Annotated in this window: 207 protein-coding genes and 1 tRNA gene (1 of these 208 only partly in view); 92 read left to right on the top strand and 116 right to left on the bottom strand. The window is 68.6% G+C overall.

From position 1 onward, the window contains the following. The 8 genes from ACMV5O_RS06640 to ACMV5O_RS06605 form a co-directional block, all read left to right on the top strand. A protein-coding gene (locus ACMV5O_RS06640) for an adenylosuccinate lyase family protein (protein WP_416162759.1) crosses the window boundary here: on the top strand, window positions 1–957 show its 3' portion. The gene continues 402 nt to the left of window position 1, outside the view; the window shows 957 of its 1,359 coding nt (coding positions 403–1,359); its start codon lies off the left edge, out of view; it ends in the stop codon at window positions 955–957. Further along, a complete protein-coding gene (locus ACMV5O_RS06635) occupies window positions 954–1,139 on the top strand; it encodes a hypothetical protein (RefSeq protein WP_416162758.1) in 186 nt (61 codons plus the stop codon). The genes ACMV5O_RS06640 and ACMV5O_RS06635 overlap by 4 nt, the downstream gene beginning before the upstream one ends. An 80-nt stretch (window positions 1,140–1,219) precedes the next feature. Beyond that, window positions 1,220–2,176: a LysR family transcriptional regulator gene (locus ACMV5O_RS06630; protein ID WP_416162757.1), complete on the top strand. Its 957-nt coding sequence runs from the start codon at window positions 1,220–1,222 to the stop codon at window positions 2,174–2,176. A 109-nt stretch (window positions 2,177–2,285) separates the two neighbouring features. After that, the gene (gene tcuA / locus ACMV5O_RS06625) at window positions 2,286–3,713 is read left to right on the top strand and encodes an FAD-dependent tricarballylate dehydrogenase TcuA (RefSeq protein WP_416162756.1); all 1,428 of its coding nucleotides are present in this window, start codon (window positions 2,286–2,288) and stop codon (window positions 3,711–3,713) included. After that, window positions 3,700–4,887: a tricarballylate utilization 4Fe-4S protein TcuB gene (tcuB, locus tag ACMV5O_RS06620; RefSeq protein WP_416162755.1), complete on the top strand. Its 1,188-nt coding sequence runs from the start codon at window positions 3,700–3,702 to the stop codon at window positions 4,885–4,887. Before tcuA ends, tcuB begins: the two co-directional genes overlap by 14 nt. Before the next feature lie 67 nt (window positions 4,888–4,954). Beyond that, window positions 4,955–5,968 (top strand): NAD(P)-dependent oxidoreductase, encoded by a 1,014-nt coding sequence (locus ACMV5O_RS06615; protein ID WP_416162754.1) that lies wholly within the window; start codon window positions 4,955–4,957, stop codon window positions 5,966–5,968. An 80-nt stretch (window positions 5,969–6,048) separates the two neighbouring features. After that, window positions 6,049–7,146, top strand: a complete 1,098-nt coding sequence (locus ACMV5O_RS06610) for a 4-oxalomesaconate tautomerase (protein WP_416162753.1) — start codon at window positions 6,049–6,051, stop codon at window positions 7,144–7,146. Between the two features lie 232 nt (window positions 7,147–7,378). Beyond that, complete coding sequence (locus tag ACMV5O_RS06605; RefSeq protein WP_416162752.1) at window positions 7,379–8,686, top strand: OprD family outer membrane porin; 1,308 nt, start codon at window positions 7,379–7,381, stop codon at window positions 8,684–8,686. Window positions 8,687–9,018: 332 nt separating this feature from the next. On the opposite strand, the gene ACMV5O_RS06600 is transcribed toward ACMV5O_RS06605, so the two are convergent. From ACMV5O_RS06600 to ACMV5O_RS06545, 12 genes are all read right to left on the bottom strand, one after another. After that, window positions 9,019–10,998 carry an LTA synthase family protein gene (locus ACMV5O_RS06600; RefSeq protein ID WP_416162751.1) on the bottom strand — a complete coding sequence of 660 codons (1,980 nt, stop codon included), beginning with the start codon at window positions 10,996–10,998 and terminating at the stop codon, window positions 9,019–9,021. A 139-nt stretch (window positions 10,999–11,137) separates the two neighbouring features. Further along, entirely contained in the window at window positions 11,138–11,572 is a 435-nt protein-coding gene (gene aroQ / locus ACMV5O_RS06595; protein ID WP_324537030.1) for a type II 3-dehydroquinate dehydratase, read from the bottom strand. An 80-nt stretch (window positions 11,573–11,652) separates the two neighbouring features. Next, window positions 11,653–13,116 (bottom strand): glutamate synthase subunit beta, encoded by a 1,464-nt coding sequence (locus ACMV5O_RS06590; RefSeq protein ID WP_416162750.1) that lies wholly within the window; start codon window positions 13,114–13,116, stop codon window positions 11,653–11,655. After that, entirely contained in the window at window positions 13,117–17,808 is a 4,692-nt protein-coding gene (locus ACMV5O_RS06585) for a glutamate synthase-related protein (RefSeq protein WP_416162749.1), read from the bottom strand. A 329-nt stretch (window positions 17,809–18,137) separates the two neighbouring features. After that, window positions 18,138–19,262: a deoxyguanosinetriphosphate triphosphohydrolase gene (locus ACMV5O_RS06580; RefSeq protein ID WP_416162748.1), complete on the bottom strand. Its 1,125-nt coding sequence runs from the start codon at window positions 19,260–19,262 to the stop codon at window positions 18,138–18,140. 43 nt (window positions 19,263–19,305) lie between these two features. Beyond that, a complete protein-coding gene (aroB, locus tag ACMV5O_RS06575; protein ID WP_416162747.1) occupies window positions 19,306–20,388 on the bottom strand; it encodes a 3-dehydroquinate synthase in 1,083 nt (360 codons plus the stop codon). After that, window positions 20,376–20,906 (bottom strand): shikimate kinase, encoded by a 531-nt coding sequence (locus tag ACMV5O_RS06570; protein WP_416162746.1) that lies wholly within the window; start codon window positions 20,904–20,906, stop codon window positions 20,376–20,378. Before ACMV5O_RS06570 ends, aroB begins: the two co-directional genes overlap by 13 nt. 93 nt (window positions 20,907–20,999) lie before the next feature. Continuing rightward, the gene (gene pilQ / locus ACMV5O_RS06565) at window positions 21,000–23,132 is read right to left on the bottom strand and encodes a type IV pilus secretin PilQ (RefSeq protein WP_416162745.1); all 2,133 of its coding nucleotides are present in this window, start codon (window positions 23,130–23,132) and stop codon (window positions 21,000–21,002) included. Beyond that, window positions 23,129–23,650 carry a pilus assembly protein PilP gene (locus ACMV5O_RS06560; RefSeq protein WP_416162744.1) on the bottom strand — a complete coding sequence of 174 codons (522 nt, stop codon included), beginning with the start codon at window positions 23,648–23,650 and terminating at the stop codon, window positions 23,129–23,131. The genes pilQ and ACMV5O_RS06560 overlap by 4 nt, the downstream gene beginning before the upstream one ends. Further along, a complete protein-coding gene (locus ACMV5O_RS06555; RefSeq protein WP_416162743.1) occupies window positions 23,647–24,318 on the bottom strand; it encodes a type 4a pilus biogenesis protein PilO in 672 nt (223 codons plus the stop codon). Before ACMV5O_RS06555 ends, ACMV5O_RS06560 begins: the two co-directional genes overlap by 4 nt. Next, window positions 24,315–24,908, bottom strand: a complete 594-nt coding sequence (locus ACMV5O_RS06550; RefSeq protein ID WP_416162742.1) for a PilN domain-containing protein — start codon at window positions 24,906–24,908, stop codon at window positions 24,315–24,317. Before ACMV5O_RS06550 ends, ACMV5O_RS06555 begins: the two co-directional genes overlap by 4 nt. Beyond that, window positions 24,905–25,981, bottom strand: coding sequence for a pilus assembly protein PilM (locus tag ACMV5O_RS06545; protein ID WP_416162741.1), 1,077 nt, complete (start codon window positions 25,979–25,981; stop codon window positions 24,905–24,907). The genes ACMV5O_RS06550 and ACMV5O_RS06545 overlap by 4 nt, the downstream gene beginning before the upstream one ends. Window positions 25,982–26,168: 187 nt before the next feature. On the opposite strand from ACMV5O_RS06545, the gene ACMV5O_RS06540 reads away from it, so the two are divergent. Next, a complete protein-coding gene (locus tag ACMV5O_RS06540; protein ID WP_416162740.1) occupies window positions 26,169–28,592 on the top strand; it encodes a penicillin-binding protein 1A in 2,424 nt (807 codons plus the stop codon). A 64-nt stretch (window positions 28,593–28,656) separates the two neighbouring features. On the opposite strand, the gene cyaY is transcribed toward ACMV5O_RS06540, so the two are convergent. Then, window positions 28,657–28,983: an iron donor protein CyaY gene (gene cyaY / locus ACMV5O_RS06535; protein ID WP_416162739.1), complete on the bottom strand. Its 327-nt coding sequence runs from the start codon at window positions 28,981–28,983 to the stop codon at window positions 28,657–28,659. Window positions 28,984–29,040: 57 nt separating this feature from the next. Here cyaY and lptM point away from each other — a divergent pair, with 57 nt between their 5' ends. Both lptM and lysA read left to right on the top strand, forming a co-directional pair. Then, window positions 29,041–29,229 carry an LPS translocon maturation chaperone LptM gene (gene lptM / locus ACMV5O_RS06530; protein WP_416162738.1) on the top strand — a complete coding sequence of 63 codons (189 nt, stop codon included), beginning with the start codon at window positions 29,041–29,043 and terminating at the stop codon, window positions 29,227–29,229. After that, window positions 29,226–30,524: a diaminopimelate decarboxylase gene (gene lysA / locus ACMV5O_RS06525; protein ID WP_416162737.1), complete on the top strand. Its 1,299-nt coding sequence runs from the start codon at window positions 29,226–29,228 to the stop codon at window positions 30,522–30,524. The genes lptM and lysA overlap by 4 nt, the downstream gene beginning before the upstream one ends. A gap of 48 nt (window positions 30,525–30,572) precedes the next feature. On the opposite strand, the gene ACMV5O_RS06520 is transcribed toward lysA, so the two are convergent. Then, window positions 30,573–30,923 (bottom strand): hypothetical protein, encoded by a 351-nt coding sequence (locus ACMV5O_RS06520; protein ID WP_416162736.1) that lies wholly within the window; start codon window positions 30,921–30,923, stop codon window positions 30,573–30,575. 186 nt (window positions 30,924–31,109) lie between these two features. Between ACMV5O_RS06520 and dacB the strand changes: the two genes are divergently transcribed. Continuing rightward, window positions 31,110–32,522: a D-alanyl-D-alanine carboxypeptidase/D-alanyl-D-alanine-endopeptidase gene (dacB, locus tag ACMV5O_RS06515; protein WP_416162735.1), complete on the top strand. Its 1,413-nt coding sequence runs from the start codon at window positions 31,110–31,112 to the stop codon at window positions 32,520–32,522. On the opposite strand, the gene ACMV5O_RS06510 is transcribed toward dacB, so the two are convergent. From ACMV5O_RS06510 to ACMV5O_RS06465, 10 genes are all read right to left on the bottom strand, one after another. Then, window positions 32,523–32,936: a DUF4870 family protein gene (locus tag ACMV5O_RS06510; RefSeq protein WP_416162734.1), complete on the bottom strand. Its 414-nt coding sequence runs from the start codon at window positions 32,934–32,936 to the stop codon at window positions 32,523–32,525. A 122-nt stretch (window positions 32,937–33,058) separates the two neighbouring features. Further along, the gene (gene ubiD, locus ACMV5O_RS06505) at window positions 33,059–34,549 is read right to left on the bottom strand and encodes a 4-hydroxy-3-polyprenylbenzoate decarboxylase (protein WP_416162733.1); all 1,491 of its coding nucleotides are present in this window, start codon (window positions 34,547–34,549) and stop codon (window positions 33,059–33,061) included. 102 nt (window positions 34,550–34,651) lie between these two features. Then, on the bottom strand, window positions 34,652–35,476 hold the full coding sequence (gene pyrF / locus ACMV5O_RS06500) for an orotidine-5'-phosphate decarboxylase (RefSeq protein WP_416162732.1): 825 nt from the start codon (window positions 35,474–35,476) through the stop codon (window positions 34,652–34,654). Window positions 35,477–35,579: 103 nt separating this feature from the next. Beyond that, complete coding sequence (gene ubiA, locus ACMV5O_RS06495; protein ID WP_416162731.1) at window positions 35,580–36,461, bottom strand: 4-hydroxybenzoate octaprenyltransferase; 882 nt, start codon at window positions 36,459–36,461, stop codon at window positions 35,580–35,582. Continuing rightward, window positions 36,458–37,027: a chorismate--pyruvate lyase family protein gene (locus tag ACMV5O_RS06490; RefSeq protein ID WP_416162730.1), complete on the bottom strand. Its 570-nt coding sequence runs from the start codon at window positions 37,025–37,027 to the stop codon at window positions 36,458–36,460. The genes ubiA and ACMV5O_RS06490 overlap by 4 nt, the downstream gene beginning before the upstream one ends. Before the next feature lie 70 nt (window positions 37,028–37,097). Further along, on the bottom strand, window positions 37,098–39,152 hold the full coding sequence (gene recG, locus ACMV5O_RS06485; RefSeq protein ID WP_416162729.1) for an ATP-dependent DNA helicase RecG: 2,055 nt from the start codon (window positions 39,150–39,152) through the stop codon (window positions 37,098–37,100). Between the two features lie 20 nt (window positions 39,153–39,172). After that, a complete protein-coding gene (locus tag ACMV5O_RS06480) occupies window positions 39,173–39,553 on the bottom strand; it encodes a RidA family protein (protein WP_416162728.1) in 381 nt (126 codons plus the stop codon). Between the two features lie 106 nt (window positions 39,554–39,659). Beyond that, window positions 39,660–40,103, bottom strand: a complete 444-nt coding sequence (gene fliW / locus ACMV5O_RS06475) for a flagellar assembly protein FliW (RefSeq protein ID WP_416162727.1) — start codon at window positions 40,101–40,103, stop codon at window positions 39,660–39,662. A 62-nt stretch (window positions 40,104–40,165) separates the two neighbouring features. Continuing rightward, window positions 40,166–40,786, bottom strand: a complete 621-nt coding sequence (locus ACMV5O_RS06470) for an SPOR domain-containing protein (protein WP_416162726.1) — start codon at window positions 40,784–40,786, stop codon at window positions 40,166–40,168. A 5-nt stretch (window positions 40,787–40,791) separates the two neighbouring features. Beyond that, complete coding sequence (locus tag ACMV5O_RS06465) at window positions 40,792–41,385, bottom strand: DUF2802 domain-containing protein (protein ID WP_416162725.1); 594 nt, start codon at window positions 41,383–41,385, stop codon at window positions 40,792–40,794. A 150-nt stretch (window positions 41,386–41,535) separates the two neighbouring features. Between ACMV5O_RS06465 and ACMV5O_RS06460 the strand changes: the two genes are divergently transcribed. Beyond that, window positions 41,536–42,318 (top strand): YdcF family protein, encoded by a 783-nt coding sequence (locus ACMV5O_RS06460; RefSeq protein WP_416162724.1) that lies wholly within the window; start codon window positions 41,536–41,538, stop codon window positions 42,316–42,318. A 3-nt stretch (window positions 42,319–42,321) separates the two neighbouring features. On the opposite strand, the gene ACMV5O_RS06455 is transcribed toward ACMV5O_RS06460, so the two are convergent. From ACMV5O_RS06455 to ACMV5O_RS06375, 17 genes are all read right to left on the bottom strand, one after another. Then, entirely contained in the window at window positions 42,322–43,122 is an 801-nt protein-coding gene (locus ACMV5O_RS06455) for an enoyl-CoA hydratase/isomerase family protein (protein ID WP_416162723.1), read from the bottom strand. A gap of 111 nt (window positions 43,123–43,233) precedes the next feature. Then, the gene (gene nqrF, locus ACMV5O_RS06450; protein WP_416162722.1) at window positions 43,234–44,457 is read right to left on the bottom strand and encodes an NADH:ubiquinone reductase (Na(+)-transporting) subunit F; all 1,224 of its coding nucleotides are present in this window, start codon (window positions 44,455–44,457) and stop codon (window positions 43,234–43,236) included. A gap of 15 nt (window positions 44,458–44,472) precedes the next feature. Further along, window positions 44,473–45,081, bottom strand: coding sequence for an NADH:ubiquinone reductase (Na(+)-transporting) subunit E (nqrE, locus tag ACMV5O_RS06445; RefSeq protein ID WP_324536974.1), 609 nt, complete (start codon window positions 45,079–45,081; stop codon window positions 44,473–44,475). After that, entirely contained in the window at window positions 45,081–45,746 is a 666-nt protein-coding gene (locus ACMV5O_RS06440) for an NADH:ubiquinone reductase (Na(+)-transporting) subunit D (protein WP_324536972.1), read from the bottom strand. The genes nqrE and ACMV5O_RS06440 overlap by 1 nt, the downstream gene beginning before the upstream one ends. A 2-nt stretch (window positions 45,747–45,748) precedes the next feature. Then, window positions 45,749–46,537, bottom strand: a complete 789-nt coding sequence (locus ACMV5O_RS06435) for a Na(+)-translocating NADH-quinone reductase subunit C (RefSeq protein WP_324536970.1) — start codon at window positions 46,535–46,537, stop codon at window positions 45,749–45,751. Next, the gene (locus tag ACMV5O_RS06430; RefSeq protein ID WP_416162721.1) at window positions 46,527–47,741 is read right to left on the bottom strand and encodes an NADH:ubiquinone reductase (Na(+)-transporting) subunit B; all 1,215 of its coding nucleotides are present in this window, start codon (window positions 47,739–47,741) and stop codon (window positions 46,527–46,529) included. The genes ACMV5O_RS06435 and ACMV5O_RS06430 overlap by 11 nt, the downstream gene beginning before the upstream one ends. Window positions 47,742–47,743: 2 nt before the next feature. Beyond that, window positions 47,744–49,096 carry a Na(+)-translocating NADH-quinone reductase subunit A gene (locus tag ACMV5O_RS06425; RefSeq protein WP_416162720.1) on the bottom strand — a complete coding sequence of 451 codons (1,353 nt, stop codon included), beginning with the start codon at window positions 49,094–49,096 and terminating at the stop codon, window positions 47,744–47,746. 206 nt (window positions 49,097–49,302) lie between these two features. Then, a complete protein-coding gene (locus tag ACMV5O_RS06420) occupies window positions 49,303–50,502 on the bottom strand; it encodes an acetyl-CoA C-acyltransferase (protein WP_416162719.1) in 1,200 nt (399 codons plus the stop codon). 39 nt (window positions 50,503–50,541) lie between these two features. Further along, on the bottom strand, window positions 50,542–52,944 hold the full coding sequence (locus tag ACMV5O_RS06415; protein WP_416162718.1) for a 3-hydroxyacyl-CoA dehydrogenase/enoyl-CoA hydratase family protein: 2,403 nt from the start codon (window positions 52,942–52,944) through the stop codon (window positions 50,542–50,544). Next, window positions 52,941–54,965, bottom strand: coding sequence for a 3-hydroxyacyl-CoA dehydrogenase NAD-binding domain-containing protein (locus ACMV5O_RS06410; RefSeq protein WP_416162717.1), 2,025 nt, complete (start codon window positions 54,963–54,965; stop codon window positions 52,941–52,943). The genes ACMV5O_RS06415 and ACMV5O_RS06410 overlap by 4 nt, the downstream gene beginning before the upstream one ends. Next, entirely contained in the window at window positions 54,965–56,245 is a 1,281-nt protein-coding gene (locus ACMV5O_RS06405; RefSeq protein ID WP_416162716.1) for an acetyl-CoA C-acetyltransferase, read from the bottom strand. Before ACMV5O_RS06405 ends, ACMV5O_RS06410 begins: the two co-directional genes overlap by 1 nt. Continuing rightward, complete coding sequence (locus ACMV5O_RS06400) at window positions 56,242–58,728, bottom strand: acyl-CoA dehydrogenase (RefSeq protein WP_416162715.1); 2,487 nt, start codon at window positions 58,726–58,728, stop codon at window positions 56,242–56,244. Before ACMV5O_RS06400 ends, ACMV5O_RS06405 begins: the two co-directional genes overlap by 4 nt. Window positions 58,729–58,806: 78 nt before the next feature. Further along, a complete protein-coding gene (locus tag ACMV5O_RS06395; protein ID WP_416162714.1) occupies window positions 58,807–59,520 on the bottom strand; it encodes a TetR/AcrR family transcriptional regulator in 714 nt (237 codons plus the stop codon). Between the two features lie 91 nt (window positions 59,521–59,611). After that, window positions 59,612–61,951 (bottom strand): efflux RND transporter permease subunit, encoded by a 2,340-nt coding sequence (locus tag ACMV5O_RS06390; protein WP_416162779.1) that lies wholly within the window; start codon window positions 61,949–61,951, stop codon window positions 59,612–59,614. Continuing rightward, window positions 61,951–62,925, bottom strand: a complete 975-nt coding sequence (locus ACMV5O_RS06385) for a WD40/YVTN/BNR-like repeat-containing protein (protein WP_416162713.1) — start codon at window positions 62,923–62,925, stop codon at window positions 61,951–61,953. The genes ACMV5O_RS06390 and ACMV5O_RS06385 overlap by 1 nt, the downstream gene beginning before the upstream one ends. Before the next feature lie 15 nt (window positions 62,926–62,940). After that, entirely contained in the window at window positions 62,941–64,272 is a 1,332-nt protein-coding gene (locus tag ACMV5O_RS06380; protein ID WP_416162712.1) for a DUF1329 domain-containing protein, read from the bottom strand. Window positions 64,273–64,299: 27 nt separating this feature from the next. After that, complete coding sequence (locus ACMV5O_RS06375) at window positions 64,300–66,222, bottom strand: DUF1302 domain-containing protein (protein ID WP_416162711.1); 1,923 nt, start codon at window positions 66,220–66,222, stop codon at window positions 64,300–64,302. A gap of 309 nt (window positions 66,223–66,531) precedes the next feature. Here ACMV5O_RS06375 and ACMV5O_RS06370 point away from each other — a divergent pair, with 309 nt between their 5' ends. Both ACMV5O_RS06370 and ACMV5O_RS06365 read left to right on the top strand, forming a co-directional pair. Next, window positions 66,532–68,337, top strand: a complete 1,806-nt coding sequence (locus ACMV5O_RS06370) for an ABCB family ABC transporter ATP-binding protein/permease (protein WP_416162710.1) — start codon at window positions 66,532–66,534, stop codon at window positions 68,335–68,337. A gap of 109 nt (window positions 68,338–68,446) precedes the next feature. Then, the gene (locus tag ACMV5O_RS06365; RefSeq protein ID WP_416162709.1) at window positions 68,447–69,457 is read left to right on the top strand and encodes an asparaginase; all 1,011 of its coding nucleotides are present in this window, start codon (window positions 68,447–68,449) and stop codon (window positions 69,455–69,457) included. Window positions 69,458–69,467: 10 nt separating this feature from the next. On the opposite strand, the gene cysB is transcribed toward ACMV5O_RS06365, so the two are convergent. Then, complete coding sequence (gene cysB, locus ACMV5O_RS06360; RefSeq protein ID WP_324536943.1) at window positions 69,468–70,409, bottom strand: HTH-type transcriptional regulator CysB; 942 nt, start codon at window positions 70,407–70,409, stop codon at window positions 69,468–69,470. A 115-nt stretch (window positions 70,410–70,524) separates the two neighbouring features. On the opposite strand from cysB, the gene ACMV5O_RS06355 reads away from it, so the two are divergent. The 9 genes from ACMV5O_RS06355 to ACMV5O_RS06315 all read left to right on the top strand — a co-directional run bounded on the left by ACMV5O_RS06355 (window position 70,525) and on the right by ACMV5O_RS06315 (window position 79,008). After that, entirely contained in the window at window positions 70,525–72,213 is a 1,689-nt protein-coding gene (locus tag ACMV5O_RS06355; protein ID WP_416162708.1) for a nitrite/sulfite reductase, read from the top strand. Beyond that, complete coding sequence (locus tag ACMV5O_RS06350) at window positions 72,206–72,766, top strand: DUF934 domain-containing protein (RefSeq protein WP_416162707.1); 561 nt, start codon at window positions 72,206–72,208, stop codon at window positions 72,764–72,766. The genes ACMV5O_RS06355 and ACMV5O_RS06350 overlap by 8 nt, the downstream gene beginning before the upstream one ends. Next, window positions 72,766–73,536 carry a phosphoadenylyl-sulfate reductase gene (locus ACMV5O_RS06345; protein WP_416162706.1) on the top strand — a complete coding sequence of 257 codons (771 nt, stop codon included), beginning with the start codon at window positions 72,766–72,768 and terminating at the stop codon, window positions 73,534–73,536. Before ACMV5O_RS06350 ends, ACMV5O_RS06345 begins: the two co-directional genes overlap by 1 nt. Before the next feature lie 4 nt (window positions 73,537–73,540). Beyond that, window positions 73,541–73,693 carry a hypothetical protein gene (locus ACMV5O_RS06340; protein WP_324536936.1) on the top strand — a complete coding sequence of 51 codons (153 nt, stop codon included), beginning with the start codon at window positions 73,541–73,543 and terminating at the stop codon, window positions 73,691–73,693. Between the two features lie 7 nt (window positions 73,694–73,700). Continuing rightward, window positions 73,701–74,615, top strand: a complete 915-nt coding sequence (cysD, locus tag ACMV5O_RS06335) for a sulfate adenylyltransferase subunit CysD (protein ID WP_416162705.1) — start codon at window positions 73,701–73,703, stop codon at window positions 74,613–74,615. A 160-nt stretch (window positions 74,616–74,775) separates the two neighbouring features. Then, the gene (gene cysN, locus ACMV5O_RS06330) at window positions 74,776–76,056 is read left to right on the top strand and encodes a sulfate adenylyltransferase subunit CysN (protein ID WP_416162704.1); all 1,281 of its coding nucleotides are present in this window, start codon (window positions 74,776–74,778) and stop codon (window positions 76,054–76,056) included. A 90-nt stretch (window positions 76,057–76,146) separates the two neighbouring features. Next, on the top strand, window positions 76,147–76,554 hold the full coding sequence (locus ACMV5O_RS06325; RefSeq protein ID WP_416162703.1) for an RNA-binding S4 domain-containing protein: 408 nt from the start codon (window positions 76,147–76,149) through the stop codon (window positions 76,552–76,554). Window positions 76,555–76,699: 145 nt separating this feature from the next. Further along, complete coding sequence (locus ACMV5O_RS06320) at window positions 76,700–78,244, top strand: NfeD family protein (RefSeq protein WP_416162702.1); 1,545 nt, start codon at window positions 76,700–76,702, stop codon at window positions 78,242–78,244. Continuing rightward, complete coding sequence (locus ACMV5O_RS06315) at window positions 78,244–79,008, top strand: slipin family protein (protein ID WP_416162701.1); 765 nt, start codon at window positions 78,244–78,246, stop codon at window positions 79,006–79,008. The genes ACMV5O_RS06320 and ACMV5O_RS06315 overlap by 1 nt, the downstream gene beginning before the upstream one ends. Window positions 79,009–79,031: 23 nt before the next feature. On the opposite strand, the gene ACMV5O_RS06310 is transcribed toward ACMV5O_RS06315, so the two are convergent. The 15 genes from ACMV5O_RS06310 to ACMV5O_RS06240 form a co-directional block, all read right to left on the bottom strand. Continuing rightward, on the bottom strand, window positions 79,032–79,496 hold the full coding sequence (locus tag ACMV5O_RS06310) for a type II secretion system protein (protein WP_416162700.1): 465 nt from the start codon (window positions 79,494–79,496) through the stop codon (window positions 79,032–79,034). 4 nt (window positions 79,497–79,500) lie between these two features. Continuing rightward, window positions 79,501–79,893, bottom strand: coding sequence for a type II secretion system protein (locus ACMV5O_RS06305; protein WP_416162699.1), 393 nt, complete (start codon window positions 79,891–79,893; stop codon window positions 79,501–79,503). Between the two features lie 4 nt (window positions 79,894–79,897). Further along, complete coding sequence (locus ACMV5O_RS06300) at window positions 79,898–80,374, bottom strand: type II secretion system protein (RefSeq protein ID WP_416162698.1); 477 nt, start codon at window positions 80,372–80,374, stop codon at window positions 79,898–79,900. Then, window positions 80,371–82,611 (bottom strand): secretin N-terminal domain-containing protein, encoded by a 2,241-nt coding sequence (locus tag ACMV5O_RS06295; protein ID WP_416162697.1) that lies wholly within the window; start codon window positions 82,609–82,611, stop codon window positions 80,371–80,373. Before ACMV5O_RS06295 ends, ACMV5O_RS06300 begins: the two co-directional genes overlap by 4 nt. Window positions 82,612–82,615: 4 nt before the next feature. Continuing rightward, window positions 82,616–83,131: a hypothetical protein gene (locus ACMV5O_RS06290; RefSeq protein WP_324536915.1), complete on the bottom strand. Its 516-nt coding sequence runs from the start codon at window positions 83,129–83,131 to the stop codon at window positions 82,616–82,618. Next, window positions 83,128–83,682 carry a hypothetical protein gene (locus ACMV5O_RS06285; protein WP_416162696.1) on the bottom strand — a complete coding sequence of 185 codons (555 nt, stop codon included), beginning with the start codon at window positions 83,680–83,682 and terminating at the stop codon, window positions 83,128–83,130. The genes ACMV5O_RS06290 and ACMV5O_RS06285 overlap by 4 nt, the downstream gene beginning before the upstream one ends. Then, complete coding sequence (locus ACMV5O_RS06280) at window positions 83,679–84,236, bottom strand: hypothetical protein (protein ID WP_416162695.1); 558 nt, start codon at window positions 84,234–84,236, stop codon at window positions 83,679–83,681. The genes ACMV5O_RS06285 and ACMV5O_RS06280 overlap by 4 nt, the downstream gene beginning before the upstream one ends. Further along, entirely contained in the window at window positions 84,233–84,985 is a 753-nt protein-coding gene (locus tag ACMV5O_RS06275; RefSeq protein ID WP_416162694.1) for a hypothetical protein, read from the bottom strand. The genes ACMV5O_RS06280 and ACMV5O_RS06275 overlap by 4 nt, the downstream gene beginning before the upstream one ends. After that, entirely contained in the window at window positions 84,966–86,684 is a 1,719-nt protein-coding gene (locus ACMV5O_RS06270; protein WP_416162693.1) for a GspE/PulE family protein, read from the bottom strand. Before ACMV5O_RS06270 ends, ACMV5O_RS06275 begins: the two co-directional genes overlap by 20 nt. Then, the gene (locus ACMV5O_RS06265; RefSeq protein ID WP_416162692.1) at window positions 86,681–87,856 is read right to left on the bottom strand and encodes a type II secretion system F family protein; all 1,176 of its coding nucleotides are present in this window, start codon (window positions 87,854–87,856) and stop codon (window positions 86,681–86,683) included. Before ACMV5O_RS06265 ends, ACMV5O_RS06270 begins: the two co-directional genes overlap by 4 nt. 12 nt (window positions 87,857–87,868) lie before the next feature. Continuing rightward, window positions 87,869–88,273: a type II secretion system major pseudopilin GspG gene (gene gspG, locus ACMV5O_RS06260; RefSeq protein WP_324536904.1), complete on the bottom strand. Its 405-nt coding sequence runs from the start codon at window positions 88,271–88,273 to the stop codon at window positions 87,869–87,871. A gap of 138 nt (window positions 88,274–88,411) precedes the next feature. Continuing rightward, window positions 88,412–89,287, bottom strand: a complete 876-nt coding sequence (locus ACMV5O_RS06255) for an AEC family transporter (protein ID WP_416162691.1) — start codon at window positions 89,285–89,287, stop codon at window positions 88,412–88,414. Between the two features lie 84 nt (window positions 89,288–89,371). Further along, on the bottom strand, window positions 89,372–90,706 hold the full coding sequence (gene hslU, locus ACMV5O_RS06250; protein ID WP_416162690.1) for an ATP-dependent protease ATPase subunit HslU: 1,335 nt from the start codon (window positions 90,704–90,706) through the stop codon (window positions 89,372–89,374). 10 nt (window positions 90,707–90,716) lie between these two features. Beyond that, a complete protein-coding gene (gene hslV / locus ACMV5O_RS06245; protein ID WP_416162689.1) occupies window positions 90,717–91,253 on the bottom strand; it encodes an ATP-dependent protease subunit HslV in 537 nt (178 codons plus the stop codon). A 40-nt stretch (window positions 91,254–91,293) separates the two neighbouring features. Continuing rightward, the gene (locus ACMV5O_RS06240) at window positions 91,294–92,460 is read right to left on the bottom strand and encodes an STAS domain-containing protein (RefSeq protein ID WP_416162688.1); all 1,167 of its coding nucleotides are present in this window, start codon (window positions 92,458–92,460) and stop codon (window positions 91,294–91,296) included. 188 nt (window positions 92,461–92,648) lie between these two features. Here ACMV5O_RS06240 and ybgC point away from each other — a divergent pair, with 188 nt between their 5' ends. The 13 genes from ybgC to ACMV5O_RS06175 all read left to right on the top strand — a co-directional run bounded on the left by ybgC (window position 92,649) and on the right by ACMV5O_RS06175 (window position 102,280). Beyond that, window positions 92,649–93,107: a tol-pal system-associated acyl-CoA thioesterase gene (ybgC, locus tag ACMV5O_RS06235; RefSeq protein WP_416162687.1), complete on the top strand. Its 459-nt coding sequence runs from the start codon at window positions 92,649–92,651 to the stop codon at window positions 93,105–93,107. Next, entirely contained in the window at window positions 93,104–93,772 is a 669-nt protein-coding gene (gene tolQ, locus ACMV5O_RS06230) for a protein TolQ (RefSeq protein ID WP_416162686.1), read from the top strand. The genes ybgC and tolQ overlap by 4 nt, the downstream gene beginning before the upstream one ends. A gap of 20 nt (window positions 93,773–93,792) precedes the next feature. After that, complete coding sequence (locus tag ACMV5O_RS06225) at window positions 93,793–94,206, top strand: ExbD/TolR family protein (protein ID WP_416162685.1); 414 nt, start codon at window positions 93,793–93,795, stop codon at window positions 94,204–94,206. Next, on the top strand, window positions 94,203–95,156 hold the full coding sequence (locus tag ACMV5O_RS06220; protein WP_416162684.1) for an energy transducer TonB: 954 nt from the start codon (window positions 94,203–94,205) through the stop codon (window positions 95,154–95,156). Before ACMV5O_RS06225 ends, ACMV5O_RS06220 begins: the two co-directional genes overlap by 4 nt. 39 nt (window positions 95,157–95,195) lie before the next feature. Next, window positions 95,196–96,473: a Tol-Pal system beta propeller repeat protein TolB gene (gene tolB, locus ACMV5O_RS06215; protein WP_416162683.1), complete on the top strand. Its 1,278-nt coding sequence runs from the start codon at window positions 95,196–95,198 to the stop codon at window positions 96,471–96,473. A 66-nt stretch (window positions 96,474–96,539) separates the two neighbouring features. Further along, a complete protein-coding gene (gene pal, locus ACMV5O_RS06210; protein ID WP_416162682.1) occupies window positions 96,540–97,055 on the top strand; it encodes a peptidoglycan-associated lipoprotein Pal in 516 nt (171 codons plus the stop codon). A 1-nt stretch (window position 97,056) separates the two neighbouring features. After that, entirely contained in the window at window positions 97,057–97,776 is a 720-nt protein-coding gene (ybgF, locus tag ACMV5O_RS06205) for a tol-pal system protein YbgF (RefSeq protein WP_416162681.1), read from the top strand. Window positions 97,777–97,780: 4 nt separating this feature from the next. Further along, a complete protein-coding gene (gene queE, locus ACMV5O_RS06200) occupies window positions 97,781–98,452 on the top strand; it encodes a 7-carboxy-7-deazaguanine synthase QueE (protein WP_416162680.1) in 672 nt (223 codons plus the stop codon). Window positions 98,453–98,487: 35 nt separating this feature from the next. Continuing rightward, entirely contained in the window at window positions 98,488–99,180 is a 693-nt protein-coding gene (gene queC, locus ACMV5O_RS06195; protein ID WP_416162679.1) for a 7-cyano-7-deazaguanine synthase QueC, read from the top strand. A 67-nt stretch (window positions 99,181–99,247) separates the two neighbouring features. Continuing rightward, on the top strand, window positions 99,248–100,357 hold the full coding sequence (locus ACMV5O_RS06190) for a YeeE/YedE family protein (RefSeq protein WP_416162678.1): 1,110 nt from the start codon (window positions 99,248–99,250) through the stop codon (window positions 100,355–100,357). Between the two features lie 74 nt (window positions 100,358–100,431). Then, a tRNA-Lys gene (locus ACMV5O_RS06185) sits at window positions 100,432–100,507 on the top strand. A gap of 453 nt (window positions 100,508–100,960) precedes the next feature. Then, window positions 100,961–101,227 (top strand): translation initiation factor IF-1, encoded by a 267-nt coding sequence (gene infA, locus ACMV5O_RS06180; protein WP_416162677.1) that lies wholly within the window; start codon window positions 100,961–100,963, stop codon window positions 101,225–101,227. 162 nt (window positions 101,228–101,389) lie between these two features. Beyond that, window positions 101,390–102,280, top strand: a complete 891-nt coding sequence (locus ACMV5O_RS06175) for a dienelactone hydrolase family protein (protein ID WP_416162676.1) — start codon at window positions 101,390–101,392, stop codon at window positions 102,278–102,280. 274 nt (window positions 102,281–102,554) lie between these two features. On the opposite strand, the gene ACMV5O_RS06170 is transcribed toward ACMV5O_RS06175, so the two are convergent. From ACMV5O_RS06170 to ACMV5O_RS06100, 15 genes are all read right to left on the bottom strand, one after another. Beyond that, the gene (locus ACMV5O_RS06170) at window positions 102,555–103,118 is read right to left on the bottom strand and encodes a Gx transporter family protein (RefSeq protein WP_416162675.1); all 564 of its coding nucleotides are present in this window, start codon (window positions 103,116–103,118) and stop codon (window positions 102,555–102,557) included. Continuing rightward, window positions 103,099–103,488, bottom strand: a complete 390-nt coding sequence (locus ACMV5O_RS06165) for a NusG domain II-containing protein (RefSeq protein WP_416162674.1) — start codon at window positions 103,486–103,488, stop codon at window positions 103,099–103,101. The genes ACMV5O_RS06170 and ACMV5O_RS06165 overlap by 20 nt, the downstream gene beginning before the upstream one ends. Continuing rightward, entirely contained in the window at window positions 103,485–104,405 is a 921-nt protein-coding gene (gene rapZ, locus ACMV5O_RS06160; RefSeq protein WP_416162673.1) for an RNase adapter RapZ, read from the bottom strand. The genes ACMV5O_RS06165 and rapZ overlap by 4 nt, the downstream gene beginning before the upstream one ends. Before the next feature lie 72 nt (window positions 104,406–104,477). Continuing rightward, window positions 104,478–105,932: an alanine/glycine:cation symporter family protein gene (locus ACMV5O_RS06155; protein WP_416162672.1), complete on the bottom strand. Its 1,455-nt coding sequence runs from the start codon at window positions 105,930–105,932 to the stop codon at window positions 104,478–104,480. 90 nt (window positions 105,933–106,022) lie between these two features. After that, window positions 106,023–106,943 (bottom strand): MBL fold metallo-hydrolase, encoded by a 921-nt coding sequence (locus tag ACMV5O_RS06150; protein WP_416162671.1) that lies wholly within the window; start codon window positions 106,941–106,943, stop codon window positions 106,023–106,025. Beyond that, a complete protein-coding gene (locus ACMV5O_RS06145) occupies window positions 106,940–107,137 on the bottom strand; it encodes a DUF1289 domain-containing protein (RefSeq protein ID WP_416162670.1) in 198 nt (65 codons plus the stop codon). The genes ACMV5O_RS06150 and ACMV5O_RS06145 overlap by 4 nt, the downstream gene beginning before the upstream one ends. After that, window positions 107,134–107,334, bottom strand: a complete 201-nt coding sequence (locus ACMV5O_RS06140; RefSeq protein WP_416162669.1) for a DUF1289 domain-containing protein — start codon at window positions 107,332–107,334, stop codon at window positions 107,134–107,136. The genes ACMV5O_RS06145 and ACMV5O_RS06140 overlap by 4 nt, the downstream gene beginning before the upstream one ends. Before the next feature lie 112 nt (window positions 107,335–107,446). Further along, the gene (locus ACMV5O_RS06135) at window positions 107,447–108,382 is read right to left on the bottom strand and encodes a hydroxymethylglutaryl-CoA lyase (RefSeq protein ID WP_416162668.1); all 936 of its coding nucleotides are present in this window, start codon (window positions 108,380–108,382) and stop codon (window positions 107,447–107,449) included. Between the two features lie 94 nt (window positions 108,383–108,476). Then, on the bottom strand, window positions 108,477–110,168 hold the full coding sequence (locus tag ACMV5O_RS06130; RefSeq protein WP_416162667.1) for an AMP-binding protein: 1,692 nt from the start codon (window positions 110,166–110,168) through the stop codon (window positions 108,477–108,479). Between the two features lie 92 nt (window positions 110,169–110,260). Further along, a complete protein-coding gene (locus ACMV5O_RS06125; RefSeq protein WP_416162666.1) occupies window positions 110,261–112,261 on the bottom strand; it encodes an acetyl-CoA carboxylase biotin carboxylase subunit in 2,001 nt (666 codons plus the stop codon). 129 nt (window positions 112,262–112,390) lie between these two features. After that, a complete protein-coding gene (locus ACMV5O_RS06120) occupies window positions 112,391–113,173 on the bottom strand; it encodes an enoyl-CoA hydratase/isomerase family protein (RefSeq protein ID WP_416162665.1) in 783 nt (260 codons plus the stop codon). Between the two features lie 26 nt (window positions 113,174–113,199). Further along, entirely contained in the window at window positions 113,200–113,634 is a 435-nt protein-coding gene (locus ACMV5O_RS06115; protein WP_416162664.1) for a type II toxin-antitoxin system VapC family toxin, read from the bottom strand. After that, complete coding sequence (locus ACMV5O_RS06110) at window positions 113,634–113,996, bottom strand: type II toxin-antitoxin system Phd/YefM family antitoxin (RefSeq protein ID WP_416162663.1); 363 nt, start codon at window positions 113,994–113,996, stop codon at window positions 113,634–113,636. Before ACMV5O_RS06110 ends, ACMV5O_RS06115 begins: the two co-directional genes overlap by 1 nt. Before the next feature lie 54 nt (window positions 113,997–114,050). After that, a complete protein-coding gene (locus ACMV5O_RS06105) occupies window positions 114,051–115,658 on the bottom strand; it encodes a carboxyl transferase domain-containing protein (RefSeq protein ID WP_416162662.1) in 1,608 nt (535 codons plus the stop codon). Between the two features lie 14 nt (window positions 115,659–115,672). Next, window positions 115,673–116,854 carry an isovaleryl-CoA dehydrogenase gene (locus ACMV5O_RS06100; RefSeq protein ID WP_416162661.1) on the bottom strand — a complete coding sequence of 394 codons (1,182 nt, stop codon included), beginning with the start codon at window positions 116,852–116,854 and terminating at the stop codon, window positions 115,673–115,675. A 175-nt stretch (window positions 116,855–117,029) separates the two neighbouring features. Here ACMV5O_RS06100 and ACMV5O_RS06095 point away from each other — a divergent pair, with 175 nt between their 5' ends. From ACMV5O_RS06095 to ACMV5O_RS06085, 3 genes are all read left to right on the top strand, one after another. After that, a complete protein-coding gene (locus tag ACMV5O_RS06095) occupies window positions 117,030–118,088 on the top strand; it encodes an AraC family transcriptional regulator (RefSeq protein WP_416162660.1) in 1,059 nt (352 codons plus the stop codon). Between the two features lie 195 nt (window positions 118,089–118,283). After that, complete coding sequence (locus ACMV5O_RS06090) at window positions 118,284–118,958, top strand: choice-of-anchor E domain-containing protein (RefSeq protein WP_416162659.1); 675 nt, start codon at window positions 118,284–118,286, stop codon at window positions 118,956–118,958. Between the two features lie 268 nt (window positions 118,959–119,226). Beyond that, window positions 119,227–119,709: an acyl-CoA thioesterase gene (locus ACMV5O_RS06085; RefSeq protein WP_416162658.1), complete on the top strand. Its 483-nt coding sequence runs from the start codon at window positions 119,227–119,229 to the stop codon at window positions 119,707–119,709. Window positions 119,710–119,777: 68 nt separating this feature from the next. Here ACMV5O_RS06085 and ACMV5O_RS06080 read toward each other — a convergent pair whose 3' ends face one another. Next, window positions 119,778–120,998 (bottom strand): MFS transporter, encoded by a 1,221-nt coding sequence (locus ACMV5O_RS06080; RefSeq protein ID WP_416162657.1) that lies wholly within the window; start codon window positions 120,996–120,998, stop codon window positions 119,778–119,780. Window positions 120,999–121,106: 108 nt separating this feature from the next. Here ACMV5O_RS06080 and ACMV5O_RS06075 point away from each other — a divergent pair, with 108 nt between their 5' ends. From ACMV5O_RS06075 to ACMV5O_RS06065, 3 genes are all read left to right on the top strand, one after another. Next, entirely contained in the window at window positions 121,107–121,898 is a 792-nt protein-coding gene (locus ACMV5O_RS06075) for an AraC family transcriptional regulator (protein WP_416162656.1), read from the top strand. Continuing rightward, window positions 121,895–122,038, top strand: coding sequence for a hypothetical protein (locus ACMV5O_RS06070; RefSeq protein WP_416162655.1), 144 nt, complete (start codon window positions 121,895–121,897; stop codon window positions 122,036–122,038). Before ACMV5O_RS06075 ends, ACMV5O_RS06070 begins: the two co-directional genes overlap by 4 nt. A gap of 160 nt (window positions 122,039–122,198) precedes the next feature. Continuing rightward, window positions 122,199–122,750 (top strand): hypothetical protein, encoded by a 552-nt coding sequence (locus ACMV5O_RS06065; RefSeq protein WP_416162654.1) that lies wholly within the window; start codon window positions 122,199–122,201, stop codon window positions 122,748–122,750. Window positions 122,751–122,890: 140 nt separating this feature from the next. On the opposite strand, the gene ACMV5O_RS06060 is transcribed toward ACMV5O_RS06065, so the two are convergent. From ACMV5O_RS06060 to ACMV5O_RS06015, 10 genes are all read right to left on the bottom strand, one after another. Further along, complete coding sequence (locus ACMV5O_RS06060; RefSeq protein ID WP_416162653.1) at window positions 122,891–123,316, bottom strand: hypothetical protein; 426 nt, start codon at window positions 123,314–123,316, stop codon at window positions 122,891–122,893. Between the two features lie 227 nt (window positions 123,317–123,543). Further along, window positions 123,544–124,062 carry a TlpA disulfide reductase family protein gene (locus ACMV5O_RS06055; RefSeq protein ID WP_416162652.1) on the bottom strand — a complete coding sequence of 173 codons (519 nt, stop codon included), beginning with the start codon at window positions 124,060–124,062 and terminating at the stop codon, window positions 123,544–123,546. Next, entirely contained in the window at window positions 124,059–125,399 is a 1,341-nt protein-coding gene (locus ACMV5O_RS06050) for a cytochrome-c peroxidase (RefSeq protein ID WP_416162651.1), read from the bottom strand. Before ACMV5O_RS06050 ends, ACMV5O_RS06055 begins: the two co-directional genes overlap by 4 nt. Window positions 125,400–125,410: 11 nt before the next feature. Then, window positions 125,411–127,288 carry a cytochrome c peroxidase gene (locus ACMV5O_RS06045; protein ID WP_416162650.1) on the bottom strand — a complete coding sequence of 626 codons (1,878 nt, stop codon included), beginning with the start codon at window positions 127,286–127,288 and terminating at the stop codon, window positions 125,411–125,413. Window positions 127,289–127,357: 69 nt separating this feature from the next. Continuing rightward, the gene (locus ACMV5O_RS06040) at window positions 127,358–128,782 is read right to left on the bottom strand and encodes a selenium-binding protein SBP56-related protein (protein ID WP_416162649.1); all 1,425 of its coding nucleotides are present in this window, start codon (window positions 128,780–128,782) and stop codon (window positions 127,358–127,360) included. Between the two features lie 214 nt (window positions 128,783–128,996). Then, window positions 128,997–130,130, bottom strand: coding sequence for an acyl-CoA dehydrogenase (locus ACMV5O_RS06035; protein ID WP_416162648.1), 1,134 nt, complete (start codon window positions 130,128–130,130; stop codon window positions 128,997–128,999). 176 nt (window positions 130,131–130,306) lie between these two features. Continuing rightward, complete coding sequence (locus ACMV5O_RS06030; RefSeq protein ID WP_416162647.1) at window positions 130,307–131,518, bottom strand: acetyl-CoA C-acetyltransferase; 1,212 nt, start codon at window positions 131,516–131,518, stop codon at window positions 130,307–130,309. A gap of 36 nt (window positions 131,519–131,554) precedes the next feature. Next, window positions 131,555–132,697, bottom strand: a complete 1,143-nt coding sequence (gene can / locus ACMV5O_RS06025; protein WP_416162646.1) for a carbonate dehydratase — start codon at window positions 132,695–132,697, stop codon at window positions 131,555–131,557. Between the two features lie 81 nt (window positions 132,698–132,778). Next, complete coding sequence (locus ACMV5O_RS06020) at window positions 132,779–133,246, bottom strand: PaaI family thioesterase (protein ID WP_416162645.1); 468 nt, start codon at window positions 133,244–133,246, stop codon at window positions 132,779–132,781. A gap of 83 nt (window positions 133,247–133,329) precedes the next feature. Next, complete coding sequence (locus ACMV5O_RS06015) at window positions 133,330–133,773, bottom strand: MerR family transcriptional regulator (protein ID WP_416162644.1); 444 nt, start codon at window positions 133,771–133,773, stop codon at window positions 133,330–133,332. A gap of 239 nt (window positions 133,774–134,012) precedes the next feature. On the opposite strand from ACMV5O_RS06015, the gene ACMV5O_RS06010 reads away from it, so the two are divergent. From ACMV5O_RS06010 to ACMV5O_RS06000, 3 genes are all read left to right on the top strand, one after another. Continuing rightward, entirely contained in the window at window positions 134,013–135,053 is a 1,041-nt protein-coding gene (locus tag ACMV5O_RS06010; protein WP_416162643.1) for an MBL fold metallo-hydrolase, read from the top strand. A 34-nt stretch (window positions 135,054–135,087) separates the two neighbouring features. Then, window positions 135,088–136,911, top strand: a complete 1,824-nt coding sequence (phaC, locus tag ACMV5O_RS06005; protein WP_416162642.1) for a class I poly(R)-hydroxyalkanoic acid synthase — start codon at window positions 135,088–135,090, stop codon at window positions 136,909–136,911. 63 nt (window positions 136,912–136,974) lie between these two features. Next, the gene (locus ACMV5O_RS06000) at window positions 136,975–137,448 is read left to right on the top strand and encodes a PIN domain-containing protein (protein WP_416162641.1); all 474 of its coding nucleotides are present in this window, start codon (window positions 136,975–136,977) and stop codon (window positions 137,446–137,448) included. Here the strand turns inward: ACMV5O_RS06000 and ACMV5O_RS05995 are convergent. Continuing rightward, window positions 137,426–138,280 (bottom strand): helical backbone metal receptor, encoded by an 855-nt coding sequence (locus ACMV5O_RS05995; RefSeq protein WP_416162640.1) that lies wholly within the window; start codon window positions 138,278–138,280, stop codon window positions 137,426–137,428. The genes ACMV5O_RS06000 and ACMV5O_RS05995 overlap by 23 nt on opposite strands. Window positions 138,281–138,504: 224 nt before the next feature. Here ACMV5O_RS05995 and ACMV5O_RS05990 point away from each other — a divergent pair, with 224 nt between their 5' ends. Both ACMV5O_RS05990 and ACMV5O_RS05985 read left to right on the top strand, forming a co-directional pair. Then, on the top strand, window positions 138,505–139,473 hold the full coding sequence (locus tag ACMV5O_RS05990; protein ID WP_416162639.1) for a TAXI family TRAP transporter solute-binding subunit: 969 nt from the start codon (window positions 138,505–138,507) through the stop codon (window positions 139,471–139,473). A 114-nt stretch (window positions 139,474–139,587) separates the two neighbouring features. Next, window positions 139,588–142,200: a TRAP transporter permease gene (locus ACMV5O_RS05985; protein ID WP_416162638.1), complete on the top strand. Its 2,613-nt coding sequence runs from the start codon at window positions 139,588–139,590 to the stop codon at window positions 142,198–142,200. A gap of 70 nt (window positions 142,201–142,270) precedes the next feature. Here the strand turns inward: ACMV5O_RS05985 and ACMV5O_RS05980 are convergent, their stop codons facing one another. From ACMV5O_RS05980 to argS, 4 genes are all read right to left on the bottom strand, one after another. Then, window positions 142,271–142,729 carry a PilZ domain-containing protein gene (locus ACMV5O_RS05980; RefSeq protein WP_416162637.1) on the bottom strand — a complete coding sequence of 153 codons (459 nt, stop codon included), beginning with the start codon at window positions 142,727–142,729 and terminating at the stop codon, window positions 142,271–142,273. Continuing rightward, complete coding sequence (locus ACMV5O_RS05975) at window positions 142,726–143,358, bottom strand: thiol:disulfide interchange protein DsbA/DsbL (RefSeq protein ID WP_416162636.1); 633 nt, start codon at window positions 143,356–143,358, stop codon at window positions 142,726–142,728. Before ACMV5O_RS05975 ends, ACMV5O_RS05980 begins: the two co-directional genes overlap by 4 nt. A 74-nt stretch (window positions 143,359–143,432) precedes the next feature. Then, window positions 143,433–144,041, bottom strand: coding sequence for an SPOR domain-containing protein (locus ACMV5O_RS05970; RefSeq protein ID WP_416162635.1), 609 nt, complete (start codon window positions 144,039–144,041; stop codon window positions 143,433–143,435). A gap of 16 nt (window positions 144,042–144,057) precedes the next feature. Continuing rightward, window positions 144,058–145,821, bottom strand: a complete 1,764-nt coding sequence (argS, locus tag ACMV5O_RS05965; protein WP_416162634.1) for an arginine--tRNA ligase — start codon at window positions 145,819–145,821, stop codon at window positions 144,058–144,060. 204 nt (window positions 145,822–146,025) lie between these two features. Between argS and ubiB the strand changes: the two genes are divergently transcribed. The 18 genes from ubiB to ilvA all read left to right on the top strand — a co-directional run bounded on the left by ubiB (window position 146,026) and on the right by ilvA (window position 165,920). After that, complete coding sequence (ubiB, locus tag ACMV5O_RS05960) at window positions 146,026–147,555, top strand: ubiquinone biosynthesis regulatory protein kinase UbiB (protein ID WP_324536751.1); 1,530 nt, start codon at window positions 146,026–146,028, stop codon at window positions 147,553–147,555. A gap of 100 nt (window positions 147,556–147,655) precedes the next feature. Next, complete coding sequence (gene rocD / locus ACMV5O_RS05955) at window positions 147,656–149,848, top strand: ornithine--oxo-acid transaminase (protein WP_416162633.1); 2,193 nt, start codon at window positions 147,656–147,658, stop codon at window positions 149,846–149,848. Between the two features lie 120 nt (window positions 149,849–149,968). Continuing rightward, entirely contained in the window at window positions 149,969–151,429 is a 1,461-nt protein-coding gene (locus ACMV5O_RS05950; protein WP_416162778.1) for a sodium:solute symporter family protein, read from the top strand. Window positions 151,430–151,585: 156 nt separating this feature from the next. Next, complete coding sequence (ubiU, locus tag ACMV5O_RS05945; protein WP_416162632.1) at window positions 151,586–152,602, top strand: ubiquinone anaerobic biosynthesis protein UbiU; 1,017 nt, start codon at window positions 151,586–151,588, stop codon at window positions 152,600–152,602. A 166-nt stretch (window positions 152,603–152,768) separates the two neighbouring features. Continuing rightward, window positions 152,769–153,680, top strand: coding sequence for a U32 family peptidase (locus ACMV5O_RS05940; RefSeq protein ID WP_416162631.1), 912 nt, complete (start codon window positions 152,769–152,771; stop codon window positions 153,678–153,680). Window positions 153,681–153,711: 31 nt separating this feature from the next. After that, entirely contained in the window at window positions 153,712–154,254 is a 543-nt protein-coding gene (ubiT, locus tag ACMV5O_RS05935) for a ubiquinone anaerobic biosynthesis accessory factor UbiT (RefSeq protein WP_416162630.1), read from the top strand. 136 nt (window positions 154,255–154,390) lie between these two features. Next, entirely contained in the window at window positions 154,391–155,398 is a 1,008-nt protein-coding gene (thiL, locus tag ACMV5O_RS05930; RefSeq protein ID WP_416162629.1) for a thiamine-phosphate kinase, read from the top strand. Window positions 155,399–155,444: 46 nt separating this feature from the next. Further along, on the top strand, window positions 155,445–155,927 hold the full coding sequence (locus ACMV5O_RS05925) for a phosphatidylglycerophosphatase A (RefSeq protein WP_416162628.1): 483 nt from the start codon (window positions 155,445–155,447) through the stop codon (window positions 155,925–155,927). A 4-nt stretch (window positions 155,928–155,931) separates the two neighbouring features. Further along, a complete protein-coding gene (locus ACMV5O_RS05920) occupies window positions 155,932–156,426 on the top strand; it encodes a CinA family protein (protein ID WP_416162627.1) in 495 nt (164 codons plus the stop codon). 130 nt (window positions 156,427–156,556) lie between these two features. After that, window positions 156,557–157,591 carry a recombinase RecA gene (gene recA / locus ACMV5O_RS05915; RefSeq protein ID WP_416162626.1) on the top strand — a complete coding sequence of 345 codons (1,035 nt, stop codon included), beginning with the start codon at window positions 156,557–156,559 and terminating at the stop codon, window positions 157,589–157,591. Between the two features lie 19 nt (window positions 157,592–157,610). Beyond that, window positions 157,611–158,060 carry a recombination regulator RecX gene (recX, locus tag ACMV5O_RS05910; RefSeq protein WP_416162625.1) on the top strand — a complete coding sequence of 150 codons (450 nt, stop codon included), beginning with the start codon at window positions 157,611–157,613 and terminating at the stop codon, window positions 158,058–158,060. Beyond that, window positions 158,047–158,769 (top strand): LPS export ABC transporter ATP-binding protein, encoded by a 723-nt coding sequence (gene lptB / locus ACMV5O_RS05905; RefSeq protein WP_416162624.1) that lies wholly within the window; start codon window positions 158,047–158,049, stop codon window positions 158,767–158,769. The genes recX and lptB overlap by 14 nt, the downstream gene beginning before the upstream one ends. A 22-nt stretch (window positions 158,770–158,791) precedes the next feature. Next, on the top strand, window positions 158,792–160,273 hold the full coding sequence (locus ACMV5O_RS05900) for an RNA polymerase factor sigma-54 (protein WP_416162623.1): 1,482 nt from the start codon (window positions 158,792–158,794) through the stop codon (window positions 160,271–160,273). A gap of 17 nt (window positions 160,274–160,290) precedes the next feature. After that, window positions 160,291–160,614 (top strand): ribosome hibernation-promoting factor, HPF/YfiA family, encoded by a 324-nt coding sequence (gene hpf, locus ACMV5O_RS05895; protein WP_416162622.1) that lies wholly within the window; start codon window positions 160,291–160,293, stop codon window positions 160,612–160,614. 136 nt (window positions 160,615–160,750) lie between these two features. Next, window positions 160,751–161,236 (top strand): PTS IIA-like nitrogen regulatory protein PtsN, encoded by a 486-nt coding sequence (gene ptsN / locus ACMV5O_RS05890; RefSeq protein WP_416162621.1) that lies wholly within the window; start codon window positions 160,751–160,753, stop codon window positions 161,234–161,236. Further along, complete coding sequence (gene hprK, locus ACMV5O_RS05885) at window positions 161,205–162,164, top strand: HPr(Ser) kinase/phosphatase (RefSeq protein WP_416162620.1); 960 nt, start codon at window positions 161,205–161,207, stop codon at window positions 162,162–162,164. Before ptsN ends, hprK begins: the two co-directional genes overlap by 32 nt. After that, window positions 162,161–164,278, top strand: coding sequence for an AsmA family protein (locus ACMV5O_RS05880; RefSeq protein ID WP_416162619.1), 2,118 nt, complete (start codon window positions 162,161–162,163; stop codon window positions 164,276–164,278). The genes hprK and ACMV5O_RS05880 overlap by 4 nt, the downstream gene beginning before the upstream one ends. After that, window positions 164,184–165,920: a threonine ammonia-lyase, biosynthetic gene (ilvA, locus tag ACMV5O_RS05875; RefSeq protein ID WP_416162618.1), complete on the top strand. Its 1,737-nt coding sequence runs from the start codon at window positions 164,184–164,186 to the stop codon at window positions 165,918–165,920. Before ACMV5O_RS05880 ends, ilvA begins: the two co-directional genes overlap by 95 nt. 16 nt (window positions 165,921–165,936) lie before the next feature. Here ilvA and ACMV5O_RS05870 read toward each other — a convergent pair whose 3' ends face one another. Continuing rightward, complete coding sequence (locus tag ACMV5O_RS05870; RefSeq protein WP_416162617.1) at window positions 165,937–166,542, bottom strand: 5-formyltetrahydrofolate cyclo-ligase; 606 nt, start codon at window positions 166,540–166,542, stop codon at window positions 165,937–165,939. Between the two features lie 42 nt (window positions 166,543–166,584). On the opposite strand from ACMV5O_RS05870, the gene ACMV5O_RS05865 reads away from it, so the two are divergent. Genes ACMV5O_RS05865 through ACMV5O_RS05845 form a run of 5 tightly spaced genes read left to right on the top strand, consistent with a single transcriptional unit; the run spans window position 166,585 to window position 172,265 of the window. Then, window positions 166,585–168,537, top strand: a complete 1,953-nt coding sequence (locus ACMV5O_RS05865; protein WP_416162616.1) for a transglycosylase SLT domain-containing protein — start codon at window positions 166,585–166,587, stop codon at window positions 168,535–168,537. Window positions 168,538–168,592: 55 nt separating this feature from the next. After that, entirely contained in the window at window positions 168,593–169,549 is a 957-nt protein-coding gene (locus ACMV5O_RS05860) for a complex I NDUFA9 subunit family protein (protein ID WP_416162615.1), read from the top strand. Window positions 169,550–169,591: 42 nt separating this feature from the next. Further along, on the top strand, window positions 169,592–170,236 hold the full coding sequence (locus ACMV5O_RS05855) for a glutathione S-transferase family protein (protein ID WP_416162614.1): 645 nt from the start codon (window positions 169,592–169,594) through the stop codon (window positions 170,234–170,236). Then, entirely contained in the window at window positions 170,236–171,465 is a 1,230-nt protein-coding gene (locus ACMV5O_RS05850; RefSeq protein WP_416162613.1) for a multifunctional CCA addition/repair protein, read from the top strand. The genes ACMV5O_RS05855 and ACMV5O_RS05850 overlap by 1 nt, the downstream gene beginning before the upstream one ends. After that, a complete protein-coding gene (locus ACMV5O_RS05845; RefSeq protein ID WP_416162612.1) occupies window positions 171,462–172,265 on the top strand; it encodes an alpha/beta hydrolase in 804 nt (267 codons plus the stop codon). The genes ACMV5O_RS05850 and ACMV5O_RS05845 overlap by 4 nt, the downstream gene beginning before the upstream one ends. A gap of 24 nt (window positions 172,266–172,289) precedes the next feature. Here ACMV5O_RS05845 and ACMV5O_RS05840 read toward each other — a convergent pair whose 3' ends face one another. Next, window positions 172,290–173,465: a class I SAM-dependent methyltransferase gene (locus tag ACMV5O_RS05840; RefSeq protein ID WP_416162611.1), complete on the bottom strand. Its 1,176-nt coding sequence runs from the start codon at window positions 173,463–173,465 to the stop codon at window positions 172,290–172,292. A 71-nt stretch (window positions 173,466–173,536) separates the two neighbouring features. Here ACMV5O_RS05840 and ACMV5O_RS05835 point away from each other — a divergent pair, with 71 nt between their 5' ends. The 3 genes from ACMV5O_RS05835 (at window position 173,537) to ACMV5O_RS05825 (ending at window position 176,205) form a co-directional block, all read left to right on the top strand. Then, complete coding sequence (locus tag ACMV5O_RS05835; protein WP_416162610.1) at window positions 173,537–174,325, top strand: pteridine reductase; 789 nt, start codon at window positions 173,537–173,539, stop codon at window positions 174,323–174,325. Window positions 174,326–174,454: 129 nt separating this feature from the next. Further along, window positions 174,455–175,333 carry a tRNA 2-thiocytidine(32) synthetase TtcA gene (gene ttcA / locus ACMV5O_RS05830; protein ID WP_416162777.1) on the top strand — a complete coding sequence of 293 codons (879 nt, stop codon included), beginning with the start codon at window positions 174,455–174,457 and terminating at the stop codon, window positions 175,331–175,333. Continuing rightward, window positions 175,333–176,205, top strand: coding sequence for an FHA domain-containing protein (locus tag ACMV5O_RS05825; RefSeq protein WP_416162609.1), 873 nt, complete (start codon window positions 175,333–175,335; stop codon window positions 176,203–176,205). Before ttcA ends, ACMV5O_RS05825 begins: the two co-directional genes overlap by 1 nt. Before the next feature lie 40 nt (window positions 176,206–176,245). On the opposite strand, the gene ACMV5O_RS05820 is transcribed toward ACMV5O_RS05825, so the two are convergent. Next, window positions 176,246–176,644: a PsiF family protein gene (locus ACMV5O_RS05820; protein WP_416162608.1), complete on the bottom strand. Its 399-nt coding sequence runs from the start codon at window positions 176,642–176,644 to the stop codon at window positions 176,246–176,248. A 140-nt stretch (window positions 176,645–176,784) separates the two neighbouring features. Here ACMV5O_RS05820 and ACMV5O_RS05815 point away from each other — a divergent pair, with 140 nt between their 5' ends. From ACMV5O_RS05815 to ACMV5O_RS05805, 3 genes are all read left to right on the top strand, one after another. After that, window positions 176,785–177,186 (top strand): YqaA family protein, encoded by a 402-nt coding sequence (locus tag ACMV5O_RS05815; protein WP_416162607.1) that lies wholly within the window; start codon window positions 176,785–176,787, stop codon window positions 177,184–177,186. Window positions 177,187–177,277: 91 nt separating this feature from the next. After that, the gene (locus ACMV5O_RS05810; RefSeq protein WP_416162606.1) at window positions 177,278–177,631 is read left to right on the top strand and encodes a RidA family protein; all 354 of its coding nucleotides are present in this window, start codon (window positions 177,278–177,280) and stop codon (window positions 177,629–177,631) included. A gap of 94 nt (window positions 177,632–177,725) precedes the next feature. Continuing rightward, the gene (locus ACMV5O_RS05805) at window positions 177,726–181,604 is read left to right on the top strand and encodes a DUF3683 domain-containing protein (protein WP_416162605.1); all 3,879 of its coding nucleotides are present in this window, start codon (window positions 177,726–177,728) and stop codon (window positions 181,602–181,604) included. A gap of 81 nt (window positions 181,605–181,685) precedes the next feature. Here the strand turns inward: ACMV5O_RS05805 and ACMV5O_RS05800 are convergent, their stop codons facing one another. The 4 genes from ACMV5O_RS05800 to pyrE are packed head-to-tail and all read right to left on the bottom strand — an operon-like array spanning window position 181,686 to window position 185,874. Next, the gene (locus tag ACMV5O_RS05800; protein WP_416162604.1) at window positions 181,686–182,471 is read right to left on the bottom strand and encodes an NAD-dependent deacylase; all 786 of its coding nucleotides are present in this window, start codon (window positions 182,469–182,471) and stop codon (window positions 181,686–181,688) included. After that, the gene (locus ACMV5O_RS05795) at window positions 182,468–184,549 is read right to left on the bottom strand and encodes a molybdopterin-containing oxidoreductase family protein (RefSeq protein WP_416162603.1); all 2,082 of its coding nucleotides are present in this window, start codon (window positions 184,547–184,549) and stop codon (window positions 182,468–182,470) included. Before ACMV5O_RS05795 ends, ACMV5O_RS05800 begins: the two co-directional genes overlap by 4 nt. 52 nt (window positions 184,550–184,601) lie before the next feature. Further along, window positions 184,602–185,246, bottom strand: a complete 645-nt coding sequence (locus ACMV5O_RS05790) for a hypothetical protein (RefSeq protein WP_416162602.1) — start codon at window positions 185,244–185,246, stop codon at window positions 184,602–184,604. Then, a complete protein-coding gene (gene pyrE / locus ACMV5O_RS05785) occupies window positions 185,227–185,874 on the bottom strand; it encodes an orotate phosphoribosyltransferase (RefSeq protein WP_416162776.1) in 648 nt (215 codons plus the stop codon). Before pyrE ends, ACMV5O_RS05790 begins: the two co-directional genes overlap by 20 nt. Before the next feature lie 38 nt (window positions 185,875–185,912). On the opposite strand from pyrE, the gene ACMV5O_RS05780 reads away from it, so the two are divergent. After that, window positions 185,913–186,695, top strand: a complete 783-nt coding sequence (locus tag ACMV5O_RS05780) for an exodeoxyribonuclease III (RefSeq protein WP_416162601.1) — start codon at window positions 185,913–185,915, stop codon at window positions 186,693–186,695. Between the two features lie 22 nt (window positions 186,696–186,717). On the opposite strand, the gene rquA is transcribed toward ACMV5O_RS05780, so the two are convergent. Further along, entirely contained in the window at window positions 186,718–187,410 is a 693-nt protein-coding gene (gene rquA, locus ACMV5O_RS05775) for a rhodoquinone biosynthesis methyltransferase RquA (protein ID WP_416162600.1), read from the bottom strand. 249 nt (window positions 187,411–187,659) lie between these two features. On the opposite strand from rquA, the gene ACMV5O_RS05770 reads away from it, so the two are divergent. From ACMV5O_RS05770 to ACMV5O_RS05760, 3 genes are read left to right on the top strand one after another with little or no spacing between them, the layout of a single operon-like run. Next, window positions 187,660–187,971, top strand: a complete 312-nt coding sequence (locus ACMV5O_RS05770) for a DUF883 family protein (RefSeq protein WP_324536685.1) — start codon at window positions 187,660–187,662, stop codon at window positions 187,969–187,971. A gap of 14 nt (window positions 187,972–187,985) precedes the next feature. After that, entirely contained in the window at window positions 187,986–188,378 is a 393-nt protein-coding gene (locus ACMV5O_RS05765) for a phage holin family protein (RefSeq protein ID WP_416162599.1), read from the top strand. A gap of 13 nt (window positions 188,379–188,391) precedes the next feature. Then, window positions 188,392–188,790 carry a YqjK family protein gene (locus ACMV5O_RS05760; protein ID WP_416162598.1) on the top strand — a complete coding sequence of 133 codons (399 nt, stop codon included), beginning with the start codon at window positions 188,392–188,394 and terminating at the stop codon, window positions 188,788–188,790. Here ACMV5O_RS05760 and ACMV5O_RS05755 read toward each other — a convergent pair. Further along, the gene (locus ACMV5O_RS05755; RefSeq protein ID WP_416162597.1) at window positions 188,723–189,970 is read right to left on the bottom strand and encodes a uracil-xanthine permease family protein; all 1,248 of its coding nucleotides are present in this window, start codon (window positions 189,968–189,970) and stop codon (window positions 188,723–188,725) included. The genes ACMV5O_RS05760 and ACMV5O_RS05755 overlap by 68 nt on opposite strands. A gap of 124 nt (window positions 189,971–190,094) precedes the next feature. Then, window positions 190,095–190,727, bottom strand: coding sequence for a uracil phosphoribosyltransferase (upp, locus tag ACMV5O_RS05750; RefSeq protein WP_416162596.1), 633 nt, complete (start codon window positions 190,725–190,727; stop codon window positions 190,095–190,097). Between the two features lie 134 nt (window positions 190,728–190,861). On the opposite strand from upp, the gene ACMV5O_RS05745 reads away from it, so the two are divergent. The 3 genes from ACMV5O_RS05745 to ACMV5O_RS05735 are packed head-to-tail and all read left to right on the top strand — an operon-like array spanning window position 190,862 to window position 192,220. Next, window positions 190,862–191,419 carry a hypoxanthine-guanine phosphoribosyltransferase gene (locus ACMV5O_RS05745; protein WP_416162595.1) on the top strand — a complete coding sequence of 186 codons (558 nt, stop codon included), beginning with the start codon at window positions 190,862–190,864 and terminating at the stop codon, window positions 191,417–191,419. A 19-nt stretch (window positions 191,420–191,438) separates the two neighbouring features. Then, window positions 191,439–191,786: a DUF1840 domain-containing protein gene (locus ACMV5O_RS05740; RefSeq protein WP_416162594.1), complete on the top strand. Its 348-nt coding sequence runs from the start codon at window positions 191,439–191,441 to the stop codon at window positions 191,784–191,786. Between the two features lie 38 nt (window positions 191,787–191,824). Then, complete coding sequence (locus ACMV5O_RS05735) at window positions 191,825–192,220, top strand: putative zinc-binding protein (protein WP_416162593.1); 396 nt, start codon at window positions 191,825–191,827, stop codon at window positions 192,218–192,220. Here the strand turns inward: ACMV5O_RS05735 and ACMV5O_RS05730 are convergent. From ACMV5O_RS05730 to ACMV5O_RS05715, 4 genes are all read right to left on the bottom strand, one after another. Continuing rightward, window positions 192,209–192,796: an NADPH-dependent FMN reductase gene (locus ACMV5O_RS05730; protein ID WP_416162592.1), complete on the bottom strand. Its 588-nt coding sequence runs from the start codon at window positions 192,794–192,796 to the stop codon at window positions 192,209–192,211. The genes ACMV5O_RS05735 and ACMV5O_RS05730 overlap by 12 nt on opposite strands. Window positions 192,797–192,924: 128 nt before the next feature. Next, entirely contained in the window at window positions 192,925–193,575 is a 651-nt protein-coding gene (locus ACMV5O_RS05725; protein WP_416162591.1) for a cytochrome b/b6 domain-containing protein, read from the bottom strand. 1 nt (window position 193,576) lies between these two features. Then, window positions 193,577–195,172: a tetrathionate reductase family octaheme c-type cytochrome gene (locus ACMV5O_RS05720; protein WP_416162590.1), complete on the bottom strand. Its 1,596-nt coding sequence runs from the start codon at window positions 195,170–195,172 to the stop codon at window positions 193,577–193,579. A 213-nt stretch (window positions 195,173–195,385) separates the two neighbouring features. Next, a complete protein-coding gene (locus tag ACMV5O_RS05715) occupies window positions 195,386–196,066 on the bottom strand; it encodes a Crp/Fnr family transcriptional regulator (protein WP_416162589.1) in 681 nt (226 codons plus the stop codon). A 64-nt stretch (window positions 196,067–196,130) separates the two neighbouring features. Between ACMV5O_RS05715 and ACMV5O_RS05710 the strand changes: the two genes are divergently transcribed. From ACMV5O_RS05710 to ACMV5O_RS05675, 8 genes are all read left to right on the top strand, one after another. Further along, on the top strand, window positions 196,131–198,119 hold the full coding sequence (locus ACMV5O_RS05710; RefSeq protein WP_416162588.1) for a CHASE2 domain-containing protein: 1,989 nt from the start codon (window positions 196,131–196,133) through the stop codon (window positions 198,117–198,119). A 98-nt stretch (window positions 198,120–198,217) separates the two neighbouring features. After that, window positions 198,218–201,652: a FecR domain-containing protein gene (locus tag ACMV5O_RS05705; RefSeq protein ID WP_416162587.1), complete on the top strand. Its 3,435-nt coding sequence runs from the start codon at window positions 198,218–198,220 to the stop codon at window positions 201,650–201,652. A 67-nt stretch (window positions 201,653–201,719) separates the two neighbouring features. Then, window positions 201,720–202,178 (top strand): hypothetical protein, encoded by a 459-nt coding sequence (locus tag ACMV5O_RS05700; RefSeq protein ID WP_416162586.1) that lies wholly within the window; start codon window positions 201,720–201,722, stop codon window positions 202,176–202,178. Window positions 202,179–202,367: 189 nt separating this feature from the next. Beyond that, window positions 202,368–205,619, top strand: a complete 3,252-nt coding sequence (locus tag ACMV5O_RS05695) for a trypsin-like peptidase domain-containing protein (protein WP_416162585.1) — start codon at window positions 202,368–202,370, stop codon at window positions 205,617–205,619. Window positions 205,620–205,650: 31 nt separating this feature from the next. Continuing rightward, on the top strand, window positions 205,651–207,402 hold the full coding sequence (locus ACMV5O_RS05690) for a hypothetical protein (protein WP_416162584.1): 1,752 nt from the start codon (window positions 205,651–205,653) through the stop codon (window positions 207,400–207,402). A 277-nt stretch (window positions 207,403–207,679) separates the two neighbouring features. Beyond that, window positions 207,680–212,179, top strand: a complete 4,500-nt coding sequence (gene gltB / locus ACMV5O_RS05685; RefSeq protein ID WP_416162583.1) for a glutamate synthase large subunit — start codon at window positions 207,680–207,682, stop codon at window positions 212,177–212,179. After that, window positions 212,176–213,648: a glutamate synthase subunit beta gene (locus ACMV5O_RS05680; RefSeq protein ID WP_416162582.1), complete on the top strand. Its 1,473-nt coding sequence runs from the start codon at window positions 212,176–212,178 to the stop codon at window positions 213,646–213,648. The genes gltB and ACMV5O_RS05680 overlap by 4 nt, the downstream gene beginning before the upstream one ends. A 146-nt stretch (window positions 213,649–213,794) precedes the next feature. Then, the gene (locus ACMV5O_RS05675; RefSeq protein ID WP_324536646.1) at window positions 213,795–213,977 is read left to right on the top strand and encodes a hypothetical protein; all 183 of its coding nucleotides are present in this window, start codon (window positions 213,795–213,797) and stop codon (window positions 213,975–213,977) included. A gap of 60 nt (window positions 213,978–214,037) precedes the next feature. Here ACMV5O_RS05675 and ACMV5O_RS05670 read toward each other — a convergent pair whose 3' ends face one another. From ACMV5O_RS05670 to ACMV5O_RS05605, 14 genes are all read right to left on the bottom strand, one after another. Then, window positions 214,038–215,042, bottom strand: a complete 1,005-nt coding sequence (locus tag ACMV5O_RS05670; protein WP_416162581.1) for an adenosine deaminase — start codon at window positions 215,040–215,042, stop codon at window positions 214,038–214,040. A gap of 91 nt (window positions 215,043–215,133) precedes the next feature. Beyond that, window positions 215,134–215,718, bottom strand: a complete 585-nt coding sequence (locus ACMV5O_RS05665; RefSeq protein ID WP_416162580.1) for a HupE/UreJ family protein — start codon at window positions 215,716–215,718, stop codon at window positions 215,134–215,136. A gap of 71 nt (window positions 215,719–215,789) precedes the next feature. Beyond that, on the bottom strand, window positions 215,790–216,446 hold the full coding sequence (gene ureG, locus ACMV5O_RS05660) for an urease accessory protein UreG (RefSeq protein ID WP_416162579.1): 657 nt from the start codon (window positions 216,444–216,446) through the stop codon (window positions 215,790–215,792). Beyond that, window positions 216,443–217,141 (bottom strand): urease accessory protein UreF, encoded by a 699-nt coding sequence (locus tag ACMV5O_RS05655; protein WP_416162578.1) that lies wholly within the window; start codon window positions 217,139–217,141, stop codon window positions 216,443–216,445. The genes ureG and ACMV5O_RS05655 overlap by 4 nt, the downstream gene beginning before the upstream one ends. Window positions 217,142–217,143: 2 nt before the next feature. After that, on the bottom strand, window positions 217,144–217,635 hold the full coding sequence (gene ureE, locus ACMV5O_RS05650; RefSeq protein WP_416162775.1) for an urease accessory protein UreE: 492 nt from the start codon (window positions 217,633–217,635) through the stop codon (window positions 217,144–217,146). 86 nt (window positions 217,636–217,721) lie between these two features. Further along, window positions 217,722–219,473 (bottom strand): urease subunit alpha, encoded by a 1,752-nt coding sequence (ureC, locus tag ACMV5O_RS05645; RefSeq protein ID WP_416162577.1) that lies wholly within the window; start codon window positions 219,471–219,473, stop codon window positions 217,722–217,724. After that, a complete protein-coding gene (locus ACMV5O_RS05640) occupies window positions 219,473–219,778 on the bottom strand; it encodes an urease subunit beta (protein ID WP_324536636.1) in 306 nt (101 codons plus the stop codon). The genes ureC and ACMV5O_RS05640 overlap by 1 nt, the downstream gene beginning before the upstream one ends. Window positions 219,779–219,965: 187 nt before the next feature. Next, on the bottom strand, window positions 219,966–220,268 hold the full coding sequence (gene ureA, locus ACMV5O_RS05635) for an urease subunit gamma (RefSeq protein ID WP_416162576.1): 303 nt from the start codon (window positions 220,266–220,268) through the stop codon (window positions 219,966–219,968). A 39-nt stretch (window positions 220,269–220,307) separates the two neighbouring features. Next, window positions 220,308–221,177 (bottom strand): urease accessory protein UreD, encoded by an 870-nt coding sequence (locus tag ACMV5O_RS05630; protein ID WP_416162575.1) that lies wholly within the window; start codon window positions 221,175–221,177, stop codon window positions 220,308–220,310. A 194-nt stretch (window positions 221,178–221,371) separates the two neighbouring features. Next, window positions 221,372–223,003, bottom strand: a complete 1,632-nt coding sequence (locus ACMV5O_RS05625; protein ID WP_416162574.1) for a sulfatase-like hydrolase/transferase — start codon at window positions 223,001–223,003, stop codon at window positions 221,372–221,374. Window positions 223,004–223,170: 167 nt separating this feature from the next. Continuing rightward, window positions 223,171–223,326, bottom strand: coding sequence for a DUF2474 family protein (locus tag ACMV5O_RS05620; protein ID WP_416162573.1), 156 nt, complete (start codon window positions 223,324–223,326; stop codon window positions 223,171–223,173). Further along, entirely contained in the window at window positions 223,326–224,333 is a 1,008-nt protein-coding gene (gene cydB, locus ACMV5O_RS05615) for a cytochrome d ubiquinol oxidase subunit II (RefSeq protein ID WP_416162572.1), read from the bottom strand. The genes ACMV5O_RS05620 and cydB overlap by 1 nt, the downstream gene beginning before the upstream one ends. A gap of 5 nt (window positions 224,334–224,338) precedes the next feature. After that, window positions 224,339–225,766, bottom strand: coding sequence for a cytochrome ubiquinol oxidase subunit I (locus ACMV5O_RS05610; protein ID WP_416162571.1), 1,428 nt, complete (start codon window positions 225,764–225,766; stop codon window positions 224,339–224,341). Between the two features lie 158 nt (window positions 225,767–225,924). Further along, complete coding sequence (locus ACMV5O_RS05605) at window positions 225,925–227,778, bottom strand: MFS transporter (RefSeq protein WP_416162570.1); 1,854 nt, start codon at window positions 227,776–227,778, stop codon at window positions 225,925–225,927. Between the last annotated feature and the right edge of the window lie 357 nt (window positions 227,779–228,135).

Raw genomic sequence — 228,135 nt, 5'->3', positions numbered from 1 at the left:
TCCGCCGCCCTGGTCGAGCTGTCGCGGCGTTACCGCGACACCCCGGTGATCGGGCGCAGCAACCTGCAGCAGGCGATCCCGGTCACCTTCGGCTTCAAGACTGCCTCCATTCTGGCCGGTATCGAGCGTCACCGCGAACGCCTCGCTCAACTTCGGCCGCGCGTGCTGATGGGCGAGTTCGGCGGCGCTTGCGGCACCCTGGCCTCGATCGAGAAAGGCGCGATGGAAACGCAGGCCGGGTTGATGGCCGAACTCGGCCTGGCCCAGCCCGATATCGCCTGGCACACGGTGCGCGACACCATCGCCGAGGTCGGTGCCTTCCTCGGCCTGGTCGGCGGGTCGCTGGGCAAGATCGCGATGGACGTCAAGCTGATGATGCAGCACGAGGTGGCCGAGGTGTACGAACCCTTCGCCCCCGGCCGCGGCTCCAGCAGCACGATGCCGCAGAAGCGCAATCCGATCTCGAGCTGCTACATCCACGCTGCCGTGTCGGTGGTGCGTCAGCATGCCGCCGCGTTGATGGACGCGATGATCGCCGATCACGAACGCTCCACCGGCCCGTGGGAGATCGAGTGGATCGCCTTGCCGGAGGCCTTCTGCCTGCTCGCCGGCGCGCTGAAGCAGACCCGCTTCGTCCTCGAAGGGCTGGAAGTCGATGCGGGCAACATGCGTCGCAACATCGACCTGACCAAGGGTCTGGTGATGTCCGAGGCGGTGATGATGGGCCTCGGCCCCTATATCGGCCGCGAGTATGCGCACGATCTCGTCTATGACCTGTGCCGCGAGGCGATCGACACCAACCGCCCGCTGCTCGACATCCTTGCCGAACACCCGGAGATCAACGTGCATCTCGATCGTGCTGCACTGGCACGGCTGTGTGACCCGGCCAACTACCTCGGCCAGGCCGGGGTGATGGTGGACAAGGTGTTGGAGCGCGCGGCAGGAGGCCGGCGATGACGGCCACAAGCGGGATCGTCCCGCAGTGGGTCGAGCACCTGCAGCTCGACTGCCCCGTCCCGTGCGGAGCGCTCACCGCCGAGCGCGACGCGGACCGGGCTGCACCTCGCGGCGCGCCGGCGCCGCGGCCGGCTGAGGCGACCGATGAGCTGGATCAGGTAGCGGTTCTGAGCAGCAACTGAACCTGCGCCGCAGGCTGCACCGGGTTGGCCGTCGCCCATCGCTTGTGCAGCCTCGCAGGCGCACAAGCAAGGAGCGGGCAATGGAACTGAGGCAGCTGCGTTATCTGGTGCGGACGATCGAGCTTGGCAGCATCAGCCAGGCGGCCCTTGATCTGGGCATTGCCCAGTCCGCGATCAGTCTGCAGATCCAGCGCCTGGAGGGCGAGTTGTCAACCCGGCTGCTGCAGCGGACCGCCACCGGGGTGATTCCCACCGACGCCGGACTGGCCTTCCTGTCGCATGCTCAGCTCGCGCTGCGCCATGCCGAAGGCGCGGCAACGGCGGCGCGGCAGTCGCGGTTGTCGGGCCAGGTCAGTGTCGGCCTCGCGCCGACGACCGCGGGTGTTCTGGGCTTTGCACTGATCGAGGCGATGCGTCACGAGTACCCGGACATCCGAATCCACCTGGTTGAGGGCCTGTCGGGGCATCTGGGCGAGATGCTCAACGCCCGCGAGCTCGATCTCGCGGTGCTGTTCGATATCGACCAGGCGCGGCGCTGGAGCATCCAGCCGCTGGTGGACGAGCGATTGTTCTTTGTCTGCTCGACGGACGGCCTGCCGCGTGCACTGCCGACCCGTTTCACCGAACTCGGCGAAACGCCGCTGGTTCTGCCGACCCATCGCCATGGTCTGCGCCGGGTCATCGACGCTGCATTCAAGGCACTCGACCTGCGTCCGACGGTGATCGCCGAGGTCGATTCCCTCAGCGTGCTGATGCACATGGTGGCGCGTGGCATGGCGGGCAGTATCCAGCCTTGGGCTGCGCTGGGGCGCGAACGGGAGATCGAGCAGACCCTGCGATGGGCCGAGATTGAGGATGAGGGCGCCGCGCGTCGCAACCTGCTGTGCAGCTTATCCGAGGATGAGTTGTCGCCGGCCGCAATGGCGACCCGGGCACTGCTTCGCCGAGTGGTTCAGCGCCTGATCGCGGACGGCAGCTGGCGGGGCGTGAAGACGCGCCATCTCGATTCGAGATCGGTCGATCTCGGTTCAGCTTAGGGCCGCGTGGGGGTGCTCAGCGATAGTCGAGCCATGGCGGTAAGGCACAAGGACGAACAAGCAGCAGCTTTGCCCGTGATCAGGATTGCCCTCGAAGGGAGCCAGGAAAGTGAAGCATGAACAAACCAGTACGGTCGATGTGCTCGTGATCGGCGGCGGCAACGCGGCCCTGTGCGCCGCCCTGGTGGCGCGGGAGTCGGGCGCCTCGGTACTGTTGCTCGAAGCCGCGCCGCGTGCATGGCGTGGTGGCAACTCCAGCCACACACGCAACCTGCGCTGCATGCACGATGCGCCGCAGGACGTCCTCACGGACGCCTATCCCGAGGAGGAGTTCTGGGAGGATCTCAAGAAGGTCACGGGCGGCATCACCGACGAGAAGCTTGCCCGTCTCGCGATCCGTGAATCCTCCCGCTGTCGCGACTGGATGCGCAAGCACGGCGTGCATTTCCAGCCCTCCCTGTCGGGCACTCTGCATTTGTCGCGCACCAACGCCTTCTTCATGGGCGGCGGCAAGGCACTCGTCAATGCCTATTACCGTAGCGCCGAGGCGCTTGGCGTGCGCATCCGCTACGAAGCACCCGTCGACCGCCTTGAGCTTGAGGATGGGGAATTTCGCGCAGCCTGGGTAGGCGGCGAGCGGATCGCCGCGCATGCCTGCGTGCTGGCCGCGGGCGGCTTCGAGTCGAACCGCGAATGGCTTCGCGAGGCATGGGGCCAGAACGCCGATGGCGAATGGCCGGCCGACAACTTCGCGATCCGTGGCACCCGCTTCAATCGTGGCGTGCTGCTCAAGTTCATGATGGAGGCGGGCGCCGACATGGTCGGCGATCCCTCCCAGTCGCACTGCGTCGCGGTCGATGCACGCGCTCCGCTCTACGATGGCGGCATCTGCACACGGATCGACTGCGTGTCGCTGGGCATCGTGGTGAACAGGGATGCCCAACGCTTTTACGATGAAGGCGAGGATTTCTGGCCGAAGCGCTACGCGATCTGGGGGCGGCTGGTGGCGCAGCAGCCGGGCCAGGTCGGCTACTCGATCATCGATGCCAAGGCCAGCGGCCGCTTCATGCCCCCGGTCTTCCCAGGGGCGCAGGCCGACAGCTTTGAGGGACTCGCACGCCAGCTCGGCCTCGACGAGACCGCCCTCGTGCGCACCGTGCGCGAATACAACGGCGCCTGCCGGGTCGGCCGTTTCGACCATACCGTGCTCGACGACTGCCATACCGAAGGTCTCGCACCGGCCAAGACCCACTGGGCCTTGCCGATCGACACCCCGCCCTTCCGCGGCTATGCGCTCAAACCCGGCATCACCTTCACCTATCTCGGTCTGCGAGTGAACGAGCAGGCGGCGGTTCATTTCGCCGGGGTGCCGAGCCGCAACCTCTTCGTCGCCGGCGAGATGATGGCCGGCAATGTGCTCGGCAAGGGCTATACCGCCGGGGTCGGAATGACCATCGGCACCGCATTCGGCCGTATCGCTGGCGCCCACGCCGCCGCCGCGGCCTTGCAGCAGGGAGTTCGCCATGTCGCCGCTTGAGATCCTGGCCCGGGAGGCCGCCGACCTGGCCGAAGGGCGTGTGCGGCCGCTGGCGCCGAAGCCGACGGCCGACAGCGAGGCCGAAGTCGACCGCATCATGACGATCTGCAACGCCTGCCGCTACTGCGAAGGCTTCTGTGCAGTGTTCCCGGCGATGACGAGGCGGCTCGAGTTCGGCACCGCCGACATCCACTACCTGGCCAACCTGTGCCACAACTGCGGCGCCTGCCTGCATGCCTGCCAGTACGCGCCGCCGCACGAGTTCGCGGTCAACGTGCCGCAGGCGATGGCGCGGGTGCGCGCGCGGACCTACTCGGATTACGCCTGGCCGTCCGGCTTCGGCGCGCTCTACCGTAACAACGGCCTGACCGTGGCATTGGCGCTCGCCGGCGGACTGGCGCTGTTCCTCGTGCTGGCACTGGTAATGCAGGGCAGCCTGTTCCATGAGCCGGTCGCGGGCGACTTCTACTCGATCTTCCCGCACAACCTGCTGGTTTCGATGTTCGCGCCGGTGTTCCTGATCGCAGTGCTGGCGCTTGGCATCGGCGTGGCGCGCTTCTGGCGCGAAATCTCGCCTGGCGAGGCCGGCCTGGTGAGCAGCGCGGCAGTCGCCGAAACCACCAATGACGTGCTGCGGCTGAAATACCTCGACGGTGGCCACGGCGGCGGCTGCCCCAATGCGGACGACGCCAATACCCTGTTGCGCCGGCGTTTCCACCACCTGAGCTTCTACGGCTTCATGCTGTGCTTCGCCGCCACCAGCGTGGCCACGCTCTACCACTACGCACTTGGCTGGGAGGCGCCGTACGCGATGACCAGCCTGCCGGTGGTGCTCGGCACCGTGGGCGGCATCGGTCTCCTGATCGGCCCTGCCGGGCTGTTCTGGCTCAACCTCAAGCGCCACCCGGCGCACGGCGACGCCGCGCAGAAGCCGATGGACCGCGGCTTCATCGCCTTGCTCTTTCTCACCAGCCTGAGTGGCCTGGCCCTGCTCGCCGGGCGCGATGGCAGCGCGATGGGGCTCTTGCTTGCGGTGCATCTCGGCGTGGTGATGGCGCTGTTCCTGACCATGCCCTACGGCAAGTTCGCTCACGGCTTCTATCGCAGTGCGGCGATGCTGAAGTGGGCGATCGAGAGGCGTCGCCCGAACCGCATGGGCATAGGAAGCGAATGATGGCGCGCACGGTCGACTCGCGCGTCAGGCGCCAGGGATGGCGGCGGAGGCACGCGCCAGTGCAGTCATGAAGATCACAGTGCTGGACGACGACCACGGCGTGGTCTGCAATCTTGCGGCGCTGAGCGTTCTCGAAGGCCTGCCGGTGACCCTGCAGGTGCATTCAAAGCGCATCGCAGACGAGACAGGGCTGATCGCCGCGCTGCGCGGCAGCGCTTGCGCAATCCTGGTCCGCGAGCGTACCCGGATCACCGTGCGCACCCTCGACGCCGTGCCCGAGCTGAAGCTGATCGTCGTGATCGGACACCGGGCTAGCCAGATCGACGTCGATGCCTGCCGCCGTCGCGGCATTGAGGTTCAGATTGCACGCGGCAACCCCGTCGTCGCAAGCGAGCTCACCTGGACCCTCATTCTGGCCGCCTCTCGGCGTCTCGTGCCGTTCACGGCACAGCGGCCAGGCGACCACGGGTGTCAACGCAGCCCGGCTCCGGGGGACGTGCGCCTGGGTCGCACGCTGCATGGCCGCACGCTCGGCGTCTGGGCGCTGGGGCGTGTCGGCGCACGCGTGGCGGCGATCGGCCAGGCCTTCGGCATGCAGGTGCTGATACATGGCGGCGAGCAGTCGCGGCGCGCCGCAAGAGCAGCCGGCTATCGCTTCATCGGCAACCGCCGCGCCTTCCTTGGTGCCGTCGACGTGCTGAGCCTGCACCTGCCGCCAAGACGCGAGACCCTGCATCTGATCGGCGAATCCGACCTGGCCGCAATGAGAGCGGACGCGCTACTGGTCAACACCAGTCACCCTGAGCTTCTGGCCCCCGGGGCCCTGCTCGCAGCCCTCGGCCGCGGACGTCCGGGTGCGGCGGCGCTCGACGTGCACGAGGACGAACCGGCGACCGTCGCCGCCTACCGCGGCCACCCGGCGATCCTGTTCCCTCCGCAGTCAGAGCGAGTGAATGCGGACCACTACGAGGCCAGCTTCCGCGAGGCCTTCGGCCATGTGCGGCTGTTCATTGAGGCTCAACTGCAGGACCGCAAGCGCCCACTGATCAACCTCGCCAGTTTATTGCCTGTTTCGCACTAATTCGCCACTTCTATTCATTTCCTGTCTCCGTCGCAAGCTTCCAGAATGCCGCCCGGACATTGAATTTGAAGGACGTGACCATGTTGAAGAGCATTCCCTGCACCCTGATGCGCGGCGGCACATCCAAGGGTCCCTATTTTCACGCCGCCGATCTTCCTGCGGACCCGGACGAACGCGACCGCGTCCTGCTGGCGGTGATGGGGTCGCCCCACGCACGCCAGATCGACGGCATCGGCGGCGGCGACACGCTGACCAGCAAGGTCGTCATTGTGAACACCTCGTCGCGGCCGGGTATCGACATCGAGTACCTGTTCGCCCAGGTGTCGGTGGAGACATCGACCGTGGACACCACGCCGAACTGCGGCAACATGCTCTCGGGCGTCGGCCCCTTCGCGCTCGAGAACGGACTGGTGCCGGCCATGGATCCGGTGACGACGCTGCGCATTCTCAACCTCAACACCGGCAAGGTGGTCGAGGCGGTGATCCAGACGCCGGGCGGCAAGGTCAGCTACGAAGGCAACGCGCGCATCGACGGCGTGCCGGGAAGTGGCGCACCCATCGTGCTGAACTTTCTCGATGCCGCGGGCGCAAAGACCGGCCGCCTGTTCCCGACCGGGCGACGATCGGACCTGGTCGACGGAGTCGAGGTGTCCTGTCTCGACTTCTCCACCCCGCTCGTCTTCGTCGCCGCGGCCGCGCTCGGAAAGACCGGCTATGAGAGCAAGCGCGAACTCGATGCCGATGACGGACTGAAATCACGGCTGGAGTCCATTCGCCTGCAGGTGGCGCTGATGGCGGGTCTCGGCGACGTTCGCGACAAGGTCCTTCCAAAGATCGCACTGGTTGCGCCGCCTCAGCACGACGGTGTCGTGGCGTCGCGCTACTTCACGCCATGGAAGTGCCATTCGGCCTACGCGGTCACCGGTGCGTTGTGCCTTGCCGCCGCGGCCAGCATGCCCGGTACGGTCGTCCACCGGCTGGCGCGTTTGAATCCCGGGGATCCCACCCTGGTGACCATCGAACAGCCCGCGGGGAAGCTCGACATCCGTATGCAGGCCGGCCCGACCTCCACGGCCGCCGACCCCGTCTTCGTCTCGGCAGGGCTCGTCCGAACCGCGAGAAGGCTCTTCCGCGGTGTGGTCCATGTTCCGCTCGTGGATCACGGCAGGGCGGCCTGAGCACGGCGTGCGAGATGACCGGGTGAGGTCGTCGGCAGGGTACGGACGCCCCCCTGCCGAGTTCCACTTTCGGGATTAATCGCCCCCAGTTTTGCATTTCCCGCATTTCAACGCGATCACCATACTCGAATCCGCGACGCAGCACGCGACCGCGCAAGTGATCGCGAAGCCCGCGCGCGCAAACCGTTCCCCCCACCGCAAAGGGGCGGAACCCGTCCATCAAGGAGGAGCAATGAAAACGAAACCGACTGCCAAGGCGCTGGCCGCGCTCGTCGCCAGCGCACTGATGCCGGCGCTGGCCCAGGCGGGCGAAGAAAGCCCGCACAAACTCGAACTGAAGGTCCGCGGCGTCCACTTCGACCGCAGCTTCGAGACCTCATCCCGAGATCGAACCCAGTCCGCACTGGGCCTGCAGCTCAACTACGAGTCGCCCTATTTCGCCGACGCGATCGGTTTCGGCGTTTCGGGCTTCAGCGTGACCCGCCTGGCATCCTCCGGCCTGGTCACGACCGATGTCTTGTCCGTCGGCGGCGACGGAGCGTTTCACGACACTTTCGGGCAGATTGCGCAAGCCTTCGTCAAGCTCAAGCATCGGGATCTCCTCGAGCTGAAACTCGGCCGACAACTCCATGACTCGATGCTACTGACCAGTTCGAACAGCCGCGCGGTGCCCAACACCTATTCGGGCGGCAGCGCGGTCGTGACACCCATGGAGGGGCTGACGCTGCATGGCGCGATCTACGACCGCTGGTCTCGCCGGGCCCAGTCGGACTTCGAGCGGTTCGCCACCGACCGATCTGCACAAGGGGCCATCGACCACGTCGCGGTGCTTGGCGCCGAGTACAAGCGTGGCCCCATCGCCGTCGAGTTCGAGTACCTGAATTCAAAGGACTTCCTGACCAAGATGGGTCTGGTCGGGTCCTACACCTTCTCGCTCGCGGATAAACAGAAGCTCAAGCTCACCGGTGGGGTGCACACCTCGCGCGACGCCGGGGGCCTCTTCATCAGCGGCTCGGAAAGCGCGGAATTGGACGACGAAGACAGGTTCCCGGCGGGGGCACGTAGCGACAACGACGGTCGCGGCGTCTATGTCGACGTCGACTGGTCGCTCGGCAACCTTGCCCTTGGCGCAGCGCTGGCAAAGTTCGATGGTGCCTGGATCGAGGACAACTTTGCAGGAGACCACGGCATGAACCCCTTCCCGACCGGTGGTGTGCTCGCAGACATGACGAACAACGACGAGACGGTCTGGATGGTGCGTGCCAGCTACAACTGGAAGGACTACATCAACGGGCTACGAACCACGGTGAAATACAAGAATGGAACGGGAGCCCGCAACAGCCACGTCAGCACGCTCGGGAGGGCCGACGAGAACGAGTTCGAGCTCGACGCGCGGTATCAGATCCCGCTGGTGAAAGGCCTCAACCTGCGCTACCGCTACCTGCGGTATACCTCGGACAAGGTTGGAAGGGTGGATGGCGTGCTCGAGGACAACACCGATCACCGCATCTATCTGGACTACAGCTACCGCTTCTTCTGAAGCGCCGAGCGCAAGGGGTGGCACCGGCCAGCATGCGCCCCCCTTGCGGACTCTCCTTGCCCCATGCCGAAGGGGCGCCCGAACAGGAACGCGACTCGGCCAACAACCTTTGTCGGCACGCGTGCGCCCCCTGGACCAGACACCGACCAAGCTGCCGTTGTGGGCCCGGGACAAATCCGCGGAGCCACACCGCCCCCCCGTCGCCGGGCAATCTCCTACCGATCGCCCCCCCGCATCGAGCGATCGGATCCTGTGGCAACTCTGCCGCAAGAGTCGCTCGAGCACGCTGCAAGGCTACTGTCCGTCGCGCAGCGGGAGGCGCCGGGCGAGCGTTAGACGTCCGGCGCTGCCTCTGCTGCCAGCGCTTCGAGCGCCGCCTCCACCGCCACGTCCTCGGTCTCCAGCTCCACCGTCTGCAGCACCGGCTTGCCGGCCGGCGCCTGCAGCGCGTGCTGGGCGCCGCTGAAGAGGTCGCGCTTGAGGGTCTCGATCGCTGCGACCCAGGCTGCGACCGGCTCGCACTCGGGGAGCAGCTCGCCACTGCGACAGACCGCCAGCCGTTTGCCTTCGAGCGCGAGCTGCACGCCCGGCAAGGGCCGGATGCGGACCGCGTCGTCACTGCGCGCGGCGAAGTGCAGCATGGTCTCGCGCTCGTCGCCCAGCAGGTCGAGGATGAGCGCGGGCAAGGCGTAGATCGGCAGATCACCGGTACGCAGCGGACCCCGCGTGCCGTCGATCACCACGAGCGGGGTCGACACCAGGGTGCGGAACATGGGGTCGTCGAACTGCGCGCGGTTGGGCGCCAGCAGCCCGGATTCGGCATAGCCGCCATGGTTCCAGCCCAACGAGGGAAGGTGGTCGCCGAACAGCACGATGATAGCGTCGGGGTCGCGCTTGCGCAGTTCGCCGAGGAAGGCCATCAGTTCGCGCGACTTGTAATACACGGTGTTGGCGTAGGCCTTGACCAGCGCATTGTCGGTCTTCGTGTCGATGACCGGCGGGCGCTCTGCATTGAGCGGGTAGTCGAGGTGGCCGAAGTAGGTCAGCACGTAGTTGAACACCGGCTGGCTGCCGTCGAGCTCGGGGCCGACGCGATCGAGCACCTGGCGATAGAGCGAGGCGTCGCTGAGGAACTCGCGGTTCATGTCGTCGAGCTCGAAATCGCGGTCGGACCAGTAGTGCTCGAAGCCGATACGCCGGTAGGCGTTGATTCGGTTCCAGAACGGCGCCGCGTTCGGGTGCGAGGCGTAACTGCGGTAGCCCGCGTCGCCGAGGTGGCGCGGCAGGCAAGGTACGTCGCGCCGCAGACGGCCTTCGAAGAAGACGGCATCGGTCATCACCGGGAAGCCGCACAAGGCCTCGAACTCGGCGTTCGCGGTGTAGCCGCCGAACACCGGCGACATCACCCTGGCGTTGCCGGCCGCCTTCCACAGCTTGCGGAAGGCAGGGTCGAGCGGATCCGCTGACAGGCCGGCCGCCTTGAGCGCGGTCGGGTCCCAGAAGGATTCGAGCACGATCATGTGCACATTGCGCCCGCCGCGCCCCTCGCGACTGGCCGAGGCGCGCATGAAGGGACTGGGCTGGGTCGCACCGAGCAGGGTGAGCGCACCGTCGACCTCGTCGGCCGCTGGCGCGGCGCCCTTGCGCGCGAGGTTGCGCGCGGCTTCCTGCACCAGGTGGATGGGCAAGCCACGCATCTCGTAGTTACCGCGCTGGTTCCACACCCAGTCGCCGAAGCGGGCATCCATCCAGCCCGTGACCGCGGCCGGCTGCGCGGCCAGCATCCAGACGCCGGCCACGGAGGCGGCGACCGCCGCCCAGGCACGCGGACGCCGCCAGGCGAACATCCAGGCGAGGGCACCCAGCGGCACGGCGAGCATGGCCACGCTGCCCCACAGCTGCCAGCCTTCCAGCAACAGAAAGAGATTTCTTGCGGCGACGAAGTCGTCGGGCATCACCGGCCCACCGAGCACCGCGAGCTTGAGCGCATTGCCGACGGTGAAGGCAGAAAACAGCACGACCATCGCCACCCCGAAGCGCGCCACGCTGCGCGCCATCAGGAACAGCAGGCCGCCGATCAGCAGGTGCGCTGAGAGGTCACGCAGCCAAGCGTCCTGGCGCGGCGCCACGCCCAGGAAGTGGGCGATCGCCCAGTGTGCGAGCGCATACCAGGCGGCCACCAGGCCGAGCGCACAGCCCCACTCGCGCACCTGGCGCGACCTTGCGCGCGCGCGCGTCGCACCCGCCGCAATGGGCAGCGACTCGGGCTGAGGCTCGGGCTTGGCGGGGGCACGGCTTGCGGACGCGGACACGGCGGCACTCCGGAGTGAAGTCTGGAGTGCGGATAATACGCGTGTAACAAACGCCTGTTAGCGCGCCAGGGCGTTTTTCCCCGCGATGCAACAAGGCAATTTGCGACAAGGTTTTACGACTCGCCGCCGGCACGCAGTCTCAGCAGCGGGACGCGATGAACTGCAGCGCGAGGCCATAGCCCTGGGTGCCGAAGCCGGCCATCACCGCCTCGGCGACGTCCGACAGGTAGGAGTGGTGGCGGAAGGATTCGCGCCGGTGCACGTTGGAGATGTGCACCTCGACGAAGGGAATCGCCACCCCCGCGAGCGCGTCGCGGATCGCCACGCTGGTATGGGTGTAGGCGCCCGGGTTGATCAGGATCCAGCCGACGCCCTCGCCGCGCGCAGCATGAATGCGGTCGACGATCGCGCCCTCATGGTTGCTCTGGAAGCACAGCACCTCGACGCCGAGCGCCTCGCCCTGCGCGCGCAGCCCGGCTTCGACATCGGCGAGCGTGGTGGCGCCGTAGATCTCGGGCTCGCGCGTGCCGAGCAGGTTGAGATTGGGGCCATTGATGACCAGGACCTTGGGCATGCTGCCCTCCGCAATATTCAGTCATGAAAAAAGGGCGGTCCGCAGACCGCCCTTCGCGAATCGCTGCAGCGCAGAGGATATCAGCGCGGCAGCAGGCTCTCACCCATCAGGAACTCATCGACCGCACGGGCGCACTGGCGGCCCTCACGAATCGCCCAGACCACCAGCGACTGCCCGCGGCGCATGTCGCCGGCGGCGAACACCTTGGGCACGTTGGTGGCGTAGCAGCCCTCGCCGTCGGTAGTGGCACGGGCGTTGCCGCGCGCGTCCTTATCGACGCCGAAGGCTTCGAGCACACCGCCCACCGGCTGGGTGAAGCCCATCGCGAACAGCACCAGGTCGGCCTTGATCTCGAACTCGGAGCCCGGCACCTCGGACATCTTGCCGTCCTTCCACTCCAGGCGACAGGCCTTGAGCGCCTTGACCTTGCCGTTCTTGCCGATGAACTCCTTGGTGGCCACCGCAAAGTCGCGCTCGCAGCCTTCCTCGTGCGAGGACGAGGTGCGCAGCTTGGTCGGCCAGTACGGCCACACCAGCGGCTTGTTCTCCTGCTCGGGCGGCATCGGCATCAGCTCGAACTGGGTCACGCTGGCCGCACCGTGGCGGTTCGACGTACCCACGCAGTCCGAGCCGGTATCGCCACCGCCGATCACCACCACATGCTTGCCCTTGGCCGAGATCGGGTTGGGCTTGTCGCCAGCGACCTGCTTGTTCTGCGGGATCAGGAACTCGAGCGCGAAATGCACGCCGCCGAGCTCGCGACCCGGCACCGGCAGGTCACGCGGCACTTCGGCGCCGCCGGCGAGCACCACGGCGTCGAAATCCTGCTGCAACTGCTCGGCGCTGATGACTTCCCTCGCGTCATTGACGATGCCGGCCGGCATGTCCTTGGCCGCCACCACCACACCGGTGCGGAAGCGCACGCCTTCGGCCTGCATCTGCTCGACGCGGCGGTCGATCAGCCACTTCTCCATCTTGAAATCGGGGATGCCGTAGCGCAGCAGGCCGCCGATGCGGTCGTTCTTCTCGAACACGGTGACCTCATGGCCGGCGCGCGCGAGTTGCTGCGCGGCGGCCAGGCCCGCCGGGCCGGAACCGACGACGGCGACCTTCTTGCCGGTCTTGAGCTCGGCCACCTGCGGCACCACCCAGCCCTCTTCCCAGGCCTTGTCGATGATCGCGTGCTCGATCGACTTGATGCCGACCGGATCGGTGTTGATGTTGAGCGTGCACGCCGCCTCGCAGGGCGCGGGGCAGATGCGGCCGGTGAACTCGGGGAAGTTGTTGGTCGAGTGCAGCACCTCGATCGCCTCGCGCCAGTGGCTGCGATACACGAGGTCGTTCCAGTCGGGAATGATGTTGTTGACCGGGCAGCCGTTGTTGCAGAACGGGATGCCGCAGTCCATGCAGCGCGCGCCCTGGATGGCGGCCTGCTCGTCGGTCAGGCGAACGACGAACTCCTTGTAGGTTTTCAGGCGCTTGTCGACCGGCTCGTAGGCCTCGGACAGACGCTGATGCTCCAGAAATCCAGTGGGCTTGCCCATTTATGCGGCCTCCTTCTCTGCTTCACGTGCCTCTGCCATCTCGGCCAGCGCGCGACGGTACTCATGCGGGAACACCTTGACGAACTTCTTCCGCCAGACGCCCCAGTTGTTCAGGATCTCACGGGCGCGCACGCTGCCGGCGAAGCGGACGTGGCGCTCGATCAGGCCCTTGAGGATGAGCTCGTCGCCCATCGTCAGGTGGTCGATGTCGACACGGCCGTGGGATTCGAGCTCGTCACCCGACTCCGAGCCCTTGCGTGCGGCGATCTCGTCGGGCAGCGGCTCGAGCGCGACCTGCGCCATGTTGCAGCGCTGCTCGAAGCTGCCGTCCTCGTCCAGCACGTAGGCCACGCCGCCCGACATGCCGGCGGCGAAGTTGCGGCCGGTCTCGCCGAGCACGACCACGGTGCCACCGGTCATGTACTCGCAGCCATGGTCGCCCACGCCTTCCACCACGGCGGTGGCGCCGGAGTTGCGCACCGCGAAGCGCTCGCCGGCGACGCCGGCGAAGTACACCTCTCCCTCGGTCGCACCGTAGAGCACGGTATTGCCGACGATGATGTTGTCGGGCGTGTCGCCACGGAACTCGGCCTTCGGACGGACGATGATGCGACCGCCCGACAGGCCCTTGCCGACATAGTCGTTGCCCTCGCCCACCAGCTCGAGGGTGACGCCGCGCGCCAGGAAGGCGCCGAAGCTCTGGCCGGCAGTGCCGTTGAGGCGGATGTGGATGGTGTCCGATGGCAGCCCGGCATGACCATGACGCGCCGCGACCTGGCCCGACAGCATCGCGCCCACGGTGCGGTTGATGTTGCGCACCGGCAGGTCGATATTGACCTTCTCGCCCTTCTCCAGCGCCGGCTTGGCGAGCGCGATGAGCTGGTTGTCGAGCGCCTTGTCGAGGCCGTGGTCCTGCGTCTCGGTGTGCAGGCGCGGCACCTCGGCCGGCACGTTCGGCAGGTAGAAGATGCGCGAGTAATCCAGGCCCTGCGCCTTCCAGTGCGCGATGCCCTTCTTCATGTCGAGCAGGTCGGCGCGGCCGATCAGCTCGTCGAATGTGCGGATGCCGAGCTGGGCCATCAGTTCGCGCACTTCCTCGGCGACGAAGAAGAAGTAATTGACCACGTGCTCGGGTTGGCCGGCGAAGCGCGCACGCAGCACCGGGTCCTGGGTGGCGACACCGACCGGGCAGGTGTTGAGGTGGCACTTGCGCATCATGATGCAGCCTTCGACGACCAGCGGCGCGGTGGCGAAGCCGAACTCGTCGGCGCCGAGCAGCGCACCGATGACGACGTCGCGGCCGGTCTTGATCTGGCCATCGACCTGCAGGCGGATGCGCGCGCGCAGGCGGTTGAGCACCAGGGTCTGCTGGGTCTCGGCCAGCCCCAGCTCCCACGGCGAACCGGCGTGCTTGATCGAGCTCCAGGGGCTGGCGCCGGTGCCACCGTCATGGCCGGCGACGACGATGTGGTCGGCCTTGGCCTTGGCCACGCCGGCCGCCACCGTGCCGATGCCGATCTCGGACACCAGCTTGACCGAGATGCTCGCGGCCGGGTTGGTGTTCTTGAGGTCGTGGATCAGCTGCGCGAGGTCTTCAATCGAATAGATGTCGTGGTGCGGCGGCGGCGAGATGAGGCCGACACCCGGCACCGAGTGACGCAGGAAACCGATGTACTCCGACACCTTGTGGCCGGGCAGCTGACCGCCCTCGCCAGGCTTGGCGCCCTGGGCCATCTTGATCTGGATCTGGTCGGCGTTGGCGAGGTATTCGGTGGTCACGCCGAAACGGCCCGAGGCCACCTGCTTGATCGCCGAACGCAGCGAGTCGCCGGCGTTGAGCTCGAGGTCGCGCGCAATGCGCTTCTCGCCGATCACCTGCGACAGCTTGATCGCCTGCGTCAGCGGCTTGAAGCGCATCGGGTCCTCGCCACCCTCGCCGGTGTTCGACTTGCCGCCGATGCGGTTCATCGCCACCGCCAGCGTGGTATGCGCCTCGGTCGAGATGGAGCCGAGCGACATCGCGCCGGTGGCGAAGCGCTTGACGATCTCCGCCGCCGGCTCGACCTCGTCCAGCGCCACCGGGGTTTCGGCGGCCCTGAGCTCGAACAGGCCGCGCAAGGTCATGTGGCGCTTGCTCTGGTCGTTGATGATGCGGGCGTACTCCTTGTAGGTGTCGTACTTGCCCGAGCGCGTGGCGTGCTGCAGCTTGGCGATCGCATCCGGCGTCCACATGTGCTCTTCGCCGCGGATGCGGAAGGCGTACTCGCCGCCCGCGTCGAGCATGTCGTGCAGCACCGGGTCGGGACTGAACGCGGCCTTGTGCAGCTGGATCGCCTCTTCCATGACCTCGAACACGCCGATGCCCTCGACCTGGCTGGTGGTGCCGGTGAAGTACTTGTCGAGCAGCGCCTGCTTGAGGCCGACGGCCTCGAAGATCTGCGCGCCGGTGTAGGACATGTAGGTCGAGATGCCCATCTTGGACATGACCTTCATCAGCCCCTTGCCGATCGCCTTGACGAAGTGCTTGACGTACTTGGCGGCGGACTCCGCATCACCGGCCAGGTGCTGCAGGGTCTCGAGCGCGAGGTAGGGATGCACGGCCTCGGCGCCATAGCCCGCGAGCACGGCGAAGTGATGCACTTCGCGCGCCGAGCCGGTCTCGACCACCAGGCCGGCGCGGGTGCGCAGGCCCTTGGCCACCAGGTGCTGGTGAATGGCCGACAGCGCCAGCAGCGCGGGGATGGCGATGCGCTCGGCCGACAGCTTGCGGTCGGACACGATGAGGATGTTGTAGCCGCCCAGCACCGCGTTCTCGGCATCGGCACACAGCGAGGCCAGGCGTGCTTCCACACCTTCCTTGCCCCACTCGGCCGGGTAGCAGATGTCGAGCTCGGCCGAGCGGAACTTGTTCTGCGTGTAGCGCGCGATGTTGCGGATCTTGGCCATGCCCTCGAAGTCCAGCACGGGCTGGCTCACCTCGAGGCGGAACGGCGGGTTGATCTCGTTGATCTCGAGCAGGTTGGGCTTGGGACCGATGAAGGACACCAGCGACATCACCATCTGTTCGCGGATCGGGTCGATCGGCGGGTTGGTGACCTGCGCGAAGAGCTGGCGGAAGTAGTTGTAGATCGGCTTGTTCTTGGAGGACAGCACCGCCAGCGGCGAGTCGTTGCCCATCGAACCGGTGCCCTCCTCGCCGCTCTTGCCCATCGGCTCGAGGATGAACTTGATGTCCTCCTGCGTGTAGCCGAAGGCCTGCTGGCGGTCGAGCAGCGGCGCGATGCGCTCGCCACCACCGTCGGCGGCGACCCGGTCCGGCACGGCGGGCACCTCGAGGGTGTCGAGCTTGATGTTGATGCGGCGCAGCCAGTCGGCGTAGGGCTTGGCGTTGGCGAGCGACTCCTTGAGTTCCTTGTCGCCGATGATGCGGCCCTGCTCCATGTCGATCAGGAACATCTTGCCCGGCTGCAGGCGCCACTTCTTGACGATCTTGCTGTCGGGAATCGGCAGCACGCCGGACTCGGACGCCATCACCACGAGGTCGTCGTCGGTGACCAGGTAACGCGCCGGACGCAGGCCGTTGCGGTCCAGCGTCGCGCCGATCTGGCGACCGTCGGTGAAGGCCACTGCGGCGGGGCCGTCCCACGGCTCCATCATCGCCGCGTGGTACTCGTAGAAGGCGCGACGCTTCTCGTCCATCTGCGTGTGCGACTCCCAGGCCTCGGGAATCATCATCATCATCGCGTGGGCGAGCGAGTAGCCGCTCATCACCAGCAGCTCGAGCGCGTTGTCGAAGGAGGCCGAGTCGGACTGGCCGGGGTAGATCAGCGGCCAGATCTTCTGCAGGTCGTCGCCCAGCAGCGGCGAATGCACGCCCTTCTCGCGCGCGCGCATCCAGTTGTAGTTGCCGCGCAGGGTGTTGATCTCGCCGTTGTGGGCGATGTAGCGGAACGGATGGGCGAGATCCCACTTGGGGAAGGTGTTGGTCGAGAAGCGCTGGTGCACCAGCGACAGGGCCGACACCGCGCGCGGGTCGACCAGGTCGAGGTAATACTCGCCGACCTGGTTGGCGAGCAGCAGGCCCTTGTAGTTCACCGTACGTGCCGACATCGACACCATGTAGAACTCCTTGCCGTGCTTGAGCTGCAGCGCGCCAATGGCATTGGCGGCGCGGCGACGCACGACGTAGAGCTTGCGCTCGAGCGCTTCGGTGACCATCACGTCCGGGCCGCGGCCGATGAAGATCTGACGGATCACCGGCTCCTTGGCCTTCACCGTGGGCGACATCGGCATGGCACGATTGACCGGCACATCGCGCCAGCCGAGCACGGTCTGGCCTTCGGCCACCACCGCACGCTCGATCTCTTCTTCACAGGCCAGACGCGAGGCTGCTTCCTTGGGCATGAACACCATGCCGACGCCGTACTCGCCGGACAGCGGCAGGGTGACACCCTGCCTGGCCATCTCCTCGCGGTAGAGCTGGTCGGGAATCTGGATCAGGATGCCCGCACCGTCACCTTGCAGCGGGTCGGCACCGACCGCGCCACGGTGATCGAGGTTCTTCAGGATTTCCAGGCCCTGCAGGATGATGTCATGACGTTTCTCGCCCTTGATGTGGGCGATGAAACCCACGCCGCAGGCATCATGTTCGTTGGCGGGGTCGTACAGACCCTGCTTTTGGGGCTGATCCATCTTCTTTTCCTCAAACGACACGCAAGATCACGCGCAGGAGCCGGGGGAGGCCAGCCGGACCGGGGATCCGACTAAACCGAACGCGCACAAAAAAGCCGGGCGCGCGCGCACCGGCTTTGTGATTTGCACCAAGTTGGTGCAAAAACAGCTTTCTGATGTCAAGGGAGCAGGACGAAGAGCCCGCACGCACCATTTTGGACACCGCCACCAGACGTGCTGTTGACGAAAAAAACTATACGCCCGCAAAACGCCGGGTTCAAGAATTTTTTTGCACTGCGGCAGGCGTTTGCAGGAGGCTTTTTGCACTGCGTCGGCCGCCACGTTCACCGTCAATGGATCTCGCCGACCGCGAACAGGCGGCGATGCTCTTTCATCGCATAGCGGTCGGTCATGCCGGCGATGTAGTCGGCGATCGCCCGCGCCTTGTCCTCGCGCGCCATCGCCTGGTACTGCGGCGGCAGGATGTGGGGGTCGTCCATGAACGCCGCGAACAGCTCGCTGACGATGCGGCGCGCCTTGTTGGTCATGCGCAGCACCTGATAGTGGCGGTAGAGCCGATCGCGCAGGAACAGCTTCAGCTCGCGCAGGCGCGGCAGCAGCGCATCCGAATAGGCCACCAGGCGCGGCGCGGCGCGCACGTCGTCGAGCGAGGCCACGCCGGCGGCGGCGATGTTGGCGCGCGTCTGCTCGAGCAGGTCGATCACCATCAGGTGGATCATGCGGCGCACGGTCTCGTTGATCAGCTTGCGCCCGGTCAAGCCCGGCCAGCGCGCCTCGACCTCGCGACGCTGGGCCGCGAATAGCGGCACGTCCTCGAGTTGCTCGAGGGTGATCAGGCCAGAGCGCAGCCCGTCGTCGACGTCGTGGTTGTTGTAGGCGATCTCGTCGGCGAGGTTGGCGAGCTGGGCCTCGAGCGAAGGCTGGGTGCCGTCGAGAAAGCGCTGACCGACATCGCCGAGGCCCGCGGCATGAGCGCGCGAGCAGTGCTTGAGGATGCCTTCGCGGGTCTCGAACATCAGGTTCAGCCCCTCGAAGGCCGCATAACGGTCCTCGAGCAGATCGACCGTGCGCAGCGACTGCAGGTTGTGCTCGAAGCCGCCAAAGTCCTTCATGCAGGCGTTGAGCGCGTCCTGGCCGGCGTGGCCGAAAGGCGTATGGCCAAGGTCGTGGGCGAAGGCGATGGACTCGGCGAGGTCCTCGTTGAGCGCGAGCTCGCGCGCGATGCCGCGCGTAATCTGGGCCACTTCGATGCTGTGGGTGAGCCGGGTACGGAACAGGTCGCCCTCGTGGTTGACGAAGACCTGGGTCTTGTACTCGAGGCGGCGAAAGGCAGTGGAGTGGACGATGCGGTCGCGGTCGCGCTGGAACTGCCCGCGCGCAACCGGCGCCGGCTCCTCATGCGTCCGGCCGCGCGAGTTGGCCTCGGTGACTGCGTAAGGCGCGAGTTGCAGCATGGACCCCTCCCCCCTCAGCATGCCTGCGCAAGGCAGGCAACAATCAACGACAGCGCGCCTCGATGGCGGCGACGAGCTCGGCCTGTGCGGCATCACCGTGGATCACGGCGCGGCCGAGTTCGCGCAGCAGCACCAGGCGCAGGCGGCCGGCCTCGACCTTCTTGTCGTGCGACATCAACTCGAGATAGCGCGCGGCACCAAGGCTCGGCCCCCACACCGGGAGTTTGGCGCGCACGAACAGGGCTTCGATGCGCCCGACGTCGGCGTCGCTCAACCAGCCGAGGCGACGGGAGAGCTCCGCCGCCATCAGGGTGCCGGCGGCGACCGCCTCGCCGTGCAGCCATTCGCCGTAACCGAGCCCGGTCTCGATCGCATGACCGAAGGTATGGCCGAGGTTGAGCAGCGCGCGCTCGCCCTGCTCGGTCTCGTCCGCCACCACCACCTCGGCCTTGTTGCGGCAGGAACGCTCGATCGCGTACGCGAGCGCATCGGGGTCGCGCACGACCAGGCGATCGAGGTTCGCCTCGAGCCATTCGAGGAAGACCGGATCACGGATCAGTCCGTACTTGATGACCTCGGCCAGCCCGGCCGACAGCTCGCGATCGGGCAAGGTGGCCAGGGTGTCGATGTCGGCCAGCACCAGCCTGGGCTGATAGAAGGCGCCGATCATGTTCTTGCCCAGCGGGTGGTTGATCGCCGTCTTGCCGCCCACCGAGGAGTCGACCTGGGCCAGCAGCGTGGTCGGGATCTGGATGAAGGGCATGCCACGCTGGTAGCAGGCGGCCGCAAAGCCGCCCATGTCCCCCACCACCCCGCCGCCCAGCGCGACCAGCGTGGTCGAGCGCTCGCAGCGTTCGGCGAGCAGCATGTCGAAGATGCGGTTGAGGGTCTCCCAGTCCTTGAAGGCCTCGCCGTCCGGCAGGCTCACGGTCGACACCTTCACCCCTGCCTGCTCGAGCGCGGTGCGCAGCACCTCGAGATAGAGCGGGCCGACGGTGTCGTTGGTGACGATCGCCACCCGTCGGGTCTTCAGATGCGGCAGGATCAGCTCGGCGCGACCGAGCAGGCCGCGGCCGATGTGGATGGGGTAGGCGCGATCGGCCAGGGCGACGGTCAGGGTCTGCATGTGCTGTGCTCGCGTTTCTTCAGGGCGTCCTCGATCAGGCGCACCATGGTCCCGGGGTTGGTGCGTCCGCCGTCGACGACGACGTGGGCCACCTCGCGGTAGAGCGGATCGCGCTGACGGTAGAGCTCCTCGATGCGCTGGCGCGGGTTCTCCACCTGCAGCAGCGGCCGGTTGCGGTCGTGGCGGGTGCGCTCGAAGAGGATCTGTGGCGGCACGTTGAGGTAGAACACGATGCCGCGTTGACGCATCAGCGCGCGGTTCTCCGGGGTGGTCACCACCCCGCCGCCGGTGGCGATGACGATGTCGGATTCGCGCGTCAGCTCGTCCATCATCTGCGTCTCGCGGCGGCGAAAGCCCGCCTCGCCCTCGATCTCGAAGATGGTGGGGATGCTCACCCCGGTGCGGGCAACGATTTCATGATCACAATCGGCAAAGCGCAGCTTGCGCCGCCGCGCCAGCTCCTTGCCAACCGTGGTCTTGCCGGCGCCCATCATGCCGATCAGTATCAGACAGCTCACGCGCGACTCGCCGGAAGTCCAGATGAAAAAGGGCCGGGCACCCTCTCGGGATGCCCGGCCCGGCATTCTAACAGGAGTGCCTGCTTCGGTTGATCATCTCAAAGTGAGGCTATCCGAAACAAGCCGAGGGGTGATGAAGACCAGCAACTCCTTCTTCTCAGCAATTGTCGACCGGGTTCTGAACAACGCACCAAGCACAGGCAACTCTCCAAGCACCGGAACCCTGTCTTCACCGCTCAGTTCCTGCTCCTCATAGACGCCGCCGATCACCAAAGTCCCACCGTTATCAACGGTAACCTCGGTTTGAACACTCTTCGTGTCAATAGAAGGACGTCCCAGCACAACATTGGTGAAATCCGGCCGGTCCTTATTCACCAACACAGACAACTGTATCTTCCCATCGGGGGTGATGCTCGGTGTCACCTGTAGGGACAAGACGGCATCCTTGTATTCGACTGTCGGCTCTCCGCCCGCAACTGTCGACGGAATTGGAATTGGGATCTGCGTACCCTGTTTTATGAGTGCCTCTACCTGGTTAGCAGTTAGCACACGAGGACTAGAAACCACTCTGCCACGACCATCGGTTTCAAGCGCTTGAAGCTCCAAGTTCAAGAACCTTGTAACGCTACTGTTGAAAATGCTGAGAGCAAATGATCCGTATGCATTGGTCACGCCACTGCCACCGCTCACCGCCTCCTCAGGTGTAAACCTGCCTGGCGCTCCGGAGCCACCCCCTAAACTTGAGGACCCAAAGCCTATCTGCGCTCCACCATCATTCATACGCCACGGCGTCGACTTGCCAAAACCAAGCCTCACCCCAAGGTCTCTTGAGAACGTCTTGTTGGCTTCGACAATCCGAGCCTCAATCAATACCTGCCTTGGTGCAAGATCAATCTCGGAGATCAGTCGTCGCGCGGATTCCAACCGAGAGGCTATGTCGGTGACAAAGACCCTATTAGTCCGCTCATCGAAGGAAACCTTCCCCCGCTTTGAAAGAAAGCCACGATCGTCTTTTCCGCCGCTGGACAGCAAGTCCGCCACTTCCTTAGCTTTGTGATAGTTCAACTGGACACTATCAGTACTAAGCGGCTCAAGGGACTCAATGTCAGCCTTCGCTTCGTTCTGGGCCTTTTCCCTGAGAGCGAGCTCCTCACGCGGCGCAACCCAAATCACATTCCCATTCTTGCGCATATCGAGATCTTTAGCGCGCAAGACTATGTCAAACGCTTGATCCCAGGGCACATCCTTGAGGCGTAGCGTGAGGTTGCCCTGAACCGAGTCGGACGTGATGATGTTGAAGTCGGTGAAATCAGCGATGACCTGCAGCACCGAGCGCACATCGACGTTCTGGAAGTTCAGGGACAGTTTCTCTCCTTGGAAATCTCCACGGCCGCCACCGAGCTTGGTCGGGTCTTCGGCAACGCGCTTGACCTCGAGCACGAAGCGGTTGTCGCTCTGGTAGGCGTTGTGCTCCCAGAGGCCATTGGGCGTCACCGTCAGACGCACCCGATCGCCCACCTGCTGGGCCGTCATCGAGGTCACCGGGGTAGCGAAGTCGGTGACGTCGGAGCGGCGGCGCAAATGCTCGGGCAGCGCAGTCTTGAGGAAGTCCACCACGAGATTGCCGCCCTGCTGTCGGATGTCGATCCCCGTCTCGGCGCTCGACAGATCGACCACCACCCGCCCCTCGCCCTCGGTACCACGGCGGAAGTTGATGTCACGCACCGCCAAGCCAGAGGCGACGGCCGCGCGTGAGTCGGCGAAATTGCCATGGGATTCCACCACCGCCGCGGCCTGCGCGACCTGACTACTCACCGGCGTGAGCGCGACGATGAGGTCGCGACCTTCGATGCGCGTCTCGTACGGGCTCATCTTGACGAGGTTCAGCACCAGGCGCGTACGGTCGCCCGCCTGCACGATGTTGGCGCTGCGCAGGTCGCCCTGCTCGATGGTCTGCACGCTGCGCCCGAGCGCGTTGGCGGTGCCGGCGAAGTCGAAGGCGATGCGCGCCGGATTGGCCACGCTGAAGCTGGGCGGCGGGCTTGTCAACGGCTCCTTGAGGGTGAGCCGCAGATACACCGTGCCACCCTGTTCGGCCACCTCCAGCCCTTCGATCTGGTTGGCAAAAACCTGCGTCTGTTCCGACTCCTGCGCCAGGGCGCCGGGCGCCGGCGCGAGGCCTGCGACAACGGCCGCAAGCAGCAGCACTCCGATACGGTGTCTCATCTTCCGGTCTCCTGCTGCTCCTGCAATATCAGCTTACTGGTGCGTTCAACCCAGTCGCCGTACACGTCTTCGACGAGTTCGCGCAGCGTCACCTCGCTCTCGGTGATGGCGGTGACGACGCCGAAGTCCTGTCCCATGTAGTTTCCAACCTTGACCTGATACAAGTTGTTGCTGACCCGCACCAGGGCATGCGTGTTCTGCCCCTGCGTCAGCACGCCGACCATCTGCAGGGACTCGAGCGGATAGGCTTCCAGCGGCTCGCGGCGACGATCGAGGTCCGGCCGCAGGGCGCTGCCGGACGCACGGCGTTCGGGCTCCATGCGCGCGCTGCGGAAGGGGTCGTCCCCCTGAACGCCTGCGTAATTGACCACCGGGAAGGGCAGCAGCTCGGGCAGCGGTCGCACCGCGCCGCGCATCGTCCTGCCCTGCTCATCCATCCACACCTGCAGGTTGTCCTCGCTGCCACCGGCACAGCCGGCCAGCAACACGCAGGCGACAAGCCACACACCCTTGTTCATCGTCTGGCCCCTTGCGCGGCCTGCGCCGCCTGCCGTTGCTGGGCGAGTTCTTCCTCGTCGAGATAGCGGTAGGTCGTGGCCCTCGCCTCGAGCTTGAGCTTGCCGTCCTTGTCGGCGTCCAGCCCGATGTTGTTGAGGGTGACGATCCGCGGCATGCGCGCGACGTCACTGACAAATTCGCCAAGGTCGTGATACACGCCCAGAACACGGATCTCGATGGGCATCTCGGCGTAGAACTCCTTGACCACATCGGCACCCGGCTTGAACAGCTCGAACTGCAGGCCGCGACCCAGGCCCGCCTGGTTGATGTCGGACAGCAGCGAGTCCATCTCCGCCCGGTTCGGCAACTGCTTGAGCAGGGCGCCGAACTGGCGGTCGATCTCGGCGAGCTGGAGGCGGTGCTCCTCCAGGTTCACCGCCTGGCGCTTCTTCGCCACCCAGCTGTCGCGCAGTTGCATTTCTTCGGCCTGAACCCGCTCGAGCGTATCGATCTGATCCCGCCAGTCGAACCACCAGAAGGCGGCGATGGTCGCCACAAGAAGCGCGATGAACACCGCCACGCGCGGCGCGACCGGCCACAATCCGGGGTCGTTCGGGTCCAGCCCCTTGAAATCCTGCACCAGGCGGTTGAAGTCGATGCCGGCGCGGCCCTTTGCGCTCGTGCTCATTGGCCCGCTCCCTTGTTCTCGACGGCGGCCGCCTCGTTGTCGTCGGTCTTGGGCTGCCGGATGCCGATGCCGAGCGTGAACTCGCTCACACGACGGTTGTCGATGTTCGCCGCCTTGGCCTCGACCAGCACCGGCTGTTCGAGGAAGGGGGAGGATTCGAGGTTACGCATGAGATGGGAGACCCGCGCGTTGGATTGCGCATAGCCAACCAGGGTGACGCGGCGATCGGTCTGCTTGATCGACTTCAGATACACGCCGTCGGGCATCTGCTGCGCAAGTTCGTTGAACAGATGCACCGTCTCGGCGCGTGTGCTCTGCAAGGATTCGATGACCTGCTTGCGTGCCAGCATGGCGTCGATCTGTTCGCGCAGGCGCCGGATCTCGGCGATATCGCGATCAAGCTTGGCAATCTCGGCCTTCAGGAAGTCGTTACGTTCCTGCTGACGCTCGATGTGGCCGGAATAGACCATATGCACGGCAAAACCGATCAGCGCACCGAGCACGATCATCACGGCCGATAGCGCGTAGAACTGCTGCCGGCGCTGACGTCGCTTCTCGATCCGGTGCGGGAGGAGGTTGATACGGATCATGCGTCGAACCTCCTCAGGGCGAGGCCACAGGCGACCATCAGCGAGGGCGCGTCGGACAGCAGGCTCTTGGGTCGCAGCTTGCTGTCGAGCGTCATACCGGCAAACGGGTTGGCGATCAGGGTATCGACCTGTGTGCGCGCACCCACCACGTCGCCAAGTCCGGGCATGACCGCACAGCCGCCGGCGAGCACGACATGATCGACCTGGTTGAACTGGGTGGACGTGAAGAAGAACTGCAGCGCGCGCGAGACCTCGAGCGCCAGGCTGTCCATGAAGGGGCGCAGCAGGTCGCGAGCGTAGCTGTCGGGCAGCGAACCGGCGCGCTTGGCGGTCTCAGCCTCCTCGTAGCTCATGCCGTACTGGCGGGCTATGTCCTGCGTGAGCTGACTGCCGCCGAAGGCCTGCTCACGGGAATACACCGACTGGCCATTGCGGAACATCGTGACGTTCATGACGCTGGCCCCGATGTCGACGAGGGCGATGACCTGATCGGCACCGCCGCGGGGCAACTGCCGACACACGAGTTCGAGCGCAGACTCGGTGGCGAGCGATTCGACATCGACGATCACCGCCTTCAGGCCCGCCGCCTGAGCGACCGCGACCCGATCCTCCACCTTGTCCTTGCGCGACGCGGCGATCAGGACTTCGACGTCCCCCGGGCTGCCGGGCGCGGGCCCGATTTCCTGGAAGTCGAGATTGACCTCGTCGAGCGCGAACGGAATGTACTGGTTGGCCTCGGCCTCGACCGCGAACTCCATGTCGGTTTCGCGCAGGCCTTCGGGGAGAATGATCTTCTTCGTGATGACCGATGACGAGGGCAGCGCAACGGCCACATTCTTGACGCCGCCACCGAAGCGACGCAGCGCCCGCCTCAGCGCCTCGCTGACGGCCTCGAGGTTGGCGATGTTGCCATCGACGACGGCATCGCGCGGCAAGGGCTCGATCGCGTAGCGCTCGACTTTGTAAGCGTCCTTGTCACCCCCGGACAACTCGACCAGCTTGACCGATGAGGACGAGATATCGAGCCCCGCAAGCTGGCGCGTCGCTGATCTAAAAAGGGGGATGTCAATCACAAAGAAAGTCCTTACATTTCTTTATGTTACGCGCACGAGCTAAGTAGGGCTCTAGAATGCTAGCAACAAGGTCTGGGGGTGTAAAGGCAACTGCATCACACTTAACGGCTGCTAACAGGAAGTATTGAGGGCCGCGCGAAGGCTTCCTTTATAATCAATGCCCATTTGACACAACCCTGGATTGCCCATGCGCTGGGTCCTGTATCCGATCGCAGCGCTGCTGGCGCTGATTGTTCTCGGCGTCGCCACGCTCGCGGCGATGGCCTTCTTTGCCTGGCCGAACCTGCCTTCGCTCGACACGCTGACCGATTACCGTCCGCGCGTGCCGTTGCGAGTATATACGGCCGACGGCCACCTCATCGGCGAGTTCGGTGAAGAGCGCCGTGATGTAGTTCGCATTGCCGACGTTCCCTCCACGCTCAAGCACGCCATCCTCGCCGCCGAGGATGAGCGATTCTATGAGCATCCGGGCATCGACCCGGTCGGACTGGTGCGCGCAACCCTTGCCAACCTATCGACCGGAGGTCGCGGCCAGGGCGCATCCACCATCACCATGCAGGTGGCGCGCAACTTCTTCCTGTCGCGTGAGAAGACCTACAACCGCAAGCTCTACGAGATCCTGCTTGCGCTCAAGATCGAGCAGAACCTGAGCAAGGACCAGATCCTCGAGCTCTACGTCAATCAGATCTTCCTCGGCCAGCGCGCCTACGGCTTCGCCGTGGCCGCACGTGCCTACTACGGCAAGACCCTCGAGGAGCTCACGCTGCCCGAGGCGGCGATGCTGGCCGGACTGCCCAAAGCCCCTTCGGCCTTCAATCCGATCGTCAACCCGGCGCGTGCCGCCGTGCGCCAGCAGTATGTGCTGCGCCGCATGCTCGAGGCCGGCTACATCGACAGCGCCCAGTACGAGGACGCACTCGCCTTCGCCACGCCCAAACAAAGCCAGCGCGACATGGTCGCCGCACGCAAGCCGCAGGACATCGTCGTGCCCGGCGATTATGTCGCCGAGATGGCGCGCCAGATCGCGGTCGAGCAGTTCGGCGAACAGGCGTACGAACTGGGCATCCGCATCGTGACCACGGTCACGCGCAAGGATCAGGAGGCGGCCTATGCCGCACTGCGCCGCGGCGTGCTGGATTATGACCGCCGCCATGGCTATCGCGGCCCGGAGGCCTTCGTCGACCTACCCCCAGGCGAGGTGGATGCCGAGCGCCTCGACGAACTGCTGGGCGACACCAGCGACCATGGCGACCTGCTCGCCGCGCTGGTGCTGAAAGCCACGCCGAAGCAGGTCGTCGTCTATCGTCGCGGCCAGGAGATCACCATCGCCGGCAAGGGCCTGAGCTTCGTCGCGCCGATGCTGGCCGACAAGGCGCCGCAAAGTCGCCGCATTCGCCCCGGCGCCATCGTGCGCCTGCGCGAGACGGCCAAGGACAGCTGGCAAATCACCCAGCTGCCTGAGGTCCAGTCCGCGCTGGTGTCGATCGACTCGCACACCGGCGCGGTGCGCGCGCTGGTCGGCGGTTTCGACTTCAACCGCAACAAGTTCAATCACGTCACTCAGGCGGTGCGCCAGCCGGGCTCGAGCTTCAAGCCTTTCATCTTCTCCGCTGCGCTCGAGCGCAACTTCGGCCCCGGCAACGTGATGACCGACGAACCGCTCTACTACCCGGCCGGCGTCACCGGCAGCAAGGCCTGGGAGCCGAAGAACTACGACGGCCGTTACGCCGGCCCGATGACCCTGCGCGAGGCCCTGGCGCGCTCGCGGAACATGATCGCGATCCGGCTGCTCGAGGAGATCACGCCGGAATATGCACGCGACTACATCACCCGCTTCGGCTTCGACGCCGCGCGCAACCCCGCCTACCTGACGATGGCCCTCGGCGCCGGTGCGGCCACGCCCTGGGAAATGGCGGCCGGCTATGCCGTGTTCGCCAACGGCGGCTATCGCATCGAGCCTTACATCGTGAAGGAGATCTACGACGGTGCCGGCCGCCTGATCGCGCGCACCGACCCCCCGGTCGCGGGCCAGAGCGCCCCGCGCGTCATCGATGCACGCAACGCCTGGCTGATGGACTCGATGATGCGTGACGTGGTCCAGAGCGGTACCGCAACGCGCGCGCGCAGCCTCAAGCGCAACGACCTCGCCGGCAAGACCGGCACCACCAACGACTACCTGGACGCCTGGTTCTGCGGCTACCACCCCGACCTCGTGGCCGTGGCCTGGGTGGGTCACAGCCAACCGCGCAACCTGGGCCGCGGCGAAACGGGCGGCGCGGCGGCGCTGCCGATCTGGATCAATTACATGGCCAGCGCCCTCGAGGGCGTACCCGAGACCCAACTGCCGCGCCCGGGCGGATTGACGCTGGTGGACAACGGCCTGCGCAACCGCCAGGACTACCACTACGCCGAGTACGAGCCCCCCGCGCCGCCACCTGCGCCCGACTGGCTGCAACAAATGTTCGCGGCGGACAGCTTCCCCGCGATGGAAGCGCCCAGCGAGGCGATTCCACCCGGTCCGGCGCCTGCAGCGCGCCTTCCGCCCATGCCTGCCCCCGCACAGGCGCCCGCGCCGGTCGAAGACCGCATTCCGGTGCCAATCCGGCGCTGAGGCGCGGCCGCGGGCAAGGCACCCAACGTCGAGGCCGCCGGCACCGCGCCCGCGCTCACAGTGCTCAGGCCGGCGGCGCCAGCCTCACCGGCTCGCCAGCCTGCTCGCTGCACAGCGCGGCGAGCATTGCCCACAGTTCCGCGCCATCGCGGGCGCTGACCCAGCGCCCTTCCTGCGGCCGGAAATGGAAGCCGCCCGATTTCGCCGCCACCCAGATCTCGCGTGCGGCCGTATGACGGTTGAGGATCATCTTGCTGCCGTTGTCGAACTCGAGCTCGAGCACACCACCCGGCTTGGGCTCGATGTCGATGTCCACGCCGCAGTCCTCGAGCGCCGTCTCGATACGGGCCAGTTCGGCCTCGGCAAGCGCGTTGAAAGCAGACTCTTCCATAGTGTTCCCTTCTGTTAGCATTCCGGTTTTGCGCGAATGACGGCAACGCAGGCCCCGATGCGAACCACGACCCGAATCACGCTCACGACCCTGGCGCTCAGCTGCTCGCTGCTTTCGGCCTGCGGCATCAAGGGCCCGCTGTATCTTCCCGCGCCCGGCACCTCGGTGCCACCGCCGGCGGGGGCTGATCATAGCAAACCCGTCATCCCGCCGGACCTGCTCTCCAACACCCCGCCGATCGAATGAACGCCTCCACCCCCGCCCGCCCCCCGCTTTCCCAGGCTTCCCACTGGCCGGCCCCGACCCTGCACGCCCGCGAGGGCGCACTGTGGCTGGAAGACGTCGCGCTCGCCGACATCGCCAGCCGATTCGGCACGCCCACCTATGTGTACTCGCGAGCCGCGCTCGAGGCCGCCTTCAACGCCTGGCAACAGGCGCTCGCCGGGCGCCGGGCGCTGGTGTGCTATGCGGTGAAGGCCAACTCGAACCTGGGCATCCTGTCGGTCTTTGCCCGCCTGGGTGCGGGCTTCGACATCGTCTCCGGCGGCGAACTGGCGCGCGTCCTGGCCGCCGGCGGGCGCGCCGACCAGGTGGTGTTCTCGGGGGTGGGCAAGTCGCGTGCAGAGATGCGCCAGGCGCTCGAGGCCGGCATCCGCTGCTTCAACGTCGAATCGGCGGCCGAACTCGAACGCCTCGATGCGGTCGCAGGCGAAGCCGGTCGCAAGGCGCCGATCGCCCTGCGCGTCAATCCGGACGTCGACCCGAAGACGCACCCCTATATTTCCACCGGCCTGAAGGGCAACAAGTTCGGCGTGGCCTTTGCCGACGCCCTGGCGCTCTACCGGCGTGCGGCGGCCCTGCCCAACCTGCGCATCACCGGCATCGCCTGTCACATCGGCTCCCAGCTGCTCGACCCCGCACCGATGGCCGAGGCGGCACAGAAGGTGCTGGGCCTGGTCGACCGCCTCGCAGCCGAAGGCATCGCCCTCGAACACATCGACCTCGGCGGCGGCCTCGGCATCCGCTACCGCGACGAGACGCCACCTGCAGTGGCCGATTATCTTGCCCCGCTGCTGCAGGTCTTCACCGGTCGCCACGAGGAGCTCTGCTTCGAGCCGGGTCGCTCACTGGTCGGCAATGCCGGCCTGTTGCTGACCCGCGTCGAGTACCTGAAGCCGGGCGAAACCAAGAACTTCGCCATCGTCGACGCTGCGATGAACGACCTCGCGCGCCCCGCCCTCTACGATGCGTGGCACGACGTGGTGGCGGTCACGCCCCATGACGGCGAGGAGCAGGTCTATGAGGTCGTCGGCCCGATCTGCGAGAGCGGCGACTTCCTCGCCCATGGGCGCAGCCTGAAGGTGTGCGAGGGCGATCTGCTCGCCATCCTGTCGGCCGGCGCCTACGGCATGACGATGAGCTCGAACTACAACACCCGTCCGCGCGCGGCCGAAGTCATCGTCGACCGCGACCAGATCCACCCGGTGCGTGAGCGCGAGACCGTTGCCGAACTGTTCGCTTCGGAGCACACCCTGCCCTGAAGCCGGCAAGCGCCGGGCGCACAAGCCCCGGCGCGGCGCCATGCTGCCTCACGCCTCTTCGGGCACGCGCGCGTAGCCGGCGTCGTAAGCCTCGTAGAGCGCACGCCCGAAGGCCTTCCAGGCCGGCCCGCCATGCGTGTGCAGACCGGTCTCGGCGCTCTGGCGCATGTTGGTCAGCATCAGTTCGGACAGCGCGAACAGTTCTCCAGTGAGCTTTTCCTGGCGGATCGGGCTGCGCAACAGCTTCATCATGCAGCCGGACGTGCAGCTCAGCGCCTGCTGTGCGAGCTCGCGCAGACGCGCCCCATCCTGCCAGTCGAGCCCGATGGCGATGCCTCGTTTGACGATCTCGCGCTCGAGCTCGTCCGCCGTGCGCGCGTAATGCCCAAATCCGCTCATAATCCCTGTCCTTCGCGGTGCCGCGCTGGCAACAGCATGCACACCAGATGCTGCATTGCATGAATTCCCTTGCGGAACGCCTTCTATGCTAATCCAGTCCGAGCCGGACTTGTCTGCAATTCACGCGTTTTCGTGACCCATATCATGACTATTAGACGCACTTTTGCGCGCATAAGCCGCAGCTTGATGCTCGCTGCCACGCTTTTCGCTGTGCACCATTCCGGCGCAAGCGAGGGGCTGCCGCCCGCACTGCAACTGGCCCTCGACACGGCGCGCATCCCGGCCGACGCGGTGTCGGTGTGGGTGCAAGCGGTCGATGCCGCGCAGCCGAGGCTGGCGCTCAATGCCGACCGGCCGATGAACCCGGCCTCGGTGATGAAGCTCGTCACCGCCTTTGCCGCCCTCGAGCGCCTCGGCCCGGCGCACAGCTGGCGTACCCAGGTGGCGGCAAGCGGTACGCTGCGGCACGGCACCCTGCACGGCAACCTCTACCTCGTGGGCGGCGCCGATCCGGTGCTCGGCTACGACCGCATGTGGAAGCTGCTGCGCCGCCTGCGTGCGCTCGGCATCGAGCGCATCGAGGGTGACATCGTGCTCGATGCCTCCGCGCTGCAGTTGCCCCCGCACGACCCCGATGCCTTCGACGGCCGTGGCCTGCGCCCCTACAACAGCGGGCCGCACGGCCTGCTGATGCACTACAATACCCTGCTGCTGGGCCTCTATCCGGGCAAGGCGGCCAACGAGCCGGTCACGCTGGCCGCTGAACCCCCGCTCGCCGGCGTCGTCATCGATAACCGCATCCTGACCTCGAATGCGCCCTGCGGCACCTGGTACCGCGACCTGCAGGCCAGCATCGAGGGCGGTCGGCGACTGGTGCTGAGCGGCAGCCTGCCCGCCGCCTGCGGCCCGCGCACCTGGAGTGCGGCCCCCCTGCCGCCGGCGGAATTCGGCATCGCGCTCGTCGCCGGGCTATGGAGCGAGGTCGGCGGCCGGCTGAGCGGCGCGGTACGCGAGGGCCGTCTGCCTGAGAGCGGCACCGAGCTCCTGTTCGGCGACGATTCGCCACCGCTGGCCGACGTCGTGCGCGACATGAACAAGTGGTCGAGCAACGTCATCGCGCGCCAGTTGCTTGCCACGCTCGGCGCGCTCAGCCCTGCGCGAACCCAGGACACGCCCCACATGGTCGCCGGCGGCGCGCGCGTGGCCGCGGAGCAGCTCGCCGCAGCGGGCATCGACACCCAGGGGCTGGTGATCGACAACGGCTCCGGCCTGTCGCGCATCGAGCGCATCCGCGCCGACAGCCTCGGCCAGTTGCTGCTCGCCGCCTGGCGCCGCCCGTGGATGCCCGAGTACGTTGCCGCCCTGCCGGTGGCCGGCCTCGACGGCACCGCGCGGCGTCGGCTGGCGGACAGCCCGGCCACCGGCCAGGCGCACATCAAGACCGGCACGCTCAATGGCGTACGCGCGATCGGCGGCTACCTGCTCGACCGCCACGGCCGCCGCCATGCGGTGGTGATGATGGTCAATCACCCCGAGGCGCACAACAGCGCCGCGGCGCAGGACGCCTTGCTCGAGTGGGTGTGGGCCGGCGCGCAGTGATCAGTCCATCGGCAGCGTGCGCCGTTGCGTCAGCACCCACCAGCCGCGCACCACGCGGTACAGGATCCACAACCCGGCGATCAGGATGAGCAGCAGCGCAAAGGGGGCGCCGATCACGGTCAGCATCAGCAGCACCGCCAACGCCACCCACATCACCGCAAACCAGAAGGTACGGATCTGCCAGCGGAAATGGCTCTCGAGCCAGGTGCCGCGCACCGCCGTCTGGTTCCAGTAGTTGATGATCACCGCCGCGATCGACGGCAGGCTGGCGATGAAGCTGAAGATGATGATCGCCGAGCCGGCCACCGCCGAGAACACCGCGAAGGCGTGCAGGGCGTAGACCAGATGGGTCACGGTGACCATGTTCTCGGACGGCTGGCCGGCGGTCAGCGGGGCCGGATGGGGACTGTTCATCGAGGCTCCTCGGGGCGCGGATCAGGGCAAGGCGCCCGCGCCGGGTTGGTGGACGAGGCCCGGACCATGCCGCGAATCCGCGTTCAGCGCAACAACAAGACGTAAGCTGGTCGAGCTGCCGCCTACAGTCCGAGCTCGCTCCACATCGCATCCACCTTCGCCTTCACCGCCGCGTCCATCACGATCGGCGTGCCCCACTCGCGGCTGGTCTCGCCCGGCCCCTTGTTGGTCGCATCCAGCCCCATCTTGCTGCCCAGGCCGGCGACCGGACTGGCGAAGTCGAGGTAGTCGATCGGCGTATTGTCGACCAGGGTGGTGTCGCGGCTGGCGTCCATGCGCGTGGTAAGCGCCCAGATCACTTCCTTCCAGTCGCGGATGTTCACGTCTTCATCGACTACGATGATGAACTTGGTATACATGAACTGACGCAGGAAGCTCCAGATGCCGAACATCACCCGCTTGGCGTGACCCGGGTACTGCTTCCTGATGCTGACCACCGCCAAGCGGTAGGAGCAGCCCTCGGGCGGCAGGTAGAAATCGACGATCTCGGTGAACTGCTTCTGCAGCAGCGGCACGAAGACTTCGTTCAGGGCCACGCCCAGCATCGCCGGCTCGTCGGGCGGCTTGCCGGTATAGGTGCTGTGGTAGATCGGCTCACGGCGCATGGTGACGCGCTCAATGGTGAAAACCGGAAAATCCGAGACTTCGTTGTAATAGCCGGTGTGGTCGCCATAGGGCCCTTCCGGCGCCATGTCGTCGGGGTGGATGACGCCTTCGAGCACGATCTCGCTCGAGGCCGGTACCTGCAGGTCGTTGCCGAGACACTTCACCAGCTCGGTCTTGGCGCCACGCAACAGGCCGGCGAACTGGTATTCCGAGATCGAGTCCGGCACCGGCGTCACCGCGCCGAGGATGGTCGCCGGATCGCAGCCCAGCACCACCGAGATCGGGAAGGGCTCGCCCGGATGCGCGCGCTGGTGCTCGAGGAAATCCAGCGCGCCGCCGCGGTGCGCCAGCCAGCGCATGATCACCCGGTTGCGGCCGATCACCTGCTGGCGGTAGATACCCAGGTTCTGACGCTTCTTGTGCGGCCCACGCGTCACCACCAGGCCCCAGGTGATCAGCGGCGCGGCGTCGCCCGGCCAGCAGTGCTGGATCGGCAGCCTCGCCAGATCCACCTCGTCGCCCTGCCACACCACCTGCTGGCAGGGTGCGGAACGCACTTCCTTGGGCGCCATGTTGAGCACCTGCTTGAGCACCGGCAGCTTGTCCCAGGCGTCCTTGAGGCCCTTGGGCGGCTCCGGCTCCTTGAGGTAGGCGAGCAGCTTGCCGACTTCCCTCAGGGGCGTGCTCCAGTTGCCGTCGGCGACGTCCTCGCCCATGCCCATCGCGACCCGCTGCGGGGTACCGAACAGATTGGCGAGCACCGGGATGGATTGCGGCACGCCCCTGGTCACCGGCTTCTCGAACAGCAGGGCCGGTCCGCCCGCGCGCAACACGCGGTCGGCGATCTCGGTCATCTCGAGGTGGGTGTCGACGGGGACGGTGATGCGCTTCAATTCGCCGCGCGCCTCGAGCTGGGTGATGAAGTCGCGCAGGTCGTCGTATTTCATTCAGGCGTCTCGTGGTGGATGCGTGTCATGGGCGGGCGGGGCATGGGCAAGCATTGACGCGCCCGCCGGCGCGAAGTTGCAGTCGCCTGGGAATGGGCGTGCTCAACGGTGGGCGTTGATCGCATCGCGCGTCTCAAGCGCCACCCTGCGCGCAGCCTCGGCGAAATCCTCGCCGCGGCTGGCGTAGAGGATGGCGCGCGAGGAGTTGATCATCAGCCCCGCCCCCTGCGCCGTGCGCCCCGCCGCCAGCGTCGCGGCGATATCGCCGCCCTGGGCGCCGATGCCCGGCACCAGCAGCGGCATGTCGCCGGTGAGAGCGCGCACGCGGGCGATCTCGGCCGGGAAGGTGGCGCCGACCACCAGGCCGCAGTTGCCGCTGGCGTTCCAGTCCTCGGCCACGGTGCGGGCGACGTGTTCGTAGAGCTTCATGCGGCCCCTGGGCGCGTCGACCTCGAGGAACTGCAGGTCGGAGCCCCCCGGGTTGGAGGTGCGGCAGAGCAGGATCACGCCCTTGTCGGGGTAGGCCAGGTAGGGATCGACCGAGTCGCGCCCCATGTAGGGATTGACCGTGATGGCGTCGGCCTTGAAGCGCTCGAAGGCCTCGATGGCGTACTGCTCGGCGGTGCTGCCGATGTCGCCGCGCTTGGCGTCGAGGATCACCGGGGTGTCGGGGTGGGCGGCGTGGATGTGGGCGATCAGCGCCTCGAGCTGGTCCTCGGCGCGGTGGGCGGCGAAGTAGGCGATCTGCGGTTTGAAGCAGCACACGAGGTCGGCGGTGGCGTCGATGATGGCCTTGCAGAAGGTGAAGATGGCGCCGGGCCTGCCCTGCAGGTGGGCGGGAAAACGGGCGGGATCGGGGTCGAGGCCGACGCAGAGCAGGCTGTTGCGCTGTTGCCAGGCGGCCTCGAGGGCGGTCATGAAGTGCATGGACGAAATCCCTGAATGAACGATTCTGGAAAGGACGGCGCAGGGGGGCGGCAGCGGGCAGGCGCTCCAACGGCAATCTGCCCGCCGAACGTGCCCGGCCGGCTCAGCCGGCGCGCAGCAGCTGGTCGACGAAGACGCCGGCGAAAATGACCGCGCCCAGCCAGTTGTTGTGGCGGAAGGCCTTGAAGCAGTCGGCGCGGTCGCGGGCGCGAATCAGCGTGTAGTGATAGGCGGCGATGCCTGCGGCGGCGGCGAGCCCGAGGTAATACGCCGCCCCGGCACCGGTCTGCGCGCCGACCACGGCGAGCAGGCCGAGCGCGGCCGCGTAGCACAGCATCACCGCCGCGACGTCGAAGCGGCCGAAGGTGATCGCCGAGGTCTTGATGCCGATCTTGAGGTCGTCCGGGCGATCGACCATCGCGTACTCGGTGTCGTAGGCGACCGCCCAGAACACGTTGGCGAGCAGCATCAGCCAGGCGACGCCCGGCACCTCGCCCATGACCGCGGCGAAGCCCATCGGGATGCCGAAGCCGAAGGCGATGCCGAGGTAGGCCTGCGGGATGGCGAAGAAGCGCTTGGTGAAGGGGTAGCTGGCGGCGAGGAACAGCGCCGGCACCGAAAGCCAGATCACCAGCGGCTCGAGGGGAAGGATCAGCACGAAGGCCAGCAGCGACAGGCCGGCGGCCAGCAGCAAGGCCTCGCGCGGGCTCACGGACTTCGTCGCCAGCGGGCGATGCTTCGTGCGTTCGACGTGGCCGTCGAAGTCGCGATCGGCGTAGTCGTTGATCACACAGCCGGCCGAGCGCATCAGGAAGGTGCCGAGCACGAAGATCACCAGGATGTGCAGCGGGGGCCAGCCCCCGGCCGCCAGCCACAGCGCCCACAGCGTGGGCCACAGCAGCAGCAGGGTGCCGATCGGCTTGTCGATGCGCATCAGACGCACGTAGTGGGGCAGCTTGTCGGCGAAAGGCATGGAATGGGTCATCGGGGCAGGTCGTGGATTGCGGGAAGGAAGAATTCGCTCACCATCAGCGCACGGCCGTGCAGCCGGAACAGCGAGCGTCGGCCCCACAGGTCGTGGCCGAGGGCGGATTCGGGGGCGCAGGTGGCTAGCACCGAACGCGCCCGATGATAGCGCGCATCGCGCCGGTCGAGCCGGGTGCAGGTGAGCGCCGAGCGGGCGATGGCAGGATCGGCGAACAGGGCCGCGCCCAGCGGGCGGGCGCCGAGTCCGCGGAACAGGTTCCAGGCCCCGCGCACATTGCGCCGCGGCAGCAGGGAGCGCGCAAACACCACCGGGCGCCCGTCGGCGAACAGCAGCACCTCGCGCACCCACACCCGCTCGCCCGGGCGCAGGCCGAGCACAGCCGCCTCGTCGCGCAGGGCCTGGGCCAGGCCCTGGAACAGCACGCGCACCGCAAACTGCCCGCAGCGCGCGGTGATGCGCGCGGTGAGCGAGGCCGGATCGGTGAGCCAGGGCTGCAGCGCCGGCGGCACGGTGGCGCGCGGCGGGGTGGGGTGCCAGGTTTCGTGGTGGAGTCGGGTACGCATGGGCGGGAGGACAAATTGAGGCCGGCATTCTACCAACCCCTGGGCCGGGGGCCGCGCTGACGACCGCACTTCAGGCCTGCAGCAGCCCTTCGCGACCGCCCAGCCAGCGCCGCATCAGCGCGTCGGCCGCGGTGGGCTTATGCGCCAGCAGGTCTTCGGCCAGTTCGCGCGCCGGCGCGATCAGGTCGACGTCCGCCTCGAGACTTGCATAACGCAGCAGGGGCACGCCGCTCTGGCGCGCGCCCACGAACTCGCCCGGGCCACGGATGCGCAGGTCGGCCCGTGCGATCTCGAAGCCGTCGGTGTTCTCGTAGATCACCTTCAGGCGCTCGCGACCGGTCTGCGACAGGGGCTGGGCGTAGATCAGGATGCACACCGACTCGGCCGTCCCGCGGCCGACGCGACCACGCAACTGGTGAAGCTGGGCGAGACCGAAGCGCTCTGCATGCTCGATCACCATCAGGCTGGCATTGGGCACGTCCACCCCGACCTCGATCACCGTGGTGGCCACCAGCACGTCGAGTTCCCCGGCGGCGAAGGCGGACATCGTGGCCGACTTTTCGTCGTTCCTGAGCCGGCCGTGCACCAGGCCGACGCGCAGTTCGGCCAGTGCGGCCACCAGGGTGTCGAAGGTGTCCTGTGCGGTCTGCAGCTGCAGCGCCTCCGACTCCTCGATCAGCGGGCACACCCAGTAGGCCTGGCGCCCGCCGAGACAGGCGTCGCGCACGCGGCCAACCACCTCGTCGCGACGGGCGTCGGACACCAGGCGGGTGCGAATCGGCGTGCGCCCGGGCGGGAGCTCGTCGAGCACCGATACGTCGAGATCTGCGTAGTGCGTCATCGCCAGCGTGCGCGGGATCGGCGTGGCCGACATCATCAGCATGTGCGGGCGCAGCCCGTCGGCGCCCTTCTCGCGCAGCGCAAGGCGCTGGCGCACGCCGAAGCGATGCTGCTCGTCGACCACCGCGAGCGCCAGTCGCGGCAGCGTCACCGGGTCCTCGATCAGCGCATGCGTGCCGACGGCGAGCAGCACCTCGCCATCGTGCAGGCGGGCGAGCTCGACCGCGCGTTCGCGCTTGCGCCGCCCGCCCGACAGCCAGGCCACCTCGACGCCGAGCGGCGCCAGCCAGGCCGACAGTTTGCGATAGTGCTGCTCGGCCAGGATCTCGGTGGGCGCCATCATGGCCGCCTGCCAGCCATTCTCGGCCGCCTGCAGCATGGCAAGCGCCGCCACCAGCGTCTTGCCGCTGCCCACATCGCCCTGCAGCAGGCGCTGCATCGGATGCGGCGCGGCCAGATCGGCGGCGATCTCCGCCGCGGCCCGCTGCTGCGCCGCAGTCGGCCGGAAGGGCAGCGTCTCCAGCAGGGCGCGGGTCAGCGACCCGCGTGCCGGCAGCGGCATGGCGGAGCGGGCGCGGCGTGCGAGATAGGCGCGACGCAAGGAGAGCTGCTGCACCAGCAGCTCCTCGAATTTGATCCGCCGCCAGGCTGGATGCGTGCGCTGCTCGAGCGCCCAGGGGTCGGCATCGGGCGGCGGCCGGTGCAGCGCCTGCAAGGCCTCGGCAAACCCGGGCAGGCCGAGACGGGCGAGCCAGGCCGGCGGCAGCAGCTCGTCCATCGGCTCGGTGTCGAGCGCGCGCTCGATCAGCTTGCGCAAGGTCGCCTGACCGACGCCGGCCGTGGTCGGATAGACCGGCGTCAGGGCCGTGGGCAGCCCCTCGCCCGGCGCCACCACGCGCACGCGCGGATGGACCATCTCGTCGCCGAAGAAGCCGCTGCGCACCTCGCCGAACAGGCGAACACGGCGACCCAGCGCGAGCAGCTTCTGCTGCGAGGGATAGAAATTGAGCCAGCGCGCGACCAGGGTGCCCGAGCCGTCGCTGACGCGCGCCACCAGCTGCCGGCGCGGGCGCAGCACCACCTCGCAGGCGAGCACCTCGCCCTCGATCTGAGCCGGGAAACCCGCTCGCGCGGCGGCGATCGGCGTCAGCCGCGTCTCGTCCTCATAGCGCAGCGGCAGGTGCAGCAGCAGGTCGCGCGGACCATGCAGGTCAAGCTTTGCCAGCCGTCCCGCGAGCTGGCTGTTGACGCCGTTCCAGCCGCGGATGGGCTGCCCCGCCGCCACGCGGGTCTGTACGCAAACGCTCAGTCGAGCACCAGCACCAGATCGGCCTCGACCAGCGCGCCGCGCGGCAGCTCGCGCACGCCGACCGTCGCACGCGCGGGATAGGGCTCGGCGAAGTGACGCTTCATCACCTCATTGACGACACCGAAGTTGCTCAGGTCGGTCATGTAGATCGTGATCTTGACCACGTCGTTGAAGCTGCCCCCGGCGGCGGCGGCGACGGCCTTGAGGTTGTCGAAGACCTGCAGGGCCTGGGCCTCAACCCCCTCGGCCATCTCCATGGTGGTGGGATGGAGCCCGATCTGCCCGGACAGGAAGACCTGGTTGCCGGCCTTGACAGCCTGCGAATAGGGGCCGATGGCGGCGGGGGCATTGGGCGTTGAGATGATCTGGCGGGCCATGGACGGACTCTCCGGAGTTGGTGGAGGCGGCATTGTAACCGCCTGTGCCTGCCGCGACGGCCGCGCGGGGCAGGCGGCCCGGCGACCGCACACGGAAACCGGCGACTCAGGCCTGCGCGCGCAGGGTGATGTCGCAGCCGAGGCGGTTGATCACCTTCTGCAGCCCGCGCCGCGCGCCGGCATTGATGACCAGCGGCGCCATGAAGTTGGCGCGCAGCCCGGTGGACGCCGGGTTCGCCTCCTCGCCCGTTTCCTTGCGCACGATGACGGCCACGGCAGCGTCCTGTGCCGACTCCAGCTGCAGCAGCGCAACCTCGTCGTCGCTGAGGACGAACTCGAAGTTGATGCCCAGTTGCTCCGGCCCCGTCACCGAGAAGGCCACGTCAGGCTCGTCCAGGCTTTGCAGCAGCAGCACGTCCGGCTCGCGCCCTTCGTCGTGCACCAGCGCAAAGCGGCGGCAGTGCTCGAAGCCGGGCAAGCCGGCAGGAAAGTCGATGATCTTGTCGTCGGCGATGTCGGCATTGCCGAACACGGGGCTCTTGATCTGCATGGTCCACTCCTGGTTGGGTGATCGTGACAAAAACTCGAGCTGTGCGGTGCGGCGGGCGCGCTTCAGCGCTTCGCCCGTGGTGGCAGCAGGATGCCCGCGGGTTCGCCACCGCGTCGAAGGGCTGCCTGGGCCTGCTCGGCGGCGCGACGGTCAGGAAAGGGGCCCAGCACCACGCGACTCTGAATGCGCGCCTCGAAGCCCGCCGCGGCCAGCCGCTCGTACAACACCAGCGCATTGGCAGCGTCGCCAAAGACGCCGAGCTGGAGCTGGAAACCGTCGCCCGCCGGGCGCAGGGCAGCGGCGGGCAGCAGCACCCCCGGCGGCACCGCAGCGGCCCCGCGGGCGGCGGCCGCCCCATCGTCGACGGCTTGTGGCGTGCTCGCGGCCTCCACCTCCTGAACGGGCTCCGACAGCGTGGCGGCATCGGCCATCGACGCACCGTCTGCGCCAGCCGCGGCCGATGGCATGGCCACTGGCGTGCGCACCTGCAACTGCGCAGGATCGGGCACGAGGCCGGTGCCGATGTCTGCGGTCTGCACCGGCGCCACCGCGGTGCGCGCCGGAGCCTGCTCATCCATCAGGAGCGCAAGCACGGTGAGGACCATCGCGCCGCACAAGGCCAGGCCCGCCCGCCACAGCGCCGCCCGGCGCGCCGCGCCGGCCTCGCCGCGCAGCGTGGGCACGGCCCTCACCCCTGTCCCCCGCCTGCGCTGGCGATGGAGAGCACGAGTTCGGCCTCGGCCTGGGTGATGCCGCAACGGGTGGCAATCATTTCCGCAGTCAGGCCCTGGCGGGCGAGCACAAGCGCTTCGCTGTACTCGGGCGAGATGCCGGGTTCGGGCGCCGCGCGGTCAAGCCGAGCGCGCAAGGCGTCGATGTCGGCCAGCAGGTTGGCGATCTCCTCCTGCTGGCGGTCGACGACTTGCTGCAGGCTGCCCAGTTCGCGCTGCAAGCGCTGGTTGTCCAGCCTGAGCTGGAAATTCGCGGCGGCAGACTGGCCCGCAGCGTCCGCAGCCGCAGGCGCCTCGGCGGGGGCGAGGTCGCGACGCAGCATGGGCGCATAGTCGACATCATCCTCCTGGGCCTGTTCGGGGTCGATCGCTGGTCCCTGCCCGGTGGCGACAGAAGCGGGCGCTGCGGCGCGTCCGACGCCCGCAGCCCTTTCGGGCGCGGGCTCCACGCTCCCCGCGGCGCGCGGCGCGCGGCTGCGCAGCGCGGCGAGAAACTGCCAGCCCGCGTAGCCCGCGAGCAGCAGCACGAGCAGCCACAGTGCCTCAGACATGGCCGACGGCCACCCCTCGTCCGGCGGCCACGACGGAGCCACGCCGCCAACGCGAGACGAGGCAAAGGGGAGGGTGTGTTCGGGACATGAAGAGCGACGCGGGGATAATGCATGGATAATACTGCCGCCCCTCCCGACCGACAAACCACGATGGATCTCTCGCTCGCCGCCGGCCTGTTCTGGCTCAAGAAGTTCGTTGCCGTCCTGGTGCTGCCACCCGTTCTTCCGCTGCTGCCGATTGTCACGGGCCTGCTGTTGATCAGGCGTGCGCGCCGCCTCGGCATCGGCCTGGCCTGGACCGGCGTGGTCCTGCATGTGCTGCTGATCAGCCCCTTCAGCGTGAGCTGGCTGGTACGCCAGGTCGAGTACGCACCCCCGCTCGATGCAAGCGCAGCACGCACCGCACAGGCGATCGTCGTGCTGGGGGCGGGCCGGCGCTCGCATGCCCCCGAATTCGAGGGCGAGACGGTCAATCGCCTCGCCCTCGAGCGCCTGCGCTACGCCGCCAGACTCGCCCGTGAGCGCGGCCTGCCGCTGCTGGTGAGCGGCGGCGCACCGCGTGGCGGCACGCCCGAGGCGTGGCTGATGCAGCGCGTGCTGCAGCAGGACTATGGCCTGTCGGCGCGCTGGGTCGAATCGGCGTCGCGCGACACGCGCGAAAATGCGCACTTTTCCGCGGTGCAGCTGCAGGCTGCAGGCGTCGGGCGCATCCTGCTCGTCACCCACGCCATGCACATGAAGCGGGCGCGCAGCGAGTTCGAGGCCGCCGGGCTCGAGGTCATCCCGGCCCCCACCGCCTGGCTGGGCGGCGGCGAGGCCGAGACCGGCGATGACCAGGCCTTGTCCCTCCTGCCGAGCCAGAACACCGCCTACGCGGGCTGGTTCGCGCTGCACGAACTGCTCGGGCAGCTTGCCTACCGCTGGTCGCGTTGAGGCTCAGCGCTGGCCAAAGACGGGCTTGCGCTTGTCGAGGAAGGCGCTCACACCCTCGGCGAAGTCCGCCCCCGCGGCGCAGCGCGCAAAGGCCTCGGCCTCGCTCTGCAGTTGCGTCTCGAGCGGCGCGTCATGCGATTCGGCAAGCAGGCGCTTGATCTCGCCATAGGTGTGACGCGGCCCCGCCAGCAGGCGCGACACGAGGCGGCTGACTTCGGCGTCCAGCTCTGCCGCCGGCACGACGCGATTGACCAGACCCAGGCGCTGCGCCTCGGCAGCGTCGAAACGATCGGCCAGCAGCAGCAGCTCGGCGGCCTTGCGCCGGCCGAGGATGCGCGGCAGAAAGTAGGACACGCCACCATCCCCGGACAGGCCGATCGCCGCGTAGGCGGTGGTGAAGAGGGCGTCCTCGGCCGCCAGCACGAGGTCGCAGCCGGCCATCAGCGACAGTCCGAAGCCGGCGCAGGCACCCTGCACGCAGGCCACGACGGGCTGGGGCAAGCCCTGCAGCAGCTGAACGGTCGGGTTGATGTCGCGTTCGATCATGGCGCGAAAGCCGGCCAGGCGGGCAGCGGGCGACAGGTGCAGGTGACGCGCGAAGTCCTTCAGGTCGCCGCCGGCCATGAAGTGCGCGCCCGCACCCTTGATCACGAGCACGCCGAAATCCTTGCGCCCGGCCAGCCCGCGCGCGGCGGCGTGGAGATCATCCATCATCTCCTCGGACAAGGCGTTGAGTGCATCGGGGCGGTTGAGGACGAGGGTGGCCACACCCTCGCGGACGTCGACAAGAACGGTTCCGGCCATTTCGGCCTCCTTCAGTGAACATGCCCGTCCCCATCGGGACGACGGGCGACGGGCATGCCTGGATCCTGCACCGGCCACGGCCTGGGCCGGCCCCGGTGTGTCGCGGCTGGATCAGCCGCCGAAGTCGTCAAGCATGATGTTCTCGCGCTCGACGCCGAGGTCCAGCAGCATCTTGATCACGGCGGCGTTCATCATCGGAGGCCCGCACATGTAGAACTCGCAATCCTCGGGGGCCGGATGGTCCTTGAGGTAGTTCTCGTACAGCACGTTGTGGATGAAGCCGGTGTAGCCCGTCCAGTTGTCTTCGGGCAGCGGGTCGGACAGCGCCAGGTGCCACTTGAAGTTCGGATTCTCTTCCTGCAGCTTGTCGAACTCCTCGACGTAGAAGGCCTCGCGCATCGAGCGCGCGCCATACCAGAAGCTGATCTTGCGCTTGCTGTGCAGGCGCTTCAACTGGTCGAAGATGTGCGAGCGCATCGGTGCCATGCCCGCACCGCCACCGACGAAGACCATCTCGTTGTCGGTGTCGCGCGCGAAGAATTCGCCGAACGGCCCGTACACCGTGACCTTGTCGCCCTTCTTGAGGTTGAACACCCAGGACGACATCTTGCCCGGCGGGATGTCGTCACGACCCGGCGGGGGCGAGGCGACCCGGATGTTGAACTTCACCACGCCGTGCTCTTCAGGGTAGTTCGCCATCGAGTAGGCGCGAATCACGGTCTCATCGACCTTGGACACGAAGCGCCACATGTTGAACTTGTCCCAGTCGCCGCGATACTCGTCCTGGATGTCGAAGTCCTTGTAATTGACCACGTGCGGCGGGCACTCGAGCTGCACGTAACCGCCCGCACGGAAATCGACGTTCTCGCCCTCGGGCAGGCGCAGCGTGAGCTCCTTGATGAAGGTGGCGACGTTGGGGTTGGACTCCACCGTGCATTCCCACTTCTTCACGCCGAAGACCTCTTCCGGCACCTCGACCTTCATGTCCTGCTTGACCGGGGTCTGGCAGGACAGGCGCCAGCCTTCCTTGGCGTCGCGCTTGGTGAAGTGCGACTCCTCGGTGGCCAGCATTGAGCCACCGCCCTCCTTCACCACGCACTTGCACTGCGCACAGGTGCCGCCGCCGCCGCAGGCCGAGGGCAGGAAAAGGCCGCTCTCGGCGAGCGTCTGCAACAGCTTGCCGCCGGCCGGCACGGTGATCTTCTTTTCGCCGTTGATGTCGATGGTGACGTCGCCACTGGCGACGAGCTTGGAGCGGGCAAACAGGATGACCACCGCCAGCAGCAGCACTGTGGCGGTGAACATGCCGATGCCCAACACGATTTCCGGATTCATCTTTTCATTGCCTCCTTACAGCTGCACACCGGAGAAGGACATGAAGCCCAAGGACATCAGACCGATGGTGATGAAGGTGATGCCCAGGCCCTGCAGGCCGTCCGGCACGTCGCTGTACTTCAGTTTCTCGCGGATGGCCGCCAGCAGGGCGATCGCCAGGCCCCAGGAGAAGCCGGAGCCCAGGCCATAGACCACCGATTCGCTGAAGGTGTAGTCGCGCTCGACCATGAACAGCACGCCGCCCATGATCGCGCAGTTCACCGTGATCAGCGGCAGGAACACGCCCAGCGCGTTGTAGAGGGCGGGCACGAACTTGTCGAGCAGCATCTCCAGGATCTGCACCGTCGCGGCGATGATGCCGATGAAGGACAGCAGGCCGATGAAGGACAGATCCACATCGGGCAGCCCGGCCCAGGCCAGCGCACCGTCGGCGAGGAAGGTGTGATAGACGAGGTTGTTGAGCGGCACGGTGATGGTCTGCACCACCACCACGGCGATGCCCAGACCGATCGCGGTCTCGACCTTCTTGGAGATGGCGATGAAGGTGCACATCCCGAGGAAGAAGGCCAGCGCCATGTTCTCGATGAACACGGCGCGGACGAAGAGGCTCAGATAGTGCTCCATCAGAAGGCCTCCTTGCGCACCTGGGGTGCCATCTTGAACTGGTTCTCCTCAACCTGACCCCTCTTCCATTCACGCAGGCCCCAGATCAGGAAGCCGATCAGGAAGAAGGCCGACGGCGGCAGCAGCAGCAGGCCGTTGGGCTGGTACCAGCCGCCCTCGGTCACCGGCTGCAGGATGGTGACACCGAACAGCTTGCCGGCACCGAACAGCTCGCGCACGAAACCGACCGCGATCAGCACCACGCTGTAGCCCAGTCCATTACCGATACCGTCGAGGAAGGACAGCAGCGGCGGGTTCTGCATTGCAAAGCCCTCGGCACGGCCCATCACGATGCAGTTGGTGATGATGAGGCCGACGAACACCGACAGCTGCTTGGACAGGCTGTAGGCGAAGGCCTTCAGCGTCTGGTCCACCACGATCACCAGCGAGGCGATGATCACGACCTGCACGATCATGCGGATCGAACTCGGTATCTGCGCCCGTATCAACGACACGAACAGGCTCGAGAAGCCGGTCACCAGGGTGAGCGCGATCGACATCACCAGCGCGGTGTTGAGGTTGGTCGTCACCGCCAGCGCCGAACAGATGCCGAGGATCTGCAGCGCGATCGGGTTGTTGTTGAACAGCGGGTTGAGCAGGACTTCCTTCGGAGTGAGCTTGGACATGATCACGCCTCCTTCGAGCGCAGCTTGGCAAGGAAGGGGCCGAAGCCCTGCTCGCCCAGCCAGAACTTCAGCAGATTATCGACGCCGTTGCTGGTCAGCGTGGCGCCGGCCAGGGCATCGACCTGATGGATGGCCGCCGAGCTCTGCGGGTCCACGCCACCCTTGACGATCTGCACCGCGACCTCGCCCTGATCGTTGAACAGTTGCTTGCCCTCCCACTGCCGGCGCCAGCGCGGGTTGTCGACCTCGCCGCCGAGGCCGGGGGTTTCGGCGTGCTCATGAAAACCGAGGCCGACCACGGTGTTGAGGTCGCCCTTGAGCGCCATGAAGCCGTGCAGGGTCGACCACAGACCGTAGCCGCGGATCGGCAGGATCAGGGTCTCGATGCGGCCTTGCTCATCCTCGATCATGTACACCGTGGTGTAGCGCTCGCGCCGCTTGATCGAGGCGATGTCCTCGTCCTTGGTCAGGCGCACCGACTGCTGCGGGTCCTTGGCCGCCTTGAGCGGATCGAAGGTCGCGGCGTCGAAGTCGTCGGCGAACTCGCCGCTCTCGAGATTGACCAGCCGCGCCTTGATGGTGTCGCCGAACAGCGCGCGCACCTGCGCCGCGGGCAACTCGCGGCCGCCCATGCCGGCGATGGCCGCGATGCTGCGCTGCTTGTCGAGCAGGCGGTTCTGAGTCTGCAGCGGCTTCAACGAAACCGCCGCCCCGGCCACGAAGACGGAGCTGACGAGGCTGACCGCCAGCGCCACCGTCAGGGTGCGGGATATGGATTCCTTATTGGACATCGCGCGCGAGCCTCCGCTTGATGTTGGCCGCCACCACGAAGTGGTCGATCAGCGGCGCGAAAAGGTTGCCGAACAGGATGGCCAGCATGATGCCTTCGGGGAAGGCCGGATTCACCACGCGGATCAGTACGGTCATGACGCCGATCAGCGCGCCGAAGATCCACTTGCCGGTGTCGGTCATCGAGGCCGAGACCGGGTCGGTGGCCATGAAGATCATGCCGAAGGTGAAGCCGCCCATCACCAGGTGCCAGTACCAGGGCATGGCGAACATCGGGTTGGTGTCGGAGCCAATGGCATTGAACAGCAGGCTCATCGCCACCATGCCGAGGAAGACGCCGAGGACGATCCGCCACGATGCGATCTTCATGATCAGCAGCACCGCCCCGCCGATCAGGATGGCCAGCGTGCTGGTCTCGCCGATCGAGCCGTGCACCGTGCCGAGGAAGGCATCCCACCAGGTGATGCCGCCCGCCATGATGGCCTCCAGACCGCCCGAGGCGCCGAAGGACAGCATGGTCGCGCCGGTGTAGCCGTCGACCGCGGTCCACACTGCGTCACCCGACATCTGCGCCGGATAGGCGAAATACAGGAAGGCACGGCCAGTCAGCGCCGGGTTGAGGAAGTTCTTGCCGGTACCGCCAAAGACCTCCTTGCCGACGACGATGCCGAAGCTGATGCCGAGCGCGACCTGCCACAGCGGCATGTCGGGCGGACAGATCAGCGCGAACAGCACCGAGCTGACGAAGAAGCCCTCATTGACCTCGTGCTTGCGGATGGCGGCGAACAGCACCTCCCAGAAGCCCCCGACGATGAAGGTCGTCAGGTAGATCGGCAGGAAGTAGGCCGCGCCATGCAGGAAGTTGGCCCACAGGCTGCCGGGGTCGAAACCGGCGATCCCGCCCAGCAGCGCGAAGCGCCAGCCTTCCTGGGCCGCCATCAGCTCGGCATTGGACGCGAGGATGGTGTTGGCCTGGTAGCCAACGTTCCACATGCCGAAGAACATGGCCGGGAAGGTGCACAGCCACACCGTGATCATCATGCGCTTGAGGTCGAGACCGTCGCGCACGTGGGCGGTGGTGCGGGTGACACTGCCGGGCTTGAACAGGCCGGTGTCGATGGCTTCGTACAGAGCGTAGAACTTCTCGTACTTGCCACCCTTTTCGAAGTGATGCTCGATGCTGTCGAGCCAGGAGCGCAGACCCATTCTCAACCCTCCTTCTCGATGCGTGTGAGGTTATCCCGCAGGATGGGACCGTATTCATACTTGCCCGCGCACACGTAGGTGCACAGCGCCAGGTCTTCTTCGTCGAGCTCGAGCGCGCCGAGCTTCTGCGCGGTATCGGTATCGCCAACGATCAGCGCGCGCAGCAGCTGCGTGGGCAACACGTCGAGCGGCATCACCTCTTCATAGTTGCCGATCGGCACCATCGCGCGCGGACTGCCGTTGGTCGTGGTAGTGAAGTCGAACAGCTTGCCGGGCGACAGCTTCGAGATGTAGAGATTCATTACGGAATGCTTCTCCACGCCGGCACGCAGGTAATGCAGCATCTCGCGCTCGGTGCCCTCCTCGAGGCAGGACACCTGCAAGTGGTAACGACCGAGGTAGGCACAGGCGCCGCGCGAGGTGCGGCCGCCGAACACGGATCCCGAGATCACGCGCACCTTCTTGCCCACCTTGATCTCGCCCGCGGTCAGCTCGTCCAGGCTGGCCCCCAGACGCGCACGCACCAGACGCGGCTTGGCGACCATCGGCCCGCCGAGCGCGACCACGCGCTCGGTCCATAGCCGGCCGCTGGCGAACAGCTTGCCGATCGCGATCACGTCCTGGTAGTTCAGGTACCACACGCTCTTGTGCGCACCGACCGGGTCGACAAAGTGGATATGCGTGCCGGCGAGCCCCGCCGGATGCGGACCCGCGAAGGTCTCGGCGCTGACGTTGCCTTGCTCGACACCCGGCATCTGCGTGCCCTCGCCATGGCAGACGACGACACGGGCCATGCGCGCGAGCACCTTGAGGCCGCGCGCGAAGTCGTCCTTGTGCTCGGCAATGACCACGGTCGGGTCTGCCGCCAGCGGATGCGTATCGATGGCGGTCACGAAGATCGAGCGCGGCTTGGCGTCGATCGCCGGCACCTTGCTGTAGGGGCGGGTGCGCAAGGCCGTCCACAGGCCGGACTCGATCAGGTTCTCGCGTACCTTGGCATCGTCCAGGGCGTCGATCTGTGCATCGCTGTAGCGAGCGAAGTCGACGGCGCTGTCGGCCGCATTCTCGCCCTCGAGATCGATCACCACCGACTGCAGCACGCGCTGCTCGCCGCGATGGATCGCACTGACCGTGCCGGCACCCGGTGCGGTAAACACCACACCGGGGGTCTTCTTGTCGGAAAAAAGGACCTGCCCCAGCTTCACCCGATCACCGACCTGCACCGCCATGGTCGGCTTCATGCCGTGGTAGTCGAAGCCGATGACGGCCACGCTGCGCACCGGACGACCGTCCTCGATGCGCTGCGCGGGTGCGCCGGTGATGGGCAGGTCCAGACCGCGTTTGATTCTTATCATGCGCCTCTCGCCCAAAGACTCGTGGGAATGGACGAGACCGCCGTCTGGCCGTCACGGGACCCCTCTGCCCCGCGACGTCGGGTCGGTCCCGCGTCTACAAACACGCGGATTATAAAAGATTGTTACCTGCCGATCACGCCGAACCAGCAACAACCCGGTGCCGATCCGTAGTTTCCACAACGCGGGCCGACCACCGCAGGATCGCGTCAGACGCGCTCGAACACCGCCGCCGCACCCATCCCGGTGCCGATGCACATGCTGATCATCCCAAAGCGCAGCGCCGGATCGCGCCGCATCGCCGACATCAGCGTCGCCGTGCGGATCGCCCCCGTCGCGCCCAGCGGATGGCCCAGCGCGATCGCGCCACCAAGCGGGTTCACCCTCGCCGGATCCAGGTCGAGCTGGCGCATCACCGCCAGGGCCTGGGCCGCGAAGGCCTCGTTGAGCTCGGTCCAGCCGATGTCGGCGAGCTGTATGCCGGCCAGCTTCAAGGCGCGCGGAATCGCCTCGATCGGGCCGACGCCCATCACCTGCGGGGGCACACCGGCCACCGCATAGCTGGCGAAACGGGCGATCGGCTGCACGTCGTAGCGCTTGACCGCCGTCTCGCTCATCAGCAGCACGGCGGCCGCGCCGTCGGACATCTGCGAGCTGTTGCCGGCGGTGACCGAACCGCGCGCGGCAAACACCGGCTTGAGCTTCGCCAGCCTGTCGAGTGCAGCGTCCGCGCGCGGCCCCTCGTCCTGCTCGACGCAGTGCTCGGCAATACGCACCACGCCGTCCGCGCCCGGTGCGTAGGACTTCACCGCATAGGGCAGGATCTCGTCGCGGAAGTGGCCTGCCGCAATCGCCGCGCCGGCACGGCGATGCGACTCGACCGCAAAGACGTCCTGATCCTCGCGGCTCACGCCCCACTGCTGCGCGACCTTCTCGGCCGTCAGGCCCATGCCGTAGGCGATGGCGAGGTTCTCGGTGCGGGCGAAGATCTGCGGGTTGAGGCTGACCTTGTTGCCCATGATCTGCGGCATCGCACTCATGCTCTCGGTGCCGGCCGCAATCATCACGTCGGCCTCGCCGAGGCGGATGCGGTTGGCGGCATCGGCCACCGCCTGCAGGCCCGAGGCGCAGAAGCGATTGATGGTGATGCCCGGCACCGCATCCGGCAGACCGGCGAGCAGCAGGCCGATGCGGGCGACGTTCATGCCCTGCTCTGCTTCGGGCATCGCACAACCGGTGATGACGTCGCCGATCTCGTTGCGATCGAGATTCGGCACCTTCGCCACGACCTCGCGCAACACCGTCGCCAGCATGTCGTCCGGACGCACGTGGCGGAAGGCGCCGTTGCGCCTGGCCACCGGGGTGCGCAGCGCGGCAACGATGTAGGCGTCCTGAATCTGTTTGCTCATGGTTCTCGTCCTCGATCCGTTGCCATCACGGGATGGCGATCAATTGCGCAAGGGCTTGCCGGTTTCGAGCATGTGCGCAATGCGCTGCTGGGTCTTTTCGGTCTTCAGCAGCTCGACGAACTGGGCACGCTCGACGTCCAGGATCCACTGCTCGCTCACGCGGCTGTTGGTATCGACCTCGCCACCGCACAAGGCGGTCGCCGCGGCTTTGGCCACGCGGTAGTCGTGAGCCGAAATGAAACCGCCCTCGGCCATGTTCAGCAGCAGCATCTCGCACGTCGCAATGCCGTTGCGCCCGGCCACGCTGACCTGCGGATTGATGAGCGGCGGCCGCCAGGCCGATTCGGCCATCGCCCGCGCGCGGCGGATCGCGGCGTGAAGGATCTCGTGGGCATTGAACACGACGTCGTCGCCCGCCCGCCCAAAGCCGAGCTGCACCGCTTCCAGCGCGCTTTTGGCGACGGTCGCCATGGCGATCGTCTGGAAGGCGGTCTGGATGTAAGGGAAGACATCCCCGCCTGCCGCACGCTGGGCCAGCGCATGGGCCTGCAGGGCGAACTCCTTGCTGCCTCCGCCGGCCGGAATCAGCCCCACCCCCGCCTCCACCAGACCGACATAGCTTTCGAGCGCGAAGACGCGATGCGCGGCATGCATCGCGAACTCGCAGCCACCGCCCAGCGCCATGCCCTGCACGGCCGCCACCACCGGCACCTGCGCGTGCTTGATCGCCATTGCGGTGTGCTGGAACCTCGCCACCATGCGCTCGAGCAGGTCGAACTGCCCGGCGCGGCAGGCCTCGCTCACCTGCTGCAGGTTGGCGCCGACGGCAAACGGCGGCGGCTGCCAGATCACCAGGCCGTCGAGCTCGGCCTCGGCACGCGCGATGGCTTCGAGCATGCCGTCCATGACCTCGTCGCCGATGGCGTGCATCTTCGAGATGATCGACACGATGCCGATGCGCGCATCCTGGTCGGCGCGCCGCCACAGGCGCACGCCGGCGTTCTCCCACAAGGTCTCGCCGCGATCGTCCGGCGCCTCGCCGAGGACACGGTCGGGGTAGAGCTGACGCTGGTACACCGGCAGCGCGGCGCGCCGTTTCAAGGCGTCCTCGGCGGCACTGTAGGAGCCCGCCGGTGCGTGCACGCCCTCGCGCTCGAACACCCAGGCCGGCAAGGGCACGGCCGCCATCGCGCGGCCATGGTCGATGTCCTCGCGAATCATCGCCGCGACCTCCTTCCAGCCCGCCGCCTGCCAGGTCTCGAACGGCCCCTGCGCCCAGCCGAAGCCCCAGCGCATGGCCAGGTCGATGTCGCGGGCGTTATCGGCGATGTCGCCCAGATGCACGGCGCAGTAGTGGAAGACGTCGCGGAAGATGGACCACAGGAACTGCGCCTGCGGGTGGGGGTGGGCGGCAAGCTGGGCGAACTTCTCCGCCGGACTTTTCAGCTTCAGGATGTCCTCGACGTCGGGGAAGACCTCGCCGCCGCTGTCGCGGTAGTCCTGCAGGTGCAGGTCGAGCACCTGGATCTGCCGGCCCTGCTTGCGGTAGATGCCGCACTTCGTCTTCTGTCCGAGCGCGCCCTTGGCAACGAGCGCCTGCAGCCAGGCGGGCGTGGTGAAATGCGCCGCCCATGGGTCGCGCTGATCACCACCGCCCCCCTCTCCGAGCGTGGCGTGCATGGCGCCGAGCACATGCACCAGGGTGTCGAGGCCGACCACGTCGGCGGTGCGAAAGGTCGCGCTCTTGGGTCGGCCGATGCGCGGACCGGTCAACAGATCGACCTCATCGAAGGCCAGGCCGAGCCGCTGCGTGTGGTACAGCACGGCGAGGATGGAGAACACGCCAACGCGGTTGGCAACGAAGCTCGGCGTATCCCTGGCGCGCACGATGCTCTTGCCCAGGCGGGTGACGAGCCAGGCCTCGAGGCCGTCGAGCACGCCGGCATCCGTGTCCGCCGTCGGGATCAGTTCGACCAGAGGCATGTAGCGCGGCGGGTTGAAGAAGTGAATGCCGCAGAAGCGCGCCCGGCGCTCCACCGGCATGCCAGCCGACAGCGCGGTGATCGACAGGCCGGAGGTATTGGTCGCAAACACCACGTCGGGCTTGAGGTGAGGCGCGACCTTGGCATACAGGTCGAGCTTCCACTCCATCTTTTCGGCGATCGCCTCGATGACGAGGTCGCATTCGGCGAGCCGACCGAGGTCGCTGCCGTAGTTGGCGGCCTCGACGTACTGGACACGGTCCTTGGCCGCAAAAGGGGCGGGGTCGAGCTTGTTCATGGCGGCCAGCGCCTTGGCGGCAATCGCGCTGGCTTCGCCTTCCTTCGCCGGCAGGTCGAACAGGATCACCGGCACGTCGGCATTGGCGCAGTGTGCGGCAATCTGCGCCCCCATCACGCCGGCGCCAAGCACGGCGACCTTGCGAATGATAAGTCTGTTCACGTCTCCCTCCTCATCGGACACTCAGGGTGCATTCTGGATCGCGCGGCGGCGTAGTGCAGCGGGCCACCGGTGTGTGGCGCAAAGCCGGCACCGAAGATCACGCCCGCATCGGCAAGCTCGGCATCGGTCACCACGCCCTCATCCACGCAGCGTTGCGCTGCGGCCAGCAGCGGGGCGATGACACGGTCAGCCAGACCGGCAGGAACCGGCGCTGGCGCAGTGCCCCTGGCCTTGCCGCTCTCCTGGCCTTCGCCCTTTACTGCCTTGCCATCGACCCAGCGGTAGTAGCCCTCGCCGCTCTTGCGCCCCAGCTTGCCTTCGCCCACCAGCTTCAGCAAGCGCACCGGCGGCTCGGCGCCCGCGCCGGCGAGCGCCTTGCCGGCGGCCACCGCAATGTCCAGGCCCACGGTATCGACCAGCTCGACCGGCCCCATCGGCATGCCGAAGGCCGTCAACGCCGCATCGACCGTCTCGGGCGCAATGCCTTCCTCCACACAGCGCAGCGCCTCGAGCATGTAGGGCCCGAGCACCGCGTTGACCAGGAAGCCGGGCGCGCTCTTCACCGGCAGCGGCAGCTTGTCGATGCTGCGCACGAAGCCGGTGGCGCGACGCAGCACGTCGGGCGTCGTCGCCTCGCCCTGCACTACCTCGACCAGCGGCAGTTGCGGAACCGGATTGAAGAAATGGATCCCAACCAGGCGCGCAGGCGCCATCAGCGCGGTCGCGATGTCCTCCAGGCGCAGACTGGAAGTATTGGTCGCGAGCACCGCGTCCGGACGGGCGCGGCGCTCGAGCGCGGCGAACAGGCTGCGCTTGGCTTCAAGGTTCTCGAAGATTGCCTCGATGATTACGTCGGCGCGCGCCACGCCGTGGCCCTCGGGGTCCGGGATCAGACGGTCGAGCGCAAAGCGCACCTGGCGCGCATCGCCCTTGTGGCGGCGCTCGAACAGCTTCGCGGCACGCTGTATGGCAGGCGCGATGCGCTCGACCGACTGGTCCTGCAGCGTCACCGTCAGGCCGCGCAGCGCGCACACCGCGGCGATGTCGCCGCCCATGACGCCGGCGCCGACCACATGCACATGGCGCGGGGCGAAATCACTGTCCTTGCCGAAGGCTTTCAGGCGTTCCTGCAGGAAGAACACGCGTACCAGGTTACGCGCGGTCGGCGAGGCAAAGATCGCCTCCAGCGAGGCCGGCTCACCCGCAGGCACGGCCAGCGCATTGCCGCCATGGCGTTCCCAGATGTCGATGATGGCGAAAGGCGCCGGGTAGTTCGTCCGGCTCACCTTGGCCGCCGTCTGCTTGCGCGCCCTGCCGGCGACCAGCCTGCGCAGCGGGCCGTTCAGCGCGAAGCGCAGCGCCCGCTGCGGCAACGACAGCGCCCGCGCCGGCTTGGCGGACAGCGCCAGGATGCGCGCCGCCGGCTCCATCACCCGTGGTGGAACGCAATCGTCGGCCAGGCCGAGACGCTTCGCCTTCTTCGCGTCCACGCTCTTGCCGGTCAGCATCAGGTCGAGCGCCGCCGCCGGGCCGATCACCTGCGGCAGGCGCAACATGCCGCCCCAGGCCGGCATGATGCCGAGCATGACCTCGGGCAGGGCCAGGCGCGTGCCCGGCTCGTCGACCACCAGGCGATAGCGGCAGGCGAGCGCAAGTTCCAGCCCTCCCCCCCTGCAGTGACCGCGGATCAGCGCCAATGTCGGGTAGCGCACGGCAGCAAGGCGGTTGAACAGCGCCCAGCCGCGATCGACCAGCGCACGTGCGGCCGCGGGCGACGCGAGACGGGAGAAGGCCTCGATGTCGGCACCGGCAATGAAGCCCGCAGGTTTGGCGGAGGCGATCACCAGCGCACGGGGTGGCGAGGCGTCGAGCATGTCGAGCACCGCGGACAGTTCGTCCATGACCTCGGCCGACAGCACGTTGGTGCTTGCGCCGGCCTTGTCGAAATCCAGCCAGGCCAGCTCGCCCTCCTCGCGGCGCAGGCGCCAGTGCTGCCAGACAGGTTGCACATTCACGCTCATCACACCGTCTCCAGCAGCATTGCTCCGCCCTGCCCGCCACCGATGCAGATCGACGCCATCCCACGCCCCCCACCCTTGCGGCGCAGCACGTGGAGCAGATGCAGCACGATGCGCGCACCGCTCGCGCCCACCGGATGGCCAAGGGCGACGGCACCCCCATCCACGTTCAAGCGCGCGTTATCGGGGGCGCCTGGCGCCGCCCTGCCGAAGTGCTCGCGGCACCAGGCGTCATCGGCCAGCGCGCGCAGGCACGCGATGACCTGGGCAGCGAAGGCCTCGTTGAGCTCCCAGGCGTCGAGCTCGTTCGGCGCAAGATCATGGCGTTGCAGAATGGGCAGCGCCGCATGCACCGGCCCGAGCCCCATCTGCTCGGGCGCCAGGCCTGCCCACTGGCTGTCGATGATGCGACCGAGCGGCGTCAGACCGAATCGCTCCACGGCATTCTCCGACGCCAGCACCAGCCACGCCGCGCCATCGGTGATCTGCGAGCTGTTGCCGGGCGTGACGCGGCCATACTTCTTGTCGAAGAAGGGCTTGAGCCTGCCCAGGTTCTCCACCGAGGAGTCGCGCCGCACACCGTCGTCTGCGCCGTACACCGCGCCGTCGCGATCGATCAAGGGGACGATCTCGTCGCGGTAATGTCCCGCATCCTGGCCGGCGACGACGCGACGGTGGCTCTCGACGGCATAAGCATCCATGTCCGCCCGCGTGATGCCGAACTTCCACGCCAGGTTCTCGGCGGTCTGACCCATCAACTGCCCGACGATGGGGTCGGTCAGTCCCTTCATGATGCCGATCACCGGCGCAAGATCGCCCAGGCGCAGGGATCTCAGCGTGGCAAGCTTCTGCACCGGCGTCTTCGCTGCGTACCACCCCGCCAGCCAGCGCACCATCCGGTCGGAGAACAGCAATGGCGCGTGCGAAAGCGCATCGACGCCACCGGCGAGCACGAGCTCGCTGCGCCCACACTGGATGTTGGCGATCGCGGAATCGAGCGCCTGCATGCCCGAAGCGCAGTTGCGCATCACCGTCCAGCCGGGCACGGCGTTGCCACAACCCATGCGCAGCGCGACCACGCGGCCGATATTCACCTCGTCCGCCGAGGGGCTGGCGCAGCCCAGGATGACCTCGTCAAGCTGATCCGGCGCAAAGGGCTGGCGTAGCAGCAGGGCGCGCCCGGCGGCGGTGGCGAGGTCCGCAGCGGTGAACGGCCCCGGCGCGTTACGCGCCTTGAGGAAGGGCGTGCGCGCGCCATCGACGACATAGGCGCGCCGGCTCATGCCGCCACTCTCAGCGCGGGGGCCGAATCGGGCGCGTCGTCGAGCGCCGCCTTGAGACCGAAGTCGTAGGGAAAGTCATCCACCCGGATTACCTTGTCGCGCAGGCTGTTGCGAAGCTCGACGATGCGGTACTCCTCCTCGCTGAGCACACCCGCTGCGCGCGCGTGTCGCCAGAGCTCGTCGACGTCGCCGCTTGTCATCAGCCCGGGCTGGAAGCGACCACTGCGCTGCGCCTCCTTGAGCTTGGCCTCGACCGGCTCGGCGGCAATGGTGGCGATCAGCGCCGCCTCGAGCGCACCGACCGGCTCCTCGACCGTGTCGGGCAGGTAGACGTCGGCGGTCAGCCGGTCACGCGTCGGCGAGGGCTCGATCATCAAGGCAGCGACCTGGTGGCCGAGCCTATCGGACGGCACGACATAGGGCCGACCGAGCGGGAACACCACCAGTCGGCGCAACACGAAGGCGGCAAGCTTGTTCGGGAAGTTGGCGATCACCCCCTCGAAGGCGAGCTGGATGCGGAACATGCAGTCCCAGATCGCCCAGTGCATCAAGGGCGCATCCGCCGCCTGGCGGCCTTCCGCCTCGTAGCGCTTCAAGGTCGCGGTGGCGAGGTACATCAGCGACAGGATGTCGCCCAGGCGGGCGGAGAGCTTTTCCTTGCGCTTGAGCGCGCCACCCAGCGTGCCCATGGAGATGTCGGCGATGAAGGCAAAGGCGGCCGAGAAGCGAGTCAGCTGCTGGTAGTAGCGCCGCGTCTCGGGCGCCACGCCCTCGGGCACCTTGACGAAGTGCGAGCCGGTGAGGCCCATCACCACCGCGCGCGCCGCGTTCGACACGGTGAAGCCCACATGTCCCCACAAGGCCTTGTCGAAAGCCTCGAGGTCGCCCTGCTGTGCCGAGTGCATCTCGTCGAGGACATAGGGATGGCAGCGAATCGCGCCCTGACCGAACAGGATCAGGCTGCGGGTGAGGATGTTCGCGCCCTCGACCGTGATGCCGACCGGAATCTGCTGGTAGGCGCGGCCGAGGAAGTTCTGCGGCCCGAGGCAGATGCCCTTGCCGCCGATCACGTCCATGCCATCGTTGACCACTTGGCGGGTACGCTCGGTGACGTGGTACTTGACGATGGCCGACACCACCGAGGGTTTCTCGCCGAGATCGATCGCACCGGCAGTCATGACGCGCGCGGCGTCGCACAGATAGGTGTTGGCGCCGATGCGGGTGAGCGCCTCCTCCACGCCTTCGAAGCGGCCGATCGCGGTCTTGAACTGATAACGCACGCGGGCATAGGCACCGACGGTGCGCGCGGTGAGCTTCTGCATGCCGGTGTTGGAGCCGGGCAGCGAGATCGAGCGCCCGGCGGCCAGGCACTCCATCAGCATGCGCCAGCCCTGACCGGCCATCTTCGGACCACCGATGATGAACGCCAGCGGCATGAAGACGTCCTTGCCGCGCACCGGCCCGTTCATCCACACCGCATTGAGCGGGAAGTGGCGGTTGCCGATCTCCACGCCGGGGTGGTCATGCGGCACCAGCGCGCAGGTGATGCCGAGGTCCTCGGTCTCGCCGAGCAGGTGGTCGGGGTCGTACAGGCGGAAGGCGAGGCCGAACACCGTGCACACCGGCGCCAGCGTGATGTAGCGCTTGTCGAAGGAGACGCGCATGCCGATCACTTCCTCACCCTCCCATACACCCCTGCACACGACCCCGGCATCGGGGATGGAGGCGGCATCCGATCCTGCCCAAGGGCTGGTCAGGGCAAAGGCGGGAATCTCGCGCCCGCTTGCCAGACCGGGCAGGTAGTGCTGCTTCTGCTCGGGCGTGCCGTAGTGCAGCAGCAGCTCGGCCGGACCCAGCGAGTTCGGCACCATGACCGTGACCGCCGGCGCCGACGAGCGCGTCGACAGCTTGGTGATGACCTGCGAATGCGCATAGGCCGAAAAGCCCTTGCCGCCGTACTCGCGGGGAATGATCATGCCGAGAAAGCCCTTGTCCTTGATGAACTGCCAGACCTCGGCGGGCATGTCCTGCTTCTGGGTGCACTCCCAGTCGTTGGTGAGGCGGCACAGTTCCTCCGTCTCGTTGTCGAGGAAGGCCTGCTCCTCGGGGCTCAGCTTCGGCCAGGGGTAGGAGCGGAAGCGCTGCCAGTCCGGGCTGCCGCCGAAAAGCTCGCCCTCCCACCACACGGTGCCGGCTTCCAGCGCATCCTTCTCGGTCTGCGACATGGTCGGCAGTGCCCGCCGAAAGGCCTCGAAGATCGGCCCGGTGACCCACTTGTAGCGCAGCGACTCCGCCATGAACACGCCGATGAGGCCGGAGAGCAGCGCCATCGCCAGCAAGGTCCACCCCACCGCCCAGTCCGCCGCCCACCCCATCGCGGCAAGCCATGCAAGGCCCGCCCATAGCCAGGCAAAAAGAGGCGCTCGCCCGTAGGCGAGCGCACCTGCCAAGGGAGGGAGGGAAAGCAGCAAGATCCAGCTCATGTCTGTCTCCAGATCGTCGTCATTCCTGGGCGCCACGCCTTGTCCAGGCATCGCGCTGCGTTCATCGATGCGACAGGCTCAGGTCGCATCCGGGGTCTTCGCCGCCCGCGAGGGCCGGGGCGCGGCGTTCACAAAATCGGGCAAGGGCGCGCGCAAGCCGCCGAGCAGGAAGGAAATCAGCCGCGGCAGCATGCGCGCGGGGTCCTCATCGTCGAAATGCCCGGCGAACAACTGCAGCGCATCGGTACCCGCGATCGCATAGGACGTGGCGCCCATCATGAAATGGAAGCGCCACAGGATTTCCTCGCGCGGCACGCCGGGCAAGGAGTCGTAAAGCGCCTGCAGGAAGCGCTGCAGGGTTTCCGCGTACTCCTCGGCGAGGAACTTGCGCACGAAGGCGTTGGGCTCGGTATAGGTTCGTCCGAGCAACTGCATGAAGGTTCGCCCGCCACCGGCGGTGTCGGCCACCATTTCCAGCGAGGGGGTGAAAAAGGCCTCCAGCACCTGGCTGGGCTTGAGCCCGCCCCCCTGCTCGCGCGCCCGACGCTCGGCACGATCGAGCGCGGCGATGCGGGCCTGGTTCAGCTCGCCCAGCCGACGCTTGAAGACTTCGTGGATCAGGCTGTCCTTGGTGCCGAAGTGGTAGTTCACCGCCGCCAGGTTGACGCCTGCCGCAGCGGTGATCATGCGCATCGAGGTGCCATCCAGCCCGTGCTCGACGAACAGCGCCTCGGCCGCATCGAGGATGCGGCTGCGCGTTTCGGGACCGGGCTTGCCGGGTTGGGTGCTCATTGGGGTCTCCTGAACGAGCCGCAGCTCATTCAAACGTTCGTTTGAATTCTAAGACCTGAGCCCTTCCTGTCAAGAAATTTGATACCCGCATTCAAACTTTCTTGGACGTCGGCTCAGCGCGCGTGCGCAGCAGCAAGGCCGCGAGCGAGGGCAGCAGCAACAGGGCTCCCAGCATGTTGATGATGAACATGAAGGCCATCAGCAGCCCCATGTCGGCCTGAAACTTCAGCGCCGAGAAGGTCCAGGTACCGACGCCCACCGCCATCGTGGTGGCGGTGAACATCACCGCCGTGCCGCGCTGGCTCAAGGCCTGATGGAAGGCATCGGGCAGCGTGTCGCCCTGGCGGAAGCGATGCGCCATCCGTTCGTAGAAGTAGATGCCGTAATCAACCCCAATCCCGACCGCGATCGCGACCACCGGCAGGGTCGAGACCTTGAGACCGATTCCGAGCACCGCCATCAGGGCATTGCAGAACACCGCCGCGATCATCAGCGGCAGGATGATGCACAGGGTCGCACGCCAGGAGCGGAACTCGAGGAAGAACAACAGACTGATGGCGCCGAACACCAGCAGCAGGATGGTGACGGAGGCCGCATCGACCGCCTCGTTGGTCGCCGCCATGACACCCACGTTGCCGGAGGCGAGCAGGAAGTCGAGGCGATCGCTGCGGTTGGCCTCGCGGAAGGCCTTCACCTCGCGAATGACGTGCGCAATGGTCGCGCCCTCGTGGTCGCGGGTGAAGATCAGCACCTGCATCGCGCTGCAGTCGGTATTGAGCAGGCCGGTGCTGGTGTCGACCGGCGTCACCGACTGCGCCAGCACCGTCGGGTTGCGCGACAGCACGCGCCAGTTCGGGTTGCCCTCGTTCCAGCCGGCGTTGATCGTCTTCGCCACGCCGGGCAGGCCGACCACGCTCTGCACCCCATGCACGCCACGCATCGTCGTCTCGAAGCGGTCGATGGTGTCCATGATCTCGAAGTCGGTGCAGGCACCATCGACGCCCGTCGACTGCACGATCACCGACAGCACATCCACCCCGATCGAGAACGCGTCGACGATTGCCGCCGCATCCTGGTTGTAGCGCGAGTCCTCGTGCAGTTCGGGGATGCCGTGACCGAGGTCACCGGTACGCAGGTCGCGCGCCTTCCAGGTCGCCGCCCCCAGCAGCAGGGCGGTGATGAGCAGCACCACGGTGGCGCGGCGCGGTTCGGCCAGCGTGCGCAGGCGACCCCATAGCCAATGGTCCTTGGTCTCCGCGCCGATCGTGCGCTGCATCTCGCGCCCCCCCAGGCGCGTCCATGACAGCAGCAGCGGCAGCAGGAACATGTTGGTGACGAGGATCAGGCCCACGCCGAGGCCGGCGGTCAGCGCCAGCTCACGCACCATGTCGATCTCGATGCGGATGATGACCAGGAAGCCCACCACGGTCGTCGTCAGCGCCATGGAACCCGGCAGGAAAAGCCGCTGAAAGGCATTCTGGGCGCCCGCCAGCGGCCCCGCGCCCGCCATGATCTCGAGCCGCCAGGCGTGCGTCATCTGCACGGCATGGCTGACGCCGATGGCGAAGATGAGGAAGGGAACCAGGATGGACATGGGGTCGATGCCGAAGCCGATCAGCGGCAGCAGCCCCATCAGCCACACCACCGGCACCATGGCGCACAGCAGGGTCAGCGCAGCCAGCTTGATCGAGCCGGAATAGAGGAACAGCAGCACCGCGGTGATGCCGAAGGCGACGAGAAAGAACAGCAGCACGCCCCGCGCCCCATCGGTGATGTCGCCCACCGCCTTGGCAAAGCCGATGATGTGCACGTCCAGGCCTGCGCCCGCGTGGCGGGTACGCAAGTCCTCGAGCTGGCGGGCCACCGCGAGGTAGTCGAGGCGCGCGCCGGTGTTCGGGTCGATCTCAAGCAGTTCGGCGCTGATCATCGCCGCACGGTGGTCGTTCGACACCAGGCGCCCGACGCGGCCGGACTTGAGCACGTTCTCGCGCACCGTCTCGAGGTCCTCGGCCGTACCCTCGAAATCGGCCGGGATGACGTTGCCACCGGCAAAGCCGGCCTCGACCACCTCGATGAAACGCACATTGGGGGTGAACAGCGAGGTCACCGTGGCGCGATCCACGCCGGGGATGAAGAAGACCTCGTCGGTGGCGGCCTTCAGCGTGCGCATGAAGTCGGCGTTGTAGATGTCGCCCTCGTGCTGGCGCAGCGCCACCAGCACGCGGTTGGCCCCGCCGAAGGTGTTGCGATAGGCCATGAAGGTCTGCATGTACGGATGCTCGAGCGGGATCATCTTCTCGAAGCCCGCATCGACCTGCAGCCGGCTCGCCGAAGCGCCCAGCAGCACGGTGAGCACGACGAAGAGCCCCAGGAAGAGCCGGCGGCGCCGGAACAGCAGCAGGCCGAGGAACTCGACGAGCGACTTCAGCATCACGAACGCCCTCCGTCCGCGCGCGGCAATCGCAGGCGATCGGCGCCGTCCTCACCCACCAGCACGACCTCGTCTGCGCCTGTGTCGGCAACCGCCGCGCGGGAGCGGCGATCCACCCGCTCCACTCTTGCGAAGCTGCGTCCCTCATCCTCACTTACCAGCACCGCGCCGTTCTGCCCCACCAGCACCACGCGGCCGTCGCCCAGCACCCGCCCTCCGAAGAGCGAGCCCTGCACCTCGGTCGCCACCTCATGCCAGGTCTCACCGCCATCGTCCGAGCGAAACACATGGCCGCGCATGCCATACACGAGCACTCCGCCACCGGGCAGCGCGAGCGCACCGAAATACGAGCCCGAATAAGGCGATGCGAGCGCCTCCCAGCTCTCGCCCCCATCCTGCGAGCGCAACAGCGTGCCGGCCTCGCCGGCGATCAGGAAGACGTCCTCATCCACGCGGGCGATGGCATTCAGGTGCAGCGCCTCCTCATTCGCCTCGAGCTCGCGCCTCTCCCAAGTCGCGCCGCCGTCGGTGCTGAACTCGAAGCGGCCATAGGCACCGACGGCGAAGCCACGCCCGTCCTCGCCCAACCACACGCTCAGGAGGGGCTCCTCCGCCTCGGCGTCGAACCGGACCTCCGACCATGACTCGCCGCCGTCGTCGCTGCGCAGGATCAGCGCGTCGTGGCCGACCGCCACCAGGCGTCCTGCGTCGATGAAGCGCACCGCCGTCAAGGTCGCCGCAGTCGGCGACAGCGCCGCACGCCACTCGCTGCCGCGATCGTCGGAGATGAAAATGTGGCCGCGCTCGCCGACGGCGACCAGGCGGCCGTCCTCGCGCGCGGCCACATCGAGCATCTGCAGGTGGCCGATGCGGACCTGTGTCGGCGGCATCGGCGGATCGCTGCGCGGCGAGAATGCAAACGCCACTGCGGCAAGCACGAAGCCGACAAAGAGGATTCCGATCACGCGGTGCATGGCCACCCCCGAGGATCAGCGCGTCCCCACCCCACGCAGGCCGGCCGGCGTGAAGTCCGCCGGGCGGGCATCGATCACGTTGTAGACCCGCGGCTCATCGTTACGCAGGCCCATCGCGATGTAGCGACCGGACTGCAGGTCGTGGTGCACCTCGAGGTTGGGATAGACCATCGGGATGTCGTACCAGTTGATGGTGTGCAGCTCGGACACGCGCCACAACTGATCGCGGGCGTCGTACTTGTCCACCGCCAGAATCGACCAAGAATCCTCGTCCAGATAGAAGGTGCGGCGCTTGTAGCTGTGGCTGGTGCCGTCCTTCAGCGTCGAATCGACGACCCAGACGCGATGGAGCTCGTAGCGCGCCAGATCGGGATTCACATGCCCCGGCTTCAACACGTCCGCCATCGACACCGTGTTTCCGACCAGCTTGTAGGCGTTGTAGGGGACGAAGATCTCCTTCTTGCCCACCAGCGTCCAGTCGTAGCGGTCGATCGCGCCGTTGTACATGTCGAAATCGTCGTTGGTGCGCAGGCCATCGGCCGCCGTGCCGGGATTGTCGTAGGCGACGTTGGGTGCCAGGCGCACACGGCGCTGGCCCGGGTTGTAGGTCCAGGCCTGGCGGCGGTCGAGGAACTCATGCACCAGCAGGATCTGCCCGGCCAGGCGCGCCGGCGCGGTCACCGTCTGCAGGAAGTTGAACAGCTTGCCGGCCTCGATCTGATCGGGCCGCTTGCTCAGGCTGCCGTAGTGGAAATCGTACTGGTATTCGAACCGTACCGGCGTGTAGGTACCCTGGCGCGTGACTGCCGCCTGGCTCCAGTTCATCGCATAGGACTCGCCGCGATAGCGCGCGAGGTGGTTCCAGATCGCCTCCGCGCCGTTCTGCGGAATCGGGAAGGGAATGCCGCCGGTCGTGCCCTCGATCGTGCGCCCGCCATCGACCAGCTTTGCGCGGCTGGCGTTGGCGATGGTCTGCTCGTAATGCGCCTGCGGGAAGGCCGCGCTGCGGCGCGTCGGGTAGACGTTCATCTTCCAACTCGGGTAAGTCTTGAGCAGCGCGACCTGGCCCGGGGTGAGGCGGTCAGCGTACTGCTCGGCGTTCGACCCATCGATGGTGAACAGCACCGCATCGGCGGCGAAGGGGTCCGCATAATGCCCGCCCGGCTGATGCCCGGCCGGCGCCGAACTCAGGCCGCCGTCCCAGGCCGGGATCGTGCCGGCCGCGTTGCCGGCGCGCTCCGCCCCCATGGGCGTGAGCGCCTGTCCCAGACGCGATGCATCGGCCATGGCCGGCGCCGCCAGTGCCATTGCGAGCGCCGCGCCGAGAATCGTGAAAGTCTTGCGCATGTCGTTTGTCTCCAGATCCGGGGGTGCTCAGAACGAGTAGCTGACGCTGACCGACAGGAAGTCGCGGTCGTAGAGGGGATTGGTGTGGCTGGCGTAAGTCCGGGGCTGGCCAAGCGGGTTCGGGCTCGGATCAACCCCTGAAATCTTCTTTCCACCGAAGAAGGCGCTATAGGCGATGTCCGCCTGCCAGTTCTGGCGATAATTCATGCCAAGACCAAGCGTGACAGCCTTCGCCCCTTCGTTGAAGGAGGGCCCCCGCCCGCTCACATCATGCGAAAAGGCGATCCGCGGCGACAGGTTTGCACCCGCGACCGCATTCGGATACTCGAAGCGGGCAAGCAGGCGATAGCCCCAGGAATTCTCGGTCATGAAGCAACCGGAGCTCGTCGCGCCAAATGAAGTGGCCGTGGATGAGCCGACCTGAGGCAGGTGGCAACCTGCCGCGGCGAACTTGAGACTCGAGGGCAGGTCCAGATGTGTGTAGCCGATCTCACCTACCACCACCATCTGCTCGGCACCCAGCACCTGGGGCACGGCCTTCGTTCCGGTCAGTTGGACCTGATGCATCTTGACGCGCCGATAGCCCGTGACCTCGGCGCCATAGGGTTGCTGGAGGAAGGCGTTGGGCACAAAGGTGCCCGGCGCAACCTGCGTCACCCCTGTTCCCGTAATCTGGTTGGGGGCACCCAAGGCGGCAAGCAGTAGCTCTGCCGAAGGGAGTTGCACCGGCTGGTTCTTGCGATACGAATATTCACCCTGCAGGGCGATGCCGGCAGGCCCTGCTGTATTGAAGCTCAGGCCAAACAGCTTGATGTCCTTGGGATAATCAACGAAGTACTCGCCGCCCCGCCCGCCTGCGTAAGCGCATCCACCTGGCAGGCCGGTCGGCCCAGAGGCAACGACTGGGTCAAACACGGTGCACCCAGGGATCGGCGTGCCATGTGTCGAATACCCACCGCGAGAGCCCGAAACGAAAGGAGTCCGGCTGTGGTAGTTGACGTGGTAGAAGCCGAACTCGGTGTAATTCCACTCCGGCACCAGCATCCGTAGCGCAAGCCCATACTCGCCGCCGTTGCCCGGCTCGCGGTCCTTTGCGCGAGGCGCAAAAAGCTGGGCTGTCGTACCCAGAGGTCCAAGCGGAGTAACGGCCGCTGGCGGCTTGTTGCCGTCATCCAGCCTGCCGAAGCCCGTGTACGCAATGTTGCCTCCCGCCGACACAAAATCATTCGTACTGAAGAACGTCCCAGCCGGCTCGATCTTGGTCTTTTCCCACTCCGCCATCCACACCAGTTCCGCGCTGACGTTGTCGGTGAGCTCCTGCGAAGCCCACAGCATGCCGATCGGCGTTAGGCCCTCGCGCAGCTCCGAGCCGGGGATGCGCAGGCGGCTCACATTGACCGGGTTCAGGATGTTGATGCCGTTCTGGATGAAGGTGCTCTCGCCCCAGCTCACGACCTGGCGGCCGGCACGCAGGTTCAGCGTGCGGCCACCGACATCGAAGCGACCACGCACATAGGCATCCAGGATCTCGGCATCGCGCCCCAGTTCGCTGCGGGCGGCATTGCTCATGCCGCTCTTGTTCATGAAGGCGTGGTCGTAGAAGTAGGAGGCGCGGAAGAAGGCGCCATAGTTGCGGTAATTGAGCTCCAGATCATGGGTCGCCTTGAAGGCCAGCGACACCATGTCGCCCTTGTCGTACTTGAGATTGCCGTCGTCGGAGTTCGGGTCGCGCGAGGTGCCGCCGTTGGCGATGCTGATCAGCGAGGATTCGCGGTCCTGCATCCGCCACAGCCCCCCCACCGACAAGGTGGTATCGAAGCTGCCGCTCAGCTCGCCGCTGGCGCTGCTGAACTCGAAGGCCTGCACGGCCGCGGGCGCAGTGAAGGCAAGCACGACGGCGGACGCCAGGATGGCGCGGCGCGGCGCGGCTCGATGTTTGATCCGATTCATTGAACTCCTCCTTGGTGACGGCTCCGCGCTCCTTGGTGGGCGGGAAATTCTTCATTGATGCGGGCTGATGTGCGGATCGATTTTTCTAATTCAAACGTTTGTTTGAATAGTACAAAGTCCTGCTCCCAAGTCAAGCCGGTGTGCGTGCTTTTCCTCACGGACGCCCGCACCAATTTGACGCGGGCCCACGCTGCCAACAGAATCCGCTGCCTGCATGCCGTTGCCCGGCCCGGGGCCGGCGTATTGCCGCGCTTTTGGCGCGCGCGTCGATGCCGAGCCGGACACCCTCTCGCCCAACTGGACCCCTTCATGAGACGCGCCCCTGCTGCCGCCCTGCCCGGCCCCGAGCCCACCGAACGCCGCGACTGGGAGACCCTGAAGAGCCTCATCCCCTTCATCTGGGCGTACAAGGGCCGGGTCATCTTTGCGCTCGCCTGTCTGGTCGCCGCGAAGGGGGCCAACGTCTCGGTGCCGCTGGTGTTCAAGCACGTCATCGACGGCCTGACGATCACGCCCGAGCAGGCCTTCCTGATCGCGCCGGCCACCCTCCTGCTCGCCTACGGCGTGCTGCGCTTCTCCACCTCGCTGTTTACCGAGCTGCGCGAGGTGGTCTTCGCGCGGGTGACGCAGCAGGCGGTGCGCGAGATCTCGCTGCGTGTGTTCCGCCACCTGCACGCGTTGTCGCTGCGTTTCCATCTCGAGCGCCAGACCGGCGGCCTCACCCGCGACATCGAACGCGGCACACGCTCGATTGGTTCCTTGATCAGCTACACGCTGTATTCCATCCTGCCGACACTGATCGAGATCGGCATGGTGATCGCGATCCTGCTGGCGCAGTACGACGCGGTGTTCGCACTGATCACCCTGACGGCGCTGGTCCTCTATGTCGTCTTCACGGTCAAGGTCACCAACTGGCGCACCGCGCTGCGCCGCGAGGCCAACGAGCTCGACTCGGCCGCCAATGCACGTGCGATCGACAGCCTGATCAACTTCGAGACGGTGAAGTACTTCAACAACGAGGAGTTCGAGGCCCGGCGCTACGACGAGCAGCTGAGCAAGTGGATCAAGGCGCAGATCACCAACCAGTACTCGCTGTCGGCGCTCAATGTCGGCCAGGCGGCGATCATCGCGGTCGCCGTCACGGCAATGATGTGGCAGGCGGCGGTCCGGGTCGCCAGCGGCGAGATGACGATCGGCGACATCGTGCTGGTGAATGCCTTCATGATCCAGCTCTACATCCCGCTCAACTTTCTCGGTGTGCTGTACCGCGAGATCCGCCAGTCGCTCACCGACATCGAGCGCATGTTCGGCCTCATGCACCAGCATCGCGAGATCGCCGACGCGCCCGACGCACGCAGCCTGGCCAGCGGACGGGCGAGCGTGCGCTTCGAGCGCGTCAGCTTCGCCTACGACGCCAAGCGGCCGATCCTGTTCGACGTCGATTTCGACATCCCGGCCGGCCGCACGGTGGCGATCGTCGGCCAGTCCGGCTCGGGTAAGTCGACGCTCGCGCGCCTGCTGTACCGCTTCTACGACGTGCAGGACGGCGCGATCCGCATCAACGGCGAGGATATCCGCCAGCTCACCCAGGACAGCCTGCGCGCGGCGATCGGCATCGTGCCGCAGGACACGGTGCTGTTCAACGACACGCTGTTCTACAACATCCAGTACGGCCGGCCCGCGGCCTCGCGCCAGGAGGTCGAAGCCGCCGCACGCGCCGCGCAGCTCGAGGACTTCATCGGCCAGCTGCCGGAAGGCTACGAGACCCGCGTCGGCGAGCGCGGCCTCAAGCTCTCCGGCGGCGAGAAGCAGCGCGTCGCCATCGCGCGTGCGCTGCTGAAGAACCCCGCCATCCTGATCTTCGACGAGGCCACCTCGGCCCTCGACTCCAAGACGGAGAAGGCGATCCAGGCGCAGATCATGCGCGCCGCCGAAGGCCGCACCGCGCTGGTCATCGCCCACCGCCTGTCGACGATCATGGACGCCGACGAGATCATCGTGCTCGACAAGGGGCGCATCGTCGAGCGCGGCCGTCACACCCCGCTGCTGGCCGCCGGCGGCGCCTATGCGCAGATGTGGCTGCTGCAGCAGCAGGAGGAAGCGGCGCAGGATTGAGTGCCGCGGTTCTGCACGGACTTGAGACGCCGACGATCCATTAGAATCTGCGCTCGTCTCATCGCCATCCCACCTCTCCACCACCGCGCCCGCTCGCACCGAGGCTGTCTTGACCACCGCCCTGAGCCCCCGCAAACCCCGCCTCATCCTGCTTGCCACCGGCGGCACGATCGCCGGCACCGCCAGCTCGGCGACCGACACCCGCGGCTACACCGCGGGCCAGCTCAGCGCCGAAGCCCTGGTGGCGGCGGTGCCGCAGCTCGCCCGCCTGGCCGAGCTGACCTTCGAGCAGCTCTTCAACATCGACAGCAAGGACATGACGCCGCAGCACTGGCTGCTGCTGTCGCGCCGCGTGCAGATGCTGGCCGCGCATCCGGCGGTGGACGGCATCGTCATCTCGCATGGCACCGACACGCTGGAAGAGACCGCCTACTTCCTGCAGATCACGGTGAATGCGAGCAAGCCGATCGTGATGACCGCGGCGATGCGCCCGGCGACGGCCTTGTCGGCTGACGGGCCGCTCAACCTCTACCAGGCGGTCGAGCTCGCCTGCCGCCCGGCAGCCGCGCGCGCTGGCGTGCTCGCGGTGCTGGGCGATCGTATCCTGCCGGCGGCGAGCCTCGCCAAGCGCCACCCGACCGCAGTCGACGCCTTCAGCACGCCTGACGCACTCAGCGTACTGGCCAGTGACGCGGCCCTGCAGGCGCTCACCCCCTACCGCTACAGCCGCATCAGCCTGCCTGCCGAGCTCGTCACCCTGCCGCCGGTCGAGCTGCTGACGGTCGGCGCCGGGAGCTCGCCCGCGCTGGCTTCTGCGGTGGCCCGCGCCCTGGCGCGCGCCAGCCTGCTCACCGGCGGCGCGGGCCTGGTGCTGGCCCTGCCCGGCAACGCCAGCCTGCCCGAGAGCTGGCTGCCGGCGCTGCACGAGCTGCCGCATGCCGTCCCGGTGGTGCTCGCCAGCCGCTGCGGCGGTGGCGTCAGCCCTCAACGCGCGAACAGGCCGGGCAACTGGCTCAACGCCGGCGCGCTCGATCCGCTCAAGGCGCGCGTGCGCCTGATCGCCGGCCTGGGCGCCGGCCTGCGCGGCGCGCGCCTGCGGCGCTGGTTCGAGCGCGGCTGAAGGTCCCACCCTAAAGCCCTGGGTCGGACCCCCCGCCCGCGACCGCCGCCTCCACCATGCGCCGCGTCAGGTGCGGTGCGAAGCCCTCGATGAAGGCGTATACATAGGCGCGCAACCAGGCGCGCTTGCGCAGGCCGATGCGCGTCGTGCTCGACTCGAACAAGTGCGAGGCGTCCACCATGCCCAGCCTGCGATCCTCCTCGGCGTCGTAGGCCATACGCGCCAGGATGCCGATGCCCAGGTCGAGCTCAACGTACTTCTTGATCACGTCCGAGTCGATCGCCGACAGCACCACATTGGGCTTCAGGCCCCGCCCGATGAAGGCCTTGTTGATGTGGCTGCGGCCGGTAAAGGCATCGTCATAGGTGATGATCGGGTAGCGCGCGATGGCCTCGAGCGTGAGCGGCGACTCGCGCAGGATGGGGTGGCGCGGCGTCGCCACCACGCAGCGGTTCCACTGGTAGCAAGGCAGCATCACCAGTTCGTCGTAGTCGGCGATCGCCTCGGTGGCGATGGCGATATCGGCCGTGCCGTCGAGCACCATCTCGCACACCTGGCGCGGATTGCCCTGGTGCAGCGACAGCTTGACCTGCGGGTAGCGCAGCATGAAGTCGCGCACCACGCGGGGCAGCACGTAGCGCGCCTGGGTGTGGGTGGTGGCGATCGACAGGCTGCCGCTCGCCTCGTTGGCGAACTCCTCGCCCACCTGCTGCAGGTTGGCGAGATCGTGCAGCACGCGCTCGGCGATCTCCAGCACCGCCCGCCCAGGCTCGGTGATGTCCACCAGGCGCTTGCCATGGCGCACGAAGATCTCGATGCCGAGCTCGGACTCGAGCAGGCGGATCTGTTTGGACACGCCCGGCTGCGAGGTGAACAGCGCATCGGCCGCCTCGGACACGTTGAGCCCGCGCCGAGCCACCTCCTGGATGTAGCGCAGTTGCTGGATGTTCATGGCGGTCATCCTATATAACCAAATCTTCTTGAATACTAACTCAAAATGTCTTTTTGAAACTAAACCTCGGCGATACGATGCAGCGCACAACGACGCCCCAAAAAGAGAGCCAGCCATGTACCAGTACGACGAATACGACCAGCGCATCGTGGATGAGCGTGTCGCCCAGTTCGCCGATCAGACCCGCCGCTACCTGGCCGGGGAGCTCAGCGAGGACGAATTCCGCCCGCTGCGCCTGCAGAACGGCCTCTACATCCAGCGCCACGCGCCGATGCTGCGCATCGCCGTGCCCTACGGCAACCTCAATTCGAAGCAGCTGCGCACCCTGGGTCACATCGCCCGTCGCTACGACCGCGGTTACGGCCACATCACCACGCGGCAGAACATCCAGTTCAACTGGCCGCGCCTGGAAGACGTGCCCGAGATCCTCGGCCTGCTCGCCGGCGTGCAGATGCATGCCATCCAGACCTCGGGCAACTGCATCCGCAACGTCACCTCCGACCCCTTTGCCGGCGTCGCCGCCGACGAGATCGTGGACCCGCGCCCGTGGTGCGAGATCCTGCGCCAGTGGAGCACCTTCCACCCCGAGTTCGCCTTCCTGCCGCGCAAGTTCAAGATCGCGGTCAACGGGGCGAAGGAGGACCGCGCGGTGATCCAGGTGCACGACATCGGCCTCGACGTCGTGCATAACGCCGCCGGCGAACTGGGCTTCCGCGTGCTGGTGGGCGGTGGCCTGGGCCGCACGCCGATCATCGGCGAGGAGGTCGCCGCCTTCGTGCCCTGGCAGCAGATCCTCAACTACTGCGAGGCCGTGCTGCGCGTCTACAACCTGCACGGCCGCCGCGACAACGCCTACAAGGCGCGCATCAAGATCCTGGTGAAGGCGCTCGGCGTGCCCGAGTTCGCGCGCCAGGTCGAGGAAGAGTTCGCCCGCCTCAAGGATGGCCCGTCCACGCTGACCCAGGCCGAGATCGACCGCGTCGCCAGCCGTTTCAACGATCCCGTACTGGGCGCGCTGGAAGCGGACACGGGCTACCGTGCCCGCCTCGCCGAGGACAAGGCCTTCGCCGCCTGGGCACGCCGCAACGTGCGCGCCCACCGCGTGCAGGGCTATGCCAGCGTGGTGCTGTCGCTCAAGCCCTACGGTGTGGCGCCGGGCGACCTCACCGCCGACCAGTTCGAAGCCGTCGCCGATCTGGCCGACCGCTACGCCTTCGGCGAGGTGCGCAGCACCCATGAGCAAAACATCGTCCTGGCCAGCGTGCGTGAGAGCGAACTGTTCGCGCTGTGGCAGGCGGCCCGTGCGATCGGCCTGGCGACGCCCAACATCGGCCTCCTGACCGACATCATTGCCTGCCCCGGCGGCGACTTCTGCGCGCTCGCCAACGCCAAGTCGATCCCGATCGCCAACGCCATCCAGGACCGCTTCGACAACCTCGACCACCTGTTCGACATCGGCGAGCTCGAGATCAACATCTCGGGCTGCATGAACGCCTGCGGCCACCACCACGTCGGCCACATCGGCATCCTCGGCGTCGATAAGAACGGTGCCGAGTGGTACCAGGTCACGATCGGCGGCGAGCAGGGCAACCAGGCCGCGCTGGGCAAGGTGATCGGCCCGTCCTTCGCCGCGGCCGAGATGCCCGACGTGATCAGCTCCCTGATCAACAACTACATCGACAACCGCCACGACGACGAGCGCTTCATCGACACCGTGCGCCGCATCGGGGTCGAATCCTTCAAGACCCGCGTGTATGCCGAACGCAGCGCGCGCCAGCAAGCCGGAGAGACCGCCCATGTCTGACATCATCAAGAACGGCCGCGTCCACGCCGACGAATGGACGGTGCTGCGCCTGGCCGAGGGCGCCAACGTGGATGAGGCCGCCACCGTCGCGCTGCCGCCGGGCCGCGTGATCGTGCCGCTGGCCGTGTGGCAGGCGCGTCGCAGCGAGTTGCTGGCGAAGGCCGAAGCCGGCGTGCTCGGCGTGTGGCTGGCCGGCAACGAAGACCCCGCCGCCCTCGCTGACGATCTGCTGCGCCTGCAGCTGGTCGCGATCGACTTCCCCAAGTTCGCCGATGGCCGCGGCTACTCGATCGCCACCTTGTTGCGCACCCGCCACGGCTACACCGGCGAACTGCGCGCCATCGGCGACGTGCTGCGCGACCAGTTCTTCTTCCTGCTGCGCTGCGGCTTTTCGGTGCTGCAGCCGCGCGAAGGCAGATACACGCCGGCGCAGCTCGAGGCGGCGCTCGCCAGCCTGCGCGACTTCTCCCAGCCCTACCAGGGCGCGGTCGACCGCCCGGAACCCTTGTTCCGCCGCCAGCCGCGCAACCCGCTGAACAAGGAGGCCGCCTGATGAACGCCAGCGTCTCCCTGCTGCGTCCGGGCGCCGGCAACCCGGCGACCCACCCGCAACTCACTGACGCCCTGCGCGCCACGGTCGGCGCCAAGGCGGCGGCAGCCCAGGCGCTGCTGCGCGAGGCCGTGGCCGAATTCGGCGACCAGGGCGAGCTCACCTTCGCCAACAGCTTCGGCGCCGAGGACATGGTGCTCACCGACCTCATCCTGGCGAACGCGCTGCCGATCGAGATCTTCTCGCTCGACACCGGTCGCCTGCCGGCCGAGACCTACACCCTGATCGGCGAGGTGGAGCGGCGCTACGCCACCAAGCTCAAGATCTACTTCCCGGACGCCACGGCGGTCGAGAGCCTGGTGCGCAGCCACGGCATCAACGCCTTCTACGACTCGGTCGAGCTGCGCAAGGCCTGCTGCGGTGTGCGCAAGATGGAGCCGCTGCGCCGCGCGCTGGCCGGCAAGAAGGCCTGGATCACCGGCCTGCGCGCCGCCCAGTCGGTCACCCGCGCCGGTCTGCCGCTGCGCGAGTTCGATTCCGCCAACGGTCTGCAGAAGCTCAACCCCTTGTCGGACTGGACGGAGACCGAGGTCTGGGCCTATATCCGAATCAACGAGGTCCCGTACAACGCGCTGCATGACCAGTTCTACCCCAGCATCGGCTGCGCGCCCTGCACGCGCGCGATCGCCGTCGGCGAGGATGTGCGCGCCGGGCGCTGGTGGTGGGAGAACCCCGAGTCCAAGGAATGCGGCCTGCACGTCAAGGAGGGCTGACACGATGAACGGCAAGCACCCTGCCCAGGCGGCGCACGGCACCGCCGTCGGCGCCCACCGCCGCAGCCTGCAACACCGCCTCGAAGCGCTGCGCGCCGGCCTGAAAGCCGCGCTGCGCGCCTTCCGCCCCCATCCGAACAAGCATCCGCAACGGTAATCACAACATGTCGACGCTGACCAAACAGACTCTGTCCCACCTCGACTGGCTCGAGGCCGAAGCCATCCACATCCTGCGCGAGGTCGCCGGCCAGTGCGCCAACCCGGTGCTGCTGTTCTCCGGCGGCAAGGACTCGATCTGCCTGCTGCGCCTGGCCGAGAAGGCCTTCCGGCCGGGCCGCTTCCCCTTCCCGCTGATGCACATCGACACCGGCCACAACTACAAGGAAGTGACCGACTTCCGCGACAAGCGCGCCGCCGAACTGGGCGAGCGCCTGATCGTGCGCTCGGTGGAAGACTCGATGGCGCGCGGCACCGTGGTGCTCAAGCACCCGGGCGAGTCGCGCAACAAGCACCAGTCGGTGACGCTGCTCGAGGCGATCGAGGAGTTCGGCTTCGACGCCTGCATCGGCGGCGCCCGCCGCGACGAGGAGAAGGCGCGCGCCAAGGAGCGCATCATGAGCTTCCGCGACGAGTTCGGTCAGTGGGATCCGAAGAACCAGCGCCCCGAGTTGTGGAACCTGTACAACGCGCGCAGCCACAAGGGCGAGAACATCCGGGCGTTTCCGATCAGCAACTGGACCGAGCTCGACGTGTGGCAGTACATCCAGCGCGAGCAGCTGGAGTTGCCGTCAATCTATTTTGCACATGTGCGCCCGGTGGTGCGCAAGAGTGGACTTTTGCAGCCGGTGACGGACCTGACGCCGGCGCAGGACGGCGACGTGGTCGAGGACGTGCTGGTGCGCTTCCGCACCGTGGGCGACATCACCTGCACGGCGCCGGTGGAATCCGATGCGGATACGGTGGAGAAGATCCTCGCCGAGACGGCGACCACCACGATCACCGAGCGTGGCGCGACGCGGATGGATGACCAGACTTCCGAGGCGTCGATGGAGCAGCGGAAGAAGGAAGGGTATTTCTGATTTTGGGGTGTTGGTGATCGACGGTTCGTTGCGGGGACGCGCACGGGGAATTTCTTCCGGGGCTGCGGAAGAAATTCCCGGCAGCGCCCCGGCGGATCGCAGGCACCCACGCCTCGCCAGCAACCGAATTTGACGAAGAAAGATTGAAGGAATCATGACCATGTCCGCCCCTGAACACCTGCCCGAGATCGACAACGGCCTGCTGCGCTTCCTGACCTGCGGCAGCGTCGATGACGGCAAGAGCACCCTGATCGGCCGTCTGCTGTTCGACACCAAGACCATCCTCGCCGACACCCTCAACGCCATCGAAAAAACTTCCGCCAAGCGCGGGATGAGCGCGGTCGACCTGTCGCTCCTCACCGACGGCCTGCAGGCCGAGCGCGAGCAGGGCATCACCATCGACGTCGCCTATCGCTACTTCTCCACCGGCCGGCGCAAGTACATCATCGCCGACGCCCCCGGCCACGAGCAGTACACCCGCAACATGGTGACCGCCGCGTCCACCGCCAACCTCGCCATCATCCTCATCGATGCGCGCAAGGGCGTGCTCACGCAGACCCGCCGCCACTCCTACCTCGCCAGCCTGGTCGGCATCCCGCACCTGGTGGTCGCGGTCAACAAGATGGACCTGGTGAACTACGACCAGGCGGTGTTCGAGCGCATCAAGGCCGACTACCTCGCCTTCGCCGGCAGGCTCGGCATCGCGGACGTGCGCTTCATCCCGATCTCGGCGCTGGAAGGCGACATGATCGTGGACCGCGGCGAGCGCCTGGGCTGGTACCAGGGTCCGACCCTGCTCGACATCCTCGAGAACGCCCCCGCCGCCCACACCGAGCAGGCCGAGGACTTCCGCTTCCCGGTGCAGTTCGTGTGCCGACCGCAGGACTCGGCCAACCCCGAGCTGCACGACTACCGCGGCTTCATGGGCCGGGTCGAATCGGGCGAGATCGCCGTCGGTGACGCGGTCACGGTGCTGCCTTCGGGTTCCACCAGCCGCATCAAGCGGATCGAGATCGGCGGCGAGAGCCTGCCGCGCGCCATCCACGAGCAGTCGGTCAGCCTGCTGCTCGAGGACGAGATCGACATCTCGCGCGGCGACCTCATCGTCAAGTCGAGCGAGGCGCCCGAGCCGGTCAAGCAGATCGACGCCACCGTGTGCTGGCTGTCCGAGACGCCGCTGTCGCCGGCGCGCACCTACCTCGTGCGCCACACCACCCGCGAGGTGAAGGCCAAGCTGGCGAAGATCGACTACCGGCTGGACGTGAATACGCTCGAGCATGAAGCCGCCGCCGGCCTGGCGATGAACGACATCGCCCGCGTCACCCTCAAGCTCGCGCAGCCGATCGTCGCCGACCGCTACAGGGACAACCGCGCCACCGGCGCCTTCATCATCATCGACGAGAGCACCAACAACACGGTGGGCGCCGGCATGATCGGCTGACCGGCCCGCTGGAAAGCCCGTTTTGCACGCGCGCGCGGCGCTGCCGATAATGTCGGCAGCGCCGTTTCCTTTCCTGCTCCTCTTCCATTCATGCCCGCCCCCGACGCCCTATCCGCCGACGCCGCCCGCACCCGCCTCGACAAGTGGCTGTGGGCCGCGCGCTTCTTCAAGCATCGTACCGGCGCCACCGAGGCGGTCGATGGCGGCAAGGTCAAGCTCAACGGCTTGGCGGTGAAGCCGGCCCGCGAGGTGAAGGTCGGCGACCGGCTCGACATCACCATCGGCGAGGACACGCGCACCGTGATCGTGCGCGCCATCGCCGACAAGCGCGGCTCGGCCACGGTCGCGCAGACGCTGTACGAGGAGACCGCCGAGAGCATCGAGGCGCGCGAGCGCGCCCGCGAACTGCGCAAGTTTGCCGCCACGCCCGGCGCCGACCTGCATGGCCGCCCGACCAAGCGCGACCGGCGCAAAATGGATCGCTTCGGCGGTTACTGAAGCCGCGACCCGACCTCGTCCGACGAGGCGCGCAGGCGCATGCGCCGGGCCGAGTTTGTTGGCGCGAACTTGTCCGCGCCATCTACACTCGGACTCACAGGGCCGGCAGCAGGGTTCGGCGGCGCAGGACGACGAAGGAGGCGAGATGACGACAAGCGCATTCAGGCTCATGCGAAGCTTCTTCAGCCTGGTGCTGATCGTCCTTGCCCTGTCGATGGCGCTGGCAGGCGCGTTGACGGCGCAGCCGGCAGGCGGCGCACTGGTGCTGCGCGTCGAGGGCGCCATCGGCCCGGCGAGCGCGGACTACATCCGCAAGGGCCTGGCACACGCAGCCGACGCCGGGGCGCAACTGGTGGTCATCGAGCTCGACACCCCGGGCGGGCTCGACACCTCGATGCGCGCGATCATCAAGGACATCCTCGCCTCACCCGTGCCAGTGGCGACCTTCGTCGCGCCCGAAGGGGCGCGCGCCGCAAGCGCCGGCACCTACATCCTGTACGCCAGCCACATTGCCGCGATGGCGCCGGCGACCAACCTGGGCGCCGCCACGCCGGTGGCGATCGGCATCGGCGGCCCCCAGCCGGGACGGACCTCACCGCGCGAGGCGCCGCCGGCCGGGCAGGCAGGCGCGGATGATCAGGAGGGCGCAGAGGCGAAGCACGCCAAGGAGGCGTCCGGGTCAGAGGACGGCAGTGGCACCGACCCGCGCCCGCCCGCCCCGCCCGCAGCCGCGGGCTCCCGACCGCAGACCACCACACCCGCGGACGCCATGGCGGCCAAGTCGATGTCCGACGCCACCGCCTACATCCGCAGCCTGGCGCAGTTGCGCGGGCGCGACGTCGACTTCGCCGAGCGCGCGGTGCGCGAGGCCGCCAGCCTGTCGGCCGAGGAGGCACTGGCCGCGGGGGTGATCGACGTCATCGCCTTCGACACCGCCGAGCTGCTGAAAAAGCTCGACGGCCGCGAGGTCGCCGTGCTCGACGGCACGCGCACCCTGGCCACCGCCGGCCTCGCCGTCGAGCGCCTGGAGCCCGACTGGCGCAACCGCGTGCTGGCGGCGCTCGCCAACCCGCAGGTGGCGCTGATCCTGATGATGATCGGCATGTACGGACTGTTCTTCGAATTCACCTCGCCCGGCTTCGGCGTGCCCGGCGTGGCGGGCGCAATCTCGCTGCTGATCGCGCTCTATGCCTTCCAGCTGCTGCCGGTGAACTGGGCCGGCGTGCTGCTGCTGGCGGTGGGCGCGGCGCTGATGCTGGCCGAGGCCTTCCTGCCCAGCTTCGGCGTGCTGGGCGTGGGCGGCATCATCGCCTTCGTGGTCGGCGGCCTGTTCCTGATGGATGCGGACGTGCCCGGCTTCGGCATCCCGCTCGCGCTCATCGTCGGCATGGCGCTGGCGAGCGCGGCCATCATCATCGCCATCGGCACCTTCGCTGCGCGCAGCCATCGCCGCCCGGTGGTCAGCGGCAGCGAGGAGATGCTCGGCGCGCTCGGCACTGTCGGCGCCCCCGCCGAAGGCGGCGGCTGGTGGATCCACGTGCACGGCGAGACCTGGCGCGCGCGCAGCCCGCAGCCACTCGTCCCGGGCAGCCGCGTCCGCGTCCAGGGCATCGACGGCCTCACCCTCGAGGTCGTCCCGGCCGAGAGCCCAACCGATTCATCCCACATCTACCCGGGGAGTACATCGTGATGATCGACCTTCAATTCGGCTTTGCGCCGCTGGTCCTGCTGCTGATCTTCCTCATCATTGCCGCGCTGAAGATCCTGCGCGAGTACGAGCGCGGCGTCATCTTCATGCTCGGCCGCTTCTGGCGGGTGAAAGGTCCCGGCCTGGTGATCGTGATCCCCGGCCTGCAACAGATGGTGAAGGTGGACCTGCGCGTGGTGACCATGGACGTGCCTTCGCAGGATGTCATCTCCAGGGACAACGTGTCGGTCAAGGTCAATGCGGTGGTCTACTTTCGCGTCGTCGACCCGCAGCGGGCGATCATCCAGGTCGAGGACTACTTCAACGCGACCAGCCAGCTCGCGCAGACGACGTTGCGCGCGGTGCTCGGCAAGCACGAGCTCGACGAGATGCTGTCCGAGCGCGAGAAGCTCAACACCGACGTGCAGCAGATCCTCGACGCCCAGACCGACGCCTGGGGCATCAAGGTCGCCAACGTCGAGATCAAGCATGTGGACCTCAACGAGACCATGGTGCGCGCCATCGCCCGCCAGGCCGAGGCCGAGCGCGAGCGGCGCGCCAAGGTGATCCACGCCGAGGGCGAGAAGCAGGCCGCCGAGACCCTGCTCGAAGCCGCCCAGATGCTGTCGCGCGACCCGGCGGCGATGCAGCTGCGCTACCTGCAGACGCTGACCCAGGTGGCGGGCGACAAGAGCTCGACGCTGGTGTTTCCGGTGCCGGTGGATCTGCTGGGCAAGCTGATGGGGTCGGGCTCAGGCAAGCCCTGAGCCCTGATGCGCGCGGCAGCGACTCAATCCACCACCGGCCTGAACACCCACTCCGCATAGCCCGCCGCGCTTGCCGCGACGTCGCCCAGCTCGGGCGGAAAGCCGTCGCGACGGATCGGCGCCTGGGTCGACAGGCTATGCACGCCGAGGATGGCGTTGCCGTCGCGCTCGACGCCCCACTCGGTCGTTCCGGTCATCGGGTCGCGATACACCTTGCGCAGATGGCGGCGCGGCGTGGGCCAGCGCTTGTCCTCGACGAGCTGGGCGAGTTCGGTGGGCCGCGAGGGCGTGCCGACCGGGGTTTCGCGCGCGTAGCTGGCAAGCGCGCGGGCCATCTCGGCGCCGATGGCGATCAGCTCCGCCTCGCGCTCACGCTGGGTGACCTGCTGCCAGACCACGCCGGTACGGGCGACGAACAGGCCCATGCCGGCGACCAGGAACAGCACCAGCAGATAAGTGTAGCCACGCTGGCCGGCGCGCAGGCCCATCGTGCTACCACTCGGCAAAGGGTCGGCCGTTGCGTCCGCTGCCGCGCGCGCCGCTGCGCACGTCCCACACCCCGCTGTCGGCGGGATCCGGCGGCGGCACCAGCTCCCAGGTCTGGGCCGACTCGGTCATCGGGTCGACAGGCAGCTTGCGCAGGTAACGCTTGTCGACCAGCTCGTTGAGCGTGGCGGGGTACTTGCCGGTGTCGGCGCGAAACTTGTCGATTGCGTCACGCATGACCTCCAGCGACTGCGCCAGCGCCTTCTCGCGCGCGCTGTCGACCTGGCCGAAATAGCGCGGCGCGGCGATGCTGAGCAGGGTGGCGATGATCGCCATCACCACCAGCAGCTCGATCAGGGTGAAGCCGCGGCGCAGCGCCGGCGGCACGAAGCGGGTCATGCGCTCACCATTCCTTGTAGGGCACGCCGTTGAGCCCGGTGCGCTCGGACAGCGAATGGATGTCGAACACGTCCTGACCCTCGCGCGGCGCATCGGGCGGGCTGGCGTAGCTGCGCCGGCCCCAGCTGCGTTCGGGCTCGACGCTGGGGTCGGTGTGCATCGGGTCGCGCGGCAGGCGGCGCAGGAAGTAGATGCGCCGGCCCTCGTCGTCCTTGACGTCGGGCACGCCCTCGACCAGCACGCGCAGGTTGGGCGGATAGCCCGAGGCGCCGGTCTTCTGCTCGATGCGGCCTTGGTCATAGGCGGCCTTGTAGGCGTCGAGCGCGTTGCGCACCTGGCGCAATGCGGTGCGCAGCTCCGACTCCTTGCTGCGCTGCGCAGCCAGTTCGGCCAGCGGCAGCACGCCGGCAGCGAGCACGCCGATGATGGCCAGGGTGACCACCAGTTCGATCAGCGTGAAGCCTCGCGCGCGCCGCGTCATGGGGCAAGGATGTTGACCGCGGCCGCGCCGGCGGCCGGAGCCGGCACCTGGCGCCCGCCGAGGTCGAAGATCAGACCATTGATGCGCACGTTGGCCGCGCCGGTGGCCCCTTCCTTGACCTTGAAGCCGATTGGCACCGTCGTCGGCAGGTTGCCTGCGGGCAGCGCGGTGGTCGCCTGGCCGTTCTCGGACGGCGCGAAGCCGACCGGCTCGAGGCGCTCGACGTCGTAGTCGAACTCGATCAGCACGCCGTTGTGGCCGCCGCGGCCATCGAGCTTGAGCGACAGCGTCAGGGCGCCGCCCGCGACGGCGCTGTCGGGCGCGGCCAGATCGACCACCACGCTGCCGGGGTCGAACTCGGCTGCGCCCGACGGCAGCAAGGACGTCGCCGCCACGCTTGCCGCGGCAGCCGCAACCCCGGGCTGGCCGGTGCCGCTCACCAGCAGGCTCTCCGGCGCCATCGGTCCAATGCGCAGCGGCGCCGCGCCGACCAGGGCCTCGGTGCCGGCGGCGAGGTCGTCGCGGGTGAAGGCGGGGGCGACGATGTTGCGCACGATGCGCGGGGTGATCAGCAGCACGATCTCGGTGCGCGCCGCCTGGTCGCGCTCGGACGAGAACAGGCGTCCCACCACCGGCAGGTCGCCCAGGCCGGGCAGGCGCAGGTTGCTGCCGCGCTCCTCGTCGTTGATGAGTCCGGCCAGCACCTGGGTCTCACCGTGCTTCAGGCGCAGCGTGGTCGCGGCGCTGCGAGTGCCGATCTGGTAGGCGAGCGAGCCTTCGGGGCCGGGCACCTCGCGCACGATGTTGCTGACCTCGAGCGCGACCTTGATCGCCACCTCGTCATCCAGCGTGACGCTCGGCTCGACGTCGAGCTTGAGACCGACGTCCAGATAGCTCACGGACGCCGCCACACCGACGTTGGCGGTCGACGTGGTGGTGAACACCGGCACCTTCTCGCCGATATGCACCTTGGCCTCGGCGCGGTTCTTGACCCGGATGCGCGGGTTGGCGAGCAGCGTGGTGTCGCCGTCCTCGGCGCGCAGGCGCAGCACCGCCGCCGGGTTGGACACGAAGGGCACCAGCCCGCCGGTGTCGTTGAGCTTGATGACACCCTCGCGCAAGGGGCCGACGTTCTGGCCGTCGATCGCGCCCCAGCCGATCTGCTGCGGAAACTCGAGGCCGATCTTGCGCAGCGTGCTGCGGCTCACCTCCAGCACCTCGACCTCGAGCATCACCTCCGGCTCGGCGACGTCGAGCGCGGCGACCAGGCGCTCGGCCAGGCGCATCGCCTCGGGCGTGTCCTTCATCACCAGCAGGTTGAGCTTCTCGTCGATGAAGACGTCACGCGTCTTCACCACCTGCTTGATGAGATTGAGCGCCTGCTTCACGTCGGCGTTGGCGAGGTAGAAGCTACGCGACACCAGCTCCTGGTATTCGCGCTGCTTGGCCGGCGTGGCCGGGTAGATCAGCACCGAATTGGCGTTGAGCAGCTTGCGCTCGATCTGCTGGGTGGCGGTGAGCAGCTTGATGACCTCGTCGACCGAGGTGTCGCGCACGAACAGGCTGACCAGGGCGTCGTCGCGCACGTCGCTGTCGAACACGAAGTTGAGCCCGGCCGCGCGCGACAAGGCCTCGAACACCACGCGCAGCGGGGCATCGCGGAACTGCAGGTTCACCTTCTTCGTCAGCGGCCCGGCCAGCGAGGCGATCGGGGGCTGCAGCAGGCGACGCTCGTCGAGCTCGCGCAGCAGGCGGCGGGCACGGGTGTTGGCGGGGGATTCGGCCAGCACGGAGCGCACCAGGCGCTCAGCGTTGGCGCTGTCGCCGCGCACATAGGCGGCCTCGGCCTCGTCCAGGCGCTGCAGCCGCCGACGCTCGTCGGTCAGGGTGTCGAGGCCGCTACGGGCGCGGGCATTGGCTGGATCGACACTGAGCACTTCGCGGTACAGGCGCTCGGCCTGCTCGAACTGGGCGAAGGCGCGTGCGCGCTCGGCCTCGCCGAGCCAGCCGACCGCGAGCGCGTCACGCCGGGCCAGGTAGCGCGCGCGCAGGTCGGCGTTGCGCGGCTCGGCGACGACGGCCTCGCCAAGACGGCGTAGCTCGGCGACCGGATCCGCCTCCACTGCGGCGTCGTGCGGCATCGCCGGCAGCGGCGTGGCGCAGCCGGCGAGCAAACCGGCGGCGGCGAGCGCCACTGCGCTGAGCGCATGCAGCTTCTTCAGTCGGGATGTCTTCATCTTCTCAGTCCTGCCCGGTCTCGAGCACCTGCCGCTCCTGCATCGGCAGATAGGTGAATTCGATCTGTGTCTGCGTCACGCGCTCGACACGGTAGTGCTCGCCGATGCGCTCGCGCACGCCCACCAGATGGAGCTCTTCGCCTTCCATCAGCATCACCGTGCGGCGGCCGCCGCGCTCAATGCTGCCGATGAAGGTGAACGGCAGCGGCGGTGCGCTCGGTGCCACGGCAAGCGGCACCCCCTGGTTCAGTTGCGCCTGCACGCCCGCCGCAGGCTGCAGCAGGTCGGAAGCGGACGCCGGCCAGGGCTCGCGCACGATCGCGAGCGCCCCCCCGGCCTGCGCTGCGACCTCGCCCGCACGGTCGCGCACGGCTGCGGATGCGGGCACGGGTGTGCGCGCGGAGCGGACCACCGGCGCGGCCACCTCCGCCTCGCCGCTGTCCTCGACCTGCGCAGCCCACCACGTCGCCGCCAGCGTCGCGATCAGCGCTGCCGCCATTCCCCACTGTCGCGGCTTCATGGCGCCCCCCGGTTCACGAATACCAGTAGGCGCAGTTCCCCCTCGACGAAGTCGCTGCGCGCATCCGCGCGTCGCAGCGCGATCGCCTCCAGCGCCACATGCGGTGCGGTGGCGATGAGCTCGGACAGCCAGCCGTAGAGCGCACCGTATTCGGCGCGCACCGGCAGGCTCAGTGCGACTCGTAGCAGCGGCGCGCCCGCCTCCTCACTGACACGGTAGTCGCTGCGGTCAACATCGATGCCATGGGTCTCGGCCTGCACCTGCAGCGCGGCAAGCAGGGCGGGCAGCTCACTGCGGGGCGGGAAGCCCTGGTAGAAGGCCTGCAGGGTATGGCGGTCGATGCCGGTCGGCGCCGCACGCGCCGGCGTGTCGCCGCCGAGCAGCACGGCGCGTTCGGCGCCGAGCGCCGCACGGCGCGTCTCGATGTCGCTCGCAGCTTGCTGGTCCACCGCCACGGCCAGTGCGAGCAGCAAGCCTCCGCAAGCCCCCGCCCAGCCGGCGCCGCGGAAAGCCCGGCGCAAGGCTTCGCGCACACGCAGCATCCGTTTCATGGCGCCGTCCTCCAGTGCGCGGTGAGGATGAAGCGCACCACCATCTGCGGGCCCTGTGTCACCCACTCATGGCTGTCGATGCGGGCCTCGCGCAGTGCGGCGGTGCGCTGCAGCTTCTCCACATAGGCAAACGCCGCCTCCACCGATTGCGCCTCGCCGGTCATGCGCAGCGTGCCGCGCCCGGCGTCGCCCTGCAGGTCGAGCACCGCCAGCTCGGGATGGCGGGCGCGGTCGAGGTCGGCGAACAGCGCAGCCCAGTCGGCATTGAGCACGCCCGCGACGCGCTGCGCGGGTTCACGCTCTTCGGGCGTAGCTGGCGTGCCGGTGCGCGCCGCCTGCTGCGGACGCGAGTCGCGCAATTCCGCGCGTAGCCTCGCGGTCAGCGCCTCGCGCTCGGCGAGCTCGGCCTGGGCGGCCTGCCAGTCGTAGGCCGCCAGGCCGAGCGCCGCCGCGCCGATCGCAAGCAGCAGCCAGCCAGGCAACCGCGGCCGGCGACGACGCGGCGGCGCGAAATCGAGCTCGATCGTGGCTGGCGCGTTGGAGAAAAGCTTCATGCCGGCAGCTCCACATCGACCCGCCGCCAGGCGACGGGCGGGCTGCCGGCAAAGCCTGCGGCATAGACCACACCCCCCGGCTGCGTGCCCTCCACGGCCTGCTCGGCGGAGCTGGGGTGGGGGCCGGCATCGCGCATCCAGGCCTCGAGCATCAGACGCAGCGCCGCGGCACCGTCGTCGCGCACCGCCTGGCTGCGCACGCCGGCCCAGGTTCCGCCCGACCACATGCCGACCGTGAGTCGGCCGTCGCACAGCAGGGCAAGCGCAGCGTAGACGCCATCGACCTCGTCGAAGCGCCGGCGCAAGACGTTGTAGGCAGTGATGAAATCCCCCGCAATGCCCTCGAGCAGGCAGCCGTGGCGTGCTGCGAAGCCCTGCGCCGCAGCCACCACCGCGGCAGGTGCGGCGCAGGCGAGCGCCGGCAGGTCGAACGCATCGCGGTCCGCCGCCAGCACCCAGTCCGGGGCGCCGACGCCATGTACCTCAGCGAAGCGATGGGCGAGGAAGGCGGCACGTTCGGCCGGACCGCGCACGCCTTGCGGCCAGCGCACCACCAGGTAGCGCAGCCAGGCATCGCCGAGCCGTACCCTCAGGCGCCGTCCGCGCAGCGCGCCGGCGGGTTGCAGGCGCTCGAGCGCCGCACCCGGCAACGCGCCATCGAGCGCGCAGCGCACCTGACCGCCGGGACCCTGCAGCACCCAGGCCTCGCGCTCGAGCCGAAGCCGGACTTCAGCCGTGGAGCGTGACACGGTTCAGTTCCTCCAGCGTGGTCTCGCCCGCAGCGACGAGTTCGATCACCGCCGCGCGCAGGTTGCGGAAGCCGCGCCGTGATGCGGCCTCGCGTACGGCACGGGCGGGCGCACGGGCAAGGATCAGCTCACGCACCTCGTCGTCGAGCAGCAGCACCTCGGCCACCGCGCGCCGGCCGCGGTAGCCCGAGCCCCGGCAGTGGCCGCAGCCGTGGCCGGCACGGAAGCGGAAGGCGGACACGTCGCCCAGAGCGGAGTCGGCCACCAGCGCGCGGTCGGGCACCACGTCCTCGCTGCAGTGCGGGCAGTTGATGCGCACCAGGCGCTGGGCGACGACGCCGTTCAACGCGGCGACCAGGTTGTAGGGGTCGATGCCCATGTGCATGAAGCGGCCGATGACGTCGAAGACGTTGTTGGCATGCACCGTGGTGTAGACCAGGTGGCCGGTGAGCGCGGCCTGGATGGCGATCTCGGCGGTCTCGCCGTCGCGGATCTCGCCCACCATGATGCGGTCGGGGTCGTGGCGCAGGATGGAGCGCAGGCCGCGGGCGAAGGTGAGGCCCTTCTTCTCGTTCACCGGAATCTGCAGCACGCCGGCGAGCTGGTACTCGACCGGGTCCTCGATGGTGATGACCTTGTCCGTGCCACGGTTGGTCTCGCCCAGCACCGCGTACAGCGTGGTGGTCTTGCCGCTGCCGGTGGGGCCGGTGACGAGCAGCATGCCGTAGGGCTCGTTGGCGAGCCGCCGCAGCACGTGGCGGGCCTCGGCATCGAAGCCGAGCACTTCCAGGCTGAGCCCGCTCATCTCGCGGCTCAGGTGTTCCTTGTCGAGTACGCGCAGCACCGCGTCCTCGCCGTGGATGCTGGGCATGATGGAGACGCGGAAGTCGATCTCGCGCCCGCCCGCCTGGGCCTTGAAGCGGCCGTCCTGCGGCACGCGGCGTTCGGCGATGTCGAGCTCGGCCATCACCTTCAGGCGCGAGATCGCCTGTTCGGCCAGGTCCGCCGCCGACACCGTGCCGACGCGCGACAGCACGCCGTCGATGCGGTACTTGATGACCAGGCCGCCGGGCTGGGACTCGAGGTGGATGTCGCTCGCGCCCTGCTTGAGCGCGTCGTAGAGCGTGGAGTTGACCAGCTTGACCACCGGGCTGGCGCCGGCAGTGATGCGTTGCAGCGACAGGTCCTCGACCTCGCCACCGCCACCGGTTTCCTGGCGCGCCTCGTCCAGGCCGGCGGCGCGCCGCACCTGATCCTCGTGGCGGGCGAGGCAGGCGGAGAGGTCGTCGCGGTCGGCGATCGCCAGTTCGAAGGGTTCGATCAACCGCGCGGCCAGGCCGTCGAGCAGGTCGTTGTCGAAGGGGTTGGCGAGCACCAGCACCAGGCCGCCGGCTTCGTCGCGCAGCGCGACGCATTCGTGGCGCACCGCGGTCTCGAAGCCGACCGCGGCAAAGTCGGGCGTGCGTGCCATCAGCGCGGCGTGGCCGAGCACCGGCAGGCCGCAGGTGGCGGCGATGCGGGCGAGACGCTCGGCGGCATCGGGCACGCGCTCGGCCAGGGCGTCGAGCAGGCGGGCGCCGGCCGCGCGCGCCGCCGCGAGCTCCGCGGCCGAGTACGCGCGCGCCGCCATCGCCGGGTCGGGCACGCTGGCGCCCGGGGCGATGGAAGGCTCGTGACGGATCTCGGGCGTGACGCTCATCCGATGCTCTCCGCAAGCTGGAAGATGGGCAGGTACATCAGCACCACGATCAGGCCGATCGCGCCGCCGATCACCAGCATCAGCACCGGGCCGAACAGGCGGGTGAGCCATTCGATCTCACGCGCAGTGTCTTCTTCGTGGAACTCCGCCGAACGGGTGAGCATCTCGCCGAGGTTACCGGCGCGCTCGCCGACCGCGAGCATGCGCTGCGCCACCGGCGTCGCCAGCCCGCAGGCGGCGAGCGTGGCGGTGAAGGGCTGGCCCTCGCGCACGCGCTCGATGGCGAGCTCGAGGCTGGCGCGCAGCGTCGGCGACAGCAGGCCGGACACCATGCGCAGCGCCGCCACCGCCGGGATGCCGCCCGACAGCAGCATGCCCAGCGTGCGGTAGAAGCGTGCGAGCTCGAAGGCGCGCAGGCGCTCGCCGATGCCCGGCGTGCGCCAGGCCTGACGCCCCACCGCGGCCCATACCGCGTCGCTGCGCGCCGCCAGTACGAGGGCGGCGATCAGCGCCAGCAGCGCGCCGCCCATCGCCAGCGCATGGGTCTCGACCAGCCGCCCCCAGTCGAGCAGCAGCTGCGACAGCCAGGGCAGATCGCTGCCGACGTCCTCATAGATGTGCGAGAAGCGCGGCACCACGTAGCCGAGCAGGAACAGCACCACCAGCCCGCCGACGCCGATCAGCAGCGCCGGGTAGATCGCCGCGCTTACGAGCTTGTCGCGCAGCGTGTCGACCTGCTGCTGGTAGGCGACGTAGCGCTCAAGCGCGCGCTCGAGGTCGCTGGTACGCTCGGCGGCGCGGATCATGGCCACATAGAGATCGGGAAAGGCCTGGCGCGCGCGCTCGAGGGCGCGCGACAAGGGCTGCCCCTCGCGCAGCGCGGCGACGATGTCGGACAGCACGCTGCGCACGGGCGTGCGCGTCTCCTTCTCGGACAGCGCGATCACCGCCTCGGCGAGCGGAATGCCGGCCCGCAGCAGGGCGAGCAACTCCTGGTTGAACAGCAGCAGCGGAAAGCGCGCCCGCCCGCCGCCGCGCCCTGCGCGCGCGAGCGAGAGCACGGCCAAGCCGCGGCCGGCGGCGAGCACGCGCGCCTCGGCTTCGGAGGGGGCGTCGAGTTCGGTTTCGACGACCCGCGCGTCGGCGGCGATCGCCTTGACCCGGTAGCGCATCGGTGACTCAGCTCACCAGTTGGTGACGTCGGCGTTGCTACCCTCTCCGCCGGGCTGACCGTCCGCGCCGTAGGAAAAAATGTCGTACTCGCCGTGCTCGCCCGGGTGGCGGTAGCGATAGGGGCTGCCCCAGGGATCGACCGGCACCGACTTGCGCAGATAAGGCCCCTGCCAGCGCGACTCGCCCGCAGGCGCCGCCATCAAGGCGTCGAGCCCCTGCTCGGTGCCCGGATAGCGGCCGACATCGAGGCGATACTGGTCGAGCGCCTTCTCGAAGGCATCGACCTGGGCGCGCGCGGTGTTTACCTCGGACTTGCCGATCTGCGAGAAAAAGCGCGGTCCGACATAGCCGGCGAGCAAGCCGATGATCACCATCACCACCAGCAGTTCGAGCAGGGTAAAGCCGCGTTGCCTCATGATCCGCATCATCCTCGCAGTCTGTCGGTCGCCCGCAGCAGCAAGGGCGCGGGCCAGGTGCGATAGCCTGCCAGCGGATTGTTACGGTTTCGATCACATGACAGTCATTTTTCCGACCGCACTGCCATGTTTCGCGCGCTAGTCGAGGACCAGGGCGAGCGCCAGCGGCAGGAACACGATCGCGGCGAGGTTGCCGATCAGCACCATCGAAGCCACCTTGTCCGGCTCCTGACTGTAGCGTTCGGCGAACATGAAGTTCAGCACGGCCGGCGGCAAGGCGCCGAACACCAGCACGAGCGCCTGCTCGCGCGCCGGCAGGTCGATGAACTGAAGCACCATCCACGACAGCGCGAGCCCGACCAGCGGGCGCGCCACCGCACCGAACATGCCGACGCCGACCGCGCCGATGCGGGATTCGGCCAGGCGCACGCCGAGCCCGAACAGCATCAACGGAATCGAGATCTCGCCGAGCATGCGGATCGCGGTGAGCAGCGGCGGCCACACCTCGAAATGGGTGAGGCTGACCGACAGCCCGAGCGCCGTCGCCATCACCGAGGGCACCCGCCACAGCATGTAGAAGCGCACCCGATGGTCGAGCAGCCAGGCGCCGAAGGAGAAGTGGATCAGGTTCGACACCATGAACATCACCACCATCGGCGCCAGCGCCGCCTCGCCGAAGGCCAGCACGGCAAGCGGCAGGCCGAGGTTGCCGCAGTTGTTGAACATCATCGGCGGCACCAGGGTCTTCGGCTGGATGCCGGTCAGCCTGGCCAGCCCCCAGCCGGCCAGGCCGGCGCCGACCATCATCAGCGTGGAAGCAAGAATCAGCGGCATGAAGGCGCCGACGTCGAAGGCCTTGTTCGCCAGCGCGGCAAACACCAGCGCCGGCACGAACACGTCCATGTTGAGCTTGTTGGCCTGCGACAGGTCCGGCTTCATCCGGCGGCCGACGAAATAGCCCAGCGCGGTGATCGAAAACAGCGGAAAGAGAATCTCGACGATTCGCAGCAGCATCAAAGCCTACCTTGCTTCGCACATGACAAATCAAAACGGGCCGGACGTCGCCGCCGGCCCGCGGGTTGGAACGCGAGGACTGCGTTACAGCACGTAGCGCGCGAGATCCTCGCGCTGCGCGAGCATGTCGAGACGGCCATCGACGTAGCCGGCATCGACCACCACTTCGGCCAGCGTGCCCTTGCCGGCCTCGAAGGAGACCTCCTCGAGCAACTTCTCCATCACCGTGTACAGCCGGCGCGCACCGATGTTCTCGGTCTTCTCGTTGACCTGATAGGCGATCTCGGCCAGGCGCCGGATGCCGTCGGCGGTGAAGCTCAGGCTCACCCCATCGGTGGCGAGCAGGGCCTCGTACTGGCGGGTGAGGCAGGCGTCGGTGCTGGTCAGGATGCGGGCGAAGTCTTCCACCGACAGCGACTCGAGCTCGACCCGGATCGGAAAGCGGCCCTGCAGCTCGGGGATGAGGTCGGACGGCTTGGACAGGTGGAAGGCACCACTGGCGATGAACAGGATGTGATCGGTCTTGATCATGCCGTACTTGGTCGAGATCGTCGTGCCCTCGACCAGCGGCAGCAGATCGCGCTGCACCCCCTGCCGGGACACGTCGGCGCCGTGCACGTCGCTGCGCGCGGCGATCTTGTCCACCTCATCGAGGAACACGATGCCGTTCTGCTCGACCGCGCGCACCGCCTCGAGCTTGACCTCCTCGTCGTTGATCAGGCGCGCGGCCTCTTCGTCGGCGAGCAGCTTCAGCGCCTCGCGGATCTTGAGCTTGCGCTGCTTCTTCTTGCCGCCGCCGAGGTTCTGGAACATGCCCTGGATCTGCTGGGTGAGCTCTTCCATGCCGGGCGGGGCGAAGATCTCGGCGCTCATCGACGGCGCGGCGACCTCGATCTCGATCTCCTTGTCGTCGAGCTCGCCCTCGCGCAGCTTCTTGCGGAATTTCTGCCGGGTGCCGGAATCCTGCGCCGGCTCGGGCTCGGCATTGAAACCGACTGGGCGCGCCGGCGGCAGCAGCGCGTCGAGCACGCGATCCTCGGCGGCATCGAGGGCGCGGTCGCGTACCGACTTCATCGCGCGCTCACGGCCGTCCTTGATCGCGATCTCCATCAGGTCGCGGATGATGGTGTCCACATCGCGGCCGACATAGCCGACTTCGGTGAACTTGGTCGCCTCGATCTTGATGAAGGGCGCGTTGGCCAGGCGCGCCAGGCGGCGCGCGATCTCGGTCTTGCCGACGCCGGTGGGGCCGATCATCAGGATGTTCTTGGGCGTGATCTCGCTCCTCAGCGGCTCATCGACCTGCGCACGCCGCCAGCGGTTGCGCAATGCGATGGCGACGGCCTTCTTGGCCTTGTCCTGGCCGACGATGTGCTTGTCGAGTTCGGAGACGATCTCCGGCGGGGTCATCTGGGTCATGCGTTCGGCCTCAGTCCAGCACTTCGATGGTGTGGTGGTGATTGGTGTAGATGCACAGGTCGCCAGCGATGGTGAGCGCCTTGGCGACGACGTCCTTGGGATCGAGCTCGGTGTTCTCGATCAGCGCGCGCGCCGCCGCCTGCGCATAGGCGCCGCCACTGCCGATGGCGACGATGCCCTGCTCGGGCTCGAGCACATCGCCGTTGCCGGTGATCACCAGCGAATGTTCGCGGTCGGCCACCGCCAGCATGGCCTCGAGCCGGCGCAGCATGCGATCGGTGCGCCAGTCCTTGGCGAGTTCGACCGCGCTGCGCAGCAGGTTGCCCTGGTGCTTGTCGAGCTTGGCCTCGAAGCGCTCGAACAGGGTGAAGGCGTCCGCCGTGCCGCCGGCGAAACCGGCCAGGATCTGGCCGTTGTAGAGCGTGCGCACCTTGCGCGCCGAGGCCTTGATGACGATGTTGCCGAGGGTGACCTGGCCATCCCCACCGAGGGCGACGCGCTTGCCGCGCCGCACCGACAGGATGGTGGTGCCGCGATATTGTTCCATGATGATTCTCCGCCGGCCGGGCGCCGGCGCCTTCAAGTGATCATTGGCGCAAGGTGACGTGCGCGACCTGGTCCACGCTCATGACGCGCAGCAAGGCCGCGACCATGGCATTGACATTGACGAGACTGACGAGTTTACCCTGGGCCTGCAGCGTCGCGAGAATGTTGAACAAGGTGCCGGCGCAGACGAAGTCGATGCGGCGCAGGCGCGCGCAATCGATGCGCACCTGGCGGCGGTCGGCGGCGAAGCCCGCAAGTCGCTTGAGGGTGTCGCTGGAGGTGCCGCTGAGCTCGCCCTCGAAACAGAATCCGTCGGGCTCGGTCGTCGCGGGCGCTGGAGTGGGCGCCTCGCGCAGCGCGGCGGTCGCGCTACGGCACTCCCAGGACGGCGGCGACTCCTCGAAGGTCACGGCATAATCGACCGCGAGGTTCTCGAAGCGCGCCTGGTCGTCGGCGTACTGCAACAGCTCGAGCAGCATCAGCCAGGTGTCGCGCTCCTGCGCCTTGCCCACCACGAGCCGCTTGCCGAGCACCTCGGCGAGCGGCTCGACATTGAGCAGCGTGACCTTCACCCGATCCGCCGCGAGTTCGCCCAGCAGGCGCCGCCACACCCCACAGCCGGCGTCATCGACGCCACGCACGCGACCGACGTCGAGACGCACGGCGCCCCTTCGGCGCCCCAGCGCCGCGACCTGTTGAAACTGCTTTGCGGCCTGTGCCGTCAGCTGTCCGGTGAGATTGATCAGCGGCGGCAGCCCGCTGCGCGCCCGCCCGCCGGCGGCAGAGAGATCGACCCAGGGCGGTGGCGAGCGCTCGAAGCGCGTCGCGTAGTCGAGCACACGCGATTCGAAGCCCTGCTTGTTGCCAGCCAGCCGATAGAGATCGAGCAGCATCAGCCACACGCCCTCGCCGACCTCGGCGTGCTCGCCGTCCACCATCGCCTCGAGCAACGCGAGCGCCTCGCCATCGTTTCCATTGGCATAAAGCACCGCTGCCTCCTCGAAAGCCGCGCCGATGCCGCTGCCCACCTCCTGCACCTCGACCAGGCCGGCCGCCCGCGCCAGGCCGCGGCCATGGTCGGTGGCGGAGAAGTCGAGCCCCGACAGCTCGGTCGGTGGCGGCACACCGTCTGCGGCATGCGCACGCTCAACGGCCCCGCCCAGAGGCTCGGCGGACGTCGGTTTCTTGCCGAAGAAGGGAAGTGCCACGTCTGTTTTCCTGCGCTCTCAAGACCCGATCGCTGGAGCCTTCATGCCTGCGCCAGCGGCGACCGAAAAACAATAGTATTTTTGGAAAAATGCTTGTGCAACAAGTATTAAGCTCGGACAGCAAAAACAATCATCAACATTTGAAACAGGCAGTGCACCGCCCGTGCGCGCTCGGCTAGAATGCTGCGATGCAACCGAAGACGAGTCGCAACTGCGCGCCGGCCACAAGCCCGCCCGCGTCTGCGCCAGCCCACAGCCTACGCCTGAGAGTCTATTACGAAGACACCGACGCCGGTGGCGTCGTGTATTACGCGAATTATCTCAAATACTGCGAGCGCGCCCGCACCGAGTGGCTGCGGGCACTCGGCATCGCCCAGCAAGCCCTGCTCGATACCTCGGGCATCGGCTTCATGGTGCGCTCGGTCCAGGCCGAATACCTGTCCTCGGCACGACTGGACGACGAACTCACGGTCGCGAGCCATATCCAAGGCCTGCGTCGCGCCAGCATCGTGTTCGACCAGCAGGTGAGGCGCGGACACGAGGTCTTGTTCACCGCCCGCACCCTGGTCGCCAGCATCGACATGCATCGCCACAAACCCACTGCCATCCCGGCCCATCTGCACGCCCTTCTCGAAAGCCAAGCATGACCGTCACTCAAGATCTCTCCATCCTCAGCCTCATCAGCGAGGCGAGCGTGCTCGTGCAGCTCGTCATGGCCCTGCTCGCCGGGCTGTCCCTGGTGTCGTGGTACTGGATCTTCCGCAAGTCCTTCCAGATTCGCCAGGCGCGCAGCGAGACCGAGAGCTTCGAGCGTGACTTCTGGAGCGGCGGCGACCTCAATACGCTCTACGACGCCGCCAGCCGCCACCAGGCCGACGGCATGGAGCGGATCTTCGAGGCGGGCTACCGCGAATTCACCAAGCTGCGTGCAAAGGGCCACGACCACGGCGCCACGCTCGACGGCGCGCGGCGTGCGATGCGGGCCACCTACCAGCGCGAGGTCGACGACCTCGAGGCTCATCTCGCCTTCCTCGCTTCGGTCGGCTCGGTGTCACCGTACATCGGCCTGCTCGGCACGGTGTGGGGCATCATGAACTCCTTCCGCGGCCTGGCCAGCGTCGGCTCGGCCACCCTCGCCCAGGTCGCACCCGGTATCGCCGAGGCCCTGGTCGCCACCGCGATCGGCCTGTTCGCCGCGATCCCGGCGGTCGTCGCCTACAACCGCTTCGCGCACGATATCGACCGCCTGGGCATCCGCTTCGAGAGCTTCATGGAGGAGTTCTCCAACATCCTGCAGCGCAACCTGCGCTGACCGGTCCGGAGACGTCCGCCATGCGCCAACGCCGCCTGATGAACCAGATCAACGTCGTCCCCTATATCGACGTCATGCTGGTGCTGCTGGTGATCTTCATGGTCACCGCGCCGATGGTCCAGACCGGCAACATCAACGTGCCCTCCGCGGCGCCGGTCGCCGCGCCCCTGAGCGAGGCCGTGGTGATCCAGGTCGACGACAAGGGCGCCTATTCGATCATCCGCCAGACCGGCGCGCAGCCCGAGGACATTCCCGCCGTGCGCCTGCAGACCACCCTCGCAGACCTGCTCGCGCAGAACCCGGAGCAGACCTTCCTCGTCGCCGCCCACCGCAGCCTCAACTACCAGCAGGTCATCGACGTGCTCGAGACCGCACGCCTGGCCGGCGTGCAGAAGATCAGCCTGCAGACGCAGTCCGGTGGCAGCAGCCGATGAACGAGCGCGTGACCCGCACTCGCGAGCTCCCCGGGAAGTGGGCCTCGCTCGGTCTGACGATCGCGGTCCACCTCGGCCTCGCACTGTTCCTGTTCTTCGGCGTGCGCTGGCAGAGCAGCCCCCCGGCCGCGCTCGAGGTCCAGCTTGCAGCGGCGCCGAGCACGACGCCCGCGCCGCCGAAGCCGCAACCCGCGCCCAGGCCGGAACCGCCCAAGCCCCAGCCTGCCCCTGAGCCGCCAAGGCCGCAGCCCGCGCCAGAGCCGCCCAAGCCGCAGCCGCGCCCCGAACCGCCGAAGCCCGAGCCGCCGAAGGCGGCGCCCGCGCCGGCGCCGAAGCCGGAGATCGCGACCAAGGCGCCCGAAAAGAAGCCGGAGCCGCCCAAGCCTGCGCCCAAACCCGAACCCAAGCCTGAGCCCAAGCCCGCCCCGAAACCGGAGCCCAAGCCAGCGCCCAAGCCCGAGCCCAAGCCCAAGCCAGCGCCGAAACCTGAACCCAAACCCGAGCCCAAGCCGCAGCCGAAGCCCGAACCCAAGCCTGCCCCGAAACCCGAGCCCAAGCCGGCACAGGACGACTACATGGCGCAGCGCCTGGCGCAGGAAACGCGGCGCGCCGAGGAGGCGCGCCTGGACAACCTGCTGCGCCAGGAGGGCGCCCGCGCCGCCGCAGCGGGTGACGTCGATCGCTACCGCAACGCCATCGCCACCAAGGTGCGCGGCAATCTGCTGCGCCCGCCCGGCCTGGCCGGAAACCCGGAGGCGATCTTCGAGGTCGACCAGCTCCCCAGCGGCGAGGTGCTCAACGTGCGCCTGAAACGTTCATCCGGCGTCCCCGCACTGGACGATGCGATCGAACGTGCCATCCGGCGTTCCAGCCCGCTGCCGCTACCCGAGAACCGAAGCCTGTTCCAGCGCACGCTGGAACTGAAATTCCGCCCGCTGGCGGAAGATTGAGCCTGCCATGTCTATAATCCGCGGCTGGAGAACGCCCGCATGACCAAGATCCTCGCTGCCATCCGCTATTTCATCGCCACCGCGCTGGCGGGCCTCGCCCTGGCGGCGCAGGCCCAGCTTTCAATCGAGATCACCGGCGCGGGCGCCTCGCGTTTCCCGGTCATCATCCCGATCTTCGAGAACGAAGGCCGCCTGCCGCAAAGCGTGACCGACGTGGTGCGCGCCGACCTCGAGCGCAGCGGCCTGTTCAGCCTCGTCGACATGGGCCCGCTGCCCTTGCCCGAGTCGGTCATGCCCGACCTCGCCGCGGTCCGCGCGCGAGGCGCCGACGCGGTCCTGACCGGCAGCTTGATTCCGATGTCGGACGGTCGCTACGAGGTGCGCTTCCGCCTCTTCGATGCGCAGAAACAGCTCGAGCTCGGCGCGATGGCGCTGCCGATGAGCCCGGCCCAGAACCGCATCGTCGGCCATCGGATCGCCGACTTCGTCTACGAGAAACTCACCGGTCTGCCCGGCTACTTCGCCACCCGGATCGCCTACGTGATCAAGGCCGGGCCGAACTTCGAGCTGCAGGTCGCCGACGCCGACGGCATGAACGCCGCCACCGCGCTGCGCTCGCGCGAGCCGATCATCTCGCCCGCCTGGTCGCCCGACGGCCAGAGCCTGGCCTACGTCTCCTTCGAGCAAAAGAAGCCGATCGTCTATGTGCACACGCTCGCCACCGGCCAGCGCCGCGTGGTCGCCAACTTCAAGGGCTCCAACTCGGCACCGACCTGGTCGCCCGACGGCAGCCAGCTGGCGGTCGTGCTGACCAAGGACGGCCAGTCGCAAATCTACGCCATCAGTGCCGACGGCTCCGGCGTGCGCCGCCTGGCCCAATCTGCGGGCATCGACACCGAGCCCTTCTGGGGCAGTGACGGGCACATCTACTTCACGTCCGATCGCGGCGGCAGTCCGCAGATCTACCGCATCCCGGCCAGCGGCGGCAGCGCCCAGCGGGTGAGCTTCGAAGGCAACTACAACGTCTCGCCCCGCCTGTCGGGCGACGGCAAGCTGCTCGCCTTCGTCACCCGCAACGCCGGCCGCTTCCAGGTGGCGGTGCAGGACCTCGCCACCCGGCAGACCACGATCCTCACCGATTCGGCACGCGACGAATCGCCCAGCTTCGCTCCCAACGGCCGCATGATCCTGTACGCCACCGACAGCGGTGGACGCGGTGTGCTGTCGGCGGTGTCGACGGACGGGCGCATCCGCCAGCGACTGACGGTGCAGGCTGCGGATGTCCGCGAGCCCGCCTGGGGCCCGCAGATCCGGTAATCAAAACGCGGCGTAAACGTCGCATCATTCATCTGCTGTCCTTCAATACAAATCCTGGAGCACTACATGAAGAAACTCATTGTCCCCGCCCTGCTCGCCATGATGCTCGCAGCCTGCTCGAGCACCGGCCCGGACGCCACCGGCGCTGCGGTCGAGGACCGCTCGGGTGCCGGTGTCGCCACCGTCACCGCTCCCGGCGCCAGCGGCACCGGCATTGCCGCGCTGACCGACCCCAACAACATCCTGTCCAAGCGCAGCGTGTTCTTCGACTTCGACAGCTTCGTCATCAAGCCCGAAGCCCGCCCGCTGGTCGAGGCCCATGCCCGCTTCCTGGTGCAGAACCCGCAGATGCGCATGCTCATCCAGGGCAACACCGACGAACGCGGCAGCCGCGAGTACAACCTCGCGCTGGGCCAGAAGCGCGCCGACGTCGTGCGTCAGGCCCTGATGCTGCTGGGCGCGAGCGAGTCGCAGATCGAGTCGGTGAGCCTGGGCGAAGAGAAGCCGCGTTGCGAAGACCGCACCGAGGCCTGCTACGCCGAGAACCGTCGCGGCGACATGCTCTACTCCGGCGAGTTCTAAAATGAAGCGCCTTCTGCCGCTCGCGACGCTCATCGTCCTGACTTCGGCGGGCAGTGCTCACGCCCAGTTGTTCGGCGGCGACACCGAGGCCCGTAACCAGATCATCCAGTTGCGCCAGGATCTCCAGGGCCAGCTCGAGACCACCAGCCGTGGGCAGCTCGAGCTCGCCATGCAGAACGAGCAGTTGCGTGCCGAAGTGGCGCGCCTGCGTGGCCAGATCGAGCTTCTGATGAACGAGGTCGAGACCCTGAAGCAGCGGCAGAGGGATTTCTACGTCGACCTGGACACGCGCCTGCGCCAGATCGAGACCGGCGGCGCCGCCCCCAGGGCGGCGGCCGCCGGCGACCCCGCAGCCGAGTCGGCCGACTACCAGGCCGCACTGAACCTGCTCAAGGACGGCAAGCAGACCGAAGCGCTTGCCGCCTTCGAAACCTTCGTCGGCCGCTACCCGGCCGGCAGCTTCACCGCGGGCGCCCATTTCTGGGCCGGTAACGCGGCACTGCAGGCGCGCGATGTCGCCAGCGCGACCAAGCATTTCAATGCCGTGCTGCAGAAGTGGCCCGACGACGACGTCGCGCCCGACGCCATGCTCGGCCTCGCCAACAGCCAGCAGGCCCTCGGCGACGCCGCGGCCACGCGCCGCACCCTGCAGGCGCTGACCGAACGTTATCCGCAGAGCAACGCCGCCCAGGTCGCGCGCCAGCGCCTGGCTGCGCGCTGAGGCGATGTCGGCACACGAGCCGCGGACGGCCGCGACCGTCCGCCTGCGCATCACCGAGATCTTCGCCTCCGTACAGGGCGAATCGAGCCGGGTGGGCCTGCCCACCGTGTTCGTCCGCCTCACCGGCTGCCCTCTGCGCTGCACCTGGTGTGACACCGCCTATGCCTTCAGCGGCGGCCAGATGCGCACCCTCGACGAGATCCTCGCCGAGGTCGCCAGCCACGGCCTGCAGCACGTGTGCGTGACCGGCGGCGAACCGCTCGCGCAGAAGGCCTGCCTGAGCCTGCTCACGGCCCTGTGCGATGCCGGCCATTCGGTGTCGCTCGAGACCAGCGGCGCGCTCGATATTGGCGGGGTGGACCCGCGCGTGTCGCGCATCATGGATCTCAAGGCCCCGGGATCAGGCGAAGCGGACAAGAACCGCCTGGACAACCTCGCCCTGCTCAATCCACACGACGAGCTCAAGATCGTGCTCGCCGACGCCGCCGACTATGCGTGGGCGCGACAACAGATCGCCACCCATCACCTCCACGAGCGCTGCAGCGTGCTGCTGTCACCGGTCGCCGACGAGCTTGACCCCACCACGCTCGCCGAATGGATCGTGCGCGATCGCCTGCCGGTGCGCTTCCAGCTCCAGCTGCACAAGGTGCTGTGGAACGACGCCCGCGGGCGCTGACAGCCTCTCGCCCTCACATCCCGAGCACCTGCCTCATGACCACTCCTCCCCGCGCCGTCGTGCTGCTGTCCGGTGGCCTCGATTCCGCCACCTGCCTCGCCATTGCGCGTGACATGGGCTTCGAAACCTATGCGCTGTCGGTCTCCTACGGCCAGCGTCACGCGGCCGAACTCAGCGCCTCGAAGCGCGTGGCCGAGGCGCTCGGCGCGCGCGAGCATCGTGTGGCGCAAGTGAACCTGGGCCAGTTCGGCGGCTCCGCGCTCACCGATCCGGGCATCGCCGTCCCCGAGAACGAGGACAACACGGGCATCCCGGTCACCTACGTGCCGGCACGCAACACCGTGATGCTGTCGATCGCCCTCGCGTGGGCGGAGGTCCTCGAGGCCAACGACATCTTCGTCGGCGTCAACGCGGTCGACTACTCCGGCTACCCCGACTGCCGGCCGGCCTTCATCCAGGCCTTCGAGACCATGGCCAACCTCGCCACCAAGGTCGGTGTCGAGGGCGCCCACCTGCGCATCCACGCCCCCCTGATCGCGCTGTCCAAGGCCGACATCATCCGTCGCGGCATCGCCCTCGGCGTCGACTATGGCCTCACGGTCACCTGCTATCAGGCCGATGACGGCGGTCGCGCCTGCGGCCGTTGCGAAGCCTGCCGCCTGCGCGCCGCCGGATTCTCGGCTGCCGGCGTGCCCGACCCGACCCCCTACCAGCCCCGCCCGCACTGAGCCTGGCGCCGTCTGCGACGCCCTTTTTGGTTAGAATTCGGCCTCCCTTCGTCGCCGCCCAACCATCATGGAAGAATCTCTGGTCTCCGCCTCGACCATCGTCTGGCTCGCCTTCGCCGTGGGCGGCGTGTTCGGCTTCGTCGCCAACCGCACGAACTTCTGCACAATGGGCGCGGTGTCCGACATTGTGAACATGGGCGACTGGAACCGCATGCGGATGTGGGCGCTCGCCATCGCCACCGCCATCCTGGGCACCGCCGCGCTGCAATGGCTGGGCCTGTTCGACGCGTCAAAATCGATCTATACCGGCGCCCGCCTGACCTGGTTCTCCCACCTGCTGGGCGGCCTGTGCTTCGGCATCGGCATGACGCTGGCCTCGGGCTGCGGCAGCAAGACCCTGATCCGCATAGGCGGCGGCAACCTGAAGTCGATCGTCGTCTTCGTCTTCCTCGCCATCGGCGCCTACATGACGATGCGCGGGCTGTTCGGTGTCTGGCGCGTACGCCACCTCGACCCCCTCGCCAGCGAACTGCCCCACGGCCAGGACCTGCCCGCCTTCCTCGGCGCGGCCACCGGCATGGCCCCCGGCAGCGCCCTGCTCGTGACGGCGCTGGCGTTCGGCGGCGGACTGCTGCTGTGGTCGCTCGCCCGTCGCGAGGCCTGGCGCAGCGACGTTCTCCTCGGCGGTGTCGTCGTCGGCGCCACGGTGGTCGCAGGCTGGTACGTCTCGGCCCACATCGGCTACGTCGCCGAGCACCCCGAGACCCTCGAAGAAGCTTTCATCGCGACCAATAGCGGCCGCGCCGAGTCGCTCACCTTCGTCGCACCCGTGGCCTACACGCTCGAACTGCTGCTGCTGTGGAGCGACACCAGCCGGGTGGTCACCTTCGGCATCGCCAGCGCGCTCGGCGTCATCGCCGGCTCGGCCGCCTACGCGGTAGCAAGCCGCAGCTTTCGCATCGAGAGCTTTCGCGACGCCGGCGACCTCGTACGCCACATGGCGGGCGGCCTGCTGATGGGTTTCGGCGGCGTCACCGCCCTGGGCTGCACCATCGGCCAGGGCATCACCGGCCTGTCCACCTTGGCGCTCGGTTCGATCCTGACCACCCTGGCCATCATCATCGGCTCGGCGATCACGATGAAGATCCAGTACTGGCTGATGATGCGCGGAGCCTGACAGCGCCGCCGCGCGCTTGCGCATGAGCACTTGACGGATAGTCGCGTGCTTACTAAAATTCGCCCTCGCTTTTCGGGTCGTTAGCTCAGTTGGTAGAGCAGCGGACTTTTAATCCGTTGGTCGCTGGTTCGAGCCCAGCACGGCCTACCAGAAAACAGGAAAATGCCCCGGCTCCGCTCGGGGCGTTTTCATTTGCGCGCAAATGTGCCCACTGCGCCGGCAGAATAGCCTGCGACATGGACCTCGGCGTCCAAATCGCGTATAGTTTCGCATTAGCTTTTTGCCGATTTTGAATTTAAATATTTAATTCGGCAACCAGCGGTTCAGTGACAGCAAGCCTTCGCCGGCCTCGGACCACTTCGTTCCTTGCCCGGCGACGTGTCCCTGACCCCGCCTCAGGCGCTCGCCCCCAATCCTGCCTTCGCGCTGGCAGGGTTTTCGATGCGAGTCCCATCGACCGGTCCGCCGAACATCGTGCCGATTTCTCCAGGCCATCGCCGCACATCGCGCGCTTCGCCCTGGTCCCTGATTCGCTCCCGGCGGAGGCGAGTCCGACTGGCTCTGCCCCTCGCGCAGTGCCGGCACAATGACAAGGAGCCGACCATGGCCAAGGAAGAACTCATCGAAATGCAAGGATCCGTCACCGAGGTGCTGCCCGACGGCCGCTACCGCGTGACGCTCGACAACGGTCACAACCTGATCGCCTACTCCGGCGGCAAGATGCGCAAGCACCACATCCGCATCATCGCTGGCGACAACGTGTCGCTTGAGATGTCGCCCTACGACCTGAGCAAGGGCCGCATCACCTTCCGCCACCTGCCGGGACGCCCCGCCGGCGCCAGCGCGGCCCCCGCCCAACGTCGTCGCTGAGTCCGCGCTGCGCTGCATTCCGGGCTGCGCGCTGCATGCCGCAAATCACGGCGTGCGGCGGAACCCGCTGAGAGAAGCGGCGGTCTGCATGATGGCTCCGCGTGCGCGCAACGCGCGCGGACCTGCATTGGCCATTCACCCACCACGCAGGAGACAGACCTCATGACCGCACCCGACACGCTCTCAAGTCGCCAGGACTTCGACAGCCTGCTGCCCGCTGCCCGGCTCGATCGCCGCGGCTTCGTCACCACGCTCGTTGCCGCCGGATTCGCACTGGCGGTGCAGCCCGTTCAGGCCAGCACGATGATCACCACCGAGAGCAGCGGCCTCGCCACCGGCGAAGCCACCATCGACGTCAGCGGAGACAGCCTCCCGGTGTACTTCGCGCGCCCGGAAAATGCCGCGGGCAAGCTGCCCGTCGTGCTCGTCGTGCAGGAAATCTTTGGCGTGCACGAACACATCCGCGACGTCTGCCGGCGCCTGGCACACCAGGGTTATCTCGCGGTCGCACCAGAGCTGTTCTTCCGTCAGGGTGACCCGAGCAAGCTCGAGAACGTGGGCGAGATCATCCAGAGCATCGTCTCCAAGGTGCCCGATGCGCAAGTCATGGCCGATCTCGACGCCTGCGCAGCCTGGGCGGTCTCTGCCCAGGGCGGCGACCCGGACTGGCTGGCCATCACGGGCTTCTGCTGGGGCGGGCGCATCACCTGGCTGTACGCCGCGCACAACCCGAAGCTGACAGCCGGCGTGGCCTGGTACGGCCGCCTCGATGGCGCCCCGTCGGAGAACACCCCGCAGCACCCAATCGATGTCGCCGACCAGCTGCATGCGCCGGTGCTGGGGCTGTACGGCGGCCAGGACCAGGGCATTCCGCTCGACGATGTGCGGATGAAGCAGGAGGCGCTGGAGAAAGCCGGCAGTGCGAGCATGATTCACGTCTACCCAGACGCGCCGCATGCCTTCCACGCCGATTACCGGCCGAGCTACCGCAAGGACGAAGCCGAAGACGGCTGGAAGCGGTTGCTGGACTGGTTCGCCAGCCGCCGCGCCTGAGCACTCGATGCGGGGGGCGGCAGGCATGGCCGCCCTACGGCCTTCAAGGCCGCGTCATTCAGGCCCGCCACGCACTCAGGCCGGTCGGCGGCCCGGGCGGCATGCACCAGCCCCGATCCTGCCACCCAACCAAAGGCGAGCCCGCACAACGTTGCGAGCAGCGCACTCAGCCATCGCCACCAAGCTCTCGGCATGTCTCCTCCGCGCCTTTTGTGTTGTGCCTGCATCAGGCATCGACGCGTGGTTGGACGTCAGCGCCCTGACTGCGTTCCGACTATTTTGCCGCGCCCTTGCCGTCTGGGCTGCCCTCGCCCTTCGGCAGCGGGCCGAGCTCGCCGAGCAGGCGGGCGGCAACCAGGCCATTGACGAGACCGAACACGACCGCCGCCAGCGCAAACACCGGCAGCAGGTAGAACACGCCATCGTGCGGCACCAGCCATAGCCGTGCCACCACCAGTTGCGCGCCGATGTGGGCGAAGGCGGCCAGAATGCTCTGGCTCACCGGCCCGAACCAGCGCCGCGGCAAATGCATCGCCAGCCCCAACACGAGCAGGCTGGCGACCGCGCCCGACAGGCTGAGAAAGAAGCCGGGCGCGAGAAACTGACCGAGCAGCAGGCTGCCCGCGAGCACGCGTAGCAGCGACACCCACACCGCCTCGCGCCAGCCCCAGCGGGCCAGCACGACAAGCGTGACGATGTTGGCCAGCCCCGGCTTGACCCCCGGCAGCGGCAGCGGGATGGCCGCTTCGGCCACGGTCAGCACGATCGCCGCGGCCGCATGGCGGGCGATGCGGCGGTCCTCGACCGTCGGCGTCAGTTCAATAGTTGAGCGAGTCATAGTTCGCCGCACGTCCGGTGAGACTGAGGCTGACCTCATTCGGGGCGCAGATCGCCACCGCGCCGGCCTGAGTCAGCCATCCCTGACGCACGCAGTACTGCCGCGGCCCCGGATCGGAGGCCACGCGAGCGCGCCCGGGCTGGATCTCGATCCGGGTCACGCCCAGCGGGCCGGGCACCTCGATGAAGCGCTCGCGTGACAGGTCCACCTCAGCCACCACCTGGCCACCCGCGCGCACCACCGCGCCGTCGGGCGCCCCCCCCTGCCACAGGGCGCGCACTGCAAGGCCACAGAGCAACAGGCCGGCAAGCACGACCAGCACGTCACCGGGGCGCAGCAGCGCCCACCAGTCGCCAGGCCGGAACCTCACACGCTGCCGCCAGCGCCTTCGCCGACCCGGCGGCTTGCGACATCATCGATCCGGCCCGCCGCACGATCGGCCGCACGCCGCGCCGCCGAGCGATGACGCACAATGACCTCGACCTGGTCGCGAAACTGGTCGGCCAGCCACTCGGCCAGATAAACCGAGCGATGCTGGCCGCCGGTGCAACCGATGGCAACGGTGAGATAGCTGCGATTGTCGCGCAGATAGGCCGGCAGCCAGTCGGCGACGAAGCGATGGATGTCGCGCGCCATGCGCCTGACCTCGGGCAGCTTCTCCAGGAAGTCGATGACCGGCTGGTCGCGCCCGGTGAGCGGCCGCAGATTGGGGTCGTAGTGCGGGTTGGGCAGGCAGCGCACGTCGAAGACGAGGTCCGCATCGAGGGGGATGCCGTACTTGAAGCCGAAGGACTCGAACATCAGCGTCATGCCCTCGGCGGCCGGCATCTGGATGAAGTCCTTCACCCAGGCGCGCAGGGTGTTCGGATGCAGGTCGCTGGTGTCGATCCGGTGGCCAAGCGCGGCAATGCTCTCGAGCGCACCGCGCTCGCGCTGGATGGCCTCTTCGAGGCTGACATCGTCGATCGCCAGCGGATGGCGGCGGCGGGTCTCCGAAAAGCGGGCTATCAGCGCGTCGTCACGCGCCTCGAGGAAAATCACCCGCAGGTCGCGAACGGTGGCGCGCAAGGCCTCAACCTGCTGCGGCAGGGCCGCAATGCTGACCCCCGAGCGCATGTCCACCGCGACCGCCACCCGCCGCCAACCGGCACCACGCAGGTGGGCCACCAGTTGCGGCAGCAGGGCTGCAGGCAGGTTGTCGACGACGTAGTAGCCGGCATCCTCGAGCACGTTGAGCGCAATGCTCTTGCCCGATCCGGACAGCCCGCTGATGAGTACGATCTGCATGGTCCCCTACACGTAAAAAGCCCGCCGACACTATAGCGCAGCGTCGGCGGGCGAGGACCTGAAGCGGGTCAATCAGGCCTCGCGCTTGCTGCGCTCGGCGCGCTCCACCCACCAGTCGGCCTTCTCGATGCCCAGCGGGCGCGGATCGAAGTCAGGCACGACGCGGCCCTGGGCCTGCTGCGCCTCGTAGTCCTTGAGCGCGAGCAGCGCCGGCTTCTGCAGCACCAGGATGGCGACGATGTTGAGCCAGGCCATGATGCCGACGCCGATGTCGCCCATGCCCCAGGCGAGGTCGCTGGTGCGCACGCAGCCATACAGCGCCGAGCCGATCAGCGCCACGCGCAGCACGAAGATCAGGGCCTCGGAACGCAGGTTGCGGGTGAGGTAGGCGAGGTTCGTCTCCGCGATGTAGTAGTAGGCCAGCACCGTGGTGAAAGCGAAGAAGAACAGCGCCACCGCGACGAAGACCGCGCCGAAGCCTGGCAGTACGCTCTCCATGGCTGCCTGCGTGTAGCCCGTTCCCGCGGCGATGTTGGCGAGGCCGGTGAACACCGGTTGGCCGTCGGCGCCCATCACGTTGTAGGTGCCGGTGATCAGGATCATGAAGGCGGTCGCCGAACACACGAACAGGGTGTCGACATAGACCGAGAATGCCTGCACCAGACCCTGTGCCGCCGGATGCGGCACTTCGGCCGCGGCTGCAGCGTGCGGACCGGAGCCCTGGCCCGCCTCGTTCGAATACACGCCGCGCTTCACACCCCACTGGATCGCCAGGCCGATCATGGCGCCGAAGCCGGCCTCGAGGCCAAAGGCGGACGACAGGATCAGGCGGATGACCTCGGGCACCTTCTCGACGTTGAGCGCCACCACCACGGCCGCCGCCAGGATGTAGCCGAGGGCCATGAAGGGCACGACCACCTGGGTGACCTGGGCGATCCGGCGCACGCCACCGAAGATGATCAGGCCGAGCAGGATCACGATCACCGTGCCGGTCACCGCCGGCGCGATGCCGAAGGCGTTTTCCATGCCGGCCGCGATGCTGTTGGTCTGCACGCCGGGCAGCAGGATGCCGCACGCCAGCATCGTCGCCACCGCGAACACGATCGCATACACCCGCCAGCCCAGACCTTTCTCGATGTAGTAGGCCGGGCCACCACGGTACAAGCCATGATGCTCGACCTTGTAGATCTGACCGAGAGCGGACTCGATGTAGGCGGTCGCCGCCCCCAGAAAGGCCACCATCCACATCCAGAAGATGGCGCCCGGGCCGCCAAAGCCGATCGCGGTGGCGACGCCGGCGATGTTACCGGTGCCGACCCGGCCCGACAGCGCGAGGGTCAGCGCCTGAAAGGATGACACGCCGGCAGCCGAGCTCTTGCCGCGGAACATCGCCCGCACCATCTCGCCGAGATGGCGAACCTGCATGAAGCGGGTGCGGATCGAGAAGTACAGGCCTACCAGCAGGCACAGGTAGACGAGGGCGGGGCTCCACACCCAGCCGTTGATCCAGTCGACGGTCTCTTGCATGACGGCGTACCCGAAAAATTGTGGGCTTGATTGTATCTGCTTGTTGCAGGTCAATGACAAGGCTTTGGCTTTGCCGCCAGCATCACCGCCTCACGCAGCCAGCAGCGCAGGCCCTTGCCGCCGTGCCACCCCCGCCCGCTCGAGTTCCTTGACTAGCCATCCTGCCAGCGCGTCCGGGCTCAGCCCAAGGAAGCGTCGATTGGCTTCGCGGTACAGCGGGGTCTCGTCGAGGTGGCGCGGCAGTTCGTCGAGCGCCATGCTGCGCACGTCGAGCAGGCGGAAGGTGATGCAGGCGCGGATGGCGTTGCGCGCCATGCGCGCGCCGTCGGCCTCGAAGGCGCGCAGGCGGGCGAAGGCGCGCTCGAGCGCGTCGTCGAACTCGACGAAGGGGGCGCCGTGGCCGGGGATGACGACATCGACCGCGAGCCGGCCGATGCCCTCCAGCGTACGCCGCGCCTCGCCCAGGCCGTCGCCGGTGCCGAGCACGTCGGCGAACAGGATGCCGAAGCCGTCGCGCCACAGCGCATCGCCCGACATCAGGATGCGGCGCTCGGCGTTGTAGTAGGCGAGCGCGTCCATGTCGTGCCCGGGGGCGGCGATCGCCTGCCATTCGAGTTCGCCGGCGAGGAAGCGGTCACCGGGCGCGAGGGTGGCGTCGGCGTGAAAGCGCTCGCCGGCCTGGGCGGCGGTGGAGAGCAGCAGCGCCGCCTCGTCCCAGTGCGCCACCGCGCGCTCCATGCCGACCGGCACGGTGATGGTGCAGCCGAAGGCGCGCTGCACGCTCGCGTTGCCGCCGATGTGGTCGGAGTGCGAGTGGGTGTTGATCAGCCGCGTCAGGCGCCGTCCGCCGAGCGCGGTGCGCACCAGCGCCACCGTCTGCGGCGCGTGGCTGACGTAGCCGGAATCGACCAGCGCCGCCACGCCGCCGTCGAACAGCAGGACGTTGTTGGCCGACAGCCAGCCGCGCTCGAAGACCTCGATGGTGTCGGGCAGGCGGGGCCGCGCGCTCAATCGCTGCCCTCCCCGACCTGGGCGGCGACGTTGGCCGGTAACGGCGTGGGCTTGTCGTTCGCGGGCACCAGCGCCTCGGGCGGGGGCGCCACCGGCACGCCGTTGATCTCGTCCGCGGTGCGCCCGCAGCCGAGGCACACACCCGAATCCCAGTCGATCATGCACACGCCGACGCACAGCGCATCGCCACTCATGCGCGCGTCTCCACCGCGGGCACGGCCGCGTCCAGCCATTGGCGGCGTTCGGCGACCGCGGCAAGGATGGCACGGCGGTCCTCGTCGCTGGTCCGGCTCCAGCGCGTGATCTCCTCGATCGTGCGCTGGCAGCCTTCACACCAGCCCGTCTCCGGGCTCATGCGACAGATGTTGATGCAGGGGGAGGCAACACTCATGACGAAAATCTCTGTAGGGGCTGCGGGCGGCCCATGCGTGTGTGCCGCCTCGTGAAACTGAAACCGGATTATGAACCAGGCGGCGCGGATGCGCTCGGCCGCCCGCCCGGCTTCAGGCGCCGACGCCCTTGGCGCGCTTGGCCAGCACCGCACGCGCCACCCGCGAGGCCGGCTCGCGGCCGAGCTGGGCGCTGATCCAGGCTGCGGTATCGACCAGCGCATCGAGCTCGATACCGGTCCCGATGCCCAGCCCATGCAGCAACCAGACCACATCCTCGGTGGCGACGTTCCCCGAGGCGCCGGCGGCGTAGGGGCAACCACCGAGACCGCCGACCGAGGCATCGAACACCGCCACGCCCATCTGCAGCGAGGCAAAGACATTGGCCACCGCCATGCCGTAGGTGTCGTGGTAGTGGCCGGCGAGCTTGTCCACCGGCACGCGCCTCGCCACCGCCTCGAGCATGCGGGCGATACTGGCCGGCGTGCCGACGCCGATGGTGTCGCCCAGCGAGACCTCGTAGCAGCCCATCTCCATCAGCGTCGCCGCCACGTCCGCGACCGCCTGCGGCGCGATCGCGCCCTCGTAGGGGCAGCCGACCACGCAGGAGACGTAGCCGCGCACGCGCACCCCGGCCGCGTGCGCGGCCTCGGTGACGGGGCGGAAGCGTTCCAGCGACTCGGCGATCGAGCAGTTGATGTTCTTCTGGCTGAAGGACTCGGAGGCGGCGCCGAACACCGCGACCTCCTTGGCGCCGGCAGCAAGCGCGGCCTCGAAGCCCTTCAGGTTCGGCGTGAGTACCGGGTAGGCGACGCCGGCCGCGGCGTGCGCGAGCACGCGGGTGAGCACCTCACTGTTGTCGCCCATCTGCGGCACCCACTTGGGCGACACGAAGGAGGTCGTCTCGATCGCCTTCAGGCCGGCGCGCTCGAGGCGGCGCACGAGCTCGAGCTTGGTGTCGGTGGAGACGAGCTGCTTCTCGTTCTGCAGGCCGTCGCGCGGGCCCATCTCGACGATGCGGACGGCGGTGGGCAGGCTGGTGGTCGTCATGAATCGGTTTCCTGTCGAATGACGATCGCGACCGGCGCCCCCAGGGGGAGGAAACGGTCGCGATGCGGGTTGGCCTCGAGCGGGTGGACGGCGCTCAGGCGGTCTTCGCCTCATCGAGCCCGAGCTCTTCCTTCATCTTCTGGCGGATCAGGAACTTCTGGATCTTGCCGGTCACCGTCATCGGGAAGCTGTCGACGAAGCGGATGTAGCGCGGGATCTTGTAGTGCGCGATCTGGCCCTGGCAATAGGCGCGCACCTCGTCTTCAGAAAGGTGTTCGCCCTCGCGCAGAATGATCCAGGCGCACAGCTCCTCGCCGTACTTCTGGTCGGGGATGCCGACCACCTGGACGTCGAGCACCTTGGGATGGGCGTAGAGGAACTCCTCGATCTCGCGCGGGTAGATGTTCTCGCCGCCGCGGATCACCATGTCCTTGATGCGGCCGACGATGTTGCAGAAGCCCTCGTCATCGATCACCGCGAGGTCGCCGGTGTGCATCCAGCCGCCGGCGTCGATCGCCTCCTTCGTCTTGGCCTCGTCGCCCCAGTAGCCGAGCATTACCGAGTAGCCGCGGGTGCACAATTCGCCCGCCTGGCCGCGCGGCACGATGCGGCCTTCGGTGTCGACGATCTTCACTTCCAGATGCGGCTGGACGCGGCCCACGGTGGACACGCGGCGGTCCAGGGGATCGTCGGTGCCGCTCTGGAAGCTCACCGGCGAGGTCTCGGTCATGCCGTAGGCGATCGTCACCTCGGCCATGTTCATCTTGCCGATCACCCGCTTCATGACCTCGATCGGGCACGGGCTGCCGGCCATGATGCCGGTGCGCAGGCTGGAGAGATCGAACTCGGCGAAGCGCGGATGGTCGAGCGCGGCGATGAACATGGTCGGCACACCGTAGAGGGCGGTGCATTTCTCCTGCGCCACCGTCTCCAGCACCGCCAGCGGCTCGAAGGCCTCGGCCGGATACACCATGGTCGCGCCGTGGGTCAGGCAGCCGAGGTTGCCCATCACCATGCCGAAACAGTGGTACAGCGGCACCGGGATGCACAGGCGGTCGCCGGGCACGAGCTTGATCGCCTCGCCCACGAAGAAGCCGTTGTTGAGGATGTTGTGGTGCGACAGCGTCGCGCCCTTGGGGTGGCCGGTGGTGCCGGAGGTGAACTGGATGTTGATCGGGTCGTCGAACTGCAGCTTCTCGGACAGCACGGCGAGCGCGGTCAGCTCCTCGCGGCCGGGTGCGCGCAGCAGTTCGTCGAAGTTGAGCATGCCGGGCGAGGTGTCCGTGCCCATGCGGATCACCATCTCCAGGCTGGGCAGGCGGTGGCTGCGCAGCAGGCCGGGCTCGCAGTGGCCGAGCTCGGGGGCGAGGTCGGCGATCATCTCGAGGTAGTTGCTGGTCTTGAAGGCGGGCGACAGCACGAGCGCGCGGCAGCCGACCTTGTTGAGCGCGTACTCGAGCTCGGAGCGGCGGTAGGCGGGGTTGATGTTGACCAGCACCAGCCCGGCCTTGGCGGCGGCAAACTGGGTCAGCGCCCACTCCATGTTGTTCTGCGACCAGATGCCGATGCGCTCGCCCGGCGCGAGGCCGAGGCGCATCAGCCCGCAGGCGAGGGCGTCGACGCGGCTCTTCAGCTGCGCGTAGGTGAGGCGCACGTTCTGGTGGCGTACCACCAGGGCCTCGCGCTCGGCGTGGCGGGCGCAGGCCTCGTCGAAGAAGCGGCCGATGGTCTGGCCGATCAGCTCCCTGTCGGAGGCGCCGTGGACATAGCTCTGCGTACTGCTCATCAGGTTGTCTCTCCACTCCATGCAGGGCGCGCCGGCTCTTGCGGCCGGATCGCGCTCCGTTCCACCCAGTTCGTTCGTGACTTGCGCATCGCTCAGGCGGCGGCTTCGAATTCCACCAGCTCGGCGCCGTCGCCAACCTGGTCGCCGACGCCGAAGCGGAAGGCCTTGACCGTACCGGCCGCAGGCGCGGTGATGGTGTGCTCCATCTTCATCGCCTCCAGGATCAGCAGCGGCGCGCCCTTCTCCACCTTCGCGCCCTCGGCGGCGACCAACGCGATGACCTTGCCCGGCATCGGCGCCAGCAGGCCGCCTTCGGCGCCGCCACCCTCACCGCCGTGGTGCAGCGGATCGACCGCGGCGAGTTGCCAGGCGCGGCCCTTGGCGAAGACGTGACGGCGGCCGGCGGCGGCGATCACGGTGGCGTCCATGCGCGTGCCGTCGAGTTCCACGCGCAGCAGGCCGCGCGGGTTGAGTTCGCCGCGCGCCTCGACGCTGCGGCCATCGATCGTCAGCCGGTATGCGCCGGGCAGGTAGGCGACCTCGATTGCGCGGTCGGCCTCGCCATGGCGGAACAGCAAGGTGCGGCGCGCGGTGGCGTTCATGCGCCAGCCGTCGCGCGCATGCCAGGGCGAGCGCGCGTCCGCGGTGCGCTGGGCGCGCTTGTCGGCCAGCGCCGCCTCGCGCAGCAGCTCGGCGAGCGCAGCGATCTGGAAGACCTCGTCGGGCACACCCTCGTCAGCCGGGAACAGATAGGCCTTCTCGCGCTCGATCAGGCCGGTGTCGAGGTCGGCACCGGAAAACGCCGGGCAGGCAGTCAGGCGCGACAGGAACTCGATGTTGTTGGCCACGCCCACCACGCGGTAGTCGGCCAGCGCCTGCAGCATGCGGGCGAGCGCGCGGTCGCGGTTGATGTCCCACACGATCAGCTTGGCGATCATCGGGTCGTAGTGCGGGCTGATCTCGTCGCCCTCCTCGACGCCGGTGTCGACGCGCACGTGCAGGCTCTCGGCCGGCGGCGCAAGGTGCACCAGCTTGCCGGTGGAAGGCAGGAAACCCTTGGCCGGGTCCTCGGCGTAGATGCGCGCCTCCAGCGCGTGGCCGCGGATCGCGAGTTGCTCCTGCGCCAGCGGCAGTTTCTCGCCCGAGGCGACGCGCAGCTGCCATTCGACCAGGTCCAGCCCGGTGATCATCTCGGTGACCGGGTGCTCAACCTGCAGGCGAGTGTTCATCTCCATGAAGTAGAAGGAGCCGTCCTGGTTGGCGATGAACTCCACCGTGCCGGCGCCGACGTAGCCCACCGCCTTGGCGGCATCGACCGCAGCCTTGCCCATCGCCGCGCGGCGCTCGGGCGTCATGCCGGGCGCGGGCGCTTCTTCCAGCACCTTCTGGTGGCGGCGCTGCACCGAGCAGTCGCGCTCGAACAGGTACACCACGTTGCCGTGGGTGTCGCCGAAGACCTGGATCTCGATGTGGCGCGGCTTGGTGATGTACTTCTCGACCAGCACGTGGTCGTCGCCGAAGCTGGAGATCGCCTCGCGCTTGCACGAGGCCAGCAGGTCGATGAAGTCCTCGGAGCGCTCCACCAGACGCATGCCCTTGCCGCCGCCGCCGGCCGCGGCCTTGATCAGCACCGGGTAGCCGATCGCGTCGGCCTGCTGGTGCAGATATGCGGGCGCCTGGTCATCGCCGTGGTAGCCCGGGGTGAGCGGCACGCCGGCCGCTTCCATCAGCTTCTTGGCCTCGGACTTCGAGCCCATGGCGCGGATCGCCGACACCGGCGGGCCGATGAAGACGATGCCTTCGCGCTCGCAGGCGTGGCAGAAGTCCTCGTTCTCGGACAGGAAGCCGTAGCCGGGGTGGATGGCCTGGGCGCCGGTGGCCTTGGCCGCGGCGATGATCTTGTCGATCACCAGGTAGGACTCGCGCGCCGCCGCCGGGCCGAGCAGCACCGCCTCGTCGGCCAGGCGCACGTGACGGGCCTTGGCGTCGGCCTCGGAATACACCGCGACGGTCTTGATGCCCATGCGGCGGGCGGTCTTGATGACGCGGCAGGCGATTTCACCGCGGTTTGCGATCAGGATCTTGTCAAACATGATGTCTCCAAACCTTGTGTTCGTAGGGCGGGCCGTCAGGGCGATTCGGGGGTGTGCCCGCTCCCACGGCAAACAGGCGCTGCATCGATACGGGCGGACGTGTCGTTGGCGAGACACGCCCGCAGCCAACTAGGCAATCCAGGCCGCCGGGCGCTTGTCGAGGAAGGCGGCCAGCCCTTCCTTGGCCTCGGGCGTGGCACGCAGGCTGGCGATGCGGCGCGCGGTGTCTTCCACCACCGCGTCGCTCACCGGCCGGTTGGCCACCGCGCGGATCAGGTCCTTGGCCGCGGCCTGCGACTTCGGGCCGCCCTGCAGCAGGGCCTCGACCACTTCCTTGACCTTGGCATCCAGTTCCTCGGTGGCCACCGCCTCGTGCGCCAGACCCAGATCGGCCGCGCGTGCCGCGTTGATGCGCTCGGCGGTCTGGAAGTAGCGGTAGGCCTGGCGCTCGCCGATGGCGCGGATCACGTAGGGGCTGATCGCCGACGGGATGATCCCGAACTTGACCTCGGAGGTCGCGAACACCGCGCGGTCCCCGGCGATGCAGATGTCGCAGGCGCTCGCCAGCCCCATGCCGCCGCCCAGCGCCGCGCCATGCACGCGCGCGATGGTGGGCTTGTTCATCTCGGCCAGCGTGCGCAGCATGCCGGCGAGCTTCATCGCGTCGGCGAAGTTCTCCGCCTCGCTCGCCTCGCCGGCGGCCTTCATCCAGTTGAGGTCGGCGCCGGCGGAAAAGCTCTTTCCCCGCCCGGCCAGCACCACGGCGCGCACCGAATCATCGGCATCGAGCGCGATGCAGGCGGTCGTCAGGTCGGCGATCAGTTGCGCGTTGAAGGCGTTGTGCACGTCTGGACGGTTCATCCAGATCGTCGCCACGCCACCGTCGCGTTGAATCTCCAGTGTTTCGTACATCGTGTCTCCTCGCCTCAAGGGGCGTTTCAGTCCTTTCCGGCTTCGAACCAGTTTTCCAGTCTCAGCCCGTCGAAGCATTCGAAGTCGCGCGTATTGCGCGTGACCAGGGTCAGGTTCCGGGTGGCAGCGATGGCAGCGATCTGGCTATCCGGGTAGGGCTGCGGCCGCCCAAGCCCAAGGAGGCGGGCACGCTCTCTCGCGTGCCAGGTGGCTGCAGTCTCGTCGTACGGCAATATCTGCACGCTGGAGCCGATGACAATGTCACGATAAGCCCGTACCAGCATCTCCCCCCGCCTGACACTCGGGGAGCGCAAGGCGCCACACAGCAACTCGTGCCAAACGACCGACGCAATCGCGCAGTCGTTTCCATCACGCGAAAAGCGACGCGCAACCCCAGGATCGACCCGCGGCTTGAGCAATTCGGACAGCACATTGGTATCCAGCAGAAACGACACCCCCATCACGCACGCTCTTGTTTCACATCGGGCCCTTCCGCGTCGTCTGCAACGCCCCCGGCCCAGTCATATTCGGGTCCGCTGAAGTCGCAGCGAGGCTCGTAGATCGTCCTGTCGCGCCAGCTGTCGATCTCTTCGTCCGTCCAGTCAGGAAACGCATCCTCGGCAGCGAGCTTCGCTCTCACCTCCTGCACGACGTCCCAGAACGACGGGCGCGCGGTCGTCGCGACACGCATGCGTTCGTATTCCTGGACCGCAAGCACCACCGCCACCGGCTTGCCGCGGCGGGTGATGGTGACCGGCTCACCCGCCTCGGCCTGATGGATCAGCGCCGGCAAGCGGTTCTTCGCATCGGCAATCGAGATCATCTGCGCCTCCTTTATGGCTATTTACATGGCCATTCTAGACCTCGCATTGCGGCATTACATCCGGAACACGCCGAACTTGGTCGGCTGGATCGGCGCGTTGAGCGCGGCCGACAGCGACAGCCCCAGGATGCGCCGCGTCTGCGCCGGATCGACCACGCCGTCGTCCCACATGCGCGCGGTGGCGTAGTAGGGATGGCCCTGGAACTCGTACTGCTCGCGGATCGGCGCCTTGAAGGCCTCTTCCTCTTCCTTGCTCCAGCTCCCGCCCTTGGCCTCGATGCCGTCGCGGCGCACGGTGGACAGCACGCTCGCCGCCTGCTCGCCGCCCATCACGCTGATGCGCGAATTCGGCCACATCCACAGGAAGCGCGGGCTGTAGGCGCGGCCGCACATGCCGTAGTTGCCGGCGCCGAAGGAGCCACCGATGAGCATGGTGATCTTGGGCACCTGCACGGTGGCAACGGCCGTCACCATCTTGGCGCCGTCCTTGGCGATGCCGCCGTTCTCGTACTTGCGGCCGACCATGAAGCCGGTGATGTTCTGCAGGAACAGCAGCGGGATGCCGCGCTGGCCGCACAGCTCGATGAAGTGCGCGCCCTTCTGCGCCGATTCGCCGAACAGGATGCCGTTGTTGGCGACGATGCCCACCGGGTAGCCGTGGAGCTGGGCGAAGCCGCACACCAGGGTGGTGCCGTACCTCGCCTTGAACTCGTCGAAGCGCGAGCCATCGACCACGCGGGCGATGATCTCGCGCACGTCGAAGGGCTTGCGGGTGTCGCTGGGGATGATGCCGTAGATCTCTTCCGGGTCGTACAGCGGCTCTTCGCCCTGCCCCAACGCCATGTTGATCGGCTTGGTGCGGTTGAGGTTGGAGACGATGCGGCGCGCGATGTAGAGCGCGTGGGCGTCGTTCTCGGCCAGGTGGTCGGCCACGCCCGAGAGCCGGGTGTGCACATCGCCGCCGCCCAGATCCTCGGCGCTCACCACCTCGCCGGTGGCCGCCTTCACCAGCGGCGGGCCGCCGAGGAAGATCGTGCCCTGGTTCTTGACGATGACGGTCTCGTCCGACATCGCCGGCACGTAGGCGCCACCCGCGGTGCACGAACCCATCACCACCGCGACCTGCGGGATGCCCTTGGCCGACATGTTGGCCTGGTTGTAGAAGATGCGGCCGAAGTGGTCGCGGTCGGGGAAGACCTCGTCCTGCCTGGGCAGGAAGGCACCGCCCGAGTCGACCAGGTAGATGCAGGGCAGGTTGTTCTGCTCGGCGATCTCCTGCGCGCGCAGGTGCTTCTTGACCGTCATCGGGTAGTAGGTGCCGCCCTTCACCGTGGCGTCGTTGGCCACGATCATGCACTCGACGCCCTGCACGCGGCCGATGCCGGTGATGACACCGGCGCTCGGCGCCTCGTCGTCATACATGCCCCAGGCCGCCATCTGGCCGACCTCGAGGAAGGGCGTGCCGGGGTCGAGCAGGTGGCCGACGCGGTCGCGCGGCAGCAGCTTGCCGCGCGCGGTGTGCTTGGCGCGCGCCGACTCGCCGCCGCCGAGGCTGACCTGGGCCGCCTTGGCACGCAGATCCTCGACCTGGGCGCGCAGGCTGGCGGCGTTGGCCTGGAAGTCCTCGCCGCGGGTGTTGATGCTGGATTTGATCACGCTCATCGCAGACGCTCCGCTCAACGGGTTTCGGAAAACAGCTCGCGGCCGATCAGCATGCGGCGGATCTCGCTGGTGCCGGCGCCGATCTCGTACAGCTTGGCGTCGCGCCACAGGCGGCCCACCGAGTACTCGTTGGTGTAGCCCACGCCGCCCAGGGCCTGGATCGCCTCGCCCGCCATCCAGGTGGCCTTCTCGGCGGTGTACAGGATCACGCCGGCGGCGTCCTTGCGCAGCGTGCGCGCGTGGTCGATGCGGTCGCAGGCCTGGCCCACGGCGTAGGCGTAGGCGCGGCAGGCGCTCCAGGTGGAGTACATGTCGGCGATCTTGCCCTGCATGAGCTGGAACTCGCCGATCGGGGTGTCGAACTGCTTGCGCTCATGCATGTAGGGCACGACCGCGTCCATGCACGCGGCCATGATGCCGAGCGGGCCGCCCGACAGCACCGCGCGCTCGTAGTCCAGGCCGGACATCAGCACCTGCACGCCGCGGCCGATGTTGGCCTCGCCGCCGAGCACGTTCTCGACCGGCACCTCGACGTCGTCGAAGAACAGCGGATAGGTGTTGGAACCGCGCATGCCGAGCTTGTCGAGGTGGGTGCCGCAGGTGAAGCCCTTCATACCCTTTTCGATGATGAAGGCGGTGATGCCCTTGGGGCCGGCGTTGATGTCGGTCTTGGCGTAGACCACCAGGGTGTCGGCGTCGCCGCCGTTGGTGATCCACATCTTGGCGCCGTTGAGGACGAAATGGTCGCCCTTGCGGTCGGCGCGCAGCTTCATGCTCACCACGTCCGAGCCGGCATTGGGCTCGGACATCGCCAGCGCGCCGACGTGCTCGCCCGAGATCAGCTTGGGCAGGTACTTCTGCTTCTGCGCCTCGGTGCCGTTGCGACGGATCTGGTTGATGCACAGATTGGAGTGCGCGCCGTACGAGAGGCCCACCGAGGCCGAGGCGCGCGAGATCTCTTCCATCGCCACGATGTGGGCGAGGTAGCCCATGTCGGTGCCGCCGTACTCCTCGCTCACCGTCATGCCATGCACGCCGAGGTCGCCGAGCTTCTTCCACAGGTCGGCGGGAAACTCATTGACGCGGTCGATCTCGGCCGCGCGCGGCGCGATCTCGGCCGCGCAGAAGGCCTGCAAGGTATCGCGCAGGGCGTCGATGGTCTCGCCGAGGTTGAAGTTCAGGCTGGGCACGTTCATGGGGTGTCTCCTTCTCGAGGTTGTCCTGGCGCAGCGGGCGGTGCGCGGTAAATCCACGCGGCAAATCCATTATGGACGGCGCCTGCCCGGGGATGGTCGGAGATTAGCGGCACGCGGCGGACGACGAGTGCCATCATGGTTGCAATTCGTGCCACACGGACTAGCATTCCGGCACATGAAGATCCTCGCCCCCTCGCCCGCCGAACTCACCCGCGGCCGCGCCGCCACGCCGATCGCCTTCATCCGCGCGATCGTCACCGGGTATCGCCGCCGGGGCATGGATCCGGCCAGCGCGCTGGCGCAGGCACAGATCCCGCCTGCGCTGCTGGACGACCCGGCCGCGCGCGTCACCGCCGCGCAGATGGAAGTGATGTCGGGGCTGGCGATGCAGGAGCTGGACGACGAGGCGCTGGGCTGGTTCTCGCGCCGGCTGCCGTGGGGCAGCTACGGCATGCTGTGCCGCGCCTCGATCACCTCGCCGACGCTGGAGGTGGCGCTCAAGCGCTGGTGCCGCCACCACCGCCTGCTCACCGAGGACATCGTCTTCGCGCTGGCGCAGCGCGCGGGCCTGGCCACGATCCGCGTCACCGAGAACGCCGAGCTCGGCGAGCTGCGCGAGTTCTGCCTGGTCAGCACGCTGCGCTACCTGCTCGGCTACGCGTGCTGGCTGGTGGATTCGCGCATCGCACTCAGCGAGGCGGCGTTCCCCTTCCCCGCGCCGGCCCACGCCGATGCCTACGCCTACCTCTTTGCCGGCCCGGCGCGCTTTGCCGCCGAGTCCGCCGGCCTCGCCTTCGATGCGCGCTATCTGGCGCTGCCGGTGCGCCGCGACGAGAAGGCCCTGCAGACCATGCTGCAGCGCGCCCTGCCGCTCACCGTGCTGCAATACCGCCGCGACCGCCTGCTGGTGCACAGCGTCGCCCAAGTTCTCGCCGCCGACCCGGCTGCGGCTCAGACCGCCGAGGACATTGCGGCCCAGCTCAACACCTCGGTGCGCACCCTGCACCGGCAGCTGAAGGAAGAGGGGGTGTCGCTGCAGCGACTGAAGAACGAGGCGCGGCGCGAGCGCGCGATCAGGCTGCTGCTGCAGACACGCCGGCCGGTGAAGCAGATCGCGGCTGCGGTGGGCTTCGACAGCGAGAAGAGCTTTGCGCGGGCGTTTCGCGAGTGGACGGGGCGCGCGCCGAGCGCGTTCAGGGAAGGTAGGCAGCAGGAAGAAATTCCACCATCCTGACCATGGCCACCTGCGCCCCGGCGACACCGGCACCGCCGTCGGCATTTCTTACACCCCGGCGAATTCCAGGAAATTCCATATGCAAACTCTTCTTATGCATCAATGGTATGCATAATGTGGCCCGCCTCTTGCTCCTTGCGGATCACCGCGCCTTCCAGGCGGTCCGATCAGCCCACATGGAGTCACCCGGTCCACATGAAGCACACCGCACTCGCCCTCGCATTCGCCACCCTGGGTCTCAGCGCCAACGCCGCCGTGATCTCATTCGAAGCCCCGCTCAATCTGGCCACCACCGAGATCAACCAGAACCTCAGCCTGGGCATGTTCGACTCGACGCTCGGCACCCTCGAATCGATCTCGCTCGAGTTGCTCGGCCAGGCCATCTCCACCGCATCGATCCAGAACAATGCGGCGCAAGCACAGAACTTCGGCTTCACGAGCACGCTGAATCTGGTCTTCTCGGGGGGGCCGCTGGCCGAAATCATCCAGCTCGCTCTGTTTGACACCGGCACGATCACCGGCGCTGACGGGCTGGGTCGAATCCTCATCGAGGCAGGCCAGACCTATGAACTCGGCACGGTCGACGTCGGCAAGTCGCTCGTCCTCAGTGTCGACGCCGCAAACTTTGCCGCCTTCATCGGCACCGATGCGCTCACCCTCAACTGCGAAAGCCTGGTGAGCAATACCCAGGTCGGCGGGGGCGGCAACATCTCGGTGAACCAGGCCACGCAAGCGGGCTGCGGCGCCCGGGTGACCTACACCTACAGCGACAGCACCTCGACCGCGAACCCGGTTCCCGAACCCGGCTCGCTTGCCCTGCTTGGCCTGGGCCTGGTAGGTCTGGCCGGTCTGCGTCGCAAGACGCGCTGATCCGGCGCCAGCCAGCCTGCTCCAACGAGACCGTTCCGAAAGGACGGTTTCCAGCGTTTACCGCTCGCGCCGCGTGAGATCACCGTCTCCGCGGCACGTCGGCCGTGATCCGGGCGCCAGGCTGCCTTGACACCCCTGGCTTGCGTCCCACCTCGGCGGAGGCGACACTGCCCAGCCAGACCGGGGCCTCGCGCGGCCTGCAGCGCGCATCGCGCAGCCTCAATCCAGGCACCCCGGCATGCCTCCTCCATCACCGCGAGACCCTGCCATGGACCTCCCCGCCCACCAGCTCACCATGACCGTGCTGATGACGCCCGACACCGCCAACTTCTCGGGCAAGGTCCACGGCGGCGCCATCCTCAAGCTGCTCGACCAGGTGGCCTATGCCTGCGCCAGCCGCTACGCCGGCCACTACGTGGTCACGCTCAGCGTCGACCAGGTGATGTTCCGCCAGCCGATCCAGGTCGGCGAACTGGTCACCTTCCTCGCCTCGGTCAACCACACCGGCAACTCGTCGATGGAGGTGGGCATCAAGGTCGTCGCCGAGGACATCCGCGCCAAGGTCGTCCGCCATGTGAATAGCTGCTTCTTCACCATGATCGCGGTCGATGACGACGGCCGGCCGACCAAGGTGGTGCCGCTGAATCCTCAGACCGCAGACGAACGCCGCCGCTTCGCCGAAGCCGAGCTGCGCCGGGCGATGCGGCGTGAGATGGAGCGCAAGTTCGCCGAAGTCCATGGCGGACAGTGAGCATCGAAGCGCAGGCGCGGGCCGAGCCAGCCCCCGCCGGCGGCAATCGCATCACAGCGCATTTCCGTTCAAGCCGAAGGGGCAGCGCGCCCGCCGTCGTCCTCATGGATGCGCCGGTCGCGCCCGGCCAGCATCCCGAACACCGCCATCGCCAGCGACAAGGCCACGCACAGCGTCAGCGCCAGGCTCCAGTCCTGCGAGAGCTCGCGCACGCCGCCGATCAGCGGCGGGCCGAAGGCGGCAAGGAGGTAGCCGACGCATTGCGCCATGCCCGACAGGGCGGCCGCCTGGCGCGCGTTGTCGGTGCGCAGGCCCATGAACATCAGCGCCAGGATGATGCAGGCGCCGGAGCCGAAGCCGGAGCACGCCACCCACAGACCGGCCAGCTGCGGGAGCAGCTGCAGGCCGAGCAGGCCGGCGGCGACCAGCAGGGACATCGCCAGCGCGACCAGGCGCTGATCCTTCAGGCGCTGGGTCAAGGGCCCCAGCAGCAGGCCGGGCACGGCCGAGGCGAGCTGCATCCAGCCATGCAGCGAACCCGCCTCGAGCGGCGAATAACCGCGGCTGGTCAGGATGGCGGGCAGCCAGCCGATCATCACGTAATAGACGAAGGAGTTCAGCCCCATAAACAGCGTCACCTGCCAGGCCAGCGCGTGACGCCAGACCGGAGCACCGCGCGGCGCGGCGACGATCGGCGCAGCGGCGGCCGCAGGGCCAAGCTGTGGCCACCACAGCAGCATCGCCACCACCGGCAGCACCAGCATTGTCAGCAGTGCGCCGGACCAGCCCAGGCCCAAGCCTGTTGCCAGCGGGAACATCGCCGCCGAGGCGATCGCGGCGGCGACGCCCATCGTTAGCGCATAGGCACCGGTGACGGCAGCGATGCGGCTCGGAAAGTCGCGCTTCAGCAGGCTGGGCAACAGCACGTTGCCCACCGCGATCCCCGCCCCGATCGCCGCGGTACCGGCGAACAGGCTCCACGCCTGCCCCGCCGAGCGCAGGACGATACCCGTCGCGATCAGCGCCAGCGCGCCGAACAAGGCTCGTTCCAGCCCGACACGGCGCGCCAGCCAAGGGGCCAGCGGCGACACGAGGGCGAAAGCCAGCAGTGGCAGCGTGGTCAGCAGACCGGCGCGCGCGGTGCCGAGCGCAAACGCATCCTGGATCGAGGACAGGACCGGAGCGAGTCCGGTGATCGGCGCGCGCAGGTTGGTGGCGACCAGCAGGATGCCGACCAGCAGCAGCATCGGGCGCAGGTCGCGGAGGGCAAGGGAAGGGCTGTGGCTCATGGAGAACATCCATCAAGGAATGCGAGAGCCCCGAGCTTAGGGATTTACCGGCTGGGCGTATCTGGATAGATTGCCAAACAATCTTCAAAACCAGCCATGAACACGCCCATGAATGCCAGCTGGCGCAGCTTCGACCCCGACCGCAACACCCGCCCGGCGATCGCCCTGCGCGTCGACGTCTCCGACAACGACAACGAGGCGCCGGTGCACCAGCATCGCAAGGGCCAACTGGTGCTGGCGCTGCGCGGCGGCGTGGTCTGCGAGGTGCCCAACGCACGCTGGATGGTCCCGCCCAATTGTGCGGTGTGGGTGCCGGGCGACCTGCCGCACAGCAATCGCGTGACCCCCAACGCCCGCATCTGCCTGCTGTTCCTCGAACCGGGCGCCGCGGCCCTGCCGCAGACCTGCTGCACCCTGGCGATCTCGCCGCTGGTGCGCGAGCTGATCCTCCACCTCGCCGGCCAGCCCCACGACTACGCCCCGGATAGCCGTAGCGCCCGCCTCGTCCAGGTGCTGCTCGAGACCTTGCCCGACATGCCGGTCGAGCGGCTCCACCTGCCAATCTCCAGCGAGGCGCGCATCCGCCGCATCGCCGATGCGCTCACCGCCAACCCCGCCGACCGCAGCACCCTGCCGGAATGGGCGCGCCGCGTCGCGATGAGCGAGCGCAGCCTGGCCCGCCTGATGCTCAGGGAAACCGGCCTCAGCTTCGGGCGCTGGCGCCAGCAACTGCAGCTGCTGGTGGCGCTGCGCCACCTCGCCGCCGGCGCCACGGTGCAGCAGGTTTCCGCCGAACTGGGCTACGAGTCGGTGACCGCCTTCATCACCATGTTCAAGAAGGCGCTCGGCCAGCCGCCGGCCAAGTACCTGGCCGCGCTGACGCGGGCGCAGCAGGCGTGAGGCGTGGCGAGCACGCCGGCCGTCATGCTGGCGAAATCTTCCCCGGTGTGCCCCTGCTCGTGGTGGCCAACGAGCTCAGCGGCACGACCACGGTGTTCCGCATCGATCGGGACAAGCAGGTGGGCAGGGCCGCGCGCTGACCACGCAGCCACAGTGCGACGGCGCGGCCCCGGTCGCTCCGCCGCATCCTGTTACGAGCGCGTGCTGCCTTCGCAGCAGGCCAGCTCCTAGAATGGGCCGCACATCCGGCACATTCCAGCGCCCCTTCGCCAGGGACACCCGCCTCGACAGGAAACCACCATGAAGAAGACGCCCTGCTTCGCCAGCCTCATTCTCTGCACCGCGCTGCTCGCAGGCCCCGCGCAGGCGGGCGAGTTCGACTGCAGCACCCGCATCGGCCGCGCCGCCCTCGACGGCAATCTGCGCGTGCCCTCGGGCGCGCGCTGCACGCTCGACGGCACCCGCATCGGCGGCAACATCAAGGTCGGCCGCGGCGCCACCCTGGAAGCGCACGACATCAGGGTCGGCGGCAATATCCAGGCCGAAGGCGCACGCCGGGTCGCGCTAACCGGGTCCCGCGTCGGCGGCAACATCCAGGCCGACAGCGCGCGCCAGGTCGCGGTGATCAGGTCCCGGGTCGGCGGCAATATCCAGCTCAAGCAGGGCGGCGGAGCAAGGATCGAATCTGCCGAGGTCGGCGGCAACATCCAGCTGTTGTCGAACCACAGGGCGATCACGGTGGGCCGCAACCGGGTCAATGGGAACCTGCAGTGCAAGGAGAACCGCCATTCGCCCGCCGGGGGCGGGAATCGCGTGCGCGGGAACAAGGAAGATCAGTGCGCGTGGCTCTGATGGACAAGCGCACAACCGAATTTGCCGAAGCATCCCGGCCGCGCTGCTGTGCTGGCACGCGATGCGCCGCCAAAGCGGCGTACTGACCGTAGGGCATCGACGCGCGCGCCGAAGCCGCCCGGACCTCGCGGGCGCTGGGCTCAGGTGCGCAACACCCCTGCCGCCTGCTGACCTGGCGGGGTCGGCGGCGCCTGCCGCTCCAGACGCGCCGCGGCATTGGCGCCAACCTGGGACATGGCCTCGTAGGAGGCCAGCGCACGCTGGGCCGAGTAGTTGTTGCGCACATCGCCGCTGGCGGCTGCGGCGCGGGCCTGCTCGACGGCGCGCGCTTCCACCGTGCCCTTGTCCGGGCTCGGTGCCGCCTGGGGTGGCGTTTGCGCGGCTGCCTCGCCGCGTGCCACCGCGCTCAGGGTGACCACCGCACTCGACTGCGCAGGTTGAGTTGCTGCGGCACCGGCCGCTTCACCGAGGCGCGGCTCCTGCTGCTGGAGCTGCGCATCCTGCTGGGCAGGCTGCGGCTGACGCACGTCGGCCGGCCGCATCAGGCTGGCCGGGAGCGCGTTCATTGCGGGTGAGATTGCATCCATCGCGTTCGCCTCAATCACCATCCTTGCTATCGATCACTGCCCAGCGGCCGGCTCATCCAGCGGACGCGGCGCGGCAGGTGCAGGGGCCTGCCGAGAAGCATCGCACACCGCGGACAAGGCCTCCGCGTACAGGATCACAGTTGCGCGCGATCTGATGCGCTGCCAGTCAAGGCCCCGGCACCAGCAGGCCGCGCACCTCGAGCACGTCAGCGCCGCTCGAGGATGTCCGCCAGGAAGGCGCGCATCTGGGCTGAATCCCACTCGAGCGCTCCAAGCGCGGCATGGGTCCGGCGCCCGTTGCGATCCACCACGACCGTCGTGGGGAGCCCCTTGAGCGGCCATCCGTTGAGGTCGAGGTCGGCATCGACCAGCACCGGAAAGGACACCGGGACCTCGGCAAGAAAGCTGTGCAGCTGCGGGCCGCCGGGGCCGACGTGGACCGCGAGGATCTCGAGGCCCTGTGCTCGCAGTTGGCGGTAGAGGCGCTCCATCGCCGGCATCTCGGTACGACAGGGCACGCACCAGGTCGCCCAGAAATTGACCAGCACCACCTTGCCGCGAAGGTCATCAAGCCTGCGTTCGCGGCCGTCGGTGGCCGGTAGCGCAAGCTCGGCGGCGAGCGGCGACCCGGCCACCGCCTGCATCGGCTCGGCGAGCGCGCTCAATGTCGCGCCGGTGATCAGCAGAAAGCCGAGCGCCGATGCAAGCAAGCCGCGCGACTTCATCGCCCTTCCTCCGCCACGGCCGGCTGGCCGCCGCCGACGCCGCCGGCGGGAGCGGCAAAGGCGTCGAGCACGAGGCTGCGGTACTCGCCGGTCAAGGCCTCGAGAAAGGCCACCAGGTCGGCCCTGTCGGCCGCCGACAAGCCAAGCGGCCCGATCAGGGGGCTGAGCTGTGGGTCGGGGGCGCCACCGCGGTCGTAGAACGCCACCACGGCGGCGAGCGTGGGCAACGCGCCGTCGTGCATGTAGGGCGCGGTCAGGGCGACGTTGCGCAGCCCGGGCGTGCGGAAGCTGCCGCGATCGGCCGGGTTGCGGGTGACGCGGTAGCGGCCCGCATCGGGGGCGGGCGGGCGCCCCACCGCGCGGATGAGCTCCGCGCTCACCGTGACGCTGACACCCGGGTGCAGCCACACCCGCGCCGCGTCGGTGCCGGCACGTTCGGATCGGCGCCAGGCGACGCCGGTGTTGTGAAAGCGCTGATCGCTGAACAGTGCGTGCTGCGCGCCAATGAGGTGGCAGGCGGCGCACCGCGCGCGTCCGGTGAACAGCGCGAAGCCGCGGCGCTCGCGCGCGTCCAGCGCAGCGCTGTCGGCGCCGAAGTACCAGCGGTCGAAGCGCGAACCGCCCGACACGAGCAGGCGCTGGTAGGTGGCCAGCGCGTCGGCAACCGTCTCGAGCGCCGGGCCGCGCCCGTCGAAGGCGGCCTCGAACAGGCCGGCGTAGTCGGGCAGCGCGGCGAGCAGGTCGACGACGAAGCCGATCGAGGGGTTCGCCATCTCGTTCGGGTGCAGCATCGGCTGCCAGGCCTGCTGCTCGAGCGTCCGCTCGCGTCCATCGTGAAACAGCACCTGCATGAACGCGACGTTGTAGAGCGTGGGCGCATTGCGCCCGACCGAGCGCCCCTCGATGCCGACGGCGATCGCGATCTCATTGTTGGCGAAGCCTTGCTCCGGGATGTGGCACATCGCGCAGGACTGCGTGCCATTGAGCGACAGGCGACGATCGAAGAACAGCTTGCGCCCGAGCGCCGCGCGTGCGCTCAACACGGCATCGGGTACGGCCAGCTCGAGCGCCGGCAAGCCCAGCTGCCCGCGGCGGGCACGGGCGACGAGGTCGGCCGGCGCACCGGCACGTGCCTCGACGGCAATCGAGCGGGTATGGAAGTGCGCCTCCTCGTAGCCGCGACGGTCGTCGCCCGGCCCGTCCGTGGCCGCGCAAACCAGGCCTGGCGCGACCAGCAGCCAGGCCCGCAGCAGCCCGCGCCGCCACCGTCCTGCACCGGCCATGGCACGCCACCCGCGCTGCTCGCGCCCCCGCAACACCGCGTCCGCCACCGCCATGGATGAGCCCCCTATCGCTCGGCGCGCGGATCGGCAAACGCCGGATCGGTGAGCGTGCGCAGGAAGGCGACCAGGCTCGCCCGCTCCGCCTCGCTCAGGCCAAGCGGCCGGATCTGCGGCGCCTGCAGCTCATGCGCCATGCCGCCATCGTCGTAGTGCGCCACCACGCCCTCCAGCGTGGCGATCGAGCCGTCGTGCATGTAGGGGGCGGTGAGCGCCACATTGCGCAGCGAGGGCGTACGGTACCTCCAGCGGTCTGCGGGATGCTGGGTCACCTCGTAGCGGCCGAGATCGTTGTACGGGCGCTCCTCGGTGCCGCGCAGGGCCGCCAGATTGACCCTGAGCGCGCCCTCGTCGCCCACCGGAATGGTGTCGCGCCGCGCACGCTTGCCCATGGAGTGTGCGTAGCCGACGCCGGTGTCATGAAAGCCGTCGTCGGCGAACAGGGCGTGGTCCGGGCCGATCGTGTGGCAGGCCGCGCAGCCGGCGCGGCCCGTGAATAGCGCGTATCCGCGCTGCTCCTCGTCGGTCAGCGCCCCGCCATCGCCGCCGAAGTGCCAGCGATCGAAACGCGAGCCGCCGGAAACCAGCACCGTCAGGTAGGCCGCGAGGCTGTCGGCGAGCGTCTTCATGGTGAGGCCCTCGCGCGGGAAGGCGGCGGCGAAACCCTGCTCGATCGCCGCATCGGCGCGCAGCCTGGCCATCACCTCGTCGACCGCGCGGTTGCCGAGGACCGACTCGTCGAGGAGCTTGCTCCACACCAGAGTGTCGAGCCGTGACTCGCGTCCATCCCAGAACAGCCGGGTCCGATAAGCCACATTGAGCACGGATGGTGCGTTGCGCCGCAAGCCGGCGCCCTCGACGCCGATCGAGCGTGCCATCACGTTGTGGGCGAAGGCCTGCGCCGGGACATGACAGCTTGCGCAGGAGAGGCTGCCGTTGGCCGACAGCCGGCGGTCGAGGAACAGGCGCTGGCCGAGCGCGACGCGCTCGGCGCTCAGGCCATCGCGCAGCGCTGCGGGCAGCGCGGGGAGGCCGGGCGGCGGATCAAGGGCGCGCGCCAGGCGTTCGCCGGCCGACGGACTCGCACCCACGGCGGACCCCGCCGCGCCCTCCGCCTGGGCGTCCGCCTCCATCAACAGCGTGCGCGCATCGGCGAGCAGGATGTCGGGGTGCAGGTAGGACACGTTGTAGATGTTCCGCACCTGCCTTGCCGGATCGATCAGATAGACCCGCAGGATGTGGGCAAGATGGCCGGTGTACCGCCCCGCTTCATCGTAGATCCGCTCGACGCCCTGACCATAGGCATCGAGCACGGGCTGGACGGCCTGCATCGACGCCGAGGTGAGGAAGGCCCAGTCGTCCGACGAGTCGGCGTCGATCAGCCGGGCGTACTCGCGCATCACCTGCGGACTGTCCGTCTCGGGGTCGAAGCTCAGCGACACCAGCCGGACGCGGCCGGCCAGGTCCGGACTGCGGCCAAGCTCGCGGTGGATGCGCTGCAACACGAAGCTCGCCAGCGGACAGCCGTCGGGGTCCGGGCACCGGGTGTACATGAAGCTCAGGAAGACCAGGCGGTCGGCCCCGAAGACCTCGTGCAGCCGGCTGCGCGCCCCGCTCGCGAGCAGCACCTCGCCGTCGGCAGCCGCTCGGATCGGCGGCAGCCGGTAGGTACCGGGCCGGGGACTGTCGAAGCCGAGCGGCCCATACCCCGGCGCCAGGACATCGGGCCCGCGAACCGCGCCGGCCATGGGCGGCGCGCCGGCATCGCCGTGATGCTCATGGCCCTGATGCGCGCTCGCCGCGGCGGCCAGCAGCAGCCCGCCCAGCGCGAGGCGGCGCAGGCGGGCCGCGAGTCCGGTCAGCGTGGCGGAATGCAGCGCGTCCATCACCGTGCTCCGCCTGTCCCGGGCAAGGCCCGGCGCCTCGTCGGCCGCCCGCACCGACCCGGTCCGCCGCTAACGCAGCGCCTGCTGCGCGTTCGTCAGGGTCGCCGAGACGATGGGCGCGTCGCGATCGCCTTCGGGCGGCGACGTGGCGGCAATGTTGCTCGCGAACAGGCGGCTGGAGTTGAAGGTGATGAGGTGCGCGCGGCCGAGGTTCTCCTTGTAGAAGTCGATCTCGAACGCGAGCTTCAGGGTCTGCGACTGCGCATCCCAGTGGTACTTCTTGAAGAACTGCACGTCCTTGTCGCCCTTCTTGTCCCAGTTGGCGAGCAGGGGGGAGCTGAAATACACGCGCTTGCCGTCCCAGCTCTGGGACACCATGTTGAGCTGCGCGCCGATCTCCTGCTCGGTCACCAGCTTCGCATTGAAGGGATCAGAGACGTCGAACAGCCGCACCTTGCCATCCATGAAGGTGTTGACCCACAGGTACTTGTCGTCCGCAGAGATCGAGAACGCCACCGGCAAGGGCACGTCCGCGGGGTTGCCGATCGTGCCCACCTCGGCGGCGCTCCAGCCCTTGTCGCGGTCCTCGTAGATCAGATAGATCTTGGCGGTCAGTGCCGTGGTGACGAAGCAGTAGTTGTTGCCCCACGCACAGCGGATCTCGAGCGGCGCCCCGGGCACGTCCAGCACGCGCTTGGGCTGGCGCTCGTGCAGGTTCCAGACGACCACGGTGTTGCCGAAGCGCTTCATCGCCTCCTCGTCCTGCAGCATCTTGCCGAAGTCCATCATGTAGTTCGACCAGCCGGTGAACGAGGAGGTGACCATCACGTTCTTGGCCGGCAGGAAGCGCACGTCGTAGCCATAGCCGTCGGCATACCTGCCGCTCTTCTCGGCGCCGCGCAGGTTGTCGTCGGTAGGCATCCAGTGGGTCGCCACATGCTCGCCGTCATTGCTGTATTCCACCAGCGCCGTGCGCCCACCGTGGTCGCTGCTGTTGGACAGGGCGCTGATCATCATCCGCCCCGGCAGGGCGAAGAAGGTGTGCGGGCCGACCGCGCCGCCGCTGGCGGCGACGAAGTCGTCGACGGTCCGCGTGAGCCTGGGCCGCGCCGGGTCGGAGTGCACGTCGAAGATGAAGATCTTGCTGGTGTCCAGCCCGCCGGCCCACAGATAGCGGCGGTCGTCGGTGTATCCGGAGTGATGCGCCTCGTTGCGCCCGCCCACCGGCACGACATGGATGACCTTGCCGTAGGTGGGCGAATCGGGTCGGACATCGACCGTCACCAGCTTGTCCTGCTCGTCCCCCACACCCGCCTGGCCAAGGGTCCACACGTAGGCGAATTCTTCCTGACCGACGATCTTGGGGGAGTAAGGCGATACACAGGTCTCGTCCGCCTGCAGCGTCACCGGCAGGTTCGCCGCCAGGGCGAGCATGCCCGCCAGCAAACCCCTGAGCGCAGCGCATGGCCGTGCTCGATTGCGCACTCGGTCCATCGTCGGTCCTCCTCGCGGGTTGGTCTCCAGGGCGAGCGGCCCGACGGCTCATGTCACCGGACCGCGGCGTCAAGAACACGCATGACAATCGTTTTCAATCTAGGCCGTATCCCGGGTTTGTCAATGCGGATCCGGCCGGCCACGCGCGCCAGCAAGCACAAGACCGGCCTTCCCTCTCGGGCAAGGCCGGTCTCAGGAAATGCGAAGACTGCCGTCAGCCCGCCAGCGCGCGCCCGATCACCAGCTTCTGGATGTCGCTCGCGCCTTCGTAGATCTGGCACACGCGCACGTCGCGGTAGATGCGCTCGACCGGGAAGTCGGTGACGTAGCCGTAGCCGCCGTGCACCTGGATGGCGTCCGAGCACACGCGCTCGGCCATCTCGGAGGCGAACAGCTTGGCCATCGACGCTTCCTTGAGGCAGGGCCGGCCGGCGTCCTTGAGGCTGGCGGCGTGCCACACGAGCTGGCGCGCGGCTTCGAGCTGGGTCGCCATGTCGGCGAGGCGGAAGTTGACCGCCTGGTGCTCGAAGATCGGCTTGCCGAAGCTCTCGCGCTCCTGCGCGTACTTCACCGCCGCTTCCAGCGCAGCGCGCGCCATGCCCAGGCACTGGGCGGCGATGCCGATGCGACCGGCCTCGAGGTTGGCGAGCGCGATCTTGTAGCCCTCGCCTTCGGCACCGATCACCGAGTCGGCCGGGATGCGGCAGTCCTCGAACAGGATCTGCGTGGTGTCGGAGGCCTTCTGGCCCATCTTCTCCTCGATGCGGCCGACCTGGTAGCCGGGCGCATTGGCCGGCACCAGGAAGCAGGTGATGCCCTTCTTGCCGGCGGCCTTGTCGGTCACCGCGAACACGATGGCGACGTCGGCGTGCTTGCCGGTGGTGATGAACTGCTTGACGCCGTTCAACACCCACTCGTCACCGTCGCGCACGGCCGTGGTGCGGATGGCGGCGGCGTCCGAGCCGACGTGCGGCTCGGTGAGGCAGAAGCAGCCGAGCTTCGCGCCGCGGGCGAGCGGCTTCAACCAGGCTTCCTTCTGCGCATCGTTGCCGAAGCGGTTGAGGATGCCGCAGGGCAGCGAGTTCTGCACGCTGACGATGGTCGAGGTGGCGCCGTCGCCGGCGGCGATCTCTTCCAGCGTCAGCACCAGGCTCATGTAGTCCATGCCGGCGCCGCCCCACTCCTCGGGCACCACCATGCCGAGCGCGCCGAGCTCGGCGAGCTCGTTGAGCGCTTCGCGCGGGAAAGTGTGGTTGCGGTCCCATTCGGCGGCGAAGGGGGCCAGGCGCTCCTGCGCGAAGGCGTGCATCGAGTCGCGGATGAGTTCCTGTTCCTGGGTCAGAATCATGATGAAACCTCTACTGGAGCGGCCAGGCCGTTCCATTGCTCGTCAATATGCGACACGGCCAAGCCGGCCGTGTCGGGGGTTCGTGAAGCCGCCGAGGACTGTCCGAGCCCGCAGGGCGAGTTCCGCAGGCTGCGGAACGCCCCCCCGGCGCGGCTGGCGGTTCGAAGCACAGGCAATCAGCCGCCGCAGCCCACCGAGGCATCGACCTCGATCGCCATCGCCGTGGCCTCGCCGCCGCCAATGCACAGGCTGGCCAGCCCGCGCTTGAGGCCGCGCTTGCGCAGCGCACCGATCAGCGTGACCAGGATGCGCGCGCCCGAGGCGCCGATCGGGTGGCCGAGCGCGCAGGCGCCGCCATTGACGTTGACCTTGTCGTGCGGCAGCTTCATCTCGTGCATCGCCGCCATGGTGACGACCGCGAATGCCTCGTTGATCTCCCACAGGTCGACCTGGTCGGTGGTCCAGCCGGCCTTCGCCAGCACCTTCTGCATCGCACCCACCGGGGCGGTGGTGAACCACTGCGGTTCCTGCGCATGCGTGGCGTGACCGACGATGGTGGCGACCGGCTTCAGACCGAGCCTGTCGGCGGTGGACTTGCGCATCAGCACCAGCGCGGCGGCGCCGTCGGAGATCGAGCTCGAGTTGGCCGGGGTGACGGTGCCGTCCTTCCTGAACGCCGGCTTCAGGCCCGGGATCTTGTCGATCTGCGCCTTCAGCGGCTGCTCGTCCTTGTCGACGACCACATCGCCCTTGCGGCCCGACACCGTCACCGGGGTCACTTCCCAGGTGAAGTCGCCGTTGTTGATCGCGGCCTGCGCGCGCGTGGTCGAGGCGATCGCGAACTCGTCCTGCGCGCTGCGGCTGAAGTTGAAGTGGCCGGCGCAGTCCTCGGCGAAGGTGCCCATCAGACGGCCCTTGTTCTCCTTCGAGTAGCTGTCTTCGAGGCCGTCGAGGAACATGTGGTCGAACATCTGGCCGTGGCCGAGGCGGTAGCCGGCGCGCGCCTTGGGCAGCAGGTAGGGGGCATTGGACATCGACTCCATGCCGCCGGCGACCATGATCTCGTTGCTGCCGGCCAGCAGCAGGTCGTGCGCCAGCATGGTGGCCTTCATGCCCGAGCCGCACACCTTGTTGATCGTGGTGCAACCGGCCGACAGCGGCAGGCCGGCGCCGAGCGCGGCCTGGCGGGCGGGCGCCTGGCCGACGCCGGCGGGCAGCACGCAGCCCATGATCACCTCCTCGACCTGCTCCGGCTTGAGGCGCGCGCGCTCCACCGCCGACTTGATGGCGATGGCGCCGAGCTGCGGCGTGGTGAGGCTGGCGAGATCGCCCTGGAAGCCGCCCAGCGGCGTGCGGGCGACGGAAACGATGACGACGGGATCGGACATGCGGTTCTCCTGTTGAATCGGTGTTGTTGGCTGCGCTCAGGGTCCGAGCGCTTCAAGCGCCGCGGCGTAGCGCGGCATGAGATCTTCGCTGCGGCTGACGTTCACCCCCAGGTCGCGGATCAGGCCATCCTTCAGGCCATAGATCCAGCCATGCACGGTGAGCGGCTGGCCGCGCCGCCAGGCGTCCTGCACGACCACGGTCTGCGCCACGTTGGCCACCTGTTCGATGACGTTGAGCTCGCACAGGCGGTCGTGGCGCAGTTCGGGCGGCAGCGCGTCGACCGCCTTAAGGTGGCGCACATGCACGTCCTGCACATGCCGCAGCCACAGATCGACGAGGCCGACGCGGGCACGCTCGAGCGCTGCCTTGACGCCGCCGCAGCCGTAGTGGCCGACGACCATGATGTGCTTGACCTTCAGCACATCCACAGCGTACTGGACGACGGCGAGGCAGTTGAGGTCGGTGTGCACCACCACGTTGGCCACGTTGCGATGCACGAAGACCTCGCCCGGCAGCAGGCCGACGATCTGGTTGGCCGGCACGCGCGAATCGGAGCAGCCGATCCACAGGTATTCCGGACTCTGCAGGTGCGACAGCTTCTCGAAGAAGCCGGGGTCGATCTGCTGCATCTGGCGCGACCAGGCCTGGTTGTAGTCGAACAGATGGAACAGGTTCTCGTTGCTGACCGCCTCCTCAGACCATTGCGACAGGTCGAGGGTGAGGAAGATCGTGCCCTCGACCGGGCTCGGGTAATAGGCCGGCGCCTCGGTGAAGCCGAGCTCGCGGTACAGCTTCACCGCGATGCGCATCGCCGGCAGGGTGTCGAGCAGGATGCGGCGATAGCCAAGCTGCTGCGCAGCCCTGATCGCCGCCAGCGCAAGCTGCCGCCCCAGGCCATGGCCACGCGCATCGGGGTCGACGTAGAGCCGCTTCATCTCGCATACGCCTTCGGAGAAGCGGCGGATGCCCACGCAACCGGCCGGGCGGCCCTCGTACTCGGCATAGAACAGCCGGCCGTCGGCTTGACCGTAGGCACCGGGCAAGTTGGCCACCTCGTCGGCGAAGCCCTGGTAGTTGAGATCCACCCCCAGCCAGGCCGCATAGTGGCGAAAGAATTGACGCACATGACCGAGTTCGGTCACGTCGTCGGTACCGAGTACGCGCAATCTGATCGTCATGTCACACCTCACGGCAATGGCGGGCAGCGAGGGAGCCGGCGCATGCAGCCAAGCCGCTCCCGACGCTCTGGGCAGGCCGCCTCAGGCCTCGCGTTCCTTGCGGCCCTGCATGGCCATGATGGTCTGCTGCATGATCGCGCACAAGGTCCATTGCTCGTCACGGATCGCGTACACATCGGCCCGGGTGACGATCAGGGTGCGGCCCGGGCGCACCACCTCGCCACGCGCCACCAGCCGGTCGCCATCGGCGGGCGCGACCAGGTTCATCTTGTATTCGACGGTGAGCACACTGGTGTCCGCGGGCGTCAGGGTGTTGGCTGCGTAGCCCGCCGCAGAGTCGGCAATCATGCCCACCACGCCGCCGTGGATGAAGCCGTGCTGCTGCGTGACCCCGGGCCTCTTGGGCAGGTGGATCTCGGTATAGCCCGGTTCGACCACCGCCAGCTCGGCACCGATCAGGTGCATCGCCTGCTGCAGGTTGAAACTGGCCCGCACGCGCTCGGCGTAGGCGGGATCCTTGGGCTGGAACTGCGGCATCTCGGGGCGCATGCATTTGTCTCCTTGCTTTATATTTTGCGCTATTTTACGTTAACGTCAACGTAAATTGAACTACAAAAAAGACCGCCAGGCCTTCAGCTCACGCTCGCGCGATCGATACGCCGGGCCAGCTCGGCGCGTGCTGCGGCAGCCCCCTCCGCGTTGTCGCCAAGCAGGGCCTGGCACTGCTGCTCGAGCATGTCGATCTCGTCGAGCACCGCCTCGATGTCCTTGCGCTGCTGCTCCATCGCGGCGCGCCGCACGGCAAGCACCTTGAGAAAGCGCTGCAACTGGGGCGCCGAGTTGCGCACGCCGCCGTACATGTCGAGCAGCTCGCGGATCTCGGCCAGCGACAGGCCGAGGCGCTTGCCGCGCAGCGTGAGCTTGAGGCGCGTGCGGTCGGCCTTGGTGTACACCCGCGCACGCCCCGCACGGGCCGGGGTCAGCAGGCCCTGATCCTCGTAGAAGCGGATCGCGCGCGCGGTGATGTCGAACTCGCGGGCAAGTTCGGTAATGGTGTAGGTTTCTTCGTCGACCATGGTCATTTGAGCGGGACGAAGCGCAAGAACGCGCGGCGCTCGCCCCCGTAGCAGTGCTTTGCCAGCCTGTTGCACAAAATTTGAGCAAAAGTTAAGCAGATTTCAGGCCTTTCATCAACGCGGACACCGGGCCACAAGCCCGCCATCCGCCCCCAATCCAAACGCTTCTTCCCAATCCCCTTCCCAATCCCCTTCCCAATCCCCTTCCCAACCCATCGCTACCGCACGGACGCCCACCCATGACACCAACGCCACCCGCGTCGCCCGCACTGCACTATCCTTTCGAGCACCTTCCCGCCGCCGGCGAATACCTCGAAGTTGCTCCCGGCATCCGCTGGCTGCGCATGAGCCTGCCCTTCGCCCTCGACCACATCAACCTGTGGCTGCTCGAGGATGGCGACCGCCTCGTGGCGGTCGACTGCGGCTACGGCCTGGCCGCGACGCGCGACGCCTGGCGGGCCGTGCTCGATGCCGATGGTCGGCCGCTGCAGCGCGTCATCGTCACCCACCACCATCCGGATCACATCGGCCTCGCCACCTGGCTTGCAGCGCGCGATGGTGCCACGATCCACATGACGCAGGGGGAATTCCTCGCCGCGCAGGCCATCTGGCACCAGTTGCCGGGCTACTGCGTGACCGACATGGTCGCCCAGTTTGCCCGCCACGGCCTGGACCCCGCCCCGCTCGATTCCCTGCGCACGCGCGGCAATGCCTACCGCCGCGGTGCCCCAGAACTGCCCGCGGCCTTCCATCGCCTGTTCGCCGGCGATGAGCTGGACATCGGCGGCCGACGCTGGCGCGTCATCATCGGCTATGGCCACGCGCCCGAGCATGCCAGCCTGTACTGCGCCGAGTTGGGCATCCTGATCTCGGGCGACATGCTGCTGCCGCGCATTTCCACCAACATCAGCGCCTATGCGGCCACGCCAGATGACGACCCGCTGGGCTGGTTTCTCGCCTCGTTGCGGGCACTCTGCGCATTACCGGACGACACGCTCGTGCTACCATCGCACGGCAAACCTTTCAAGGGTATCCGGGCGAGAGTGGATCAACTCGTCGAGCATCACCGCGAACGCTGTGCCGCCCTGCTTGCCGCATGCGACACACCCAAGAGCGCGGGAGATCTGCTTGCGACCTTGTTCCCGCGCGAACTCGATACCCATCAGGTCATGTTCGCCATGGGGGAAGCCATTGCCCACCTCAACCATCTCGAAAGGCAGGGAGCGCTTTCGAGAGAGGTCGATGCGAACGGACTGATCCGTTTCACCCCTTGCCGCTAAAGCCTGCCCCGTCGCAAACAGGAGCCCAAACAACATGGCTGCACCCAGTACCGAGACCCCTCACGCCGACCTGCCCGATCCGCAGGAGGTCGCCAAGACCTATGCCGAAGTTGCGCGCCGCGCGTCGCACCTGATCAGCGACCACGTCCAGCGCCAGCTCAAGAAAGGCGTGTCGACACCGGCCGACGAACTCGGCATCGCCCAGGCCTTCATGGACATGATGGCCAAGCTGCTCGCCAACCCCTACAAGCTCGCCCAGGCCCAGATGAACCTGGTGTGGGACTACTTCTCGCTGTGGCAGCACTCGATGATGCGCTTTGCCGGCCTCAATGCCGCGCCGATCGCCGCGCCGGAGAAGTCCGACAAGCGCTTCAAGGACGAGGAATGGGAGCAGCACTTCCTGTTCGACTTCATCAAGCAGTCCTACCTCATCGCCGCCCGTCACATCCATGACACGGTGTGCTGTGTCGACGGCCTCGACGAGCAGACGCAGAAGAAGGTCAACTTCTACACCCGCCAGTACATCGACGCCCTGTCGCCGTCCAACTTCGCGATGACCAACCCGGAAGTCTTCCGCGAGACGGTCAAGAGCCATGGCCAGAACCTGCTCAAGGGCCTCAACAACCTGCTGCGCGACGTCGAGGACGGCGGCGGCAACCTGCGCGTCAGGATGACCGACACCACCGCCTTCGAGCTGGGCAAGAACGTCGCCACCACGCCGGGCAAGGTCGTGTTCCAGACCGACATGATGCAGCTGCTGCAGTACACCCCCAGCACCGACACGGTGCTGAAGAAGCCGCTGCTGATCGTGCCGCCCTGGATCAACAAGTTCTACATCCTCGACCTGCGCGAGAAGAACTCCTACATCAAGTGGGCGGTGGACCAGGGTCACACCGTGTTCGTGATCTCCTGGGTCAACCCGGACGAGAAGCTCGCCGAGAAGAGCTTCGACGCTTACGTCAAGGATGGCGTCATCGCCGCGCTCGATGCGATCGAGAAGCAGACCGGCGAGAAGGAAGTCAACGCCGCCGGCTACTGCCTGGGCGGCACCCTGCTCGCCACCACGCTCGCCTACCTCGCCGCCAAGCGCCAGAAGCGCATCGCCTCGGCCACCTTCTTCACCACCATGACCGACTTCACCGACCCGGGTGAGCTCGGCGTGTTCATCGACGAGGGCCAGGTCACCAGCCTCGAGAAGAAGATGTTCGAGCGCGGCTTCCTCGAAGGCTCAGAGATGGCCGGCACCTTCAACATGTTGCGCGCCAACGACCTCATCTGGTCCTTCGTGGTGAACAACTACTTGATGGGCAAGGATCCGTTCCCGTTCGACCTGCTGTACTGGAACTCCGACTCCACGCGCATGCCGGCCAAGATGCACAGCTTCTACCTGCGCACCATGTACATGGAGAACCGCCTCATCGAGCCGGGCGGCATCGAGATCGACGGCACGCCGATCGACCTCGGCAAGATCAAGGTGCCGTGCTACTTCATCTCCACGATCGAAGACCACATCGCACCGTGGAAGAGCACCTACATGGGCGCCCGCCGCTTCGGCGGCCCGGTGCGCTTCGTGCTCGGCGGCTCCGGCCATATCGCCGGCATCGTCAACCCGCCGGCAGCCAACAAGTACGGCTACTGGCTCAACCCCGCCGCCAAGCTCGCCGACACCGCCGACGCCTGGCTCGAGGGCACGCAGCAGCACCCCGGCTCGTGGTGGACCGACTGGCAGGCCTGGGTCACCGCCCACGATAGCGAGCAGACCGAGGCCCGTGATCCCGCCAAGGGCAAGCTCAAGGCGCTGGAAGACGCGCCGGGCAGCTTCGTCAAGCTGCGCATCGACGCCAAGGTCGCGGCCTGAGCCATCCGGGTCTGAGCGAGGGGAGGGGAAACCCTCCCCTTTTCCGTTCACCTCCCTCCGACCATGACCCGCACTGAAACCGTTCAAGGCAGCGCGGCAGCGCCCGGCTCGCTGCGCCTGGTGGTGGACACCAACACCGTGCTCGCACTGTGGATGTTTCGTGATCCTGTTCTGGAGCGCCTGCGGAGCTGGATCGAGTCGGCACGGCCACGGCTGTTCGCACGCGAAGACACGCTCGCCGAGCTTGCTGCGGTGCTCGGCTTTGCGCAGTTTGGCCAGGCCGAGGCCGTGCAGGCGGCGCTGCTGGCGAGTTATCGCGACCGCGTGCACTGCCTGCCGACCAGCACGACCGAGGTCGTGCTACCGGCGTGCAAGGATCCGGACGATCAGAAGTTCCTCGAGCTTGCCTTGCAGGCGAGCGCCAGCCACCTGCTGACACGTGACCGGGCACTGCTGGCCATGGCTCGCAAGCGCGAGATTCGCGAGCGCTTCCGCATCCTCAGCCCGGAGTCCTTCAGCACACTGCACCTCCTGTGAGCTGACGACGCAGCGCGCACAGCCAGCGCAGCCCCCCGGCTGCGCGACTGCCGTACCATGACACCATCTCGCCATCGACCAGCAGCGCCGGGAGCCCGGCCAGGCGGGCGACTTCGTCCACATGCGACTCACGAAAACGGTAAGGCTCGGTCGATAGCAGAACGCGATCCACCTTCGCCAGCCAGGGCGCATCCCAGTCGAACGCGGGATAGCGCGCCGCGCCGGTCTCGCCGCCGTGGACCGCGGGCAGGGTATGCCAGCCGACGGCTTGGAGCGTGGCGGCGATGTAGGTGTCGCGGGCGATGGTCATCCACGGCTCACGCCAGATCAGGTAGAGCACGCGTTCGTCGGCCAGGGTTGCGCGCAGCGCGGCCGCCTCGGCGAGCGCGCCGCGCAGGTCGTCGGCCAGCCGGGCTGCTTCGCCCTCGACGCCGAACAGGCCGCCGAGCAGCGCGAACAGCGCGAGGTTGTCCTGTGGCGTATTGGGGTGGGTGACGACGATGTGGGGCACGAAGGCGGCCAGTTCATCGACCGTCTCGCGCCGGTTCTCGTCCATGTTGACCAGCACGTGGGTGGGGGCGAGTTCACGGATGCGGTCGAGCTTCACGTCCTTGGTGCCGCCGACCTTGGGCACGGTGCGCAGGGCCTCGCGCGGATGGACGCAGAAGCCGGTGCGCCCGACCACACGATCGCCCAGGCCGAGATCGAAGAGGAGTTCCGTCAGCGAGGGCACCAGCGAGACGATGCGCACTTCGCCGTCGGCGGCGGCGTGACGCTTCCCGCCGGCATCGATCCAGCCCGCGGGCTGATCCTCACTCGAATTTGCTTGCATGCAGCCTCATCCAGAACATTCAGCCTGAATTCTAACGCGCCCCAAAGCACGCATGGATGCGGCTTGCGGGGAAACCCGAGTAGCGGCTACGGCGGGCTTGTGCAAAGCTCGGGGTCCTGATGGAATGTCGAGGCGCGTTGATCCTGCCGCCCACGAGGCGGGATGCCTACGGACACACGGCGCGTCAATTCCTACCCGTATTGATCCGATCCCAGGAGGATTTCATGAAGAAACTGACCGCACTCGCTGCCGCTTTCGCCCTCGTCGGCACCCTCGGCGCGGCACCTGCGCAGGCCCAGCAGAAGTTCGTCACGATCGGCACCGGTGGCGTCACCGGCGTGTATTACGCAGCTGGCGGCGCGATCTGCCGGCTGATCAACAAGGACCGCGCCCAGCATGGCCTGCGCTGTTCGGTCGAGAGTACCGGCGGCTCGGTGTACAACGTCAACACCATCAAGGGCGGCGAACTCGACTTCGGCGTGGCCCAATCCGACGTCCAGTTCAACGCAATCAAGGGTCAGGCCCAGTTCGCCGATGGCGGTCCGGTGGCGGACCTGCGCTCGGTGTTCTCGCTCCACCCCGAGCCGCTCACCATTCTGGCGCGCAAGGAAGCCAACATCACCAAGATGGAAGACTTCAAGGGCAAGCGCTTCAACGTCGGCAACCCGGGTTCCGGCCAGCGCGCGACCATGGACATGCTGCTGCCGGCGCTCGGCATGTCGACCTCCGACTTCTCGCTCGTCTCCGAGCTGCGCCCCGATGAGCACAGCGCGGCGCTGTGCGACAACAAGATCGACGGCTTCGCCTATGTCGTCGGCCACCCGGCGGCGAACATCCAGGATCCGACCACCACCTGCGGCGCGCAACTGGTGCCGGTGACCGGTGCGGCGGCGGACAAGCTGGTCGCGGACCATCCCTACTTCGCCAAGGTCGAGATCCCCGGCGGCATGTATGCGGGTAACCCCAACCCCACCGAGACCTTCGGCGTGGTCGCCAGCTTCGTGACCTCGGCCAAGGTGCCCGAGGAGACCGTCTATACGCTGGTCAAGGCGGTGTTCGAGAACTTCGAGGACTTCAAGAAGCTGCACCCGGCCTTCGCCAACCTCGACCCGGCGCACATGATCAAGGACGGCCTCACCGCCCCCTTGCATGAGGGCGCGGTGAAGTACTACAAGGAAAAGGGCTGGATGTAATCCGCTGGCCGGCGCCCACGGGAAGGTTGCCGGTGCTCCTGTCTTCGAAAACGGCGGCGGGCCATCAGCCCCCCGCCGTTTTCGTCTGCGTTCCGACCTTGAGAGGCGCTGCTCATGACCCGCGCGAATGAAAAGAAAGACAGCTTCGAGCTGTCGGACGAGGAACTCCAGAAGATCGTCGCCGAGGCCGACACCGGCGGGCGCAAGCCCACCGGGCTGACGGCGCAGGTGCTGCTGATCGTCGCGCTGGCGTGGTCGCTGTTCCAGCTCTGGATCGCCTCACCGCTCCCCTTCTCGCTCGGCGTCTTCGTGTTCAATGACACCGAGGCGCGCTCGATCCACCTCGCCTTCGCGGTCTTCCTCGCCTTCGCCGCCTACCCGGCGCTCAAGCGCTCGCCACGCGACTACGTGCCGATCCAGGACTGGGTGCTGGCCGCGGTGGCGTCCTTCTGCGCGGCCTATCTGTTCCTGTTCTACGCCGAGCTATCCACCCGCCCGGGCCTGCCCACCGACACCGACCTCGCAGTCGCCGTGGTCGGCCTCATCCTGCTGCTGGAAGCCGCCCGCCGCGCCCTCGGCCTGCCGATGGTGATCCTGGCGGTGGTGTTCATGATCTACATCTTCTTCGGCCCCTACATGCCGGAGGTCATCGCCCACCGCGGCGCCTCGCTGTCCAAGGGCATGAGCCACATGTGGCTGACCACCGAGGGCGTGTTCGGGGTCGCGGTCGGCGTGTCGACCAGCTTCATCTTCCTGTTCGTGCTGTTCGGCGCCCTGCTCGAGACCGCCGGCGCGGGCGCCTACTTCATCAAGTCGGCGATCGCCCTGCTGGGCCACATGCGCGGCGGCCCGGCCAAGGCGGCGGTGGTGGCGTCGGCCAGCACCGGCCTCATCTCGGGCTCGTCGATCGCCAACGTGGTCACCACCGGCACCTTCACCATCCCGCTGATGAAGAGCGTGGGCTACCGCGCCGACAAGGCCGCCTCGGTCGAGGTGGCCTCCTCGGTCAACGGCCAGATCATGCCACCGGTGATGGGCGCGGCTGCCTTCCTGATGGTCGAGTACGTCGGCATCACCTACGTGCAGGTGATGAAGCACGCCATCCTGCCGGCGCTGATCTCCTACATCGCGCTGTTCTACATCGTCCACCTCGAGGCGCTGAAGATGGACCTGCAGGGCCTGCCGCGGCGCGAACCCCTGCCCTGGCAGAAGGCGGTGATCACCACGCTGATGACCTTCTCCGGCCTGGTGATCCTGGCAGCAATCGTCTATTGGGGCTTCGGCTGGATCAAGGACCTCTTCGGCGGCGCGGCCTTCATCGTGGTCGGCGTGCTGATGCTGATCGCCTACATCCTCATCGTCCGCCATGGCGCCAAGTACCCCGAGCTTCACCTCGAGAAGCCGGGCGAGAAGATGGAGTACCTGCCCGAGATCGGCCCCACGCTGAAGTCCGGCCTGCACTTTTTGCTGCCGGTGGCGGCGCTGATCTGGAACCTGATGGTCGAGCAGCTCTCGCCCGCGCTGTCGGCCTTCTGGGCGACGCTGTTCCTGATGTTCATCCTGGTCACCCAACGCCCGCTGTTCGCGCTCTTCCGCGGCACCGGCGAGCTCGGCGCCGCGGCACGCGTGGGCTTCCACGACCTGTTCTCGGGCCTGGTCACCGGCGCGCGCAACATGATCGGCATCGCCATCGCCACCGCCACCGCCGGCGTCATCGTCGGCACGGTCACGCTGACCGGCATCGGCCTGGCCATGACCGAGCTGGTCGAGACCCTGTCCGGCGGCAACCTGATGATCATGCTGCTGCTGGTGGCGGTGATCTGCCTCGTGCTGGGCATGGGCCTGCCGACCACGGCGAACTACATCGTGGTGTCCACCCTGATGGCGCCGGTGATCGTCGAGCTGGGCGCACAGTCCGGGCTGCTGGTGCCGCTGATCGCAGTGCACATGTTCGTGTTCTATTTCGGCCTGATGGCGGACGTCACGCCACCGGTGGGGCTCGCATCCTACGCGGCCGCGGGCATTGCCAAGAGCGATCCGATGCGCACCGGTCTCACCGCCTTCGGCTACAGCCTGCGCACCGCGGTGCTGCCCTTCATGTTCATCTTCAACACGCAGTTGCTGCTGATCGGCATCACCTCGGCCTTCCAGCTCATCCTGACGATCGTCACCGCGACGGTGGCGAGCATGATGTTCGCGGCGGCGACCCAGGGCTTCTTCATCGCCCGCAACCGCATCCACGAGACCCTGCTGCTGCTGCTGGTCACGTTCACGCTGTTCCGCCCAGGCTTCTGGATGGACATGTTGTATCCGCCGTATGAGGAGATTCCGCCGACCGAACTCACTCGCCTGGTCGAGGAGGCGCCGCGTAACGGCAACCTGCGGGTGTGGGTCGAGGGCATGAGCCTGGAGGGCAAGGACATCTCCAAGGGCGTGCTGCTGCCACTGGGCGAACGCGCCGACAACGCCCGTGAGCGGCTGGGGGCGATGGGCCTGACCGTGATGGCGCTCGGCGATCAGGTGCAGGTCGCCGCGGTACGCTTCAGCAGCCAGGCAGAGAAGCTTGGCCTAGAGCAGGGCTTCACCATCACCGCGATCGAGCTCCCCTCGGGCGAGCGACCGCCCAAGGAGTGGATGTTCGTGCCCGCCTTCGTGCTGCTTGGCCTGGTCTATGCGATGCAGAAGCCGCGCCAGCGCAGGAAGGAGGCCGAGCGCATCAAGGCCTGAGCCTGTCAGCAAAGGACAAGGCCGTCCTCGCCCGCATGGGCGAAGACGGCCTTGTCCTTGTTACGCGTACTCAGATCAGGGACGGACCGGCGACAATGGCCGCGGCATCCTTCTCGCTGATGCGGACGCTCGCGTTCATGATCACGAGCGTGATCAGCCAGTCACGCAGGCGCTCTGCGCCGTCGGCCTCCAGCGTGAGAAAGCGGCAGCCCGCCTGGGCCGCCGACGCGATGTAATTCACTGCCCGCGCCCGACCGCGGATCTGGTCGGGCACCCCCTCGCGCTGCATGACGAAGTCGAAGGGCTCACCGTCACCCGGCAGGCCCTCGAGACCGATCGAGAAACCCTCGACCGAGATGTCGCGCAACGGAAGACGCGCCCCGCCGTCGATCACCACCCAGAAGCAGGGCTCGCCCCGGCGCAAGGCGAGAAAGCGCTGGATGCGACGACGCTCGGCACTGTCCTCCGCCGTCGGCTCGGCGACATCGGGCGACGGCGGCACGAGACGATCGGGCAGGTCGTCACTCATTTGGCGCCGCGCTCCTGACGGGCACGTGCGATCAGCTCGTCGGCAACCTTGAGCGTGTTCTGATGGCTGCCGCTGAGCGAGGCCGAAGTGACGTACTTGCCGTCGATGACGACCGTGGGCACGCCCTGGATCTTCATCGCCCGCGCGAGCTGGTCGGCGCGCTGCAGCATCGAATTGACGCCGAAGGACTTGTAGGCGTCCATGAACTTGGCCGGGTCCGCCACCTTGCCGCTGATCCACTCGCGCACCTGCTCTTCGGTGAACAGCGGGCGCTTCTCGTCCTGCACCGCCACGAACACCGCCGCGTGGATGGCATCGAGCTGCTCCGACACCTCGGCGGCGTAGTACAGGCGGGCGAGGCCGGTGAGCTGGGCGTTGTTCCAGATGGCGGGCACGGCGCGGAAGGCCACGTCGGCCGGCAGCTTCTTCTTCCAGTCGCTGATCAACGGATCGAAATCGCGGCAGTGCGGGCAACCGTAGTGGAAGAACTCGATGACCTCAATCCGGTTCGGATCGTCGCCGGGCTGCGGCGGGTTGAGCACCGTGAACGAGGCCTGCGCGCGAGCCAGCGAGGCGGCAGGCAGGGTAAGGGCCAGGCTGGCGAGTTTGAGGGCATCACGACGTTTCATGCTGTGCTCCATGGGCAATCGGTTTCATCAGACGCGGCGCGGCAGCGGGCGTTCCCGCCCGCTCCATTCCGGGATCAAGGCGTGGCGCGGCTCACCGAAGCATTGAAGCCGGCGTCGGCAAGGCGCGCACGCACCGGATTCATGTCCTCGGGACGGGCGAAGGGGCCGATCCGCACCCGGTGCACGACGCGACCATCGCTGAGCTGCGTGCGCTGTGCGCTGGCCTGGATGCCGGACAGCGCGAGGCGGGCCTTGAGGTTGTCGGCCTCGCTCGGATTCTCGAACGAGCCCACCTGCAGGTAGAGGCGCTCGACCGGGCGTGGCGCGGCCTCCACCACCGGCACGGCTTGCTGCAACGCGGCAACGGGCGGCTGCGCCTGCGGCGTCACCTGAGCCGGCACGTTCTCGCCCTGCGGCAGGATGCGGTAAAACTCGAAGTCCTGCTTCACCACCGGGCGGTCACCGGGTTTGCCGGGCAGAGCTGCCGGCCCGTTCTCGGGCGCCTGCACGCGCGGGGCGACCGGCGCCGGCTGGAAGGGATTGGCGCGCGTGAAGTACCATGCCGCACCCGCGGCAATCAGCGCACCGAACACCAGACCGATGAAGATGCCGATCAGCGTGCCGCCGGCGCTCTTGGCCGGGGCACGTGCGGGCTTGCGGGTCGCCTTGCGATCTCGACTCAAGTCGCCACCTCCTGCATCACATCGACTCGGGCGCGGACACGCCCAGCATCTTGAGGCCGGTCACCAGCACCTGACGCACCGCCGCCGCCAGCGCGAGGCGGGCGAGCTTGAGTGCTTCATCCTCGACCAGCATGCGCTCGGCGTTGTACCAGCTATGGAAGTCGGCGGCGACATCCTTCAGGTAGAACGCGATCTGGTGCGGCGCGTAGTCCGCAGCGGCGTTCTGCACCAGCTCGGGGAAGCTCGCAAGACGCGCGCACAGCGCGAGTTCGCGCTCGTTCTGCAGCAGGCCGAGGTCGGCCCCTGCCAGCTCGGACGCCTCGCCCCCCCACTGGTTCAACACCGAGCACACGCGGGCGTGGGCGTACTGCACGTAGTAGACCGGGTTCTCGTTGCTCTGACTCTTGGCGAGGTCGAGATCGAAGTCCAGGTGCTGGTCGGACTTGCGCAGCACATAGAAGAAGCGGCAGGCGTCGTTGCCGACTTCGCGGCGCAGCTCGCGCAGGGTGACGAACTCGCCAGAGCGGGTCGACATCGAGGTCTTCTGGCCGTTGCGGTAGAGCACCGCGAACTGCACCAGCGCCACCTCGAGCTTTTCCGGCAGCAGGCCGAGCGCGGCGATGGCGCCCTTCACGCGCGGAATGTAGCCGTGGTGATCGGCACCCCAGATGTCGATGATGCGGTCGTAACCGCGCTCGTACTTGTTCAGGTGGTAGGCGATGTCGGAGGCGAAATACGTGTACAGCCCGTTCTCGCGCTGCACGACGCGGTCCTTCTCGTCGCCGAAGGCGGTCGAGCGGAACCACTTGGCACCGTCCTGCAGGTAGATGTGGCCGTTCTTCTCGAGCTGGGCAACCGCGCGCTCGACCAGGCCGGTGTCGAACAGGCTCCGCTCCGAGAACCACTTGTCGAAGCGCACGCCGAATTCCTGCAGGTCGTCACGGCCGTCGCCGAGCTGCTCGTTGAGGGCGAAACCATGGACCCAGGGGTAATCCTCGCCGAGCAGGCGCTTGGCCCTGGCGATCAGGGCATCGAGGTGCGCCTCGCGCTGCTGTTTGGCCTCGTCGTCCTTGCGATCAGAAGGCGGCAGTCCCGGCGTGCCGGCGAGGATATCCTCCGCGCTAACCCTGGCGAAGCGATCCTGATGGGCATCGCGCATCTCGCGCCCCATGTCGATCACGTAGTCGCCCTGATAGGCGTTGGGCGGGAAGGGGATCTCGATGCCGAAGAAGGCGAGATAGCGCAGCCAGGTCGACAGCGCCAGGATGTCCATCTGGCGGCCGGCGTCATTGACGTAGTACTCGCGGGTCACGTCGTAACCCGCGAAGGCGAGCACGTCCGACAGCGAGGCGCCGTAGGCTGCACCGCGGCCATGGCCGACGTGCAGCGGGCCGGTGGGGTTGGCGGAGACGAATTCCACCTGCACCTTGACGCCCTTGGCCGCCCCGCGGCCGAAGTCCGCCCCCTTGTCCAGCACCTCGCGCACGACCGCGGTCTTGGCGTCGGCAGCCAAGGTGAAGTTGATGAAGCCCGCGCCGGCGACCTCGGCCTTGGCGACCAGCTTCGAGGCCGGCAGCTCGGCCAGCAGCAGGCCGGCAAGGTCGCGCGGGCTGCGCTTGAGCGGCTTGGCCAGCTGCAGCGCGAGGTTGGTGGCGAAATCGCCGTGGCTGGCCTGCTTCGGGCGCTCGAGCAGGATGGGGGTATCGGCATGATCCGGCGCAACGCTCTTCAGCGACGCTTGCAGCAGCTCGGTCAGCAGGACTTTCGGGTCGGCGCTCATGGCACTCGGCTGGAAATTCAAACCCGCGATTATAGCGGATCGCGCGAGCCGACCTTGCCGAGGATGTGAGCGCAGATTGCACACGTCACGCCCGCGTGCACAAATCCCCGCCGCGACCGCGCGGCGCGCCCGTGCGCAAGCCGACATTCCACGCGCCGCGCTTTCCGGCTAAAGTCCGGCCTTTGCGTCTGCCCGGCTTTCAACGTGCGCCTCCTTCGTCTCGCCAAGATCGTCTCCGTCGGCCTGCGCTTCGGCCTTGACCGCATGGTGCTCGATGCCGACGCCAGCGGCCGCCTGGCACGCGTATGGCATGCGGTGTTCTTCTGGCGACGCTTTTCCCAGCCGCGCGGGGTGCGACTGCGTCGTGCGCTCGAATCGCTCGGGCCAATCTTCGTCAAGTTCGGCCAGATGCTGTCGACCCGGCGCGACCTGCTGCCGCCCGACCTCGCCGACGAGCTCGCGCTGCTGCAGGACCGCGTGCCGCCCTTCCCTACCGAGCAGGCGCTGGCCGTGCTCGAAGGCTTCTACGGTCGCCCGATCGACGCCGTGTTCGACGATTTCGAACGCACCCCGGTGGCCTCGGCCTCGGTGGCCCAGGTCCATTTCGCCCGCCTGCCCGACGGCACCGAGGTGGCGGTCAAGGTCCTGCGCCCGGGCATCGAGCGCGTCATCGAGCACGACCTGGCGCTGCTCGAGGTTGCCGCGCTGCTGCTCGAGAAGATCTGGCCCGAAGGGCGCCGGCTCAAGCCGCGCGAGGTCGTCGCCGAGTTCAGCAAGTACCTGCACGACGAGCTCGACCTGATGCGCGAGGCCTCCAACTGCTCGCAGTTGCGGCGCAACTTCAAGGACTCGTCGCTGCTGATCGTGCCCGAGGTGTATTGGGACTGGTGCGGCAGCAAGGTCATGGTGATGGAGCGCATGCACGGCGTGCCGATCTCGCAGACGCCGGCCCTGCTCGCCCAGGGCACCGACCTGTCGGCGCTGTCGCGCGCGGGGGTGGAGATCTTCTTCACCCAGGTCTTCCGTGACGGCTTCTTCCATGCCGACATGCATCCCGGCAACATCTTCGTGCATCGCGACGGACGCTACATTGCGCTGGACTTCGGCATCATGGGCACGCTCAACGAGGTCGACAAGAACTACCTCGCGCAGAACTTCCTCGCCTTCTTCAAGCGCGACTACCATCGCGTCGCGCTCGCCCACATCGAGGCCGGCTGGGTGCCGGCGAAGACACGGGTGGATGAATTCGAAGCCGCGATCCGCACCGTGTGCGAGCCGATCTTCGACAAGCCGCTGAAGGACATCTCCTTCGGCAAGACGCTGTTGCGGCTGTTCCAGACCGCACGCCGCTTCGAGATGGAAGTTCAGCCCCAGCTCGTGCTGCTGCAGAAGACGCTGCTCAACATCGAGGGCCTGGGCCGCCAGCTCGACCCCGAGCTCGACCTGTGGAAGACGGCCAAGCCCTTCCTGCAGCGCTGGATGGACGAGCGCATGGGCGTGCGCGCGCTGGCGCGCGGCATCAAGGAAGAAGCGCCCAGCTGGGCCGGCACGCTGCCGCAACTGCCGCGCCTGGTGCACCACGCGCTCAGCGAGTCACCCAGGCAGCATGCGGCCCAGCAGCAGCGCTTCGATGAGCTCGCCGCCAACCAGCGCCGCCAGGGCCGGCTGCTGCTGCTGATCGGCGCCCTCGCCGCCGCCCTGCTCGGTCTCGAGCTCCACCGCCTGCTGGGCTGAACGCCTGCGGCGGCTGAACGAATCGCCGCCGCCACCCCTCCAAACGGCATACTGCGGACGACCGCAAGCCGCACCGGCAACAACGCACGGAGGGGGCGGGATGAAGACACAGTTCGGCACACGGTTCGCGGGCGGCTCGGGACCCCGGGCGCCCCACTCCACGATCAAGATCATCGGCGCGGCCAGCGCGCTCGGCGCACCGCATGCGGGCGCCGCAGCGGGCCCGTCGGCGCTGCAGGCGGGCCCGCTCGCCTGCCATCTGCGCGCCCTTGGCCTGGCGGTCGAATGGCTGGCGACGCTGAGTCCGCTGGCGACCGACACGGCGCCGGGCGCCGACCAGGCGGACATGGCGACACGCATCGCCGCCAATGCCGCCTTCGCCGCTCGCCTCGCCGATCACCTTGCCGCCCTGCCACCGGCGCACTTTCCGCTCGTGATCGGCGGCGACCATGCGGTCGCGGCCGGCACCTGGCGTGGGATTGGCCGTCGCCGCGGGCGGGCGCCAGGCCTGATCTGGATCGACGCCCACCTCGACAGCCACACTGACACCACCACCCACTCGGGCAACATCCACGGCATGCCGCTGGCGGCCCTGCTCGGCGCCGGCCACCGCGCGCTGAGCGCGATTGCCGGGCCAGCGCTGGATCCGGCGCGCACCTGCATCATTGGCGCGCGCGCCTGGGAGCCCGAGGAGCAGGCGCTGCTCGCGCGCTTCGGCGTACGCGTGTTCGACATGGCCGAGGTGAATGCCCGCGGCCTGCCGACGGTGTTCTGCGAGGCCATGACGATCGCGCGCGCCGACCCCGACGCCGGCTTCGGCCTCAGCCTGGACCTGGATGCCCTCGACCCGCAGGGCCTGCCCGCGGTGACCTGCCCCGAGGCGGCCGGCATCGATCCGCGCGCGTTGGCCGACTGCCTGCTGGGGCTGCGCGCCTGCGCCGACCTTGTTGGCCTCGAGATCGTCGAGTACCGCCCCGACCTCGACGCCGACGGCCGCAGTGCGCGCTGGGTGGTCGAGTTCGCGGCTGCGGCACTCGGCCCCTCGAGCGCCTGGCTGCGCGACAAGGAGTCACGCTACGGCGCGGCCAACTACGCGCCCCTGCCTGCGGTGTTCCGGCGCGGCGAGGGGGTGTGGCTGTGGGACACCGAAGGCCGGCGCTACCTGGACATGATGAGCGCCTACTCGGCGGTGAGCTTCGGCCACAGTCACCCGCGCCTGGTGGGCGCCCTGATCGACCAGGCCCAACGCCTCGCCCTGACCTCGCGCGCGTTCTCCAGCGACCGCCTGCCGGTGTTCCTCGAGCGCCTGTGCACCACCTTCGGCTACGAGCGCGCGCTGCCCGTCAATACCGGCCTGGAGGCGGTCGAGACCGCGCTCAAGGCGGCGCGCAAGTGGGGCTATCAGGTCAAGGGCATCGCCCCCGGGCGGGTGCGCATCATCGCCTGCGACGGCAACTTCCACGGGCGCTCGATCGCCATCGTCGGTCTGTCGTCGAACCCGCACTACCGCGACGGCTTCGGCCCCTTCCCGCCCGGCCTGGAGCGCGTCCCCTTCGGCGACACCGATGCCCTCGAGGCGGCCATCACGCCCGATACCGCCGCCTTTCTGGTCGAGCCGATCCAGGGCGAAGGCGGCATCGTCGTGCCCCCGGCCGGCTACCTGTCGCGTTGCGCCGAGATCTGCCGCCGCCACGGCGTGCTGCTGATCGCCGACGAGGTGCAGACCGGGCTCGGCCGCTGCGGACGACTGCTCGCCTGCGACCATGAGGGCGTGCGCCCGGACGGCCTGATCCTGGGCAAGGCGCTCGGCGGCGGCCTGCTGCCGGTGTCGGCCTTCCTGGCCGATCGTGCGCTGATGGACGTGTTCCGGCCCGGCGATCATGGCTCGACCTTCGGCGGCAATCCGCTGGCCGCGGCGGTCGGCACCGAAGTGCTCGCCCTGCTCGAGGACACCCGTCCGTGGGAGCACGCCGAGCGCCTCGGCACGCGCCTGATGGACGCGTTGCGCGCCGCTGCCCTGCCCGGCGTGGTGGACATCCGCGGTCGCGGCCTGCTGGTCGGCCTGGCCTTCGATCCCGCCCTGGCCGACGCCGGGGAGCTCGCCGAGCGCCTGCTCGCGCGCGGCATCGCCACCCGCGACACCAATGGCAACGTCATCCGCCTGGCGCCGCCGCTGATCATCGACGAGGACACGCTGGAGGCGGCGATCGAAGGCATCGTGACCACGCTGCGGCAGTCCGTCGCCGAGCGCGGCGCGGCCGGCCCCACCGGGGCCGTTGCAAATCTGCAATAAAGCGGCGCCGGCCGCCCCCGGATCGACAAGACGCCGCGCCCATTGCGCTGCAGCATATTGCTAAACTCGCGCCTGATCTTACAACCGCGCACCTGAAGCGCATTCACGAAGGGCCTCATGATGCTGCTCTGGCTTGTCGTCGCCTATCTGGTCGTCTCCATCGGCATCGGTCTGTATGCCGCCACCCGGGTGCATAACGCGCGCGACTACATCACCGCAGGTCGCAACCTGCCGATGTTCATCGTGCTGGCAATGGTGTTCGCGACCTGGTTCGGCGCCGAGACCGTGCTCGGCATCTCCGCCACCTTCCTCGAGGAAGGCTTTCGCGGCCTGATCTCCGACCCGCTCGGCGCCTCGGTGTGCCTGGTGCTGTTCGGCCTCGTCTTCGCCCGCCCGCTGTACCGCATGAACCTGCTCACCCTGGGCGACTTCTTCCGCATGCGCTACAACCGCACGACCGAGCTGGTGCTGTCGATCTGCATCGTGCTGTCCTACCTGGGCTGGGTGGCGGCGCAGATCACCGCGCTCGGCCTGGTTTTCAACGTGCTGTCGAACGACGTCGTGAGCATGAACCAGGGCATGCTGATCGGTGCCGGCGTGGTACTGGTCTATACGCTGTTCGGCGGCATGTGGTCGGTCGCGCTCACCACCTTCGTGCAGATGATCGTGATCGTCATCGGCCTGGTATGGGTCACCTGGCTGGCTGGCGACAAGGCGGGCGGCTTCGAGCTCGTCATCGCCAAGGCCGCGGCCGAGGGCAAGTTCGAGTGGCTGCCCTCGCTCGACATGATCGACATGATCGCCTGGATCGCTGCCTTCGCCACCATGGCGCTGGGCTCCATCCCGCAGCAGGACGTGTTCCAGCGCGTCAACTCGTCCAAGAACGAGCGTGTCGCGGTGTGGGGCACGACGCTGGGCGGCGTCAGCTACTTCTTCTTCGCCGCGGTGCCGCTGTTCCTGGCCTACACCGCCCACATCATCGACCCGGGCATGGTCGAGCGCCTGATGGAGCAGGACTCCCAGCTCATCCTGCCGACGCTGATCCTGCAGCACATGCCTTTCTTCGCCCAGGTGATCTTCTTCGGCGCCCTGCTGTCGGTGATCATGAGCACCGCCTCGGGCACCCTGCTGGCGCCCTCGGTGACCTTTTCCGAAAACGTGCTGCGCGGCTTCATCCCGGGCATGAGTGATCGCGCCTTCCTGCTCAGCACGCGAGTGACGGTGGTGGTGTTCACCGTCCTCGTCACCTGGTACGCCACCACCACCGAGGCCACCATCCACCACATGGTCGAGAACGCCTACCGCGTCACGCTGGCCGGTGCCTTCGTGCCGCTCGCCGCCGGCCTGTTCTGGAAGCGCGCCAACAACCTGGGGGCGGCGCTGGCCATCATCCTCGGCCTGTCGACCTGGCTGCTGCTAGAGATCTTCGTCGCCGAAGGCGATGTCGAACCCCAGCTCTACGGCTTGGCGGCCAGCGCGCTGGGCATGCTGGTCGGCGGCCTGCTCGGCCCGAAGCCGCACCATCGCCCGCACCTCGGCGGCCATCACGCTGCGGCAGGCACCTACCACACGACGCGCTGACTCCATCGCGGCCGGCGCGCCGCAGTCAGCGCAGGCAGGCAGGCAGGCAGGCGGGGCCGGGCTTCAATGCCGGCCCCGCCTGCGTTTGATACCGATCAACGCGGGCGCGCGGCCCCTCGTCTATGGTTGCGGCGTTTTTCCCATCCGCCCGCCACCATGACCGTGCCCACCCCGATCGAGCTCGTCTGCCCCGCCGGCAGCCTGCCGGCCCTCAAGACCGCCATCGACCACGGCGCTGACTGCGTCTATCTCGGCTTCAAGGACGCCACCAACGCGCGCAACTTCACCGGCCTCAACTTCGACCCGCCGCAGATGCGCGAAGGCATCGCCTATGCCCACGCCCGCGGCCGCAAGGTACTGCTCGCCCTCAACACCTACCCGCAGACCGGCAACTGGCCGAGCTGGACCCAGGCCATCGACCGCGCCGCGGAGTTCGGCGTCGACGCGCTCATCCTCGCCGACCCCGGCCTGATGGCCTACGCCGCGAAGACTCATCCGCAACTGCGCCTGCACCTGTCGGTGCAGGGCTCGGCCACCAGCTACGAGGCCATCAATTACTACCACGAGCGCTTCGGCATCCAGCGCGCGGTGCTGCCGCGCGTGCTGTCGATGGCGCAGGTGGAGAGTGTCATCGCCCACACGCCGGTCGAGATCGAGGTCTTCGGCTTCGGCGGCCTGTGCGTGATGGTCGAGGGCCGCTGCGCGCTGTCGGCCTATGCCACCGGGGAATCACCCAACTGCAACGGCGCCTGCTCGCCAGGCAAGCACGTGCGCTGGGAAGACACCCCGCGCGGCATGGAGACGCGCCTCAACGGAATCCTCATCGACCGCTTCGCCGACGGCGAGCGCGCCGGCTACCCGACGCTGTGCAAGGGCCGCTTCGAGGTCAACGACGAGACCTATTACGCGCTCGAGGAGCCGACCAGCCTCAACACCCTGGAGCTGCTGCCCGAACTCGCCCGCATCGGCATCCGCGCGATCAAGATCGAGGGCCGCCAGCGCAGCCCGGCCTACGTCGCCCAGGTCACCAAGGTGTGGCGCGCCGCGCTCGACAAGCTCAAGGCCGGTGGCCCGGAGGGCTTTGCCGTGCTGCCGGCGTGGATGACCGAGCTCAACAAGGTCTCCGAAGGCCAGAGCCACACCCTGGGGGCGTATTACCGCCCCTGGAAGTGAGCCCCTTCGACCCCCATCGCGACGCCATGCCTCGCGCCGCCCACGGTTTCGCCCTGAGCGCGCGCAGCCCCGTCCGGCGCGCCACTACCACCGCCGCCGCACCCGCCCGACCCACCGCCCACCGGAAGCGGCCGCGGTGCCATCCAGCCCGAATGAGAACCGCCCCATGAAACTCGCCCTTGGCCCCCTGCTCTACTACTGGCCGCACCAGAGCGTGCTCGATTTCTACGCCGACATGGCCGAAGCGCCGGTCGACAGCGTCTATCTCGGGGAGACCGTGTGTTCGCGCCGCCACGAACTGCGCCTCGAAGACTGGCTCGAGGTCGGCAAGGTGCTCGCTGGCGCCGGCAAGGAAGTGGTGATCAGCACTCAGGGTCTGATCGAGTCCGAGTCCGACCTCAAGGTGCTGCGCCGCATCGTGCGCCAGAGCACCGAGGGCGAGACCGGCTTTCGCGTCGAGGCCAACGACATGGGCGCGGTGCGCCTGCTGACCGAAGCCGGCGTGCGCAACTGGGTCGCCGGCCCCACGCTCAACCTCTTCAATCCCGCCACCCTGCAGCTGATGATCGACGCCGGTGCGACGCGCTGGGCGGTCGCCCCGGAGATGTCGGGCGCGGCACTCGCCGAGGTGCGCGCCGCACTACCGGCGCCGATCGAGACCGAGGTCTTCGCCTACGGCCGCCTGCCGCTGGCGCACTCGGCGCGCTGCTTCACCGCCCGCCACTTCAACCTGCAGAAGGACACCTGCGAGTTCCGCTGCCTGTCGATCATGGACGGCATCACCTTGCGCACGCGCGAGGGCGAACCCTTCCTGACGCTGAACGGCGTGCAGACCCAGTCGGCGCGAGTGCACAACCTGCTTGGCGACCTGCCTGCGGTGCGGCAGAGCGCCGAGCTGCTACGCATCAGCCCCCAGGGCGCACACACCCGTCAGATCGTCGACCAATTCCGCGCCGTGCTCGATGGCGCGCAGACACCCTCGGCCGCGCTCGCCGCCAGTCGCGAACTGATGGTCGAGGCGCCCTGCAACGGCTTCTGGCACGGCCGCGCCGGCGTCGAACAGTACGTCGCCGCCTGAGCGCCGTCCGCACACTCCCGGGAGACTGACCATGCCTGCCCTGCCCCCCCTTCCCGCGCTGCCCCGCCTGCCGCTGCCGTCCGCCCTCTTTCCTGGCGCGCTGCGCCAGCGCATCGGCGAGCACCTGGAGAATCTGCGCATCCCCGACTTCACCGTGCCCGCGCCGCTGGCCAGGCTGGTTTCGCGCCTGCCGCAGCAAGCGCCCACCCAGGCCCTGACGCTGGCGCTCAACCTCGCGCTCGGCCGCATCCTGCCGCGCGACACGCTCGCGCCGCTGGCCGGCCGCCATCTGCAGCTGCGCGTGCTCGACGCCGGCCTGACGCTCGACTTCAGCCTCGGCGACAAGGGCTTCCGCCGTGCCGCGCCGGCCGCGGGCAAAAAGCCCGACCTGATCATCTCGGCCACCGCGCGCGACTTCATCGCGCTCGCGCTGCGCGAGGAGGATCCCGACACCCTGTTCTTCAGCCGCCGCCTGCGCATGGAAGGCGACACCGATCTCGGCCTGCTGGTGAAGAACACGCTCGACGCGGTGGATTGGGAGGCCTTGAAGTCTCGCCTCAGCGGCCGACGCTGAACGCCTACCCGCTGTCGCCTGCGCTGCAGGGGTGCCCGCCACCCCGATCGCCGCGCGCGATCCGGGTGGCATCTGCGGTAATCTAGCGGCCCCGTTCTGCCCGTGGCGCATCCGAACGCGCCGCGCCCGCCGCGCCATGCCCTCCGCCAAGCCACCTGCACCGACACCCTCTGCGCCCTCGACAGCGCCCTCCGAGTTCGACCTGATCCGGCGCCATTTCACGCGCCCGACCCGGCACACCGACCTCGCCGGGGGCGACGATGCCGCCCTGCTGCGCGCGCAGCCCGGGATGCAGCTGGCCGTCTCCACCGACATGCTGGTCGCCGGCACGCACTTCTTCGCCGACACCGACGCCGAGGATCTGGGCTGGAAGACGCTGGCGGTCAACGTGTCGGACCTCGCCGCGATGGGCGCGAGCCCGCGCTGGGCCTTTCTCGCCTTGGCGCTGCCGGCTGCGGACGAAGCCTGGATCGCCGCCTTCGCCGGCGGCCTGTTCGCCTGCGCCGATGCCCATGGCGTGGATCTCGCCGGCGGCGACACCACGCGCGGACCGCTCACGCTGTCGCTGACCATCATCGGCGAGCTGCCCCACGGCGCAGCGATCACCCGCGCGGGGGCGCGCGCCGGCGACGAGCTGTGGGTGTCCGGCCAGCCCGGCCTGGCCGGCCTCGGCCTCGCGGCGCTGCGTGGCGAGGCGCGGCTGTCGGCCGCCGGCCGCACCGCCTGCCTCGCCGCGCTGCACAGGCCGCAGCCGCGCGTGGCCCTCGGCCTCGCCCTGCGCGGCATCGCCACCGCCATGCTCGACGTCTCCGACGGCCTGCTCGGCGACCTCGGCCACATCCTCGAGTGCTCCGGCACTGGCGCGATCATCGATGTCGCCGCGCTACCGATGAACACGTTGCGCGAGACCGGCGCGGATGAGTGGCTGGCGCGCCGCTGCCTGCTCGGCGGCGGTGACGACTACGAGCTGCTCTTCGCCGCCCCCGCCGCGAAGCGGGCCGAGGTCCAGACCCTGTCCGCCCAGCTCGGGCTTGCGCTGCATCGCATCGGCGAACTCACCTCCGAGCCCGGCGCGCTCTGGCTGCGCGAGGACGGCGGCCGGCTGGTCCGCAGCACGCCCTCGGGCTACGATCACTTCGGCTGACCGGCCCGCCCGCCAGCGCCCCTTCCCAACCACACCAAGCCCGCCCATGCGCCCGACCGCCCGCCTGATGATGAGTCACCCCGCCCACTTCATCTCCCTGGGCTTCGGCGCCGGCCTGTCGCCATGGGCGCCCGGCACCATGGGCACGCTGCTGGCCTGGGCCTTGTATCCGCTGATCCGCACGCCGCTGTCCGAGTTCGTCTTTCTCGCCCTGCTCGCCAGCCTGTTCGTCGCCGGGGTCCTCGCGGCCGAGCGCACCGGACGCGCGCTGGGCGTGCCCGACCACGGCGGCATCGTGTGGGACGAGATGGTCGCGACCTGGCTGGTGCTGATGTTCGCCCCCGCCACGCTGCTGTGGCAGGCGGTGGCGGTGGCGCTGTTCCGCTTTTTCGACATCGTCAAGCCGCCTCCGGTGCGCTGGGCGGACCGCAGTTTCAAGGGCGGCTTCGGTGTCATGCTCGACGACCTCGTCGCCGCCGGCTACACCTTGCTCGTGCTCGCCATCCTCGTCACCCTGTTCGGTAGCTGACGCCATGACCGACATCGAACTCGAAGCCCTCGCCCGGCGCGTCGGCCAGACCCTTGCCGCACGCGGCTGGCGCCTGGCGACGGCGGAATCCTGTACGGGTGGCTGGATCGCCGAGGCGGTGACCGCGATCGGCGGCAGCTCGGCCTGGTTCGACCGCGGCTTCGTCACCTACTCCAACGAGGCCAAGATGGACATGCTCGGGGTGTCTGCACGCACCCTCGGCGGCCATGGCGCGGTCAGCGAGGCAACCGCCGTCGAGATGGCGGCCGGAGCGCTCGCCCGCAGCCTGGCCGAGGTCGCAGTGGCCGTCTCCGGGATCGCCGGCCCCAGCGGCGGCACACCGACCAAGCCGGTGGGCATGGTGTGCCTGGCCTGGGCCGCGCGCGACAGCGTCTCGCGCGTGCTCACCGCACACTTCGACGGCGACCGCGAGGCGGTGCGTCGACAGGCCGTCATCCATGCCCTCGAGGGCGTGATCGCCATCGCGGCCGCGGCGTGAGTCGCGCTCGCCGGCAAGCGCTGATTTGCTGTATGCCCGTACAGCTCTTACACTAGCAGCACTGGCCGTGCGCCACCGCACGCATGCAATCTTTGTGCCATAATCCAGCAACCAGACAGGGAAGACTTACATGGACGACAACAAGGCCAAGGCCCTCGCTGCCGCGCTTTCGCAGATCGAAAAGCAGTTCGGCAAGGGCTCGATCATGCGCATGGGCGACGGCAACGTCGAACGCGACATCCAGACCGTGTCCACCGGCTCGCTAGGGCTCGACATCGCGCTCGGCCTCGGCGGCCTGCCGCGTGGCCGCGTGGTCGAGATCTACGGTCCGGAATCGTCCGGCAAGACCACGCTGACCCTGCAGGTCATCGCCGAGATGCAGAAGCTGGGCGGCACCGCGGCCTTCATCGACGCCGAACACGCGCTCGACGTCGGCTACGCCGAAAAGCTTGGCGTCAACATCGAGGACCTGCTGATCTCGCAGCCCGACACCGGCGAGCAGGCGCTCGAGATCGCCGACATGCTGGTGCGCTCGGGCGGCGTGGACATCGTCGTCGTCGACTCGGTCGCCGCGCTCACACCGAAGGCCGAGATCGAGGGCGAGATGGGCGACCAGCTCCCCGGCCTGCAGGCGCGCCTGATGTCGCAGGCGCTGCGCAAGCTCACCGCCAACATCAAGCGCACCAACACCCTGGTCATCTTCATCAACCAGATCCGCATGAAGATCGGCGTCATGTTCGGCAGCCCCGAAACCACCACTGGTGGCAACGCGCTCAAGTTCTACGCCTCGGTGCGCATGGACATCCGCCGCACCGGCACGATCAAGAAGGGCGACGAGGTGGTCGGCTCCGAGACCCGTGTCAAGGTGGTCAAGAACAAGGTGTCGCCGCCGTTCAAGGAAGCGCACTTCGACATCCTCTATGGCGAGGGCATTTCGCGCGAGGGCGAGATCATCGACCTCGGCGTGACGCACAAGATCGTCGACAAGTCCGGCGCCTGGTACGCCTACCAGGGCGACAAGATCGGCCAGGGCAAGGACAACTCGCGCGAGTTCCTGCGCAACAACCCGGCGCTGGCGCGTGAGATCGAGAACAAGGTGCGCGCCGCGGTCGGCCTGCCCGCAATGGCGGTGACGACCACCGCAGCGGCAGCCGCCGAGGCCTGAGCGGGGCCAAGGTACGGCCATGGGCGTCCCCAGCCTGCGCGAGCGCGCGCTCCGTCACCTGGCGCGGCGCGACCACTCGCGCGCCGAACTGGCGCGCAAGCTCGCCACCCACGGCGAGGCGGACGAGATCGACGCCGTGATTGCGCGCATGGGCGAGCTCGGCCTGCAGTCCGACAGCCGCTACGCCGAGGCCTTCGTGCGCGGCAAGGCGGCCCGTTTCGGCGCCGGCCGGCTGCGCAGTGAGCTGGCGCGGCGCGGCATCGAGCGTGACCTGATCGAGCAGGCGATCGAGAACGAATGCGTAGAATCGGAACTGGAACGCGCACGCCAGGTGCTGCGCAGCCGCTTCAGCTCCGCGCCGGCCGACCCGCGCGAATGGGCGCGCCAGGCGCGCTTCCTGCAAACCCGCGGCTTCGCCCCCGAACTGATCCGCAAGCTGCTGAAAGAGCCCTTCGATGAGTCTGCTTAAGGTCGCCGGCCTGCAAAAGCGCTACAAGTCGCGCACCGTGGTGCACGATGTCGGCTTCGAGGTCGACCCGGGCCAGGTGGTCGGCCTGCTCGGCCCCAATGGCGCGGGCAAGACCACCTGTTTCTACATGATCGTCGGCCTGGTGCGTGCCGACGGCGGTCAGATCACGCTCGACGGCACCGATCTCACCCACCTGCCCATCCACGCCCGCGCCCGCCTCGGCCTGTCCTACCTGCCGCAGGAGATGAGCGTGTTCCGCAAGCTCAGCGTGGCCGAGAACATCCGCGCCGTGCTCGAGCTGCGGGGGCTGGAGACGCGACAGATCAACGCCCGCCTGGACGAGCTGCTGCTCGAGCTGGGCATCAACCACCTGCGCAACAACACCGCGGTGTCGCTGTCCGGCGGCGAGCGCCGGCGCTGCGAGATCGCCCGCGCACTGGCGACCGACCCGCGCCTGATCCTGCTCGACGAGCCCTTCGCCGGCGTCGACCCGATCGCGGTCATCGACATCCAGAAGATCATCCGCTTCCTCAAGGAGCGCGGCATCGGCGTGCTGATCACTGACCACAACGTGCGCGAGACCCTGGGGATCTGCGACCGCGCCTACATCATCAGCGAAGGCCGGGTACTGGCCAGCGGCAAGCCGACCGAGATCATCGACAACGAGCGCGTGCGCCAGGTCTACCTCGGCGAGCATTTCCGCCTGTGAGTGCGCACCCACACCGACCACGATGAAACCCAGCCTCCAGCTCAAGCTCTCCCAGCACCTCACGCTGACGCCGCAACTGCAGCAGTCGATCAAGCTGCTGCAGCTGTCGACCATCGAGCTCAACCAGGAGATCGAGCGCTTCCTGCTCGAGAACCCGATGCTCGAACGCGCCGACAGCGATGGGGTGGAGTTCATGCCCCCTGCCGCGCCGGGCAGCCCGCCCGAGCACGAACTGCAGCAACAGCAGCGCCAGGACGAGGCGCGCGAGGCGGCGCCCGACAGCGCCGGCGCCGAGGCCGGCGAACACAGGGAAGGCGGCGAAGGCAGCAGCGAGGACGAGGGCATCGACTGGTCGAACGTGGGCAGCGGCGCCTCGAGCCGCGGCGAGGACGATGACGACGTCGATTACCAGGACCTGCAGGCGGCCGGCGTGTCGTTGCGCGAGCACCTCGACCAGCAGGTCTCGCTGTCGCCGCTGTCGGATCGCGACCGCGCCCTGGTGCGCCTGGTGATCGAGGCGCTCGACGACGACGGCTATCTGCACCAGCCGCTCGAGGAATTGCTCGAGCTGCTGCCCGAGGAGTCCGAGGTCGAGCTCGACGAACTCAGCATCGCCCTGCGCCATGTGCAGAACCTCGAGCCGGCCGGGATCGGCGCGCGCAGCCCGCAGGAATGCCTGTCGCTGCAGTTGCGCACGCTGCCCGCGACCGACACCCGCGCGCTCGCGCTCGAGATCGTCGACAAGCATCTCGAGCTCCTCGCCGAGCGCAACTTCGTCAAGCTCAAGAAACTCACCGGCTGCGACGACGACGCCCTGCGCGCCGCCCACGCCCTGATCTGCAGCCTCGACCCGCACCCGGGGTCGCGCTACTCGAGCGCGGAGACGCGCTACGTGCTGCCCGACGTCGTCGTGCGCAAGCTGCGCGGTCGCTGGACCGTCACCCTCAATCAGGAGGCGATGCCGCGCCTGCGCATCAACCGCCTGTATGCCAGCCTGCTGCAGCAGAACCGCGGCCAGGGGGGTGGGCTCAGCGGCCAGTTGCAGGAGGCACGCTGGCTGATCAAGAACGTCCAGCAGCGCTTCGACACCATCCTGCGGGTGTCTCAGGCCATCGTTGACCAGCAGCGGCAGTTCTTCGATCATGGGGAGGTGGCGATGCGGCCACTCACTCTCCGGGAGATCGCAGACCAGCTCGAGCTGCACGAATCCACCGTATCGCGCGTCACCACGCAAAAATACATGGCGAGCCCGCGCGGTGTATTCGAACTCAAGTATTTCTTCGGCAGTCACGTCGCCACCGATACCGGCGGAGCGGCATCCTCGACGGCGATTCGAGCGCTGATTCGCCAGCTGGTGGATGCAGAAGACAGCAAGAAGCCGCTGTCCGACGCCAAGATTGCAGAAGTTCTGGGCCAGCAGGGTATCGTGGTCGCACGGCGCACGATCGCCAAGTACCGTGAATCCCTCAATATCCCGCCGGTCAGTCTGCGCAAATCCATCTGACAACAACAGGAGTTAACATGAATCTCAACATCACCGGGCGCCATGTCGAAGTCACCCCGGCCATTCGCGACTACGTGACTTCCAAGCTCGATCGCGTCATCCGTCACTTCGACAACGTCACCAGTGTCGCGGTGATCCTCTCGGTCGAGAAGCTCAAGCAGAATGCGGAAGTCACGCTGCACGTGCGCGGCAAGGACATCTTCGTCGAGAGCGACGACGCCGACCTGTATGCCGCCATCGACGCGATGGCCGACAAGCTCGACCGGCAGGTTCAGAAGTACAAGCAGAAGCAGGCCGACCACAACCACGAAACGATCAAGCACCAGGCACCCGAAGTCTGACGCCTTCGTTACCGCCCCGTGTCCGGGGTGTGGTTATAATGCGCGCGTTTTCACGACGCGAGCCCCACTCGCCCCGGACCGTCCAAACGCAGCACCTGACCTAGGCGGTTCAGCTATTGCGCAAGCCTTCCAGCGAATGAGCCTGATATCTCAACTCCTGCCACTTTCCAACGTGGTGGTCGACCTCGACGCCAGCAGCAAGAAGCGCGTCTTCGAGCAGGCGGGCCTGTTGTTCGAGAACAACCAGGGCATCGGTCGCAGCACCGTGTTCGACAGCCTGTTCACCCGCGAACGACTCGGCTCGACCGGGCTTGGTCAAGGCATCGCGATTCCGCACGGCCGCATCAAGGGCCTGAAGGACGCCGCCGGCGCCTTCCTGCGCCTGGCCACACCGGTGCAGTTCGACGCCCCGGACGGGCGTCCGGTGAACATGCTGTTCGTCCTGCTCGTTCCCGAGCAGGCGAACGAAACCCACCTGCAGCTGCTGTCCGAGCTCGCGCAGATGTTCAGCGATCGTGATTTCCGCGAAGCCTTGCTCGACGCACCGGACGCGGCCCACATCCATCAGATGTTCATGAACTGGGGCGCCGATGCGGCAGACCAGCGTCGCGCGGCTGTATGAGGCGTACCGCGACAGCCTGAAGCTGTGCCACCTCAGCGGGCGCCTTGACGCGCGCATCGCGGTGGCCGAAGAACGCATCTGGCCCGCCGATCTGGTGGGCCACCTCAATCTGATCCACCCGACCCGCCTGCAGATCCTCGGTGCCGCCGAACTCGCCTGGGCACGCCGCCAGTCGAACGAGAAGGTCGCGCATCACCTCAACGAAATCCTGTCCGCACGTCCGCCGGCCATCATCGTCGCCGACGCCTGCGAGGTGCCCAACATCGTGCACGGCATCTGCGCCGCACACGATGTCGCCCTCTTCACCACCGATCATCCGGCGGCCAGCGTGATCGACCAGCTTCGCCTCTACCTGTCGCGCGAGCTGGCCGAGAAGGCCTCGCTGCACGGCGTGTTCATGGACGTGCTCGGGCTGGGCGTGCTGATCACCGGCGACTCGGGCGCGGGCAAGTCCGAGCTCGCGCTCGAACTGATCTCACGCGGCCACGGCCTGGTGGCCGACGATGTCGTCGAGCTCTCACGCATCGCGCCCACCGTGCTCGAGGGACGCTGCCCCGAACTGCTGCAGGACTTCATCGAGGTCCGCGGCCTGGGTATCATCAACATCCGCACGATCTTTGGCGAGACCGCCTGCCGGCGCAAGATGCGCCTGCGCCTGATCTGCCACCTCGAGCGCCGCCAGCCCGGCCCGGGCGACCCAACCCGCCTCCCCGTGCAGCAGGAGACGCAGGACATCCTCGGCGTCAAGATCTCGCGCGTGGTGCTGCCGGTCGCCGCCGGGCGCAACCTCGCGGTGCTGCTCGAGGCGGCGGTGCGCTCGACCATTCTTCAATTGCGTGGCATCGACTCGACGCAGGAATTCATTGACCGCCAGATGCGGGCGATGAGCCCGACGGGCGATCGCGACGAGGACGGCGTGCGGCCATGAGCCGTCCGGTCCGCAGCCTGCTGGTCCGCGGCCTGCTGATCCTCATCGCTGCAACCATCCTGCTGCTCGCCGGCCTCGCCGCCTGGCTCAGCTTCAGCTTCGACCCCAACGACCATCGCGCACGCCTGTCCGCGGAGGTGCTGCGCCATACCGGACGCGAGCTCCGGATCGACGGTCAGCTCGGCCTGTCGGTCTACCCTTGGCTGGGTGTCGAGGCCGGCCGCCTGACGCTCGCCGACGCCCCCGGTTTCGGCGACGGCCCCCTGGCCCGCATCGACCGCCTGGAGGCGCGTGCGCGCCTTATTCCGCTGCTGCGGGGCGACCTCGAGATCGACCGCATCGTGATCGACGGGCTAGAGCTCAAGCTCGTGCGCGCCGCCGACGGCCGCACGAACTGGAGCACCCCGCCGGACAAGACCGGCGCGACCACGGACGACGCCCGCCGCGAACCGCGCACACTGGGCGCGGCGGTGTTCGCACTGGGCGGCGTGGACATCCGCTCGGCCCGCCTCACCTGGTCCGACCTGCAGTCTGGCGTGCATTACGCGCTTGACGATGTCGACCTGCAGGCCGGCGAGATCCGCCCCGGCATCGCCTTTCCGCTCGCGCTCGCACTCACGCTGTCCCGTGGCGCGACATCGTCTGCGCCGGCGACGCCGCACACGCGCTTCGAGCTTGACACCCAGGCCCGCTTCGACCCCGCACGCGACACGCTCAATCTGTCCGGCCTGGCGCTGAACCTGGCCGCCGAAGCGGCGGAGCTACCCGGCGGCCGGCTTCATGCCAGCCTGCGCGCGGACGTCGATGCCGACCTCGGCGCCGGCATGCTGAACGTGACCGGCCTGACCGTCGACACCCTCGGCCTGCACGCGACGGGCCAGATCGAGGCCCGCGCGCTGCATGATGCGCCTCGCTTCGGCGGGCGCATCAAGGTGGCAGCCTTCGACCCGCGCAGCACGCTCGACGCCCTCGGTATCGAGCGTCCGCCCACCGCCGACCCCGCCGTGCTCGCCCGCGCCCAGCTCGAGGCCGAGTTCGACGCCACTGCGACGCTGCTCGAGCTCCGTAGCCTGTCCGCCGTCCTCGACGACACCCGGATCGAGGGCGAGCTGGCCATCACCGACTTTGCGCGCCGGGCGCTGCGCTTCGAGCTCAAGGCCGACGGCATCGAGCTCGACCGTTACCTGCCGCCCGGCCAGCCGGCCACGGCGGTATCGCCCGGCGCTGCCGCGGCGGGTGCCGAGCCGTCGACGCTGAAGTCACTCACCGCCGCGGGCCGCCTGCGCGTGGGCCAGCTCAGCGTTGCCGGACTGACACTGAGCGAACTCGACCTCAGCCTCGACGCCGACGGTGGTCTGCTACGCCTCGAGCCGCTGTCGGCGAGCCTGTACGGGGGGCGTTACGCCGGCAAGGTGCAGTTCGACACCCGCCGCAGCCCGGCCCGCCTGTCGCTTGACGAGTCGCTGCGCGGCGTCCAGCTCGCACCGCTGCTGCGCGACCTCACCGGCAAGGCGGAACGCATCAGCGGTCGCGCCGACGTGCGCGCGCGCCTACAGGCCGACGCCGATAGCGCCGACAGCCTCAGGCGCAGCCTGGCCGGCCAGGCCGAGATTCGTGTCGCCGACGGTGCCGTCAAGGGCGTGAATGTGGCGCAGCTGATGCGCGAAGCCTCGGCCCGCCTGCGCGGCCAGCCTGCACCGGCCGCCGGCGGGCCGAACCAGACCGACTTCACCGCGCTCAGCGCGACACTGAAGATCGCCGCCGGCGTGATCCGCAACGACGACCTCGACCTGCGCTCGCCCCTGCTGCGCCTCGGCGGCAACGGCAGCGCGAGCTTGGTCAGCGAGACCATCGACTACCGCCTGCGTGCCAGCCTGGTCGCCACCCTGACCGGCCAGGGCGGCGAGGATCTCGGCAACCTGCGCGGCCTCACCGTGCCGATCCGCATCACCGGCCCCTTTGCCGAGCCGGCCTTCGCCCTCGACATCGAGGCCCTGGTCAGCGACAGCCTGCGCGACCGTGCGCGCGAGAAGGTCGAGGAACGCATCCGCGAGCGTATCCCCGAGAACCTGCAGGAGCGCCTGCGCGGCGGCCTGCGCGACCTGTTGCGCTAATGCGCCCGCCCGCGCAGGGCCTCCCCCGCCAGGGGCCACAAGGACGCGCACTTGCCGCCCGGCGCATGCGACTGTTACCCTCAGCCGCTTTGCAGCAGCGCACGCGCCGGCCATGACCACCCCCACGGATTACCTCGAACGCATCCTCAACGCGCAGGTGTACGACGTCGCTGTCGAGACCCCGCTCGACCTCGCCAGCAACCTGTCGGCGCGCACGCACAACCGACTCTTCCTCAAGCGCGAGGACATGCAGCCGGTGTTCAGCTTCAAGATCCGCGGCGCCTACAACAAGATGGCCAAGCTCTCGCCGCAGGCCCTCAAGCGAGGCGTGATCTGCGCCTCGGCCGGCAACCACGCCCAGGGCGTGGCGCTGTCGGCGGCCAAGCTTGGCGTGCGCGCGGTGATCGTGATGCCGAGCACCACGCCGGCGATCAAGATCGACGCGGTGAAGGCGCGCGGCGGCGAGGTGGTGCTCGCCGGCGAGTCCTATTCCGACGCCTACGCCCACGCCCTCGAGCTTGAGAAGGCCGAGAAGCTGACCTTCGTGCACCCCTTCGACGACCCCGACGTGATCGCCGGCCAGGGCACGGTGGGCATGGAGATCCTGCGCGCGCACCCGAAGCCGATCCACGCCGTGTTCTGCTGCGTCGGCGGCGGCGGCCTGATCGCCGGCGTGGCGGCCTACATCAAGCGCCTGCGCCCGGAGACGAAGATCATCGGCGTCGAGGCGGTCGACGCCGATGCGATGACGCAGTCGCTCGCGGCCGGCCAGCGCATCGCCCTCGAGCAGGTCGGCATCTTTGCCGATGGCGCGGCGGTGAAGGAGGTGGGCGCCGAGACCTTCCGCCTGTGCCAGCAGTACGTGGACGAGATGATCGTGGTCGACAACGACGCCATCTGCGCCGCGATCAAGGACGTGTTCGAGGACACGCGCTCCATCCTCGAGCCCGCCGGCGCGCTCGCCGTGGCCGGCGCCAAGGAGTACGCCCGTCGTCACAAGCTGCGCGACAAGAGCCTGGTGGCGGTGGCCTCGGGCGCGAACATGAACTTCGACCGCCTGCGCTTCGTCGCCGAGCGCGCCGAGCTCGGCGAGCAGCGCGAGGCCGTGCTGGCGGTGTCGATCCCCGAGAAACCGGGCTCGTTCAAGAAATTCATCAGCGTGCTCGGCAACCGCAACATCACCGAGTTCAACTACCGCTACGCCGACCCGCAGCAGGCCCACATCTTCGTCGGTGTCACCGTGCACAACCGCAACGAGGTCGGCCGCCTGGTCGAGATGCTCGAGCGCCATGAACTGCCCGCGCTCGACCTCACCGACGACGAACTGGCCAAGACCCACGTGCGCTACATGGTCGGTGGCCGCGCGCCGCAGGCCGAGAACGAGGTGGTGTACCGCTTCATCTTCCCCGAGCGCCCCGGCGCGCTGATGAATTTCCTCTCCAACCTGCGCTCTGACTGGAACATCTCGTTGTTCCACTATCGCAACCACGGCTCGGACTTCGGCCGCGTGCTGGTCGGCATGCAGGTGCCGCCGCAGGACAAGGCAGCGTTCGACGACTTCCTGCAGCGCTTGGGCTACGACTACGTGGCCGAGAACGACAACCCGGCCTACCGCCTGTTCCTGTCCTCCAGCGCCGGCTGAGCCCGGCGCGCGCGCCTCAGCGCTGCGCCGGCGCCGCGCCGGCCTCGGTGACGATCCAGGCCATGGGCTTGTCATGGCACTGCGGCAAGGTGCTCGGTACGCGACCGATCTCGAAGCCGACGCCGACCGCCACCGTGTCCATGCCGGCCAGGGTGCGATCGAAGTAGCCGCCGCCATAGCCGAGCCGGTAGCCGCGCGCATCGAAGGCGTTGAGCGGCACCAGCACCACGTCCGGCACCAGTGCCTCGCCCTGCGCCGGGTGCGGAATGCCGTGGCGATCGAGCGGCATCGGCTCACCCGGTCGCCAGGCGCGGAACACCATCGCAGCGTTGCGCTCCAACACCACCGGCAGCGCTGCCACCCGGCCCGGATGGGCGGCCAGCCAGTGCGTGACCCACGCCCGCAGGTCGGGCTCGGCCCGATAGGGCCAGCAGAATCCCAGCCGCAGCGGCTGCAGGGCCGCCATCAGCTCGTCGAGGTGCGCGCTCATGCGCCCGGTGAGGGTCTCGCGCAGTGCCGCCGGCATCGCCTGGCGAGCCCGCAACGCGGCCTCCCGCAGCCGCTTCCGCTCTGCAGCAAAATCGGGCTCGACAAGGGCATCAGGGGCAGGAAGCGGTTTCATGACTGTGATATGGTAGGCCTTGAATAGGAGGCGTCGTAGGGTATGAGAAAAGCATTCTGGGCAAGCTTGTTCGCCGCAGCATTCCTGCTGCCCGGAAAAGCCAGCGCACAGCCCGCCAACACCATGGCGGCGGTCTCGGGGGCGGACCGTATCGTCGCCGCACGCGAGGCCCTGCGCAAGGGGGATCGTGCCCGCCTGGAGGCACTCGCGGCGGTCCGCGAGCCGCATGTGCTGGACATCTACCCGCGCTACTGGCTGCTTGTGAACCTGCTTGCGCGCAGCGAACCGCCGCCGGCGCGCGCCCTGCGCGACTTCATCGACGCCGAGGACGGCAGCCACCTCGCCGAGCGCCTGCGCGCGGACTGGCTGCGGCGCATGGCCAGGGATGGCGACTGGACCGGCTTCGTCGCCCTGTTCCCGGAGCTGCAGAATCCGGATGCGGAATTGCGCTGCTCGGCGTGGACCGCCCGCCTGCTCACCGGCGACGCCAGCGCCCTCGCCGAGGTGGCGGCGCAATGGGACGCGCTGCAGTCGGCCCCGGCGAGCTGCGACATGCCGCTGAGTGCCGCCGTCGAGCGCGGCAGCGTAAGCGAGGATCGCGTGTGGTGGCGCATCCGCCGCCAGATCGACACCCGCAGCCCGAACGATGCCCTCGCCAGCCTGGCCCTGCTGCCGCCAGAGATGGCGCCGGCGCGCGCCGACCTCGACCAGGCGATCCGCTCGCCGGGCCCCTGGCTGGATCGCCTGCCGGCCAACTTCGCCGTCAGCCGCGCCGGGCGTGAGCTCGCGCTGGCCGCGCTGGTCCGCCTCACCCGCGAGGACTGGCCCGCAGCCCAGCTCCGGCTGCTGCGCATCCAGGACCGCCTGAGCGCCGAGGAGCGCAACTACGCCAACCTGGTGATGGCCATGCACGCCGCGATCGGCCGCCGCCCGGAGGCCATGGCCCTGTATGCGGCCGCCGGCAGCATCGACACCACCCCGATGCAGCGCGCATGGCGCGTGCGTGCCGCCCTGCGCGCGCAGGACTGGCGCGCGGTGCGCAGCGCGATCGAGGCCCTGCCGGCCGAGGAGCGCGACAGTCCCGACTGGCTCTACTGGCTCGGGCGCGCCCATGCCGCCAGCGGCAACCGCGACGAGGCCGAGTCTCTCTACCTGCGCATCGCCGGCGAGCCGCATTTCTACGGCATGCTCGCCGCCGAGGAGTTCGGCCAGCTCTTCATGCCGCCGCCGTCGACCGCGCCGCTGCCACGGGCCAAGCTCGACGAAGCCGAACGCGACCCGAGCCTGCGCCGCGCGCTCGCGCTGTATCAGCTCGACATGCGCACCGAGGCCCTCCGCGAATGGGTATGGGGCGTGCGCAACCGCGATGAACAATTCCGTCTGGCCGCGGCCCACCTCGCGCTGCGCCACGAACTCTACGATCGCGCGATCAACACCGCCGAGCTTGCCAACCCGCGCAGCAATTTCGAGCTGCGCTTCCTCACCCCTTATCGCGACCTCATCGAACCCCAGGTGCGCGCGCAGGGCCTGGACCTGGGCTGGGTGTACGGCCTGATGCGCCAGGAGAGCCGCTTCGTCATCCCTGCGCGCTCGAGCGCCGGCGCCCAGGGCCTGATGCAGGTCATGCCGGACACCGGCAAGTGGGTCGCCAACCGCATCGGCCTGTCGAACTACCACCCGCGCCTGCTCACCGACCCCAATACCAACGTGCTGCTCGGCACCAGCTACATGCGCCTGATCATGGAAGGGCTGGACGACCACCCGGTGCTCGCCAGCGCCGGCTACAACGCCGGGCCGGGGCGCGCACGGCGCTGGCGCGATGCACAACCGCTGGAAGGCGCGATCTATGCCGAGACCATCCCCTTCGACGAAACCCGCGACTACGTCAAGAAGGTGCTGGCCAATGCCGTGGTCTATGCGTCAATGCTCGAAGGGCAGCCGCAGTCGCTGAAGGCGCGGCTCGGCACGATCGCCCCGGGCGCTGCCAGCGAGTAAGCTTCGGCCGAGCGATGCCCTCTCACCCCGATAACAACACTGATCGAGTCAAACCATGAACCCGAAACGCGTCGTCCTCGTCGGCGGCTCCGGATTTATCGGCAGCGCCATCGCCAATCGGCTGTCCGCCGCGGACGTCAGAGTGCTGATCCCCACCCGCCGCCGCAGCCGCGCCGGCCACGTGCTGCTGCTGCCCAAGGTCGATGTGGACGAGGCCGACGTCCATGACCCCGCCACCCTGGCCCGCCTGTTCGCCGACGCCGACGCCGTCGTCAGCCTGGTCGGTGTGTTGCACTCGCGCCCCGGCACCCCCTTCGGCCCGGCCTTCGCCCGCAACCACGTCGAGCTGCCGCAGAAGATCGTCACCGCCTGCCGCGCCGCCGGCGTCACCCGCCTGGTGCACATCAGCGCGCTGGGCGCGAGCGCCAGCGGCCCCTCGGAGTACCAGCGCTCGAAGGCCGCCGGCGAGAGCGCGATCCGCGCCGCCGGCCCCGACATCGCCTGGACCATCCTGCGCCCCTCGGTGGTGTTCGGCCGTGGCGACAGCTTTCTCAACCTGTTCGCCCGGCTCGCGGCCCTGTTCCCGGTGCTGCCGCTGGCGGGCGCCCATGCACGCTTCCAGCCGGTGTACGTGGAGGACGTGGCCGAGGTCGTGTGGCAGAGCCTGGTGCGCCCCGAGGCGGTGGGCCAGACCTATGAACTGGCCGGCCCGAGCGTGTACACCCTGCGCCAGCTCGTCGAATACGTCTCGGCCCTGATCGGCAAGCCGCGTCCGATCGTGCCCCTGCCCGAGGGCCTGGCAATGCTGCAGGCGCGCCTGATGGAGCTCGCGCCGCAGCCGCTGATGAGCCGCGACAATGTGCGCTCGATGCGGGCGGACAACGTCGCCAGCGGCGAGCCGCTGCCCTTCGGCCTGCAGCCGACCGCACTCGAGGCGGTCGCGCCGGCCTGGCTGGGCGACGAAGCGACGCGCGCGCATTACTATCCCTTCCGCCGCCAGGCGCGGCGCTGACCGCCTCATTCCGATCCTTTCCACCGTGACCCGGAGTCCACGATGAAGCTCATCATCGGCAACAAGAATTACTCGTCCTGGTCCCTGCGCGCCTGGCTCGCCGCGCGCGAAGGCGGCTTCACCTTCGAGGAGATCCGCATCCCGCTGTTCATCCCCGGCAGCCGCGAGCGCATCCTGTCGCACTCGCCCTCGGGCAAGGTGCCCTGCCTCATCGACCATGGCTTCACCGTGTGGGATTCGCTGGCGATCGGCGAATACCTCGCCGAGAAGGCCCCGGCGCTGCTGCCCGCCGACCCCGCCGCGCGGGCGATCGCGCGCGCGGCCACCGCCGAGATGCACGCCGGCTTCCAGAACCTGCGCAGCCGCATGCCGATGAACATCCGCAAGGACTACGCCGGCTTCGGCCACAGCCCCGAGGTGGACGCCGACATCGCGCGCATCGTGGCGCTGTGGACCGACTGCCGCGGCCGCTTCGGTGGCGGCGGTCCCTACCTGTTCGGCCACTTCACGCTCGCCGATGCCGCATTCGCGCCGGTCGCCTTCCGCTTCCAGACCTATGGTGTGAGGCCCGCGGGCGTGGCCGGCGAGTACGCTGCCACCCTGCTCGCCAACGCGCACATGCAGGAATGGGCGGCGGCCGCGCGCGCCGAGACCGAAGCCATCCCCGAAGAGGACCTCTACGGCTGATGCAGGCCTATGTGGTGGGCGGGGCGGTGCGTGACGCCCTGCTCGGATTGCCGGTCAAGGACCGCGACTGGGTCGTCGTCGGCAGCACCGCGGAAGCCATGCTCGCGCAGGGCTTCCGGCCGGTGGGGCGCGACTTCCCGGTGTTCCTGCACCCGGACAGCAACGAGGAATATGCGCTCGCACGCACCGAGCGCAAGTCGGGGCATGGCTACACCGGCTTCGTCTGCCATGCCTCGCCCGAGGTCACGCTCGAGGAGGACCTGCGGCGGCGCGACCTCACCATCAATGCCATCGCCCGCGATGCCGACGGGCGGCTGATCGACCCCTATGGCGGCATCGCCGACCTCGAGGCGCGCCTCTTTCGCCACGTCTCGCCGGCCTTTGCCGAAGACCCCTTGCGCATCCTGCGCGTGGCCCGCTTCGCGGCGCGCTTCACCGACTTCAGCATCGCGCCCGAGACGCTCGCGCTGATGCGCCAGATGGTGGCCGCCGGCGAGGTGGACCACCTGGTCGCCGAGCGCGTATGGCAGGAGCTTGCGCGCGGGCTGATGGAGGCCCGCCCATCGCGCATGATCCGCAGCCTGCGCGACTGCGGTGCGCTGGCGCGCATCCTGCCCGAGCTCGACCGCCTGTTCGGCATCCCCCAGCCGCCTCGGCACCACCCGGAGATCGACACCGGCGAGCATGTGCTGATGGTCATCGACCAGGCCGCCGCCACGGCCCAGCCGCTGGCGGTGCGCTGGGCCTGCCTGCTGCACGACCTAGGCAAGGGCGACACCCCGGCCGCCGTGCTGCCGCACCACTACGGGCACGAGCTGGCCAGCGCGCGGCGCGCATGCGAAGTGTCGGAGCGGCTCAAGGCCCCCGCCGACTGCCGTGAGCTGGCCGAAATGCTGGCGCGCGAGCACGGCATCCTCGGCCAGGCTGCCAGCCTGCGCGCAGACACCATGGTCAAGCTGATCGAGCGCTGTGATGCGCTGCGCCGCCCCGAGCGCTTCATGCTGATGCTGCAGGGCGCGGCCTGCGACCACGCCGGACGCGGCGACCAGCGGGAATCCGTCACGGGCTGGCCACCGCTGGCGCGCTGGGCGGCAGTGCTTCACGCGGTACGTGGGATCGACGCGGGTACAATCGCCCGCAATTGCCGTGACAAGGCACTGATCCCGCAGGCCCTTCACGCTGCCCGCGTCGCGGCCGTGAAGGCGCTCGACCGCAAGGAAGAACAATGAATACCACCCGCTTTGGTGAGCTCGAGGTGCTGTGCCATGCACCCGCCCGCCCCACTCACGCCACGCCCCTGCTGTTCGTGCACGGCGCCTATGTCGCCGCCTGGTGCTGGGAAGAGCATTTCCTGCCCTGGTTCGCCGCACGCGGCTGGTCCGCCTATGCGCTGTCGCTGTCCGGCCACGGTGGCAGCCGCCAGCGCGAACACCTCGACTCCTACTCGATCGACGACTACGTGCGCGACGTCGCCGAGGTCGCCGCCAAGCTGCCGGCCGCGCCGGTGCTGATCGGCCACTCGATGGGCGGCATGGTGGTGCAGAAGTACCTCGAGCAGTACGACGCGCCGGCCACCGTGCTGATGTCCTCGGTGCCGCCGCAGGGGCTGATGGGCTCGGCCTTCGGTCTCATGCTGAAGCGCCCCGCCCTGCTCTCCGACCTCAACGCCATCATGGCGGGTAACGACGTCAACATCGAGAGCCTGCGCGAAGCCCTGTTCCACCAGCCGGTCGACGCCGCCGACCTGCGCCGCTACTACATGCTCAGCCAGCCCGAGTCGCACCGTGCGATCTGGGACATGTCGCTGTTCAACCTGCCGCACCCCGCACGCATGCACCAGGCGCCAATGCTGATCCTCGGCGCCAGCCACGACGCCCTGATCCCTGCCGACCAGGTGCATATGACGGCGGCCACCTATGGCCGTCGGGCCGAGATCTTCCCCGACATGGGCCACGGCATGATGCTCGAGCACGGCTGGCAGGACGTCGCCGCCCGCATCGAGGCCTGGCTGGTCGAGCGCCAACTCTGAGCCCCAAGCGGCGCGGCCTGGGCGCTACAGCGTGTGCAGGCGGTCACCGCGTGCAAAACCGCGCAGGGGCGCATCGAGCCCCCGGGTGAAGGCCAGCACCTTGAACAGCTCGCCCATCTCCTGCGGCGCGGTCAGACGATGGACCGCCCGCGCCGCCCGGATGTAGTCCGCGCCTTCACGCGGCCCGCGCCGCTCCAGGCACTCGAGCACGCCGCAGTTGAACAGGAATTGCGCCTGCGTGGCATAGCCCTGCACCTGCAGCCCGGCATCGAAGCCGGCGGTGGCGACCGCGGTGAAATCGACGAAGGCGGTAATGTCGTTGAGTCCAGGCCACAGGAAGGGGTCGCCATGGGCGTGATGGCGGTAGTAGCACAGCAAGGTGCCATTGGCGCGCGAAGGCAGGTAGTACTCGGCACGCGGATAGCCGTAATCGATCAGCAGCATCAGGCCGCGCTGCAGACGCTCGGCCCAGGCCTGGACCCAGGCATTGCCCGCCAGATTCAACTCGCTGACGTATTCGCCCTGCGCCGGCACCGGCAGCTCGAGCGCGCGCGCGGCGGCCAGCACCGCGCCGGCGGCGGGCTGGTCGGCCCAGCACAGCCGGCGCACACCAGCGGCATCGCACTCGAATGCGACCCCGCGCTCGAACAGCCCCTCGGCACGCGACACGACCAGATGCACCGGCATCACGTCGAGCACCTCGTTCGCCACCACCACGCCGTCGAAGTGATCCGGCAGGGCGTCGAGCCAGCGCACGCGCGCGGCAAGCTGGGGCGCCCGCGCCGCCAGGGTGTCAAACTGACGCGCACGCAACTCGCCCGACAGCTCGAGGATGCCGTAGGCTTGCGGCACGCAGTCACGCCGCTCGAGTTCGAGCAGCATGTCGGCCGCGAGCAGGCCGGTGCCGGCGCCGACCTCGATCAGCTCGGGCGCGCTCGCGCGCAGCCCCTGCTCGACCTGCGCCGCCAGGGCCTGACCGAACAGCGGCGTCAGCTCGGGCGCCGTGATGAAATCGCCCCCCGGCCCGAACTTTCGGGCGCCGCCGCTGTAGTAGCCAAGGCCGGGCGCATACAGGGCCAGCTCCATGTAGCGCGAGAACGGGATCCAGCCCCCCGCCGCGGCGATCTCGGTGACGATCAGTTCGAGCAGGCGCGCGCTCTGGGCGCGCGCATCGGCAGTGGGTTCGGGCAGGGAAGACATGGCAGGATCGATGCGGCGCGACGGAAGTCCGCGATTGTAATGGCAGGCCGAACAACCGAGTTGGACAAGCGATGACGCACCCCCCCCTTTTCGCCTCGACACAGGCCGTTGACGACGCCAGCAACACCGCGCCGCTGATCCTCGTCACCGGCGCCGCACGCCGGGTCGGCGCCGAGATCGCGCGCCAGCTGCATGCAGCCGGCGCGCGCGTGGCCCTGCACTACCGCCGCAGCGCCGACGAGGCCGAGACCCTGGCGGCCGCCTTCAACCGCCAGCGCCCCGACTCCGCCTTCACGGTGGGCGGCGACCTCGCCCGCTTCGGCGCCGCGGAGGACATCGCCGCCCAGGTCCTGGCCCGCAGCGCGCAGGTCGATGGCCTGGTCAACAACGCCTCGAGCTTCTTTGCCACCCCGCTCGGCAAGATCGACCGCGCCGCCTGGGACGAGCTCATGGGCTCCAACCTGATGGGGCCGCTGTTCCTGTCGCAGGCGCTCGCGCCGGCGCTGCAGGCCAGCGCCGGCGCCATCGTCAACATCGTCGACATCCACGCCGAACGCCCGCTGCAGCGCTACCCGCTGTACAGCGCGGCCAAGGCCGGGCTGAGCGCGCTGACCCGCGCCCTGGCCATCGAGCTCGCGCCCCGGGTCAGGGTCAACGGCGTCTCGCCCGGGCCGATCGACTGGCCCGAGGACGAGCAGTTCTCCGCCGCCGAGCGCGCGCAGATCATCGAGCACACCTTGCTCAAGCGCGTCGGCAGCGCCGCCGACATCGCCCGCACGGTGCGTTTCCTGATGTTCGAGGCGCCCTACATCACCGGCCAGATCATCGCCGTCGATGGCGGACGCAGTGCGCATCTGTGAGGCAGCCGCAGCGGGCAGGCGTATAATTCGGCTCGTTTTTCCCGTCGATCGAGCTCGCCCGTGTCCCTTGCCACCGCCCCTGCCGCGCCCCCCGTCGCCCCGCCTGCCCCCGTCGGCAGCGAGGCCGACATGCGCCACTCCAACACCTTCCTGCGCCTGAAGAAGAAGCTCGAACGCAGCGTCGGCGAGGCGATCGGCGACTACAACATGATCGGCGATGGCGACACCGTGATGGTGTGCGTCTCCGGCGGCAAGGACTCCTACACCCTGCTGTCCTGCCTGCTGGCGCTGCGTGAGCGCGCACCGGTGGATTTCCGCATCGTGGCGATGAACCTCGACCAGAAGCAGCCCGGCTTCCCCGACCACGTGTTGCCCGACTATTTCGAGTCGATCGGCGTCGAGTACCGCATCGTCACCGAGGACACCTACTCGATCGTCAAGGACAAGATCCCTGAGGGCAAGACCACCTGCTCGCTGTGCTCGCGCCTGCGTCGCGGCATCATCTACCGCAGCGCCAGGGAGATCGGCGCCACCCGCATCGCGCTCGGCCACCACCGCGACGACATGCTCGAGACCCTGTTCCTGAACATGTTCTTCGGCGGCAAGATCAAGGCCATGCCACCGAAGCTGGTGAGCGACGACGGCCAGCATGTCGTCATCCGCCCGCTCGCCTACTGCACCGAGGCCGACATCGCCCGCTTTGCGCGCACGATGGACTTCCCGATCATCCCGTGCAATCTGTGCGGCTCGCAGGAGAACGCCCAGCGCAAGCAGATCAAGGCCATGCTGCAGGGCTGGGCGCGCGACTACCCGGGCCGCATCGAATCCCTCGCCACCGCGCTGAAGAACGTCGTGCCCTCGCATCTGGCCGACGCGCGCCTGTTCGACTTCGTCGGCCTCAGCCAGCAGACGGTGGTCGATGAAGGCGACACCGCCTTCGATCCGCCCGAGCTGCCCCGCGCCCAAGCCGCCACCGTGCGCCTGCTGATGCCCGGGGACCAAGCCTGATGTCGGAGCGGAAGAACCTCTGCGTCCTGGTCGCGCTGCACCGCGACAACGGGCCGCTCGCCGCGCAGCTCGGCGAGCAGGAGGCTCTTCACGCCGCCGAGCGCTGCGCCAACCGGATCGAGCGCGCCATCGCCGCACAAGGCGGACGCATCGTGCTCACCGCAACCGGCACCACCGTTGCCTGCTTCGAGCGCTGCGACGCCGGCGCGCTCGCCGCCCACGACGCGCTGCAGCGCATCCGCAGCCTGCCGCCGCTGCGCGGCGCCCGCCAGCCGGTGCGCCTGGGGCTGCACTACGGCATCGTCGAGCTCACCGATGCAGGCCCGGCCGGCGAAGGTGTCAGCTTCGCCCTTGAGCTCGCTGCCCTGTGCGCCACCGAGCAGGCACTCGCCTCGGCCACCGCGACGATGCTGCTCACCAGCAGTGCGCGGCCCCTGCTGAGCAGCAAGCCGCTTGCCGAACCGGCCTTCAGCCAGCTGCCCGTCGAGGTCTTCGCCATCGGCCAGCGCGGCGGTCTGGTCACCTCCATCCCGCCGACGGCGCGGCTGTCGCAGCGCCTGCGCCTGCGCCATCAGGAAGAGGTGTTGTTCGTCGAGGAGCAGCGCCCGGTGCTGTTGCTGGGCAGGGAACTGGGCAATGACCTCGCGATCATGGACCCGCGCGCGTCACGCCAGCATGCGCGCATCGAGCGCAGGCGCGAGGGCTTCGTGCTTTTCGACCAGAGCACCAACGGCACCTTTGTCGCCCTCGACGGCCAGCCGGAGCGCTGCATCAAGCAGGACAAGCTGGTGCTCAACGGGCCGGGGCGCATCGGCTGCGGCTTCTCGGCCAACGAGATCGAGCGCGACCTGGTCTTCTTCGACATCGTGTGAGGCCGGCGCGGGGTCTTGCCCCACGCCGTGCCGCCCGCGATCAGCCCTTCATGCACTCGCTGAGAAAGGCCTTGCGCTTGGCGCCCTTGAGCGACTGCTCGGTGGCCGCCTGGTTGCAGGCCCGGGTACGCGCCTTGTCATCCACCTCCTCGTCCGCAGCAGCCACGACTGCCGGCACGGCTGCGCCCGACACCGGGCTGGACTGGACGGCGGGCGCCCCTGCGCCCGCCTCCGTCGCCGGCTTCGCCGCCCCCGCGTCGTGACGCCCCTTCAGGCACCCGCTCATGAAGGCCTTGCGCTCATCGCCCTTGAGCTGCTGCTCCCTGGCCTCCGCATTGCAGCGCTTCATGCGTTCGTGCTGAGGATTGGCCATGGCCTCGGCGGGCACCAGCATCATCATCGCCAGCGTCGCAGCGGTGGCGCACAGAATGGTCTTCATCGGGACTCCTCCTTGTTCGATATACGCGAAATGCGTAGCCTGATTCTGCGTTTGTCATATTTTCGTGTCAATGCCAAAGTCATTGATGCGGGTCGCTCGACGGCGCCTGGCGGGCGCCCTGCGGGCGGAGGTGCGGGCCAGTGATCACGATCGAGCTGGCCGCGCTCGGCGGCCTCGCGGTGGCGGCCTTCCTCGCCGCAACCCTGCTGCCCGGCGGCTCGGAAGCCGTGTTCGTCGGCGTGCTCGCGCTGCATCCCGAGCTCGGCCTGGCTGCGCTGATCGTTGCCACCGTGGCCAACACCGCCGGCGGCATGAGCACCTACCTGCTCGGCCGCCTGCTGCCGCGCAAGGAAGTGCCCGCACGGCTCGCCACCGTGCAGCGCTGGGGCAGCCTCAGCCTGCTGCTGTCCTGGGCGCCGCTGATCGGCGATGCGCTGTGCGCCGCCGCCGGCGTGCTGCGCCTCAACTGGCTGGCCTGCCTGCTGTGGATGGCGATCGGCAAGGGCCTGCGCTACGCGGCGATCCTGTGGCTGATGGGCTGAGCACCTCGGCGCCGGCCGGCGGTCCAAGCTGTGCTGGCCTATACTCGGGGCCACCTCGCGTTTTCCCGTCACCCTCGCAACAGGAGTCCGCATGTCCGACATCGAACGCCATGGCACCACCGCGCGCTATGCCGATGCCGTCATCCACAACGGCGTGATCCACCTCGTCGAAGTGCCCGCAAGCAGCGACGGCGACATCCGCCAGCAGACCCAGGAAGTGCTCGACAGCCTCGCCCGCCAGCTCGATGCACTCGGCAGCGACCGCTCGCGCATCCTGATGGCCACCCTCTACCTCACCGACCTCGCCGACTGTGACGGCATGAACGCCGTGTGGGAGGCCTGGCTGCCGCCGGGCTGCGCGCCCTCGCGCGCCTGCGTGCAGGTGGCCGGCCTGGTCGATCCGGGCTGGCGCATCGAGATCGCCCTGACGGCAGCCCGCAGCTAAGCCACCCGATCGATAAGGTCTTGATTTTTGCTGCATGGTGCACTGCGGTTCGCTAGAATCGGCGGTTCCCTGCAGCAGTTTCCCCGGTATCCCCATGAGCCAACGTCTGCGCGAAATCCCCTACAACTACACCTCGTTCTCCGACCGCGAGATCATCATCCGTCTGCTCGGCGCCGAGGCCTGGGCGGTGCTCGACGAGTTGCGCACCGAACGCGTCACCGGCCGCTCCGCGCGCATGCTGTACGAGGTGCTGGGCGATATCTGGGTGGTGCGGCGCAACCCTTATCTCGAGGATGACCTGCTCACCAGCCGCGAGCGCCGCGAGGCGCTGATCGGCGCCCTCCACCACCGCCTGAACGAGGTCGACAAGCGCCGCCAGGGCAACGACCGCGTCGCCATGCTGATCGTGCGCGGCCGAGAGGCGGTGTCGGACTTCGAACGCTGGTTCGACGATACCGCGCGCCGGCGCAAGGCAGTGCTCAAGGCGCTGGCAAAACACACCCGGCGCGACAACATCTGCTTCGACGGTCACGCCCGCGTCTCGCACGTCACCGACGCCACCGACTGGCGCGTCGAATACCCCTTCGTCGTGCTCTACCCCGACACCGAGGAAGAGATGGCGCCGCTGGTGCGCGAGTGCATCGCCCAGGGCCTGACCATCATTCCGCGCGGCGGCGGCACCGGCTACACCGGCGGTGCCGTGCCGCTCGACGCCAGTTCGGTGGTGATCAACACCGAGAAGCTGCTGGCGCTGAGCGCGGTCGAGGACATCGTGCTGGCGGGCGTCGATGGGCCGATGAGCGCGTCCTACCCGACCATCCGCACCGGCGCCGGTGTGGTCACCGAGCGCGTATCCGAGGCCGCCGCCGCGGCCGGCCGCGTGTTCGCGGTCGACCCGACCTCGGCCAGCGCCTCCTGCATCGGTGGCAACATCGCCATGAACGCCGGCGGCAAGAAGGCCGTGCTGTGGGGCACCGCGCTGGACAACCTGGCGTGGTGGAAGATGGTCACACCCGACGGCAACTGGCTCGAGGTCGAACGCCTGGACCACAACTTCGGCAAGATCCACGAGCAGCAGACCGTCCGCTTCCGCCTGCGCCGCTTCGACGGCCTCAGCTACCGGCCGCTCGGCGAGGAGCTCCTGTCGATGCCGGGCGCAGCCTGCCGCAAGGTCGGCCTGGGCAAGGACGTCACCGACAAGTTCCTCGGCGGCGTGCCGGGGGTGCAGAAGGAAGGCACCGACGGCCTGATCGTCGCCGCGCGCTGGGTGCTGCACAAGATGCCGCCCCACACGCGCACGGTGTGCCTGGAGTTCTTCGGCCAGGTGCGCGAAGCCGTGCCGGCGATCGTCGAGATCACCGACTACTTCAAGCCGGGCGGTGCCGGCCACGCCACGGGCGTGCAGCTCGCCGGCCTCGAGCACCTCGATGAGCGCTACGTCAAGGCGGTGGGCTACGCCACCAAGGCCAAGCGCCACGGCCGGCCCAAGATGGTGCTGATCGGCGACATCGTCGGCCACGACGAGGACGCGGTGATGAAGGCCGCCTCCGAGGTGGTGCGCATGACCAATGCGCGCGGCTCGGAAGGCTTCATCGCGGTCAGCGCCGAGCAGAGGAAGCGCTTCTGGCTGGAGCGCTCCCGCACCGCGGCGATCTCGCGCCACACCAACGCCTTCAAGATCAACGAGGACGTGGTCATCCCGCTGCCGCGCATGGGCGAATATTGCGACGGCATCGAGCGCATCAACATCGAGCTGTCCACGCACAACAAGATCGCGCTGTGCGACGCGCTCAGCGCATTCCTGCGGGGCGAGCTGCCGCTCAATACCGGTGACGCCGACGTCGGCCGCGAGGAGCTGATCGGCGACCGTCGCCATGCCGCGCTCGAGCAGATTGCCGCCGTGCGCCGACGCTGGCAGTGGCTGCTCGACAACCTCGACCTGCCGCTGGCCGAGGCCGAGGCGCAGTTCGCCGAGTACGGCATCGAGGCCGGCGAGCTGTCCAACCGCGCGGACAATCCGCGCCTGTTCCACCGCCTGCAGGACTACTCGATCCGCGTGTCGTGGAAGCAGGAGCTGCGCCCGCAGCTGCGCAGCATCTTCGACGGCAACGTGTTCGCGCCGGTGCTCGCGCGCATCCAGGACATCCACAAGGAGATCCTGCGCGGCCGCGTCTTCGTCGCCCTGCACATGCATGCCGGCGACGGCAACGTGCATACCAACCTGCCGGTCAACTCAGACCACTACGAGATGCTGCAGACCGCCAACCGCGCGGTCGACCGCATCATGGCGCTGGCACGCAGCCTGGATGGCGTGATCTCGGGCGAGCACGGCATCGGCATCACCAAGCTCGACTACCTCACCGACGACGAGATGGCCAACTTCTGGACCTACAAGGAAAAGGTCGATCCGGAAGGCCGCTTCAACCGCGGCAAGCTGATGCGCAAGGGTCCGATCCGCGGCAACCTCGACAACGCCTACACCCCCAGCTTCAACCTGATGGGCCACGAGTCCATCATCATGGAGCAGACCGACGTCGGCGACATCGCCCACGACATCAAGGACTGCCTGCGCTGCGGCAAGTGCAAGCCGGTGTGCTCGACCCATGTGCCGCGCGCCAACCTGCTGTATTCGCCGCGCAACAAGATCCTGTCCACCTCGCTGTTGATCGAGGCCTTCCTGTACGAGGAACAGACCCGGCGCGGCGTGTCGCTGGCGCACTGGGCCGAGTTCGAGGACGTGGCCGACCACTGCACGATCTGCCACAAATGCGAGAAGCCCTGCCCGGTGGACATCGACTTCGGCGACGTGTCGATCAAGATGCGCAACCTGCTGAGGAAGCAGGGCAAGAAGTCCTTCAACCCCGGCAAGGCCGCGGCGATGGCCTTCCTGACCATCAAGGACCCGGCCACCATCAAGGCCATGCGCATCGGCATGATGGACTGGGGCTACAAGGCGCAGCGCTGGGCGCACGAGCTGGGCAAGAAGTTCGGCCTGGTGCAGCCGCAGGTGAAGGCACCGCCGGCCACGCTCGGCAAGCCGCCGATCAAGGCGCAGGTGATTCACTTCATCAACAAGCCGATGCCCGGCAATCTGCCCAAGAAGACCAGCCGCGCGCTGCTCGACATCGAGGACGACAAGGTCATCCCGGTGATCCGCGACCCGAAGAAGGCCAACGGCGACGCGGAGGCGGTGTTCTACTTCCCGGGCTGCGGCTCGGAGCGCCTGTTCAGCCAGGTGGGCCTCGCGACCCAGGCCATGCTCTATCACGTCGGCGCGCAGACCGTGCTGCCGCCGGGGTATCTGTGCTGCGGCTATCCGCAGACCGCCGCGGGCGAAGAGGACAAGGGCCAGAAGATCACCACCGACAACCGCGTGCTCTTCCACCGCGTCGCCAACACGCTGAACTACCTCGACATCAAGACCGTGATCGTGTCCTGCGGCACCTGCATGGACCAGCTGCAGAAGTACGAATTCGAGAAGATCTTCCCCGGCTGCCGCCTGCTCGACATCCATGAGTACCTGATGGAAAAGGGTGTCAAGCTCGAGGGCGTGAATGGCGTGAAGTACATGTACCACGAGCCCTGCCACACGCCGATGAAGGTGCACTCGGGCATCAAGGTGGCCAACGCCCTGATGGGCACGCGCGTCGACCTGTCCGACCGCTGCTGCGGCGAATCGGGCACGCTCGCGGTCGCCCGCCCCGACATCTCGACCCAGGTCCGCTTCCGCAAGCAGCAGGAGATCGAGAAGGGCGCAGCCGCGCTGCGCGAGGGCGATGCCAGCGCGAAGGTGAAGATGCTGACCTCCTGCCCGAGCTGCCTGCAGGGCATGCACCGCTACGCCAACGACGCCGGCGGCATCGAGCCCGACTACATCGTCGTCGAGCTGGCCAAGCACCTGCTGGGCGACAACTGGCTGCCGGATTACGTCGCCAAGGCCAACAGCGGCGGCATCGAGCGCGTGCTGCTGTAAGCGCTCGAGCACGGACGGCGGCGGGCCGGACGGGCACAAGCCCGCCGGTCCGCTTCAAGTCCGGCGCCCGGCGCGGCAGGTTCAGCCTTCGGCCGGCTCGCAGGGATGCATGCGCCGCCACAGCTCCGGCAGCGCTTCGGCGGCCCGCATGCGCAGGCGGTGGGTGACGATGGCGCTGACCTCGGTATCGCCTGGGTTGATCTCGACGCTGGGCACGCCGCTGCGCCAGGCCCACAGCACCGGGCCGGCGACGTAGGGGAAGGCGCTGGTGGTGCCGATCGACACCACCAGATCGAGCCCGCCCGCCAGAATCGCCTCCAGGCGCTCGATGTCGCGCTCGGACAAGGCCTCGCCGAACAGCACGACCTTTGGCCGCATCAGGCCACCGCACAGCGGGCAGGCAGGCGGGATCTGCATGCCGCTGAAATCGGGCAGGCTGCGCGAATGCGGGCACTCGGTGCAGCACAGCCGATGCAGGTTGCCGTGGATCTCGATCAGCTTGTTCGAACCCGCGACTCGGTGAAAGCCGTCCACGTTCTGCGTCAGCACCCACACGCCCGGGCGTTCGCGCTCGAAGGCCGCGATGATGTCGTGGGCGATGTTCGGGCGCGCACCGCGGCAGGTGGCCTCGATCTCGGCCAGGTACTTCCAGGTGATCTCGGGATGCGCGGCCATCATCTGGCCGGACAAGGCCTGCTCGATCGTCAGGCCCTCGCCGGTGAGGCGCTCGTGGTAAAGCCCGCCGATGCCGCGATAGGTGGGCAAGCCGGAATCGGCCGATATCCCCGCACCGGTGATGAACAGGATGCGCCGGGCCTCGGCAAGCAAGGTGGCGACCGCATCGAGGACGTGCGCTTGCGCGATCATGCCTTTGCCACTTCCACCAGACAGTCGTAGAAGATCGGGCCTCCCCCCATGTCGGTGGCGGTCGACGCGGTCACCGCGTTGGCGTTGTTGCCGTCGCCGGAGAACTTCTGCCACCAGATCGACGGGCTGACGACCACACCGGGGCGGGCGTCGGTGGTGACGACGGCGCGGGCGTGAAACTCGCCGCGGTCATTGTGGATGCGCACCCGGTCGCCACTCGCCAGGCCGCGCCCGGCGGCATCGTCGGGGTGGATCTGCAGCACTGGCCCACCCAACTCGTCGCGAAAGCGCGCCAGGTTGGCAAAGCTGCTGTTGAGGAAGTTGCGCGCCGGCGGCGTGATCAGCGCGAGCGGGAAGCGCGCCGCGAGCGCCGGATTGCTCACCGGCGACTCGGCCGGCGGATGCCAGGCCGGCAGCGGGTCGAGACCGCGCCGGGCAAGCAGCGCCGAGCGGAACTCGCACCGCCCCGAGGGCGTGCGAAAGCCGCCGTTGGCAAAGGGGACGAAGGGCTGGGCGAGGTTGAGCCGCGCCCAGCCGTGGGTCTCGAGCCGTTCCGCCGTCAGCCCCATCGCGCGCGAGTCACTCGAACGGAAGGCGGCGGCGGCGATGTCCTCGTCGGACTCGAACAGCGCCGGCTCGGTGAAGCCCATGCGTGCGGCGAGCAGGCGGAAGACCTCGGTATTCGGCCTGGCCTCGCCCAGCGGCGCGATGGCCGGCGCGTTCGCGACCACATTCAGGTGGCCGTAGCTGGCGTGGATGTCGCGATGCTCGAGCTGGCTGGTCGCAGGCAGCACGATGTCGGCGTAGTCGGCGGTGTCGGTCTGGAACAACTCGTGCACCACGCAGAACAGGTCCTCGCGCGCGAAGCCTGCCTTCACCCGGTTGCTGTCGGGCGCCACCGCCACCGGATTGGCGTTGTACACATAGAGCGCGCGGATCGGCGGATCGCGCGCCTCGAGCAGGGCCTCGCCGATGAAGGACATGTTCACCGTCCGCGGCGACCGGCCTTCGTGCCGCGGATACAGGTCAGGACGGCCGAGCGCCTCGCCGTCGATCGGGTAGTTGCCCGAGGTCGACAGCAGCGCGCCGCCTGCGGCGTGACGCCAGGCCCCGGTGAGCGCCGGCAGGCAGGCGATGTTGCGCACCGCCATGCCGCCGCCCGCGCAGCGGTTGAGGCCGTAATTGAGCCGGATCAGGGTGGGCGACTGGGTGCCGTACTCGCGCGCCAGCGCGCGGATCACGTCGGCCGCCAGTCCGGTCAGCGGCGCCGCCCATTCGGGCGTGAAATCGCGCACCCGCTCGGCGAGCGCGTCGAAGCCCTCGGTGTGGTGGGCGATGTAATCGTGGTCGAGCAGGTCCTCGGCAATCAGCACCTGCATCATCGCCAGCGCCAGCGCGCCGTCGGTGCCGGGCCAGGGCGCAAGATGAACGTCGCAGCGGGCGGCGGTCTCGGAGCGCCGCGGATCGATGCACACCAGCTTGGCGCCGCGCCGCTTCGCCTCCTGCAGGTAGCGCCAGCCGTGCAGGTTGGACACCACCGGGTTGCCGCCCCAGATCAGGATCAGGCGGGCATCGACGACCGCCTCGGGGTCGGTGCCGATCGACGCCCCCACCGTGGCCCGCCAGCCCAGCGCGCCGGCCGAAGCACAGATCGTGCGATCGAGGTGGGATGCGCCGAGGCGGTGGAAGAAGCGCCGGTCCAGGCTCTCGCCCTGCACCAGCCCCATCGTGCCGGCATAGCTGTAGGGCAGGATGGCCCGTGGATCGTCTGCGGCGATGGTGCGAAAGCGGTCGGCGATGGTATCGAGCGCCTCGTCCCAGGAAATGCGCTCGAAGCGCCCCTCGCCCTTGCGCCCGACGCGCTTCATCGGGTGCAGGATGCGCTGCTCGGAATAGACGCGCTCGAGGTAGTGCGCGACCTTGGTGCACAGGGCGCCGTTGGTGAAGGGCATGTCCGCGGCGCCGCGGATCTTCACCGCGCGCCCGTCGGCGACAGTGATCTCCATCGCACAGGTATCGGGGCAGTCATGCGGGCAGGCTGCGCGCACCCGTTTTTCGGCAGGAACAGGGTTGGTCATTCGATGCTCGCAGCTGGACGCGGCTCGCAGCCGCAAGGCCCGGTCGCGCCCTTCAGTCGGGCGTCACCGAGATCAGTTCGACGTAGCGCTGGCGATGCTCCTCGAAGCGGTCGAGCACGGCGCTGCGTTCGCGCAGCTTGGCGGCGATGATGCGGCTCTGGGTCACGATCTCGCTGTCGAGCGTGCGGATGTCCTCTTCCAGGCTGGCGGCGACAGCGCTGTCCTCGGTTCGCGTGGCCTCGTTGATGAGCGCCTGCTGGCGCTCGACCAGCTCCGACTCGCGCTCGCGCAGCTCGCGGATGCTGCGGTCGAGGTCGCGCAGCTCGCGGTCGCGGCGGCTGTCGAGGTCCTTCAGGCTGCGGTAGGTCTCGAGCAGGGCCTGGTCGAGGCGCAGCTGGCGCAGGCGGTCGGCTTCCTCGGCGCGGCGCTGGCGCTCGGTCTCGGCACGGCGGGCGATTTCCTCGGCCGTCAGCGGCGCCGACACGGTGCGTCGCACCACGCCGGAGGGGCTCATCTCGCGGTAGGCACGGCCATAGCAGGCGGCCGGCAGGATGTCGCCACACACCGGCTGACCGCCGACGTCGCAGCAATAGATCGTGCGCCCGCCCGTCTGCGCCGCGGCCGCAACGGGCCACGCGACGAGGGCGAGCAGGCAGGCGATGGCTGCCAGGCCGAATTCAGCGCGACGCAATCCCATACTGCTCCCGATAAGCCTTCACCGCACCCAGGTTGGCGGCCAGCTCGGGGCTGTCGGCGAGGTAGCCGATCAGATCCTCGAGGGTGGCGACTGCGATCACCGGCATGCCGAAGCTCTCCTTCACTTCCTGCACCGCGGACAAGGCGCCCTTGCCGCGCTCCATGCGATCGAGCGCGATCACCACGCCGGCCGGTGTGGCGCCGGCAGCGCGGATCAGCTCGACCGACTCGCGCACCGAGGTGCCGGCCGAGATCACGTCGTCGAGGATCAGCACCCGCCCCTTCAGCGGCGCCCCGATCAGCGTGCCGCCTTCGCCATGGTCCTTGGCTTCCTTGCGGTTGAATGCGAAGGGCAGGTCGACGCCGTCCTCGGCGAGCCGGATCGCGGTCCCCGCCACCAGCGGGATGCCCTTGTAGGCCGGGCCGAACAACATGTCGCAGGCCACGCCCGAGGCGCGGATCGTGCGCGCGTAGTAGCCGCACAGCTCGCGGAACGAGCCACCATCGTCGAACAGGCCGGCATTGAAGAAGTACGGCGAATTGCGCCCCGCCTTGGTGACGAAGGCGCCGAAGCGCAGCACGCCCTTGCGGCAGGCGAGGGCGATGAAATCCCGGCTAAAATCCACGATCTTTTGGCTGCAATGCAGCGTCATCCACAGAGCCGCTCATGTTACGCATCATCTCCCTCAACCTCAACGGCATCCGCTCGGCGGCCAGCAAGGGGCTTTACGACTGGCTTGCGCCGCAGCAGGCGGACTTCGTCTGCGTGCAGGAGCTCAAGGCCCAGGCCGCCGACCTGAGCGCCGAGATGCGCGCGCCCGGCGGCCTCAAGGGCTGGTTCCATCACGCCGACAAGAAGGGCTACAGCGGGGTCGGCATCTACAGCCGTCACGAACCCGATCGCGTGATCGAAGGCCTGGGCATCGCCGACATCGATGCCGAGGGCCGCTTCCTGCAACTGGACTTCGGCAAGCTGTCGGTGGTGTCGCTGTACCTGCCCTCGGGCTCGAGTTCCGACCAACGCCTGCAGATCAAGTTCGGCTTCATGGCGCGCTTCCTGCCCCACATGGCGGCGCTGTTCGCCAGCGGCCAGGAGGTCGTGGTGTGCGGCGACTGGAACATCGCCCACCGCGAGATCGACCTGCGCAACTGGAAATCGAACCAGAAGAATTCCGGCTTCCTGCCCGAGGAGCGGGAATGGCTCAGCCGCCTGTTCGACGAGCAAGGCTGGGTGGACGTCTATCGCCGCCTGCACCCCGAGGCCACCGACGACTGCTACACATGGTGGTCGAACCGCGGCCAGGCCTGGGCCAGGAACGTGGGCTGGCGCCTGGACTACCAGATCGCCACCCCCGAGCTGGCGAGCACGGCCTTGCGCAGCGCGGTCTACAAGGCGCAGCGCTTTTCCGACCATGCCCCGCTGACGGTCGACTACGACTGGTCGCTGTAGCGCGCAGTGCCGCGCGCCGCGCTCAACGCCGTGTGGCAACGACCAGCTGGTACAGCCCGCCGAAGCGCGTCTCCTTGCGCCATTCGAAGTCGTCCGCCGCCTCGGCGAGCGATTCGATCGGGGTGTCCAGCAAGGAAGCGGCGAAGGGTTCGAGCCAGCGGAACACCAGCCCCATCACCGGGCGCAAGGGGTGCCAGGCGCGGGCGCGGTGGTAGTCGACGAACACCGCGCGCCCGCCCGACCGCACCGCCCGCAGCAGGTTGGCGACGATGCGCCGACGCTCCTCGGGTGGCACCTCGTGCAGGAGGAAGAAGCAGCACACGGCATCGAAGTGCTCGTCGAGCGGCAGCGCAAGGTTGGCCACACGCGCCTCCACTTGCGCCAGACCGGCCAGCTTGCGCCGCACGTTGTCGATCTGGATCGGCGCCACATCGCGGATTGCGAGATGACCTGTGTCCCCCACCTGGCGCGCCAGCAGCCGCGAGAAGTCGCCGTACACGCAGGCCGCCTGCAGCACCCGCTCGCCGGGCGCGAACTGCGCCACCGCCCAGCGCATCAGGCGAGCGGCATTGCCCCACAGGATCGCCGACACGACCGGCGCGCGGTCGAGCCAGGGCAGGGTGCGCGGATCGAGGTAGGCCCAGGCATAGGTGCGGCTGAGGTAATCGGGAAGTGCGGCTCCGGGCTGAACCGAAATATCGGACGAAGGAGGCATGTGTGTCGAAATCTTAGAGCGGTTGATCCGTCTGACGGCACGGCGCCGCCGCGGCGAAAACCCAGGCCGCGGGCAAACCAGCCTGCATCAGCACTCCACTATACGCACTTTATTGCACTGCAGCATGACAAGCTCGCAGACACACGACGGCTGCGCAAAATTGCCATTGCCTCCCAATCGGACTAGCCTAGGCATCGACGCCGTTCACGGCCCGACATTGTCATAGCCACTCACTCACAGGAGGCCATCATGAGCACGACGACCGAGAGGACCAAGGACAAGCTGATCGACGACCTGAAGAGCCTCATCAGCGACGCCGAAGAGCTGCTCGAACTCACCGCGACCGACGCCAAGGGCAAGGCTGCCGACGTCCATGGGCGCCTTGGCGCACGTCTGAATCTGGCCAAGGAGCGGCTCAAGGACGCCGAGGACGCGATCGTCGATAGCGGCCGCAAGGCGGTCCGCGTCACGGACGACTACGTCCACGACAAGCCCTGGCAGGCCGTGGGCATCGCCGCCGGCGTGGCCTTCCTGCTCGGCCTGTTGTCCGGTCGGCGCTGAGACCCGCCGCGACGATGAGCGACGCGCGCAAGCCGCGCCTGGCCGAGACCCTGCGCGGCATGATCGATGCCGGGCTGCAGACCGTGCAGACCCGGCTCGAGTTGCTTGCCGTCGAGATCCAGGAAGAGAAGCTGCGCCTCACCGCGCTCGCGCTCAACGTGGTGTTGTGCGGCCTGCTGCTCGGCTTCGGCCTGGTGTTCCTGCTCGTCTTCCTGACCGTGCTGTTCTGGGAGGAACACCGCCTGCTGGCGCTCGGCCTGGCCACCCTGGCCTGCCTGGGCGGCGGCGTGTTCGCCGCCACCAATGCCGCGCGCGAGCTGCGCCGGGGCAGCCGCCTGTTCGCCGCCAGCCTGGCCGAACTGGCACGCGACCGCCACGCCGTACAGCGCCGCGAGCGCGAGGACTGAGGCCGCCCTCGGCATGGACGAGCGCTTGATCGACATCGCACTGAAGAAGCAGCGCCTGCAGCTGCGCGCAGCCGCCCAGCGCGACAATCTCGCCTGGCGCCTCGATGGCATCGAGGGCGTGCTCGATCGCGTCGATGGCGTCCGCGACCACTTCGCGTGGGCGAAGGAGCAGGCGCCCTTGCTGTCGGTCGGCGCCCTAGTGCTGCTCTTCGCCCGCCCCCGCTTCACCGCCCGCGTGGCCAAGGGCGCCTGGCTCGGCTGGCTGCTCTACAAGCGCCTGCGCGGCACGCCCGCGGCACTGCTGCCGGCGCTCGCCCCCGCGCTGCGGGTGGCGCTGCGCGCCCTCAGGCGCGCCCTTGGCGATTCGGCAGAACCAGATTCAGCGCCACGGCGACGACCCCGCAGAGGCTGACGCCCTGCAGCGTGAGGCCGTCGAAGTTCAGCGCCAGCCCGCCGATCCCCATTACCAGCACCGCCGACACGATCACGAGATTGCGCGGCTCGTCGAGATCGGTGCGCGCCTTGATCAAGGTATTGAGGCCCACGCTCGCCACCGAGCCGAACATCAGCATCATGATGCCGCCCATCACCGGCACCGGGATCGAGGCCAGCAGCGCATTGAACTTGCCGAAGAAGGCCAGGATGATCGCCAGCACCGCCGCCCAGGTCATGATCGCCGGGTTGAAGTTCTTCGTCAGCGTCACCGCGCCGGTGACTTCCGAGTAGGTGGTGATCGGCGGCCCGCCGATCAGGCCAGAGAACAGCACCCCCACGCCATCACCGGCCAAGGTGCGATGCAGGCCGGGCTTCTCGGTGTAGTCCTTGCCGGTCACACCGCCGATGGCCAGCACATCGCCCACATGCTCGATCGCCGGCGCCAGCGCCACCGGCAGCATGAACAGGATCGCCGCGAGCTCGAAGCTGGGGGCGACGAACTGCGGCATGGCGAACCAGGGCGCCGCCGCCACCGCGGCAAAATCGACCAGGCCAAACAGCACGGCCGCGACATAGCCCGCCCCCACCCCGGCCAGGATGGGCACCAGCTTCAGGAAGCCGCGGGCGAAGATCGCCACCACCACGGTGACGCCGAAGGAGATCGCCGCCACCGTCATCGCCGTCGCGTAGGGCACGAGTTCGACCTTGCCGTCGCCCGAGCGCCCCATCGCCATATTGACGCCCACCGCCGCCAGCGACAGGCCGATGATCATGATGATCGGCCCCACCACCACCGGTGGCATGTAGCGGTGCACGATCTCGGCACCGTGCTTCCACACCACGCCGGCGAACAGGAAATACATCAGCGACACGCAGGCGAGCGCCCCCATGGTCGCCGACAGGCCCCAGGTCTGCATGCTGAAGATGATCGGCGCGATGAAGGCGAAGCTCGAGCCGAGGAAGATCGGCACCTGGCGGCCGGTGATGAGCTGGAACAGCAGGGTGCCGACACCGGCGCCCAGCAGCGCGAGGGCGGGATTCAGCCCGGTGAGCAGCGGCACCAGCACCAGCGCGCCAAAGGCGACGAACAGGATCTGGGCGCCGGAGACGGCCTGCCGCCACAACGGGTCGGCCGACTGGATGGGGATTTCACGCATGGCGTTTCTCCGCCGGGCCGTCGCGGCGAGGCGGCCGCACAGCCGGCTTGGTTGTCGTTATCGATGAAGCACCGATGAAGGGTGTCACGGTCCGCGCCCAGGCGCCGCCATCGCCGTGGGCGAATCAGTTGTGCCGGGTGCCGAAGATCTTGTCGCCCGCATCCCCCAGGCCGGGGATGATGTAGCCGTGCTCGTTGAGGTGGCTGTCGATGCTGGCGGTGTAGATGTCGACATCCGGGTGCCTTGCGTTCATCAGGGCGATGCCCTCGGGCGCGGCCACCAGCACCAGGGCACGCACATGGGTGCAGCCCTTGCGCTTGAGCATGTCGACGGTGGCCACCATGGAGCCGCCGGTCGCCAGCATCGGGTCGATGATCAAGGCCATGCGCTCGTCGAGCTGGCCGACGAACTTCTCGAAGTAGGGCGCCGGCTGCAGCGTCTCCTCGTTGCGTGCGATGCCGACCACGCTCACCTTGGCGCTCGGCATCATGTCGAGCACGCCATCGAGCATCCCGAGGCCGGCACGCAGGATGGGCACCACGGTGACCTTTTTGCCCTTGATGCGCTCGACCTCGACCGGCCCCGCCCAGCCCTCGATCTCGACCGTCTCGAGCGGGAAGTCCTGACACGCCTCGTAGGCGAGCAGACGGGCGATCTCGGCGGTCAGTTCACGGAACTTCTTGGTGCTGATGTCGCCCTCGCGCATCAGGCCGATCTTGTGGCGCACGAGCGGGTGGCGGATTTCGTGGATGGGCATGGCGGCATTCCGGCAGCAGCGAAGACCCGCACCTTTTACCGCGGCGCAGCAGCGCGCACAAGCACCCATGCCGCTTCGGCGCTAAAATGCAGGGCCTATCCCCGACCAGGCCCCCGGCCTTCAGGACTGCGCCCATGCCCATCGACCTCGACGAACTCAAGCGCGCGCGCGAAGAAGCCGACTGCCTGGCCGACGACGCCACCGTCGAAAGGGCGCTCGAGCGCATGGCCGGCGAGATCACCGCCAGGCTGGCCGATCGCAACCCGCTGGTCTACGCAGTCATGAACGGCGGCCTCATCTTCGCCGGCCGCATCCTGCCGCGCCTGCCCTTCCCGCTCGAAGTGGCCTACCTGCACGCCACCCGCTACGGCCATGCCCTGCAGGGCACCCTGCTCGACTGGCGGGTGCGCCCGACGCAGGACCTGCGCGGCCGTACCGTGCTGGTGCTGGACGACATCCTCGACGAAGGCCACACCCTGCAGGCCATCATCGAGCACCTGCGCCAGGAGGGCGCGGCCGATGTCCTGTCGGCCGTCCTGGTGCACAAGGTGCACGAGCGCAAGGCCTATCCCGGCATGCGCGCCGACTTCTCCGGCCTAGACATCGCCGACCGCTTCCTGTTCGGCTGCGGCATGGACTACAAGGGCTACTGGCGCAACGCGCCCGGCATCTACGCAGTCAAAGGCCTCTAACCAGAAAAGGATGGATTCCATGCTGGTCACCTTCAAGTCCAACGCCAGTGCCGACGTCATCATGTTCGGCGACACCGCGAGCAAGCTCATCGCCATCCTCGGCAAGGATCCGGCCGACGGCAAGGGGATCGTCACCGTCGAGCAGCTTCCCGAGGCCATCGCCCGCCTCAAGGCCGCGATCGAGGAGGATCGCCAGCGCCAGGCAGAGCTCGAGCGCCGGCGCACCGAAGACGACGACGAGGCCGACAAGGAAGCCGGCCGCAGCGGCATGAATGCGCCCGTCGGGCTCGCACAGCGCGCCTGGCCCCTGCTCAACATGCTCGAGGCGTCGCTGCGCGAGGAAACGCCCGTCGTGTGGGGCGTGTAGCCGCCTCCTGGCACCCAACACATCGAAGGAGTCACACGATGGCCGGTCGCAACAAGCACCTTCCGCTCGTCTATTCCTGCTCCGGCTGCTCCAGCGCCGCGCAGATGGCCAATCACGTCGCGCTGCGCCTGGACCGCGAAGGCGACGCGGAAATGTCCTGCATTGCCGGCGTCGGCGGCAACGTGCCCCACCTGGTGCGGATCGCCCGGTCCGGTCGTCCCATCCTGGCGATCGACGGCTGCGCGCTGCAATGCACCCGCAGCAGCCTGGCGCAGCGCGGCGTGCAGCCGGATCGTCACCTCCTGCTCAACGAGGAAGGGGTCAAGAAGCGCTACGCCAGCGATTTCGACGCCGCCGAGGCCGAGCGCGTGCTGCAGCAGGCGCGCGACCTGCTCCGCACCCTGCGGCGCGCGGAGCAGGCTTCAGGCACGTAGGCGGCGCGCGGTATCGACGAGCGCCGCGGCCAGCTTGTCGAGCATCGTCTGCTGCGCCGGATCGCTGAGCCGGCCGTCCTCGCCCACCGCCTCGCCGGCCTTGGCCACCGCAAGCTGCTGCGGGATCACCTGCATGCCGAGGTAGCCGAGGATGTCGCGCACGTGGAACAGCGCGCGCATTCCGCCCAGCGCGCCCGGCGAGCTGCCCACCACTGCCGCCGCCCGCCCCGCGTACACCGCGCCGCCCGAGCGCGCCGGATCGGCCGGATTGGGGCGCGAGCACCAGTCGAGGGTGTTCTTCATCAGCGGCGTGATCGAGCCGTTGTATTCCGGATTCACCAACAACAGGCCGTCGCTCGCATGGAGCCTGTGCTGCAGGCGCACGATGCAATCGGGCAGGCCGTGCGCCGCCTCCAGGTCACCGTCGTAGAGCGGCGCCGGGTAGTCGGCGAGTTCGATCAGTTCGACCTCGGCCCCGGCTGCCGCCAGGGCCTGCGCGCAGGCGCGGGCGACAGGACGGGACAGGGCCTTGGCACGGCGGCTGCCGGCCATCACGACGATGCGGGGGGTCTTCATGGGCACACGCTCCTCTGCGCTTGGGGAGCCCATTAGACCTCAGCCCGCAGCAAAGTTGAGCGACCGGGTGATGGCGCCGCCTGCTCGACGCCGGCCGCGGGGTGGGAAAAACCCCGCCTGCCACCGCCTCAGCGCCGGCCAGGGGCAGCCGGCGTGGCGGTCGCGCCGCCCTCCCCGCGCCCGTCCTCCACGTCCTCCCAGCCGGTGACCATCGCCTTGATGTGGGCGAGCGGCGTGTGGCCGGCGGTGGCCAGATACACATGGATGATCAGGAAGGCCAGCATCAGGAAGGCGCCCAGGGTGTGCAGCTGCGCCACCTGCTGCAGGCCGAGGCCGTCGGGCATCAGCGGCTGGACCCGCCCCCAGAACAGGTACACCAGGCCCGAGATCCACACCAGCGGGTTGATCAGCAGCTTCACACCGAGGTAGGCGATCCGCTGCAGCGGGTTGTGCTTGCGCTCGACCGTGACCTTGTAGGGGTGGGGCGCGCCGGTAAAGATGCCGTAGGCGTAGTAGCTCGCCATGCGGTCGAGGTTGTGCAGCGTGGGCAGGTAGTGCTTCCACTGCCCGGTGGTGAAGTGCCAGAAGATCGCCAGGATCCACAGCCCGATCAGCAGCCAGGCCGCTACTTCGTGCACCTCGACCGCGGTACGGAAATCGAGCAGGCCATGGCTGCCGTGGATGGCGAAGCCGGTGAACAGCAGGGTGATGATCAGCGCCGCCTGCACCCAGTGCCAGAAGCGCTCGAAGCGCGTGAACAGGTAGATCCGCTCGCTCATGTCAGTGCTCCTTGCGCCTGTTGCGGGTCAGGAAGCGCAGCCCGCCGTGGCCGACCACGCCGAGCAGCATCAGGCCGGCAAGGCCGAAGCCGAGGGTGTCGAGCAGCGCGTTGCGGTCGCGGCCGGGCATCCACACCCCCGGCACTCCCGCGAGCCGCCCGCCATCGGTATGGCAACTGCCGCAGTCGAGCGCCTGGTCCTTGGGCGCGACCATGTGGGTGATCGGCCACAGCATCGAGGTGTCGACGAAGTCGAACCTGCCGCTGTAGGGCTGACCGGTGGCCTCCGCCCCGGCCTGCAGGGCCTTGGGCCAGTCGAAGTTGTACCAGAAGGCGGTTTCGTCCGGCGTCGCGGTGTGGGGCACGAGCAGGGTCAGGTGCTCGGTGTCGTAGGGCTGCCTGCCGTGAAAGGTCTTCACCGGCCAGATGCGCGCATCGGGCGCGCCCGGGGTGCCGTGGAAGGTGTTGATCGCGACCCGGGTCGCGGGGTCGATGCGGGTGTCGAGCTGGGTGTAGCTCACCTGGCCGTTGAACCACAGGTAGTCGGGCTGCACGTTCTCGCCGAGCACGAAGTCGCCCTTCTTGCTGTCGTAGATCACGCGGCCCTTGTCGTCCTTGAGCTGGAAGGGTTTGCCCTCGGGCGTCAGCTTGCCGGCGGTCGACCAGTCCCAGCCCATCTTGGTTGGTACGCCGCCGCGCGCGAAGGCGGGAATGTGGCAGGTCTGGCAGGCCAGCGTGCGGGTGTGGTCGTTGAGGCGCTCGGAATGCTGGAAGTCGCCCTTGTGCGGCCGGTCGCCGTGGCAGGCCTGGCAGGTGGCCGGGTTGCGGTCGGTCTTCTGGCCCCGCATGATCGCCCCGTGCGGGTCGGCGCCGGTCATGCTGATGCGGCTGCCGGCTACGGCATGCTTGTCGGCCTTGTGACAGCTCGCACAGCTGAAGTTGAGCCCGTCCGCCGCCATGTGCACGTCGAGCGCCTTGTCGGGCTTGTTGAGCGAGGAGTCGAGGTCGCCGTGCTTGACGCCGTCCCCGCCGCCGCCGAAATAGTGGCAGGCGCCGCAGGTGCGGCGCGACGTGGCGCCGATGTTCTGCGCCACGCTGGCGAGGTCGGTGGCCTCGACGAAGATGCCGGACTTGGGCGGGAACTCGATGCGCTCGTAGGGCGGATGACCGGCGAAGCCGGCCAGTTTGCGATAGGCGCCGGTGTTGTGACAGGCCAGGCAGTCGACCTTGTTCTCGGCCGTGAAGTCGAAGGTCTGGTCCTTCCAGCCGTAGCCGATGTGGCAGGACTGGCAGAAGGCTTCGTTGGAGCGGTCGCCGATGCAGAAACCGTTGAGCATGGTCTTCTTGCCCAGCTTCTGGCCGGTGTCGGGATTGACGTATTCCCAGGTCCAGTGGCGCGTGGCCATGACCTGCTTGGCGGCCTCGGTGTGACAGGACAGGCAGGCGGCGGTGACCTCCTCGCCCGACTTGAATGGCCCCTGCAGTTCCTTGAACTTGCTGTGGTCCGCAGTGCCGGTTGTGGCCCAGGCCAGCGCACTCGCCAGCATCAGGCACACCCCCGCCAGCCATCTCGCAGCACGGGTATGTGGAACGTTCATGTCAGCCCTCCACGATCCGGTTCAACGAAATTCCAGTTTAGAACGCCTCGCTACTTCAGCTTTTGATAATTATCTAATGGCGAGCGAATTGGCAGCGCACCGGTGCCCCGATCACGCCGCCACAAAAGGCAGGGGCCGCGCTGCGCACACCCAGGCGCAGCGCGGTCGCGCTGACCCGCGCGGGCACGTTGTCTAAGATGAAGGCGGACGAGGCTACCAGCGTGCAGGGAGCTTGCGGTGCAGCACGATGTGGTGGTGATCCACCGACAAGTAGCCGCCGATCACCAGATCGCGCAGGATCCGGTTCACCATCTCGCGCGAGGAACCGACGAGGTTGGCAATGTCCTGTTGCGTGAGTTGCCGCTCGATGACCCATTGGCCATCGCGCTCCACGGCGAGGGATTCGAACAGGCGGGTGACCCGGCCGAACACGTCGACCAGGGCGAGCGCGCGCACGCTGTCGGTCAGGTCGCGCACCCGCCGAACGAGGTTGCGCAGCAGCGTCAGCATCAGGGCCGGGCTCTGCTCGACGACGGCGAGAAAGGCGGCGCGCGAGATCTGCAGCAGCTCGCAACGCTCCAGGGCCATCACCGAGGCCGAGCGCGGCGCCGCATCGAGCAGGGCGAGCTCGCCGAAGTATTCGCCCGGGCCGAGCAGGGACAGGGTGAGCTCGCGGCCGCTGTCGTCCACCACGAAGGCCTTCAGCGCGCCGCGCTGGACGATGAACAGGCCCAGGCCCTCGTCGCCCTCGCTGACGATGATGGCGCCGCGCGCGAACACCCGCGGGCGGGCGCTGCCGGCAATGGCCGCGAGCTGTTCCGGCTCGAGGCCGGCGAACAAGTCCACCTGGTCCAGACCGCCCATGTCGGCACCCTCGCGTGGGGCTTGAGCCATGACCGCCGCGGCGCCCTCAACCGCGCAGCATCGCCGGGGCTGGCTCGGACTGGCGGCGGCGGCCATGAGCCTCGTCACCGCACTGTGGCTGTCGCCGCTGGCCGACGTCGAGAACGGGCCGGGGCTCGACCTGCTCTACGCCTTGCGCGGGATCCGGCCGGCCTCGCCCGATGTCGTGATTGTAGCCCTCGACACCGCCTCGGCCCAGGCGCTCGGCCTTGCCGACCGCCCCGAGCGCTGGCCGCGCAGCCTGCACGCCCGCCTGGTCAACGGACTGGTGGCGCACGGCGCCGCGGTGATCGGCTTCGACATGCTGTTCGCCGAGGCGCACGACGCGGCCGATGACCGCGCCTTGCACGACGCCCTGCGTGAAGCCGGCAACGTGGTGCTGGCCGAAACCATCCATCGCGAGACCATCCGCGATGCCGACGGCCGGACCCTTGCCACCGCCGACCGGCGCATCCTTCCGCTGCCGCTGTTCGCCGACGCCGCGATGGCGACCGCCCCCTTCGTGCTGCCCAAGACGCCGCACGGCATCCTCGAGTTCTGGACCGTCGTGCCCACCGCGGCGGACCGGCCGACGCTGCCGACGGTGATGGCGGCACGCATGCTCGAACACCGCCAGGCCGAGACCGGCACCGCCCTCACACCGCCCTCCGGCGCCCTGCCCGCGCTCCTGCTGGCGCCGCCGCGTCGCCTCCTCAACCTGCACGGCCCGCTCGGCACCATCCCCACCATCCCCTATGCGCAGGCCCTCGAACTGCTCGCCGACCCCGCCGCCGGCGCCGCCGCCTTCGCCGGCAAGGCGGTGCTGGTGGGCTACTCCGAGCCGAACCAGTCGCGCCAGATCGACGCCCATCCGACGCCCTACAGCGGCGCCGACGGGGTCGACGTGAGCGGTGTCGAGCTGTGTGCGACGGCGGTCGCCAACCTGCTGCAGCAGGCCTCGCTGCAGCGTCCGCCGGCGGCGGCGACGCTGGCGCTGGTGAGCCTGCACGCCGGCCTGCTGGCCCTGCCGTGGGCCTTGCTGCGGGCGCGCACGGCGCTGGCGATCACGCTGGCCCTGGCCCTGGCCTGGGTGTGGATCGCCCACCGGGCCTTCGCCGCCTTCCTGTGGCTGCCGCTGGTAGTGCCGGCGCTGGTCGCGCCGCTGGTGGCCATCGTGCTGGGGATGGTGGCGCAGCGTCGCCGCGACCGGCGCCACCAGGCCCTGCTCGAGCAGGCGGCCGAACTGGGCCTGCCGCGCCGCGCGATGGAGCGGCTGGCGGCCGTGCTGGGCGACGTGCGCAGCGGCAGGACGGTGTTCGCGGTGTGCCTCTGTACCGACATCGTGGGCTACACCCCCTTGTCCGAGGCCCTCAGCCCGGAGGCCGCGCGCGACGCCCTGAACCGTTACTTCGCCCGCTTCGTGCCCATCGTCGAGCGCCACGGCGGCCATGTGGCCGACATGGTCGGCGACGCCGCGCTGGCGCTGTGGATCGCCGATGACGAGCCACAGTCCGCGGTGGACCAGGCCTGCCGCGCCGCCCTCGCGCTCGACCAGGCGATGAACGCCGCCGGCGCTGCAGCCGCCGAGGGCGCACTCCCCACCCGCCTCGGCCTGCACTGCGGCCCGGTGTTCTTCGGCGAGGTCGGTGCCGACGGCCGGCGCGAGATCCGCGCCGTCGGCGACATCGTCAACACCACCAGCCGCATCCAGGGCGCCAACAAATACCTGCACACCCGCGTGCTCGCCTCGGCCGCGGTCGGCGCCCGGCTCGATGCCGCCCTCACCCGCCGGCTCGGGCGTTTCCTGCTCGTCGGCAAGGCGCACACGATCGAGCTCATGCAGGTGTCGCACGAAGCCGTGCCGCAGGCCGCCGCCGAGCGTTTCGCGCTCGGGCTGGCCGCCTTCGAGCAGGCCGACTTCGCCGCCGCCGGCGCGCACTTCGCCGCCGCCCGCGAGGCCGGCGACACGGGCCCGGCCGCCTTCTATGCCGAGCACTGCCGCCAGCTTGCCGGCCAGGCGCCGGGCGCATGCTGGCGCGGCGCGGCCATCCTGCCGGGCAAGTAGACCGCGCTGCCAGCGCACACCGCCGACATGGCGATCCTCATTCCGCGTGACTAAGATGAGTTCAGCCCTTCAACCCGCGGACGGAGCGCCAGCCGACGATGAGCAGCACGTCTTCATGCCGTTGCGGTTTTTCCCGGAGCCGGCTCATCGGTGCGCTGAGCAGCGCGGCCGTGTGCGCGCTGCTGTCCCTGTGCCCGCCGGCGCTCGCCTGCGAGCCCCCCGCCGGCCGCCTGCTGTCGGCGCAGGGGGTGGTCGAGCGGCGCGCGGCCGGCAACGACGGCTGGACGCGCATCGCGCCGCCGCAGCCGCTGTGCGAGGGGGACCAGATCACCGTGCGCGCACCGGGGCGGGCCGCGATCGCGCTCGGCGATGACGTCCTCGTGCGCCTGGACGAGAACACCACCCTGCAGCTCGCGCGCGTCGCCCCCGAAGCCGACGTCGCGCTCGGACTCGGCCGCGGCATTGCGCATGTCCTCACCCGCCTGCGTCAGCGCTTCGAGGTGGTCACGCCCTTCGTCAACGCGCTCGTCGAGGGCACGGAATTCACCGTCGGCAGCACCGCTGCAGGCGCCCAGGTGGTGGTGGCCGAAGGCGCGCTGCGGGTGCACAACGCGCTCGGTGTACGGCACCTGTCCAGTGGCGAAGCTGCCCAGGCAGAGGCCGGGACGGCCCCGCGGGCGATCGACGTGCGCCCGCTCGATGCGGTGCGCTGGGCGATCCACTACCCGCAGGTCGTGTGGCTCGACGCCGCCGCGCGCGCCGCCCTCGAGCCGGCCGCGGGCGAGGCGGTCGCCGCCGCGCAGCAGGCGATGGCAGCCGGGCGCGCGAGCGAGGCGCTCGCCCTGCTCGAAGCCCTGCCCGCGGCCGCGCCGGTCGCCGCCGTCGAGGCGCTGCGCATCAGCCTGCTGCTGGCATTGGGGCGGGTCGACCGCGCCCAGGCGTTGCTCGATGCGCGCGCGCCCACCGGCGACGTGACCACGGGCGCACTCGCGGCAGTGATCCACGTCGCCCGCAACGACCCCGGCAGCGCCCTCGTCGCGGCCCGCCAGGCGGTGGCGCAGCCCGGCGCGAGCGCCGCCGCCCACCTTGCGCTGAGTCACGCCCTGCAGGCAGGCCGCGCGCTGCCACAGGCGCTGGCGGCCGCGCGCGAGGCGGTGCGCATCGCCCCCGAGCATCCCTTCGCCTGGGCCCGCCAGGCCGAACTCGAACTGTCGCTGGCACAGGTCGCCGCCGGCCGCGCATCGGCGCAGCAGGCCCTGGCGCGCGCGCCTACGCTGCCGCGGGCGCGCGCCCTGCTCGGCTTTGCCACCCTGCTGGAGGGCGACACCCGTGTCGCACTGGCGCACTTCGGCGCCGCCGTCGCCGACGACTCGACCGACCCGCTGCCCCGCCTCGGCAGCGGTCTCGCCCATGTGCGCAACGGCGAGCTGGCGCGCGGCCGGCGCGACATCGAGCTCGCCGTGATGCTGGACCCCGGCAATGCCGAGCTACGCAGCTACCTCGGCCGCATTTATGTCGAGGAGGATCGCTCTGCGCTCGGTGGCGCGCAGTTCGCGCTCGCACGCCGGCTCGACCCGGCCTCGCCGACGCCCTGGTACTTCGACGCCTTCCGCAAGCTGCGCGACAACGATCCGCTCGGGGCCATCGCCGACGCCGGCGAGGCGATCGCACGCAACGACAATCGCGCCGTGCTGCGCTCGTCGCAGCTGCTCGACAGCGACCGCGCCGCACGCAGCGCCACGCTGGCCGCGGCCTACGGCGAGGTCGGTTTCGAACAGCCGATGCTGGCGGCGGCGATGCGCACACTGGACGACGATGCGCTCGCAGCCGCCGGCCATCGCCTGCTCGCCCATGCCTATGCCGACACGCCGCGCTTCGAAAGCGCCCGGCTCAGCGCGCTGCTGCAGGCGCAGGTGCGCCAGCCGATCGGCCAGGCCCCGATTCCGCCCCAGTTCCTCAGCCGCGATCTGCCGATCGTGGCCGGGCCGCGCGCACTCGCACCCGACGAGGCGGCGGCGCTGTTCGAGCGCCGGCCCTCGCACCTGGCCGCCACCCTGCTCGGCGGCAGCCAGCACACGGTGGGCGACAGCCTCGTCGGCGCCCACTCGGGCGCGCGGGCGCAGGTCTCCTTCGGGCACTTCGATTACCGCCACGACGGCCTCGGCGACCGTGACGACACCGAGCTGTCGGGCAGCCGGCTCGGCGCCCAGTTTGCCGCCAGCGCCGAGACCATGCTCTACGCCGAGCTCGGCCATGACGAGCGCCGCGGCGGCGACGTCGTCCCGCGCCTTCTCGAAGGCGCCGCGCTGGCCTGGGACCAGCGCGTGAGCCATGAGGTGCGCACCGACCGTGGCCGCCTGACGGTTCGCCACACGCCCGACGTGAATCGCGAGTACCTGCTCAGCGCCGGCTGGCAACACGCGCGCGAAGCCACGCTGGACCGGCTCACACGCTCGCTGTTCGGCTTCGACGTCGAAGCCGAGCTCGACGTCCGCACCCGGCTGCAGGCGCGCGAGCTGGGTCTCCTGCACGGTGCCCGGGGTCCGCAGCACAGCCTGGCGATGGGGCTGGGGAGCTACCGCGAGAGCCGACGGCAGACGCTCGAGGACCGCTTCAACGTCGTCGGCTTTCCGTCGCCAGCACCCGCCCCCGAGCGCACGCGCGAAGCGCTGGAACATCACAATGCCTTCGCCTACCTCGACCTGCGCCCCGCGCCCTGGGCCACCGTGCACCTCGGCGGCGCCTATGCCGCCCTGTCGGGCAGCCCGGCGGTCGCGCACCAGGGCTTCAGCGCCAAGTTCGGCGCCAGCTTCCAGCCCGCGCCCGGCACCACGCTGCGGCTGGCCACGCTGCAGGGGCTGAAGGGCCCGAAGTACCAGGACCAGACGCTCGAGCCCACCCAGTTCGCTGGCTTCAACCAGCTCTTCGACGACCTCGACGGCACGCGCTGGCGGCGCACGGCTGCCGGCCTCGATCATCGCTTTGCCAACGGCGTCATGGCCGGGCTGGAGTGGTCGACACGCACGCTGTCGGTGCCCGGGCTCGGCTGCAGTGACACGGACTGCCGTGCAAGCTGGCGGGAGCGCCTGCACCGCGCCTATGTCGCGCTGCCGCTCGGCCAGCGTGCCGCGCTGTCGGCGGCGTGGCGCTACGAGCGTGTGCATCTGGCTGGCGACGCCGCGGCGCTCGTGAGCCTGCCGCACGACACCCGCAGCGACGCGCTGCCGCTGGAACTGTGGCTCAGGCTCGATCAGCGCTGGAGCACGGCTTTCGAGGCGCTGCGGGTGCGCCAGCAAAGCGCCGTCACCGACAGGCTGCAGGGCGGCTCGGTGCAGCGCAGCGAGCGCTTCTGGCTGGCCAATGCCCGCCTCTCCTACACCGGCCCGGGGCGCCGCAGCGCGCTGTCGGTGTCGGTGCACAACCTGTTCGATCGCCGCTTCGCGCTGCAGGACACCGACCTCAACGGCAATCCGCGGGTGCCGCTGTACTTCCCGCGTCGTACCGCCTTGCTGCAGCTGCAGCTGCGCTTCTAGCCGCCGTCGGCGACGCCGCCTCCTGCGGCGGGCCGGGCGGCGGCATCACGCCCGAAGGAGACACCTCATGCCCACGCCACAGACCTCACACCCCTTCCTCGATACGGTCGGCCGCAGCGCCTGCGCCGCATTCGCGCTCGCCGCGCTGGCCGGCTGCGTGCCCCGTGCCGCCTGGCAACCGCCGGTCGCCGGCGGCGCGCCGGTCGCCGGCGACGTCCTGTCCAGTGGCGGGGCGATCGGCGGCGTGCTGGTGGGCGCCAGCGGCGAGCTCATCGTGGTCGATGCCGGCGGCCGGCCGGCGCCGCCCTGCCGCCTGGCCGAGGCCGAGCGCACCCACGCCGGCACGGCGACGCAGCTGCCCGAATGCGCCAAGCTGGTCGGCACCACCGTCACCCGCCTGCAGTCGGTCGGCGTCCTCGGCCACACCGGCTCGCACTGCGTGCTGATCGGCCCCTTCCAGACGGTGTCCGCCGGCGGGGTGGTCACCACCACCTACTACCAGCTGCCGCCGGGTTGCCGCCACTGAGGGGCGCCTGCGCCGGGCCGGCTCGCCAGCGCGGGGCGCCGGCCGCTCGCGCGTAGTCGCCGCCTGTCCGAGCTTCAAGGTAAATAAGTCACATCCGGCCCGGCACTGACGCACTGCAGCGTCGGTGCCGGCCGCCCTAGCATGGCCTCACTGCGAAGCCCCCATCGCAGCGCACAGCAGGAGGCCATCATGTCCCACGCCACCGGCACGCTTCAGATCATCGCGCCCATCACCATCGGGCCCGATGGCGGCGCCCCAGCCGACGCCCCCAACACCTGGTCGCACGCCTTTGCCCACACCCCGGCGCCCGGCGGCACCAAGTTCGTCATCCTTCATTTCCAGAACGTCAGCCTGCCGGCAGGCAATCGGCTGGAAGTCGATCTGGGCTACGACACCGACCTGTTCACCGCCGCCGACGGCAGCCAGTTCTGGACGCGGCCGATCAACCTCCACGCCCTCGCCGGCGGCCTGGTGCCGATCCGCTACGTCGCCAGCGGCGCGCCCAGCGGCAGCGTGCAGATCGACCGCTACGGCCGCGGCGAGCGCCATGCCGGCATCCAGGATCCGGGCGCACTGTCCAACTGCGACCCCTTCCTCGGCGACGCCGTCTACGTCGAGCCGATCTACGACCCCTTCTGGTACTGCAGCGAGCCGCCCAACTGGGAAAACGTGGCTTGCGTGCCGGCCGACGTCCGCACCCAGGTCGCCCGCAGCGTGGGCATGATCGTGTCGATCCACGGCGACCACGTGTCCACCTGCTCGGTGACCCTGGTCGACGCCGACAAGGTCGTCACCGCCGGCCACTGCATCACCACCGCCGAGGCCGAGACCGCGTCCGTGGTGTTCGACTACCAGACCGACTGCGCCGGCAATCGCCCGCCGGGCTATGCCGCCCGCTTCCACAAGGTCAGCGCGGTGTTGCAGCGACGCTGGGACGGCACCCACGACTACGCCCTGCTGCAGCTGGCGACCGCGCCGGCCGGCATCCCCGCGCTGCAGATGCGCCACGACGTACCGGCCGCCGGCGAACAGGTGTTCGGCATCCATCACCCCAACGGCGCGGTGAAGAAGCTGTCCATCCCGCATCCCGGCTTCGCCGCGGTCAGCGCCAGCAACCCGCTGGCGATCGCGGTGCCGGCCGACTTCGACGTCTCCGGCGGCAGCTCGGGCTCGGGCCTGTTCGACCTCGCCGGGCGCATCGTCGGCATCCTGTCGCACGGCAACCCCTGCGCCGGCGGCGCGCTGATCTACTACCCGACCGCGGCCTTCTTCCTCGACACCGTGCCGGCACCGCCGCCGCCGGTGACGCGCGACGTGATGGTGGTGGTCGACCGCTCCGGCAGCATGGTCGAGGACGACGGCAGCGGCCGCAGCAAGATCGAGACGGCGCGCGACGCCGTGTCGCTGTTCGTGCAGCTGGTGCAGGCCGGTACCGGCAATCGCGTCGGCCTGGTGTCCTTCGCCACCACGACCACCAGCCCGGTCGATTTCCCCATCGCCGCAGTGAGCAATGCGAGCAAGAACAGCCTCATCGGCGGCCCGCCCTTCGCCGGCGGCGTCGTCGGCGGCCTGCTGCCGGGCGGCGCGACCAGCATCGGCGAAGGCCTGGACGCGGCACGCCTGCAGTTCCCGGCGCCGGGCGCCAACCCGCGCGCAATCCTGTTGCTCACCGACGGCATGCAGAACCGACCACGCTTCATCGACGAGGTCGAGGGCGAGCTGGGGGCGATCGCGGTGCATGCGATCGGCTTCGGCACCGAGGCCAACCTCGACGGCGAACTGCTGACGGAGCTCGCGGCCGCGCATGAGGGGCTGTACATGCGGGCCGGCAACGGCCTCGCGCTGGAGAAGTTCTTCACCCAGGCCTTCGGCAGCATCTTCGAGGCCGGCGTGCTGTTCGACCCCGAGTACGCGCTCGCCGCGAACGCCGACGGCGAGGCGATCGGCTTCCCGGTGTGCACCGAGGACGTCATCACCGCGGTGATCGGCTGGGACCGGCCCGACGCCAGCCTGCGCATCGAGCTCACCACGCCCGGCGGCGCGGTGGTGTCGCCCGCGGCCGCCGGCGTGCTCACCGCCACCGGGCGCACCTGGAGCTTCCTGCGCGTGCCGCTGCCGCACGGCGGCGAGCGCAGCGGTGCGTGGCAGGTGCGCGTGCGCCGTCCGCCCGGCAGCGGCGAATTCCCCCCGCCCGGCCCCGCGCTGCGCTACTTCGTCAACGTGATTCCGGGCGGCGGTCCGCGTCTGCTGCCGGTAGCCGGCACCCGCCGCCGTTACTACACCGGTGACACGATCAACCCCTTGCTGATGCTGCGCTACGACGACGGCAGCTGGCCCGAGCACGCCGCCATGACGCTGACGCTGTCGCGGCCGACCCGCGGCGTCGGCAACCTGCTCACCGCCACCGGCCTGCAGCCGCCGACGGTGCAGGCCGGCGACACGCTCGACGCGGTGCACGCCAGCCTGCGCGCCTACGAGGCCACCCATGGCGAGCCGGCGGTGACGTACGCGGAGCAGGTGTTCGCGCTGACCGACCGCCCGGCCGACACCGGCGGCCTGTTCGAGGCCGGCGGCATCTACGGCCGCGCCCTGGCCGAGCAGCTGACCCAGGAGGGCCACTACACGGCGCATGTCAGGGCCGCCTTCGAGGCACCGTGCGCGAGCGCGCGCGAGCTGAGCTGGAGCTTCGTGGTGGCGGTCGGCATCGACGCCGGGCGCACCGAGCTCAGCAGCACACCGCTGGGCCCCGGGCCAGACGGCAGCGAATGCCTGCTGCTGACGATCACGCCGCGTGACCGCTACGGCAACCACCTCGGCCCCGGCCGCGCCCACGCCTTCGCCATCCAGCCGCAGCCCGGCACGACCCTCGCCGGCGCACTGAGCGACCTCGGCAACGGGGCCTATCGCATCAAGCTGTGCTGGGATCCGGCCGCGGGCGAGCCGCCCGCCGTCGGCCTCGTCCAGCCCGAGCGCCCCGTCGTCGTGGTGACGCCGCCCGACCTGCGACGCTACGTGTACAGCGTCAAGTTCCTGTGCGGCGAGCAGACCGAGGCCTGCGCCGGCTGCGCCCCGGCACGGCCGGGCCGCTACGCCACCGAGATCACCGTGCACAACCTGCGCGACCGCCCGGTGAACATCGTCCGGCGCGTGATCCCGCTGGTCCTCGCCGGCGCCGTGCGCGCCCGCAACCCGAGCCTGGCCGCGGCGACCAGCACCGACAAGCTCACGCTGCTCCCACACACCGCGACCATGGACGACTGCTGCCGGATCCTCGAGTCCAGCCTCGGCGCAAGACCGGCCGGCGCCGTCCCGCTGAGCACCGGCGTGCTGGAGATCACGAGCATGGTGGAGCTGGGCATCACCGCCACCTACACGGTGACCGACCCCGCCAGTGGCACCACATCGATCGATGTGACGCCTGTGACGGCGACGCCGTCCTGACCCCAAGAACGACCCCATGAGGAGCGAAATCATGAAAACCCACGATCTGGATGCGCTCAAGCGCGTCGCCCTCAAGACCCTCGCGGCCAAGGCCGAGATCAGGGAACCGGTGCTGCGCGACGTCGCCGAGGACGTCCTCGCCACCACCGGCAAGCCGGTCTTCCGCTTCACCGCGACCGCCGCCGACAAACCCAATGACCCCGGCGTCAGCGTGGTGCTGGACGACGCCGGCACGGTCGTCGACACCAGCGGCCTGCGCGCCGCCAGCGGCCGGGCGCTGTTCCGCCCCAAGCTCCCCGACATTCCATTCGAGGCGCTGGAGCCGCGCCGGATCAAGCTCGACCCGTCGCGCAACGACCTGCGCCTGGGCGAATGCGATCGCTTCGCCGAGACCATCACGGTCACCATCCCCAAGAGCAGCGCGGTGTCGAAGGCCGACATCTTCTTCCTCGCCGACACCACGGGCAGCATGGGCAGCATCCTCGCCGCGGTGAAGGCGGGCGCGGCCAACATCCTCAACGCGCTCGGTGCGCTCGGCCTCGATCTGGCCTACGGCGTGGGCAACTACAAGGACTTCCCGTCCGATCCCTATGCCTTCGCCGCGCAGCAGCCGGTCACCAACGTACCGGCCGCCGTGCTGGCGGCCATCAACGCGTGGACCGCGAGCGGCGGCGGCGACACGCCGGAAGGCCAGTTCTTCGCCCTCGACCAGCTCGCCGTGCCGCCCGGCGGCGGCTCGATCGGCTGGCGTGCCGGCGCCAAGCGCATCATCGTCTGGTTCGGTGACGCGCCCGCGCACGACCCGGTGTGCCAGGCCATCTCCGGCCTGCCCTACGCCATCAGCGAGGCCAGCGTCACCAACAAGCTGGTCGGCGAGGACATCGCGGTGATCGCCATCAGCACCGTCACCGGCACCGCCGGCGCGCTCGATGCCGACCCGGTGCCGCTGTCCACCGACTACGGTGGCGCCTGCGGCGCAGCCGGTGGCGCGGCGGGACAGGCCACCCGCATCGCCACCGCCACCAGCGGCCAGCACGTCAGTGGCATCGACGCGCTCTCGATCGTCAACACCATCATCGACCTGGTGAAGGCGGTGGTCGGCTCCATCGACAACGTCAGCCTGGTACCCGACGCCGCGATCGCGCCCTTCGTGGTGTCGATCACGCCGGCCGGCGGCTTCGGCCCGCTCGCCGGTGACGAGGACCACGTGCTGAAGTTCGAGGTCGTCTTCAGCGCCGGCGGCGTGCGCTGCAGCACCGAGGACAAGGTCTTCACCGGCTTCCTCAACGTCGTCGCCGACGACACCGTGGTAGCCAGGAAACCCACGCGCATCACCATCCCGGCCTGCCGCTACAGCTACAGCGTGAAGTTCGTCTGCGGCACGCAGCAGGATTGCGAGTGCGGCTGCACCCCGGTGCGCCCCGGCGTCTATGCCACCGAGATCAACATTCACAACCACAAGTGCCGTGACGCCGAGGTCGAGAAGTGGCTGATGCCGATGGTGCTCGCCGGCGCCGCGCTCGGCCGCGAGCCGCGCGTGGTCAAGCGCCGCCTCGGCGACCGCATCAAGCTGCCCGCCGATGCGGCGACCATGGACGACTGCTGCCGCATCACCGAGATGCTGCTCGGCGCCCCGTCGAGCGCACCGATGCCGCTGACGATCGGCTTCATGGAGATCGTCAGCAACGTCGAGCTCAACGTCACCGCGGTCTACACCGCCACCGACCTGAAGTCGAACGGCCTCAGCATCGACGTGCACAGCGTCACGCCACGACTCAAGTAAGCCCCTCGACGCGGGTCTGCGCGCCCGGCCCCCAGGCCGGGCGCGCTTTCGTTGCGGCGCGCCTTGCGCCGGTTATTCTTGCCCCCGCCCTCGCGCCACGACCAGCCGGCACCGCAGCCGGCCCGGCAAAGTGGCTGCGCCTGACTAGAATGCAATTTGTACGCCGCGCACTGCGGCGTATCACGGTCCTGCCATCCAGGCCCGCAGCGGGCCGGTCGGCGCCGGGCAGGGCTGTTCGCCAGACGGCGCCAAAGGAGAGCAGCGAGGCGGAGCAGCGATGGATGCAGCGAGCCCCTGGCCAGGCCTTCACGATCGCCGCGGCGGGCGCGCCAGTTGCGGCGTGGGCGCGGTCGTCGACCTGGGCGGCGGCGCCAGCCACCGTGTCGTCGCGCTGGCGCTGGCCGCGCTGCAGCGGCTCGGCCACCGCGGCGCGCGCGGCGCCGACGAAGCCTGCGGCGACGGCGCCGGCATCCTGCTGCAAAAGCCGCACGCCTTCTTCGCCCGCGTGCTGCCCGGACTGCCGGGCGCGGACGCCTACGGCGTCGGCCAGCTCTTCGCCGCCCCGGGCAGCGCGGGCGAACCGATGCGCCGTGTGGTGGAGCGCGCGGCCGCCGACGACGGCTTCGAGGTGCTGGCGTGGCGGCGCGTCCCCACCGATCCCGGCGTGCTGGGGCGCGCCGCCCGCCGCAGCGAGCCCGCGGTGTGGCAGTGCTTCGTGGCGCCGCGGCGGGCCTTGCCGCCGGCCACGCTGGACGTGCGCCTGTACCTGCTGCGCCGGCTCATCGAGCAGCGTGCCCGCGGCGAGCCCCCCGGGCTCTACGTCTGCTCGCTCGACCGCCGCCGCCTCGTCTACAAGGGCTTGCTGACCAGCACCCAGCTCGCCGCCTACTACCCGGACCTGGGCGATCCGGACATGGCCTCGGCGCTGGCCCTGGTGCACGCGCGCTTTTCCACCAACACGCTGGGCGCCTGGCCGCTCGCCCACCCGTACCGCTGCATCGTGCACAACGGCGAGTTCAACACCCTGCGCGGCAACCGCAACTGGATGCGGGCGCGCGAGCAGGCCCTGGCCAGCCCGCGCTTCGGCGCCGACGTCACTCGCCTGCGCGCACTCATCGACGAACGCGCGAGCGACTCGGCCAGCTTCGACGCCGTGCTCGAGCTGCTGCTGCTGGGCGGACGCAGCCTGCCCCATGCCCTGCGCATGATGATTCCGGAGGCCTGGGAGGGCGACCCGTCGATGGACGCCGGGCGGCGCGCTTTCTACGCATACCACGCCTGCCTGATGGAGCCCTGGGACGGCCCGGCGCTGGTGGTGGCGAGCGACGGCGAGCAGGTCGCCGCGGTGCTCGACCGCAATGGCCTGCGCCCCTGCCGCAGCGCCCTCACCACCGACGGCCTGCTGGTGCTGGGCAGCGAGACCGGGCTGCTCGATCTGCCGCCCTCGGCCTTCGTCCTGAAGGGCCGGCTCAAGCCCGGCGAGCTGCTGGTGGCCGACACCCGCAGCCGGCGCATCGTGCCGGAGCCCGAGGTCTTTGCCGAACTGACGATGGCCGCCCCCTACGCCGAGTGGCTCGCGCGCGAACGCATGCAGCTGGCCGCCCCCAGCCCCGCGCCCTCGCCCGCGGCAACCCCCTCGGCGCAGGCGGTGACGCGCTGGCAGGCGGCTTTCGGCTACAGCCTCGAGACCTTGCGCTGCCTGCTGCAGGCGATGGCGACCGAGGGCAAGGACCCGCTCGGCTCGATGGGCAGCGACACGCCGCCAGCCTTCCTGTCGGCCCGCCAGCGCCCCCTGTTCCACTATTTCAGCCAGCTCTTCGCCCAGGTCTCGAATCCGCCCATCGATCACCTGCGCGAGGCCGTGGTGACCTCGCTCGGCGGCCAGCTCGGCCCCCAGCGCAACCTGCTGGCGGCCACACCGGCCCACTGCCGGCGGCTGCGGCTCGAGTCGCCGCTGCTCGACGCCGGCGGCCGCGCCGCCCTCGATGCCCTCGGCCCCGGCTTGCCGCTCGCCTGCCTGGACACCACCTGCGCGCCGCACGAGACCCTTGCCGCCGCGCTCGACCGCCTCGAGGCGGCGGCGCAGGCGGCGGTGGCCGGCGGTGCCGCCATCCTCGTCCTCAGCGACCGCAGCATCGCCGCCGCGCGCATGGCGATCCCCAGCCTGCTTGCCCTCGGCGCCGTCCACCATCACCTGCTGCGCCAGGGCCTGCGCGCCGCGGCCGGCCTGGTGGTGGAGAGCGGCGAGCCCTTCGCCGTTCATCACCTCAGCACCCTCATCGGCTACGGCGCGGATGCGGTCTTCCCCTGGCTCGCCTGGTACAGCGTGGACCGGCTGGTGGCCGCCGGCGAGCTCGAGGCCGACGCCGGCCTCGCCCGCCGGCGCTACCGTGCGGCGGTCGAAGGCGGGCTGCTGAAGGTGATGGCGAAGATGGGCATCTCCACGCTGGAGGCCTACAAGGGCGCGCAGCTGTTCGAGGCCGTCGGCCTCGCCCCCGAGCTGGTGCGGCGCTGCTTCGACGGCACCAGCTGCAGCGTGCCGGGCGTCGACCTCGACTGCCTCGAGCGCGAATGCCGCGAGCGCCACCGCCTGGCCTTCGCCGACCACAGCACGGACAGCCTGGCGCTCGAGGCCGGGGGCGACTATTACTGGCGCCGTGCGGGCGAGCACCACGCCTGGAACCCGCTGTCCATCGGCCGCTTGCAGCAGGCGGTGCGCAACGAGGACTACCGCGCCTTCACCGCCTACACCGCCGAGGTCGACGGGCTCGACCGGCCGCCTGCCAGCCTGCGCGCCCTGCTCGAGTTCGTGCCCGACCCGGCCGGCGGCATCCCGGTCGACGAGGTGGAGCCGGTGGAGGCGATCCTGGCGCGCTTCTCCACCGGCTCGATGTCATTCGGCGCGCTGTCGCGCGAGGCGCACGAGGCGCTGGCCATCGCCATGAACCGGATCGACGGCAAGGCCGGCTCGGGCGAGGGCGGCGAGCATCCGGAGCGCTTCGGCACGGCGCGCGCCTGCTCGATGAAGCAGGTCGCCAGCGGGCGCTTCGGCGTCACCATCGAGTACCTCGCCGGCGCGCGCCAGATCGAGATCAAGATGGCCCAGGGCGCCAAGCCCGGCGAGGGCGGCGAGCTGCCCGCCGGCAAGGTGGATGCGGACATCGCCGCCGCGCGCCACACCACGCCGGGGGTGGGGCTGATCTCGCCGCCGCCGCACCACGACATCTACTCCATCGAGGACCTGGCCCAGCTCATCCACGACCTCAAATGCACCAATCCCGCCGCCGAGGTGCACGTCAAGCTGGTGGCCGAGGCCGGCGTCGGCACCATCGCCGCCGGCGTGGCCAAGGCCCGCGCCGACGCCATCCTGATCAGCGGCGACAGCGGCGGCACCGGGGCGGCCCTGAAGACCTCGATCAAGAACGCGGGCGCGCCGTGGGAGCTCGGCCTGGCCGAGACCCAGCAGGTGCTGCTCGCCAACGGCCTGCGCTCGCGCGTCCGGCTGCGGGTCGACGGTGGCCTGCGCAGCGGCCGCGACGTCGCCATCGCCGCGCTGTTCGGCGCCGAGGAGTTCGGCTTCGGCAGCGCGGCGCTGGTCGCGCTCGGCTGCATCATGCTGCGCAAGTGCCACTGCAACACCTGCAGCGCCGGCATCGCCACCCAGGATCCCGCGCTGCGGGCGCGCTTCGCCGGGCAACCGGAACACGTCGTCACCCTGATGCGCTTCATCGCCCGGCAGCTGCGCGAGATCATGGCGCGCCTGGGCTTTCGCCGCGTCGATGACATGATCGGCCGCGTCGACCGCCTGCGCCAGCGCCCGGTCGCCCTTGCGAAGGGAATCAGCACCGACCTGTCGCGCCTGCTGCACCGCCCGCCGGCCGAGGACGCGCCGCGCTGCACGCGGCAACAGGATCACCAGCTCGAGGCTCAGCCCGACCACCGGCTGGTCGCTGCGGCCGCGGCGGCCATCGCGCGCGGCGAGGCGGCGCACCTTGCCCTCGAAGTCGGCAACGGTGACCGCGCCGTCGGCGCCCTGCTGTCGGGCGAGCTCGTGCGCCGCCGCGGCCGCGCTCCGCCGCTCGCGGCCGCCACCGTGAGCGTGCGCTGTCACGGCACCGCGGGCCAGAGCTTCGGCGCCTTCCTCGCCACCGGCATCGAGCTGCGGTTGAGCGGCGAAGCCAACGACTATGCCGGCAAGGGCCTGTCGGGCGGGCGCCTGGTGGTGGCGACACCGGCCGATGCCGGCTATGTCGCCGCGGCCAACATCATCGTCGGCAACGCGGTGCTGTACGGCGCGACCGGCGGCGAGGCCTATTTCAACGGCCAGGCGGGCGAGCGCTTCGCGGTGCGCAACTCGGGCGCGCTGGCCGTCGTCGAGGGCGCGGGCGACCACGCCTGCGAATACATGACCGGCGGGGCGGTGGTGATCCTTGGCGCCACCGGGCGCAACTTCGGCGCCGGCATGAGCGGCGGCGCGGCCTATGTGCTGGACGAGGACGGACGCTTCCCCACCCGGCTCAATGCCGACATGGTCCGCCTCGAGGCCGTCGAAGACGCCGACGACCTCGCCCTGCTGCTGCGCCTGCTGCGCAACCATGTCGCGCTCACCGGCAGCGCCCTCGCCCGCCGCGTGCTGGCGCACTGGCCCACGCTCGGCCCATGCTTCGTCAAGGTCATGCCGCTTGCCGCTGCGGCCCCGCACGTGCGCTGGCGGGCGCCGGCGCACCTGCTGCCCGCCGCCGTCACCACCGCCGTGCCCGAGGCCGACAAGCCATGAGCGAACGCCATCCCGACGGCTTCCTGAAGCGCAGCCGCCAGCCGCTCGCCTACCGCGACCCGCGCCAGCGCATCGCCGACTACGACGAGATCCTCGCCGGCTGGCAGGCGGACGCCATCCAGGCCCAGGGCGAGCGCTGCATGGATTGCGGCGTGCCCACCTGCATGGCGGGTTGTCCGCTGGGCAACCTGATCCCCGACTGGAACGACCTGGTGAGCCGCCAGCGCTGGCGCGAGGCCCTGGCACGCCTGCACGCCACCAACAACTTTCCCGAGTTCACCGGCTACACCTGCCCGGCGCCGTGCGAGCCGGCCTGCGTGCTGGGGCGCGACGACGAGGCGGTGAGCATCAAGGCCATCGAGCGGGCAATCGTCGATATGGGCTGGGCGCAGGGCTGGATCCGCCCCGAGCCACCGCCGCATCGCAGCGGCCAGCGTGTCGCGGTGGTGGGCAGCGGGCCGGCGGGGCTGGCCTGCGCGCAGCAGCTCAACCGTGCCGGCCATGCGGTCACCGTGTTCGAGCGCAGCGAGGTGGTCGGCGGCCTGATGGCGCTGGGCATCCCGGACTTCAAGATCGCCAAGCATCGGGTGGCGCGCCGTGTGGCCCAGCTCGCCGCCGAGGGCGTGCGCTTCCTGACCGGTCGCTGCGTGGGCCGCGACCCCAGCCTCGCGCAGCTGCGCGCCCGCTTCGACGCGGTGTGCCTCGCCATCGGCGCCGGCGCCGCGCGCGAGCTCGCACTGCCGGGTCGCAGCCTGGCAGGGGTGGACCTGGCAATGGACTTCCTCGTTGCCGAGAACCATCGTCAGGCCGGACGCGCCGCGGCCCCGCACATCGACGTGCACGGCCAGCGCGTGCTGGTGCTCGGCGGCGGCGACACCGGGGCCGACTGCGTGGCCACCGCCCACCGCCAGGGCGCATGCACCGTGACCCAGGTAAGCGTGCGCGGCGCTCCGCCGCTGCAGCGCGCGCCCGACAATCCGTGGCCGCAGTGGCCGCGCATCCGGCGCCGCAGCTATGCGCTCGAGGAGGGTGGCGAGGAAGCGTTCGCACTCGACGCCGTCGCCTTCCTCGCGGCCGCCGGCCACGGCCGCGTCGCCGCCATGCAGTTCGAACGGGTCGCGTGGCACTACGACGGCCAGGGGCGGCGAAGCGGCCGGCAGGTGCTCGACCCCGAGGTGGTGCTGCCCGCCGACCAGGTGCTGATCGCCATCGGCTTTGCCGGGCCGGACCTGGCGCCCTTCGCCGGCACCGGGCTCGGACCCGGCCCGCGTGGCACCCTGGCCACCGATGCGGCGATGATGAGCAGCCTGCCCGGCGTGTTCGTCGCCGGCGACGCCCGCCGCGGCGCCTCGCTGGTGGTGTGGGCGATCGGCGAGGGACGCGACGCCGCGCGCCAGATCGACCTCTACCTGCGCGGCCACAGCGAGCTGCCGGCCAGCCTGATGAGCCCCAACCCACCGCTGGCCTGAGGCAGCGCGCCCGCCGCACCCCGCCGCGGGCGGCGCCGGCGCGAGCAAGCACGAATCAGGGATCGCGCAGCGGCGCTCACCACTCTAAACTTAGGTCGGACCATCACGAGGGTCCGCATCCCGAGATCCTGATCCAGGAGAAGGACATGAACGCCCAGCCCATCGTCGACCAACCGGGCGCCCCCACCACGGACGAACTCAAGGAATCCTACGAGGCGGCCCTGCGCATCACCCGCGCCCGCCTCGAGAAGGATCGCCGCCTGAAGGAAGTGGAGCGCGAGACGCTACAGAACAGCCCGCATGAGGTGCACACCGCCATCGGCGACTGAAACTCGTCGCCCGCCGCCCTCCCCCGCCGGCCGTCGACCGGCGCGCGGCGGGCCGCAGGCTCACGCCGGCATCGCGTCCAGACGCTCGAGCCAGGGCGCGCGCAGGCCTTCGGGCACGAAGCTGGCTTCCAGGCTGTTGCGCGCAATGCGCTTGAGCTGGGCACGGGTCAGGCCCAGTGCCTGCGCGGTGTCGATGTAGTTCTGCGCAACGTAGCCACCGAAATAGGCCGGATCGTCGGAGTTGATCGTGACCTTCAGGCCGGCATCGAGCAGCTGGCCGAGCGTGTGCTGCGCCAGCGTCGGGTACACGCACAGCTTCACGTTCGACAGCGGACACACCGTCAGCGCCACCTGCTCGCGCGCCAGCCGTTCGAGCAAGGCGGGATCCTCGGCGGCGCGCACGCCGTGGTCGATGCGCTCGACGCCGAGGATGTCCAGGGCCTCGACGATGTAGGCCGGCGGCCCCTCCTCGCCGGCATGGGCGACGACATGCAGGCCGAGCTCGCGACAGCGCGCGAACAGGCGCGCGAACTTGCTCGGCGGATGGCCCTTCTCCGATGAGTCCAGGCCGACGCCGTGGATCCGCGCCAGATGCGGCAGCGCCTGTGCCAGCGTGGACAGGCCCTCGTCCTCGCTCAGGTGGCGCAGGAAGCACAGGATGAGCCGCGAGCTGATGCCCCAGCGCGCCTGCGCCTCGTCGCAGGCGCGCTCCAGGCCGTCGAGCACGGTCGCGAAGGCGACGCCGCGGGTGGTGTGGGTCTGCGGGTCGAAGAACAGCTCGGCATGCACCACGCCATCGGCGTGGGCGCGCTCGAAGTAGGCCAGCGCGAGCTCGAAGAAGTCCTGCTCGTGGATCAATACCGCCGCCCCGGCGTAGTAGAGATCGAGAAAGCTCTGCAGGTCACTGAAGGCGTAGGCGGCGCGCGTGGCCGCGACGCTGTCCCAGGGCAGCGCCACGCCGTTGCGGCGGGCGAGCTCGAACATCATCTCGGGTTCGAGCGTGCCTTCGATATGCAGGTGCAGCTCAGCCTTGGGCAGGCTGCGAACGAAGTGGTCGAGATCCATGGCGCCCTCCTTGCAGATCACCGCATGCTAGCGCCAAACGCCCGGCGGCGGCGCCTGCCGCCGCAGCGGGCGCAGGCGCGGACGGGCTGCATCAGGCGCCGAGCAGCACAGCGCCGGTACCGGCGATGGCGCCGCCGGCCACGCGCCGGATGCGCTCACCGACCCGGGTCTGCGGCGTCCACCGTGCCAGCGCATAGCCCGCGCCATGCAACAAGGCGGTGGCGAGCGCAAAGCCGACGGCATAGGTGGCGAGACTGGCGCCGCCCATCTCGGCGTGGTGGGCGTGGCCATGGAACAGCGCAAAGACCGCCACCAGCGGCAGGCTGGCCATCAGCGGCAGGCGCGCGGCGAGCGCGATCAGCAGGCCGAACACCAGCACCGAGGCGGCGATGCCGGCCTCGACCGCGGGCAGGGCGAGGCCGAGCACGCCCAGGCCGGCACCGGCCAGCATCGCCAGCACGAAGCCGGCGGGCAGCATCCAGCGCGCGCGGCCCGACTGGCGCGCCGCGACCAGGCCCACGGCGAGCATCGCCAGCAGGTGATCGAGGCCGCCGAGCGGGTGGGCGAAACCGCTGAAGAAGCTCGCGCTTTCGTGGCCAGGGTGGGCGAGCGCGGCACCGGAGGCGGTGGCCAGCGCCAGTGCGGCGAGGGCCGAACGGACGGGATGGGTGTTCATGAAGGCAACTCCTGCGCTGTCGTGGAATGGATACGTGATGAAGTTGGCGGGATCTGGCCGGTCAGCGCCGCTCAGGCCGCCACCAGCAGGCCCTGGCGCTCGATGAAGTCGATGATATCGGCAAGTCCCTGGCCCGTCTTCTGATTGGAGAAGACGAAGGGGCGCGCGCCGCGCATCCTGCGCGCGTCGCGATCCATGACCTCGAGCGAGGCGCCGACCAGGGGCGCGAGGTCGATCTTGTTGATGACGAGCAGGTCGCTGCGGGTGATGCCGGGGCCGCCCTTGCGCGGGATCTTGTCGCCGGCCGAGACGTCGATGACGTAGATCGTCAGGTCGGACAGCTCGGGCGAGAAGGTCGCCGCCAGATTGTCGCCGCCGGACTCGACGAAGATGATGTCCAGCCCGGGAAAGCGCGCGTTGAGGCGGTCGACCGCCTCGAGATTGATCGAGGCGTCCTCGCGGATCGCGGTGTGGGGGCAGCCGCCGGTCTCGACGCCGATGATGCGCTCGGGGGCGAGGGCCTCATTGCGCACCAGGAACTGGGCGTCCTCGGCGGTGTAGATGTCGTTGGTGACCACCGCGATGTTGTACCTGTCGCGCAGCGCCAGACACAGCGCCAGGGTCAGCGCCGTCTTGCCGGAACCGACCGGGCCGCCGATGCCCACGCGGAGAGGACCGCGATGAGGACCACCATGGGGGCCGCAGCCCACTGAAGGAATCGTGCTCATGATCTGAACAGCCTCGTGTATTGGGTTTCGTGCCGGCTGCTGGCGATCGCCAGGCCGGGGGTGTAGTTGCTCCAGCGCGCCTCGGGCAGGCTCAGCGCGGACTCGACCAGCGCCGGGATGCGCTCGCCCAGCGTGGCGAGCAGACGCTGGCCGGCGCTCTGGCCGAGCGGCACCGCCTTCACCGCCGCCATCACCTGGTTCTCCGCCCAGGCCCACAGGTAGGCGGCCAGCGCCTGCGCGGCCGGCACCTGCCAGGCCGCAGCGGCGGCCGACCAAGCGGTCGGAAAGCAGGGTGTGTCGATCGCCTGCAGGCGCGCACGCCAGCCCGGCAGCGCGGCGAAGGCGTCCAGTTCGGCAAGCAGCTTGACCAGCGACCAGCCCATCTGCACCGTCTCGGCGCGCAATTCGGCGGTCTCGCGGCTGGCAAGGAAGTCGGCGTTGAGCCGCAGCACCTCCGCGTCCTCGCCACGCGACCAGGCGGCGAGCTGGCCCGCCATCAGCGGCGCCTCGAAGCGCGCCAGGCTGCACGCCAGCAGGTCACCGATCCAGGCCGCAGCGTCCGCCTCCCTGGCCACCGCGCCGCTCTCCACCGCCCATTCGAGGCCTTGCGAGTAGGTGTAGGCGCCGACCGGCAGCGCGGGGCTGGCCAGTTGCAGCAGGCGCACCAGGGGCAGCAGCGGCGCCGCCGCGTGCATGCTCACTGTCCCGCCATCAGATGGATGCGCGCGCCGCTGCCGTCGCCCGGATGCTGGTGGCCGGGCGCATAGGCGCCCGCCTCGGGCTCGAAGGGCGCGCGCAGCGAGCTCACCAGCGCGCCCAGCCCGACCAGCATGCCCTCGAGCACATGGTCGGCCTGAATGCGCAGCCAGTCGCCGCCGGCGTCCCGTCCGACCTGCACCGCGACGTGGCGGTTGCCGAGATGGAAGGCCGCACGAGCCAGATCGACCGCGCTCGCGCAGCGCGCCTCGAGCAGATCCTCGTCGGCGGCCACCACGGCGATGACCCGGCCGTCGTTGGCGCGCAGCCTGTCGCCGCCGCGCAGGACGGTGCCGCGCGGCAGGAACAGGCCGACCTCCGCGCCCGAAGCCAGGCGCGCGCGCAAGCGGCTCTTGGTCCGCGTGTTGAAGTCCAGCTCGAGGCGATCGGTGGCCGGCGCATCATCGGCGCACAGCGCTTCGACCAGGTACATCGCGCCGGACGGCGGCGCCGGCGCGGCGACCGGCGCGACCGCGGCAGGCGAAGAATCGATCAGGGAGGAGGCAGTCATGAGGGTTCTCAGAACAGGAAATAGCGCTGCGCCATCGGCAGCACCTCGGCGGGCTCGCAGGCGAGGTGCTCGCCGTCGGCGCGCACGATGTAGGTCTCGGGATCGACCTCGATCGCCGGCGTGGCATCGTTCAAAACCATGTCGGCCTTGCTCACCTTGCGGCAGCCCTTGACTGCCACCAGCGGCTTCTGCAACCCGAGCGCGGCGACCTCGGCGTTGTGCAGCGCGGCCTGCGACACGAAGGTCACCGAGGTCTTCACCGCCTTGCCGAAGCTGCCGAACATCGGCCGGTAATGCACCGGCTGCGGGGTCGGGATCGACGCATTGGGGTCGCCCATCGCCGCCGCGGCGATCATGCCGCCCTTGAGGATCAGGCTCGGCTTGACGCCGAAGAAGGCCGGCCGCCACAGCACCAGGTCGGCGAGCTTGCCGGGCTCGATCGAGCCCACCACATGGCTGATGCCATGCGTGATCGCCGGGTTGATGGTGTATTTGGCGATGTAGCGCTTGACGCGGAAGTTGTCGTTGAGGGTACTTTCCTCGATCACCGCGACCGCCTCCGGCACCGCCGCCGCGGCGCTGCGCCGGGGCGCCAGCCAACCGCGCTGCAGCTTCATCTTGTGCGCGGTCTGCCAGGTGCGGATCACCACCTCGCCGACCCGGCCCATCGCCTGCGAGTCCGACGACATCATCGAGAACGCGCCGGTGTCGTGCAGGATGTCCTCGGCAGCGATGGTCTCGCGCCGGATGCGCGATTCCGCAAACGCCACGTCCTCGGCGATGCTCGGGTCGAGGTGGTGACACACCATCAGCATGTCGAGGTGCTCGTCGATGGTGTTGACCGTGTACGGCCGCGTCGGGTTGGTGGAGGACGGCAGCACGTTGGACCGGCTGATCGCGCGGATGATGTCCGGCGCATGGCCGCCACCCGCGCCCTCGGTGTGGAAGGTGTGGATGGTGCGCCCCTTGAACGCCGCCAGCGTGGTCTCGACGAAACCGGACTCGTTGAGCGTATCGGTGTGGATCGCCACCTGGATGTCCATCTCGTCAGCCACCGTCAGGCAATTGTCGATCGCCGCCGGCGTCGTGCCCCAGTCCTCGTGCAGCTTGAGTCCGATCACCCCGGCCTGCACCTGCTCCTTGAGCGGCGCCGGCAGGCTGGCGTTGCCCTTGCCGAAGAAGCCGAGGTTCATCGGAAAGGCCTCGGCCGCCTCCAGCATGCGGTGGATGTGCCACGGCCCCGGCGTGCAGGTGGTGGCGAAGGTGCCGGTCGCCGGCCCGGTGCCGCCGCCGAGCATGGTGGTCACACCCGACATCAGCGCCTCCTCGATCTGCTGCGGGCAGATCCAGTGGATGTGGCTGTCGATGCCGCCGGCGGTGAGGATCATCCCTTCGCCCGCGATCACCTCGGTGCCGGCGCCGACCGGGATGGTGACGCCGGGCTGGATGTCCGGGTTGCCGCCCTTGCCGATCTTCCAGATGCGTCCGTCCTTGAGGCCCACATCCGCCTTCACGATACCGGCCACCGCATCGACGATCAGCGCATTGGTGATGATCGTGTCCGCCACGTCGGCCGACACGCCCTGGCCCTGGCCCATGCCGTCGCGGATCACCTTGCCGCCGCCGAACTTCACCTCCTCGCCGTAGATCGTGTAGTCGTGCTCGACCTCGATCACCAGCTCGGTGTCGGCCAGCCGCAAGCGGTCGCCCACCGTGGGGCCGAACATCTCCGCATAAGCGCGGCGCGAAATCTCCGCCATCACAGTGCTCCCATGACCAGGCCGTTGAACCCGTACACCTCACGCTCGCCATCGAGCGCCACCAGTTCCACCGTGCGCGACTGTCCGGGCTCGAAGCGCACCGCGGTACCAGCCGCGATGTTGAGCCGGAAGCCGCGCGCCGCGCCGCGGTCGAAGTCCAGCGCGGTGTTGGTCTCGGCAAAGTGGTAGTGCGAGCCGACCTGGATCGGGCGGTCGCCGGTATTGCTGACGACGAGGGTCAGCGTGGCGCGACCGACGTTGAGCTCGATGTCGCCATCGGCGACGAAGTATTCTCCGGGGATCATTCGTTTTTCTCCCAATGACACTGAGCGCCTGAAGACCGCAATGCCCGAGTGGCCGACATGTCGGGTGTTCCTGAAGCAGGCGAGGACTGTCCGAGCGAGCGCAGCGAGCGAGTTCCGCAGCCTGAGGAAGGAATAGCCGGCGTGGCGGTCACGGCCAGCGTGCGCGAACCGAGCACGACCCAGCTCCTTACACGATCGGGTTGTGCACCGTGACCAGCTTCGTCCCGTCCGGAAACGTCGCCTCCACCTGGATGTCCGGGATCATCTCCGCCACCCCCTCCATCACCTCCTCGCGCGTCAGCAGCGTGGCGCCGAAGCTCATCAGCTCGGCCACCGTGCGCCCGTCGCGCGCGCCCTCCAGAATCGCGCAGCTGATCAGCGCCACCGCCTCCGGGTAGTTCAGCTTCAGCCCGCGCGCGCGCCGGCGCTCGGCCAGCAGGCCGGCGGTGAAGATCAGCAGCTTGTCCTTCTCGCGTGGGCTCAGTTCCATCGTGTCCTCCACGGCGCCCGTGCGCCGCTCGTGCGTTGTTCAGGTGTTCCAGATGCGCGGCGCCTGCGCCGCACGCCCGCCGACGGCCGGTCGTGCACTCGCCCACAGGCGCGCGAACCACTCGCGCCCCGGCTCGCACGCCGGCCCCAGCCAGCGCGCCACCAGCAGGCCGGGCAGCAGCGTCACGCCGCCCTCGCCCGCCACCGGCGCAACATCGCGCCAGGCCGCCAGCAAGCCCGCGTCGCAGCGCGGCGAGGCGACCACGAAACTGGCGCTGACCGGCTGCCCCTGCAGCCCGACCGACGCCTGCAGCAGCGCACCGCCGCCAACGACCCCGCCGCGCTCCAGCCATAGCGGGCGCCCATCGCGCTCGATGCGGGTGCACAGCGCCAGTTCGCCGTGGCCGAAGCGCTCGCCCGAGGCGGTGCGGCCGAAGCACAGCATCTCGCTGCCGATGAAACAGGCATCGCCGTGCAGGCGCACCTCGGTGAGCAGCTCGCCGCGTGCGCCGTCAAAGACGATGCTCTCCTGCGGCAGGAGCTCGCACACGCCGCCCGCCGCCACCTCGATACGCTGCTCGAGACGGCCGCGCGGGCCAGCGCTGCGATACCACTTGCCCGCCCCCGGCGTGGTCAACAGCACATGCGCCCCGTCCTCCAAGGCCAGATCCACACGCAACGCGTCACCGCCGGCGATGCCGGCCGGTGGATGCACCAGAATGGTGTGGCAGACCGCGTCGCCTTCCGGATACAGCGACCGCTGCACCCGCAAGGGGCCGCGATGGGCATGGCGAGCCAATACCGTGCGCCCACCGCGTCGCTGGTAGCGCAGCTGCAGCTCGGCATGCCAGCCGCCGGGATCGGCGCAGCAGTCCTGCAAGGGGGCGCGGAACTCGCTCACGGCATTCATGCCGACCCACAAAGCAAGCAACGGGCCAAGTCGCTTCAGGCGCAGCCCGGGCCTTGTTGGCCGACGCATTCCGTGGTGGCGGCAAGCGCGTCACGCAGGCCGGGGAAGGCGTCGGTGGCGCGTCGCCGCAGATGCATGCACCAGATCGGGGCATGCAGGCATTCATGCACCAAGCCGGTGCAGCGCCCACCCCGTCAGGGATCGATATGCAGCTCGCGTCGCACCGGCGCCCCCGGCCCGAGCGCATGGCCGATGCGCGTCGCCTGCACCGGCGCAGGCGCGGGCGTGGCGGCCGGCACCAGGGCGCCCGGCGCTTCGGGCAGGGGCTCCCACAGCGCCCGGTAGGCGGGGCTGTCGTTCATCAGCTGCTCGCTCATGCGCGCGATGCGATCGGCCGGGCGCGGCGTGCGCAGCGGCCCGAGCGCGGAATAGCCCAGGCCGGCACGACCACCCTTCACCTCGAGGCCGATGAGATCGAGCAGGGTCGGCAACATGTCGAAGTGGGTGAGCACCTTGGTGTTGGGGGCGAGCTGGCGGTCGTCGCTGATCAGCAGGTTGAAGATGCGGCGCTCGGGGTTCTGCACCAGTCGCGGCCAGGAGGTGTTGCCCATCGCCAGGTGGTCGCCCTGGATGACGATGGCGACGCGATCCAGCCAGCCGCGGGCAATGATGTGGTCGACGAAATCCGCCACGAGCCCGGCCGTGCACTCGACGATGCCGTCGAAATCGCGATGACCCTCGCGCATGCAGTGCGGCGACAGGTGACCGTAGGGGTGGTGGGTGTCGATCGTCAGCAGGGTGAGGTTGAAGGGCCGCCCCGCAGCCATCAGGGCCTCGAGCTCCAGGCGTGCGCGGCGAAACAGGTCGGGGTCGCGCAGCCCCCAGGCGTTCATGCCCGCCACCGGCTCGCCCGCCTCGATCCACTCCTCGCGCCCCATCACCTTGTGGTAGCGGTGGTCGCGGAAGAACTTGCCCACGCCGGCAAACTCCAGGCTGGTGCCATTCAGGAACAGGTTGGTGTAGCCCTCAGCGGCGAGGATGTCGCCGAGGCAGCGCGCCCGCGGCAGATAGTGCCCGAGCCTTTCGCCCTGCACGTTGCCGCCATACATGGCCACCGACTTCAGCGGCAGGCCGCATTGCGTGGCCACCAGGCTGGCGATGGTGAAATGGGCGCCCATCAGCTCGCGGTAATCCTCGAACTGGATCACGCCGGGGCGCGCCTTGAGGGTATTCAGGCGGTGCAGCAGATCACGTCCGAACAGGGCCGGATCGGCGTAGCTGTTCTCCAGGCTCTCGACGTAGATCAGCACCAGGCTCTTGGGCGGCTTGCGCCCGCGCTCGAGCGTGATCCGCGCCGGATCGACGTACGCGTACGTGAAGTAGTCCTCGCCAAAATAGCCGCGAACATAGCGCGCCACCGAGAAGCTATCGACGAAGAACGCGACACCGGCGCCGAGCACGACCAGCGGCACGATCCGCGGCAAGGTATGTTGCGCGGCATGGCGCAGCACGACCAGCAGTCGCTGCCCGGTGGCACGCAGCCACGGTCGCGGCCAGACCTCGGGATGCGCGCGCAGATACCGCACCCACGCATCGAACCCCCACAGCAACGCAGCCAGCGCGAGCGGCAGCACAAGACCGCGCCACAAGAAACGATGAAGGATCTCGGGGTCGCTTGTGAGGACCCCCGCGGCCCCGAAACGCAGGTGATAGAGCACCTGGTCGATGCTGACCCGGCCAAACTCCTCATGCAGCCAGCGCGGGATCGCATACAGCAGACAGCCAAGCAGGATGGCCAGAAATCTGAGCAGTTTTCCGACGCGCATGCAGTCCCCGCGGAGGCAGTACCCGGTGCGATCCTGAAAATCGCCGCACGCACAAGCGTCTGTAATGGTACTGCAACGCCCTTGCAATAAGGGCGACATTTGTCACCACGTGTGGCACGACCGCGCGCTCGTCGGCTCAAAAGCCTATCGACGTGAGAAACGCGACCTCAGCCCTTCATGCCGATCGCATTCATGACCAAGCGCAACAGCCAGGCCGCGAGGCCAAGGGCCAGCACGCCCCCCGCCCAGATCGCGACGAACCACGCGAGCCGCCGCCAGGATGAGCCCGGCGCCGGCTCAGGCTTATGCTGTCGATCTTCCATCAGTGATAGCCGTCCCCCGCGCGGACCTTGCCGCGGAACACGTAGTACGACCAGGCGGTGTACATCAGGATGAAGGGAATGATGAACAGCGCCCCCACCAGCGCGAAGCCCTGGCTCTGCGGCGGCGCGGCGGCTTCCCAGATGGTGATCTCGGGCGGGATGATCATCGGCCACACGCTGATCGCCAGCCCGGTGTAGCCGAGGAAGACCAGCCCCAGCACGTAGAAGAAGGGCGCCGCGTGCGGTGCGCCGCGCAGCGAATGCAGCAACTGCAGCGCGCACAACACCACCAGCAGCGGCACCGGCGCAAACCACAGCATGTCGGGCCACGCGAACCAGCGCGCGGCGATGCCGGGGTGGGCGAGCGGCGTCCAGATGCTGACCGCGACGATGAAGGCCAGCAGCGCCCACAGCAGCGGTCTGGTGAGCCGGATCATCGCCGCCTGCAGCGCGCCCTCGGTCTTCAGGATCAGCCAGGTACTGCCGAGCACGGCATAGGTCACGACCACGCCCAGCCCGGCAAACAGCGGGAACGGCGCGAACCAGTCGAAGGCGCCGCCGGCGAAAGCGCGGTCCACCACCGGAATGCCCTCGATGTAGGCGCCGAGCGCGACGCCCTGGAAGAACGCAGCCGCGACCGAACCGACGATGAAGGCCTTGTCCCACAGGTGGCGCTCGTGGTCATGCGCCTTGAAGCGGAACTCGAAGGCCACGCCGCGCAGAATCAGCCCGAGCAGCATGAAGATCAGCGGCAGGTAGAGCGCACTCAGCACCACCGAGTACGCCAGCGGGAAGGCGGCGAGCAGCCCGGCGCCGCCCATCACCAGCCAGGTCTCGTTGCCGTCCCACACCGGGGCGACGGTGTTCATCATGACGTCGCGGTCATGGCGGTCGGGCGCGAAGGGGAAGAGGATCCCGATGCCGAGGTCGAAGCCGTCCATGACGACGTACATCATGACGCCGAAGAAGATGATCAGGATCCAGATCAGCGAGAAATCGATACCCATGGTCTTCAGCTCCTGTGCGCCACGGTGCGGAGGTCGTCGTCGGTTGCGGCCGAGATCGGACGCATCTGCTGGCGCTCGTGGCCCGGTCCGCCGACCAGGCCGATATCGCCCTCGTGCAGCTCCGGCCCCTTGCGCACCAGGCGCAGCATGTAGGCGATGCCGACGCCGAACACGACGCAATACACGACGATGAACAGCACCAGCGAGATCGCCAGCGGCACCGCGCCATGGTTGGAGACCGCGTCGGCCGTGCGCTGCAGGCCGTATACCACCCACGGCTGGCGTCCCACTTCGGTGGTGAACCATCCGGCGAGAATCGCGATCAGGCCGGTCGGTCCCATCCACAAGGTGGCGCGCAGAAAGGCGCGCGAGCGGTAGAGCGCCTCGCCGCGCCGCAACAGCAGGCTCCAGGCGCCGAGCAGGATCATCAGCACGCCAAGGCCGACCATGATGCGGAAGGACCAGAACACCACCGCGACCGGCGGTCGATCCTCAGGCGGAAACTCCTTCAGCCCCGGAAACTGGCCGTCCCACGAGTGCGTCAGGATCAGGCTGCCCAGACGCGGGATCTCGATCGCGAAGCGGTTCTCCTCACGTTCCTGATCGGGCCACGCGAAGACCACCAGCGGCACGCCCTCCCCCGGATGGTTCTCCCAATGGCCCTCCATCGCGGCAATCTTGGCCGGCTGGTGCTTGAGCGTGTTGAGGCCGTGGAAGTCGCCGATCACCGCCTGGATCGGCGCCACCACCACCAGCATCCACATCGCCATCGACAGCATCCTGCGGATCGCCGGATTGTCGCGCCCGCGCAACAGCTGCCAGGCGGCGGAGGCCGCGACGAACAGCGCCGTGGCGAGAAAGGCCGCCACCGACATGTGCAGGAGGCGGTAGGGGAAGGACGGGTTGAAGATGACCGCGAGCCAGTCCATCGGCACCGCTCGACCATCGACGATCTCGAACCCGGCCGGCGTCTGCATCCAGCTGTTGGAGGCGAGGATCCAGGTGGTCGAGATCAGCGTGCCGATCGAGACCATCAGCGTGGAAAAGAAATGCAGCCCCGGGCCGACCCGGTTCCAGCCGAACAGCATCACCCCCAGGAAGCCCGCCTCGAGGAAGAAGGCGGTCAGCACCTCATAGGCCAGCAGGGGGCCGGTGATCCCGCCCGCAAAGTCCGAGAAGAAGCTCCAGTTCGTGCCGAACTGATAGGCCATCACCAGGCCGGACACGACGCCCATGCCGAAATTGAGCGCGAAGACCTTGGACCAGAAATGGTAGAGATCGCGGTACAGCGTCTGCTGGGTGCGCAACCACAGCCCTTCGAGCACGACGAGGTAGGCCGCCAGGCCAATGGTGATGGCCGGGAAGATGATGTGAAACGAGATCGTGAAGGCAAACTGGGCTCGGGCAAGCTCCAGCGCGGTGAATCCGAACATTCGTGTGCTTTCCGTAACTCAGCCTGGAGCGTCTCTCAGGCGAAAGGCTGATCGCGCTGAGCCTGGCGGCTCGTGGCGCAGGACGTCCCCTTGCGGGACGCACCAAAAAAACAGCCCCGGCCGTGACGATCGGGGCTGGTGTCGTGATGCGGTAACGATTACTGCGTCGAGCGCGCGATCAGCACCGCCATCTTCGGGTTCTGCCTGGCCACCTCTTGCGCGAGCTCGGCCTTGGCACGCTGGCCGCCTTCCTCGGTGTTGAGGATGATCAGGTCGCAGCGCAGTTGCTCGGCGAGGTCCACCACCGCCTTGCCCCGACCGAACAGCGTGGACGTCAGGATCTGGCCTTCGGCCGGCACGCCCTGGGCGTTCACCTCGTTCACATACGCCTGCAGGTTCGCCACGTGCTTCGGATCGATGGCCTTGTCGGTCTGGTTGACCTCGGCGGACAGCACGTGCTCGGGCGCGAGATACACCAGGTGGACCTTGGAGCCGGTCAGCGAAACGAATTCCGACACCCGCTCGCGCGTCAGCTTGTTCCCGGTGTGATCGACGACGGCCATGATGGTGCCGTACAGCCGCGACTTGGTGGCAGGCACGGCCGCCGCAGGCGCGGTGGTCGGCGCCACCGACTGTGCAACCGCAGCGGCTTTGCTCTTCGGAATGATCAGCGTGAGGGCCAGGCCGATGAGACTGATGCCACCGAGTACATAGAAGATGCTGTGCAGCTCGCCGGCAAACTTGACCGCCAGGAAGGCACCGAAGATCGGCCCGAAGATACCGCCGATGCGGCCGAAGGCAGCCGTCCAGGCGACACCGGCGCCACGGACGTTGGTGCGGTAGTAGTTGGCGGCCAGGCCGTAGATCAGGGTCTGCGTTCCAGAGGTGCCCAGGCCGGTGATCGCGATCGTGAGCAGCAGCAGGGCAACGGCGATACCACCGACGTTAGCGAGTTGCTGGACTTCGCCGGCCTTGGCAACCGCCGGGACGTCGATCGTGGAGGCGATCATGCCGATGGCACCCATGGCAAGCGCACCGACCAGGAAGCCCAGCGCCACGATGCGCTGCGGGCTGTGCTTGTCGGCCAGGGTGGAGCCGTACAAGGTACCCACCATGGCGCCGGCGTTGAGCACCAGCAGCAAGGCCAGCGAACCGTTCTGGCCCATGATCGGGAGCATGATCTTGGGCAGCCAGGTGTTCAGCGAATAGACCAGCAGCAGGCAGAACGCCGACACGAAGCCGATGATGATGGCAGGCACGAGATAGACGGTGAACAGTCCGGCCCAGCCCGCGCGCTCGTCGGCGGCGTTGGCCGCAGCGCTCTGCTGCGGCTTGATCTCGGTCTCGGGGATGGGAACGCCCGTGCGCTCGGAGACGCGGCGGGCTTCGTCCAGTCGGCCGCGCGAAGCCAGCCAGGCCACCGACTCGGGCATCTTCCAGATCGCCAGCGGCAGCAGGGTGACCAGCGGCAGCGCACCGATCAGGAACATGCCCCGCCAGCCGATGAGCGGCAGCAGGAAGATCGCCAGCAGCGCCGACAGCAGCGAACCGAGCGGGATACCCGCATAGCAGAAGGCGGTGGCGAGGTTCTTCTTTCCGGGCGGGGCGAACTCGGCCGCCATCGCGCCGGTGGTGCCTGCCAGCGCGCCGACGCCCAGGCCGGTGATGAAGCGCCAGATGCCGAAGGCGGCAACCGATTCGGCCATGGCCGACACCGCCATGGCGATCGAGAACCAGGCGATCGAGACCAGCATGACCTTGCGGCGGCCGATCAGGTCGCCCAGGGTGCCGGCGACCAGCGCGCCGAGCATCATGCCGATCATCGCGTAGGAGCCGAGCATGCCGGCCTCCTGCGGCGTCAGCGCACGATCGCCGATCCACTTGGCGGCGTCCGGGCCCATGAAGCCGGGCAGCACGGCGCCGTAGACGACGAGGTCGTAACCATCAAAAACCAGGCCGACGAAGGCCAGGGCGATCACCCAGAAAATGGTACTGCGCCGCTTGCGCGCCATTTCCGGGCTCTCAATTGGAGCGCTCGGGTTCAAGATCTTGCCTCTCTACAGAATGTGTTGTTGGTTTGGGGCACGGGGTCGCTGAGTGCTGAAACCCCGGGGCGCAGCTCGGGAGGGTGCTGCGAAGCCTGCGTGGCATCGTCAGGACAGAGGTCGCGGTTTCAGGTGTCGATGCCGAACCTGTTGCGCTCGGTGACGCAGGTGATGTCGTCGTCGAAGCGCCGCGCAAGACCCGCCTGAGCTGCTTGTCTGTCCGGAGCGGGGCGGGGTCGCCGCAGACGGCGCCCCGCCCTCGTTATCAGACGTGGTAAACGTCGATGACGTGACGAATGTAGTCGGTCTTCAGGACCACCTTCT

Source organism: Thauera sp. WH-1 (assembly GCF_047806685.1).
Taxonomy (GTDB): Bacteria; Pseudomonadota; Gammaproteobacteria; order Burkholderiales; family Rhodocyclaceae; genus Thauera.
Note: the sequence above shows the minus strand (reverse complement) of the source record. Positions and strands in the feature narration are given on the sequence as shown.

Coding starts and splice junctions, on each gene's coding strand:
- ACMV5O_RS06635 (WP_416162758.1), top strand. CDS start 954: ATGACGGCCACAAGCGGGATCGTCCCGCAGTGGGTCGAGCACCTGCAG.
- ACMV5O_RS06630 (WP_416162757.1), top strand. CDS start 1,220: ATGGAACTGAGGCAGCTGCGTTATCTGGTGCGGACGATCGAGCTTGGC.
- tcuB (WP_416162755.1), top strand. CDS start 3,700: ATGTCGCCGCTTGAGATCCTGGCCCGGGAGGCCGCCGACCTGGCCGAA.
- ACMV5O_RS06615 (WP_416162754.1), top strand. CDS start 4,955: ATGAAGATCACAGTGCTGGACGACGACCACGGCGTGGTCTGCAATCTT.
- ACMV5O_RS06610 (WP_416162753.1), top strand. CDS start 6,049: ATGTTGAAGAGCATTCCCTGCACCCTGATGCGCGGCGGCACATCCAAG.
- ACMV5O_RS06605 (WP_416162752.1), top strand. CDS start 7,379: ATGAAAACGAAACCGACTGCCAAGGCGCTGGCCGCGCTCGTCGCCAGC.
- aroQ (WP_324537030.1), bottom strand. CDS start 11,572: ATGCCCAAGGTCCTGGTCATCAATGGCCCCAATCTCAACCTGCTCGGC.
- ACMV5O_RS06590 (WP_416162750.1), bottom strand. CDS start 13,116: ATGGGCAAGCCCACTGGATTTCTGGAGCATCAGCGTCTGTCCGAGGCC.
- ACMV5O_RS06585 (WP_416162749.1), bottom strand. CDS start 17,808: ATGGATCAGCCCCAAAAGCAGGGTCTGTACGACCCCGCCAACGAACAT.
- ACMV5O_RS06580 (WP_416162748.1), bottom strand. CDS start 19,262: ATGCTGCAACTCGCGCCTTACGCAGTCACCGAGGCCAACTCGCGCGGC.
- aroB (WP_416162747.1), bottom strand. CDS start 20,388: ATGCAGACCCTGACCGTCGCCCTGGCCGATCGCGCCTACCCCATCCAC.
- pilQ (WP_416162745.1), bottom strand. CDS start 23,132: ATGAGACACCGTATCGGAGTGCTGCTGCTTGCGGCCGTTGTCGCAGGC.
- ACMV5O_RS06560 (WP_416162744.1), bottom strand. CDS start 23,650: ATGAACAAGGGTGTGTGGCTTGTCGCCTGCGTGTTGCTGGCCGGCTGT.
- ACMV5O_RS06555 (WP_416162743.1), bottom strand. CDS start 24,318: ATGAGCACGAGCGCAAAGGGCCGCGCCGGCATCGACTTCAACCGCCTG.
- ACMV5O_RS06550 (WP_416162742.1), bottom strand. CDS start 24,908: ATGATCCGTATCAACCTCCTCCCGCACCGGATCGAGAAGCGACGTCAG.
- ACMV5O_RS06540 (WP_416162740.1), top strand. CDS start 26,169: ATGCGCTGGGTCCTGTATCCGATCGCAGCGCTGCTGGCGCTGATTGTT.
- cyaY (WP_416162739.1), bottom strand. CDS start 28,983: ATGGAAGAGTCTGCTTTCAACGCGCTTGCCGAGGCCGAACTGGCCCGT.
- lptM (WP_416162738.1), top strand. CDS start 29,041: ATGCGAACCACGACCCGAATCACGCTCACGACCCTGGCGCTCAGCTGC.
- lysA (WP_416162737.1), top strand. CDS start 29,226: ATGAACGCCTCCACCCCCGCCCGCCCCCCGCTTTCCCAGGCTTCCCAC.
- ACMV5O_RS06520 (WP_416162736.1), bottom strand. CDS start 30,923: ATGAGCGGATTTGGGCATTACGCGCGCACGGCGGACGAGCTCGAGCGC.
- dacB (WP_416162735.1), top strand. CDS start 31,110: ATGCTCGCTGCCACGCTTTTCGCTGTGCACCATTCCGGCGCAAGCGAG.
- ACMV5O_RS06510 (WP_416162734.1), bottom strand. CDS start 32,936: ATGAACAGTCCCCATCCGGCCCCGCTGACCGCCGGCCAGCCGTCCGAG.
- ubiD (WP_416162733.1), bottom strand. CDS start 34,549: ATGAAATACGACGACCTGCGCGACTTCATCACCCAGCTCGAGGCGCGC.
- pyrF (WP_416162732.1), bottom strand. CDS start 35,476: ATGCACTTCATGACCGCCCTCGAGGCCGCCTGGCAACAGCGCAACAGC.
- ubiA (WP_416162731.1), bottom strand. CDS start 36,461: ATGACCCATTCCATGCCTTTCGCCGACAAGCTGCCCCACTACGTGCGT.
- ACMV5O_RS06490 (WP_416162730.1), bottom strand. CDS start 37,027: ATGCGTACCCGACTCCACCACGAAACCTGGCACCCCACCCCGCCGCGC.
- ACMV5O_RS06480 (WP_416162728.1), bottom strand. CDS start 39,553: ATGGCCCGCCAGATCATCTCAACGCCCAATGCCCCCGCCGCCATCGGC.
- fliW (WP_416162727.1), bottom strand. CDS start 40,103: ATGCAGATCAAGAGCCCCGTGTTCGGCAATGCCGACATCGCCGACGAC.
- ACMV5O_RS06465 (WP_416162725.1), bottom strand. CDS start 41,385: ATGTCTGAGGCACTGTGGCTGCTCGTGCTGCTGCTCGCGGGCTACGCG.
- ACMV5O_RS06460 (WP_416162724.1), top strand. CDS start 41,536: ATGGATCTCTCGCTCGCCGCCGGCCTGTTCTGGCTCAAGAAGTTCGTT.
- ACMV5O_RS06455 (WP_416162723.1), bottom strand. CDS start 43,122: ATGGCCGGAACCGTTCTTGTCGACGTCCGCGAGGGTGTGGCCACCCTC.
- nqrF (WP_416162722.1), bottom strand. CDS start 44,457: ATGAATCCGGAAATCGTGTTGGGCATCGGCATGTTCACCGCCACAGTG.
- nqrE (WP_324536974.1), bottom strand. CDS start 45,081: ATGGAGCACTATCTGAGCCTCTTCGTCCGCGCCGTGTTCATCGAGAAC.
- ACMV5O_RS06440 (WP_324536972.1), bottom strand. CDS start 45,746: ATGTCCAAGCTCACTCCGAAGGAAGTCCTGCTCAACCCGCTGTTCAAC.
- ACMV5O_RS06435 (WP_324536970.1), bottom strand. CDS start 46,537: ATGTCCAATAAGGAATCCATATCCCGCACCCTGACGGTGGCGCTGGCG.
- ACMV5O_RS06430 (WP_416162721.1), bottom strand. CDS start 47,741: ATGGGTCTGCGCTCCTGGCTCGACAGCATCGAGCATCACTTCGAAAAG.
- ACMV5O_RS06425 (WP_416162720.1), bottom strand. CDS start 49,096: ATGATAAGAATCAAACGCGGTCTGGACCTGCCCATCACCGGCGCACCC.
- ACMV5O_RS06420 (WP_416162719.1), bottom strand. CDS start 50,502: ATGAGCAAACAGATTCAGGACGCCTACATCGTTGCCGCGCTGCGCACC.
- ACMV5O_RS06410 (WP_416162717.1), bottom strand. CDS start 54,965: ATGAGCGTGAATGTGCAACCTGTCTGGCAGCACTGGCGCCTGCGCCGC.
- ACMV5O_RS06405 (WP_416162716.1), bottom strand. CDS start 56,245: ATGAGCCGGCGCGCCTATGTCGTCGATGGCGCGCGCACGCCCTTCCTC.
- ACMV5O_RS06400 (WP_416162715.1), bottom strand. CDS start 58,728: ATGAGCTGGATCTTGCTGCTTTCCCTCCCTCCCTTGGCAGGTGCGCTC.
- ACMV5O_RS06395 (WP_416162714.1), bottom strand. CDS start 59,520: ATGAGCACCCAACCCGGCAAGCCCGGTCCCGAAACGCGCAGCCGCATC.
- ACMV5O_RS06390 (WP_416162779.1), bottom strand. CDS start 61,951: ATGCTGAAGTCGCTCGTCGAGTTCCTCGGCCTGCTGCTGTTCCGGCGC.
- ACMV5O_RS06385 (WP_416162713.1), bottom strand. CDS start 62,925: ATGCACCGCGTGATCGGAATCCTCTTTGTCGGCTTCGTGCTTGCCGCA.
- ACMV5O_RS06380 (WP_416162712.1), bottom strand. CDS start 64,272: ATGCGCAAGACTTTCACGATTCTCGGCGCGGCGCTCGCAATGGCACTG.
- ACMV5O_RS06375 (WP_416162711.1), bottom strand. CDS start 66,222: ATGAATCGGATCAAACATCGAGCCGCGCCGCGCCGCGCCATCCTGGCG.
- ACMV5O_RS06370 (WP_416162710.1), top strand. CDS start 66,532: ATGAGACGCGCCCCTGCTGCCGCCCTGCCCGGCCCCGAGCCCACCGAA.
- cysB (WP_324536943.1), bottom strand. CDS start 70,409: ATGAACATCCAGCAACTGCGCTACATCCAGGAGGTGGCTCGGCGCGGG.
- ACMV5O_RS06355 (WP_416162708.1), top strand. CDS start 70,525: ATGTACCAGTACGACGAATACGACCAGCGCATCGTGGATGAGCGTGTC.
- ACMV5O_RS06350 (WP_416162707.1), top strand. CDS start 72,206: ATGTCTGACATCATCAAGAACGGCCGCGTCCACGCCGACGAATGGACG.
- ACMV5O_RS06345 (WP_416162706.1), top strand. CDS start 72,766: ATGAACGCCAGCGTCTCCCTGCTGCGTCCGGGCGCCGGCAACCCGGCG.
- ACMV5O_RS06340 (WP_324536936.1), top strand. CDS start 73,541: ATGAACGGCAAGCACCCTGCCCAGGCGGCGCACGGCACCGCCGTCGGC.
- cysD (WP_416162705.1), top strand. CDS start 73,701: ATGTCGACGCTGACCAAACAGACTCTGTCCCACCTCGACTGGCTCGAG.
- cysN (WP_416162704.1), top strand. CDS start 74,776: ATGTCCGCCCCTGAACACCTGCCCGAGATCGACAACGGCCTGCTGCGC.
- ACMV5O_RS06325 (WP_416162703.1), top strand. CDS start 76,147: ATGCCCGCCCCCGACGCCCTATCCGCCGACGCCGCCCGCACCCGCCTC.
- ACMV5O_RS06320 (WP_416162702.1), top strand. CDS start 76,700: ATGACGACAAGCGCATTCAGGCTCATGCGAAGCTTCTTCAGCCTGGTG.
- ACMV5O_RS06315 (WP_416162701.1), top strand. CDS start 78,244: ATGATCGACCTTCAATTCGGCTTTGCGCCGCTGGTCCTGCTGCTGATC.
- ACMV5O_RS06310 (WP_416162700.1), bottom strand. CDS start 79,496: ATGGGCCTGCGCGCCGGCCAGCGTGGCTACACTTATCTGCTGGTGCTG.
- ACMV5O_RS06305 (WP_416162699.1), bottom strand. CDS start 79,893: ATGACCCGCTTCGTGCCGCCGGCGCTGCGCCGCGGCTTCACCCTGATC.
- ACMV5O_RS06300 (WP_416162698.1), bottom strand. CDS start 80,374: ATGACGCGGCGCGCGCGAGGCTTCACGCTGATCGAACTGGTGGTCACC.
- ACMV5O_RS06295 (WP_416162697.1), bottom strand. CDS start 82,611: ATGAAGACATCCCGACTGAAGAAGCTGCATGCGCTCAGCGCAGTGGCG.
- ACMV5O_RS06290 (WP_324536915.1), bottom strand. CDS start 83,131: ATGAAGCCGCGACAGTGGGGAATGGCGGCAGCGCTGATCGCGACGCTG.
- ACMV5O_RS06285 (WP_416162696.1), bottom strand. CDS start 83,682: ATGAAACGGATGCTGCGTGTGCGCGAAGCCTTGCGCCGGGCTTTCCGC.
- ACMV5O_RS06280 (WP_416162695.1), bottom strand. CDS start 84,236: ATGAAGCTTTTCTCCAACGCGCCAGCCACGATCGAGCTCGATTTCGCG.
- ACMV5O_RS06270 (WP_416162693.1), bottom strand. CDS start 86,684: ATGAGCGTCACGCCCGAGATCCGTCACGAGCCTTCCATCGCCCCGGGC.
- ACMV5O_RS06265 (WP_416162692.1), bottom strand. CDS start 87,856: ATGCGCTACCGGGTCAAGGCGATCGCCGCCGACGCGCGGGTCGTCGAA.
- gspG (WP_324536904.1), bottom strand. CDS start 88,273: ATGAGGCAACGCGGCTTTACCCTGCTCGAACTGCTGGTGGTGATGGTG.
- ACMV5O_RS06255 (WP_416162691.1), bottom strand. CDS start 89,287: ATGCTGCTGCGAATCGTCGAGATTCTCTTTCCGCTGTTTTCGATCACC.
- hslU (WP_416162690.1), bottom strand. CDS start 90,706: ATGACCCAGATGACCCCGCCGGAGATCGTCTCCGAACTCGACAAGCAC.
- hslV (WP_416162689.1), bottom strand. CDS start 91,253: ATGGAACAATATCGCGGCACCACCATCCTGTCGGTGCGGCGCGGCAAG.
- ybgC (WP_416162687.1), top strand. CDS start 92,649: ATGCAACCGAAGACGAGTCGCAACTGCGCGCCGGCCACAAGCCCGCCC.
- tolQ (WP_416162686.1), top strand. CDS start 93,104: ATGACCGTCACTCAAGATCTCTCCATCCTCAGCCTCATCAGCGAGGCG.
- ACMV5O_RS06225 (WP_416162685.1), top strand. CDS start 93,793: ATGCGCCAACGCCGCCTGATGAACCAGATCAACGTCGTCCCCTATATC.
- ACMV5O_RS06220 (WP_416162684.1), top strand. CDS start 94,203: ATGAACGAGCGCGTGACCCGCACTCGCGAGCTCCCCGGGAAGTGGGCC.
- tolB (WP_416162683.1), top strand. CDS start 95,196: ATGACCAAGATCCTCGCTGCCATCCGCTATTTCATCGCCACCGCGCTG.
- pal (WP_416162682.1), top strand. CDS start 96,540: ATGAAGAAACTCATTGTCCCCGCCCTGCTCGCCATGATGCTCGCAGCC.
- ybgF (WP_416162681.1), top strand. CDS start 97,057: ATGAAGCGCCTTCTGCCGCTCGCGACGCTCATCGTCCTGACTTCGGCG.
- queE (WP_416162680.1), top strand. CDS start 97,781: ATGTCGGCACACGAGCCGCGGACGGCCGCGACCGTCCGCCTGCGCATC.
- queC (WP_416162679.1), top strand. CDS start 98,488: ATGACCACTCCTCCCCGCGCCGTCGTGCTGCTGTCCGGTGGCCTCGAT.
- ACMV5O_RS06190 (WP_416162678.1), top strand. CDS start 99,248: ATGGAAGAATCTCTGGTCTCCGCCTCGACCATCGTCTGGCTCGCCTTC.
- infA (WP_416162677.1), top strand. CDS start 100,961: ATGGCCAAGGAAGAACTCATCGAAATGCAAGGATCCGTCACCGAGGTG.
- ACMV5O_RS06175 (WP_416162676.1), top strand. CDS start 101,390: ATGACCGCACCCGACACGCTCTCAAGTCGCCAGGACTTCGACAGCCTG.
- ACMV5O_RS06170 (WP_416162675.1), bottom strand. CDS start 103,118: ATGACTCGCTCAACTATTGAACTGACGCCGACGGTCGAGGACCGCCGC.
- rapZ (WP_416162673.1), bottom strand. CDS start 104,405: ATGCAGATCGTACTCATCAGCGGGCTGTCCGGATCGGGCAAGAGCATT.
- ACMV5O_RS06155 (WP_416162672.1), bottom strand. CDS start 105,932: ATGCAAGAGACCGTCGACTGGATCAACGGCTGGGTGTGGAGCCCCGCC.
- ACMV5O_RS06145 (WP_416162670.1), bottom strand. CDS start 107,137: ATGAGTGGCGATGCGCTGTGCGTCGGCGTGTGCATGATCGACTGGGAT.
- ACMV5O_RS06140 (WP_416162669.1), bottom strand. CDS start 107,334: ATGAGTGTTGCCTCCCCCTGCATCAACATCTGTCGCATGAGCCCGGAG.
- ACMV5O_RS06135 (WP_416162668.1), bottom strand. CDS start 108,382: ATGACGACCACCAGCCTGCCCACCGCCGTCCGCATCGTCGAGATGGGC.
- ACMV5O_RS06130 (WP_416162667.1), bottom strand. CDS start 110,168: ATGAGCAGTACGCAGAGCTATGTCCACGGCGCCTCCGACAGGGAGCTG.
- ACMV5O_RS06125 (WP_416162666.1), bottom strand. CDS start 112,261: ATGTTTGACAAGATCCTGATCGCAAACCGCGGTGAAATCGCCTGCCGC.
- ACMV5O_RS06120 (WP_416162665.1), bottom strand. CDS start 113,173: ATGTACGAAACACTGGAGATTCAACGCGACGGTGGCGTGGCGACGATC.
- ACMV5O_RS06115 (WP_416162664.1), bottom strand. CDS start 113,634: ATGGGGGTGTCGTTTCTGCTGGATACCAATGTGCTGTCCGAATTGCTC.
- ACMV5O_RS06110 (WP_416162663.1), bottom strand. CDS start 113,996: ATGATCTCGATTGCCGATGCGAAGAACCGCTTGCCGGCGCTGATCCAT.
- ACMV5O_RS06105 (WP_416162662.1), bottom strand. CDS start 115,658: ATGAGCGTGATCAAATCCAGCATCAACACCCGCGGCGAGGACTTCCAG.
- ACMV5O_RS06100 (WP_416162661.1), bottom strand. CDS start 116,854: ATGAACGTGCCCAGCCTGAACTTCAACCTCGGCGAGACCATCGACGCC.
- ACMV5O_RS06095 (WP_416162660.1), top strand. CDS start 117,030: ATGAAGATCCTCGCCCCCTCGCCCGCCGAACTCACCCGCGGCCGCGCC.
- ACMV5O_RS06090 (WP_416162659.1), top strand. CDS start 118,284: ATGAAGCACACCGCACTCGCCCTCGCATTCGCCACCCTGGGTCTCAGC.
- ACMV5O_RS06085 (WP_416162658.1), top strand. CDS start 119,227: ATGGACCTCCCCGCCCACCAGCTCACCATGACCGTGCTGATGACGCCC.
- ACMV5O_RS06080 (WP_416162657.1), bottom strand. CDS start 120,998: ATGAGCCACAGCCCTTCCCTTGCCCTCCGCGACCTGCGCCCGATGCTG.
- ACMV5O_RS06075 (WP_416162656.1), top strand. CDS start 121,107: ATGAATGCCAGCTGGCGCAGCTTCGACCCCGACCGCAACACCCGCCCG.
- ACMV5O_RS06065 (WP_416162654.1), top strand. CDS start 122,199: ATGAAGAAGACGCCCTGCTTCGCCAGCCTCATTCTCTGCACCGCGCTG.
- ACMV5O_RS06060 (WP_416162653.1), bottom strand. CDS start 123,316: ATGAACGCGCTCCCGGCCAGCCTGATGCGGCCGGCCGACGTGCGTCAG.
- ACMV5O_RS06055 (WP_416162652.1), bottom strand. CDS start 124,062: ATGAAGTCGCGCGGCTTGCTTGCATCGGCGCTCGGCTTTCTGCTGATC.
- ACMV5O_RS06050 (WP_416162651.1), bottom strand. CDS start 125,399: ATGGCGGTGGCGGACGCGGTGTTGCGGGGGCGCGAGCAGCGCGGGTGG.
- ACMV5O_RS06045 (WP_416162650.1), bottom strand. CDS start 127,288: ATGGACGCGCTGCATTCCGCCACGCTGACCGGACTCGCGGCCCGCCTG.
- ACMV5O_RS06040 (WP_416162649.1), bottom strand. CDS start 128,782: ATGGACCGAGTGCGCAATCGAGCACGGCCATGCGCTGCGCTCAGGGGT.
- ACMV5O_RS06035 (WP_416162648.1), bottom strand. CDS start 130,130: ATGATTCTGACCCAGGAACAGGAACTCATCCGCGACTCGATGCACGCC.
- ACMV5O_RS06030 (WP_416162647.1), bottom strand. CDS start 131,518: ATGTCCGATCCCGTCGTCATCGTTTCCGTCGCCCGCACGCCGCTGGGC.
- can (WP_416162646.1), bottom strand. CDS start 132,697: ATGACGATCAGATTGCGCGTACTCGGTACCGACGACGTGACCGAACTC.
- ACMV5O_RS06020 (WP_416162645.1), bottom strand. CDS start 133,246: ATGCGCCCCGAGATGCCGCAGTTCCAGCCCAAGGATCCCGCCTACGCC.
- ACMV5O_RS06015 (WP_416162644.1), bottom strand. CDS start 133,773: ATGGTCGACGAAGAAACCTACACCATTACCGAACTTGCCCGCGAGTTC.
- ACMV5O_RS06010 (WP_416162643.1), top strand. CDS start 134,013: ATGACACCAACGCCACCCGCGTCGCCCGCACTGCACTATCCTTTCGAG.
- phaC (WP_416162642.1), top strand. CDS start 135,088: ATGGCTGCACCCAGTACCGAGACCCCTCACGCCGACCTGCCCGATCCG.
- ACMV5O_RS06000 (WP_416162641.1), top strand. CDS start 136,975: ATGACCCGCACTGAAACCGTTCAAGGCAGCGCGGCAGCGCCCGGCTCG.
- ACMV5O_RS05995 (WP_416162640.1), bottom strand. CDS start 138,280: ATGCAAGCAAATTCGAGTGAGGATCAGCCCGCGGGCTGGATCGATGCC.
- ACMV5O_RS05990 (WP_416162639.1), top strand. CDS start 138,505: ATGAAGAAACTGACCGCACTCGCTGCCGCTTTCGCCCTCGTCGGCACC.
- ACMV5O_RS05985 (WP_416162638.1), top strand. CDS start 139,588: ATGACCCGCGCGAATGAAAAGAAAGACAGCTTCGAGCTGTCGGACGAG.
- ACMV5O_RS05980 (WP_416162637.1), bottom strand. CDS start 142,729: ATGAGTGACGACCTGCCCGATCGTCTCGTGCCGCCGTCGCCCGATGTC.
- ACMV5O_RS05975 (WP_416162636.1), bottom strand. CDS start 143,358: ATGAAACGTCGTGATGCCCTCAAACTCGCCAGCCTGGCCCTTACCCTG.
- argS (WP_416162634.1), bottom strand. CDS start 145,821: ATGAGCGCCGACCCGAAAGTCCTGCTGACCGAGCTGCTGCAAGCGTCG.
- rocD (WP_416162633.1), top strand. CDS start 147,656: ATGAAGACACAGTTCGGCACACGGTTCGCGGGCGGCTCGGGACCCCGG.
- ACMV5O_RS05950 (WP_416162778.1), top strand. CDS start 149,969: ATGCTGCTCTGGCTTGTCGTCGCCTATCTGGTCGTCTCCATCGGCATC.
- ubiU (WP_416162632.1), top strand. CDS start 151,586: ATGACCGTGCCCACCCCGATCGAGCTCGTCTGCCCCGCCGGCAGCCTG.
- ACMV5O_RS05940 (WP_416162631.1), top strand. CDS start 152,769: ATGAAACTCGCCCTTGGCCCCCTGCTCTACTACTGGCCGCACCAGAGC.
- ubiT (WP_416162630.1), top strand. CDS start 153,712: ATGCCTGCCCTGCCCCCCCTTCCCGCGCTGCCCCGCCTGCCGCTGCCG.
- thiL (WP_416162629.1), top strand. CDS start 154,391: ATGCCCTCCGCCAAGCCACCTGCACCGACACCCTCTGCGCCCTCGACA.
- ACMV5O_RS05925 (WP_416162628.1), top strand. CDS start 155,445: ATGCGCCCGACCGCCCGCCTGATGATGAGTCACCCCGCCCACTTCATC.
- ACMV5O_RS05920 (WP_416162627.1), top strand. CDS start 155,932: ATGACCGACATCGAACTCGAAGCCCTCGCCCGGCGCGTCGGCCAGACC.
- recA (WP_416162626.1), top strand. CDS start 156,557: ATGGACGACAACAAGGCCAAGGCCCTCGCTGCCGCGCTTTCGCAGATC.
- recX (WP_416162625.1), top strand. CDS start 157,611: ATGGGCGTCCCCAGCCTGCGCGAGCGCGCGCTCCGTCACCTGGCGCGG.
- lptB (WP_416162624.1), top strand. CDS start 158,047: ATGAGTCTGCTTAAGGTCGCCGGCCTGCAAAAGCGCTACAAGTCGCGC.
- ACMV5O_RS05900 (WP_416162623.1), top strand. CDS start 158,792: ATGAAACCCAGCCTCCAGCTCAAGCTCTCCCAGCACCTCACGCTGACG.
- hpf (WP_416162622.1), top strand. CDS start 160,291: ATGAATCTCAACATCACCGGGCGCCATGTCGAAGTCACCCCGGCCATT.
- ptsN (WP_416162621.1), top strand. CDS start 160,751: ATGAGCCTGATATCTCAACTCCTGCCACTTTCCAACGTGGTGGTCGAC.
- hprK (WP_416162620.1), top strand. CDS start 161,205: ATGCGGCAGACCAGCGTCGCGCGGCTGTATGAGGCGTACCGCGACAGC.
- ACMV5O_RS05880 (WP_416162619.1), top strand. CDS start 162,161: ATGAGCCGTCCGGTCCGCAGCCTGCTGGTCCGCGGCCTGCTGATCCTC.
- ACMV5O_RS05870 (WP_416162617.1), bottom strand. CDS start 166,542: ATGAAACCGCTTCCTGCCCCTGATGCCCTTGTCGAGCCCGATTTTGCT.
- ACMV5O_RS05865 (WP_416162616.1), top strand. CDS start 166,585: ATGAGAAAAGCATTCTGGGCAAGCTTGTTCGCCGCAGCATTCCTGCTG.
- ACMV5O_RS05860 (WP_416162615.1), top strand. CDS start 168,593: ATGAACCCGAAACGCGTCGTCCTCGTCGGCGGCTCCGGATTTATCGGC.
- ACMV5O_RS05855 (WP_416162614.1), top strand. CDS start 169,592: ATGAAGCTCATCATCGGCAACAAGAATTACTCGTCCTGGTCCCTGCGC.
- ACMV5O_RS05850 (WP_416162613.1), top strand. CDS start 170,236: ATGCAGGCCTATGTGGTGGGCGGGGCGGTGCGTGACGCCCTGCTCGGA.
- ACMV5O_RS05845 (WP_416162612.1), top strand. CDS start 171,462: ATGAATACCACCCGCTTTGGTGAGCTCGAGGTGCTGTGCCATGCACCC.
- ACMV5O_RS05840 (WP_416162611.1), bottom strand. CDS start 173,465: ATGTCTTCCCTGCCCGAACCCACTGCCGATGCGCGCGCCCAGAGCGCG.
- ACMV5O_RS05835 (WP_416162610.1), top strand. CDS start 173,537: ATGACGCACCCCCCCCTTTTCGCCTCGACACAGGCCGTTGACGACGCC.
- ttcA (WP_416162777.1), top strand. CDS start 174,455: ATGCGCCACTCCAACACCTTCCTGCGCCTGAAGAAGAAGCTCGAACGC.
- ACMV5O_RS05825 (WP_416162609.1), top strand. CDS start 175,333: ATGTCGGAGCGGAAGAACCTCTGCGTCCTGGTCGCGCTGCACCGCGAC.
- ACMV5O_RS05820 (WP_416162608.1), bottom strand. CDS start 176,644: ATGAAGACCATTCTGTGCGCCACCGCTGCGACGCTGGCGATGATGATG.
- ACMV5O_RS05810 (WP_416162606.1), top strand. CDS start 177,278: ATGTCCGACATCGAACGCCATGGCACCACCGCGCGCTATGCCGATGCC.
- ACMV5O_RS05805 (WP_416162605.1), top strand. CDS start 177,726: ATGAGCCAACGTCTGCGCGAAATCCCCTACAACTACACCTCGTTCTCC.
- ACMV5O_RS05800 (WP_416162604.1), bottom strand. CDS start 182,471: ATGATCGCGCAAGCGCACGTCCTCGATGCGGTCGCCACCTTGCTTGCC.
- ACMV5O_RS05795 (WP_416162603.1), bottom strand. CDS start 184,549: ATGACCAACCCTGTTCCTGCCGAAAAACGGGTGCGCGCAGCCTGCCCG.
- ACMV5O_RS05790 (WP_416162602.1), bottom strand. CDS start 185,246: ATGGGATTGCGTCGCGCTGAATTCGGCCTGGCAGCCATCGCCTGCCTG.
- ACMV5O_RS05780 (WP_416162601.1), top strand. CDS start 185,913: ATGTTACGCATCATCTCCCTCAACCTCAACGGCATCCGCTCGGCGGCC.
- rquA (WP_416162600.1), bottom strand. CDS start 187,410: ATGCCTCCTTCGTCCGATATTTCGGTTCAGCCCGGAGCCGCACTTCCC.
- ACMV5O_RS05770 (WP_324536685.1), top strand. CDS start 187,660: ATGAGCACGACGACCGAGAGGACCAAGGACAAGCTGATCGACGACCTG.
- ACMV5O_RS05765 (WP_416162599.1), top strand. CDS start 187,986: ATGAGCGACGCGCGCAAGCCGCGCCTGGCCGAGACCCTGCGCGGCATG.
- ACMV5O_RS05760 (WP_416162598.1), top strand. CDS start 188,392: ATGGACGAGCGCTTGATCGACATCGCACTGAAGAAGCAGCGCCTGCAG.
- ACMV5O_RS05755 (WP_416162597.1), bottom strand. CDS start 189,970: ATGCGTGAAATCCCCATCCAGTCGGCCGACCCGTTGTGGCGGCAGGCC.
- upp (WP_416162596.1), bottom strand. CDS start 190,727: ATGCCCATCCACGAAATCCGCCACCCGCTCGTGCGCCACAAGATCGGC.
- ACMV5O_RS05745 (WP_416162595.1), top strand. CDS start 190,862: ATGCCCATCGACCTCGACGAACTCAAGCGCGCGCGCGAAGAAGCCGAC.
- ACMV5O_RS05740 (WP_416162594.1), top strand. CDS start 191,439: ATGCTGGTCACCTTCAAGTCCAACGCCAGTGCCGACGTCATCATGTTC.
- ACMV5O_RS05735 (WP_416162593.1), top strand. CDS start 191,825: ATGGCCGGTCGCAACAAGCACCTTCCGCTCGTCTATTCCTGCTCCGGC.
- ACMV5O_RS05730 (WP_416162592.1), bottom strand. CDS start 192,796: ATGAAGACCCCCCGCATCGTCGTGATGGCCGGCAGCCGCCGTGCCAAG.
- ACMV5O_RS05725 (WP_416162591.1), bottom strand. CDS start 193,575: ATGAGCGAGCGGATCTACCTGTTCACGCGCTTCGAGCGCTTCTGGCAC.
- ACMV5O_RS05720 (WP_416162590.1), bottom strand. CDS start 195,172: ATGAACGTTCCACATACCCGTGCTGCGAGATGGCTGGCGGGGGTGTGC.
- ACMV5O_RS05715 (WP_416162589.1), bottom strand. CDS start 196,066: ATGGCTCAAGCCCCACGCGAGGGTGCCGACATGGGCGGTCTGGACCAG.
- ACMV5O_RS05710 (WP_416162588.1), top strand. CDS start 196,131: ATGAGCCTCGTCACCGCACTGTGGCTGTCGCCGCTGGCCGACGTCGAG.
- ACMV5O_RS05705 (WP_416162587.1), top strand. CDS start 198,218: ATGAGCAGCACGTCTTCATGCCGTTGCGGTTTTTCCCGGAGCCGGCTC.
- ACMV5O_RS05700 (WP_416162586.1), top strand. CDS start 201,720: ATGCCCACGCCACAGACCTCACACCCCTTCCTCGATACGGTCGGCCGC.
- ACMV5O_RS05695 (WP_416162585.1), top strand. CDS start 202,368: ATGTCCCACGCCACCGGCACGCTTCAGATCATCGCGCCCATCACCATC.
- ACMV5O_RS05690 (WP_416162584.1), top strand. CDS start 205,651: ATGAAAACCCACGATCTGGATGCGCTCAAGCGCGTCGCCCTCAAGACC.
- gltB (WP_416162583.1), top strand. CDS start 207,680: ATGGATGCAGCGAGCCCCTGGCCAGGCCTTCACGATCGCCGCGGCGGG.
- ACMV5O_RS05680 (WP_416162582.1), top strand. CDS start 212,176: ATGAGCGAACGCCATCCCGACGGCTTCCTGAAGCGCAGCCGCCAGCCG.
- ACMV5O_RS05675 (WP_324536646.1), top strand. CDS start 213,795: ATGAACGCCCAGCCCATCGTCGACCAACCGGGCGCCCCCACCACGGAC.
- ACMV5O_RS05670 (WP_416162581.1), bottom strand. CDS start 215,042: ATGGATCTCGACCACTTCGTTCGCAGCCTGCCCAAGGCTGAGCTGCAC.
- ACMV5O_RS05665 (WP_416162580.1), bottom strand. CDS start 215,718: ATGAACACCCATCCCGTCCGTTCGGCCCTCGCCGCACTGGCGCTGGCC.
- ureG (WP_416162579.1), bottom strand. CDS start 216,446: ATGAGCACGATTCCTTCAGTGGGCTGCGGCCCCCATGGTGGTCCTCAT.
- ACMV5O_RS05655 (WP_416162578.1), bottom strand. CDS start 217,141: ATGCACGCGGCGGCGCCGCTGCTGCCCCTGGTGCGCCTGCTGCAACTG.
- ureE (WP_416162775.1), bottom strand. CDS start 217,635: ATGTACCTGGTCGAAGCGCTGTGCGCCGATGATGCGCCGGCCACCGAT.
- ureC (WP_416162577.1), bottom strand. CDS start 219,473: ATGGCGGAGATTTCGCGCCGCGCTTATGCGGAGATGTTCGGCCCCACG.
- ACMV5O_RS05640 (WP_324536636.1), bottom strand. CDS start 219,778: ATGATCCCCGGAGAATACTTCGTCGCCGATGGCGACATCGAGCTCAAC.
- ureA (WP_416162576.1), bottom strand. CDS start 220,268: ATGGAACTGAGCCCACGCGAGAAGGACAAGCTGCTGATCTTCACCGCC.
- ACMV5O_RS05630 (WP_416162575.1), bottom strand. CDS start 221,177: ATGAATGCCGTGAGCGAGTTCCGCGCCCCCTTGCAGGACTGCTGCGCC.
- ACMV5O_RS05625 (WP_416162574.1), bottom strand. CDS start 223,003: ATGCGCGTCGGAAAACTGCTCAGATTTCTGGCCATCCTGCTTGGCTGT.
- ACMV5O_RS05620 (WP_416162573.1), bottom strand. CDS start 223,326: ATGGAAGATCGACAGCATAAGCCTGAGCCGGCGCCGGGCTCATCCTGG.
- cydB (WP_416162572.1), bottom strand. CDS start 224,333: ATGGGTATCGATTTCTCGCTGATCTGGATCCTGATCATCTTCTTCGGC.
- ACMV5O_RS05610 (WP_416162571.1), bottom strand. CDS start 225,766: ATGTTCGGATTCACCGCGCTGGAGCTTGCCCGAGCCCAGTTTGCCTTC.
- ACMV5O_RS05605 (WP_416162570.1), bottom strand. CDS start 227,778: ATGGCGCGCAAGCGGCGCAGTACCATTTTCTGGGTGATCGCCCTGGCC.